This window comes from Bradyrhizobium sp. CCGUVB1N3 (assembly GCF_024199925.1).
In the GTDB taxonomy this organism is placed as follows: Bacteria; Pseudomonadota; Alphaproteobacteria; order Rhizobiales; family Xanthobacteraceae; genus Bradyrhizobium.
In genome coordinates, this window is the sequence record NZ_JANADR010000001.1 from 9,052,669 (window position 1) to 9,279,833 (window position 227,165).

Below are 227,165 nucleotides of genomic sequence, written 5' to 3' on the forward strand. Positions count from 1 at the left end.
CTCCCCTTCCTGAAGTCGTCGTGGCCTGAAGCCACACCTGAGCCGGCTTCGACGATCACGCTCCAAAATCTCGACTCAACCACCGTCGCATTGTGTTACGCTGCTCTCGGTCAGCGCTGTTGCCGCTTTTGGAGCGGCGCGCGTGCGGGAGCGGGGATGCGGCAGATTGCACACGGAGTTTTGATGGTCGTCGCATGCGGTATCGCGCTCGCGCCGTTCTGCACGCATGCCGAGGAGGGTTTTGATACCGAGCACATCTTCGGCTTCTTGATCGGATCGGATGTCGGCAATCCGGGCGAGCGCGAATTCCAGAGTCAGACGACGGGGCGGTTCGGCAGGGGCGGCGGGACCTATCGCGCGGTCGGTCAGGAAGTCGAGATCGAGGTGGTGCCGCTGCCGAACTTCCGCATCGAGATCGGCAGCAGCGTCGCGCTGCACGACATCACCGGCGTCCCCGATATCGCCGACCGCCGCCAGCTCAATTTCCAGGGGTTTTCGCTCGACCTGCGCTATCGCCTGCTCGATCGCGAGACTGCGCCATTCGGGATGACCATCGCCGCGGAAAGCCACGGCGAGCGCATCGATGAAATGACGGGCGCGAAGGCGCGCAGCTACGGTACCGACTTCACCCTCGCATTCGATCGCGAGATCATCCCGAATTTCGCGATCGGCGCGCTCAACCTGATCTATCAGCCGGAGTGGACGCGGTTCGAGATTCCCGACATGTCCGACAAGAGCTCCACCATCGGCGCGGGGGTCGCTGGCATGGTGCGCGTGCGTCCGAACATGCTGCTCGGCGGCGAGTTGCGCTATTTCAGGCAGTATGAGGGCATCGGGCTCGGCGACCTCGCCGGCCAGGCGCTGTTCGTCGGCCCAACGGCCTATTTCCAGCTCTCCGAGCGCTCGCGCCTGACGGCGAGCTGGAGCACCCAGGTGTGGGGACGTCCTGCGGGGGCGAGCGCCAATCTCGACCTCGTCAATTTCGAGCGCCACCAGGCCCGATTGGTGTTCGGCGTCAATTTCTAGGCCTGGTTCCGCGCTGCATTCTCACGCCGGTTTGAAACTTCCCGCCGCCTGCAGCGTACCCCTTCATGCTATCTCTTGGCGACCATGAGGGATTTCAGGCATGAATCCGATTGATCTGATTGTGACTGTCTGCGCGGTGCTTTCGCCGACCACCTGCGAGGAGCAGCATCTGGTGTTCGCCTATGGCGGCTCGCCGACGCAATGCGCCATGGCGGCGCCGCCCTATATCGCGCAATGGGTCGGCGAGCATCCGAAGTGGCAGGCCGTACGGTGGCGCTGCGAATATCCGCACAGCAACGACCGGGCCGATGCGGGCGTTGCGAGGCCCGCAGCCTGAGCCGCCGCGCTATTTGGTGCAGTCCTTCAGGTCCTTGTCGGCGATCGAGAACACCGCGTCCGCCCTGATCTCGATATCGCGCACGACGCAACTCCGCGCGTTGGGATAGCTGACCTTGGCGTCGTAGCGGCCGGGCTCGACGCCGGTGATGCGCAGCCGCTCGTCGTGGTCGACCTCCTTGTCCTTGTCGTTCAAGGTCTGGTTCGGTCCCCACTCGGTCTTGCCGGCGGGCGAGAGCTGGAAGCCGGAGATGGTCTCCGAGGTCAGATTCCAGAGCCGGATGCCTTTGCCCTTGCTCTGCGCGGCAGCTTCGCCGGCACACGCCACCACCACGATCAAAGCCAGACACCAACGCATCATCAGCCGCTCCTCCCATGCCGTCATTCTCTGATGACGCGCTCGACATTCCTTGCCTTGTCGAAATTTTTCGCGCGGTCAAGCCCGATCGGCGCGATCAGCCTGGTCGAGACGAGATCGGCGCCCTCGAAATCCGTGCCAATGACGGTCGCGCCGCTGAGATCGGCGCCGCCGAGCTGGGCGCTCCTGAGCGAGGCGCCGGTGAGGTCGGCGCCCTTGAGCACGGCGAATTCGAGATCGGTGCGGGACAGGTCGGCGTTGCGCGCATTCAACCCCGAAAGCTTCGCCGAGCGCAGCACCGTCCGCATCAGGCCCATCGACTGGTTGCGCATATCGGCGCCGAGCTGCGCGTCCGCGATGGATGCGCCAACGAGGCTTGCGCCGGAAAGGTCGGCGGCGATGCGCGCGCCGGCCAGATCGGCGCCGTCCAGATGAGCCCGCGCCATCTGCGAGGCGAACAGATTGGCGCCCTTCAGGCTTGCGCCGGTAAGGTCCGCCTCCAGCAGCCAGGCCTGGTCGAGAATGGCGCGATCGAGCCGCGCGCCGGCAAGCTTCGTCTTGTTGAGCCGCGCCGCGCGGAAGATGGCGCCGGAGAGGTCCAGCCCCGAGAGGTCGAGGCCCGACAGCCGCTTGCCGGTGAAATCGGCGGGGGCGGCCGCGCTCGCTTTGGCCAGCACGGCTTCGACCTCCGGCCTCGTCATTTCGGCCGAGATCATCGCGGGCGAGGTGAGGTCGACGTCGCGCATCATGTCCTGCGCGTTTGCCGCAGACGCGACAAGCGCGAGGCCGAACATCGTCAGGGCGACCGTTCGCTTCATGATCACGCTCCGCCGCTGGCGTGTTTTACCACGCTCTTGCTGCGGCCGCCTACGAGACATCGCGCCCGGCGCGCTCGCCTTGCGTTCGCCGCACGAGGCCGGCCTTGATCGCGGCGATCTCGGCCTCGCCGCGCGCGCCACGGGGGATGCCGATGGGCACCTCGGCCAGAATCCGCGCTGGCCGCGGCGACAGGAAGAACAGGCGGTCGCCGAGACGCACCGCATCATCCAGGCTGTGCGTGACCAGGAGCGTCATCACCGGCCGGCTTGCGACCAGCGTTGCGATCTCCTCGCGCAAGCGGCCGGCCAGCGCATCGTCGAGCGAGGCGAGGGGTTCGTCGAGCACCAGCAGGTCGGGCTCGACCGCGAAAGCGCGGGCGAGCGCGACGCGGCGGGCAAGCCCGAGCGACAATTCGCCGGGATAGTGGCTGCGATGGGCTTCCAGCTCGAGGATCTTGAACAGCTCGGAAAGCTTGACGTCGTCGACCTCGGGCGCTGCCAGCCGCACGTTCTGTTCGACCGAGCGCCACGGCAAAAGTCGCGGCTCCTGGAACACCATGCCGATGCGTGCGCTCGGCGGGCGCCTGATGTCGCCCCGAAAATCGTGGTCGAGACCCAGGATGATGCGCAGCATCGTGCTCTTGCCGCAGCCGGACGGGCCGACGAGGACACCGACCTCGCCGGCGCCGAGCGAGAACTTGACCGGCGCGAGCACCTCGTGGGTGCCGCCGGCCGCATTCGTGAAGGTCTTGCCTAAAATGTCGACTTCAAGCCGCACGGGGCCGCCACCGGGTTGAGCGGGTTTCAAACGGCTGCACCAGCAGGGTTTCGATGATGAGCACGACCGCCGCGAAGGTCAGCGAATAGGCGAGCAGGCGCGGGGTGTCGAAAAGCTGGAAGGCGACGCCGATCTCGAAACCGACGCCGTTCGGCCGTCCCAAGAGTTCGGCGACCAGCACGATCTTCCAGACCAGCGACAGGCCGGAGCGCGCGGCGGCGGCGACATAGGGCGCAAGCTGCGGCAGCACGACATGGCGGAAGGTGCGCCAGCGCGACATCGCAAACACCGTCGCCATCTCGTCCAGCGAGCGGTCGAGCGCGCGGGTGCCCTCGCGCAAAGTAACCACCGCGGTCGGCAGCTTGTTGATCGCGATCGCCGCGATTGCGGCCGCTTCCGTCAGTCCGGCCCAGATATAGGCGAGCACGATCACGACCAGTGCCGGCAGGTTGAGCAGCAGGATCAACCAGGGATCGCCGAGGCGGTCGGCGAGCCTGTTGCGGCCCATGAGATAACCGATTGCGCTGCCGAGCGACATCGCCAGCGCGAAGGCCAGCGTGACGCGCGCCAGCGTCGCGCCGAGATGCAGGAACAGCGCGCCGGAGGCGGCTTCCGCGATCATCACGTTGAGCACCGCAGGCGGCGAGGGCAGTTTCGCTCCGCCGACGAACAGCGCGGCGATCCACCAGATCGCGAGGAACAGCGCAAACGAGACGAGACGCAGCAACGTCAGTCTCCGCCGGGTGCGTGATAGAAGGTGCCGGGATCGAGCTCCGGTGCGGGGCCGACCAGCTCGCGGCCGCCGACCTCGGCGAGCACGCGATAGAGCACCCGCGCATCGGCCTCTTCGTCGTCGATGCTCCGGTGCGGAATGCCCTCGCGATAGCGGTTGCGATAGGCCTGGAGCAGGGCAGGGTCACTGGTGCCGGTCAGCGGCGCGATCTTCTCCCAGGCGGCGTCCGAGGTCGTCAGCAGCTCCTTGGCCTTGCGCGACATCGTGATGAAACGCGCCACGACGTCGCGGTGGCTCGCCGCCCAGTCTTCGTCGAAGACGTAACCGACCGCAGCGACCGGTCCCTTGGCCCCGAGCTTGGGCAAAATCTCCTCGATGCCGGCGAGGCGGCGAAAGCCCTTGGCTTCCAACTGGGCGCAGAAATTCCAGAAATTCAGGCTCGCATCCATCTCGCCGTCGAGCGCCTTGGCGGCAAGCAGCGGCGGGGCGCCATAGACGATGCTGGCGTCCGACTTGAGGTCGATGCCGTCCTGCTTCATCCGCGCCTGTAGCAGCAGCCAGCTCTTGTCGATGGCGCCGCCGGCGACGCCGAGCCTGCGGCCCTTGAGGTCCGCGAGCGTCTTGATCGGCGAAGAGGCCGGCACCATCACCGCGCCGAGCGCGCTGGAATAGGGATAGAAGGTCAGCTTGGCGCCGAGCGCGCGCTCGCGCGATACCCACAGCCAGTCCGACAGCATGATGTCGGCATTGCCCGCGCGCATCGCGATCTTGCCGGCTTCGGTGCTCGCAAGCTCGGTGACCTCGAGCGACAGATTGGCGGCCTTGTCGAGGCCCTGGTCGCGGATCGCAGCCAGTTCCCAGGAGAATGTCCCGGTTTTCTGAACCGCGAGGCGGATTGTGTCCGCAGCGTGGCTCGTCCCGCCTTGCGTCAGCGCGAGAGCAATCGATACGGCCAATGTTCGAACCAGGCGTCCCATCACTTCCAGGCCATTTCCTTAAGACGTGTGCTTTTCAGAACAATAGGCATAGCATAGTTTCCATCGCAACCAGCGGGAGGACGGCCATGATCTCAGCACGACAGCTACGACCGATTGTCGCCGCCTTGGCCGTGCTCGCCGCCACCGCGATGGCCGCACGGGCCGAGGAGGCCAATGATTATCCGACCGCAGCGCGCGCCGAATACGTCTATGGTTGTATGAAGGCCAATGGCGAGACCCGGCAGGCGATCGAGCAATGCTCCTGCTCGATCGACGTCGTCGCCTCGATCGTGCCCTATGAACGATATGTCACCGCCGAAACCGCGCTCAGCATGTCTCAGGTACGTGGAAACCTCGGCACCCAGTTTCGCACCTCCGAGCAGGCGACCTCGGCTGTCAATGATTTGAGGCGCGCCCAGGCCGAAGCCGAGGTGAGGTGTTTCTGACACTTGTCGCACGAGCGGTGCTTTCCCTTCTCCCCTTGTGGGAGAAGGTGGCGCGAAGCGCCGAATGAGGGGTTGTTTCCGCGAACACGATCGCAAGAGATTCACCCGCGGAGAGAGACCCCTCACCCGGCTTCGCTGCGCGAAGCCACCCTCTCCCACAAGGGGAGAGGGTGCGACAGTGCAAATGGCGCCATTCACGTCCCCGGCTTCTCGACGTCCCACTCGTTCCGGAACACGTGTCCGTCCGTATCCGTCGCCTCGGCGCGGAAACGCTTTGCGCCGGTGGAGACATAGGTGAAGCGGATGTTGGGATCCTCCGAGATCGAGATGCCGCCTTCCACCGCGAGCACGAGGCTGTCGTCCTGCCAGAGCCGGAGCTGGTTGACGAAGAACGCAGGGACATAGAGCTGCGTGACCTGGTCCATCTGCAAGCCGGAATTGTTGGGATGGCCGATCATGATCTGCGCCTCGCGGATCCGGCTGGCGGGCGCTTCATCGGCGCGCGCGAATTGCCGGTAGCGCATCTGGCCGAGCCGGTTTTTGGCTTCCTCGGCATTCTTCGTCGCCGGCGCGGAGCAGCCGCCGGACGCTTTCACATAGGTCTTGCTCACATAGAGCTGCCCGTCGCTGAGCTCGGCGACGGCGTGGACGTCGGTATAGTTGTTGACCCGCACGCGCGTTGAGATCTCCGACACGTTGGCGTCTGGCCCGAGCTCGAACTTCACCGCCATCGGCGCCGGGTTGCGGTCGATCACCAGCGTGATCGCGCGGATGCGCCTGCTGTCGCCGGGCGAAAGCTTTGCGCGCAGCGTGACCGGCACGATGGCCGCATCTTCCGCACGATAAGGCATCTCGATGCCGATGACGTCATTGCCGTCGTTCATCGGGCGGTTGTTGAAGATGTCCTGCACGAGACCTGGCCAGGGATCATAGGCCTCCTCAGCCCGCGCAGGCGTTGCCGCGAGCGCCATGCCGAGCAGTGCGGCCGCAAATGTCAGGCGAAGCGAATGTTTGATCATGCGCACGGCTCTCGCTGGACGAAGCAGGGCGGCAGCGTAGCGCGCCTGCTACTCCCATTCAATTTCCGAAAATGCTGCGGTTGCGTTGCGGGCGTTGTAGTCGTCGAACAATTGCCAGCGTCCACGCTCGCTTGCGCCCGCCTTGTCCGCAGCCGCCCTGATCGGCTCGCCCTTCTGATTGAGCGCGCGCACGTCGGCGAGCAGGGTTTCGAGATAACGGCGCTCATCGGCGAGCGCTGCGGGCCAATCGCTCACGGGGCCGTGACCGGGAACGACGCGCTGCGCCGACAAGGTTTCGAGCTGCTTGAGCGCGCCGAGCCAGCCGCGGATGCTCCCGTCCATCACGGGAATATGGCCCAGGAAGACGAGATCGCCGGCAAACAGCGTCTTGCTCGTCTCGTCCAGCACGGTCAGGTCATTGTCGCTGTGCGCTGCCGGCCAGGCCTTCAGGGTGAGACTGCGCGATCCCAGATCGAGCCGCAGCGTATCGGTCACGAGCAGCGTCGGGGGCACGATTCTGACGGGATCGATCAGCTCCGCGCCCATGGTTCGGCGGAAATTGTCGAGATAGAACGGCCCGCGTGTCGCGAGCGCCTGCGGGAGCTTCGCGTGGCCAACGAAGCTCGCGCCGTCGCGCGCGAAGGCTATGTTGCCGAAGACGTGGTCGGGATGGCCGTGGGTGTTGATGACATAGCGGATCGGCTTGTCGGTCCGCGCCCGTATGGCGGCGAGCAGCGCTTCGCCCTCGCGGACGCTTCCGCCGGTGTCGATCACCGCGACCGCGTCCTTGCCGATGACGAAGCCGACATTGGCGATCGCGCCCTGATTCTGCGAATTCATCAGGGCAATTGACCCGGCGTGCATGAAAATTCCGGGGGCGACTTCGCTCACAGGCAATTCAGGTGGGGTTGCGCGTGCTAGCGTCGGTAGCCCCAGCAGGGCAAGCACCGCAATCATCCGAGCGACATGCGCCATCTTTACGCCTCAGTTCCGATCGTCGCGCGGCATTGCACTGCAGCAAGTCGAGTCACCAAGCGAGTCGGCAAGAAACTTCGCCAACCATGGCGCGTAAAGTGATCCATGGATAGCATTCAATCAAGAAAACAGGAGGAAGCGCGATGACGGAGGCCGGACGACATCGTCGCTGGTTGTTCTCGGTGTTGACGATTGCTGCATTAACTGTCGCGGGCGGCGCCGCACGCGCGCAGACCACTGACAGCGGCGATCTTTCGTTCGAGTTGGTCGATCCCAAAGTGCTGCGCGTCTGCGCCGATCCGCGCAACCTGCCGTTCTCCAACGAGAAGAGCGAAGGTTTCGAGAACAAGCTTGCGGAATTCTTTGCCGACAAACTCCAGAAGAAGCTCGACTACGTCTTCTTCCCGCAGGCGACCGGTTTCGTGCGCATGACGTTGGGCGCGCATCGTTGCGACGTCATCATGGGATTTCCGCAAGGCGATGATCTCGTCCAGGGCACCAATCCCTATTACCGCACGTCCTATGCGCTGATCGCCAAGCAAGGCAGCGGACTCGAGGACGTGGATACGCTCGAGGACGAGCGGCTGAAGGGCAAGCATATCGGCATCATCGCGGGCACCCCGCCGGCGACCAACATGGCGATCGCGGGCCTGATGGCGAACGCAAAGCCCTATCCGTTGATGATCGACACCCGCTTCGACAATTCGGCGCAGGCGATGGTCGACGATCTCACTGCCGGTAGGATCGATGCCGGCGTGCTGTGGGGACCGATGGCGGGCTTCTATGCCAAGAAGGCCGCGCAGCCGCTCCATGTCACGCCGCTGGTGAAGGAAACCACCGGACCGAAGCTCGTCTATCGCATTGGCATGGGTGTGCGTCCCGCCGACCAGAACTGGAAGCGGCAGCTCAACCGGCTGATCCAGGATAACCAGGCCGAGATCAACAAGATCCTGGTCGATTTCGGCGTGCCGCTGCTCGATGAGAGTGACCGGCCGCTCGGCGCGGAGACCGCCAAGAAATCGCAATAACGAAATCGCAATGACGAAATCGCAATGACCCAACCGCCATGAGTACGTTCTCGTGAAGCGGCATCTAGCCGCTCCGCTCGTTCTCGCCGTGCTTCTGGCGCCGGCGCTCGCGCAGCAGCAGGAGCCGTTCGAGCCGGAGGGCTATCGCACGGACAACTACCGCGCGCCGGTGCCGGCGACGCTCGCCGGCGCGCGCGTGCTGACGACGGCGGAGGCGGAAGCGATCTGGCGCGAGAAGAGGGGCGCCTTCATCGACGTGATGCCGCGCCCGCCGAAGCCCAAAAATCTTCCCGTGGGCACGGTCTGGCGCGATACGCCGCGCTTTGACATCCCCGGCAGCATCTGGCTGCCCGATACCGGCTACGGCGTGCTGCCGCCGGCGATGGACGACTATTTCCGCCGCGGCCTTGAGCGCGCCTCGCATGGCAGCAAGTCGGCGCTGCTGGTGATCTACTGCCTCGCCGACTGCTGGATGTCGTGGAACGCGGCCAAACGCGCGCTCGCCTATGGCTACGGCAACGTCGCCTGGTATCCCGAGGGCACCGACGGCTGGGAACGCGCCAGGCTCATGACATCGGAGGCGCAGCCGGAGCCGCGGCCTGACGAAGGCAAGTAGCTGGCGCGCGCGAGGCGCCCCTATTTCGCCTTTTGCAGCTTGGTGATGGTCTTGCTGCCGTTGGCGTCAGTGGAGAAGCTCACGCGATCGCCGGCATGGACGCTCTCGAGCATGCCTGCATCCTTGGCCTTGAACTCCTGCACAGGGCCGGTCGCACCGCCATTGGCGCCGACCGTGCCGCCCTGCACCTCCTGGATCGAAATGGTGCTGTTGAGCCGATCGATCTTGGTGATCATTCCGTTCATGTTGTCTTCGGCGACGGCCGCCGAGGCAAGCAAGCCGATGGCCGCAGCGCTGGCGAGAAGGAGTTTTGCTGTTCCCATCGAGGCCTCCCGACGTCTAGGATTCACTTCGACAAGACATCTTAAATAGATTTGGTTCCGGCCGAGAGTGTGGCAAAGGCTCACGATTCCCGCCGGGCAGCTGGAACCTTGTTTGCACAGGCGTCAGCGAGGCTGACGCTATTCCATTTCCTGCTGGATCACGCGTCCGAGCGCGAACAGGCGCTGGTCGATCGCGGTCGGCACCTCGCAAACGAAGCGAACCACCTTGCGGCGGTCCTCGAAGATGCGGGTTTCCCAGATCAACTGATTGGACAGTGCGTCGATCTTGGCGTCGTCGCGTGGGGTAGCGCCCTGCAACTTCTGGAGTTCGATGGTGTCGTCGCGGACCTTATCGGCGGCCTCGCGCTGCTTGCGACTGACACGCTCGAGCCCGTTCATCACCGAGGAGCGCTGGGCGTTGAGCGTGTCGAACAGGCCGGCGAACAGGAGCTTGGCGTTCGCAGTCTTGTCGGAGGCGGAGCTCGCCAAAAACTCCTTCACGGATTTTTCGGCGTCATCCAGCGGCGTCTTTCGCGCCGCCAGCTTCGACACCAGTGCGCCGACCTTGGCGTTGTCCTTCCACTTGTCCTGCACGTCGTCGAGCGGTGGGCCTGCCCAGACCGCGGCGAGCGAGACTTCCGGGACTTTTGCCTGCGTGCAGGGCCAGTCGGGATAGCGCGGATCGGCTGCCCGCGAGGCCGCGGTCGATGCCGCGAGCGCCAGGGCGGCTATGATCACGATCCGGAATCTCATCCTTCGCCTCCCGCGGGCCCGCGTCGCGCCAGCCCTCGCGACGGATCATAGGCATAGATCGCGCCGATCATGAAGGCGATTGTGCAGGTCGCGACCACCGCCAGCGAGATCCAGTTGACCTGCCCATAGAGTGCAAAGCGGATCAGCTCGACCGCATGGGTGAACGGATTGGCCTGGCAGACATAGTAGAGATACGGGCTGCCTTCCTGCAGCCGCCACAGCGGGTAGAGAGCCGACGAGGCAAAGAACATCGGGAAGATGACGAAGTTCATCACGCCGGCGAAATTTTCGAGCTGCTTGATGCCGGAGGAGATCAGCATCCCCAGCGATCCCAGCATCAGGCCCGACAGCACCAGCGCCGGCAGCACGGTGAGGTAGCCGAGTGGCGGCGGCGTGATGTCCCAGGCCCAGGCGATGACCAGGAACGCGTAGACCTGCAAGAGCGACACCGCGGTGCCCGCGAGCAGCTTGCAGAACAGCAGAAACCAGCGGGGCAGCGGGCTCACCAAGAGCGTGCGCATATTCCCCATCTCGCGGTCATAGACCATCGAGAGCGAGGACTGCATGCCGTTGAAGAGCTGGATCATCGCCATCAGCCCCGGCGCGATATAGACCTCGTAGAGGATGTAGGTCTCGTAAGGAGGGATGATCGAGATGCCGAGCACCTGGCGAAAGCCGGCAGCGAAGATGAACAGCCAGACCAGAGGCCGCACCAGCGCCGAGACGAAACGCTCGCGCTGATGCAGGAAGCGCAGGCCTTCGCGCCAGACGATGCCGGTGAGGCAGGTCATGTAGGCCGAGAGCGGGAAGCCGCGTGGCGTGGCCTCGCGCGTGGTGATGCTGCTCATGCGCCGCCTCCCGGCATCGTCTGCGCCCCGGTGAGGCGCATGAAGGCGGAATTGACGTCCTGCGCGCCGACCTCGGCGATGACGCGGCCGACCGGTCCCTTCGCCAGCACCTTGCCCTGGTGCAGCACGACGAGGTCGTCGCTCGCCGTGATCTCGTCGAACAGATGCGTGGCCCAGAGCACGCCGATGCCTTGTTCGGTCACGAGCTGGCGGACATGGCTGATGATGTCGGCGCGGGCCTTGACGTCGAGGCCGACGGTCGGCTCGTCAAGCAGCAACAGGCGCGGCCGGTGCAGCAGCGCGCGCGCGATCTCGAGCCGCCGCATCTGCCCGCCCGAGAGATCGCGTACCTTGTTGCCGGCACGCTCAGTGAGCCCGATGCGGCCGAGTAGCTCCGCGGTGCGCGCGCTGGCCTCGCGCCGGCTGATGCCGTGAAGGGCTGCGTGATAGAGCAGGTTCTGCGTCAGCGACAGATCGAGATCGAGCGTGCGCGGCTGGAACACGACGCCGAGCAGCCGCAGCGCCTCGCCGGGATTTCGGCTGATGTCATGGCCGAAAATGCCGACGCGACCGGTCTGGATCCCGAACAGGCGAGTGATCAGCGAGAATAGCGTGCTCTTGCCGGCGCCGTTGAGGCCGAGCAATGCCGTGAAGCTCGCGGGCGCAACCGTGAAGGAGACATCGATCAGCGCGCGGCGCGCCCCATAGGCGTGGCTGATGCCGTCGATCGACAGCGCCGGCACGGCGGCCGGATCAGGCCTGGGTGCGCTTTCGGTCGAAGCAGCGATGGGGGCGGGTGTCGTCATGGCGCGATCGCAATGCCCCAGGGCAATTCGCCAACCTGAATGGTCTTGATCACTTTTTGCGCGGCGACGTCGATGACGGAAACGTCGTTGGATACGCCGTTGGTGGTGAGGAGATATTTTTCATCGGGCGTGAACGCCATGTGCCAGACCCGCTGTCCGACCAGCAGGTACTTCGTCACCTTGCGCGTGGCGGTGTCGACCACGGCGACGCGGTTGGCCGGGCCCAGCGCGATGAAGGCGGTCTTGTCGTCCTTGGTCATGCCGATGCCGACGGGCTGGATCGCCTCACGCCGCAGGCCGGGGATCTCGAACGTGACCTTGCCGATCACCTCATGTTTCTTGGGATCGATGATCGAGACCGTGCCGCCGATCTCCGAGGACACCCAGAGCTCCGAGCTGTCGTGCTTGAACTCGGCAAAGCGCGGCCGCGCGTCGACCAGCACGTTGGCGACGATCTGGCGCGACTCCGTGTCGATGAAATGCGCCATGTTGGTCGTTTCCGACGTGTTGATCAGCATCTTGCCGTCGGGGCTGATGGTCATGCCCTCCGGCTCGACGCCGACCTGGATGTCGCCGATCCGGGTGCGCTTTTCCAGATCGATCACGGTGACCGTGTTGTCGTTCTCGTTCGCGACATAGAGCACCTTGCCGTTCGCATCCTGAGTGAATAGTTCGGGGTCGGGGCCGGAGGGCAGGGTGTCGACGATCCCTTGGGTCTTGGCGTCGATCACCTGGATGGTGTCGTCGTCGCCGACTGCGACCATGACGAATTTCCCGTCGCGCGTGAAATCGATGCCGCGCGGGCGCTGGCCGACCTTGATGGTCTTGGTTACCGTCCAGCTCTCGGTGTCGATCACCGTGACGGTGTTGCTCTTCTCGTTCGAGACATAAGCGATGAACGCATGTGCGGGCGCTGCCGCGAGCACCAGTCCGGAGAGCAGGCAGACACGCCACATGCGCATTGTCGTCGTCCTCACTTCAACTTGCATTTGCTCTCCGGGCGATCATAGCCGAGCGTATCGAGCTCGGAGACCTGGTGCAGAAAACCTTCCTGCGGCGACACCGACACCACCATGCGGCCGTCGACCAGAAGGATCGGCTGGCGGAGCTGCCAGTTCCAGTCGCGCAGCGTCAGCCGCGTGCCCTTGAAGGCGGCGACGGAAAAATCCGGCCCCTTGATGAAGTCGGTGACTTTCTTGACGTCGCCGGAATTGGTGCGCGAGGTCGCTTCCCCAATCATGCGCGCTGCCGTCCAGGCCTGCATGTCCAGCGCCGTCATGCGCCGCGAATTCAGCTTTATGAAGCGATTCTGCATCTGGATGGCGCCCCACTGGTCCTGCGCCGCGTCCCAGCTCCGCGGCACGAGGCCGGCGGAGCCTGCGACGGGCCGTGGATCCCAGGTCCGGTAGGGCAGGTAGGCGCCGAACACCTCACTCTCGTCGGCCGCGACCAGCACATCGTAAGCAGGCGCCTGCTGGGTGAAGACGGGCATCTGGCGCTGGATCAGCGTGACGCCGCTATCGGTGCGGCGGGCCCCGCCGGTGTCCTCGAAGGTGCGCTCCTGCACGATCTTGGCGCCGAAGCGCGTCGCGGCGCGTCGCAGCGCATCGGCATAGAGCTTGTCCTCGTCATGCGAGCCGACCACGAGCAGCCAGCGTGACCATCGCTTCCAAACGAGATACTGGCCGAGCGCATCCGCCAGCATCGCTCGCGTCGGCGCCACATGGATGACATTGGCACGACAATCGGTCTCGCGCAGCCGCTCGTCGATCGCGCCCGCATTGAACAGGAGCGTGTCGCGATCGCGCAAGCCGTCAGCGACTTTCAATAGCGCATCCGCAGGCAGGTCGGCGATGATGAACCCGTTGTGCTCGGCGAGCGCGGCGGCGGCCTGGACCGGATCCTCGCCTTCCTTCAGGCGATGCTCCTCGAGCTTGAAGCGCTGGTTGAGGAATTTGCCGGTGGTATTGTTGTCCTCGATCGCCAGCCGCGCGCCGGCGATGCCGTCATTCTCGGCGGGCTGCTCGACCAGCGACAGGGTCGATCTGGTGCCGGCGACGCCGAGATAGCCGATCGCGATCTCGGTAGGGTCGGCCGCGAGCGCCTGCGTCACCGCAAGACCAGCGCCAACAAGGCTGACGCCGATCAGGCCGACCAACCATCGGATCATGTTTCCTCCTTCTCGTCCTCCCCGGCTTAGGTATCGGTAGAGGTATTTCCCGCCTTGAAACATGACCGATTTGGCTTAGCTTGCAACCCCGCATTTCGTCGTCGCGATGAGAAGGAGCAGGTCACGATCATGCGAGCGCTATTGGTGGCCGCCTTGTTTGTGTTGACCGGTACGGCCGCGTTCGCCGATCCGCCGAAGCTTGCGGTGTTCGATTTCGAGCTAATCGACACCAGCCTGCCGGGCGAGTTCTACGGATCGAAACCCGAGAACGAGCGCATGCTGCGCATCGGCGATCAGCTGCGCAAGGAACTGGCACAGTCCGGCAGGTTCCAGGTCGTGGATATCGCGCCGGTGAGCGATGCGGCCCGGCACAGCAATCTTCAGGCCTGCGGCGGCTGCGACGTCAAGCTGGCGGGGCAGTTGGGTGCCGATCTCGAAATTACTGGCGTGGTGCAGAAGGTCTCGAACCTGATCCTCAATCTCAACATCTACCTGCGCGACGTGCACACCGGCAATCTCGTGACGGTGGCCAGCGCCGACATGCGCGGCAACACCGACGAATCCTGGTCCCGCGCCATGAGCTACCTGATCCGCAACCGTCTGCTCGCGCCGAACTACGGCAAGCCGGAGTAGGACGCGCCAACTCAAGCCGCATCGGCAGTCCACCCTCTCCCTTTGAGATCAACCATCGGCGCCAGCGCCCGGGTCGCCGCCTGGCGTTCCGGCGCGTCATGCCGGTGCTCCCAGAGGTTGGTGATGAACGTGACGGCATCGTCTGGCTTGTACAGCTCGATCCGATCCGGTCGCACACCCGCCTTTTGTGCGCCCGATTTTGAACGAACGGGTCGAGTTGCCTCGCACGCGGAATTGAAGACGAGGAGGAGATCATCGTGACGAGGATAGCAAAGCTTATCGCAGTGGCCGCCATACCGGCACTGTTGATTGCAGGGTCCGGCCCACTGCTCGCCGGCGGAGGCGGAGGCGGCGGCGGCGGTGCTGGCGGAGGCGGCGCAGGAGCCGGTGCTGGCGCGGGTGCATCCGGTGTTGGAGCCGGACATGGCGGGGCGAGCGGTGTTGGGCACGGCGGTGTCGGGCATGGCGCTTCGGTATCGGGCGCGACCCCGGGGCACACGATGCAATCGACGATTTCAAACCCGCACTCGCGTGGCGGGCATCACGGCGCGTCCGGCTTCAGCCCGGGACACGCGATGCAAGCGGCCGTCCCGAACCCACAGGATCGCGGCGGTCAAAAAGGGCGCATCGAGCTTCGCTCCCGGTCGTCAATAACCCCGTCGCAACAACGAATAGCAAAGCCGCCGCGGCCTCAACCCTGCGGCGGCTTTTCCGGACCCCAGCGGCGGCGGTCCCGCGCGACCATCGATGAGTTGATGCTCGCCGAGCCGATCAGCGAACAGCGAGACGAGCCCGAACCGGCCGGCGATCCGCTCGCCGAGATACTGGTGCGGCAGATCGAAACACGCAATCAACGAGACAGGCGTGAGCTGCAGGCGCAAGAAGAACGGTTCGAGCGCACCGAAGCGAGGCGCGGGACTTGCAAGCAAAGGTCGTCGCCCTTGAGCGCCGCATTGCCGCGCTCGAACACGGTCGCTGCGAGGACTGCGCCGACGTCGAGAAGCTGTGGAAGGTCACGGCGGAGCTTATCGAAGGCATCGAGCACATCGACGGTCACCTGAGCACCGCCATTGACCACTTGCGGTCAGCCGCGAGCCAGCCAGCGAAGGCCGCGAACGAACACATGGAAGCGCTGTTCGCGCGGCTGGAAAAGAAGCTCGACGAGATCGCGCCGCGCCGGGCGCGCGACGAGGTGATCAACGTGCCGTCGATGCGAGCGGTGAACTGACGGCATGTCCGCTTTCGCGAAGGTGGAGCGGAAATCTTTTGCTCGACGTTGGTATTACGGCTTATGTCCCTCAACGGACATTACTTTCAATTAACTGAGAACACACTATGGCTTAGCGTTCTCGGGACTACCTCGGCGGCGTGGCAAATGTTCACGATCGAATAGCAACCTGCAATCCGGACAGACGTTAGGTGCCATCACCGCGTAGACCCCTGTCGTATCGGTGATGAGATCGCCCATCAGGCGCTCCCGCCTCACTCTAGCATGGAAGGAGCGCGCCATGCGACGACGCTCACAGCCCCATACATTTGAAGAGAATTGGAACGCGGAGAAAGCCCGCTTCGACGAAGCGGTGTGGGCGCAGCGCTCGCCATCACCGATCGTGCCGCAGGATGCGGACCATGACATGTATCTCGTACTACTGGACGCCTTTGGGACATGGGTAGGCCGCGCCTGGGGCGAGACCGATGATGATGAGGGTACGTATCGCGAGATGCTAGTCCGCGACCTCTTAGACGGCGTGTACAGCCATCCGGTGCGCATCGTCGCCTTCAACACCGCCGAGGGATGGTCGCGCAATATCACGACCGAAATCGCTGCCGAGCTGAAGCAGCGCAGAGACGAAGGGGAGAGTATCCCCGCCTGTGTCCAACATTTGCTGGAAATGGCCGGCAACTCAGGGCTACTAAACCAAAGGCAGAATCCGCCGCGAGAGATGGCCATGGACAGCGCGAAGCACTGCCAAGATCAGGCGGCGGAATGCCTTCGCATGACCAAAAAGTCGAAGAACGAAGAAGAGGCTATGGTTCTGAGGAATATTGCTCAAAGCTGGTCAAGACTTGCGGGCCAGATCGACCGATACTATGCCTTTCTGCGCGAACAAAGCCGCATAGTGCGAAAGTAAGGCGGCGGCCTCTTTAATTCGGCGAATGTCACGTGTTGGCCCATCTGCGACCTCGTGCGATGACCGTGAGGGCATAGCGGACATCGTACAAGGGGAGAAGGAAGAAGAGCTCACGCCGTCAGCCGCGCCGCGTGCCAGTGCAGATGGTCGCTCATGAAGGTCGAGATGAAGTAGTAGCTGTGGTCGTAGCCCGGCTGTCGCCGCAGCGTCAGCGGAATGTTCGCTTTGGTGCAGGCCGTTTGCAGCAGCTCCGGTCGAAGCTGCTCGGTCAAGAAGTTGTCGGCATCGCCATAGTCGACCAGAAAGCCCGAATATTTTGCGCCGTCCTCGATCAGCGCGACGGTGTCGTGCGCGCGCCAGCTATCCTTGTTGGGACCGAGATAGCCGGTGAGCGCCTTGGTGCCCCAGGGCACTTGCGAGGGCGCAACGATCGGCGCGAAGGCGCTGGCGGCGCGATAACGGTGCGGATTGCGCAGTGCGACCGTCAGCGCACCGTGGCCGCCCATCGAGTGGCCCATCACCGATTGCCGCTTGGTATCGACCGGAAAGTGCTCGGCGACCAGCCTCGGCAGCTCGTCGGTGACGTAGCTCCACATGTGATAATTGCGCGCGAACGGCTCTTGCGTGGCGTCGACATAGAAGCCGGCGCCGAGGCCGAAATCATAGGCGTTGTTGGGATCACCAGGCACGTCAGCGCCGCGCGGGCTGGTGTCGGGCGCGACGAAGATCAATCCAAGCTCGGCGCAGGCGCGGCGGAACTCGCCTTTCTCGGTGACGTTGGCATGCGTGCAGGTGAGGCCGGAGAGATACCAGACCACCGGCAGCTTAGCGCCGTCCTGATGCGGCGGCACATAGACCGAGAAGGTCATGTCGGTCTTGGTGGCGCTGCTCGCATGGCGATACACGCCCTGTACGCCGCCATAGGATTTGTTGGTCGAAACAGTCTGGATCGTCATGCCGAAAAACTCCGTGGCGTCTCGCCACATCAAGATTGCAACGCGTATGTGACCGAATTTTTGCGAAAGCGCGCTTCGTCAGGCGACGCCGCTGTCGATCGCCAGCCGCACCAGCTCGACCGAGGTCCTCACCCCGAGCTTCTGGCGCATGATCGACGATGTGTTGGCGACCGTCTTGTAGGAGGATTGCACCAGCCAGGCGATCTCCGAGAGGCTCTTTCCGGCGCTGAGCAGCCGCAGGATCTCCATCTCGCGCGCGTTCAGTTTCGACAGCGGGTTTTGCGCGAGCTGAGGCCCGGCGAACGCGATGCTGCGGGCGATTGAGCTCGGCAAATAGGTTTCGCCCTTGCCGACGGCGCGGATCGCCTCGACGAGGTCGTTGGGATCTCCCGTTTTGGAGACGTAGCCCTTCGCGCCGCACTCGATGGCGCGCGCGGCAAAGGCGGGATCATCGTTCATGCTGAACATGATGATTCGGGCATCGGGCGCGCGATCCAGGATACGGCGCGCCAGCTCGAAGCCGGAGACGGTCGGCAGGTTGATGTCGATCACGCAGATGTCGGGGCGCTCGACGATGTACACGCACTCGCCGCTTTCGGCGTCGGCGGCTTCCAGAATATCGATCTCGCCTTCGTCGGCCAGCACGGCACGGCAGCCGGAGGCGACGATAGGATGATCGTCAACGATCAGAATGCGCATAGGCGTTCCCCGGACAGCCATTCGAACCTTTCGTTTTGCGTCGCATGGGCCTCCGCAACGGTAACGCTCGCAACGAACGTCCCGCGTCGGACCATGCAACCCGGCCGAGATTGCTGTACGGTCCGGATTAGATATCGGGCGCTTTGGTCATGTCAACGCTCCCGATGAACGAACCTTCGCGGGCAGCGGGCGAAAGCAATGTGGCAAAATTTATCCTTGCGCGGGCGCATCAATCTCCTGCTGGCGCTCGTGCTGGCGCTGGGGCTCGGCGTCAATATCGCGCGGCAGGTCGCGGAGGCGGGGCCGCGGGTCCAGGCGGAGGACCAGAGCGTGATCCGGCTGGCGCGCGAATTCATCGAGATGATCGTCGCCGAGCTGAAGGAGGCGCCCGATCCGGACGCCAGGCTGAACCAGATTGCCCACGACCTCAACCGGCAGCGCCATATCAGCATCGCCCTGCGCGATGCCGCGGGCAACGCGCTGACGCCGCCGCGCGCGGACGAGGATGATGATGCGCGCGCGCCGCCGGCCTGGTTCGTCAGCCTGGTTCATCCCGAGCAGACCGCGGTCAGCGTCCCCGTCTCGATCCATGGCAATCCGGGCTCGCTGGTGATCACCTCGCATCCCAATGACGAGATCGCCGAGATATGGGACGGTATTCTGACTCAGCTCGAGATCGGCTCGGCCATCGCGCTGGCGCTGTTCCTGGTGATCATGACGGTCGTCGGCCGCGCGCTAAGACCCCTCGAATCCCTGTCGCAGGCCATGATCGCGCTCGAAGCCGGCCGGTATGACGCGCGCGTCGCGCCCGGCGGCGCGCCGGAGCTGGCTGCGACCTGCACCAGGCTCAACCACCTCGCGGCAACGCTGGGCGAGGCGGTCGAGGAGAAGCGGCGCCTTGCCGAGCGCACAGTGTCGCTCCAGGACAGGGAACGCAAGGAGATCGCGCGCGAGCTGCACGACGAGTTCGGGCCCTATCTGTTCTCGCTGCGCGCGCATGCGAGCGCGCTGGCAAAGCTCTCGGAGGCGCGTGAGCTGAGTGCCGAGGCCGTGCGCAAGCATGGCAGCGCGATCCTGGAGCAGGTCAACGCGCTCCAGCAGTTCAACCGCCGCGTCCTCGAGCGGCTGCGGCCCGTCGGCCTTGCCGAGCTCGGCCTGCGGCAGGCGCTCGAAGCGCTGTCGCGGTTGTGGCGGGAGTCGCATCCCGACGTGCGGATCGAAACCGCGATCTCGCCGGCGCTGGGGGCGACCGGCGAGACCGCCGATCTCACCATCTACCGCATCGTGCAGGAGGCGCTGACCAACGTGTTCCGTCATGCTCGCGCGACCTCGGTGAACGTCACGATCGAGCCGGCCGAGCAGTCGGGCGGCGCGCGGGAGGGACGCGGCTGCGCACGCGTGCGGGTCTGCGACAACGGCCGCGGCATGGAGCCCGACCAGAAGCTCGGATTCGGCCTCGTCGGCATGCGCGAGCGGATTCTCGCGCTGGGTGGAACACTCAACGTCGCATCCAGCGAGGGTGGCGTGACGGTGGAGGCGCTGATTCCAACGGCGGCAAGTTGAGGATAGGGAATAATTCCCGATTTCGTCGGGAAACATGGTGCCGATACCCCCCGACCTTTTGTAGCTGGCGCGTTGCTGACCGTCGACTACACTTCCTCACGCAATCGGCGACGTTCAAAACAGCCGACGCATGGAATGGGACGGCAGGGGATGGGCGTGCGAAGGCTGTTGATCGCCTCGATGTCGACGGGGCTGGTGCTGTGGACTGATGCCGGCATAGCGGCGCAGGACGAGGACACCAATGTCCAGAACCTGCCGGCCGTCGAAGTGACGGCGCCGCCGCCAACGCCAAGGCGTAGCGCTCCGCGTACCCCGACGCGCGTTGCCACTCCTGCACCTGCCCGCAACAGGGTCTACGTCTATCCGACATCGCCCGGAGCCTCGGGCAGCATCGAAGTTGACAAGATTCCGGCCAGCATCAATGCGGTCGATTCAAACCAGATCAGCCGCACCCGCTCGCCGGACATCGCAGTTGCCCTGCAGCAGTACGTGCCCGGTCTCAGCATCAATGAAGTGACCGGCAATCCATTCCAGCCTGATGTGCAGTTTCGCGGCTTCGTCGCGTCACCTCTGGCCGGCACGCCGCAGGGCCTCGCCGTCTATCAGAACGGCGTGCGGATCAACGAGGCCTTTTCCGACACCGTCAATTGGGATCTGATCCCGACGGCTGCGATCCGATCCGCGCTGGTCGTGACCAACAATCCCGCGTTCGGCCTCAATGCGCTCGGTGGCGCCATCGATCTGCAGATGAAGAACGGCTTCAACTATCACGGCGCCGAGATCGACGTGATGGGCGGCTCATTCGGCCGCATCCAGGGCTCTGCACAATGGGGCAAGCAGGTCGACAACAACTGGGCGGTCTACGGAGCGCTCGAAGGCATCCACGACAATGGCTTTCGCAATTTCTCGTCATCGGACGTCCGGCGCTTCTATGGCGATGTCGGGTATCGCTTTGAAGGCAACGAATTCCATCTCAACATGGGCATAGCCAACAATTCCCTGGCAGGTCCCAGCACCGTTCCGGCCGAATTGCTCCAGCAATATTGGGGCGCGACCTATACAACGCCGCAAACTATTTCCAACAAGGTCGGCTATCTCAACCTCACCGGAAAGGTAGAGGCGACGCCGACCTGGACCTTTGAGGGAACGGCGCATTTGCGGGGCTTCAAACAGAATACTGTGGACGGAAACCCGACTGACACCCAGCCTTGCGGAGCCGATCCAACGCTCTTGTGCTTTGGCAATGATACGACCCCCGCTTTTGGCCTGAACGGAGCTCAGCTCGTCAATCCCTTTGCGCCGGATGCCATACTCGGCGAGATCGATCGCACCAGCACGAGATCGACCACGTTTGGCGTATCCGGCCAGGCAACCAATAGCGATCAGTTGTTCGGTCATGAGAACCGCTTGGTGATCGGCGCAACCTATGATGTCAGCAGCACCCGCTTCACCGGTAGTGCCGAATTGGCAACCATAGGCACGAACTATGTCGTCACGGGCAGCGGCATATTCCTAGGGCAGTCCGGCGACCCGACATCGATCGGCCCCGTGTCGCTTCGCACTGTCAACCAATATCAGGGGCTATATGCGCTCGACACGTTCAGCGTGACGGATCGCTTTGCGGTCACGGCAGGCGGACGGTTCAATGCGGCCCGTGTCACGCTGATGGACCAGCTCGGCACCGCGCTCAATGGCGATCACACCTATGATCGCTTCAATCCGATCATCGGCGGCACCTACAAGATCACGTCCGAAGTGACAGCCTATGCGGGCTATTCCGAAGCCAATCGGGTGCCGACGCCACTCGAACTCGGCTGCGCCGATCCCACGAGGCCGTGCATCATCGGGCAGTTCCTGATCGCCGACCCGTCACTGCAGCAGGTCGTATCCAAGACCTTCGAAGCAGGCTTCCGCGGCACCAAGGAATTGAACATCGGTTCGCTCGGATGGAAGATCGGCGCCTACCGCGCAACCAACTACGATGACATCCTCGCGACCCCAATTCCGGGGTTGACGGGCTTCGGCTTCTTCCAGAACGTCGGCCGGACGCGCAGGCAGGGTATCGAAGCCGAGGTGAACCTGAAGTCGAATGCGCTTCAATTCCAGGCGAGCTACGCCTTCCTGGATGCGCGTTTCCTCGATGCGCTGCAGCTTGGCTCGGACAGCCCGTTCGCGGACGCCGACGGCAATATCCAGGTTTTGCCGGGCAACCAGATCCCGCGCCTGCCGCGACACCTCATCAAGGCGAGTGTCGAATATGCTGTTACCGACGTTTGGAAGGTCGGGGGCGATGCGCTCTTTGTCTCGAGCCAGTATTTCGTCGGCGACGAGTCCAACCAATTCCCGAAGCTGCCGTCCTACGCCGTGTTCAACCTCCACACCTCCTACCAGGTCACCAAGAACCTCCAGATCTACGGTCGCGTCGACAACGTCTTCGACAACCGTTACTCGACCCTCGGCACCTTCTTCGACAGGGAAGCCCTGCCCAATTTCGCCAACGGTGGAGCGGAATTCACGGACCCGCGCTCGCTGAGCCCGGCAAGGCCGCGCGCGTTCTATGCGGGCGCAAGGGTGACGTTCTAGGACTGCGGGCCCGCATCATCCCCTCATGTCCTTACGCCAGACCTGCGAGCGCCATCGCCGCTCTGAGTTCATGCACCGTTGCCGTTTCCGCGCCGCCGGCCTGGAACGTCAGAGGGGCCGGATTGAGCGGAAGCCGCGTCACATTGGCCGGGCCTCGCGGCGGCTCGAACATCATCGCCTGGTTCGCGCCGAATGGAATCCGATCGAGCTGCCGAATGGCGCTGCGCATCTCGCGCAATCCGGCATTCAGCGGCATGGCAATGGGCCGCTGATCGGACCAGACGCCGAGCGCGCGGGCGGCATCCGGCAGCCCGGCCCCGGTCTGCCAGGGATGACCGATGGGTTGCGCCGTATCCTTCAGAATTTGGAACAGCCGTTCGACCCGCTGAAAATTCCTTGCGATGAAGCTGCCCTTGAAGTCGGCGTGGTCAGCGAGGATCAAGGCTGCAAGCGCGGCAACGTGAGCCGCTGCAAGCGAGCTGCCGTCGCAGACCGCGTAGCCATCCGGCGACTGGCAGGCAATCACCGTAACGCCAGGCGCGCACAGGTCGAGCTCGGGCCCGCGGCAGGCGAACGGCGGCACGAACAACCCGCCCGCCGCCGCCGTGGCCGCCGCGGCCAGTGCCGCCTGCGGACTGTCTTCCGGGAAGCTGCCCATCTGTCCGACTGCGCCGACCGCCATGACATGCGCAGAGCAGGCCGGAAACAGCACGCCTGCTCCGGAATTGCCGGCGGCGGCGATGATGCCGATGCCTTGCTGCTTGGCCATCGCAATGCGCTGCTCGACCAGCACGGAGCCGCGCTCGCAACCGACGCCAATGCACGCCACGTCGATGCCATTTTGCAAGCAGTCATCGAGAGCCGCGATCAGGTCGCTGCAACGGGCGTCAGTGGGAAGCTTGCAAACATGCAACTCGCTATCCGGGGCGTAGCCGCGGATGCCGTGATCTGCCTGCGCAGCCGCATTGATGATGCCCGCGCAAGGCGTGCCGTGGCCAGTGACGTCCCTTGACCATGAGCGATCTTCGCCATCCCGGGCATCGATACCGTGGTCGATCCTCGCCAATTGCTTGTGGCTGGTCGCCACGCCGCTGTCGATCAGGGCGATCTTGATGTCAGCTCCACGGCACTGGTTGGGAATCCGATCGAAGCGCATTGCTTCGCCGCCCCAATCCAGCCCGCCGGGCAGCGGCAACGGTCTGAGGGTGAAGGTGTTCACCGCATCGGCCTCGATGTATGGCCGCTGCTGCCATAAGCCCCAATGCCCGGAGCGTGGGCTGACGAACAGGGTGGCGATCGTTTCCGGCACTTCGTCCTGCAGCGTCAGACTGACGCTGCCGTCACCATCCGTCCGCCCTTGAACTGACCCCTGCTCGCCGATGAACCGCACCATTGCCTGTTCCACAGGCGCTCCTGCTTCGCTGAGGACCCGGATCGTCACCTTCAAGTCCGGTCTGAGCGCGGCCATGGTCGCGGTCGTCGGGATAATAGACGAGACGGGGCCGGCGAAGGATGCAGCTCGTAGAATGCTGTCCGGCTCGATGATCAAGTTGCCGCCCGTCGAGCGGTGCAAGGCTGCGGCGGCTTCGTCAGGCATGCGCACGATCGCAATGGGGGGACCGCTGACGCCGCGCTGGTCATGGGTCCACAGGATATTGCCGAACTGATTCAGTTGTTCGGCCAACGTTTGAGCGCTGACGCCGGGGCCCGCTGGTGCGATCATGTATTGAGTCGTGCGCGCTGGTTTGCGTCGATTGCCGCGCGAGGTCGGTTGCGCATCATCTGCCATGGCGTCGCCTCCTTGATCTCAGTGGATTGAAGATTGCGTGGGATCGATCGAAGCCTGTCGCAGCAACGGAAGGCGGGGATCGGCTGCGCGGGCAGCTTCGATCGCCCGATAGGCCAGCCAGATCAGGTTGAAGGCCTGCGCATGGTCCCGCTCGGTAAACTTGTTGGCGGCCTGCGTGACGATCGAAACGCAGTTTTCCAGGCCGGCATGCTGTGCAGCATTGGCCTCGAGATAGCCAGAGAGCGAGCGCAGCGATTCGGCGATCATGTCTCCGATCATGTTTTCCGCGGCCTGATGATCGAGCACCGCATTCGGTATCGGGAAGTTGCCGGGCATGGTCCGGAACGGCTGCTCGAACGCCTGCGACTGCAGGCGCAGGAGCAGCGGCATCAGATTGCCGAGCAGGCCCACGAGCTGCTGAATGTCCAAGGAGTGGCGCTGTGACGCGGTCGCGGCTGAGGGGTTTGAATCCGACATGAGGCTTCTCCTTCGAAAGGACGTTCGCAACGGCCAAGCGCGACCGCCGCTTTTGGCGGCGGTCGCGCCTTGCCGCGCGGTCAGATCATCCGCTGCTGAGTGTAGGCCTGAAGGTTGCCGATGACCTGGGGAATGACGCCGATCAGCTGTCGGGTGATGTCGGCGACATCCTGCTGCGTCAGTTGTCGCTGCTGGCCGAACGGCGCCTGGCCGCCGAACGCCGCCTGGAACTGTGGCGCGCCGGACTGCGTACCCCACATCTGCCCAGGCTGAGTCTGCCCCGGGTGGCCTCCGAATTGACCCAGACCGAGACCGCCATGCATGGCCGAATGCTGCATTTGCGGCTGGCTCTGCAGCATTCCCATGATCTGAGGCACGATGGGCAGGATCTGCCGCACGACTTCGCTCACGTCTTGCGGGCTTAGCTGCCGTGGCCCCTGGCCGTAGGCCGCATAGCCGATTCCTGCGAACGGAGTTTGCGCCTGCGCAAGAATTTGAGGCAGCGCCGGCACCAGTTGCCGCACGACCTCATTCACGTCCTGCGGCGAAAGCTGTCGCTGTTGTCCGCCCCAGTGCTGCTGACCCCAGCCCGTTTGCCCGCCCCAGCCGGGGCCATATCCAAACGCGCCAAAGGTCGGCTGACCGCCGCCGAACTGTCCGTATTGCTGTCCGTAGGCCGCTTGGCCCAATCCAAGACCGCCGCCTCCATGCTGTTGGCCGCCTTGCGGACCGAATGCTCCCGTTCCCCATTGTTGCGGACCGAACTGTCCGAATGGCGAACTTTGCCCGAGGTTTTGTTGAAGGGTGTCAAAGTAAGTCATCGCTTGCCTCCTCGCGATGGTTGGTGCCCTCAGCCCAATATGTTGCGAAGGCTGTCGCATGCACGACTCCTTCGGTGGCAATAGAGGATCGTCACGCCGGTGCGACGGCGTTGGACATTCAAGTTGAAATGCCTGGCACGGAAATCTCGGCCGCAAGCAACGCCGCCCATTTGAGAGGCGCAAGTTGCGTCCCTCAAGGTGACGTGCCAACGGTTGGATGTTCTTAGAGCGGCAAAATGACAGCCGTTGAGAGATGTGGAGCGGATTTTCCTCACTGGCGACGTGGCCAGCCATTCATTGTGTCCGACGTCCGCTCAGACGCTCTGCAATTACGCTGACTTCTCTCCAATCTTGCAATGAGCATAGACGCGAAAACGTGCTTGCGCCGAAATAGTTTCGCGAAAGCGCGGCGATATTTTGGCGGCTATCAAACTCTGCAAAATTTCAAGTCGCGCGGATTTTGTCAGTACTCTTTGCCTGGTCAGCGAGCTTTCCGATATGCATCAGCGTCGACTTGCGCGACTGCTAGTACGCGAGGTTGAGCAATGTGCCGACGCGCTCGGAGGTGGCGGGATGGCTGCGAAGCAAGCGCATCGGATCATGCACGAACACGGACGTGGGCCTTGACGCAGAGCCGGTATGATGGCGCTCCAGCTTGTCGAGTGCGGCGATGAGCGCTCGCGAGTTGCCGGTCAGTTCGAGTGCTGTTGCATCCGCATCGAGTTCGCGCACGCGCGACAGCGCCAGTCCAAGCAACTGACCGAGGGTCGGAGCTGCGCTCAGCAGCGCCGCCAATGTCCGGCTTGATGCCATACCACCGTGATGATGGCTGCGCCGCAGCAGTGCGAGGCCAGCGAGTGATGTCCAATCGATCGCGCGACGCAACGCCGTCGCCCAGCTCATCGTCCAGGCATCATTGTTGCGGATGTGAGCGACTTCGTGGGCCAATATCCCTGCAATTTCGTCGCGCGTCATGCCGCGCAGCAGGCCCTCGGTCAGCACGATGGCACTGCGTTCCGGCCCGCCGAGCGCATAGGCATTCATGTCGCGCGGTGCCGGCAGGCAATAAAGGTCCGGCAGTCGGACCAGGCCGGCTCGGCCGCACACCCTTGCCAGAATGGCGAACAAGTCCGGCACCTCGGCAGGGGACAGCAGGCGAGCGCCGAACCAGCGATACATGTTCTCGCGCGAGATGACCGTTTCGTCGGGACGGGGCATGCTTCCCAGCAGCGCCCGCTGCATTCCCTCGGCTCCGCCGACGATCCAGCCGCACACGGCAAGCAGCAACGTCATTGCGAGGATTGCCAATGCAGATGATTGGTGGTTCGCAGCCTGATGGGCGTGCCGGCGATGCCGCAACCGCCACTGGTCTCTTGCGCTCAGCTCGATCCGGCAGCGCAGGAAGACGCCTGCCTCTCCCGACGGACAATGGATCTCCACGGTGACGGCAGGGCCGCACCGTAAAATGCGCAGCATCTCTCGCGGCGCATGTCGCACCAAAGCGATCGAAATGTCCGGCGTGAGGCCGGCGACGCCATCGTGGCCCTGCCGATCACCACGCAACGCCATCGGGCTTACGCCAGCGTGAATCACCCCTGTCCCCTCGTGCGCGTTCAGCGAAAAGTTACGGATCTCTCGGTGCCTTGTCATGCGAGTTTCATGCCTTAGACACAGAAAGTCCCGGTATCCACACAGGGGGCTCCGATCCGCTTCGGTGCAAGCGGTCTGGATGAGACCTCAGGAACCGGGATCCGTTCAAGCTAAACCATGGTTTGGTCAGTCGACCCGGTCGGACATCTCGAAGATCCGAGGGTCCTTAAGGGAACTGTTGCGGTCGAGGCAACGAAGCGCTGCACGTGTAGAGTGCGCGCCTGACCATTTGAGGGTGGGAAATGGGACGGGAACCCGGCTTCGGAGTCATCCCATGGACAGCGTGGGCACCCGCGAAGCGGAGAATCGTTGATTTTCATCACGCAGACCCGCGATCGAAACGGCTGCGGGATGTCGGCAACGCTAGTCCCCCGCCGAGCGCTCGCACAGAAGCAGTCGGCGGCGGGGGTCGCGAGATTGGAACGACGTTGCTTCAGTCGTCGTCGTCGTCAGACTGCGTCGCCCTTCGCCGTTCCACGACATCACTCATGTCGCGGAGGACGAAGATCGCGATGGCCGCCATGCGCTGCCTCTGTTCGGGATTGAGAGTCTTGTAGAGTGGCTGCCATGCCTCAGCGAGTTTATCCAGATCGGCTGATCGTTGAGCCAATGCTTCCGAGCGTCGTTGCAAAAAGGCGATTGGGTCACGATTGCGCAAGGCTTCGACGCGGCTTTCGTCGGCCCGTCGACCCACTGTTTCCTGGATTTTTGCGACCCGCGCTTTCCGATCCTCCGCCCTGGCGCGAATGGCGCTCTCCACAGACGGCCAAAGTTTTTCCTGTTCAGGTGTCAGTTGCAACGCCGCCTTCACCAGATCAATCCTCATGTCCGTCAGGTTATTGCGGTCCGCTGCATTTAACCGTTCCGGAGACGCGGAAGACGAAGTCTGCAAGTTTTGGGCGTTGGCAATAGGGGATGCAATAACGAAGAGTGCAGTTGTTCCGGCCACTACGACTTTCAACATGGGAGATCTCCTAGGTGGTAAGTGGCCCCCTAAGCACCGCGCAAAATGGTGACGCACTGCGAGGTCTCGTTGACCTAAATCAAGGGAACAAAAGAATTGTTCTCTCGTGCTCTTGACCCAGGGCAGGGCCGTCGTGCCCATTCAAATGTGTGGCCCAGGGAACTGGTGAAGAACAATGCTGACGCAAATCTACGAGGTAGCGACACCCGCCGAAGCCGAAGCAATATCGGCAATCGGTGTGGATCATGTCGGCGTGCTTGTCGGTGATGGGGCCTTCCCCCGCGAGCTTCCGGTTCACCAGGCGGCAGCCGTCATGAAGGCGATGCGGGCGCCGTCCGTACTTTCAGCGCTGTTCCTCTCGGCGGATGTCGCTCTCATCGAACGGATGGCCAGGGAGCTTGATCCACCCATCGTGCATCTTGGCGCTTCGAACGAATTGCTTACGCCGGATCATGTCGTGGCGCTGCGAAAGTCTCTGCCAAAAATCAAATTCATGCGCAGCGTGCCCGTGACGGGACCTGTGGCGGTACACGTAGCGCGCACATATGATGGAATTGTCGAGTGGATCCTGCTCGATAGTCACCGCATAGGCGATATCCAAATTGGTGCACAAGGCGTGACGCATGACTGGAGCATCAGTCGAACGATCGTCGAGACTGTTCGTACCCCGGTCATACTCGCTGGCGGCCTCGGACCGGACAATGTCAAAGAGGCGATCCGGTCTGTCCAACCCGCCGGCGTTGACTCAAAAACGAAGACCGACTGCGAGGGCACCCACGCAAAAGACCTGGCGAAGGTCGAAGCTTTCTATCGCGCTGCGAACAGCGGTTAACCAGCGCCAGAAGTTTTGACACTGCTACAGTGGTCATCGATGGGGCGGCGGCGCTATCGGCTGGTCAGCAGCTCGACGCCAGCACAGCCGAAAAAGGCTGCGAGCGTCGGCGGGATGCCGCGGCGTGCGCGGCCGTAAATCCGCAGCATCATGGGTATCGAGAACGCAACCGCATAGAGATAGTGGATCTCCAGCGATAACGCGCTCGTGCCGACGACGATCGCGGCTACCACCCATAGCGGCGCGTCGTGCGGCAAGCCGAGTGACATGATGGCGATCCAGCTGAGCGCCCGCGTTTGGGTTGTCATCTGGATGGCGAGGCGCATTTTTTCCGGGACATTCGCCAGTGGCTTCGGCAAAGATTGTCCCTTGCGAAAGCCCCGAGATCACCTGCTGTGGACCATAACCCTGGTGACGGCCGACAAGTCAAAGATGAACGTCGCGGCCTATTGGGGCTCGCGGCGATGGCCCTCGTCATAGGAGCAGCCACCGGATGCGTTGGGGCTATTTTCAGGCTTTTGCTCGCGCATGCAGATCGTCTGCGCGATGCGATGATCGCCTGGGCCTATGGCCACGCGATCTGGGGATTCTTGATTGTCGTCGGCGCGTGCGCTGTCGCAACCATGGTTGCCGCGTGGATGGTCAGGCAATTCTCGCCACACGCTTCGGGCAGCGGCATTCCGCATGTCGAAGCTGTCTTGCACGAAGAGATTCCACCGGCTCCGTTTGGTCTGGTCCCAGTGAAATTCATCGGGGGGATACTGGCGATAGGCTCCGGGCTGGCGCTGGGCCGCGAGGGGCCGACCGTCCAGATGGGCGCTGGTATCGCGGTTTTCGCTGCGCGCGTCTGCCGGCTCTGCTGGGCGGACTCCCGAGTGCTGCTGGCGGCCGGCGCCGGCGCCGGCCTTGCAACGGCCTTCAATGCGCCGATTGCCGGGCTCGTGTTTGTGCTGGAGGAGTTGGTGCAGAGGATCGAACACCGTGTTGCCATCGCCGCACTTGCAGCGCTGGCAACGGCGATCCCGGTCGCAAGGCTGCTTCTCGGTGACGCGCCCGACTTCCAGGTCGGGCCGCTGAGCTATCCCAGCGCTGAATCCGCCCCGCTGTTCTTTGCTCTAGGTGGCATCGCGGGCCTGTTGGCCGTCGCGTACAATCGCAGCCTGCTCGCGACCAGTGCAGGTCGGGACCAATTCGGGCGGCTACCGATCGAGCTCCGCGCCGGATTGATTGGCGCAAGCGTCGGTATATTGGCCTGGTTCGCGCCCGAACTGGTCGGCGGTGGAGACCAGATCACGCAGCGCGCGCTGATCGGCCACGGGAGCGTAGTGATCGTAGGGGGCGCATTCCTGATCCGATTCGGGCTTGGCGCTCTCTCATACGCTGCCGGCACTCCCGGCGGACTGTTCGCACCCTTGCTCGTGCTGGGAGCCCAGTCTGGGCAGCTGTTCGGCGCGGCTTGCCGCCTTGCATTCCCAACGCTCGCGATCCCGCCGGAAGCATTTGCATTAGTGGGCATGGCCGCTTTCTTCACCGGCGTGGTACGTGCGCCGGTGACCGGCATTGTTCTGGTCGCCGAAATGACTGGTAACGTGACAATGCTGCTGCCGATGCTGGGCGCCTGCTTCATGGCGATGCTTCTACCCATGCTGCTCGGCAATGCACCGATCTACGATTCTCTGCGTGAGCATACACTGCGCTTGGAGCGGCAAATCAGACAGAGGTGACCGCTGAAGACTAACAAATCGTCGAAAGTCATATCGCACTCGATGCCCGCTTATTGCCCGGGTTCGAAGCCGTAATTGCGAGCCTGGGAATTCACTTCGGAAACAGCCTGTCCCGGATGTAGCGCGACGTCGGTGTCAATCTGAGCCCTCGCGGCTTGCACCAGGCCGCCTTGTCGATCTCCTTCTTGTCTCCGATCTTCAGCCTGCCGGACGCGTTCTTCGTCAGGAAAATCGCATCGCTCATCTTCCGCCCGGATCGGCGGTTTTTCCGCCTCACTTCTCTCCAGAGCTTCAACGGACCGTGTTTCAGGTTCGGCAATTCTTCCCTGATCTCGCGGCGCAGGCACTTCCTGTCACTCTCACCTGCACGCTTGCGGCCGCCCGGAAACATCCAGAGCTTATCGCGCCGTCGTCTGACCAGGAGCACGCGCCCCTTCTTTGCCGCAACGAGTTTGGAGGACTTTGCCATGATCCCTGCGAATCGATTGCACCAATGAGCATCAGTCTAGACCGGTCGGTTCGGCCTACAATAACGGGCGATGCGTTTGCGACCCTGTATTAACCCGGTATTGGCCTGGCCGGAGCGTGACCAAGTTTGCCCCTAGCGCTCTCGATACACCAGTGACGCATCACGATCTTCCCCGAACTTCACTTCTCAAATCGGCCCTGACCCGCCATTGTGCCGGTCGGAAACGAATGGAAGTGGAGCAGAACCCATGCCGGACAAGGTCTCGCGTCGCCAGTTTGCGAAGATCGCGGGGCTGTCCGCAGCGGGGATCGCAGCCCCCGGACAATCCCTCGAGGCGAAGCCGGCGGCGGCGCCGCGCCCGGCGGGAGGCTTTCCGCCGGGCTTCCTCTGGGGCACGGCGACCTCGTCCTACCAGGTCGAGGGCGCGGTCAACGAGGACGGGCGAGGGCCCTCGATCTGGGACAGTTTTACCCGCGTCGCCGGCAAGATCGAGGACGGCACCAATGGCGACCGGGCCAATGAGCATTACCATCGCTACAAGGACGACATCGCGCTGATCAAGGAGCTCGGCTGCAAGGCCTATCGTTTCTCGGTTGCCTGGCCGCGGGTGTTTCCGGATGGCGACGGCAAGCCGAACCCGAAGGGGCTCGACTTCTACAATCGCCTGATCGATGAGCTCCTGACCAACGGCATCGAGCCGTGGCTCACTCTTTATCATTGGGACCTGCCGCAATCGCTGCAGGATCGTTTCGGCGGCTGGCGCTCGGCCGAGACCTGCAAGGCGTTCGGCGATTATGCGGCCTATGTCGCGCGGCACCTGACCGATCGCGTCAAGAACGTGTTCACGCTGAACGAGAGCGGCAGGTTCGTCTATTTCGGCTACGGCATCGGCATCGACGCGCCGGGGCTGACGCTGTCGCAGGCCGAGGTGAACCAGGTCAGGCACAACACCGCGCTGGCGCACGGGCTCGCGGTGCAGGCGGTCCGCGGCTCCGGTCGCCGCGGCACGAGGGTCGGGCCGGCCGAGAACATCGATACCTGCATTCCGGCGATCGACACACCCGAGAACGTCCGCGCCACCGAGATCGCGCTGCGCGAGATGAACGCGAGCTATCTCAACGTGATCATGGAGGGCAAGTATACCGACGCCTTCCTGAAATTCGCAGGCGCCAACGCGCCGAAATACACCGATGCGGAGCTGAAGATCATCTCCTCGCCGGTCGATTTCCTCGGCCTCAACATATACGCGCCGCAGAACTATGTCGTGGCCTCCGACAAGGGCGCCGGCTTCTCGCTGCTGCCGATCCCAAAATCGTTTCCGCACATGAATTCGGACTGGCTGCGCGTCGGCCCCGAGACGATCTACTGGGTGCCGAAACTTGCGGCGAAGATCTGGAAGACGGGTGCGATCTATATCAGCGAGAACGGCGCCTCCGGCGACGATCAGGTCACCGCGGACGGCAAGATTTTCGACACCGATCGCATCATGTTTTTGCGCAACTACCTCGCCCAGCTCGAGCGCGCGACGGCGGAGGGCGTGCCGGTCAAGGGCTATTTCCTCTGGAGCCTGATGGACAATTTCGAGTGGGTGTTCGGGCTCAACAAGCGCTTCGGCCTCTATCACGTGAACTTCGACACCCAGGTCCGTACGCCAAAACTCAGCGCGAGCTTTTATCGCAACGTAATCGCGAGGAACGCAGCGGGGGCGTGAGGTGGTGACCATTGCGTGTCGCCACCGATTTACCTCGACGTATCAAATGGTTTCGCGGAACGGCCGTGCGCCGTCCGGCAGCCGCGTTTCTACTTTGCATGGGGTTGTTTTTCAGTCTTTTGCGGCAGGGCAGTCCGGCCGGACCCGATTGACTCCGCTCCGCCCCTGATTCAAAACCGCCCTCAACAGCCAAGAACAAGAGGATAACGCCATGGTTGACGCGCTGATCATCGATGCCTGTCGGACGCCGCGCGGGGTGGGCAAGGCCGGCAAGGGGGCGCTGTCGGGGATCCATCCGCAGCAATTGGGCGCCACCGTGCTGCGAGCGCTCGCCGATCGCACCGGCATCAACACCGCAGATGTCGACGACATCGTCTGGGGCTGTAGCGCACAGGTCGCAACGCAAAGCGGCGACCTCGGGCGGATGTCGGCGCTCGATGCCGGCTACGACGTGCGCGCCAGCGCGGTGACGCTCGACCGCTTCTGTGGCTCCGGCATCACCAGCGTCAATATGGCCGCGGCCTCGATCATGGCAGGCGCGGAAGATCTCGTCATCGCCGGCGGCTGTGAGATGATGTCGATGGAGGGACGGCGCGGCGGCGGTCCCATGATGATGGACTCTGGCAATCTGCGCCTGCGCGCGCGGCATCCGCAGTCGCATCAGGGCGTCTGTGCGGATGCGATCGCGACCATGGAAGGCATCACGCGGCACGATGTCGACGCGCTCGGGCTGGAGAGCCAGAAGCGCGCGGCGCATGCGATGGCGAATGGGCACTTCAAGAAGAGCCTCGTTCCCGTCTACCGCGAGGACGGCAGCCTCGCGCTCGACCACGAGGAGTATCCGCGGCCGCAGACCACGATGGAGGGCCTTAGCAGCCTCAAGCCGGCATTCCCTGCGATCGCGGACTATGCGCTCGACGACAAGGGGACGACCTATCGCGGCCTGATCCTGCAACAATATCCGGACCTCAAGATCGACTTCGTGCATCACGCCGGCAATTCCTCCGGCGTCGTCGATGGCGCCGCCGCGATCCTGCTGGCTTCGCCGGCCTATGCCAGGGCGCATGGGCTGAAGCCCCGCGCCCGCGTGGTCGCGATGGCCAACATGGGGGATTCGCCGACGCTGATGCTGAACGCGCCGGTGCCGGCGACCCGCAAGGTGCTGGCCAAGGCGAGGCTTGGCATCGACGACATCGATCTCTTCGAGATCAACGAGGCCTTTGCGGTGGTTGCGGAAAAATACATCCGCGACCTCAGGCTCGACCGCGCCAAGGTCAACGTCAACGGGGGCTCGATCGCGCTCGGCCACCCCATCGGCGCCACCGGCTCGATCCTGATCGGCACCATCCTCGACGAGCTCGAGCGGCGCGACCTGAAACGCGGCCTCGTCACCATGTGCGCGGCTGGCGGCATGGCGCCGGCGGTGATCATCGAGCGGGTCTAGCCTTCTTTTACAGCGTGAATCGCGCTCCTCCTTGCACAAAGAGGGCTGTCGTCGCTTGTCGAGAGCATGGAATCAGCTTTAGCAAGGGCGTCGCGGGCCTTTGAAATAAGGCAAAAAGCGCTGTTCTGGCGGCCACCCACTCTGGAAGTGGCTAAAAAAGCAGGGTTTTTGTCACAGCGGGACAAAAAAGCCCGTAATTTCTCGACAAAACTGTGCAGAAGGCTATAGGCCTTCAACGGTTGGTCTAATATGCAACCGGCAACGAATCAGAGGAGACACGATGCCAACCCAACTGTCCAAATCGCAGCTGATCGAAAAGATCGCGACTGCCACCGAGCTTTCCAAGCGCGACGTCAAGAACGTCATGGAGACCTTGACGGACGTCGGCCACAAGGAGCTCAAGAAGAACGGCCTCTTCCTGGTGCCGGGCTTCGCCAAGTTCGTGGTCATCAAGAAGCCCGCGACCAAGGCGCGCAAGGGTACCAACCCGTTCACGGGTGAAGAGATGATGTTCAAGGCCAAGCCGGCCCGGAAGATCGTCCGCGCACGGCCCGTGAAGGCCGCCAAGGACGCCGTGGCCTAACGGCTAAAAGCAAAGGCCCCCTCCACAAGAGGGGGCCTTTTGTTTTGAGGTGCCACAGGGGTGAGGCGGAGGGGTCAGCCCCTGCGGTATCTGGCTTTGACCCGTACGGGCTGAAGCTGACCGCGCGGCGCGGGGATCTGCTCCCGGAGCCGGCCGATCGCACGATCGAGCCATTGCCGCAGCCGCTGCACAGTCCGCCTCGTCTTTGTTCTTTTCAACGCCATCGTCATCACCATTTTCACTCGGCTGCCTCGACCTGCGGATTGGCCGGGTCTAGCGCCGCGGCGACCGCTTCGTCGACCCGCTCGAGCCAGATGAATTCGAGGCTCTCGCGCGCGCTCTTCGGGATGTCGTCGAAATCCCGCTTGTTGCGCGCCGGCAGCATCACCCGCTTGAGACCTGCGGCCGCCGCCGCCACCACCTTCTCCTTGATGCCGCCGACCGGCAGCACCAGGCCGCGCAAGGAAATCTCGCCGGTCATGGCGGTGTCGTTACGCACGGTGCGGTTGGTCAGCAGCGAGGTTAGCGCCGTGAACATCGCTACGCCTGCGCTCGGTCCGTCCTTCGGGGTCGCGCCCGCCGGGACGTGAACGTGGATGTCGCTCTTCTCGAACACCGCCGGATCGATGCCGAGCTGGGTCGCACGGCTCTTCACCAGCGTCAGCGCAGCCTGCACGCTCTCGCGCATGACGTCGCCGAGCTGGCCGGTCAGGATCAGACTGCCCCTGCCGGGCACGCACGTCGCTTCGATGAACAGGATGTCGCCGCCGACCGGCGTCCAGGCGAGGCCCGTGGCGACGCCGGGCACGCTGGTGCGCAGCGCGATCTCACCCTCGAAGCGCGGCTGGCCGAGCACGGGGGTGATTTCCTTCGCGCTCACCACGACCTTGGTCGCGGTGCCCTCGGCGATTTGTACCGCCGCATGCCGGAACACCTTTCCGATCTCGCGCTCCAGCCAGCGCACGCCGGCCTCGCGTGTGTAGCCCTTGACGATCAGCTTCAACGCCTCCGGCTCGATCTCGGCCTGGTCCGCCGTCAGGCCATTGGCCTCGAGCTGACGCCGCACCAGATAGCGCTGGGCGATCTCGAGCTTCTCGTCCTCGGTGTAGCCGGCAAGACTGATGAGCTCCATGCGGTCCAGCAGCGGTCCCGGGATCGAATCCAGCATGTTGGCGGTGGCAATGAAGACCACGCGCGAGAGGTCGAAGGGCACGCCGAGATAATTGTCCCGGAACGTGCCGTTCTGCTCGGGATCGAGCACCTCCAGCATCGCGGCCGACGGATCGCCCTGCACGCCGCGGCCCATCTTGTCGATCTCGTCCAGCATCATCACGCAGTTCCGGCTACCTGCCTTCTTGATGCCCTGGATGATGTTGCCCGGCAGCGCGCCGATATAGGTGCGCCGGTGGCCGCGGATCTCGGCCTCGTCATGCACGCCGCCGAGGCTGACGCGCACGAAGGGGCGATCCATCGCGCGCGCAATGGACTGGCCGAGCGAGGTCTTGCCGACACCGGGCGGGCCGACGAAGCACAGGATCGGCGCCTTGCCCTGGGGCGCGAGCTTGCGCACCGCGAGATACTCGATGATGCGGCTCTTGATCTTGTCCAGACCATAGTGATCCGCATCGAGGATGCGGCGGGCCTCCGCGATGTCGATCGGCTTCTCCTCGGGTAGCGCCCAGGGCAGCTCGATCAGCCAGTCCAGATAGGTGCGCACCATGCCGGCCTCGCCGGCGGCCTCCGGCATGCGCTCATAGCGGCGCAGCTCCTTCTTCGCATGCGCCTCCGCCTCTGGCGGCATTTTTGCTTTCGCGATGGCCTCGGTCAGCTCAGTGACCTCAGCCGCTTTGCCGTCGCCTTCGCCGAGCTGGCGCTGGATGGTCGCCATCTGCTCGCGCAGGATCGCCTCGCGCTGCCGCTCGTCGAACGCCGCCTTGGTCTGCTGGCCGATTTCATTGCTGATGCGCAGCACCTCGAGCCGCTCGGCTAGCTGCTTCGAGACCTTTTCCATGCGGACCGTGAGATCGACCGTCTCCAAAATCTCCTGCTTGTCCTGCGGTTTGATGTCCATATAGGCGGTGGCGAGATCGGCCAGCGCGCCGGGCGCCGTCGTGCCCTGGAACATCGCCACCAGCTCGGGCGGTACCTGCGGCAGAAGCTGGATCGCCTCGATCGCCTGGCGTTGCAGATTGAGAAAGCGTGCCTCGATCTCCGGCGAGGTCGTGCCCGGTTCAGGAATCTGCTGCACGCGCGCGGCCGGGAACGGCGTCCCCGGCAGGAAGTCGAGGATGCGCGCGCGCTGCACGCCCTGGCAGACGATGTGATGGGTCTCGTCGGGCGCAGTGATGTAGCGAACGATGTTGGCGACGGTGCAGATCCGGTAGAGATCATCCGGCGCGGGATCGTCGATGTCGGGGTTGCGCTGGAGCACGATGCCGATCGGCCGCTGCTCGCGTAGCGCCTGCTGCGCGGCGGCGATCGACTTCGGCCGCGCGATCGTGATCGGCGCGATCATGCCGGGAAACAGCACCATGTTGCGAACGGCGATGACGATCAGCGCGTCGTCCGGGATCTTGGTGGCTTCGTTGCTCACGGTGGACTCGGTCTGTTGTTCATTGGCCATGGTCGACCTCAAGCGGATTTGGCGAGGCGCAACGCGACGCAGCCATCCATCACGAAACGGCTGATGGCATAGCGCCCCGTAGGCAAGGCAATGCGGCGCTCGAAACGCCCTTGCGGCAGCTCGAGCCGGTGAATGCGGGCGTTGCGCAGCTCCGGCGGCAGCGTGCGCCGGCCCGAGATGACGAGCACGCCGTCATGGATCACCGTTTCGACATTGTCGGGATCGACGCCGGGAAGGGCGACGAGGATCAGGAGCTCCCGGTCGGTCTCCAGCACGTCGATCGGCGGCTCCCAGCAGGACTCCTGGCGGCCGAACTGCTGGCGCAGCCGCTCGCCGCGGTTGAGCTGCTCCAGGGCTTCGGAAAGCATCCAGTCGAGGGGATTTTTGGGTTGCATGGCGCGGGCTCTGGAATGGAAAGCCTGCATATGGTGGGCCTCCCGCAAAAATCCAGCGCGCCTGCCGGGTAGCGGTTGGCCCGTCTGCTTCGCGATCGTTCCCGCGCTGATTTCCCAAAGCGGCTGCGTTGGGCTAAGCCGGTCGCAACGTCATCGTTCCCTGCATGTGGTGAGGAGATGGCCACGCATGCTCGATCTTGCCCTGTCGGCGTTTGTCACCCTGCTGCTGGTGGTGGATCCCGTCGGCCTCGTGCCGGCCTTCCTGGCCGCGACCGCCGGCATGCCGGAAGCGGTCAAGCGTACCGTCGCCTGGCGGGCACCACTCATCGCGGCTTCGATCCTGGTCGTGATCGCGCTGATCGGAAACTGGTTGTTGCGCCAGCTTGGGATCGGCATCCCGGCGTTTCAGATCGCCGGCGGGCTGCTGTTGTTCGGCGTGTCGTACCGCATGATCTTCGGCGACCGGCCTCACCGCGAGGCGCGCGAGGCCGACAAGGCGCTGTCCGAGCACGCCTCCGACGTCGCGGTGTTTCCGCTCGCGATCCCCATGATGGCCGGCCCCGGCGCGATCGCGACCACGCTGCTGCTCTCGGGCGACGCCGGCAACGCCGCCCGGCTCGGCATCAACATCGCGGTCATCCTGTTGGTCTGCCTGCTCTGCATGATCTGCTTTGCCGCCTCGACCCTGATCGCGCGCACGCTGGGGCGGACCGGCAATGCCGTGCTCTCGCGCCTGCTCGGCATCCTGCTTGCGGCCTATTCGGTGCAGTTCGTGCTGAACGGCATCGCTGCGGTCCGCGCCAGCCTGTCGTGAGATCAATATGTTGATTTTGTTGCAATTTTCGTGCGGCTCCCGGGCCGAACATACCGCCGTCCGCAATGCCGTTCGCTTTCTCTTGCGCAGCCTCATGGCTTTGACGTAACTCGGGTCGATAAGAGCGCGGAACGCGCGCATCGCCAGGATGCCGATCCCGATGACAACACAGCGCATGGCCGGCGACGGCACGGCCGAAAAATAGAAGAGCCTCGCCAGTGTTCGCGCGGATCAGGCACATCGTCGATCGGAAGAGATCGCACAAGGGATCGAACAAGGCATCGAACCGGATGCTGGTTCGCATCCGCGCCCTCCTGCGCAGCAATGAATTCTACCTGATCCCGCTCGCGCTTCTAATCGGCGTCGCCACCGGCGGCGTCGTGACACTGATGGCCGAGATCGCGCAGATCGCGCACGTTCTGATCTTCGGCATTCCCGTCGACGTTCGGCTCTCCGCCAATGCCTATGTCAGCCCATGGGCGGCGCTGGTCGCGCCCGCGCTCGGCGGACTGGCGCTCGGCATGATGGAATGGTCGCGGCGGCGGCTGAAGATCTCCAGCGCTGTCGACCCGATCGAGGCCAACGCGTTGCGTGGCGGCAATCTATCCCTGCGCGACAGCGTGGTGGTCTCGAGCCAGACATTGATCTCCAACGGCTGCGGCGCCTCCGTCGGCCTCGAGGCCGGCTATACCCAGATCGGCTCCGGCATCGCTTCGCTGCTCGGTCAGTTCTTCAACCTCCGGCGCAACGATCTCCGCCTGATCGTCGGTTGCGGCGCCGCGGCCGCGATCGCGGCCGCCTTCGGCGCACCGATCACCGGTGCGTTCTATGCCTGCGAGCTGATTGTCGGTGTCTATGCGGTCGGCAGCGCCGCGCCGATCCTGGCAGCCTCGCTCGCGGGCGCGCTGACCGCGCAGTGGCTCGGCGGCGCGCCGTACTCCATCGAGATACCGAAGGTGAGCACGGTCGGCATCGAGCAATATCTGGCGCTGATCGGGCTCGCGCTCGTCACCGGCGGCGTGGGCATCGCCGTGATGCGCTCCTCCTCGACGTTCGAGCGGCTGTTCACCTGGCTACCGGTCTGGCTGCGTCCGGTGATCGGCGGCCTAATCGTCGGCTCCTTCGCGATCGCCACCCCGCAGGTGCTGGCGGCCGGCCACGGCGCGATGGTGCTCGATCTGTTCCACGACATGACAATCGGTCTGATCGCGCTGATCATCGCCCTCAAGCTGACGGCGTGTCTGATTTCGCTGGCATCGGGGTTCCGCGGCGGCCTGTTCTTCGCCTCGCTGTTCGTCGGCAGCCTGATCGGTAAATTCTTCGCAGCGGTGCTCCTGCTGATCAGCCCGAACTTCGCGATCGATCCGCTGGTTGCGATGATCACGGGCATGGCGTCGCTCGGGGTTGCCATCGTCGGCGGTCCGCTGACGATGTCATTTCTGGTGCTGGAGATGACGCGCAATGTCGACGTCACCGCCGTGGTGCTGGCGGGCTGCATCGTCACCTCGATCTGCGTGCGCTTCATGTTCGGCCATTCCTTCTCGACCTGGCGCCTGCATCTGCGCGGCGAGACCATCCGCAGCGCCAACGATGTCGGCTGGCTGCGCAACCTCACGGTCGAGCGGATGATGCGGAGCGACGTCGGCAAGGTGCCGTCCTCGACGACGATCGCTGCCACAAGGCGCGAATTCGCGCTCGGCTCGCGACCGGGCATCGTCGTGGTCAACAACGCGGACGAATATGTCGGCCTCGTCATGCTGCCCGACCTGTTCTCGAGCGACCTCGACACCATTTCCGACGACATCCAGGTGATCGAGCTCGCCCGCTACACGGACATCGTGCTGATCCCGGAAATGAACGTAAAAAGCGCGATGGCGGTGTTCGACGAAGCCGAGGCGGAGATGCTGGCGGTGGTCGAATCCGCCGACGGCCGCAAGGTGATCGGCTTCCTCACCGAGACCTTCGCCCGCCGCCGCTATGTCGAGGAGATCGACAAGGCCACGCGCGGCGTGCTGGGGGCGTTGTCGTAAGACCAGCGGTATCGGGGGAGGGGAGGCCGCGGCGCTCGCCTCGCCCCGGCCTCACACTTTCCATGATGGCGTCTTGCTTTGGACAAACCGCATTGGCGATGATCGGCTAAGCGGAAATGCGACGGACGCCCCTGGGGCGACATTGGGCTGGGGATAGGAGCGCCAATGAGTGCCGTGATGAAGTCGACACCAATCGAACCGCGTCATGTCCTGTCCACGCGCATGGACGAAGAGCTCACGCACACCTACGAGAAGATCAGAAGCGTGGATGAAGAGATCGCGCGCGCCAGCGAGCAGCTTTCCAAGCTGGAGCGCGAGGAGCGCGATGACGCGCGCAGCCGCCTGCCGCGCGGCCGGCCGGCGCTGCGCGGCCTCGTCGGCCTGGTGCTGGCAGCGGGGATTGGCACCGCGGCCCTGGTCTCGCAATCATCCCGAGGTGATGAGGTCAGGCAGATGATCGCCGGCTGGGCACCGCTGCATGCTGCGCTGTCATCACCGTCGCAAGCAGAGCCAGTGCTTGCCGCGCAGCCCGGCCCGGCGGCTGTTCAACTGGCCCAGGCGTCGCCCGCATCGCCGCAACCGGAGCCTACCGCTCAGACCGTCCCGGAGCCGGTCGCGCCGACCGCGACCGCGCTTTCTCCGCAGGTGACGGAATTGCTCGAGAAGATGGCGAGCGATCTCGCCAACGTGCAGCAAGGCATCGAGCAGCTCAAGGCAAGTCAGGCGCAATTGAAAGCGAACCAGGAGCAAATGTCCCTCGACAACCTCAGGGTTGCCGACGAGCTGAAAGCGAGCCAGGAGCAAATGGCGCGTCTTGTCGCCAAAACGCCCGATAACAAGACGTCGGTCAATGCGCCGGACCAGACGACGGGAAAGACCGTTCACCAGGCGTCCGATCCCAACACGCGCCCGAAGACGGCCGCTGCCGCCGTGCCTCCGCCGCGCCCCGCTATGGCTTCGGCGCGCAAGCCGGCACAGGCCGCTCCCGCGCCGCATGCGGCGGTGCGACGGTCGGCTCCGGTGCAACTGGAGTCCGCGCAACAATAGGTGTCGGTGCGGCTCTCGATCTCGGCACGCGCACAGGTCTGCGGGGGATCGAGGGCCGATCTCACTCCAGCCGGTCGACCTGGCGCAGGATCGGGAACAGCTTCATCCACAACAGCGCCACTGCGATGGTGCCGATGCCGCCGAGCAGCGCCGCCGGCATCGCGCCAAGCAGGCCGGCGACCATGCCGCTCTCGAATTCGCCGAGCTGGTTCGAGGCATTGATGAAGAGGAGGTTGACGGCACCGACGCGGCCGCGCATTGCATCTGGTGTGGCGAGCTGCGCCAGTGCGACGCGGACGATGACGCTGATCGTGTCGGCCGCGCCCATGGCCATCAACGCCGCGATCGACAGCCATACGGTTTGCGACAGCGCGAAGACGATGGTGGCGAGTCCGAAGGCAATCACCGCCTGGAACATCCGCAGGCCCGCGCGAGGCGCGATCGGATGGCGCGCGATCACCGCCGTCATCAGGAGCGCGCCGACGGCCGGCGCTGCCCGCATCACGCCGAGCGCCCACGGGCCGGCATGCAAGATGTCCTTGGCATAGATCGGCAGCAGTGCGGTCGCACCGCCGAGCAGCACGGCGAACAGGTCGAGCGAGATCGTGCCGAGGATCGCGGGATTGCTGCGCACGAACGCAAGGCCCGCGAACAATTCGGCGAGGTTCGGCGGCTCGGATTCGGCGGAACGTTCGAGCTCGATCGCACCGACCAGCACCACGGCCAGGAGCGAGCATAGCGCCATGACGCCGTAGGGCGCGCCCGGCGCGAACGCGTAGGCGAGCCCTCCGAGTGCGGGGCCCGTGATCGTGGCGAACTGCCGTGTGCCGGTCGCCATGGCGGTCGCGCGCTGGAGCGTGCGGTCCGGTGCGACGCCCGGCAGCAGCGCGGAGGAGGCTGGACTTTCGAAGGCGCCGGCAAACCCCAGGATGGCAAGACCACGAAGATCTCCGGAGCCGTCACCGATCCCGCCGGCGTGCGTACGCCGAGCCAGGCTGCGGCCAAGGCCTGTATGAGCTGGCAAAGTTGGACGATGCGGCGGCGGTCGTAGCGATCGGCGGCGTGCCCTGCGATGAGGACGAGAATGGCGCTCGGAAGGAACTGCACGAGGCCCGCCATGCCGAGATAGAAGGCGCTGCCGGTGAGCTCATAGATCTGCCAGCCCACGGCGACGGTGGCGACGTTGTGAGCGAATTCGGAGAGCGTGCTGGAGCCGATATAGAGCAGCAGCGGGCGGTGCCGCGTCAGCGTCTCGGCCGGGTTTGCGGCAGAAGCCGTTTGGTCTGAAGTCATTTGATCCAAATTCATGCGAGGTAAGGGCAGGAACGGCGGGCATTGCCGCCATCCCTGCCGGTTATCGGAGCGACTCCACGGAGGGGGCGACCACGATGGCGACGATCCGGCGGACCAGTGGCAGGACCACCAGCAGCGTCGGAAAGGCGACGAGCCATGACAATCCCCAGGCCGCGGGCCACGTCGCCAGGAAGAGAGGGGTTGGTCCGAGACTCTTCAGTGTCGAGATGATCGACACCACGGCTGTCATGAGGATGGAAGCACCAATGGCATGACAACAGGCGCATAGCGCGCCGGCAGCTTGCGAACCGCAATCATCTGATCTCTTTGGGAAAAGGACGCGTCGGTCACGTTGAACCCTGAAAAAATGCATCGATCCCGACGGCGTCGGTTGATGCGTTGGTTCACGTGAAACGCTTACGGCGCCGGAGAACAGCGCGCCGGCTTCATAACGGCTCCGCTGAAATCGATCAAGCCCGATTCGCCAGGCAGCTTTACAATCGTTCAAATCGGAGCGGCGGATTGCCGCGACCGCGCAACCACATCGCTGGGTTGTGGGTTGGGTATCCTTTGCATATCTGAAATTTGGTTCCTTGAGCGCGAACAGAGGAAGCTCTGATGACGGATCAAGCCATGATGTCCTTGCGAAGCAGAAGCGTCCTGCTGGCCACGCTCGCTGGCCTCGCCCTCGTCGCGGCGTCGGCGGTGCCCTCAGCTGCGGCGTCACGCACGTCACTTTCGAAGGCTGCCACATTGGCCCCGGCTTCCGCCGCTGCGACCGACTTCAGCGCCGCCCGGCGCCGCTATTACCGTCGCGGACCGAGCGCCGCAGGTCTTGCCGTCATGGGCATGGGGATGGGCATGATCGCCGGCGCGATCGCCGAGAGCCGTCGCCAAGAGTACTACGAGAACCGCTATTATTATAGCTCGGGTCCGTACTACGGAGGCCCCGGCTATTACGGCGGCGGTCCTTACTATGGTGGTCCGCGCTACTATCAGCCGTATTGATCACAAGGGCCTGCCAGCAGAATTCGCGCGGACAAGCGCGTTTCTAGCGGGGCAGCAGGTTCGTCTTGGCGAGATCGACGACTTCGTCGCCGCGGCCATTCATGACGGCGCGCAGGACCCAGAGACTGAAGCCCCTGATCTGCTCCGGGGTGATCGTCGGCGGCATCGAGAGCTCCTGCTTGGCGGTGACCACATCCAGGAGTGTCGGTCCATCATGCTTCAGGATCTCCTGCATCGCGCCCGGGAGCTCGCCCGGGTCCTCGACGCGACGACCCATGATGCCCACGGCGCGCGCCATGGCCGCAAAGTCGGGATTTTTCAGATCGACGTTGGTGTCGACGAAGCCTGCAGCCTTCATCTCGAGCGCGACAAAGCCGAGCACGCCATTGTTGAACACGACGACCTTCACAGGCAGCTTCATCTGGGTGAGCGTGATCAGGTCGCCCATCAGCATGGTGAAGCCGCCGTCGCCCGATAGCGAAATGACCTGACGTCCTGGCTGTGCCGCCTGCGCGCCGATCGCCTGCGGCATGGCATTGGCCATCGAGCCGTGCACGAATGATCCGATCAGCCGGCGGCGTCCGTTCATCTGCAGATAGCGCGCTGCCCAGACGGTCGGCGTGCCAACATCCACGGTGAACACCGTATCGTCAGCCGCGTGATCGCTGATGACCTTCGCGAGATATTGCGGATGGATCGGCTTGCGGCCCGGGGAGCCCTCCGCGAGCGCGTCGAGGCCCTCGCGCGCCTTCTTGTAATGCGCAATCGCATTGTCGAGGTGCCGTCGTTCGGTCTTGACCTTCAACAGCGGCAGCAGCGCCTCGATGGTCAGCCTGACATCGCCGACCACGCCGAGATCGAGCTTACAGCGCCGGCCGAGATTTTCCGGCCTGATGTCGATTTGTGCGACCTGGCAGTCAGTCGGGAAGAACTGCTTGTAGGGGAAATCAGTGCCCAGCATCAGGAGGACGTCGCAGGCATGCATCGCGGCATAACCGGACGAGAAGCCGATGAAGCCGGTCATGCCGACGTCGTAGGGATTTTCGTATTCGACATGCTCCTTGCCGCCGAGCGCGTGTACGATGGGGCTCTTCAAGGTCGCGGCCATCTGCATCAGCGGCGCGTGAGCGCCGGCGCATCCCCGGCCGCAGAACAGCGTGACGCGCTCCGTGCCGTTCAAGAGAGATGCCAGCGCCTCCAGCTCGTTGGTTTCGGGCACCACCTTTGGTGTGGAGAGCGCCAGACCCCGCGCGGTCACCGGAGCACGTCTAGGTGGCGCGCGAAACGCGACGTCGCCTGGTATGGCCACGACCGCAACTCCGCGCAATCCGACCGCCGCACGAATGGCGTTTTCCAGCACGTAAGGCAGTTGGCTTGGATCCGAGATCAGCTCGCAATAGTGGCTGCACTCCTGGAATAGATTTTGCGGGTGGGTCTCCTGAAAATAGCCGCCGCCGATCTCGGCCGAGGGAATCTGGGCGGCGATCGCGAGCACCGGAACGCGGCTGCGATGAGCATCGAACAAGCCATTGACGAGGTGCAGATTGCCCGGTCCGCAGGACCCCGCACATACTGCAAGGCTGCGCGTCATCTCGGCCTCGCCGGCCGCGGCAAACGCTGCGACTTCCTCGTGCCGCACGTGCACCCACTCGATGGTGCCACGGCGACGCAGCGCTTCCGTGAGGCCGTTGAGGCTGTCGCCGACGATACCATAGATCCGCTTGACACCCGCCTGCTCGAGCGTTGCCACGAAGAGGTCGGCCACGTTGTTGATCGCCATCACGGTCTCCCGGTATCGCTGGTGTTGTCGGGTCAACGGCCGTTCATCCTTCAGGGTTCCCCATGTGACGCGCTGCGCCCCATGGCTCGCTCCTCAGGATGACGGATGTGGCAGTATGGTTGTGTGAGCGAAGCAATCACCGCCCTGCGGGCGCTGACAGCGAACCGGTCGAGTAGCGCCACCAGTCGACTGCGCGTGGCTCGGTCGGCCAGGCGGCAGCGTTGGAGTCGCGGAAAGACTGGGTAGCGGGGGCGGGGGCCTTGCGGGCGTGGTAGCGCTGGCCTGCCGAGGCCGTCTGGATCGTGAGGGCCGCGAGCAGCGTCGTGGCGAGCACGGTCAGTGTTGTTGTTCGCATCGTTCGTCTCCCTTGTCGAACGCGGCCCGAGAGTAATGTCTCGTGCCAGTGTTGCGCTTTTCGGAGATGGCGATGCGTCTTGCCGAATATCACGGTTTCGGCCATCACGAAGCGGCGAGCCGAAATTTTGGTCGCGGCTAAATATTCGGCAATAGCGCTGGTGGTCCTGATGGACTTGCCCCGCGCTATCCGCTTGAATGGCGACGAATTGATGGATCGAGCCACAACGATGTGGAAATATTTGCTGGTCTTGGTGCTGGTGGCCTCGCCCGCCGCAGCGCAGGTCAAGCCGACACCGAAAGCCGCGACGGTGGGGCACCCCGACCCTTGCGCGCCGATCGGGCGTACCGCGGACGGCAAGCTGGTCTATTCCATGAAATGCGAGAACCTTCCGGCACCGCCGCCGCCTCCGCCGCAGGCGGAACTGAGGGAGGCGGCCCCTCCGGCCGCCGAGGCTGAGCCGGAAGCGCGGCGGAGCGGCATTTTCGGCTGGTCGTATGACCGCAGGTAGCGTGGGCCCCCTTGCACGGGTCCGGCTGGAGTGCTCTTTGCTTGAAAGTTCCCCTTGGAGGGCCGATGCCCTCCCACCTAGAGAGATGAGATGAGCAAACTCGTTATCCGCGCCGGCGATTTCACCTTCGATGCCCGCTTCGAGGAGCAACTGGCGCCGAAGACCGTCGCCGCATTCCGTAAAGCCATGCCGTTCGAAAGCCACATCATCCACGTGCGCTGGAGCGGCGAGGCCGTGTGGATGCCGCTCGGCGACCTCGATTTCGGCGTCGGCTACGAGAACCACACCAGCTATCCGGCGCCCGGCCAGATTATCCTCTATCCCGGTGGCATCAGCGAGACCGAGATCCTGCTCGCCTATGGCGGCGTGCACTTCGCGAGCAAGATGGGCCAACTCGCCGGCAACCACTTCATCACGCTGACGTCGGGTCTGGAGAATCTGGCGACGCTCGGCAAGAGCGTGCTGTGGAAGGGCGCCCTGCCGATCCGCTTCGAGGAAGTCTGATTTGTCGGAGCCCCGCTATCCCCGTGATCTCCGCGGCTACGGCCGCAACCCGCCGCATCCGCATTGGCCGGGCGGAGCCCGGGTCGCGGTGCAGTTCGTCGTCAACTTCGAGGAGGGCGGCGAGAACAACATTTTGCACGGCGACCGCGCCTCGGAAGCGTTCTTGTCCGACGTTCTCGGCGCGCAGCCCTGGCTCGGTCAGCGCCATGCCAACATCGAATCGATGTTTGAATATGGTTCGCGCGCCGGATTCTGGCGGTTGTGGCGGATGTTCACGATGCGCAAATGGCCGACCACCGTGTTCGGCGTTGCCACGGCGCTGAAACGCAATCCGGAAATCGTCGCCGCCATGAAGGAGGCGGACTGGGATATCGCCAGCCACAGCCTGAAATGGATCGAGCACAAGGACATGAGCGAGGCGCAGGAGCGTGCAGAGATCGCCGAGGCCATCCGCGTGCATACCGAGGCGACCGGCGCGCGGCCCCTCGGCTGGTACACCGGACGCTCCTCGATCAATACCAACAGGCTGCTGATGGAAGAGGGCGGCTTCCTCTATCTCTGCGACTCCTATGCCGACGATCTGCCCTATTGGATCAAGGGTGCGGGCCACAAGCAGCTCATCATCCCCTATACGCTCGACAACAACGACATGCGCTTCATCAACGCGCAGGGCTTTGCGGAGGGCGAGCAGTTCTTCACCTATCTGAAGGACGCCTTCGACGTGCTCTATGCCGAAGGCGAGAGCGCGCCGAAGATGATGTCGGTGGGCCTGCATTGCCGCCTGGTCGGCCGTCCCGGCCGCGCGGCGGGGCTGATGCGCTTCCTTGACCATATCGGAAAGCACGAGCGCGTCTGGGTGCCGACCCGATTGCAGATCGCGCAGCACTGGCACGACAATCTCGCCCATCTCGCCGACGACGCGTTCGAAATCGAGTGAGGCGGGCGGCGATGTTGCAACTGTCGCTGTCCGATCTCAACGCCGCAAGCAAGGCCGATTTCGTCGCGGCGCTTGCCAATATCTTCGAGCACTCGCCATGGATTGCCGAGCGCGTGGCGGACCAGCGGCCCTTTGCCGGCGTCAATCAACTGTTCGCCGCGATGACGGCGGCAGTCGAAAGTGCCGCGGCAGAGCTGCGGCTCGCGCTGATCAAGGCGCATCCCGATCTCGCCGACAAGACGCAGCGTGCAGCGGGACTGACAGCGGAATCCAATGCCGAGCAGAATAGCGTCGGGCTGGATCGGCTGTCGGACGCCGAATACTCGGCGTTCGAGCGCGTCAACAACGCCTACCGCGCAAAGTTCGGCATTCCTTATATCGTCTGCGTGCGCCGCCATACCAAGGATTCGATCCTGCGCGATTTCGAGCAGCGGCTGCCGAACGACACCGAGACCGAGACAGGGCGTTCGATCGCGGAGATCTGCCGCATCGCCGCGTTGCGGCTCGATCAGCTCGTGATCGCCGACGATCGTCTGAAGGTGCACGGCCGGCTCTCCACGCATGTGCTCGACAATCACAGTGGCAAGCCTGCGCCGGGCATCGCGGTCGAGCTTGTGGAGCTTGCCGCGCTCGGCGAGAGCCGCGTGATCACGCGTGCGGTCACCAACCATGACGGCCGCACCGACCAGCCGCTGATCGGCGGCCGGCCCTTACCGATCGGCCGTTACGAGCTCCGCTTCAGCGTTGGCAAATATTTTGCCGCGCGCGGCGTGCCGATGTCGGACCCGCCGTTCCTCGACGAAATCCCGCTGCGCTTTGCGATCAGCGAGCCCGAGGGCCACTACCACGTGCCGCTTCTGGTCACGCCCTGGAGCTATTCGACCTATCGCGGGAGCTAGGCGCCGAACTTCTCGTGCAGCGCCGGGAATAGGCGGTCTGGCTTGAACGGTGTCGACGTGAAACGAATGCCGGTGGCGTCCGCGATCGCGTTGCCGAGCGCGGCAGAAACGGGATTGTACGGACTTTCGCTCATCGATTTTGCGCCCATCGGTCCGATCGTGTCGGACGTCTCGGCGAAAAGCACTTCCGTGCGCGGCACATCGGCGAAGGAGGGCAGGTGATAGTCGCGGAATTTGGCGTTGATGATGCGCCCCTGCGCGTCGATCACCATCTCCTCATACATCGCCGCCCCCAGGGCCTGCGCCACGCCGCCCTCGACCTGGCCGCGGCACTGCATGGGATTGGCGACGACGCCGGCATCGGCCGCCTGCACGCTCCGGAGGATCTTCAACTCGCCGGTGGCCTTGTTCACCGCCACGCGAAAGCCATGCACGTTGAAAGCCACCGAACGGGGCGTGCCCAGTGAATTGCCGCTGGCGCCGAGCTGCCTGCCGTCTTCGCGCGCGCCCCGCGCCAGTTCTGCAAAGGACATCCGCCTGACGCCGCTAACGACGGCATTGCTCTCGAGCGTGCAGATTGCGGCGTCGCAAAGCCATGCGCCGGCTGCAGCGGACATCAGCTCACGCGCCAGAGCCTCGGCCGCTGCCTGCGTCGCCTTGCCGGCCACGAAGATGCCGGCGCTGCCATAGGCGCCCGTATCGTGGCCGCCATGCGCGGTGTCGGATTGCTTGAGGCGGATGTTGTCGACGGTGGTCGCAAGCGCAGTGGCCGCGATCTGCCGGTGCACCGTGCTGGTGCCGTTGCCAAACTCGGCGGTGCCGACCGTGAGCTCGAAACTGCCGTCATCGTTGAGCGCGATCATCGCATCCGCGATGTGCCCGGCCGGCGGCACCGTGTCGATCATGGTCAGCGCAATGCTCTCGCCGATCAGCCAGTCCGGCGACAAATCGGGCCGGGGCGCGTCCGCCTGCATCGCGCGTTCGACGAGGTCGAGACACTGGTCGAGCCCGTAGGAGCCATAAGCGACGTCGTGATATTCCGACGGCGGCGGCGACAGCATGGGATCTCCGGGCCTGACGACGTTGCGGCGGCGGATGTCGTACGGGCTGATGCCGAGCTGCCTGGCCAGCTCGTCAATCGCCGCTTCCACGGCGACCAGCGTCTGCGGCAGGCCATAGCCGCGAAATGCGCCCGCTGGCACCGTGTTGGTGTAGACGGCGATCGCATCAACCTTTTTGTTCGGACAATTGTAGACGCTGATCGACTCGGCCACTGCGTGACCCAGCACCGGCCCGGCGTGATTGCCATAGGCGCCGGTGTTGGAGAGCACGTCGAGCTGGAGCCCGGTGAGCTTGCCATCCGCATCGGCGCCGGCCTTGACATGGACGCGCATCGGATGCCGCGTCGAGGTCGCGATGAACTGTTCCTCGCGCGTCAGCTCGAGCTTGACGGGCCGCTCCGTCTTCAGCGCGGCGAGCGCCAGGATGTCCTCGACGAACATCTCCTGCTTGCCGCCAAATCCGCCGCCGACGCGCTCGCAGAACACGCGCACCTTGTCCATCGGCAGATCGAAGATATCGGACAGCGCGCGCCGCGTCAGGAACGGCACCTGCGTGGAGGAGCGGACGTTGAGCACGCCGGATGGATCGAGCCAGGCAAGCCCGCCATGCGTTTCCAGCGCGGCATGCTGCACGCGCTGCGTCGTGAAGGTGCCTTCAAAGGTCGCGGCTGAAGCAGCAAGCGCCGCTGCGACATCGCCAAACTCGCCATGCGTCTCCGCGACGATGTTGCGCTTTGCGTTTGCGACGCGATGTTCGGTGGTGCGGTCGGGATGAATGACCGGCGCGCCAGTCGCCATGGCCTTTTCAGGGTCGACGACCGCAGGCAGGATGTCGTAGGTGACCTCAAGGCGCCGGCATGCTTCCTCCGCAGCAGCCTCGGTCTCCGCCAAGACGGCCGCGACCTTCTGGCCGATGAAACGGACGACGTCGTCGAGGACGCGCGTATCCTCCGGGTCCATCCAGTCCTTTTCGTGCCGCGCTGTCGAGAACAGGCGGTCGGGCACGTCCTCATGGGTCAGCACCGCGTGGACGCCGGGAACGTTCAAGGCGGCGCTCTTGTCGATCGCGACGATCCTCGCATGCGGATGCGGCGAACGCAGGAGCTTGATGTGGAGCAGGCCGTCGATCTCGGTGTCGAAGGTATAGCGCACCTTGCCGCGCACGATGTCGGGGCCGGCCGGCGCGGGCAGGCTGCGGCCGAACGCGCCGCCGGCCTCGACGTTATCGTCGACATTGATCTTGCCGTCGAGCGCATCCTCGATTGTGCGATAGCCGGTGCAGCGGCAGATGTTGCCCTTCAGCGCTGCGCCGAGATCGGTGCGCTGCGCCTGGTTCAGCGACGCGCAGGTCAGGATCATGCCGGCGGTGCAGAAGCCGCACTGGAAGCCTTGCGCAGCGAGAAACGCCTGCTGCATCGGATGCGTGCCGCCGTCACCACCTAATCCTTCGATGGTGGTGATTGCGCGACCCTCGGCACGGAAGGCCGGAATCAGGCAGCTATGCACGGGCTCGCCGTCGAGCAGCACGGTGCAGGCGCCGCAATCACCGGCATCGCACCCCTTCTTGACGCCGAAATGGCCGAGCTCGCGCAGGAAGGTTCGCAGGCATTGGCCTGCGCGTGGGCTCTCCGAAAACGGCTTGCCGTTGATCTCGAAGCTCATGGCCGCGCGCCATCCAGCAATTCGCGACGGATCTCCTCGGCAAGGTGCAGCGTCATGTGCTTGCGCCAGAACGGCTTGCCGTGGACGTCGTCGTGGTAGAGGTTATCGGTAATCTCGAGCGCGATGGCTGCGCGCAATGCGTTCGCATCGGGCGGCTTCGGAAAGGACAGCCGGATCGGGCGCACGGTCGAGGCGGTTACCGTCAGGCTCAGCGCAGCATCGCCATCGAGACGGCCGATCAACAGCGCCGCGGAGCGGCCGACCGGCGTCAGCGAGATCTGGCGGAACGCCGAACGGCGCTTCAGCGCCGCGAGCGGGATATCGATTTGCCGCAACAGATCGCCCGGCGTCAGGCGATTGCGCTGGTTGCCGGTGACCAAATCGAGGACCGGAATCCTCTGCTCGCCACCATCAGCCTTCCAGATCGTGCAGATGCCGTCGAGCGCCGAGGTCAGCGAGATCATCGGACCTGCCGGCAGCGACATACAGAGATTGCCGCCGACGGTCGCTGTCTTCCAGATCTTGAACGAGGCGAGGAAGGCACGGCAGCATTGGGTGATCAGCGGTGCGGCGAGCCAGTCGGGCGGACAGGTCAACGCATCGAGCTCTGCGATGGTGCAGGTTGCCGCGATCGTCAGATGGGTGTCGGTGATGGTCAGTGCAGGCCATTTGAGGTCGGCGAGATCAATCAGGCGGGACAGGTGGGCCTGCGGCTCCGAGAACAGCCAGGTTCCGCCCGCGAGCCAAGCATCGCCTGCCGTCCAAGCGGGCAGTTGCGCGCGGCTCGCCGGATGGGCCACCGACGTGATGGTATTCAAGTCCATGAGTACGCCAACGCCTTGAATCGGATCGATCTCTTGAAAAGGAGTCTTGCAAGTCCGGAGCCAAGTCGCAACAAGGACGCAAGCGGCTGGCCTTCGCCTTGCAGGCGAAAATGCCGGCCGACGTCAGGAGAAACAGGATCATGGATAACGCAAAGCCGGTCTGGATCAAGGACCCGCTCGCCATTCTTGCCGACGGTGCCGAGCGCGGCATCGTGGTGCAGGATGGGCGGATCGTCGAGCTTGTCCCCGCTGGCGGCAAGCCCGCAGCGGACGCCGCAGTCTTCGAGGCGGGCGAACATGTCGTGCTGCCCGGGCTGATCAACACGCATCATCACTTCTACCAGACGCTGACGCGCGCGCTGCCGGCGGCGATGGACCGCGAGCTGTTTCCCTGGCTCAAGGCGCTCTATCCGGTCTGGGCGCGGATGACGCCGGAGGCGCTCCAGCTCGGCGTCACTGTGGCGATGTCGGAGCTGTTGCTGTCGGGCTGCACCACCACGACGGATCATCACTACGTCTTCCCCGCGGGCCTGGAAGACGCCGTCGACATCGAGGTCGCCGTTGCCAGGCGGCTTGGCGTGCGCGCGCTGCTCACGCGCGGCTCGATGAACCTGTCGCAGCGCGACGGCGGCCTGCCGCCTGATAGCGTGGTGCAGGATGAGGACACCATCCTCGCCGACAGCGCGCGGGTGGTCGCAAAGCATCACCAGCGCGGCGCGGATGCGATGGTGCAGATCGCGCTCGCGCCATGCTCGCCATTCTCGGTGACGACGTCGCTGATGCGCAGCACCGCCGATCTCGCGGACAAGCTCGACGTCCGCCTGCACACCCATCTCGCCGAGACCGAGGACGAAAACAGGTTTTGCGAGCAGATATATGGTTGCCGCCCGCTCGACTATCTCGAGCAGTGCGGTTGGCTCAATGCTCGCACCTGGCTCGCCCACGGCATCTTCTTCAATGCCGACGAGATGAAGCGGCTCGGCAAAGCGAAGACGACCATCAGCCATTGCGCATGCAGCAACCAGCTTCTCGCGTCCGGCTGCTGCCCGGTCTGCGAGATGGAGGAGGCTGGCGTCGGCATCGGCCTCGGGGTGGATGGTTCGGCCTCCAACGATGCGTCCAACCTGATGCAGGAGGTGCGCTCCGCGTTCCTGCTCCAGCGTGCCCGCTATGGCGTGACGAGGATCAGCCACAAGGATGCGCTGCGCTGGGCCACCAAGGGCTCGGCCGCCTGCGTCGGCCGTCCCGAACTCGGCGAGATCGCGGTCGGCAAGGCGGCCGATCTCGCGCTGTATAGGCTGGATGAATTGCGCTTCTCGGGTCATGGCGATCCGATTGCCGCGGTCGTGCTTTGCGGCGCGCATCGGGCTGATCGGGTGATGGTCGCAGGGAAATGGGCCGTGGTCGACGGGGCGATCCCGGGCCTGGACGTCGCCGACCTGATCCGCCGCCACAGTGCTGCGGCCCGCGCGATGCAGGCAGGTTAGGACGGATAGGGTAGAGAAGAGGGGGCAACCACCATTGCCGGGTATTGGTGGCTACCCCCTCCTGACCTCCTCCGGGAGGGAGCAGGTGATTTTACCAATGCAAGAAGCGTGCTACTTGCCCGGAACCTTGTCGTCGATGCCTTTGACGTAGAAGTTCATGCCGAGGATCTGGCCGTCATCGAGGTGATCGCCGCCTTTGCACTCGACTTCCTTGCCGTCCTGCCCGACGACCGGGCATTTGAACGGATGCAGCTTGCCTGATGTGATCGCGGCTTGGGCATCCTCCGCCATCTTTTTCACGTCGTCGGGCATGTTGGTGTAGGGCGCCATCGCAAACATGTGGCTGTCGAGCCCGCCCCAGGTGTCCTCGGACTTCCAGGTGCCGTCGAGCTCGGCCTTGACGCGCGCAATGTAGTAGGGGCCCCAGGTATCGAGGATCGAGGTGAGCTGCGACTTGGGCCCGAACTTGATCATCTCGGAATCCTGGCCGAAGGCGAGCTTGCCGCGCTCGCTGGCGATCTGCATCGCTGCCGGCGAATCCGTGTGCTGCATGATGACGTCGGCGCCTTGGTCGAGCAGCGCCTTGGCCGCGTCGGCTTCCTTGCCCGGATCGAACCAGGTGTTGGCCCAGATGATCTTGACCTTGATGTTCGGATTGATGGTTTGCGCCGCGAGAATCGTGGCGTTGATGCCGGAGACGACCTCTGGAATCGGGAACGAGCCGATATACCCGAGCACGCCGGTCTTCGACATCTTGGCCGCGATCAGGCCCTGGATGTAGCGGCCCTGGTACCACTTGGACGAATAGGTCGACATGTTCTTGTCGCGCTTGTAGCCGGTGGCGTGCTCGAAATGCACGTTCGGATATTTCTTGGCGACCTTCAGTGTCGGGTCCATGTAGCCGAACGACGTCGTGAAGATCAGCTTGTTGCCGGCGCGGACGAGTTGCTCGATCGCGCGCTCGGCGTCGGGACCTTCGGGCACGTTCTCGAGATAGGTCGTTTCGATCTTGTCGCCGAGCTCCTTTTCGAGCGCCAGGCGCCCTTGATCGTGCTGGTAGGTCCAGCCGAGATCGCCAATCGGGCCAAGGTAAATGAAGCCGACCTTCAGCTTGTCGGCGGCGGAGGCAGCGCTGACGCTTCCGGCAAGCAAGAGCCCGGCAGCCAGCGCAAGAAGTGTTTTCCTCATCATCAATCTCCAAACAGTCGGGGAAAGCCACACCGCAACGTGCGCGCCCCATCGCGCACGTTGCGGAAGTCCGTCAACGATCGGGCACGAACACGGTGCCAAGCGCGGCCGGCGCGGTCGAGCCGCCGGTGCGCGCGCGCGACAGCAGAACCAGGACGATCACGGTCGCCAGATAGGGCAGCGCCGACATAAATTGCGAGGGTATGCCGATGCCCCAGCCCTGCGCGTGCAGTTGCAGGATGGTCACCGCGCCGAACAGGTAGGCGCCGACGACGAGCCGCCCCGGCCGCCACGACGAGAACACGACCAGTGCGAGCGCGATCCAGCCGCGGCCCGCGGTCATGCCGGGAATGAAGAAGGGCGTGTAGGCGAGCGGCAGATAGGCGCCGGCAAGTCCTGCACAGGCGCCACCGAACATCACCGCAAGCGTCCTGATGCGCAGCACCGGGTAGCCCAGTGCATGCGCGGAGACGTGATTGTCGCCACAGGCGCGCAGGATCAGCCCCGTCCGCGTCTGGTAGAGGAACCACCACACGCCGACGATCAGCGCGATCGAGAGATAGACGAAGGCGTCTTCGCCGAACAGCACGCGGCCGATCAGCGGAATATCCGTGAGGACGGGGATGTAAAGATGCGGCGCCGGCGTGATGCGCTCGCCGACGAAGCCCGCGCCGATCAGGCCGGAGAGGCCGATGCCGAGGATGGTGAGTGCTAGTCCTGTCGCGACCTGATTGACCGCGAGACCAAGCGCCATCAGCGCGAAGACCAGTGACATCAGCGTGCCCGCGATGATGCCGCAGATCGCGCCGATGATGATCGAGCCAGTCAGCCAGGCGCCGGCGAAGCCGCAGGCCGCGCCCATGATCATCATGCCCTCGACGCCGAGATTGAGGACGCCTGAGCGCTCGGTCACGAGCTCGCCGGTCGCCGCGATCAGCAGCGGCGTCGAGGCGGCAAGCACCGACAGGATGATGGCTTCAACCAGTTCCACGGGTCACCTGGCGGTTCGGGAAGACGAGCCGGAAACGGTAGAGGATCAGGGAGTCGCAGGCGAGCACGTAGAACAGCAAAATGCCCTGAAAGACCTTGGTCACGTCAAGCGGGATCTTCATTGCGATCTGGGCCTGCTCGCCGCCGATGAAGGTCAATGCGAGGAAAAGGCCTGCAATTAATATTCCAATCGGATTCAACCGGCCGAGGAAGGCGACGATGATGGCGGTAAAACCGTAGCCGGGCGAGATGCCGGGTTGCAGATGGCCGACGGGCCCGGCGACCTCGATGATGCCAGCAAGGCCGGCCAGTGCGCCCGAGACGGCGAAGGTCAGGATGATCAACTGGTTGGAGTTGAAGCCGCCGAACCGCGCCGCGCGCGGCGCAGCGCCAACCACGCGGATCTCGAACCCCTTGATAGTGCGCCCCAGCAGCACCGCCGCTGCCGCGACGACCAGGAGTGCGATGATGGAGCCGAGATGTAGCCGGCCGCCTTCGATGAGGAGCGGCACGGTCGCGACTGGATCGAACTCGGCCGTGGTCGGGAAATTAAACCCGTGCGGATCGCGCCAGGGGCCGCGCACGAGATAATCGAGGAAGAGATCGGCGACATAGACCAGCATCAGGCTGGTCAGGATTTCGCTGGCGCCGAACTTCACCTTGCAGACGGCGGGGATCAGCGCGTAGAGCGCGCCCGCGATGGCGCCCAGCAGGAGCATCGCCGGCAGCACCCAGGCGCCGGCATCGGTGCCTTGCGTCTTCACCGCGATCCAGCTTCCGGCAACCGCGCCGATCAGGAACTGGCCCTCGGCGCCGATGTTCCAGGCATTGGCGAGATAGCAGAGCGACAGCCCGATCGCGATCATCACCAGCGGCGTCGCCTTCACCGCGATCTCCTGGAGCGAGTAGCCATCGGTCAACGGCGCGATGAAGTAAGCGTGGAGAGCAAGAACCGGATTCTTGCCGAGGACCGCGAACAAGATGCTCATGGTCACGATCGTCAATCCGATCGCGATCAGCGGCGAGACCAGCGCGATCCTGTTGGAGCGCTCGGCGCGCTTCTCAAGCACGAGCTGCATGCGCGACCTCCCTCTGGTCCAGGCTGCTGCCGCCCATCAACAGGCCAAGCTTCTCGCGTGTCGCTTCGCCGGCTGCGAGTGGTGCAGACAGTCGGCCGTGGAACATCACCGCGATGCGGTCGGCAATCTCGGCGAGTTCGTCGAGATCCTGGCTCGTCACCAGCACGGCCGCGCCGCCGGCGGCGAGATCCAGAAGCGCCTGGCGGATGACGGCGGCGGCGCCTGCATCCACGCCCCAGGTCGGCTGGCTTACCACCAGCACGGCCGGGTTGCGCAGAATCTCGCGGCCGACGATGAATTTTTGCAGATTGCCGCCGGAGAGGCTTGCCGCTTCCGGATCGCGCTTGGCCTTGCGCACGTCGAAGGTCTCCGTCGCCTTGTCGACGGTTTTCAACGTGGCCGCGGTATCGATGAAGCCGTGCCTGACCATGCCGCTTGCGGCGTGGCCCGTCAGCAACGCGTTTTCCGATAATCGCATGCGCGGCGCGGTGCCGTGGCCGAGCCGCTCCTCGGGGACGAAAGCCGCGCCCAGCTTGCGGCGCTGGGTGATCGACAAATGACCGGCGGCGATACCTTCGATCACCACCGTGCCGGGATCCTTCGACAACCGCTCGCCCGACAAGGCGGCGAAGAGTTCGTCCTGGCCGTTGCCGGCGACGCCCGCAATGCCAAGGATCTCGCCGCCTTTGAGCTCGAGCGAGATGTGCTCGAGCCGCACGCCGTGAGGCTCGTCGGGCGCAAGCGTGAGATCGTTGATCACGAGCCGCGGCACCGTGGTCTGCCGGCCGGCCGCGGCCTTGACCTCCTTGATCTCGCCGCCGACCATCATGCGGGCGAGTGAGGCCGCCGTCTCCGCGCGCGGATTGCAGGTTGCGACCTTCTTGCCGCTGCGCAGGATGGTGGCGGTGTCGCACAGCCGCTTCACCTCTTCGAGCTTGTGGCTGATATAGAGGATCGCGCGGCCTTCGGCCTTCAGACGTTCGAGCACGATGAAGAGCTGGTCGGCCTCCTGCGGCGTCAGCACGGCGGTCGGTTCGTCCAGGATCAGGAATTTCGGATTCTGCATCAAGGCGCGCACGATCTCGATGCGCTGGCGCTCACCGACCGACAATTGCCAGACCTCGCGCCTGGGATCGAGCGGCAGGCCGTAAGTCTTCGAGACCTGCTCCAGCCGCGCCGACATGTCCTTGAAGGATTCCCTGCCGTCGAGCCCGAGCGCGACGTTCTCGGCGACAGTGAGATTCTCGAACAGCGAGAAATGCTGAAACACCATGCCGATGCCACGGCTGCGGGCTTCCGACGGGCCGGACAGCACGATGCGCTCACCCTGCCAGCGAATCTCGCCGGCGCTTGGCTGGATCAGGCCGTAGATCGCCTTGACCAGCGTCGACTTGCCGGCGCCGTTCTCGCCGAGCAGGGCATGGATCTCCTTGGGGAAGATATCAATGTCGATCGACGCGTTGGCGAGGAAGTCGCCATAGCGCTTGGTGAGCCCGATCGTCTGGAGCAGCGGTAGCTCCCCGGTATGCAGGCTGTTGGGCATCGCGTCTGACATTCGCCGTCACGTGGGTCGGGTAAAGTGCCTCTGCCTCAATAGTGGGCTAGTTTGATCCGGCGCGTAAGTAGCGAAAAAACGTCATGCCTTGCTCAACGCTTCGGCAAACGAGTGGATTCGCCGTCCATTCGCGATTCTCCTGCGGCAGTTTTAGCGAGTCCGTAGTTGTGCGGTAAGTGTCTGTTGCAAATTTGTGACGGTTCGAACCAAATCGGAACCGCCTGTGCAGCGTTGATGCCTAGTTGGGCAATCGATGCGTTCGCCTTGCATGTTTTGCATCGATGCGATGACACCGTGCGCTCGGGCCCGCCGTGCAGTTTTTTGCGGGGCACAAAAGGCAAATAAAAACAATCGGGAAACTCTGGCAAGCGCTTGCACGCGGTTCTGGGGCGGAGCGCGCCGCCGCGCATGTAAGCTTGGCGAAAAAGTCCTGATCCCCGCGAGCCTTCTGCCGAAACCTGCAGCAGGCGTTGAAGCAAGTTGAGGCTTCTCACCCCAGGGGAACAGCGCAAGTGTCGCACCCAACGGGGCTTGATTTCTAAAGCTTCATCTCTTGGGGGTGTTCAGGATGTCGTTTCGTTTCACGGCAATTGCAGCAACGGCGCTGTCTCTTGCTACGCTAGCCACCGGCGGCTTGGCTCATGGGCGGATCTTCCAGTCAAGGCCGCCAAGAAGACAACGGACCTTCCGTTCTTCCTGGTGATCGACGACCGCGTGTCGTTCTCGTATATGCCGAAGGGCACCGATCCCGGCATGTGGAGCGTCAACCCGAACGGCACCATCAACGGCACAACGCCGAAGCAGGTGTATCGGCCGTGCCGGCTCGTATGGACCGAAGGGCGACTCCAACGGCCTTCCTGCGCTCTCGGGCGTCGGCCGGTTCTCTACCGCGTCCAAGACCGAGCTGAACAGCGAGCCGATCCGCTTGACCTTCGACGCCTCGAAGGCGGCGTGGGGTGACAAGTACTCGCACTTCCTCGACCTCTGGGTCGCCTACCGTTACTGGCAGAACAAGTTCGGCCTCGACCACAACGCCATGCCCGGCGTCTGCACCATCGCCGCCACCGGCCAGAGCACCAAGAGCTGCACCGAGTCCACGGTCTATGGCGGTGTCACTCTGAAGTTCTGAGCGGCTGAACTGCCGTAGGTGGGCAAAGCCAAGAGGGCGCGCGAATGCGCGCCCGATGGCGTGCCACCGCTTCTGTCGCAATCGTGGAGAGATGGTGGGCACGGCGCGCCAAAGAGCGCGCCTTTGCCCACCCTTGTATTAGCGCGCCGGATTACAATGGCCTGGTTCCGTGAGGAATGGCCCAGCCCGGGCGGCCACCCGAGCTGGGCCGCCGATCGATCGGATCGATGCCCACCGAAGCCTTGAGGGCTGCGTTTCGTAGCAAGATCGCGATCGGCACTTCATCGGGACCCGCATGGTTGAACGAACTTCAGGTTCGCATCACAAGGGAGGGTCGAGGAAGATGGCCAAGCGTATCACGATCTGTGCCGGGATCGATACCGGCAAGCGCAAACTTGACGTGGCAGTCGATGGCTGTTCGGAGCCGTTGCAGGTCGAGAACACACCGGAAGGCTACAAGGTGCTGGTGGAATGGTTGCAGCGCCGGAAGGTCAAACGGGTCGGGATCGAGGCGAGCGGGGGCTATGAGCGGGCGGTCGTCGCCGAGCTGCGACGCAAACGTTTTGTCGTCGTGGTCTTTCAGCCGGTCCAGGTGCGCGCCTTTGCCATGTTCCACCTGCAGCGGGCCAAGAATGACAAGATCGATGCAGCGCTGATTGCAGCCTGCACCGCCGCGGCCAAGAAGATCCACCCCGCTCCGGATCCTCGGCTGGGGCCCTTTGCCGAGCATCTGACAATGATCGAGCAGATCGGAGAGCTGGCCCCGGTTGTTTGGACAGCGCCCCGCGAAAATTAAGTGGATTCCTGCCGGGTTATGCTGAAGGCGGGGCTTTACGATTTTGCTGTGGCGTCGGGAGGGCGTAAGCCCGACCAGAGCCGCAGCAAAATCGTTGGCGACGATCATGCGGCCGTCACCATCGTTTGCGCGCCGAAGTAAGCCTCGTCGGGCGTGCGTTCGTCAAGGCTCGAGTGAGGACGTCCTCGGTTGTAGAACGCCAGATATTTGGAAATCGATGCTCGCGCCTCGAGCACGCTGTCGTAAGCACGCAGATAGACTTCCTCGTATTTGACAGTGCGCCACAGCCGCTCGACGAACACGTTGTCGCGCCAGGCACCCTTGCCGTCCATGCTGATGGCGATGTTCGCGTCCAGCAGCACGCCGGTGAAGTCGAGGCTGGTGAACTGGCTACCCTGATCCGTGTTGAAGATCTCGGGCCTGCCGTGCTTCGCCAACGCCTCCTGGAGCGCTTCGACGCAGAATATCGTCTCCATCGTGATCGATACGCGATGGACCAACACCCGTCGGCTGAACACATCGACGACCGCCGCGAGGTAGACGAATCCACGTCGCATCGGAATGTAGCTGATGTCCATTGCCCAGACCTGGTTCGGCCGCTCGATCTTCAATCCGCGCAATAGGTACGGGTAGATCTTGTGGCCCGGTGCGGGCTTGCTCGTGTTCGGACGGCGATAGATCGCCTCGATCCCCATGCGCTTCATCAGCGTCGCGACGTGGCGGCGGCCAATCTGCATGCCCTCACGCTGCAACAGCGATCGCAGCATGCGCGCCCCTGCGAAGGGATAATCGAGGTGCAGCTCATCGAGCCGGCGCATCAAGACAAGGTCCTCGGCCGAAACCGGCCGAGGTTCATAGTAAACCGTACTGCGGGCAAGGTTCAGGACCTTCGCCTGGCGCACGACAGACAGATCATGGTCGCGGTCGATCATCGCTTTGCGCTCAGCAGGCCCGCCTTGGTGAGCGCGCCGGACAAAAAATCGTTCTCCAACGCAAGCTCGCCGATCTTGGCATGTAACGCCTTCAAATCGACCGGCGCCTCGGCCGGTCCGTTGTCCTGCCCAAACACTCCGGCGGCGCCTTTCCAGGAGTTGGGTCTTCCAGGTCGTGATCTGGTTCGGATGGACATCAAACAATTGCGCCAGCTCGGCCAACGTCTTCTCCCCTTCACGGCCGCCAAAGCCACCTTTGCCTTGAATGCCGGAGAATGCGTCCGGCGACTCCTCTTCGTCATCTTCGCTCCTGATTCGCGGCAAGAAGCCTCGCCGCTCTCAGGCAGAAAATCCACTCAAGCTACTGTCCGAATTTGCGGAGCCAGCTCTCGGAGAGGATATTGCAAAGCTCAAAAACCGGTTGGAGAGCTGCCGCAACGCGCGTATCCAGAAGCTCTGGAAGGAGCAGATTGCTCTCTTGGCCAGGCACAAACGAGCCGAGTTCAAGGCTCTGGTGGCAGCGATCCGCAAGCATCGCGATCTCGCCGAACGGCTCGATCTGATCTACGGCGTTGCCGGCAGCGGCCTTCCGACTGCGGTTTCCATCCTGATCAGGATGCCCGAGATTGGCCAGGTCACGCGCGAGCAAGCCGCAGCCCTCGTCGGGCTTGCGCCTTACGACAACGACAGCGGCGATCACGTTGGCGTCCGTCACATCGAAGGCGGGCGCGAACGCTTGCGCCGGGCGCTCTACACCGCGGCTCTACCGGCATCATTCCGCTGGAATCCGCAGCTCATGGCCCTGTACAACCGGCTGATCGCCGCCGGCAAGGGCCACAAGCGCGCGCTCATCGCCTGTGCCAGGAAGCTGCTCGTCGTCATCAACGCCGTCGTCGCACGCGGAACGCCGTGGCTCGCCGAACCGCCCAAAATCGCGAGCGTGCCCGCCACCTGATCGCGTTTCTTTGTTCGGCCGAAGCACCGTTTCTTCGTCCCGACCTGCCCTCGCAAATGACGCCGCGCACAGCGGCCGTCAAGGCTGGCCGTCGTGCCGGCCTCGCCTCACATCCGCCGCTGCCAGGCCACGCCTTGACGGCCACGAGCACGGCGTCATCCTCCCGGCAATCGGACGTCGCTTTAATGGTTGCTACGATTCCGGGGTCGATGCGATCGCTACCTTGTCCACACGCCGTCGTGCAGGGCTTCGGCTTCGTCTTCCAGGAGCGGACCGACGACTTCGGTCGGCCGCTGGCCGCCGGCGAAGACGTCGCGGCAGGGCAGATCGAGCGTCGGGTTCTCCGGGTGGTTGCCGGTGACGCCGCGCAGGCGATGTTCGCTGAGCCCATAGACCACGCGGCCGATGCCGGCCCAGTAGATCGCGCCGGCGCACATCGCGCAGGGCTCGGCGGAGGAATAGAGCGTCGCCCTGGCGAGCACCTCGCGGCTCAGCGTGCGGCAGGCTTTTGTGGCGGCGAGGCGTTCGGCATGCGCGGTGCCGTCATGGTCCGGCATGTAGCCATTCTCGGCCTCGATCAGCACCTTGCCGTCCGCGTCGACCACGAGGCAGCCGAACGGGTGGTTGCCATGGGTGAGAGAGCGGCGGGCGACCTCAAACGACAGGCGCAAGAAGTGCTCGTCGCGTTCGGATACGCTCATCGCTCCTCCGCGGTTAATGTCCCGCCATGTGACGGCCGACCACGGTGAGGTCGGCTTCGCTGGTCCGTGCTTCATACACGAATTCGCCGTGGAACATCACCACCAACCGGTCGGACAGCTCGAGCAATTCGTCGAGATCCTCGCTGACCAGCAGCACCGCCGCGCCGCGATTGCGCGCCGCCATGATTTCGGCGTGGATCTGGGCAACCGCCGCGAAGTCGAGGCCGAAACAGGGATTGGCGGCGATCAGTACCTCGACGTCGCTGCCGAGCTCGCGCGCGAGCACCGCGCGCTGGACATTGCCGCCTGACAGCGCCGAGATCGGCGTCTCCGGCGTGCGCGTCTTGATCTTGTATTGCGCGATCTTCTTTCGGGCGTCGTCCCGGAACGCGCCGCGGTTGAGCCACCAGCCGAGGCTCGCAAAGGGCGCGCGGTCGAACTCGCGGAAGGCGATGTTGTCGGCGACGCTCATGCCGCCGACGCAGGCGTTCTTGAGCGGCTCCTCCGGTAGCAGCGACATCTTGTGCCGGCGCATCTCCTCGCGGCGCGCGTGATAGGGATCGCCGGCGACGCGGATTTCGCCGCTCTCGGCGTCGCGCTGGCCGGCCAGCACCTCGACGAGCTGACGCTGGCCGTTGCCGGAGACGCCGGCGATGCCGACGATCTCGCCGGCGCGCACGGTCAGGGAGACATCGTGCACAGCAATAGCGCCGGCATCGTCGAGCGCCCGGACCTTTGCCAGCTCCAGCCGCGGCTTGCCGGTTTCGCCGGTGCGCGGGGGCTGCACCGTCAACTCCTCGGCGCCGATCATGGTGCGCGCCATGGCGTCGGGCGTGAGCTCGGCGACCTTGCCCTTGCCGGCGAGCTTGCCGCGCCGCAGGATCGTCACCTCATCGGCGAAGGCCATGACCTCGCGGAATTTGTGCGTGATCATCAAAATGGTCAGCTCGCCCCTGACCACCATGTCGCGGAGCATGCCGAGCACCTCGTCGGCTTCGGCCGGCGTCAGCACCGAGGTCGGCTCGTCCAGGATCAGGAAGCGCCGCTTCAGATAGAGCTGTTTGAGGATCTCGCATTTCTGCCGCTCGCCGGCGGAGATGTCGGAGACCTTTGCGTCGAGCGGCACCTTGAACGGCATCCGCGCCAGAAAAGCTTCGAGCTCTCTTTTCTCCTTGGACCAGTCCACCACCGCCGGAACATCGTCGCGCGCGAGCACGAGATTCTCGGCGACCGTCATCGCCGGCACCAGGGTAAAATGCTGGTAGACCATGCCGAGCCCGAGCGCGTGCGCGTCCTTTGGATTGCCGATCGCCTGCTGGCGGCCGCCGATCAGGATGTCGCCTTCGGTGGCGTGGTAGTAGCCCATGATGCATTTGACGAGCGTCGACTTGCCCGCGCCGTTCTCGCCGAGCAGCGCGTGGAAGGAGCCGGGACGCACCTTCAGCTCGACATTGTCCAGCGCCAGGAAATCGCCGAAGCGCATGGTCATGGCGAGCGCGTCGACGCCGAAGGCGCCACTCGGCGGTGGTATTTCGCCGATGATCACGAGATCGCCCCGATCAGGGCGTCGGAGGTCGCTACCGCGCCAAAGACGCCGCCCTGCATCTTGATCATCTTCAGCGCGTGGTCGTGGTTGCCCTTGTCGGTCGCGCCGCAGCAATCGTGCAGCAGCACGCATTCGAAGCCGCGGTCGTTGGCCTCGCGCATGGTGGTGTGGACGCAGACGTCGGTGGTGATGCCTGTGAGCACGATGTTCTCGATGCCGCGCACGCGCAGGATCAGTTCGAGATCGGTGGCGCAGAACGAACCCTTGCCGGGCTTGTCGATGATGGGTTCGCCCGGCATCGGTGCAAGCTCGGGGATGATCTCCCAGCCGGGCTCGCCGCGCACGAGAATGCGACCGCATGGGCCGGGATCGCCGATCCCGGCGCCGATCTGCCGCGAGCGCCAGCGCTTGTTGGCGGGCAGATCGGAGAGATCGGGGCGATGGCCTTCACGGGTATGGATGATGTGGAAGCCCTGCTTGCGCATCACCGCGAGCAGCTTCTTGATCGGCTCGATCGGGGCCCGCGTCAGCGAGAGATCGTAGCCCATCTTGTCGACATAGCCGCCGACGCCGCAGAAATCGGTCTGCATGTCGATGATGACGAGCGCTGTGTTCTCCGGTCGCAGATCGCCGTTATAGGGCCAGGCATAAGGCTCGGACTTGATATGGCGCTCGGGCATTGTTGGCTCTCTGCGGCTCTAGCGCATGATCCGGAAAAGCGTGCAGCGGTTTTCCGACAAGATCATGCTCAAACAAAAGGAGCTAAGGCGCGATGATCATTCATCGCGCCTTAACGGGTGATCGACAATTCGGCCGGCGCGCCCGTCAGCGTGCGCTTCGGCGAGCAGGTGATGATCATGATCGCCAGCGTCAGGATGTAGGGCGCGGCGTTGAAGAGGTGATAGCCGGAGGTGACGCCGACCGATTGCAGCGCCGGTCCGAGCGCTGCGGCGCCGCCGAAGGCGAGCGAGGCCCACAGGCACAGCATCGGATCCCAGCGCGCGAAGATCACGAGCGCGACCGCGGTGATGCCCTGGCCGGAGGACAGGCCCTCGTTCCAGCTTCCGGGATAGAACAGCGACAGGAACGAGCCGCCGATGCCGGCGAGGAAGCCGCCGACCATGGTGGCGCGCAGCCGAATCAGGAGCACGGAATGGCCCATGGCGCGCGCAGCGTCCGAGCTTTCGCCGGCGGTGCGGATGAGCAGGCCCCAGCGCGTTGTGCGGAACGCCCAGTGGAGGATCGGCGCGAGCGCGACGCCGATCAGGAACATGACGTTGATGCGCAGCGCCGCCCGGACCTGCGGGATATCGCTCCACCAGCCGAAATCGATCGCGGGCAGCCGCGGCGCGGTCGGCTCGATCAGCGGCTTGCCGAGATAGAAGGCGAGGCCCGTGCCGAACAGCATCAGCGCGATGCCGACCGCGATGTCGTTGACGCGCGGCAGCGAGCAGATTCCGGCATGCAGCGCGCCGAGAAGCGCGCCGGTGACGCCCGCGGCGAGCACGCCAAGCCAGGGCGAGCCCGAGAGATAGGAGATGCCATAGGCGCTCATCGCGCCCATCACCAGCGTACCTTCAAGGCCGAGATTGATGCGACCGGAACGCTCGGTGATGCATTCCCCCAGGCTCACGAACAGGAATGGCGTGGAGACGCGAATGGCGCCGCCGAACACGGCGAGCGGAACGGTCCAGAGTCCGATCGAGCCATCTGCCATCTCAGGACTTCCCCTTGAGAAAACCGATGCGGCCGTAAAGCGCATCGCTTGCCAGCACGAAGACGAAGATGATGCCCTGAAGCACCAGTACGGACGCATCGGGCAGCCCCAGACGGCGCTGCAACAGCCCGCCACTGGCGCTGATGCCGCCGAGCAGGATCGCGACCGGAATGATCGCAAGCGGATTTTGCCGCGCGAGGAAGGCGACCAGGATGCCGGTGAAGCCGTAGCCGGCGGCGAGATTGGCATTGGTGCGGCCCTGCACGGCCGCGACCTCGACCATGCCCGCGAGCCCCGCCGCACCACCGGCGAGGAAGCAGATCGTGAGGATCAGCTTGTTGACGCCGAGGCCCACGATCTTCGCGGCGCGGATGTTGCCGCCGGCAACCCGCGCGGCGAAGCCGAACACGGTGTGGTAGATCAGGATGTAGGCCGCGATTGCGGCGACCAGGCCAAAGACCAGCCCCCAATGCACGTCGGTGCCGGGGATGCTGCCGATCATGTTGGCCGCGCCGATCTCGCGCGTCGACGGCTTGTTGAGGCTCGCAGGGTCGCGCATCACGCCTTCGACGAGATGGTTGAGGATGGCGAGTGCGATATAGACGAGCAGGAGGCTCGAGATCGTCTCGTTGACGCCGCGATATTGCCGCAGGGCGCCGGACAGCATGATCCACAGTCCGCCGCCGATCACGCCGGCGCAGACCATCGCAATCTGGACCACGAGCGGCGTTGCGCCTTGCAACGCCAGCGCCGCGCTGGTTGCCGACAGCGCGCCGATCAGGAGCGCGCCTTCGCCGCCGATGATGACCATGCCGAGCTGCGCCGGCAGGGCCGTACAGAGCGCGGTGAGGACGAGCGGCGCGGCGCGCGTCAGCGTGTTCTGCCAGGAGAACCAGGTGCCGAACGCGCCCTGGTACATGTAGAAATAGAGGTCGAGCGGGTTCTTGCCGAACAGCGCGACGAAGATGCCGAACGCGGCGAGCGCGCCGACCAGCGCCGCGCCCGGGATCAGGATGTACTCGATGCTCGTGCCGTGGCGCTGGAGGAAGCCCGCGTCAACGGCCGGGGCGACGGCCCCGACCGCTTCGACGGGATCCGCCGCTTCCGTTGTCACGAAGTCGCTCCGATCACGCCTTCGACGAGATAGTCCATCTTCTCGAGCTCGGGATCCTGCTGGCCGCGCTCGGTGCCGGCTGCGATCACCGTCTTGCCCTTGTTGTCCGTGATCGGACCCTTGAAGATGACGTAGTTGCCGGCGGTGAGCTTGGCCTTGATGTCGTCGGCATGCTTGCGCGCTTCCGCGGACACCGCTTCGCCGTAAGGCGAGACCTTGACGATCTCTTCCTTGAGGCCGCCGCGGTAGAAGTTCGGGATCTCCTGACCCGCGGCGATCATCTTGACGAATTTGGGATAGAGCGCCTCCCAATTCCACTCGGCGCCGGTGAGATACGCCTTGGGCGCCAGCGCCGACTGGTTGCAGTGATAGCCGCACACCATCGCGCCGCGTCGCGCGGCGTTCTCGACCATGGTCTTCGGACCGTCGACATGGCAGGTCAGCACATCGACGCCCTGGTCGATCAGGCTGTTGGTGGCCTCGGCTTCCTTGACCGGCATCGACCAGTCGCCGGTGAAGATCACCTGCGTGGTTGCCTTCGGATTGGCCAACCGCGCGCCGAGCGTGAAGGCGTTGATGTTGCGCAGCACCTGTGGGATCGGCTTTGCCGCGACGAAGCCGAGCTTGCCGCTCTTGCTCGTGTGGCCCGCGACGATGCCGGAGATGTACTGGGCTTCGTCGATATAGCCGAAATAGCTGCCGGCGTTCTTCGGGTCCTTGTCGGTCCAGAGGCCGCCGCAGTGCTCGAAGCGCAGCTTGGGGTACTTGGTCGCCATCTTGACCATGTGCGGATTGAAGTAGCCGAACGAGGTCGGGAAGAGCAGGGTGGCGCCGTCGAGGTTGATCATGGACTCGATGGTCTTCTCGACCGCATCGGTCTCCGGCACCTTCTCTTCCTCGACGACCTTCAGGCCCGGAATCTTCTTCAGCGCCGCCGCGCCCTGCGCGTGCGCCTGGTTGTAGCCATAGTCGTCGCGCGAGCCGACATAGATGAAGCCGATCGTCGTTTCGGCCGCGAAAGCCGGGCGGACACCGACCGCCGCTCCCAAGGAGAGCGCCGCGCTACCCTGCAACAAATGCCGTCGTGAAATCCTGCCAAAATCCATTGGATTCTCCCTTGGCGGGTGGACCGCCCCTCTCTCCTGGCCATCGCCGGTCTGGCGCAGCCGGAACAGGATGTCGCAAGCTTCGTGCCAGAGGTTATCGAGCAAGCATGCGCACCTAACTTATTGTAAAATAACGGATATATTTCGAGTTCGAATCTTGGGCAGATGACGCTGAGATTAAATTATAGGCAGTATAACGACATTGTATGCAAGGTAGTTAAGCAACGTTAACCGGGCTCCCAGCGGTTCTCCGATGTGCCGGGTGGCCTGCCGGCCCGGCATTCATGCTAACCAGTCCGCGAGTCGGACCTGCGCGTAAGCCGTGCGCTGGCCCGAACTTGTATCGATGGTCATCGGGCCTCGCTTGAGCGGTTGCGGCCTGCAGGATGGAAAGTTTGCGCGAGATGGCTCCTGGTATCGCCGTTCAAAATGGCTCGCTCGGCGAGGAGATCGTACGTCGCATCAATGAACTCGGTTCCATCTCGGAAGATGCGGACAAGCTCACACGGATCTATCTCAGCAAGGAATTGCGCACCGCCGCCGATCTCATCCTCGGCTGGATGCGCGAGGCCGGCATGCGCGTCCATCTCGATGCGATCGGCAATGTCTGCGGCCGCTACGAAGGCGAGCGGCCGGGCTTGCCGTGCCTGATGCTGGGCTCGCACTACGACACCGTGCGCGATGCCGGCAAATGGGACGGTCCGTTAGGTGTGATCACGGCGATTGCCTGTGTGGCCGAGCTGAACCGGCGAGGCAAACGCCTGCCGTTCGCGATCGAGGTCATCGGCTTTGCCGACGAGGAGGGCGTGCGCTTTGCGTCCACCCTGCTCGGCAGCCGCGCGGTCGCCGGCACCTTCGACGAGAGCGTGTTGAACACGCGCGATCGCGACGGCGTCTCGATGCGCGATGCGCTCGTGCAGTTAGGCCTCGATCCCGATCACATCGGCGCGGCCGCGCGGACGCGGCGCGAGCTGCTGGCCTATCTCGAGCTGCACATCGAGCAGGGACCGGTGCTGGAAGCGCAAGATCTCCCGGTCGGCGTCGTCAGCGCGATCGCCGGCGCGACGCGGCTCGCCGCGCGTCTGACCGGCATGGCCGGCCATGCCGGTACCGTGCCGATGGCACTGCGTCGCGACGCGCTGGCGGGTGCGGCCGAATGCATCGCTGTGATCGAGCAGTTCTGCCGCACCGATGAGGGCGGGCTCGTCGGCACCGTCGGCTACATCCACGCAAAACCCGGCGCGACCAACGTCATTCCCGGCGAAGTGTCGTTCACCATCGACATGCGCGCGCCGACCGATATGCATCGCAAGCGCGCGGTCGCCGACATCGTCCGCCAGATCGAGGCGATCGCCAGGCGCCGGAAGCTTGCGCTCCAGCTCGACGTCACCCACGAGAACCGCACCGCGCCGTGCGCGCCCTGGCTGAAGGACCAGATCGCGCAGGCGATCGCCGCGGAGGGATTTGCCGTCTTCGAACTCCCGAGCGGCGCCGGCCATGATGGCATGGCCATGATCGACATCGCCGACGTCGGCATGATCTTCGTCCGCTGCCGCGGCGGCGTCAGCCATCACCCCGACGAGCATGTCGAGCACGCGGACGCCGACGCCGGCGCGCGCGTGCTGCTCGGGGTGATCGAGAATTTTCAGCCACGGGAAGGTGGCTGAGCTTGACGTGACTTCGCTTCACCTTGCCCCGCTTGCGGGGAGAGGCGAAGAACTACCCCGCCGTCACGTCCACCGTCTCGCCGCCGTCCAGCACCTGCGCCGCCTTGGCGCGGTCGAGATCGCCTTCCCAGGCGGCGACCACGACGGTGGCAACGCAATTGCCGATGAGGTTGCCGACGGCGCGCGCCATGCCGATGAACCAGTCGACCGAGAGCACCAGCACGAGACCGATCGCGGGAATGCTCGGCACGGCGTTCAGCGTCGCCGCCAGGATCACGATCGCCGAGCCCGGCACGCCGTGGGTGCCTTTCGATGTGATCAGGGACACGCCGAGCACCAGCAGGAGATCGCCGAAGGATAGTGGCGTGTTGGTTGCCTGCGCGATGAAGACCACCGCAAGTGTCAGGTAGATCGAGAACGCATCGAGGTTGAAGGAATAGCCGGTCGGGATCACGAGACCGACCACGGAATCCTTCACGCCCATCCGCTCGAGCTTCTTCATGATCTGCGGCAGCACGGCGTCGGAAGACGCGGTCGCGAGCACGATAGTCAGCTCCTCGCGCAGGTAAGCGAGGAATTTGAGAATATTGATTCCGGCAAGCGCCATCACGCCGCCGAGCACGCCGAGCACGAAGATGCCGACCGAGACGTAGAACAGCATCACCAGCGAGACGAGCTGCTTCAGCGAACCGACGCCGTACTTGCCGACGGTGTAGGCGACCGCGCCGAGCACGCCGAGCGGGGCGGCCCGCACGATCAGCCCCATGACGCGGAACAGCACGGTGGATGCCGCATCGATGAAGGTGGTGACGAGCTTGCCCTTCTCGCCGCCGACCAGCGCAAGGCCGACGCCGAATAGCACCGCGAAGAACAGCACCTGGAGCACGTCGTTGCGCGACAGTGCATCGAACGAGGTCGACGGGATCACGTTGAGCAGGAAAGCGCCGATGCCCGCGCCTTGCAGCTTGTGCGCGTTGTCAGCGTAGGTGTTGAGCGCCTTGGCGTCCAGCGTCGAGGGATCGATGTTCATGCCGTGACCGGGGCCGAAGACGTAGGCGAGGATGAGGCCGACCACGAGCGCCACCGTCGTCATCGCCTCGAAATAGACCAGCGCCTTGACGCCCACCCGGCCGACTTTCTTGAGATCGCCGGCACCGGCAATGCCGTGCACGACCACGCAGAACACGATCGGCGCCACGATCATCGAGATCAGCTTGAGGAAGGCGTCGCTGAGGATCTTGAGGCTGATGGCGAAGTCCGGGACGGTCACGCCCAGGATGATGCCGAGCACCAGCGCCGCCAGAACCTGGACGAACAATGAGGTGTAAAGCGGCTTCGGCTCGGCGGCCGGCGCCGCGGTGATGGTCGACATGGTGGACTCCCCCGGTTTGACGCGTCTTGGACGCCAAAAGGGAGCAACAACCGTGCCAGATTGCCGCGGCTTAGGGCCGAAGATCCGGCTTTTTTGGGCCGTGTCCACGGCCGCTGTCCGCAACGACGGCTTCGCTGTGCCCGCAGCCGATGCTCCGGCGCCCCAACCGTGACGAGCCGCAGAGCGGCGAAGGGCAAGGGCGACCCGCGGGGCTTTGATCCTTCGAGACGCGCGCTCCGCGCTTCCCGGTTTGCGGAGGCGAAACATGCAGTGGCATCGACGCCCATTGTTGCGGCGCGGGGTGCCTCAAATCTCGCCTTGACCGTCGAAATCGCCGAATGTCAGACTTATGACATGAGTACAGCCAAGCGACGCGAGCCGAGCCTACGCGATGAATATGCCGAGATGACGCGGCAGCGCATCGTTGCGGCCTTTGTCGAGACGCTGGAGGACGAGGCGGCCGACGACATCTCGATGGCAGCGGTCGCCAAGCGCGCCAAGGTCGCCGAGCGGACCATCTATCGCCACTTCAAGACCCGCGCGGAGCTGTTTGCGGCCGCGGGTGAGTGGATCGAGAGCAACGTCTTCAGCTACATTCCCTTCACCTCGCCCGACGAGCTGCCGGATATTTTCCGCAAGCTGTGCAAGCGGTTCGACCATCATCCGCATCTGGCGCGGGCCATTGCAATGACGCGGGCCGGGCGCCGAGTGCGTGCCGGCTTCCGGCGTCACCTGATCGAGCAGCATCGCAAGGCGATGGCGCCGCTGGTCCGGCATCTGCCCGCGAAGGAGGTCCGCCAGGCGGAGGCGCTCGCTTCGTATCTGAACAACGTGCTGGCCTGGAATGCGATGCGCGAGGATTTCGGCATGTCCAGCACTGATGTCGCCGACGCGATCGAGTGGGCGCTCACGACTCTTTTGAAGGATGTTCGTCAGCGCGATGCTGCGGCGGCGCGCAGCGGCAAGGCCGGCAAATCGCCGCGAAAGCGAACCGTGGCTGCGAAAGAGCCGGCGTAGAGTGAGGCATGTCATGACTGCGATACCCGACGATCTCCTGATCAACGCGCCCGACGAGGTTCGCATCCGCCAGGACCTGGTGTTGACGGCGCTCGGCCGCCGCCCGGCCGACCGCAGCCTGCGGGTCGGCAGGTTGCTCGACGTGCACAGCCGCACCTGGAGCGAGGATCAGGAGATCGTGTTCAAGGGCCGGCGCATCGCGTGGGTCGGGCCGGCGGGAAGCTATCCAGGCGAGATCCGCCAACGCGTGCATCGGCCCGAACTCGCCGCCGTGCCCGGCTTCGGCGAGGTGCACAAGCACATCGAAAGTTCGCATCTGACGCCGGAATGGGAGGCGGCGCTGGTGCTGCCGCATGGCAACACCTGGACCTGCGAGGCGAGCCACGAATTCTCCAATGTCAACGGTGCACGCAATCTCGAATTCTGGTTCGAGGCACGCCGCCGCGGCTCGCCGCTCAAAATCTTTCCGCAGCCCGGTTCGGCCGTGCCACCGACGGCTTATGAATGGGGCGGCGGCTGGTATGGTCGCGACGAGCAGGCGCGCTTCATGGGCGAGAGCCTGATGGTCACCGGGCTCGACGAAGTCATGGACTGGCCGGCGGTGTGGAATCCCGACAATCCCTCCTACAAGCGGCTGTGGGGCATGATCGAAGCAACGTTCGCTGCGCGCGGGGTCGTGGAGGGCCACGCCTCGGGCTTGCGCGATCTGCCCTCCATCAACGCTTTTGCCGCAGCGGGGCTCGCCTCCGATCACGAGGTGCAGACGCCGGAAGAGACCTGGGACAAGCTCACGCGCGGCCTGTTCGTCGAGCTGCGTGTCTACGCGATGGATGAGATCGTCAAATGGTTGCTTGCCAAGGGCTTGCAGGACTGGTCCCAGATCGCGTTCACGACCGACGACCGCAGCGCCAGTCACACGCTCGAGCTCGGCGCCAGCGACCACAATGCGCGGGTCGCGATCGAAGCTGGCCTTGCGCCGGAAATCGCGATCCAGTGTCTCACCATCAACCCGGCGCGGCACATGCGCCTCACGCCGTTCGTCGGCAGCCTCGCGCCCGGGCGCTTTGGCGACGTCGTGCTGCTCTCGGACGTAGCCAAGCTCACCATCGCCGAAGTGTGGGCTGATGGCGCGCAGGTCTCCGACGGCAAGCGTTATCTCGGCGAGGTGCCCAGGATCGAATGGCCGGAATGGGCGACCAAGACGGTCAATATCAAACGTACGATCAAGCCAGAGGATTTCGAGCTCTCGGCCGAGCCTGGTTGCACCACGATGAAGGCGGCCGTGATCCGTCCCTTCCACTGGCATCCCGAGTTCTACACACTCGAATTGCCGGTGCGTGATGGCGCCGTGCAGCGCGATGAGAGCGAGGCCATCACCAAGTTCGCTGTCGTCGACCGCTTCTCCGGCGACGGACGGGTTGCAAAGATGTTCTGGCGCGGCTGCGGACCGCGGACGCCGGAGACGGCGCTGGCCTGCTCGGTCGCCCATGACAAGCACAATATCTGGGTAGTCGGCTCGTCCGACGCGGCGATGGCCAAGGCGGTGAACGCACTGATCGAGCTTCAGGGCGGCTGGGCGCTGGTGCGCGAGGGCGAGCTCGTTGCGACCGTGCGCTTCGAGGTCGGCGGGCTGATGAGCTGCCGCTCGGCGCAGGCGCTCGATGCCGAGATGCAGGCGCTCTACGCCGAGGGTCGCAAGGTCGACTGGATGTATGAGCCGACCTTCCGGCCGCGCTGGTATCCGGGATTCCCCGAAAGGCTGATGTTCGCAACGCTGACCTGCGCGCCCTGGAGCTGGGTGCTGGTGGCGCCGTGCGAGCAGGCGCCGCTCGGGTTTATCAATGTGCAGACCGGTGAAGCGCATCCGGTGGTCTGGTAGGGGAGTGACTGGGATGAACGAGATGACGCCGCCGCAAGCCGCTTCTGCAGAACCGGCGCCGCGCGCCGCCGCAGGCCCGCTCGATCGCATCTTTGGCCTCACCGAGCGCGGCACGAGTGTCGGCCGCGAGGTGATGGCCGGTGCGACGACTTTCGCGGCGATGGCCTATATCATCGCGGTGAATCCGGCGATCATGTCCAACGCCGGAATGGACCGCGCCGATCTCGTCAGCGCCACGGCACTTGCCGCTATCTTCGGCTCGATGATGATGGGCCTTTGGGCCAACCTGCCGCTCGCCGTTGCGCCTGCGATGGGCTCGAACGTCATCTTCACCTATGTCATCGTCAAGCAGATGGGCATGCCCTGGCAGGGCGCGCTTGCCATGGTAGCATTCACCGGCGTGCTGTTCTTGATCCTCAGCCTGTCGAAGCTGCGCGAGAAAGTCGCCAAGGATGTGCCGGAAGCGATGAAGGTCGGCATCCAGGCTGCCGTCGGCACGCTCATCGTCTTCATTGCGCTGCGCGGCGCCGGCTTCGTGGTGCAGAACCCCTCGACCTACATCGCGATGGGATCGCTGCGCAGCCCGCCAGTGCTGCTGACGCTGTTCGGTCTTTTGCTGACGCCGGTGCTGGTGGCGCGCCGGGTGCCCGCGGCGCTGATCCTGTCGATCGCACTGCTGACCCTGATCGGCTTCTTCGTTCCCGGCGCGAACGGCAAAATGGTGACGTCGGTGCCATCAGCCATCATGTCGTGGCCACGCTGGCCAACCAGCACCTTCATGGCGCTCGACATCGGCTATCTCTTCAGCCATTTCGTCGTGACGCTGCCGCTGCTGTTCTACTTCCTGTGCGCTGAATTCTTCTCGACGCTGGGCACGCTGATCGGCGTCACGGGTGCCGCCAATCTGCGCAAGCCTGACGGTTCGATCCCGAATGCCACCGCGGCGTTTGCGACCGACGCTACGGCGTCCATCGTCGGCCCGCTGCTCGGCACCTCCGTCGTCACGGCCTATATCGAGTCCATCACCGGCGTGCAGGCCGGCGGTCGAACCGGCCTGACCTCGCTGACTGTTGCGGGGTTCTTCTTCCTCGCGCTGTTCTTCTGGCCGATCTTCGTCATCATCCCGCCGCAAGCCACCGCGCCCGCGCTGGTGCTCGTCGGCGTCTTGATGATGCAGGGTCTCGCGCGCATCGACATGACCGATCTCGTCAACGCGGTGCCGATTGTGCTCACCCTGCTGGTGACCGTGCTGACCAACAATCTCATCAACGGCATGGCGCTGGGCACGCTGAGCTACATCGCGCTTGAGGTCACCTTGGGGCGCCGCGCGCAGATCCCGGCAATGGTCTGGGGGCTGGGTTTCGTGTTCATCGCCTACGCGATCGTGATTGCGCAGATATTCTGAAGGCGGGGCTACGCCGCCAGATCCAGCAGCCGGCACGATCCACGCACCAGCACCTTGCGGCCGGATGAAGTCATCATGGGAACGCCGTCCCTGATCGCGACGAGGCCGAGTTTGACGAGGTCTTCGACCGCATGGGCCTTCGAAAGACGATACTGCGCCGTCGGACAGCGCAACGCTTTCAGCATTTCCCACTGGTCCGGCGAAAGATCGAAGTCGAAATCGTCGTTCATGTTGCCTCGAAATATCTGGCCGCTCGTGCACCGATTAGCGGTGCAGCATGAAAACCATGCGACGACATTGAGTCGGGAATTCGATTAGCTGTTTAGAACACCTCTTCACGAATGCCTGAGATCATTGCGCCACAATAGTTAAGATCGCGCGCGTGCGGATATCGTTCCGATATCAGATCACCTTTTCATGATCTGGAGTTGATGGTGCGTAGCGAGTTGCCGCAGTGCACGGGAAGGAGGCCTGTCCCATTCCGCACTGCGATGTGCACAGGAAAACCAGACAAGCCGTTCAAGACTCTGTTACGTTGATTCGCGGGGAATGGCTTCACGCGGCAGGAGTGGAGTGCATGCAGAGGCTGGTGGCAATTCGTAGTCAGGAATCCTTTTGCCGGGAACGTGCAGTGCTGGATTCCAATCGTCGGGTTTTCTGGCTCGCGCAGGCGGAAGAGTGGGAGCAACGCGCGCTCGACGAGATCGCCTATCACTTTCGCGAGTGCAATCTGGCTCACGGCGATTTGCGCGCAGTCGCCAGCTAGCGGATATCGGCGACGAATGTAATCGCGGGTCTACTGATAGCTCGCCACGATATCTGACACAGCGCGCTCGAGCTGTTGCGCGGTGGCGCATTGTCGCACTAAGCTGCAAAATGTCGCGTAGCGCGGCATCTCGGAGTCGCCAAAACCCCAGACCATGCGGCCCTCCGGATTGAGCCAGACCAGCCGCTTCGACCGCTCGGAAATGCGCCGCAAGATGTCGGCGCGTGGATCAAGATTGTTGCTGCGGGCGTCGCCCAGCACGATGACGGTGGTTTGCGGCGTCAGCGTGCTCATGAACTCATGCTCGAAGTCTTCGAGGGAGGAGCCGTAGTCGGATGAGCCGAAGCCGACCTTGGACATGATCTCGGTCATCGCCGCCTCGGGCGAGTTCGATTCCAGGATATCGCTGACTTCGATCAGATGCGAGGAAAACGCGAAGGAACGGACATCGTCGACCACCTCGTGCAGCGAGTGGATCAGCAGCAGGAAGAAGTCGGAGACGCGGGCAACCGAGCCTGAGACGTCGCACAGCGCCACGATCTTCGGCCGGTCGCGGTGCTTGCGCTTCCAGGCCGTGAGGAACGGCACGCCGCCCCAGGCGGCGTTGCGGCGCAGCGTGCGGCGGACGTCGAGATGGCCGCGGCGCTGGCGCTTGCGCGGCTTGGAGTAGCGCTCGCGCAGGCGGCGCGCGATCTTGCGGATCAGCGCACGCATCTCCTCGATCTGGCGCGGCTCGATGCGGGCCAGCGGCGCATTGCGCAAGATCTCGTTGCGCAGGTTTTCTGCCTCCTCGCGCGCATAGAGCGCGAGCCCCTGCGCGACCGTGTCGCGGACGGCTTCGCGCAAGCCCTCGAGCGCTGTGCGCAGACGCTCGGCGAGCGACGGGTTGGCCGCGGTCAGTTCGTCGAGATCGTCGCGCAGGCGCTGAAGGCCCATTGCGTCGAGGATGCGGCCGGAAAATATCCCGCGCTGGGTGGAATAGCGAATATCGGACAGCGACGCCGCGCCGGCCGCGCTGGCAATTGCCGCCGCAATCGCGTTGCGGTCCTGCGACAAGAGCATTTGCGCCAGTGGACCCAGGCCTTCGGTGGGCTGACCGCCGCCTGCGTCATTCGCCGCGTCGGGAGAGGGCGGCTGGCTGCCCTCGGGAGGCGTATCGTTGTCGTTGGCCTCCTGCTCCTGCCGCGGCTCCGGCTGGCTGAAGAACAGATCAAAGCAGTCGCCGAGCGCGAGTTTCTCGTCCTGCGACTTCGCCAGCGTCAGCAGCAGCGCATCGCGCAAGATGCCGCGGTCGGAAAAGCCGACTTGCGCGACTGCGCGCATCGCGTCGATGCTTTCGGCAGGCGAAACGTGGACGCCGGCGCCACGTGCCGCACGAAAGAAGCGATGGAGGTTCTCCCGCATCGGTTTCAACCAAAGACGTTGGACCGCGCCGCCTTGGCAATGAACGTCGTGACGTGGGGCGCCGCCGCCTCGATGTCAGCCTCGTATTTCAGGAGCACGTTGAGCGTGTCCTTGACGATCTCGGTATCGAGCTCGCCGGCCTGCAACAGCACCAACACGCGCGCCCAGTCGATGGTCTCGCTGACCGAGGGCAGTTTTTTCAGGTCCAGGGTGCGGATCTCGTGGATGAAGCCGACCATCTGCCGGCGCAGCGTCTGCGAGATCCCGGGCACGCGGCTCTCGACGATCCGCTCCTCCAGCCGTTGCTCGGGGAAGCCGATGTGCAGATGCAGGCAGCGCCGCTTCAAGGCGTCGCCGAGATCGCGCTCGCTGTTGGAGGTGAGGATCACCGTCGGCGGCGTGATCGCCGAGACGGTGCCGAGCTCGGGAATGGTGACCTGGAAATCGGACAGGATCTCCAGCAGCAGCGATTCAAACTCGGCGTCGGACTTGTCGATTTCGTCGATCAGCAACACACAGCCGCCGGGCTGCTCGAGGGCCTGGAGCAGCGGGCGCGGCTCGACGAACTCCTTGGAGAAGAACACGTCGCCGAAATCATGCAACTGGTCGAGCGCGGCATGCAGCGTCTGCGCTCCGCCGAGCACTTCGCCGAGCTTGTCCTTCAGGATCTGCGTGTACAGAAGCTGCTTGGCGTACTTCCACTCGTAGAGCGCCTTGGCCTCGTCGAGGCCCTCGTAGCATTGCAGGCGGATCATCTTCATGCCGCGCCAGGCGGCAATCGCCTTGGCAAGCTCGGTCTTGCCGACGCCGGCGGGTCCCTCGACCAGGATCGGCTTCTCGATCTGTTGCGACAGATAGACTGCGGTGGCGATCTGCCGGCTCGCGATATAGCCTTGCGCGGCGAGGCCGCTCTCCACTGCCTCGATCGAGGTCGAGGCCTTCTGATCAGCCACGAATGGGCGCTCCCGATGGTCTTGCTCGAGGCTTGTTCTGCCCCCCTTCCGGACAAAGGACAAGCCTCGATTATCGGTGAACACGTTGCGCTGACGGCATTTTTCCGCTCAGCGCAAATACGGGAGCGCAAGGCTCGGGCGTCTCGATCAGTGCCGCAGCAACTCAGGTTTCCGGATGGTCTGCCGCAGCTCGCCACCGCAATCGGCGCATTCGTAGACGAAGTCGATCTTGGCAAGGCTCCAATGCGGCTCGACCTCGCGCACATACATTGGCAGGAACCCCATGCAACTGGGGCAAATCACAGGCGCGATCTCGATGTCCTGATGATGCTGTACATAGGCTGGCATCTCGGCTCTCCTTCGCAGGCGACCATCAAACCCCGCGTAGAATCTACCGCCGGTGGCGTAACCACCGTCATCAACTCTTTCGAACAGAGGCGGAACGGCGGGCATTTGTCCACCGCTGTGACATTCCTGTAACGTCTCTGTACTGTAACGGGCGGACTAAATGCCTATTTCACGGCCCAATCCGCTTCTTCGACGCACACTCCAACAATAAGGGAGCAAACACCCATGACTCACGCCATTCGTTTTCACAGGACCGGGGGTCCGGAAGTCCTGGTTTGGGAGCAAGTCGAGGTCGGCAAGCCCGGTCCGGGTGAGGCGCGCATCCGTCACACCGCGGTCGGTCTCAATTTCGTCGACATCTACAACCGCTCGGGTCTCTATCCCGCGCAATTGCCGAGCGGGCTCGGCAGCGAGGCGGCCGGTGTGGTCGAGGAGGTCGGATCCGGCGTGACCGATTTGAAGCCGGGTGATCGCGTTGCCTACGGCGCCTCGCCACTCGGCGCCTATTCCGAGGCGCGGCTGATCCCGGCCGACCGGTTGTTGAAGCTGCCGGATGGCGTCGACGACAAGACCGCGGCGGCGATGATGCTGAAGGGGCTCACGACGCAGTATCTGATCCGGCAGACCTATCGCGTGAAGGCGGGCGACACCATCCTGCTGCATGCGGCAGCGGGCGGCGTCGGCCTGATCCTGAGCCAGTGGGCGAAGCATCTTGGCGCGACAGTGATCGGCACAGTGAGCAACGACGAGAAGGCCAAGCTCGCGAAAGCTCATGGCTGCGACCACGTCATCATCTATAGCCGCGAGGATTTCGTGAAGCGTGTCGACGAGATCACCGGCGGCAAGAAGGTGCCGGTCGTCTATGATTCCGTCGGCAAGGACACTTTCCTGAAGTCATTGGACTGCCTGGCGCCGCTCGGTGTCGTCGCGCTGTTCGGCCAATCCTCCGGCGCGGTCGAGCCGCTCAATCTCGGACTGCTCGCGCAGAAGGGCTCGCTCTACGTCACCCGCCCGACGCTCTTCACTTACGCGGCGAAGCGCGAGAACCTGGTGGCGATGGCAGGTGAGCTGTTCGACGTCGTGAAGTCCGGCGCGGTCAAGATCGAGGTCCACCAGACCTATCCGCTGAAGGACGCGGCGAAGGCGCATGCTGATCTCGCGGCGCGCAAGACCACGGGATCGACCGTGCTGCTGGTGTGATGCCGGATCGATGGTGATGCAGGCCGCTCGCGGCCTGCATCACGACCGTTCGTGCTTGCGCAGGTCGCGGGCGTGATCGAAGCGGGCCGCCTGGAGGTCGACCTCGCCGGGCGCAATCTCAGGCAGCGCAGCCTGCGTGAGGATGTCCTCGGTCACGTCCTCGACCGCGGACCCGCTGATTTCGTGGATGAAGCAGATGTTTCCGTATTCACCGGAGGCGACGCGCGAGACGACCTCGCGCCGTGTGACTTCGGGGTCGACGACCGCTTCGCGGCCGCGGCGACCATAATCGATCATCACGACGAAATACTGCATCAAGAGTCCCTGCTCGCCTCGAAGCGAACTGCAGTATTTCTGAAAATAAGAATATAGTCAAGCCTCGACTTCCAAAAATCGGAAATCGAGGCTCTGTGGTCTCGAACAGGCCACGCGTTACTTACCCTTGCCCTTGCGAGCGCGGGCGGACTTGGCGCGCAGACGCTCGAGTTGGCCCTTGGGCATCGTGAGGCAGATTTCGCCGACCCACTCCAGCTTCACGCCGACGATCGGCTTGGCGTTGAAGCTGGCGAGATTGACGACAGAGGGGGTCTTGCCTCGTTCGATGGTCTTCAGATAGCGCTCCCCCGTCTTCAGCCGGACCACGGCCTCCTCGCCATAGAAGCTCGACAGCGGGAAACGTTGCTCCTTGTAGACCACGATCACGTCGCCGTTCTCGTACTTGGGCAGCATCGAATCGCCCATGACCTCAAACGCGACGGTCTCCTCCATGATCGGGAAGGGCAGTACGATGTCGCCAAGTCCTTCCGGCGGGACCTGCTCATATTCCGGCTCGATCACGGCGCCGGCGCCGACCCGGCCCATGATTGGCGAGAGATTGAGCTCAAGGTATTCCATGATCGGCAGGATTTCCGACGCCTTGACCAGCCGCTCGCCGCCGAGGATTTCGGAGACCGCGCCCGGGCGGACGCCCATGGCCTGGGCCAGCCCGCCCTTGCTCTTGCCTGACCGCTTCAGGCCCCGTTCGATCATCGTTGCGTCCAGCATGGTGATTCCCTCGCTTGTCCTGCTTTCATTTCAACAGTAACCCGAAATTCGGAATTATCTATTACGAATATCAGAATTCTGAGCTTGACTTGCCATTCGGAATATCGGAATGTGTGGTTCGCCTCAAGAGCGTCGTTCGGACCAGGTGGGGCGGATCACAGGGTAAGACAGTATGGAACCGGGCAACTGGGCGTCGGAGCATTCCGACGCGCTGCGCGACTATTTTTTCAAGGGAATGTCTTTCGCGGAGATCGGGAAGGAGATTAACGCAAGATTTGGAACGAATTACAGCCGAAACGCGGTGATCGGGCGGGCCAAGCGGATGGGGCTTGCCGCGTCCGAGCAAATGCCGGCTCCGCCGATCGCGCCGCATCTGCCGAATGGGCTTGTCCCGCAGCGCTGGCCGAACCCTTCTGGGAAAAGTGAGGCGTCCGAACCGCCGCTCGTGCCGGCCGAGCCGATCAAGCTGCGCTGCGTCGGGATCTGGCCGCGGCTGGTCCCGCTGCTCGCGCTTGAACCCGGCGACTGCCGTTATCCGTATGGCGGGGACAGGGACGGGGAGCCGATCGCCTTCTGTGGTCATCCCCGGCGCCCGGGCTCCAGCTATTGCACGCCCCATTTTCACCTGACCTCCGGGCCCGACACTGCGCATACGACCGGCCCGGTCATCCTGCGGCTCGTCGCAGCCGCCTGAACCTGATCGCCCCATGCTGGGAATCCGATTTCCATCGTCTCGTGTCAAGGAGTATCCAAGTGGCTCGTGCCAAACGCAGCAAAACCTATCGCCTGGAAAGCATCTACGACCGCAGGTCACGTGACTTGCCGCTCCACGCCGAAGTGGCGGAAGCCGAGGTGGACAATCCCTTAGCCCTTGATCCCGGCGAGAAAATCATCGCGTTGCGCTCGATTCGCAACGATCCGTTGGGCCGGCTCCATTCTCATCACCAGATCGACGAAGCGCAGTACCGCGGCGGCCGTGCGTTCCAGAACGACTGGGAGAACGCGGAGCGGGGGCCGCAGGCGGTCGATCCGGGCCGGGAATATGTCGATGGCACCCTTGGCCGGGAGCCCGTCACCGAGAGCCAGCGCCAGGCGGTGCTGCGGCTGAACCGGATCGAGCGCGAGCTTGGCACCGACGGCGCGGCGCTCGTGCATGATGTCCTGGTGCTCGGACTGACGATGGAGCAGGTTGGGGAACGCCGCGCCGTGCGCAGCCAGCGCTGGAACGACTATTTCTCCAAGAGGCTGCAGGAATGCCTGGACCGGCTGGCGCAGATCTACGGCTTTGCGTCCGACGGCGCTGGCGCGACGAGCCCGCCTAGCACTAAAGCGCGATGACATAGTTATCGCGCTTTAGTTCATTGACCTCGGCGCAAACGCGTTCCGCGTTTGTCGCGAGGGAAAATCGCATCACACTTTGCGCTAACGCGGACCTTCGGGTCCGGATCATGCGCTAGCTCACGAGAAGCTGGCGCGAACGAAGATCCAGACCAGGGCCGTTGCCACGGCGGCGCTGATTGCGCCGAAGATCAGCGGCGCGAACGAGCCCTGGCGGCTTTCAGGCTCGAGCACGGCCTGGGAAGGTTGCCGGGGATCGTAATGGACCGTCACGGCCTGGCCGGGTGGATATTTGCTGGCTGCGCTTTCGGCGAGCTCGCGAAGCCCGTAGATGCCGGTCCAGCCCCAGTTTGGCTGAACGCCGACGAAATCCCGATTGCCGACGCGATAGGCGTAGCGGAGATCGACCTGATAGCGGTGGATCTTCTTGACGCGCGTCCGATCGTCGTCGCTGCGATCCTCGATCATCTCCTCGATCACGCGCGAAGCCGTCACCGTGCCCGGAGCGGTGGGCCAGCGCAGGCTTGCGGTGGCGAGCCGGCGCATCCGGACGAAGGCGAGAATGGCGGCCACGGCCGCGGCGAAAGCGAGTGCCGGAAGCAGGAAGGCGAACAGAGGTATCCCGTTGGCGGCATAGAGCACCCGGCCGGCGATCGCGTGCGCGATCAAAACGGCTGCGATGATGCCGAACGTCACGGTGAGGACGACCTGCGCCGAAAGGTTGCCGACCTGCGAGGGATCGAGGACGGCATTGCCGGGGTCTTTCGGATCGACGTGAACGTCGACCACGGCCCCGACCGGATACTGCCCCGCCTGTCGTGTGGCGAGCGTCCTCGTCGTCATTGCCGTGCCACCGATCCTCGTCCTGTCGCTCTCGAACTCCCGGCCGCCGACCCGGTAACGATAGCGGATAAGAGGAGTTGCATCGTTCAGGTCATCGGATACGTGCGCCGACGGCGCTTTCACCTCCGATGCGATGATGACGCCTTCGACGGCTATCCAGCTGGCGGCGGCCTGGAGACGGCCACGCAGGCGAACCAGGTTGAACAGCAGGCCGCCAAACATCAACGTGCAGATGCCGGCACCGATTTGGGTCCAGAGCAATTGGGTGCTATCCAAGGTATGCGCTTTCTCGCTTGGGGAGGGAGCAGGGACAGTCCGGCGTCGCTTCTTGTCGACATGCCCAAGAGCGCGATGCGATTGGATGAATCGTCATCGCGCCGGGTTGTTCTCGAGCGTGATCACGCATCTCACGGATGCGGCATGATCTGGTACGGCGTCGTGTAGGGTTCGACGCGGAGCGAGGCGTTGGCCAGCAATCCGATCTTGGCGGTCGGCGCCTGCTGCATCTCGCCGTTCTGGCCGCGGTGGACGTTGTATTGCCACACGGTGAGATCGCCCTTCTGTGCCAGCGCATGGGCCACCGCGCTGGCGTCGTTGCCGCCGAGCGCCTGGAGCTCTTCGGCGTTCAGTCCGATGACGATTTCGTCTTTGACGGTGACGATCTTGAAAAGGTTCATCTTGGTCTCCTGCGCCCATGCGCCGTGTGATGCGAGAGTGAAAAGCGCAACCGCCCCGCCCTTGATGAGATCGCTGCGAGAAAGCATTCCGTCTTCCTTTGCTGGATGCGCGCCCGAATCGTTAGTCCAGAAGTCAGCCATGGCGCCCGTGATCCGCGTGGCCGTATCGCACTGGGCCTTTGGTCGCCCGCTTGCGAATGGCGGTTCATGCCTTTGAAAAATATCGTAAGACGGTGAACCGCGACGTGGCGCGTCCCGTCCAAGTATGAGACCTAAGCGGGACCTTTAGATGAAATTTGCCGGCGTCGTTTGCCTTCTGGCTTCTCTGGCTGCGGCCGGCGCTGCTCACGCGGCCGATCTCTCCTACGTCGGAACCTGGAAATTCACGAGCGCGGTGGTGGCGCCTTGGGCAGATCCGCAACACAAGCCCGACAGCGCAGAGCAGGCGCGGCTGATGGGCAAGGTAGTCGTCGTCAAGGCCAAGGAAATCTCCGGACCACCCCCCTTTGCCTGCGCCAAGCCGCAATACAAGCTCACCGACTACGGCGCCGACATGATCTTCCAGGGCGCTTTCGACGAGATGCAGCACTCCAGCAAGAAGGCCGATCCGAAGGCGCTCGCCGTCTCGCTCGGCTTCACCAGCGACAAGATCAAGACGCTTGAAACGGGCTGCGAGATCGATTTCCACTTCGTGGACGATGCGACCATCGAGGCGGGCCTCAACGATTACGTCTACACGCTGAAAAAGCAGTAGCCCGATCGGTTCGCGGCCCCGGCGTCGACTCCGCGCCTTGCCGGTCCCGAACCGGGGCGCCAGCCTTCAAATCGCAATAATATGTGCGCATCGTGCCCCCCGTTCCCCGTTCATAATCGGAAACAAAATACGCCGCGTTGTCGCATTGACGTAGATCAAGTCAAAGTGCAGCTATGACCTGCTGAATCCTGTCGCGGGGGGGTAGACCGGGTCTGTCATCCGGAATTTGCCGAGGTGCGATGACGACGAAGCAACCCTCTCCCAGCAGTTTGGCTTGCCGGATGGGTTGTTCCTTGTCATAGTTGCAACCTCATCGGGTTCGCCCGATCCGTTGCGGGCATGTGGTTTGGCGGTTCGCCCGCGGTCGCCCGGCCGAGAGCCGTTCATGTCCGAGGTCCGGTTCTCGAATGACGTCTGCCCTCTCACGAAGGTCGTTCCTTTCATAGGTGCGAGATGAAAAACCTCAATTTCGCGACTGAACTGCACCTGAAGCTGGGGGCGCCTGCGAGTCAAACCGTCGAGAGCCTGCGACTGCTGCGTGCATTTCTCAAGCTCGCGCCGCGGCAGCGTTTCGAGGTCATCAAGCTGGTCGAAGACCTCAGCACCGAAGAGATTCCCGAACACCCGCTTTCTTGAGACGGGGCATCGCCCGTCGACGTCCCAACCAGAACCGGCCGCCCCCAGGGATCCCTGATGCCAGCCGAGCCGCTGGAATGCGATCCAATAAGTGTGATAAATCAGTCAGGGACAAGGGGAGGACGGCGACATGATCGAACCGAAGCTCGAAGTTCCGGCCGAATTGCGCGATCTGGCCGAGAAGACCATCGATCAGGCGGAGAAAGCCTTCGGCCTGTTTTTCGATGCTGCCACCAAGTCGATGTCATCAGTGCCTGGAACCGGCACAGAGGTTTCCAAGCAGGCGCTTGCTTTCACCGAACAGAACATGAAGGCTGCGTTCGAGCACGCGCGCAAGCTGGTTCACGCAACCGATCTTCAGGAAGCGATGCGGATCCAGTCCGAATTCCTGAGAAGCCAATTCACCAACGCCGGTGAGCATATGCGACAGATCACCGGCAACCTGATGCAACCCGGCAAAGGCAAGTCCTGAGCCGCGGGCGGTGCGCGTGCTTACAAATTGATCTTGCGTGAGAGCGTCGCGCGGAATTCAATTGCGGGGCAGGTCCATGATGGCCCACCGGATGAACATACCATCCGCCGTCCGTCGTCCTTTCTGCTGATCCCTGTCGGCTCAACCGGCAGGGATTTGCATTCGACGCCAGCGTCAGCGCGCTACTTGCGTAGCGAGCCGATATAGGCGGCGATGTCGCCGGCCTCGATCCGGCTCAAGGGGAAGTTTGGCATCTTCGGATGCGGATCGAGCAGGAAGAAGGCCAGCTTCTCCGGCGTGAAGTCAGGCCTGCGTGCGATTGCCGCAAAGGCGGGGAGGTCGGCGTTCGCCTGTTTCTGTTCGCTCGTCACGACATGGCAGCTCGCGCACCAGCGCTTTGCAAGATCGGCCCCGTGATCGGGATCGGCGGCGAAAGCCGGCGATCCGGACAGGCCGGTTGCGACGATCAGAGTTGAAAGCCGTCTGACAGCCGCGCGCATGGGGCGTCCTTGAACCATTTGTCCGGTGTCCGTGCTCAACCGCAGCACGATCCAGGGAATTGGGAGAGGTCGATGCGGGCGACGATCGACCGAACCAGCCTGCAGGTGGAGCGATAGATGCGGCGAAGGAAGGTCGGCGTAGCCGCGGCGGGCAGCCTTAGACTTTGTATGGAGTGCGACATCTGGGCTTCCCCGACGCTCGAGGTTTGCCTTGTCGCGCATTCGGCGCTGTACCGCCTTGATCTGGCGCAAGCCGGCTTGGCCGGAGCGTGACCCACATCACCCGATGGCTGGACTATCCGAACAGCCAGGACATCGGATTGGCGATCGGTTTGTGCTCGATGAGCAACAAGCTGCCCTTGACGATGCGGACCATCGTCCAGATGAACCACCAGGCAAAAATCGGAAAGCCGATCAGCACCATGCACAACGGAATGGCGACCGTAAGATACGCCAGTCCGATCCAGAAGGTCCTGATCTGAAACCGGTAGTGCGAGCGCGGCACGGGGGCCGCATCGTCGACCTTCATATGCGCGATGATGACGCCGATCAGCGCGGAAATCCCGGTAAAATAACCCACGCCGTAAAGTCCGTAGACAACGACGGCGAGGCTGTCGTCCGAGACGACGGGGCGCTGGTTTTCGTAAGGGAGTGTTATGGCCGCCTCCGTTGCCACGGGGATCGAACTCTGGGAACGCCGATTAGGTCGTTCCAGCCATGTTCCCGGTTCAACAGACCATGGTTATTGGATGAAAAGCGGACCTCAGTCGGGTCCTCGATTGGCGGGTGGGCCTAGTAGTCGCCGGGGTTCATGATCATCGGGCTCGTCGTATCAGCCGGCGCGAGCTCGCTGCTGGAGCTGCTGCGCAGGAACTGATCCAGCGTGGCCTGGATCTTCTCCTTCACCGAATCCGGGCCCCGGTCGCTCAGCTCGGTGTGCTGGGCGCCTGTATTGATGATGTCGATGCCGCGCAATTTCGCCTGCTCGGGCGTTGGCAGGACGCCGGGATCGGTGACGAACTTCGGGTCCTTCGAGCGGAATGACAGGATCTTCAGGTGATCGCTGAGCACGAAGGGCACCCGCAGATTGTCGAGCGTGATCACCTTCGACACCAGCTCGGGATGCTGATGGGCGACATACATGGAGACGTCGCCGCCGTTGGAATGACCGACCAGGGTAATGTGATCGTATTCCGCGTTCTCCTGCTGCTTCTTCAATTCGTTCAGGACGAACAGGATGTTGGCCTCGCAGCGCATGTAAACGTCCTTTCGGCCGACATAAGGCTGGCCGACCTTGGTCATCAGGGGCGGATCGCTCGGCAGATCCTGCTGGATGCTGGCCACGAGATATCCGCGCGCGGCGAGCACGTTGGCGAGGAACGAATACTCGGTGGCCTTGACCGTGTTGCCGTTGCTGATGACGGCGAGCGGAAGCTTCCAGAGGCCGAGATTGGCCTTGGTTTCGTAATCGCGGCGCACCGCGATGTCGACCGAGACCGGCCGCTGGCGTGCGGCGTCGAACAGATTGAGCGTCTCGTGGCGGATCGCGAACTTGCTCATGGTGAAGTATTCGCCCGTAGCAAGGACGCAAAGGAACGCCAAAATCGCAAAAGCCCTCTTCATCGTTTCATCCCGATCACTTTTCACAGAGGTAGTGATGGGGAACTCGCGGATCGAGCGATTGTGAGAGCGAGGCGGGATTAAATTTAGGCAAGCTTGCTGCGATCGCACAGCAAACAGCAGAACTAGAGGCAATTGGCCTTGCCCCGCTCCGGGCAGAGCCTGAAGGCGTTCGATAGCGTGAACAGGAATCGCGCATTCCGCCGTTCATTGTCCGGCGCGCGGTAGCTGAGCGGAACAGCGACGGCGAGATCAGCCCGCAAATCGTCCGACAGGAACAGGCGTATGCCGGCGCCGGCGGACGTCAGCGACAACCCCTCGCTCAGCCGATAGCCGTCGTTCCACACCGCGCCGGCATCGGCAAACCCGTAGATCTGGTAGCCGGTCCAGTAGCGGAAATTGACCGTCTGGTCGAAGCGAAGCTCGAACGATCCGGCAAGCCCGTTGTCGCCGCTGATTTCGGCGGCGCCATAGCCGCGGCCGAAGGCGGCGCCGCCGAGATAGAATTGTTGCGACGTGAACAGCGGCCGGGATGCGGTCTGGCTCGCGCCTGAAAGCTTGATCGACCACGCGTCGGTGAGAGTCTGGTAGCGCGTGAACCAGGCGTTCAACACCGAGAAGTTCGCCGAGGCGCCGTCGCGCGACAGAAGGTCGTCGGTCCAGTGCGAGGCGCCGAAAATGTCGAGCCCCTGGCGATAGGTCAGCGTCAGATGGTTGGTGCCGCCGAAGCGGTCCTGCAGCCGGTAATCCGAGGTCAGGCTCGCCGTTCTGATATGATCATTGTACGATGGCCCGAACATATCGTGTTCCGATACGTTGCTGAAGGTAAAGGCCGAGGTGAGCGTGAGCGAAGATGCTTGCGACTGAAGCGGGGCGATGCTTGCCCGTAGCTCGAAGGCTTCCGTCGTCGTGATGTCGCTGTCGAGGCGACGGGCATCGCCCGGCCGCACCGCGCTGTACAGGATCGCGGCACCGAGCCGCACGCCGTCGACACCAACCGGCGCGTCATAGGACAATCGTCCGAAGCCAAGCTGACGCGGATCGTTTGCAATCGTCGACAGGTTGACCGCCAGCGTGTCGCCGGGCACGAGGTAGGAGTTGAAGGCACCGGTCGCATAGGTCTGCCACGGTCCGACCGACGATGATCCAAGATTGTCCAGGCCGAACGAGGTGAAGATGTGCCAGGTCTTCAGGAAGACGGTGAGGCGGAAACGGCCGCTCGCGGTGCCGATTTCCTCGAGCGCAGTATCGGCGATCCGCACGCCCGGCCATCCGTTGATCAGATAAAGCTGGCGTTCGAGCGTGGCGAGGCGCGAGGGATGTTCGGCGAGGACCGGACCCAGCATCGGACGGATGCCGAACTGCTCGGCGCCATCGCCTTTCAAGTCGGCCTCGACGATGGAGCCTTCGATCACCTGAATCCGGACGCGTCCATCGTGGATGTCCTGCGGCGGGATGATAGCCCGGCTCAGATGGAAACCGGCGGAGCGATAGAGATCGCTGATGGCGCTGGCGATCACCGCGAGGTCCGCCTGCGAGACCCGCTTTCCAAGATACGGTTGCCAGGTGCTGGTGATGCGATCACGCGGAATGCCGTTCGCACCAGTGATGCTGACGTCGCGAAGCACGAATTGCGGCCGAGCATCGGCGCCGACGTCGGGCCGGCCGAGACTCGGTAGTCTTACGGGGGGGCGGCTGCGGGAGTTCTGATCGGATTGTGTGTCGAAATATTTTTCGGTCTGTCGCGGATCGAAGCCCGGTTGGTTCGCTTGCTGCGCGAGACCTTGCGGAATTGCCGCAAGAGTGGGCACAAGCAGGCCCATTACGGTAGCAAAATGGCTCCACGGGCGGCTGCATCGGGACCGCCCTCCGTAGTTCAACTGAGTCGCTCCACGGGTTCGGTAAGAGATCGTTAGGCGCATGATTTTTCATAGTTTTTTATGGTCAACGATTGGTTAACGGGGCCATGGAACTTGCCGGGACTCCGGCTAATCCAATCTTGAGACATCGCCGATAAATCTCAGGTCAGCTGTTCGCGGACTGAGGACTCATCATGCTCGGCAGAGATGGAATGCGGCGCGCCCTGTTGGCCGCGCTGGTACTGGGATTTGCTTCCAATGCTATTGCGGCGGACGGCGGTGTCTGGTCGGTCAGCAAGGCGTCGGGCGACGTCTGGATCGCGACCGACGGCGCACAGCAGGTCTCTCTCAAGCAGGAAGAGACGCTGAAGCCTGGCGATACCATTCGGACCGGGCGCAACGGTCGCGTGCTTCTGGTGCGCGGCGAAGAGACCATCCTGATCTCACCGAATTCCGTCGTCGGTCTGCCGACAGAGCAGAAGGACGGGCTTTCGACCACCATCGTGCAGCAGGCGGGCTCGATCCTGCTCGAAGTCGAAAAGCGTAACGTCAAGCATTTCGAAGTCGAGACGCCCTATCTCGCCGCCGTGGTCAAAGGCACGCAGTTCAGCGTCACGGTGAACGCTGACAGCACCAAGGTCGGCGTCGTCCGTGGGCAGGTCGAGGTCTCCGATTTCCGCACCGGTCAGATCGCCCAGGTGATGCCCGGCCAGGCCGCGACGGCCTTCGAGCATGGCAAGCCTGGCCTGAACCTGAGCGGCTCCGGTACCTTCAATCCGATCGAGCAGGGCAAGCCGCGCGCGTCGACGATCGAGCGAGTGCCGGTGCCGAAATCGGGCCTGCCGGTTCCGCGCAATGCTGCGAACGGCCACACCTTCCACGCTCTCGCGCACATCGAGACGAGCAAGGCGGCGGGAGCGGCTTCCAAGCCCCAGCAGGCGGTTGGCGGGTCTCATGTCAAACCGGGCGTCGTCCGCATCTCCAGTTCGCTTGGCGAGGTGAAGCTGAATTTCCACAAGGTGACGCACGGGCTCGCACGCGGATCGGTTGCGACTGCCGCCGTCAGAAGCGCGTCAAGCTCCGGCACCGATACCGTCTGGAGCGACGGCAAGACGAGCACGACGACGGCCTCCAACAGCGCCAGCCAGACGGCGGTGACGACGAGCAGCAGCACCGCGAGCGGCAGCACGAATTCGTCGAGCACGACCACGACGACGGTTGCGACAACGGCCGGGTCGACGAGCGATAGCTCGAGCAGCAGTTCCGGCAGCAACAACGGCAATTCCGGAAACGACAACAGCGGCTCGACCGGCAATGGCAAAGGTAACCAGGGCAACGGCAACGGGAATGGCGGGGGCAACGGCAGTAACGGCAATGCCAATGGCCGCTACAAGCACTGAGGCCATTCCGTAGGGGATCAAGGGGGCACATCCGGATTGAGCCGGATGTGCGGGGGGACCAAGTGAAACGCTATCGACCGCATATTCTGGTTGTGGCTGCGCTTGCCGTCGTGCTGTCGACGGGATGGCACGGCGCGCTGCGCAGCGCGCTCACTGATTTGCGCTTCGCCTGGCAATCGCGCGAGGCGAGCGGTGATATTGCGGTGATTGCGATCGATGCGGCATCGATCGACCGGATCGGCGTCTGGCCGTGGCCGCGGCGGCTGCATGCCGAACTCTTGCGCAAGCTCGAAAACGCCGGTGTTCGCGATGTCGCCTTCGACGTCGATTTCAGCACACCGTCCGATCCTGCATCCGACCAGGCTTTCGTCGAGGCGCTGAAGGACGTCGGCGGTTCGACGATCCTGCCGTCCTTCAAGCAACCGGCACCGAACGGCAGCGGGATCCACATCAACCGTCCTCTGGCGCCATTTGGCGAACAGTCGTGGCCGGCCGTCGTCAATGTTGCCGTGGAGTCCGACGGGCTGGTTCGACGCTATCCTTTCGGCGAGAAGCTCGGCGAAGAGTTCGTGCCCTCGATGGCAGCGGTGTTGGCCGGGCAATACGCCAACCGGAGCTCGCCGTTCCTGATCGATTTCTCGATCCGCGCGGCATCGATTCCGCGCGTCTCCTTTGCAGACGTGCTACGCGGCGACGCCACGACGCTTGCCAGGCTGAAGGACAAGAAGGTCCTCGTCGGGGCCACCGCCCTCGAGCTCGGCGACCGCTTCAGCGTACCCAATGGCAATGTCGCATCCGGTCCCGTGCTCCAGGCGCTGGCGGCGGAATCGATCCTTCAGCATCGCACGCTGCGATGGACTTCCGATATCGGCATGACCCTGGGCCTCTGTGCCCTGGCCTTGCTCATGATGTTCTCCTGGCGCCGCCTTGGTCCGGGCGTTCGGGTCGTGATCCTCGTTGCAGCCGCGGCGGCAGTCGAACTCGTCGCTGCCCTCGTGCAGCTGAAATGGCCGCTCGTCATCGACACCTCGCTGTTCCACATCGCGACCGTTGCCTATCTCACCGCGATCGCGCTCGACGAGATCGATTTCCGCAGCCTGCTGGGCCGCATCGCCGAGAGCCGCTTCCACCGCATCGCGATGTCGCTCGGTGACGGCCTGGTCTGCACCGACGAAAATCACATGATCACAGTGTGGAATCCCGGCGCGAGCGCGATCTTCGGCTACATGCCGGCGGAAATGATCGGCCACCCCTTCGAAGCGCTCTGCGCAGCGCCGACCGACGGCGCGACCAGGCGCTTCTCGATCCGTGACGCCGCGCGTCAGGCGTTGCTGGTCCCGGGCGGGGCCGTCGTCGTCGAGTTTGAGGGACGGCGCAAGACCGGCGAGGTGTTTCCGGTCGAGGCCAGCTTCTCGGGTTGGCAAGGCACGGACGGCTTCCAGTATGGCGCGATCCTGCGTGACATCTCTGTCCGCAAGCGCGAGGCCGAACGCGTGAAATATCTCGCAGAGTACGACTCGCTCACGGGTCTTGCCAACCGCAACACCTTGCATGCGGGGCTCGTCGGCATGGTCGCCGCGGCGAAGCGGCGGTCGCACGAGGTCGCGCTCCTGGTGCTGGGGCTCGACGGCTTCCAGCAGATCAACGATATGTTCGGTCATGCGGCCGGTGATCTCGTGCTCAAGGCGGTCGCCGAGCGGCTGCGGGCCGAGGCCGGAGCCAAGGCGATGCTCGCGCGGCTCAGCGGCGACGAGTTCGCAATCGCGATTGACTGTGTCGAGGCCAATGAGCCGATCGCGGTGTTCACCGAGCGCGTGATGCGCGCGTTCGAGCTGCCGCTCGTTGCCGGCATGCGCCAGCATCGCGTCAGGACCAGCGTCGGGGTCGCCGTCTATCCGGATGGCGGGCAGAACGCCGACGACCTCCTGAGCAACGGCCATCTCGCGCTCTACCGGGCGAAGACGACCCACCGCGGCGGCTACGTGATCTTCGAGAGCACCATCAGACAGGAACTCGAGAACAGGCTGACGCTCGAGAGCGAGCTCGCGCAGGCCGCGGACCGCAACGAATTCGAGCTGTTCTACCAACCGCAGGTTCGTCTGGTTGACGGCGCGCTCCTCGGCGCGGAAGCGCTGATCCGTTGGCGTCATCCCTCGCGCGGCTACGTCTCGCCGGCCGAGTTCATGCCGATCGTCAATACGTCGGCGCTCTCGGAACGGATCGCCGGCTGGGTGATGGAAACCGCATGCAAGCAGGCGCGGGCGTGGGAGCTCGCCGGCAACAACGTTCGCGTCGCGATCAACCTATCGCCATCGCAGCTTCATTCGGGTGATCTGGCGCATTCGGTTGCCGAGTTGCTCGCCGCTACCGGGCTCACGCCGTCGTTGCTCGAGCTCGAGGTGACCGAGGATATCCTGCTGCTCGACGAGGCGCGGGTGCTCGACATGTTCAAGCGGATCCAGGAGCTCGGTGTCCGCGTCCTGTTCGACGACTTCGGCACGGGGTACGCGAGCCTGAGCTATCTGAAGAAGTTTCCGCTCGATGGGCTCAAGATCGACCGCTCCTTCGTGCTCGATCTGCTCGCCGATTCCGACGACGCAGCTATCGTCAGCTCGACCGTCGGACTGAGCAAGCAGCTTGGCCTCTCCGTGATCGCCGAGGGCATCGAGAACCGCGCCACGGCCGACTTCCTGGTCAGCATGGGATGCGAGGAAGGGCAGGGCTATTTCTTCGGCCGCCCGATGCCGGCCGAAGCATTCGGGCGCCAGTTTCTGACGGTGCAGCCGATCCAGGAGGCTGTCGGCGCCGCCTGAGTGCGATGCGCGGCGGTACAGACAATTTCGGCCGAATCGGAGGTTAGCGGCGGCGCGCAATCGCGACGCCGAACAGGAACGCGACGAAAAGGCTCGCCAGCGGCGCCTCGCGCGTGATCGCGGCGACCGTCGAGAGCGGCTTGCCGGGCCTTCGCGCCTCCTCGATAGCCGCTGTGAGGCGATCGACTGCGGCGTGCAGGCCGCCGGCGACCTCGCCGATCGTGCGGGAGACGTCGGTTGCTGCGTCGACGGCGCGCTCGGCCAGGCCGGGCTGCGAAACTGGTTCCGGTATGTCCACGCTCAAGGCTTACGACCTCCAGACCCGCGAAATGGCAGGGACCGGCACCTTTGGCTATCCTCGCGAGCGCTCGTTTTGAACAGCGGGTCCGAAGACCTTTGGCTATCCGCGACTGGCGCCGTCTTGACGGCGGGTGCCGGCCTGCACTGAAAATGCGGCGGGCGGGGTTTGGTTCCTCCGGCGTCGGCCGGCGACAGCATCAGCCCCGGGAAACGACGGACGCGAATCTCTGTTAGGCTGACGCCTCAGCGCAGACCTGAACAGGGAGATGGTCGTGACCGATCGCACAACGTCGGATCGAACCAGGCGCATTGCGCTGCTCGGCGCTCCCATCGACATGGGGGCTTCGCAGCGCGGGACGCTGATGGGCCCTGCGGCCTTGCGGACCGCCGGCCTTGCGACCTTGCTGGAAAATCTCGAGTTCGAGGTCGTCGATCATGGCGATCTTTCGGTCGCCGGCATTCCCGATCCCAGCGACGAGCTGCCCCAGAACGCTAATCACTACCGGGAAATCCAGCGCTGGACGCGCGTCGTGAGCCATCGTGCTTACGACGTCGCGAAGAGCGGCGCGGTCCCGATCTTTCTCGGCGGCGATCACACGCTGTCGATGGGCTCGGTCAATGCCATGGCGCGTTACTGGCTAGAGCGCGGGCGCAAACTGTTCGTGCTCTGGCTCGACGCGCATGCCGACTACAACACGCCGGCGACGACGATCACGGCGAACATGCATGGCATGTCCGCGGCGTTCTTGTGCGGCGAGCCCGGGCTCGACGGGCTGCTCGGCAAGGAGCCGCGGGCCTCGATCGACCCCAGCCAGCTCGAGCTGTTCGGCACGCGCTCGATCGACAAACTCGAGAAGGAGCTGATGCGCACGCGGCGCATCCGCGTCGCCGACATGCGCCAGATCGACGAGTTCGGCGTCGCCGTCCTGATCCGGCGCTTCATCGAGCGGGTGAAGGAAAGCGACGGCGTGCTGCATGTCAGCTTCGACGTCGATTTCCTCGACCCCTGCGTGGCCCCCGGTGTCGGTACGACGGTGCCGGGCGGGGCGACCTATCGCGAGGCACACCTGATCATGGAGCTGCTGCACGATTCCGGACTGGTCCGGTCGGTCGACATCGTCGAGCTCAACCCGTTCCTGGACGAGCGCGGCCGCACCGCGCGGACTGCGGTCGAGTTGATCGGCAGCCTGTTCGGGCAACAGATCGCGGACCGCCCGACGCCGAGCAACGCGATCTCGCCAGCGGAATGAGGCTCCCGCTCAGATCCGCGCGGAACCCGGTCGTTCCCCGCGGAACCCCGCGCGACCTCACCGAATTAACCTCGCAGAGGAAACAGCCGAGAAGTGTTCGATGGCAACCCGCTTCACGAACTCTCTTGCCGTCGCGCTGCGCCATCCCGGCGTGATCGCGCTGATCGTCGCCGGCGTCACCATTGCCGCGATGCTGCTCGTCGATCACGGCCCGTGGAGCCGGGCCAAGGTGCAGCCGGCGCATGTCGCGATGTATCACACCACAGGTGAAGCCGCGCGCGCCGCGGGCGCCACCGTGCTGCCGACCGATCCGAGATCACGAATAGAGCCCGCGCGGCCGGGGCCGGAGACATCCCCGGCCGTCAACCCGGTGACGCCGTAGTTTTCAGCTTTTGGCCTTCAGCTTTTGCGGCCGTAGCTGAGCAGCCCGCCGTGGGTCTTCGGCGGATGCGCGGCAAGCGCCTCCTCGTTCGGCTCGGTGCCCCAGCCCGGACGGTCCGGAATGACGAGATGGCCGTTCGCGATCTCGGGCTCGTGCGTGAACAGCTCGCGGTCCCACGCCAGGCGATCGATGTCGATCTCCATGATGCGCAGGTTCGGCACCGCGGCGCAGAAATGCGCGTTCATCATCGAGCAGAGATGGCCGTAGAAATTATGCGGCGCGACGTTGACCTCGAAGGCTTCGGCGGCCGAGGCGATCTTCATCGACTGCCAGACGCCGTTCCAGGGCGTGTCGATGATCGCGACGTCCATCGCCTGCTCGCGGAAATAGGGCAAAAATTCGCGCAGGCCCAGCAGCGTCTCGCAGGACGAGATCGGGTGCGGGCTCTGCCTGCGGATGTAGCCGAGCGCTTCCGGATTGAAGCTGTCGATCTCGACCCAGAACATGTCGATGTCCGCGATCTCGCGCAGGATCTTCAGGTAGCCTTCGGTCTTGGCGTTGAAGTTGCAGTCGAGCAGGATCTCGACATCAGGGCCGGCGCCGTCGCGGATCGCCTCCAGATGCATGTGCAGGTCGCGCAGGATCTTCCGGTCGACATTGATCTCGGGCATGAACGGCGAGCCGAAGCCGGGCCGCCAGCCGGTCGGTTTGCCCTGTTCATAGGAGAAGATGTTGGTCTTGAGCGCGGAAAACTTCTTCTCGCGCACCTCGCGCCCCATCGCCTTGACGCCGTCGAGGCTTTCGATCGGCGGCTTGTACCAGGACGGGTGATTGATCCGCCACGTCGCGCAATGCGACCAGTACACGCGCACGCGGTCGCGGATCTTGCCGCCGAGCAGCTCGTAGCAGGGCACGCCGAGACATTTGGCCTTGGCATCGAGCAGCGCGTTCTCGATCGCGCCCAGCGCCTGCGCCACGACGCCGCCGGCGGCGGGCCGCGTCGCCGCGAACAGCTCGGCATGGATGCGCTCGTGCTGGAAGACGTTTTGCCCGACCACGCGGCTCGAGAGCCGCTGGATCGCGGCGCCGACGCCCGGCGAGCCAAAGCCCTCGTCGAACTCGCTCCAGCCGACGATGCCGTCTTCCGTCGTCAGCTTGACGAAATGATAGTTTCGCCAGCCGGCATCGCAGGCGAGGATTTCGAGGTTCACAGCTTTCGATGAATTCGTCATGTCGCTCCCTGGCGGCTGCTTGATGAGCCTTGTTGATCCCTGGCTTGTTAAGCCAAGGCGCGAGCCCCGTGAAGCGGCAGCAAGCGCGCAGTGCTTATGCAGCCGCGCCGCTTTGCGGCGCGACAAAGCTGCCGGGAAGGCTGGGGATAGCCACGATCTTTCGCGGGATCGCCGCGAAATCGTGCCGGCTTGTTTCCTTTTTGGCCACAATCGGACCCACACGATCAGCCCCATGCAAGCCTTGGCCGTTATATCGATTCTGGCGCTGCTCACCCTGGGTGGGGCAGCCATTTCCGACCAGGTTCTCACGGCCGATCAGCAAATCGTGCAGAGGGTTGAGTAGGGCGCACGATTGGCGAAGGCGCATTGTCTTGGGGGATGACAGATGCTTTCGGTAGACCAGTTTCTGAGACTGATCAGCGTGCCGGCCGTGTTCGTGGCCTTCATCATCGCTTCGCAGATTTCGGCGGCCCTGACGAACTGAGCCGCCTCAGCCGAAAACGGACGAGCCGAGCAGGGCCACGACCGCGAGTGCCATCAGCGCCGTGCCGAGCCAGCCGAGCGCGATCAGCCATGGCCTCGCCTTGAACTGGCCCATGATGCCGGCGTTCGAGACGATCAGCATCATCATCGCCATGATGGGGACGGCGACGACGCCGTTGAGCACGGCGCTCCACACCAGCATGTGGATGGAATCGATGCCGGTGAAGCCGAGCCCGAAGCCGATCACGGTCGCGGCCGCGATGATCGTGTAGAAGCCGATGGCCTCATCCGGCTTTGCCTCCAGCGTTGCGCGCCAGCCAAAGATTTCCGCGACGCCATAGGCGGCCGAGCCCGCCAGCACCGGGATCGCCAGGAGCCCCGTGCCGATGATGCCGAGCGCGAACAAGAGGAAGGTGAAATCGCCGGCGAGCGGCCGCAGCGCTTCGGCGGCTTCCGTCGCCGAATTGATCCTGGTGACGCCGCTGGCGTGCAACACGGACGCCGTGGTCAGGATGATGAAGAAGGCGATGCCGTTCGAGAGCAGCATGCCGAGCGTGGTGTCGATTCTGATGCGCGTCAACTCGGGGTCCCCAGTGCGCGGCGCGTTGCGCAACGGGCGGCGATTCCTGTGGTTCATCTCCTCGACCTCCTGGGAGGCCTGCCAGAAGAAGAGGTAGGGGCTGATGGTGGTGCCGAGCACGGCGACGACCATCAGGAAATAATCGGCGCTGAGGTTGGCCTGCGGCCAGACTACCGCGAGCAGCGCCGTGCTCCAGGGGATGTTCACGGTGAAGGCGGTCGCGACATAGGCGAACAGCGACAGCGTCAAGAATTTCAGCACCGGCGTGTAGCGGCGATAGGGCACGAAGATCTGGAGCAGGGTCGAGGATGCCGCGAAGATCAGCGCGTGCTCGTGGTTCAGCCCGCCGATGACGAGCGAGAGCGCCTCCGCCATCGCGGCGATGTCGGCGGCGATGTTGAAAATGTTCGCGGCCACCAGCATGGCGACCAGCGCCAGCACCAGCCAGCGCGGCACGAGCTTCATGACGTTGGCCGCCAGCCCCTTGCCCGTGACCCGGCCGATCCGCGCGCTCACGAGCTGGATCGCGATCATGAACGGCAGGGTGAGAAACACCGTCCAGAGCAGGCCGTAGCCGAACTGCGCGCCGGCCTGCGAATAGGTGGCGATGCCCGACGGATCGTCGTCCGCCGCCCCCGTGATCAGGCCGGGCCCCAGCCGTTTCAGCACCGTCCGAAGGGATTTTGGCGGTGCGGGAAGGATGGGGGCGGTCATGAATGGCGGGGCCTCGCGTCGGGGTGCTCTTTCCGAATTCTCCCGGCTAACTCAGGTTAGGGACGAAAAGTTCCCGCAGGTCGGATCAACGGTATTTCGGATTTTCAGTTGACGCGTCGGGCAAATCACCTGTAAACAGGCATCATCGCAGAAATCGTCGAGCCCGCGCCGTCACTGGTCGCGGGCTTTGTTGTTTGTCGATGCAATGCTAGATCGGTTGTGTATTCTCGTTCCTAAGTCGATGATTTATGGACAGCCTGTAACTTTTTCACCGGTGCAGAGCGTTAGCCCTGGCGAGAAAATTTTCGAGTTTCAGCTACTTTTGCCGACGTAAAGGCGTTGTTAAATGGGGGCGGAGTAGTGCATAGTACGAGACACCTGCCGTGGGAGACATTCATGAATTGTTTGAGCTCTCTCTTTGGAGATGAGACCAGCGGTTAGCAGCATCACAACGAATATGCGAAAAAAGGGCCGATTCGGCCCTTTTTTATTGCTTCAAATAGAGCCATCGCGGCCGGTTCTTGGAAGGCCTGTTGCAGCCTCTCATGGAGGCGAATGATCCCGGACACGACGGACCGTCGCGGCGACGGCGGAGCTTAGCCTAAGGCTTCAGGCCGATACGGATCGTGATCTTATTGTCGATTGGAGTGTTTTCGGCGGGGTTTGCCCGTGGAGGCGCTGAAAACGGTAGCTCGAATTGCTCAAGCCTCACCGCCTGTAAGAGCCGAGAATGCCAACCCTCGAATTCATCCGCTCGGAAATCGAGCGCATGCGCGCGCAGATAGGGCGCCAGCGCAAGGAAGTCCTGCAGTTCAGCGCGCCGGCATCTCAACGGCCTCGACCGAGACCTTGCTGCAACGCATGCAAGACAGGCTCTGCGTGCAGCGCGACGAACTGAGGAAGTCTGAGCCGGGTCCGGTGAAGGGCAGGGTGCTGGGAGGACGGAAATGGTGAAAGAGCGCCCGCAATGTTTTACGGATAGCGACCAACATTCGGAGTTCGTGAAGGCGCTGGCTCAAGTCCGCCGCCTCGCACCATTTGAAGGTTGGTGCTTTCTGCACGTTCAGGCCATTCAGGTCGCGATTGATCGGTACGCAGAAGCTGCTCTCGGCAATCGCGCGTTCTTCTGGAATAAGCCGCATAGTGCGGGCGGTTGAGGGGCGCAGATTCCACGAACGCGTCCGGCTGGACTGGGGTCCTATCAAGTGCTACCTCAGGATGTTTGATGGAATTTTCTCGCTTGGAGGGGCTATGCAGAACTTTTTATATGGTGCGATCTTGATTGCGATCGGCGCAATCTATCTTCAGAAGCCGGATATTTTTCGACGGGGAGTCTGGATGAAGACCAGCATCGCAATTCGTTTTTTGTCCGAAGAGAACTACCAAAAGTACATGAGAGGCCTCGGGATCGTGCTTATCGCGATCGGCGCCGTACTCGTGCTTTGGGAGCTGGCTTCTTATCTAGGCTGGCATTGATGAGGCACAAAGGAGCCATCCCCACGCCTACCGCACGCTGACGAACATGCCCCAGGCGGCCGCGAGGCCTGCGCCCGCAATGACATATATGGGGTTGTCGCAGAAGGCGCTTCCGTAGGTACACACGGTGACGCCAAACGAGCCGATCTCGTGATGGCTCGCGGAATAGAACAGGCCCGACAGGCCGAGCAGTGCAGCGGCGACGTAGTACATCGATCTCCTCCGAGATGGATTTCAAGCGTAGGGCCGCCGCTCAACGCTTGATCCTTCAGTCACTCGATAACTTTGGAGATGATGGTGGCGTGAAGAAGTTTCGTTCCGCCAAATTCGATTTCGTGCATTTTAGGTAAAGTTCGACACGTCGGGGAAATTGCCGGCATGTGATCACTAATGAGTAGCTCGTCTCTGGCCTTTGTCCTGCTGGATAGATAGGCCGACCACGCCGGACGTGTCTGCGGTCGCCAAGGCTCTCCGCGCGCGACATCTGGAATTGCCGGTGGAAACGGTGTCGGACATTAGCTCGACAGGAGCGCACCAAAGCTTCTGCGAGTTCGCCGCTCATTCGTTGCGGTGGGACGCTTGATCCTTGAGTTGCCTCCGATTGACTTCCGATCGCAAACCTGGCGGTTGATGCGTCGGGCAAATCAGGGGCAGTTTGCCAACATCGGAGATGAAGGTGACGCGAAGAAGTTTCATTCCGCCAAATTCGATTTGATGCATTTTAGATAAAGTTTGACACGTCAGGCAAATCACCTGGCAAAGTGGCATCATCGAAATGAGTTTGCATCGACCCGCGCGGAGAATTCCGCGGCAGTTCTTTTCGTCGCGATGTGCGAGACGCGTGATGGTGCAGCGCGAGGGAGTCGAAGTCTCATTGTCGATCGGGTGTCTTCTCCCTCAGGCGACTATTGCGCTCGCGCGCTGCAAACCACTCCAGTGGTCGGTTGCCTGTTGACATTTGTTCATTGTTTGTTCTATATCGAGTTTTAGTTTCTACCTTTGAGTGAAAATGCGGATGGCCAATGAGTAGCTCGTCTCTCGCCTTTGTCCTGCTGGACAATCCGACAACGCCGGACATGTCGGCCGTCGCCAGGGCCCTCCGCACGCGATATCCCGAATTGCCGGTGGAAACGGTGTCGGACAACGGCCCGACTGGAGCTCACCGAAATTCTGCGAGCTCGCCGCTTATTCGCTGCGGTGATGAACTTGTCGCGGTGATGTCGATGCCAGCGCCGATTCCGAATGATCCTGGCTTGTGGTCACGCACTGCAACGACCTGGCCGGAGGGGAAGACAGTCGCAGCACGGCATCGAGGTCATCTGATCGTTTCTGTACTTGGGAAAAGCCAGCAGCCGCTGCCCGCTGCTCGTCTCAGCACCGCGGTCATCGGCGCGCTGATCGCCGTCATCCCGGAATGTTGCGGCGTAGTATGGGGCGGCAAGGTCGCCCGGCCTGCCAAGCTCTGGCTCGAGATGTCTGGTCGATCCTTCGCACCGTTTCCCGATTATCCCTTCACGCTGTGGCTCGACCTCCTTCCGTTTCGTTCAGGTGCGGGAATCGGCGCCGTGACGATGGGGCTTGCGGCATTCGCCGGACGTGAGATCGAATTCGAGACTGGGAAGCTCCCTTTTCCAACGATGATCGACAAGGTGGCGGGCCTTGCCGCCTATCTCGTCGAGCACGGAAACGTGGTCAAAGACGGCGACACATTTGGAGGAGACGAGCGCGAGCGCTTCGCGGTCCGATACAAGAACTCCGACCGGTTTGGTGGAATGCCGGTCTTTTTCTGCGTGACGGACTGACGTGCCGATAGCGACCACGCTGGTAACGCATCACGCCAAGAGAACGGACCAGAATGAGTAGCGAACGGTCAATATCGATTGCGAAACGACCAAAAGTGCGCAAGCGCAAGTTCTACGTGATCGGTCCCGATTACCGGGTCGGCGGCAAGCCAGGTTTTCGGTTGGAGGACGACAACATCCTTCCGCAGGGCCATTATCATCTGCCTCCGTTTGATGAGCCACCCCGCTTTGTCTTTGACAAGAGGGCCGGCGACTTGCCGCACGATCTCGAGAGTTACTACGGATTTTGGCTAGTCTCCGACAGAACGAAGGTTGTGCTGGAGACCGTCGATCCGAAGGGATTTTCCTTCGTGTTGTGCGATGTGCGTATCCCGAGTGGTGTTTACGACGGATCGGGGTACTGGTTCTGTGATGTCCTTCGTGTTCTCGATGCGCTGGACGAAGCGAAATCGCGTTTGAAAATCGGAATTCGTGACGACGACCGCTATCGAGACTTCGGCAAGAAGTTCTACGATTTTTCGGGTGGCGCTGAGCTGGTCTTCAGGGAAGACGCAGTCGGCGACGCGCATGTCTTCCGTATGGCCCATCACGCATCGAACATCATATGTGACGGGGGGCTGAAGGACGCCTGCAAGTCCGCGGGTCTAAAGAGGTTACGGTTTAGAGACGTCTCGAGCCTTTGAACGCGTGGCAAGACGTGGTTTCAGGTAAAGAGCATATGTCGATCCTTTTTTGATCATCACATCATCCCGCAGCAGCTCGCGGACCATGACGCGTTTCGCGATACCGACATCCGAGATGTTCGACATAGATTCTCCTGGTAATCGAACCTATTTGCCAGCGGATAGAGAGCTTGCAGCGGATATGGATCTATCGCTGCATCCCAGCAGGCATGTCTCCACGTATGTAGATGCGATTGAGAAGGTGCTTGACGAGACCAAGAAGCGCGGTCGCACTTGAAGATCGGAATCCGCGACGACGACAGCTACCGAGACTTTGGCAAGAAATTTTACGATTTGACGGGTGGTGCCGAACTGGTCTTCAGGGAAGATGAGGTCGGCGACGCGTATGTGTTCCGCATAGCCCATTGCGGATCGACGGTCATATGTGACTAGGTTCTGAAGGATGCCTGCAAGTCGGCGGGTCTTAAGAAAATCCGGGTTTGAATACGTCTCGAAGCGCTCTCTTGGCGAGACGTAGTGTGGAAACAGTGTAACTGGTGAAGGACGAGCATGACCAACTCCTCAACCAACAAGAGCAAGCGAAAAGCAAAGGCGCGAAAATTCTTCATGGTCGGTCCAGACGCTCGAATCGGCGGCAAGGGTGGATGGGAAATGGAAAATCTTCCGGTGCTATTGATGGGAAACCTTGGGCTTGCTCCACCTCCGGGACAGCGAGGATTTGCCGACTTTCCTGAACTGCCGAGTCTTGTGTTCGACCAATCCCTTGGAAGAGCTCCTCGAGATATCGAACAGTTTCACGGCTATTGGCTTGTGTCGGATAGGATGAAGGCAGTTCTGGAGCGTTTGGACCCTGAGGGTGTCGAGTTCGAGAAATGCGTGTGCCGCAGCAAGTCGGAGAGTGCGGCTCCCGTCTACTGGCTTTGCGACGTCGTTCGAATTCTCGACGCGGTCGATGAGGAGAAGTCGCGCGTCAAGATTGAGTATGATCCGCCGGATCATCGCAAAAGGTACAACCTGTTGGGCGGGGCCAATCTCCTTTTCAGAGAGGAGATCGTAGGATCAGCTCATATTTTCAGACTCAAATTCTTACAGCCCAGAATTGTCTGCAGTCAGTCCATGAAGGACGCTTGTAAGGAAGCCGGCCTGAAAGGCATCAGCTTTCACGATGCGGCCAATTATTGATTGCTAGGCCCCAAGGAGCCCTAACGGAAGTGCCGGATGTTTCATATTCATCACGTTATTCCGCAGGCCGAACGATTTCTATCGGACCTCGCGGTAAAAATTCTTAAGTTCGATATTCACTCGCCCGCAAATCTCATGGCGCTGCCCTCCGACGAGGGCCTTGCTAACGCACTCAATACCAGCCCACATACTGGAGGCCATCTCGGTACCTACAACAAAGGCTTTTGTGAATTTCTACTTTCTCTCCAAGCCGATCCAGATTTCGGACGCGCTCAGACTGGTGACCCAGCCGCTCATGCTCGGCTGTCCTCGGATTTGCTCAGATTTGTCGCTATCGCCAAATACGCGCTCGCGAATAAGCATTTGCTTGCCAACACGCCAGCGGGAATGACGCCAGAAGACGCGAATGTGAAAAATCGAGAATGGTTCGCGAATTGGAAGGAATACGCCGAGCATAACTGGGACAAGATCCAGCAGATGGATAACACCATCAGCCAGTTGCACAATTCTGGGCAGCCGGACCAAGCAATGTATTGGCCGGTCCTCTCTCCGACCAGTAATCTCAGCCTCGCAGAGAAGATTGATATTCTGCGGCGATACCGCGAGAATCCTCCGATATCGCAACAGTTCACGATGGCCAGTCCGATTCCTGATCTTCCAGGCTTCGTTGCGCCCGTCGTTGATACGCGCCTGCCGGGCTTCATTCCGCCTTCGTCGGATGATCTGATGCAAGCGGCGGAAGGCTTCACGCGACATGATCCATCTCTAACCTACGGATTGCCCGGGTTTCCTGTGTCCAATCCGGCCCTACAAGGACTTGGGCCGTTGCCTCCGAGCGTCGCCGCGCCGCAAAGTCCCCAGGTCCTCCAGTTCAACCAGGAGACTGGACGACCTCTCTCATTTTCTGACGGGACACCGGTATTCGGACCAGCCGCTCCCTCTGGGCAGCCCATCGATCAAGATACTGCATTCTGGTTCGGAATGGCCGCTCTTGGAGCAGGTGCCGTGCTCATGCCCTGGGCGGAAGTGGCTGCGTTTGGCGCGGCGATGCTTGCCGGTGCCGCTGCCATCCGCCCGGCTTTCGGAGCCGGCGCTCCAAGCCGGGCTGGGACCGCAAGTGGAGGCGTCTTCTCCGCCGGCACGGCTCCGTACGACGCATTCAACGCCAGCTCTTCTGCTTCCAACGCGAACACCAGCGGCGGCAACCCTCGCGGATCCACGTTCGGGCCGCCGCTGATTGAGAGCAATACGCTTCAGCAAGAACCGAATCCCGCCAATACTTTTGCCGATCGCTTCGGAAACTGGACCGAGACGTCGGCGGGCTCGATGCCAGCTCAGGGGTCGGGCTCGGTCCCTGGCGCGGCAAGAGCTGTCGCTCCTGAAGATGTTCGGCGCCTCACGCGCGTGAATTCGTCGAATTCAGCCAACGCGTTCACGTCGGGGACGTCGCCGGTCCCGTACTTGCCTTCTTCGGAGTTCAACGACCGTTTCGGCAATTGGAGCGTGCCGCCTGGCGATCCACAGTCGCCGCAAGCAAGCAGGCCAGTTGGTGCCTTCGCGGATGAGCCTGCCTATTCCATCCCGCCGCCGATCTGGGGATCGGAGGATTCCCGCGGCGCACAGAATGATGCCGAAGAATGGTTCTCGCGTTGGATACGGCCGCTTATGCGGCAGGACCGAATGGATTGACGAAGACCATCTGCGCACACAACGATGCGTCCACGTTCCGTATCACTTGAATTAATTGTTGACACGTCAGACAAATCACCGGGCAAACTGGCATCATCGAAAAGAGCTCGCATCGCTCCGCGCGAAGAGATCCGCAGGAAGGCATTTGGACATCCGAGATCGGACGGCGGCGGCGCGGCGCAGTCTCGTCTCGGTCAACTGGGCCTCACAGAATGCTTCATCGCGCATCGCCATCGTCTTCGATCTGTTTACGGGCCTGCCAGTATCTTTTCTGCGCCTCGGGCTTGGCATCATGAGCATGCAGTGATGAGGTAGCTCTCCAGACATCGCGTTGGGTGAGAGGAATAGGATGAGCGACGAAAAGTCAAAATCGATTCCGAGGCGTTCCAGAGCGCGCAAGCGCAAGTTCTACGTGATCGGTCCCGATTACCGGGTCGGCGGCAAGCCAGGTTTTCGGTTGGAGGACAACAACATCCTTCCGCGGGGCCATTATCATCTGCCTCCGTTTGATGAGCCACCCCGCTTTGTGTTTGACAAAAAGGCGGGTGACTTGCCGTACGATCTGGAGAGTTATTATGGGTTTTGGCTGGTCTCCGACAGAACGAAGGCTGTGCTGGAGACCGTCGATCCGAAGGGATTATCCTTCGTGTTATGCGATGTACGAATCCCAAACGGTGTTTGCGACGGATCGCGGTACTGGTTCTGTGATGTCCTTCGTGTCCTCGATGCGCTGGACGAAGCGAAATCGCGTTTGAAGATCGGAATTCGCGACGACGACCGCTATCGAGACTTCGGCAAGAAGTTCTATGATTTCTCGGGGGGCGCTGAGCTGGTTTTCAGGGAAGACGCGGTCGGCGACGCGCATGTCTTCCGTATGGCCCATCACGGATCGACTGTCATATGTGACGGGGTGCTGAAGGATGCCTGCAAGTCCGCCGGTCTAAAGAGAATCTGGTTTGAAGACGTCTCGAAGCTTTGAACTGTGCGGAGTGGCTCGGTATTGTTGCTTCGAGGAGAGCAGTCCCGCAATTGGTGGTAAAAAAAGAAGATCAAGCAAAGACGGTGTCGTTGGGTGCGCGCCGGTGTTTCGAGTAGCCCTCAGCTTGACTTTGGCCAATTTTACACTTGTTCATCTTGTACGCGGAACCCTGAACATCGGATCGTTCTCGACGATTTCATGAGCGCTCGTGAGCATGAGTTTCATGCGCCCCATATTGCCAAAGGTCGTCCAGCGCCCCTTCACGTTCGACCAGTAGAAGAGCTCGAAGCGATCGGTATCTGGAATGGGGCGCAGCCGTGCGACCGGAGTTGAAGTCCGACGGTTGATAACTAAATAACCGCCACTGCTCTTTTCTATGTCGTGATGCGTGAACTGAGCAGCAATCTGGGCAAGCGTTGGGTCGGATTTTGCCATAGCGCTCAATGTGCTCGATGGGTGCCGCGCGGGCCAGGATGAATCGGTTTGCCGACTCAATTTGTCGCAGCTGGACGAGGTTGCTGCGATTCATCGTGCCGATTCTACCGATGGGATGCAACACGCCCGCCTTCTCCCCCGCTCTTGCGATCCGCTGCCGCCGCGTTTTGTGGCCCGGCTTGCCGTCTTCACCGATCTGTTCACACGCCCCACTTGGCTGAATGTTCTGACGCTGCTCGCCGGCGTTATCCTGGCGCCCGGCCGGCGCACTGTCACGGCGGCGCTGCGCATCTTAGGGCGGGAGCGCGATCGCGATTTCTGTACTTTCCATCGCGTCCTCAACCGAGTGGCGTGGTCGTCGCGGGCCGCGGCAGGCCACCTGCTGCTCCTGCTGATCAAGGTCTTCGTGCCGGCCGGCGAGGCGGTGGTGATCGGGCTCGATGACACCATTGAGCGGCGCTGGGGGCCCAAGATCAGCGCCCGCGGCATCTATCGCGATCCGGTGCGCTCCTCCAAGGGGCACTTCGTCAAAGCCAGCGGCCTGCGCTGGCTTTCTGCCATGTTGCTGGTGCGCGTGCCGTGGGCCGATCGCGTCATGGCGCTGCCTTTCCTCACGCTGCTCGCCCCCTCCAAACGCTTCTATGACGGCAAATCGCGCTCGCCCAAGACGCTGCTCGATTGGGCCCGCCAGGCCGCCCGGCAAATCCGCCGCTGGTTGCCCGATCGATATATCGTACTGGTCGCCGACAGCGCCTTTGCGGCCATCGAATTCCTTGCCGCAGTCCGCAAGCACGTCTGCGTCGTCACCCGCCTGCGCCTCGATGCCAACCTGTTCGAATTTCCCCGACCAAAGCGCAAAGCTCGTGGCCGCCCTCCAATTCGAGGCAAGCCCCACAAAAAACTCTCTGCCATCCTCAAGGATCGCAACGTGTCCTGGACGCGTTATCGGGTCAGTCTCTGGTACGGCCGAACCAATCGCACCGTCGAGATCGCAACCGGCACTGCGCTGTGGTATCGCGGCGGTGTTCCGCCGGTGCCGATCCGCTGGCTGCTCGTCCGCGACCCAACCGGCGAACTCGACCCACAGGCTTTCCTGGCGACCGATCTCAACGCTCATCCCCGCGACATCCTCGCTTGGTTCGTCAGTCGCTGGCAGGTCGAAGTCACCTTCGAGGAAGTTCGCGCTCACCTCGGTGTCGAGACCCAGCGCCAGTGGTCGGACAAAGCCATTCTGCGCTCCACCCCGATTTTGCTCGGCCTCTACTCCATCATCACTCTATGGACCCACGACCTCGCCAAGGCACGAAAGCTGAAGCCCAGAACCGCAGCTTGGTATCCAAAAGCCACCCTGACCTTTAGCGATGCGATCGCCGCCGTTCGACGCCAAATATGGGCTCATCAGATTTCTTTCATGTCCCGGCCGCGCCGTGACAGCATAGAAATTCCGCGCCATATCTGGCACCGGATGGAGAACGCGCTCGCCTACGCCGCATAAATCGGCCAAAGTCGAGCTCAGGAGGCGACATCTATCTGCGACCGACGTCTCAAGGATGCCTGCAAAGCAATCGACCTTACTAGAAATGCTTCGAAACTCTAAAGTGCTGAGGTTCGACACGATGACCAGCAAAACGGTAAAGGGGACCGCGAAACGCGCCGAAGCGCGCAAGCGCAAGTTTTACGAAATGGGCCACAATTACCGTAGACCTGGAGCGCCGGGCTTTTACCTGGATGAGAGGAGCGTCATTCCAGTTGGGCTAGAGCGTCTGGCTGATCTTATCGAGCCGCCGTGTTTCGTGTTTGATAAGTCGGTAGGGAGCCGGCCTGGAGATCTGGAACAGTACTACGAGTTTTGGCTGATCTCCGACCGAACAAAAGTCGTGTTCGAGTCGATCGATCCGAAGGGGTTTTCCTTTGTTCGTTGCCCTGTGCGAGTGCCAAGGGGTGTTTGGGACGGACCGGGCTATTGGCTCTGCGAAGTTCTTCGTGTTCTTGACGCATTGGACGAATCGCGATCGCGTTTGAAGATCGGCATCCGCGACGATCCCCGCTATCGAGACTTCGGCAGAAAGTTCTACGAGTTCTTCGGGGGAGCTAAGCTCGTCTTCAAGGAAGAACTGGTCGACGACGTACACGCGTTCCGTATGGCGCACAACGAAAGTTGCATCATATGCGATCAGGAAATGAAGGACGCCTGCAAGCTAGCTGGCCTTAAGGGGATATTGTTCGACGACGTTTCGAATCTCCCGTAGCCCTTGCAAGGATTTGGAGGCGGACTGTTGCCGCCGATTGCGGCCGGCTTCGATAATGTCCTCAGGCTCGACATACCTTTGCACGATATGAGCTAAAGTCGGTCTGCACCACATCGCCCGGCGCTGCGATCGATTTTCTTTGCTGTCCCGCCCCTCACATAATGCAAGCGGTCGCGCGTCGCTTTGCGACGGCCGAGATGTGTTATCAGCCAAGCTTTCGAAGGACAGGGCAATCTATGAATAGTTCCGCGAACGAGAAGCGCAAACGAAAAGCAAAGGCGCGAAAGTTCTACATAATCGGTCCCGATGCTCGTATCGGCGGCAAGGGCGGGTGGGAAATGGAAAATCTCCCGGCGCTCTTGATGGGGCGTCGTGTGCTCGTTCCTCCCCCAGGGCAACGAGGATTTCCCGATTTTTCCGAACCGCCGAGACTCGTGTTTGACAAGTCTCTTGGAAGGAATCCTCGCGATCTCGAGCAGTTTCACGATTATTGGCTTGTTTCGGATCGGATGAAAGGCGTTCTCGAGCAATTGGACCCCGAAGCCTTCGGATTCGTGAAATGTGTGTCTCAAAACAGGGATAGAAGCGTCGGGCCCGCGTACTGGCTTTGCGACGTCCTTCGCATTCTTGACGCTGTCGATGAGGAAAAGTCACGCGTGAGGATCGAGTACGATCCCCCGGATCATCGCAAAAGATACAGCTTGCTCGGAGGAGCCAATCTCTTCTTCAGAGAAGAGGCCGTAGGCCCGGCCCACATTTTTAGACTCCAGTTCTTGTTCCCCAGAGTCATCTGTGACGATCTCGTGAGGGACGCGTGCAAAGAAGCAGATCTGAAAGGTATTGGTTTCCACGATGCTGCCAAATATTGACTGTCTGGCTCGACGCGTTCCGGAGGAAGCGCGGAATGTTTAACAATCATCACGTTCTTCCTCAGGCCGACCGGTTTCTGTCCGACCCAGTACTGAAGCTCCTTCAATTCGATATTGACGCCCCCGCAAATCGCATGATCTTGCCGACCCACACGGGGCTAGCCAATGCACTCAATTCCAGCCCACACCCTGGTGGCCACCTTGGAACCTACGGCAAGGGTTTCGATGAGTTTCTAATGGTCCTCCGAGCCGACCCGGCGTTTGGCGCCGCTTGGGCGGGCGATAGAGCCGCTCTTGATAAGCTCTCCGGCGATTTAAACAGCTTTGTCGCCGCAGCCAAATACGCCCTCGCAAACAAGCATCTGTTCGCCAACACGCCAGCAGGGATGACGCGCGAGACGGCAAATGAACAGAATGAGAGATGGTTTACAAATTGGAGGAAGTACGCCGAGGATAATAGGGAACAAATCCAGCGGATGCGGGAGACTGTCGATCAGCTGCACAACTCTGGTCAACACGACGCAGCCTTATGGTGGCCGATTCACTCGCCGACCAACCGTCTCAGCCTTGCGGACAAGATCGATATCTTGAAGCGGTACGGCGAGACCTCTCCTGTCTCGCAACAATTCACTGTCGTTGGGCCTCTTCCTGATCTTCCGGGCTTTGTCCCAACTATTGCAGACACCCGGCTGCCTGGCTTTATTCCCCCCGCCTTCGATGGCCTAAATCAGCCGGAAGGCTTCACCCCAAGCAATCCGCTTCCAACTTACGGATTGCCCGGATTTCCAGTATCCAATCCCGCATTGCAAGGGCTTGGGCCGTTGCCTCCGAGCGTCGCCATGCCGCAAAGTCCCCAGGTTCTGCAATTCAATCAGGAGACCGGGCGGCCTCTGACATTTTCCGATGGATCGCCGGTCTTGGGGCCCGCTCCCACCACCGCGGCCACGACCATTGATCGAGGCGCTCTTGCTGGGACGGTCGCGGCAGGTGCTGGGATGGCGTTACTCGCTGTTCCTGAGCTATGGCCAATGTTGCCGCTGTGGGCGAGGTTGGTCGGGCTTGGGGGCACTGGAATCACAGCGAGCGCTCCTGCCTTCGCAGCCGGCACTCCAAGCAGCGCTGGCACGGCAAGTGGAGGCATCTTCTCCACTGGCACTGCTCCGTACGACGCGTTCAACGCCCGCTCTTCTGCTTCCAACACGAACACCAGCGCCGGCTACAGCCCCGGATCTCCATCCGAGTCGCTGTTGATTGAAAGCAAGCCGCTTCAGCAAGAACCGAATCCCGCCAACACTTTTGCCGATCGCTTCGGAAACTGGACCGAGACGTCGGCGGGCTCGATGCCTGCGCAGGAGTCGGGCTCGCTGGGGGCTCCGGCCCCTGGCGCGGCGAGAGCTGTCGCTCCTGAAGATGTTCGGCGCCTCACGCGCGTGAATTCGTCGAACTCAGCCAACGCGTTCACGTCGGGTACGTCGCCCATCCCGTACTTGCCTTCTTCGGAGTTCAACGACCGTTTCGGCAATTGGAGCGTGCCGCCTGGCGATCCACAGTCGCCGCAAGCAAGCAGGCCAGTTGGTGCCTTCGCGGATGAGCCAGCCTATTCCATCCCGCCGCCGATCTGGGGATTGGAGGATTCCCGCGGCGCACAGAATGATGCCGAAGAATGGTTCTCGCGCTGGATACGGCCGCTTATGCGGCAGGACCGAATGCATTGACGAAGACCACACTGTGCACTCGAACAAATGCGTCTGCGTTCCGATCTTCTTCGGATTATACGCAGTCTCGCTTGACGCGTCGGGCAAATCACCTCTAAAGTGGCATCATCGAAAGAGTTCGCATCAACCCGCGCGGAGAAATCCGCCGCGGGTTTTTTGTTTCGATATCGGAAGCATCCCATTTTCGTAGACGACCAAAACGGCTCGGCGGCGAGCGAGTATCATGGCAACGCGCTGCCATGATGTCCTAGGATGGCCGTTCGACGAAGGAGACGGCCTTGTTGCTATAGGTCCATGTCGCGCCGTCGCGTTTGCTGATCCCGAGAAAGGCGGTCGCCGCACCGGCATATGTCATGGTCATATTGCCGCCCTCGATGCCATAGGCCCACGGGTCGAGGCACAGAAACTCGGTGACCTTGTTGTCGGCTCCCGTCGTGCGGTGGCCGACGATGCCGACATAATGGGCGCCGCCGAGGGAGGCCCGCACCGGCACCTTGTTTTCGAGATTCTTGATTGTCCAATCCACCGCTTTGCCGGGATCCCGGCCCACGCTCACCTGGTCGCGCGCCGTCGGTTCGGCCATTTTCCAGCCCATATAGCGGACGAACACGATCTTGAGGATCGAACCGCACCAATATTCATCGTTCACCGCCTTGAGGAATCCGCCATTGTTCTGGTTCCATGGCAGCTTGCTCTTCTTGTAGTTTTCCATCGTCTCGGCCGTCGAGGTCGTCGACACAACAGGATGGGTGTGCAGCGGCTCATCCACCAGCATTTCATAGACGCGATGGCGGCTGTCCAATTCGTCGCCGGGGTCCTGGTTGCTGTAGAACTTGCGATAGGCGGCGGGCGCCTTGGCCGGCGTAGTGACGGTGTGGAAATAGTGCCAGATCAAATCGGTTTTCCACGAGGGGTCGCGGGTATGGGTGTCGGTCATGGCGACGTTCCATAAGGAATTCGGCCGCGGCGGCTTCGCGGCCACTTCAGGAGTGGCGATCGTAGAGCATTTCAGCTCCCGGTAGTGTGTTCCTGTTCACATTGCGTCTTGTTGGCCTATAAGAGATGGGCTGCCATACCTCTGTGATTTGCTAAGCTATTCTTGTCGGGTCGTGGGAGCACGCAATGTCGAAAGCAATTGCCGTCTTGGGCTCCGCTCTGTTCTTCGTCGTTGCGCCGTTGGTGCTGGCAGGCTTCGTCCCCTGGTGGGTCACGCAGTGGGAATTTCGGCCAGCTTTTCTCGGCGTCGATCTAACCCGCATCCTCGGCGGTATATTGATCGTCGTCGGAGTGCCCGGACTTGTGGATTCATTTGCCCGTTTTGCGCTGGAGGGGCTGGGGACGCCCGCCCCGGTCGCGCCGACACAAAAGCTCGTAGTGACTGGCCTTTATCGCTACGTGCGAAATCCGATCTACATCGCGGTCGTCGCAGTCATTTTTGGTCAGGCCCTCTTGTTTGGTGACTGGCGTCTCCTCTGGTACGGCGCGCTACTCTGGCTGTTTTTTCATGTCTTTGTGGTGATGTACGAAGAACCGACGCTCGAACAAACATTCGGCACGGAGTACGAGAGCTTTCGGACGAATGTGCCGCGCTGGATTCCGCGGTTGACGCCATGGCGAGCCGCATAAAGGAATCGCTGCAAGCGGCGCGATGCCAGGCTGCAACAAACAGTGCGAGACGATCCCGGAGGCAGTCCGGCCGTCTGCGCCTGCGCATTATCACCTCTAAATTGGCATCATCGAAAGAGTTCACATCAACCCGCGCGGAGAAATCCGCCGCGGATTTTTTCGTCTCGATACCAGCTACGCGGCGCTGGGCTCCTTTGGCAGGTGATCTGGGGCCGCACGTCCGCTTTCAATAAGAGAGCAGACCAACGTGCGGCTAAGCCGGGACGGCTGCTTTTGACCCAGGGCTGACTTCGCACCGAGGATGAGCGTCGCAAGCTCGCGATGGACACTTGGCGTGAGGTTGTGACATATTTGTTGCGCAACCGCAAAATGGATCCGCTTAATCATGAACCGCTTGCCGTTTCTTCTTCATTTGGTCTTGTTATATCCGTTGGGCTTCGCGCCAACCCTGCTCTGGAAATCAGTTTGCGATGTTTCCCTGATCGTGCTGGGCGCGACCTATCTTTCGATCTTCATCTCGATCGGCCTCTTGCGCTGGAGGGGGCTGCCACTCAATGCAACCGTTGGCGAGTACAACGAACGAGTGAGGTTTCTGCGCAACGAGGTGACACGAATTTCGACCGATAATGATGGCCCTTCTGGTTGATGACCACATCTACGATGTCTGCTTGTGGCCCTTAAGAGGCAAACTGACATTCTTCAGGGAATGTCGGTTTGGAAAGTTAGAGCGGACATTCGGGCCTGATAGGAAAATCCGAAATCACTTGACACGTCGGGCAAATCACCTCTAAAGTGGCATCATCGAAAGATGTTCGCATCAACCCGCGCGGAAAAATCCGCTGCGGGTTTTTTCGTCTCGATAACAGCTATGCGGCGCCGGGCTTCTTTGGCCGGTGATCTCAGGCCGAACGTCGGCTTTCAATAAAATAAGAGAACAGACCAACGTGCGGCTAAGCCGGGACGGCGCTTTTGATCCGAAGCGGGCATTGCGCATGGCTCGAAATCCCTCGAGCCATGCTATCCCTTGTCTTCGGGCGCAGCGGGCGGGCGGCGTGGATTATCGGGGGCCCAATTGCTTGATTTCGGCGACTTGCTTTTCGCCGGGCAACTTGCCCCCGGCCAGCAGGCTGGTGCAAATCCACCGAGATTCTCTGGGTTGCGCGCCAAGGAAAGCCTTGGTCTCTACGCACTGCGCGTAAGTCTTGTAGTTGAGCGTGTCTGTGCACGTTGGCGAGAAATTGCTACTATCAATCCCCCCGGCAGCAAGGCTACATCCGACCCAGGGGGCGTTGCCGACCCTGAAACTTGTTTCGCAACCACCGTTGCAGCTGCGGGCTTCTCTCTCCAGCTTGGCAAGCCTCCCCAATGTTGTATTCGGCGCGAACGCTGGCGTTTGAGCGGTCGAGGAGCCGGCTGTCCTGCGGGATGTCACCGTGTTTGACGTCCCTTGCCGATGATGGGGCCTTGCCGCCTGCTCCGGTGCATTGACCGTGACACCGGGAAGCGTGCTGGTGGCGGAGCCTTGCGACGATGCCGGGCCACACAGGAAGACAGTTGCGAACATAGCGAGGATCGAGGGCGCGGCAGCACTTGACGACAATTTCATGATAATGCCTTTCCAGGACGGACAGGCCGTCCATTGCAAATGACCACGCGTAATTCGTAGCTTGTATTCTGCAACCTGGCCAGCGGTCAGCTCGCCAAAAAGTTGTGCATGCCAGCGTTGCCGGCGACGGATATGCCCGAGCACGCGCCTGGTGCGGCGCAACAATCGCGTTGGAAGAGCACGGGCACCAGTGCTGTCTTCCGCTCATGGCCCTCAAGAGACGAACTGACACATTTCGGGGAATGTCGGTTTGGAAACGTAGATCGGACATTCGGGCAAAATAGGAAAATCCGAAAAAGCCTTGACGCGTCGGGCAAATCACCTCTAACAGGCTGTTGAAGAAGTCTCTGGCGAAGCGTTTTGGATCGTGATTCCCTAGGATCAGGATTTTGCTGGGGTGGCACGATGCGGGGAAGTGACGAACGGTCTGGCTCGCTGTTCAGTTATGTTGACCTGGAGGCTCGGGTTCGCGTCGACCACCCGCTGCGGGCGATCAGGGATCTGGCAAATGCGGCGCTGGGCGATCTTTCTGGGGAGTTTGGCAAGCTCTACACGGACTTCGGTCGGCCCTCGATCGCACCGGAGAAACTGCTTCGGGCGATGCTCCTACAGGCGTTCTATGGGGTTCGCTCGGAAAGGCATCTGATGGAACGGATGGAGTTCGATCTTCTGTTCCGCTGGTTCGTCGGGCTTGGGGTGGACGATGCGGTTTGGGACCATTCAACCTTCTCGAAGAACCGCGACCGGCTGCTTGAAGGTGAGATTGCGGCCAAGTTCTTGAACGCGCTTTTGGCGCAGCCGAAGGTGAAGCGTCTTTTGTCGAGCGATCACTTCTCGGTGGACGGCACGCTCATTGAAGCCTGGGCTTCGATCAAGAGCTTCCGGAGGAAGGATGGCAGCGACAAAGATCAGGACGGTCCGGGACGCAATGCCGAGCGCAGCTTCCACAAGGAGAAGCGATCCAACGAGACCCATGAGAGCACGACCGATCCTGAGGCCAGGCTCTATAAAAAGGGCGACGGCCAGCCGGCCAAACTCTGCTATATGGGCCATGCGCTGATGGAGAACCGCAATGGTTTGGCGGTTTTAGGTGGAGTGAGCCAAGCTACTGGCACCGCCGAACGAGAGATTGCGCTTGCCATGATCGACAGGCGCGGGTGTGCGAAGCGGGTCACTCTGGGGGCGGACAAAGCCTACGACGTCACGCAGTTCGTGCATGACCTGAGAGATAGATCGGTTACTCCGCATATCGCGATCAATGGACATCTGAGTAAGACCGGCAAGCGGCGCAAGACGGCGGTCGACGCGCGTACCACGCGTCACGACGGCTATGACATCAGCCAACGCTGCCGCAAACGCATCGAAGAAGTCTTCGGCTGGATCAAGAGTTCCGCTGGCCTGGCCAAGGTCAAGCTGCGAGGCCGCGACCGGGTGGATGCCGTCTTCGTCCTGGCGCTTGCGGCCTATAATCTGATCCGGCTGCCCAAGCTTCTGGCGGCACCGGCATGAGCATCCGAGGTAGATGGCGGGTCGTCGAGACACCAGGCTACGACATGGCCGTGGCGGGCGCCTACATCCTGTTCGATGACGACGGCGGCGAGTTCGCCTTCGATTGCCTCACGGGCTGCATTCATGGAGCCTGTGACGGCGATGCCGTCCAGTTCGGCTGGCAGGGAAACGACGAAATGGAGCCAGCCAACGGTGATGGCTAGGCCGAACTGCGGGATGACGGCTCACTCGAAGGTGAAATCTGCCTCCTTAATGGCGACGACATCCCATTTATCGCGCGTCGCTCGAAGACTTCTTCAACAGCCTGCTAAAGTGTCATCATCGAAAGAGTTCGCATCAACCCGCGCGGAGAAATCCGCCGCGGGTTTTTTCATTCCAATGCCCGAGATCGGACGGCGGCGGCGCTTCGCGGCCTCGCCCTCGTTGAAACGCGTTCACTGAGCGCCGATCAGCGCGCCGTCGTCCGAACCAATATTGGCCGTGCACGCGCGAACGTGCCGGCCGCGGCGCGAGCCAGTTGCTTGCGCCGCCGCGGCCCCCAGGGTGGGGATAGGGTTCGCGCCCGAAATGAATCGCGCTTCGTTCGCGATCTGCCGCGCTTTTTGTTTTTTGGGAGCAACCCATGACGGCTTACCTGATCTCGCTCGCACTTGCGGGTCTGCTCGCGGTCGTTCTGCGGGAGACATTTTCATGAGGGAGGATCCGGAGTGCGAGCACGAGGGCGACGCAGTTCGCTCGCTTGTCGCCAAGAGAACTTGCAGGTCGCGAACTCTGACTGAAATTCGGTCCCTGGCGCGTAGCCACACCAAGACCGCCGTCAACGTGCTCGTCGGCATCATGCGCAGCAACGATGCGACACCGGCTGCGCGCGTGTCCGCCGCCAACGCGATTCTCGATCGTGGCTGGGGCAAGGTCGTGCAGGGAGACGAGAGCGTCGAAGACGGGATGTTGCAACTGATACACCGGATCGAGCGCATCATTGTGCTTCCGGAAGAACGCCACACTGGAGATCCCGGTGCGAGCGGTTGAGAACCGGCCTTATCGATGTCCATCCTGAGAATCCCGACAGCCGAGATCTTCGCGCCGCTGCTGAAACCCGCCCGCTACAAGGGCGTTTACGGTGGACGTGGCTCCGGAAAATCTCATTTCTTCGGTGAGCTTCTGGTCGAGACCTGCCAGGCCGAGCGCGGAACGCTCGCGGTCTGCATTCGCGAGGCGCAGCGGACGCTGGCGCAATCCTCCAAGCGGCTGATCGAAGGCAAGATCGCGAGCCTTGGGCTCGGTCACGGCTTCAAGCTTTATAGCGACAAGATCAAGACGCCCGGCGACGGGCTGATCATCTTCCGCGGGCTGCAGGATCACACGGCCGACTCGATCAAATCATTGGAAGGATTCCGCATCGCCTGGATCGACGAGGCGCAAAGCTTGAGCGCGCGCAGCCTGGCGCTGCTGCGGCCGACGATCCGCGCAGCCAACTCCGAGCTGTGGGCGAGCTGGAATCCGCGGCGCAAGAGCGATGCGATCGACGATTTCCTGCGGGGACGCAAGCCGGACGGCGCCGTCGTCGTGAAGGCGAACTGGCGCGATAATCCATGGTTTCCGGAGGTGCTCGGGGAGGAGCGATTGCTCGACCAAAAGCTCTATCCTGAGCGCTACGACCATATATGGGAGGGCGAGTATGCACGCGCCTTCGAGGGCGCCTATTTTGCCGCGCTGCTGTCAGAGGCGCGGGCGCAGGGGCGGATCGGGAAAGTCTCCGCCGATCCGCTGCTTTCCTTGCGCGCCTTCATCGATATCGGCGGCGCGGGCGCGGCGGCGGATGCCTTCACGATGTGGGTTGTCCAGTGGGTCGGAAGCGAGATGAGGGCGGACTTCCAGCACCTTCGCCGCTGGAGAAAGAGCGTGGAACAGGCTCAGAGCTACACCTTCAAGGCGGTCATCACCGTCATCGCGACCGGCCTGATCGGCGCGCTCTGGCTGGGCGTCAAGGTCGTGCTGGGCAAATGAGCAAGGGCAGCGACATCGCGGCCGAAGATCCGTCTCGTTATTCGGTTAGCGAACTCGTGTACCGTATTCGGGCTGTCGACGGCGACGACGAGGAGGTCGCCGAGATCCTCCGCGATCTTCATCAATGGACCTTCTTCGGCACCGCAGCCGTTCCACAGTTCGGATCGGGATCCTGGTGGCTTGCCCATGACGGAGCCAAGGCCGTCGCATTTGCCGGCGTCGTGCCGTCGACGCATGCCCGCAACAGCGGATATCTTTGCCGTGTTGGCGTCTTGCAGAAGCATCAAGGGCGCGGCCTGCAACGCAGGCTGATGCGGGCGGTCGAGGTGCAGGCACGGCGGATTGGTTGGGAGAGCATCGTTTCGGACACGACCGACAACAGGATATCGGCGAACAACTTCATCAGGACGGGCTACCGGCTCTATGAGCCGGAGGTGCCATGGGGGTGGAGGAACACGCTCTACTGGCGAAAATGGTTGAACCGGGTTTAGGCGGGTGATGCTTCCGTGAAGCGGAATGCACCGCAGCCGCAAAGCACGGTCTCGCCTCGGTCGCCCTTGCGTCTCGGTCGGTTCGTTGCGCCGGCGATCTACCACACCACTGCTTTGTGATCGAACGCGGGGAGGGGACTTGCGCCGTGCCGAGCGGCGGGCTTTAAAGTCGGTATTCGGCGGCCACAAGCCGATGTAGGGAGAAAGAGCGCATGTTCGATCAGCCGCAACTGCCGGAGCGCCTCCCGCGCGCCGGGAACGGACCGACGGCACTTGACGGACTGCTGGTCATCGACTTCACGCGCGTGGTCGCAGGACCCGTCTGCACGCAAATGCTCGGCGATTTTGGCGCGGAGATCATCAAGATCGAGAATCCCGATGGTGGCGACGATACGCGGGCCTATGAGCACGCCGAGATCGGAGGCGAGAGCGCCGCCTTCCTCAGCCTCAATCGCAACAAGCGCGGCATCGCGCTGGATCTCGCAGTGCCGGCCGCACGCGACGTTGCGCGCGAGCTGATCCGCAAGGCGGACGTGGTCGTCGAGAATTTCTCGGGTGGCGTCATGAAGAAGTTCGGCCTCGACTATGACTCGGTCGCGCCGATCAACCCGCGGCTGATCTATTGCTCGATCTCTGCCTATGGTCGGACCGGTCCATTTGCCTCGCGGCCCGGCTTTGATCCCATCACCCAGGCCGAGAGCGGCTTCATGTCGCTGAATGGCTTTCCCGATGGCCCTCCGGTCCGGACTGGTCCGCCGATCGTCGACATGGCGACTGGGATGGCGGCCGGCAACGCCATTCTCCTTGCGCTGCTGGCACGGGAAAAACTGGGTCGCGGGCAGCACGTTGAAGTCGCGCTGTTCGATATTGCGATGGCCATGACCGGCTTCTATGGCATGGCCTATCTGATCAATGGCCGGAATCCCGGACGATTCGGCAATTCGCCGAGCGGTTCTCCCACCGTTGGAGTCTACGAAGCGTCTGACGGACCTCTCTACGTGGCCTGCGCCAATGACAGGCTCTACCGGCGCCTGGTCGTCGAGGTGCTCGATCGGCCTGACCTCATCACCGATCCTCGCTTTGCAACGCGGAAGGCACGATCCGAGAACAAGGAGGGGCTGCGCGCCGCCATTGCCGAGGTGTTTGCAGGCGATCGCCTCGAGACCTGGATGACGAAGATGAAACAGGCCAATATCCCTGTTGGTTATCTTCGCACCGTCGAGGAAGGCTTCAACGCGCCCGAGGCGCGAGAGCGACAACGGCTCAGCCGGATCCCGCACCCCACGGCGGGCTGGGTGCCTAACATCGAATCTCCGCTGTCCATGAACCTCACGCCCGCAGTTGAGCCCGTCGCGGCGCCGCTGTTGGGTGAGCACACCCGGGACGTCTTGCGCGAGACGCTTGGTTATGACGAGCGACGGCTCGCCGAGCTTGCGGAGAACGGCGCCTTCGGAGCCGGCCGGCGAACGGGGTAACCCTGCTGAACCCGGCCGCCGACATTGCATCATCTTGATTTGGCGGGGTTCCGGCCGCATAACAGTTGCGGAAACGAGGGACACGAATGGTGGCCGGCAATCCCATCTCAGGTGTGGCCCAGCCGGAGGCCGAGACCGGCGAGCGCGCCTATGCCGCGATGATCGGGCGCACCAAGGCGCTCGTTCCACAATTGCGCCAGCGTGCAGCGCGGACGGAGGAGCTTCGGCGCCTCCCGCCTGAAACCGAACAGGACCTTCATGACGCGGGCCTGTTCAGGATTCTTCAACCCAAGCGTTTCGGCGGATCGGAGCTTGACTACGTTGCGCTGATCGATTGTGCCGACCTGCTGGGGCAGGCAGACGCTTCGGTGGCCTGGAATTTTGCCAATCTGGCGAGCCACCACTGGATGCTCGGCATGTTCGAAGAGAAGGCCCAGACATTGGTCTGGGGCCACGATGCCAATGCCCTGATCGCGTCGTCGTTCATTTTCCCGGCCGGTCGTGCCCGGAAGACCGAAGGCGGCTATCGGCTGCACGGAAGCTGGCCGTTCTCCTCGGGCGTGGCGTCCTGCGAATGGAACATGCTTGCGAGCGTGGTCTATTCCGATGATGAGGCCGACGGCATCGAGTATCGCATCTTCTTGCTTCCCAAGAAGGACTACAAGATTCTCGACACGTGGAACGCGGCGGGACTACGCGGCACCGGTTCGAGCGACGTGGAAGTGAGGGATGCCTTTGTTCCCGACCACATGACGGTCGCCGTCGGTAATCTGGCGGGAGGTCCGACACCCGGGAGCGCGGCCAATCCCAATCCGCTCTATGCGCTGCCGGTATTTTCCTTGTTTCCATATGTTCTGTCCGGCGTTGCGCTCGGAAACGCGCAGGCGTGCCTGGATGACTATGTCGAGGTGGTGCGCCATCGCATATCCACCTACAACCGCGCCAAGCTGAGTGATTTCCAGAGCACCCAGATCAAGATAGCCGAAGCCTCCGCGAAGATCGACGCCGCGCGCTTGATCATGCGGTCGGCGTGTGCGATTGCCATGGAAGATGCGCGGCGTAGCCACGTTCCGAGCATGGCAGCCAAGACCAAGTACAGGCGTGATGGCGCATTCTCGGTCAATCTGTGTACCGAGGCGGTGTCGATGCTTTTCGCCGCGAGCGGCGCGCGCGGATTGTTCACGAGCGGCGTCTTGCAGCGGCAATTCCGCGATGCTCACGCCATCAACTCGCATCTCGCGTTCAATTTCGACGCGGCGGGTACGAACTACGGTCGCGTGGCGCTCGGCCTGCCGTCCGAGAACCTGACGCTGTGAGGCCGGCTGATGACTGATTTGCCCAAGCAGCCGCCGGCCGCAGACCCAGCCAACGAGTTGGCGAGCGACAGCTCGCCGATCGATCCCCGCGATTTTCGCAATGCCCTCGGTACCTATGCGACGGGCGTGACCATCATTACTGCGACGGGGCCCGACGGCAAACCCTATGGTCTAACGTGCAATTCGTTTGCGTCGGTGTCGCTCAATCCGCCGCTCGTGCTCTGGAGTCTCGTCGTCTATTCGTCGAGCCTGACCGTTTTTCAGAATGCCAGTCATTTCGCGGTCAACGTGCTTGGCGTCTCGCAGCAGGCGCTGGCGAACAAGTTCGCAAAATCAGCGGACGACAAGTTCACCGGTGTCGACTGGAGTCCCGGGCTCGGGAATGCGCCGGTGCTTGCGGAAAGTGTCGCTAATTTTCAGTGCCGGTCGGTCAATCGATATTACGGCGGCGATCACGTGATCTTTCTTGGAGCCGTCGAGGCCTATTTCTACAATCGAAACGAGCCGCTGCTTTTTGCGCGCGGGAGCTACGGGCGTTTTTTGGCGGACGATGATCGCTAGCAGTCGTCCTAAGATGGACCGGTTCGGCGCTCCGTGCCCAAGCCAGTTCAGCCTTTCGGCGCGGAAAGTTTATAGATCTCCAGTGCATCGGCATCCGTGCCGCGGCTCGCGCCTGCAAGCCTGAACAGTTGCCCCGCGAGCGACGCCATCGGCACGGGCGTCGAGGTAGCGTGGGCGACATCGGCGATGGTGTCGAGATCCTTCAACATGGTCGCGATGTGGCCGAGCGGCGGGGAGTGAATGCCCTGAACCATCCGCGGCACAAAGAGCTGGAGGGGAATGGAATCGGCAAAGCCTCCGGCGAGGGCTTCCGGAAGCCGTCCTGCGTCGATCCCGGCGTTCACCGCAAGGCGCGTTGCCTCGGCAAGGACGGCCATCGCGCAGCCAACGATCACCTGGTTGCAGAGCTTGGTGGTCTGTCCGGCGCCGGTCGGACCCATGTGAGTGAGCCTGCGTGCCATTGCGAGAACGTACGGCCGTACCCTCTCGACATCGATGGCGTCTCCGCCCGCCATGACCGCTAGCGTACCTTCCTCTGCTCCCTTTGTGCCGCCCGAGACCGGCGCGTCGATCCAGCTCATACCATTTGCAGCCTTGAGCCGTGCGGCGATGTCGCGCGTGGCATCCGGATGGATGGAGGAGAAGTCGACGACGAGCTTGCCGACGCCGGGGGCCGCTGCAAGTCCTTCAGGGCCGAAGATCACGTCCTCGACCGCCGCGGCATCGGTCAGGCACATGAAAACGATGCCGGCACTGGTCAAAACGTCGCGTGGGCTGGCTACGCGATTCGCGCCGGCTTCGACGAGGGCAGCTGCCTTCGCGGCCGAGCGGTTCCAGATCGCCACCTCAAAGCCGGCCGCGAGCAGTCGCCGGGTCATGGGGGCACCCATCAGGCCGAGGCCGAGATAGCCGAGCTTCTCGGCGGTGTGCGGGTTCGCGGCGCGGGATTCAGCCATGGGTCGCTTCCTTCTGTCGCGGTGCAATGCTGGTTGAATGTCGCCCTAGCATACACGGGAGGCGATGGGGAAATCGCGTCGACGCGCATGGCTTGCTTGACTGTTTGAACCATGAAACATTTGGCTCCTGGTCGGGTTGGGTGGCGCCGGTCGGCGCCGAAGCAGCGGAGCGGGCATGATGCGGACGGTTTCAAAGTGGATCCTGGCATTTGGGACGTTGGCGGGGATCGCCGCGAGCGCAGGCTCGTCGCAGGCGCAGCAGACGATCCGTGTCGGCTGGACCATTCCGGCCGAAGAATCCAAATATTGGATGATGCGGCGGCCAGCGGAATTTCCCGACCTCGGCAAGACCTATAATATCGAGTGGACACAATTTCAGGGCACGGCGCCCATGACACAGGCACTTGCCGCCGGAGCGCTCGACTGCGCCACGCAGGCGCCTTTGTCGCTGTCCAACGGCGTGGTCGGTGGCAATCTCAAGGCCTACATCGTGGCTCAGCACGTGTTCGAGAAGCCCGGCGGCTTCTCGGTCTATTGGGCGGTGATGGACGACTCGCCGATCAAGACGATCGCCGATCTCAAGGGCAAGACGGTCGGCATTTCAGTGATCGGAGGCGGCACGCAGGGGCCGTTCAACATGCTGCTCAAGCAAAATGGTGTCGATCCCGCAAAGGACATCAAGCTCGTCGAGGTCGGCTTTGCGGTCTCGGAAGATGCACTGCGGCAGGGCCGCGTCGATGCCGTCAACATGAACCAGCCGTTCGCAGCGCGCGCGGAAGCCAAAGGCGGCACGCGAAAGCTGTTTTCACTTTCTCAGGCCATGCCGAACATCGTGCATATCCTTGAAGCCTGCCGCGCCGACTTCGTCGACAAGAACCCGGAACTGGTGAAAGCCTATGTGCGCGACATTACCTCGGGCATGAAGAAAGCGCTGGCGAACCGCGAAGAAACACTAAAAGTGGTCTCGGAGGTTCTCAAGGCGCCGATCCCGGTCCTCGACACCTACTTGCTCAAGGACAATGATTTCGGGCGCGATCCGGGTGCCGCGCCGAACTTCCCGGCGATCCAGAAGATGTTGGATATCTACGCCGAGACCGGCATGCTGCCAAAACTGGATGTTGCGCAGTTCAAGCATCCAACCATCGTTGCGCCGTTGCAATAGGCAACTTGGCGAATAGCCGAAACGATCTGCGGCGTCCCAATATTGCGTGGGATGTCGAATGTAGATGATACACGCATGAAGAAGCTGCGCTCCCGGGTAACGACTGATGGCCTCGACCGCGCGCCGCATCGCGCCTTCATGCGTGCGATGGGGCTCGACGACGCGGCTCTCGCCAAGCCGATGATCGGCGTCGTCAGCATGAAGGGCGAGCAGACGCCCTGTAACATGACGCATGATTTCCAGGTCGATGCGGCCAAGGCAGGCATCGAGGAAGCCGGCGGAACACCGCGCGAGTTCACGACGATCTCGGTGTCCGACGGCATCAGCATGAATCACGAGGGGATGAAGTTCTCCCTGTTTTCGCGCGAGCTGATCGCCGACTCCATCGAAGCCGTCGTTCACGGCCTTGCCTACGACGCATTGATCGGCTTCGGCGGCTGCGACAAGACGCTTCCCGGCGTGATGATGGGCATGATCCGCTGCAACGTGCCATCGATCTTCATCTACGGCGGCAGTGCATTGCCGGGCCGACTGGAAGGACGAACCCTGACCGTGCTCGATTCCTATGAGGCGGTCGGCGGCTTCATGACCGGCGAGATCGATGGTGCCACGCTCGAAAAGATCGAGCGGAACTGTCTGCCGACCATCGGCGCGTGCGCCGGACAATTCACCGCAAACACCATGGCGATGGTTTCGGAGGCGATGGGCCTCACCATCCCCAATTGCTCGATGATCCCCGGCGTCTACCCGGAGCGTGCGCAGGTTTCGCGCCGTGCAGGTAGGCTCGTGATGGAAATGCTCGAGCGCGACGGGCCGCTGCCGCGCGATATCGTGACGCGGAAGGCGCTGGAAAATGGTGCTGCAATTGTCGCTGCCACCGGCGGCTCGACGAATGCGGCCTTGCATCTGCCGGCAATGGCCAACGAGGCCGGGATTTCCTTCACGATCGATGATGTCGGTGAAGTTTTTGCCCGCACGCCGCTGATTGGAAATCTACGCCCCGGTGGCAAGTACACCGCAAAGGACGTTTACGATATCGGAGGAGCGGCCGTCGTGATCCGGGAACTGGTCCAGAGTGGACACATTGACGGAAGCTGCCTGACCATCACCGGTCGAACGATTGCCGACGAGTATGGCAGCTCCAACGTTCCGGATGGCGAAGTGATTTTTGCGGCGGGCACACCCATTATGAGCGACGGGGGTGTCGCAGTGCTGAAGGGCAGTCTTTGCCCGGATGGCGCCGTGATCAAGGTTGCGGGGCTGAAGAACCTGTCCTTTGAAGGGCCGGCACGTGTCTTCGAAGACGAAGAGGCATGTGTCGAAGCCGTGCGTAATCGCAGCTACCAGTCAGGCGAGGTCCTCGTGATCCGCAACGAGGGACCGGTTGGCGGTCCCGGCATGCGCGAGATGCTCGGCGTCACGGCGCTGATCTATGGCCAGGGTATGGGCGAGAAGGTCGCCCTCATCACCGACGGGCGTTTTTCCGGCGCGACACGCGGCATGTGCATCGGCTACGTGTCCCCTGAAGCCTTTGTCGGAGGTCCGTTGGCGCTGGTGCGCGACGGCGATAGAATAAGGATCGACGCCGGCGGCCGTCGCATGGACCTGCTGGTCGATGAACAAGAACTCGCAACGCGCCAGCGCGACTGGAAGCCGCGGCCACCGCGCCACCGCGCCGGGGCCCTCGCGAAATATGCGCGCCTGGTCGGGCAGGCTCCGGGCGGAGCGGTCACTCACGAAGGACCTGCGGAATGGCCTTGGTTCAGGTGAACGGCTCGAGCGTTAGAACGGTATTCGTCTGGCAAGTTTCTTGCTAAGTCGATGTCAATCGTTAAGGGAATTGAACGGGGCGTTCGTATTCGGAGTCGCGCACGCATGAGGCGAGAGACGGCATGAAGGTGTTGCCTTCAAGATCGGGTGAGGTGCCGGCGCGACAGCCTGCGACCGCAATGATCGAGATCGACCGTGTTTCGCAGATTTTTCAAACGTCGGCCCGCAAGGATCATCTTGCGCTGTCGGATATCTCGCTGACGATCGAAGAAGGCGCTTTCGTCTCCATTCTCGGGCCGTCCGGCTGCGGCAAGTCGACGCTTCTCTACATCGTCGGTGGTTTCGTCAGCCCGACCAGCGGCTCTGCAAAAGTGAAGGGCAAGACGATCACGGCGCCCGGGCCCGATCGCGGGCCCGTGTTTCAGGAGTTCGCGCTCTTTCCATGGAAGACCGTCCTCGGGAACGTCATGTATGGACCGCGTCAGCAAGGCGTCCGTACGACTGAGGCGGAGGCACAGAGCCGCGCGCTGATCGAGATGGTTGGCCTCAAGGGCTACGAGAATTTCTTTCCCAAGGAGCTGTCGGGCGGAATGAAGCAGCGCGTCGCGCTTGCCCGTACGCTCGCTTACCATCCCGAAGTGTTGCTGATGGATGAGCCCTTCGGAGCGCTCGATGCGCATACGCGTACGCGGCTTCAGAACGACCTCTTGAACATCTGGGAACGTGACCGGAAGACGGTTCTGTTCGTGACGCACTCTGTCGATGAAGCGGTGTTTCTGTCGGACAAGGTCGTGATGATGTCGCGATCTCCCGGCCGCATCCGCCAGGTGATCGATATCGATCTGCCGCGGCCACGCCGGCGGGCCGAGCTGTTGCTCGACTCGCGCTATCAGAAATACATCGTCGATATCGAGCGCATGTTCGATGATGGCGACGACGCTGGTGCGAACGCATGACTTGGTCCGCAGCCATTGGCCGGCGCGTTGCCCCCTTGCTCGCTTGCGTCGGGCTGCTCGCGGTGTGGCAGGTAGCGGCGCTTGCTCTGAAGAACGACAGCTTCCCGACCGCGCTCGAAGCCATGCGTGCGGTTCCGGCCATCCTTGGCGACAAGGAAGCCTTGATCAATATCCTGGCGTCGCTGCGTCGCATGGCGATCGGCTTCGCTGCCGCTGTCGCCGTTTCGATACCGCTCGGGCTCCTGATGGGGCGGAGCCGCGCCGTGGCGGCTTTCTTCAATCCGCTCCTGATGGTGATCTATCCCGTGCCGAAGGCGGCGTTGATGCCGATCATCATGCTTTGGCTGGGCGTCGGCGATGTCGCCAAAACGCTTGTCATCTTCCTCGGCGTCAGCCTGCCGGTAATTTATCACAGCTTTGAAGGCGCCAAGGCGGTCGAAGAGAAGATGATATGGTCCGGAGCCGCCATGGGCCTGTCGTCTGTACAGCGCCTGGTCCGCATTGTGCTGCCGGCGGCGTTGCCGGAGATCCTGACCGGTTGTCGTACTGGACTTGTGCTGGCGCTGATCACCATGATCACCAGCGAGATGATCGCCCGCCAGTCCGGTGCCGGCAATATCCTCTTCAATGCGCTCGACATGGGCCAGTACGACACCGTCTTCGCAATGATCATCATCGTCGGTGCCATGGGGATAGGCCTTGATGCTGCCTTCGAGAAGGTCCGGGCACGCCTGGTGCGGTGGTCGGAGCCCCAGTTCGACCTGCCTCTGAGCTTTTCATGAAGTCGCGCGCGCTCTCCATGGACATCCTCCTCGGGCTTCTGCCGATCGCCTTGCTCATCGCATTGTGGCAGGGCCTGGTATCGTTTGGAGTGGCGCCGGTCGCGTTGCTGCCTCCACCGGGTTTCGTCTTTGCGCGACTGCTGCAACTGCTAGCCACCGTCGGTTTTCAGCAGGAGATCATCGCGACACTGTTCCGGCTTTTCGCCGGGTTCCTGATTGCGGTCGCGCTGGGCGTCACCATCGGTATGGTGGCGGCCGCGAGTCCCGCGATCAACGCCATCGTGCGGCCGCTCGTACGTGTTCTTGCGCCGCTGCCCAAAGTCGCACTTTATCCGGCGCTGCTGCTATTGCTCGGCTTCAGCCATGGATCGAAGATCGCGCTGGTCGCTGCGGACGCGCTGTTTCCGATCCTTCTGTCTACCTATTATGGTGCCTCCACCGTGGAGCAGAAGCTGATCTGGTCGGCGATGGCGGCCGGCACGCCACGGCGGGAGATCCTGCTCAAGGTCGTGTTGCCGGCTGCGATGCCCTCGATCCTGACGGGTTGCCGGATCGGGCTTGTCATTTCGTGCATCGTGGTGTTCCTGGCCGAGATGATCGCGTCGACCGACGGCCTTGGCCATGTGCTGATCACCGCGGCCCGCACGTTCCAGGCTGTTGACATGTTCGTGCCGTTGATCACCATCTCGCTGCTCGGATTGATCCTGAACGCCCTCTTGCAGGCTGCGCGGTCGTACCTGCTGCGGGGTTTTCCCGAGGCGTGATCTGACCGAACAACAACAACAACAGAGAAGTCGGGGAGTGAATCATGCTGGCAGATCGGATCGAGGCGAAATGGATCGACGCGTTCTGCGAAATTTTTGAGCGGTGCGCCGTCAAGGCCGGCGATACGGCCGCTATTCTATCGGAAACCCAGTCGCGTGCGCTCAACGTGCATCTGGCGGAGCTCGCTCTGCTGCGTCTCGGTGCACGACCGTTCCATGTCGTTATGCCGTCTCCGAGAAACCGCCATATCGTGCCCGTCCGTTCCACCGGGGCGAGTGAGGCGATCCAGCGGATGGCGCCCGTCATCAGCGCCCTGCAGCAGGCTGGTTTCGTGGTCGATTGTACCATCGAAGGCCTGATGCACGCCGTGGAGACGCCGGAGATCCTCAAGGCCGGTGCCCGAATTCTCGTGATCTCCAATGAGCACCCCGAAGCGCTCGAGCGCATGGTGCCGGATCCGGCGCTAGAAAAGCGGGTTCGCGCCGCGGCGAAGATGCTGCGGGGGACGAAGCGGATGCGCGTCACCTCGAAGGCAGGCACGGCGCTCGATGTCGACATGGTCGGGGCTTCGACTGTCGGGGTCTGGGGGTGGACCGACAAGCCGGGTACGCTGGCACATTGGCCGGGCGGCATCGTCGTCAGCTTTCCGAAGAGCGGGACCATCAACGGGACGCTGGTCATGGCTCCCGGCGACATCAATCTCACTTTCAAGCGTTACCTGACTTCGCCAGTGAAGATGACGTTGAAAGACGACTATGTCGTCGAACTCGAAGGTGAGGGCACCGACGCCGCCATGATGCGCGCCTATCTTGCCGCGTGGGGTGACCGGGAGGCCTATGCGGTATCGCATGTCGGCTTCGGCATGAACCCGGGCGCGCGCTATGAGGCCTTGTCGATGTACGATCAACGCGACACCAACGGCACCGAACTGCGCGCGGTCTCCGGCAACTTCCTGTTCTCGACCGGCGCGAATGAATTTGCCGGTCGCTACACGGCGGGGCATTTCGATCTGCCCATGATGGGAACCACGATCGAGCTCGACGGCGTTGCGGTCGTGCGTGACGGCGTGCTGCAGGACGTGTTCGGCTAGTCGCGGTCGAGCACTGGCGGCCGCGCAAGGCCAAAGTGCCGGAGCAGGTCGACCATCGCCTTGAGTCGCGTCTCGCGATAGGCGTCGACATCGAGGCCTGAATAGTCGAGGAAGCCCGCACCGGTACGGAGTCCGATCCGGCCTTCCTGCATGTTACGGGAAATGACCTCCGGCGCCCGATAGCGGTCACTACCGAGCGCCCCTTCGAGATAGCGGCTGGCGTAGTAGAGAATATCGCCGCCGCCCCAATCGATGAACTCCAGGAGCCCCAGGACCGCATAGCGGAAGCCGAATCCGTAGCGGATCGCCTTGTCGATCTCCTCGGCGCTGGCAACGCCTTCCTCGACCATGCGCGCAGCCTCGTTCATGGCGAGTGCCTGGATGCGCGGGACGATGAAGCCGGGCGTTGCGGCGCAGACCACCGGCACCTTGCCGATGCCTTCGAGCATCACCTTGACTTGATCGACAACGGCCGGATCGGTGGCGGCTCCCGGCGAGACCTCGACGAGCGGGATCAAATAGGCCGGATTGAGCCAATGCACGTTGAGAAAGCGGCCGGGATGTTCGATCGCACTGGAGAGGTCGTCGACGAGGATCGTCGATGTCGTGGAAGCGATGATGATGTCGCGCGCAACCAGCCTTGATGCGGCGGCAAGCACCTCGCGCTTGAGCTCGACGACCTCAGGGACTCCTTCGAAGACCAGGCCGGCGCCGGACAGGGCTGCATCACCTTGACTGGCCGGAACCACCGAGACACGCGTGGCAAGGGTGCCTGCCTGCGTATCGGTGAGCAGTCCCGGGCGCGCAAGACTCGCGAACGCTTTTCTGACCTCGCCCAACGCATCGGCCTCAAGCCTTGCGAAGTCCTCTGCAGAGCGGGCCTTGATGTCGATCATGGTGACCGCGTGCCCGGCGTAGGCGAACGCCACAGCAATTCCACGGCCCATGCGGCCGGCGCCGAGACAGGCAATGTTGGCACGCGATGTCATGGTCAGAACCCCTCGCGCAGCAGCTTCTGTAGTTCAGGCTGGCTGAGGTGGCCGAGCCCCAAAGCCGCGAGTGTGCGGCCGCCTTCCGCAAAATCCTCACCGCAGATTGCGCCGCCGATGGCGAGAAAGGCCCTCGCGAGCGGTGTTGCAACGCCGGCCAGCCCGGCCACCGAGACGAGGAGCGAGAGCCCGAGCCGCAGGTCTTCCCGCATGTAGCGGTGGTCTCTCAGCACGAGCCGCTCGCGCCAATCGCCGGAGTCGGTGAGGCGATCGTGCGAGCCGCGGCCATACATCCAGAGTTCGCCCTCCTTTGCGTAATGGTGGGCGAGCGGGAAGTGCGGGGCTCCGTAGCCGAGCTTTTCGCGCACCGCTATACGCTCGGCATCGAGCGCATCCGTCACCCGGCGGATCGCGGCCTGTGTTCCTTCCTTGTGGATGTCCCAGCGTTCAAAATGCTCGATCGGACCGGCGTTCATGACGATCAGCGGCGGATGAATGATCGGTCCCGCGTTCATCAAAGCGCCGGAGAGAGCGTCTCCACAGGGTTCGATCGCACCAGGAAAGGCGCGGCCGATCACATCGAGCGCGTGCGGCGCCTCGCTCAGCGGGAACACGCCGACCGGCAGTCGCTTGGCGCGGATCGTAATCGCGACCTCGAACGGCCCATGCTTGCGCGTCAGCCAGGGCAGCGTGCCGGTTTCGGCGAAGCTTGCCTTGGCGCGATTACCGCAGTCGCGCAGAGCCAGAGCGAAGATCATCGAGCCGAAGGTTGCCGGCGGCAGAAACACGACCTGTCCGTCCCGCAGGTGCGGTGCCAGCAGGCGAGCGATATCCGGTTGTGCAAAGGCCGGCGCGGGGCACAGGATCAGCTCGGTCCCGCTGACCGCCTCGCCAATGTCGGTCGTCACCAGTGCGAGCTTTGCGTCGTGCCGACCATTGTGGTCCTTGACGAGAATGCGCGAACCGTCCTCGCGGTGGGCCGCTACTTCATCCCCATTGCGCCGCCAGAGCCGAACCTCGTGCCCGGACATTGCAAAATCGCCGGCCGCGGCGAACGAGCCATTGCCACCACCCAGTACGGCAATCTTCACGAGACTTCTCCTTGTGAGCGGGACTGTGCATCGAGCTGCTTCAGCAGAAAATGCTGGACCTTGCCGAGCGCCGTGCGCGGCAGGTCGGCGACAAAGACGATCTCGCGTGGAACCTTGTAGCGCGCGAGCTGTGTCTTCAAATGCGTCTTCAACTGGTCCGCCGCGAGCCGACGGCCCGATCGCGGGATCACATAGGCGATCGGGACTTCATCCCAGCGCGGATCGGGCCTGCCGATCACGGCGCATTCGCTGACGTCGGGATGCTCCAGCAGGACGCGTTCGACCTCGGCCGGATAGATATTTTCGCCGCCGGAGACGATCAGGTTGTTCTTACGATCCCGGATCCAGAAATACCCGTCGTCGTCGCACAGGCCGATATCGCCGGTGCGATACCAGCCGTCGCGCAATGCTTCGCGAGTAGCAATCTCGTTGCCCCAATATTCGAAGAAGACGTTGGGGCCGCGCACCGCGATCTCGCCGGGCGTGCCCGGCGGCACCTCGTCGCCCTCGTCGCCGATCACCTTCGCCTCACAGCAGAGCCCCGGGAGGCCTGTTGAGCCTGTGCGCGAGAGGTCGCCGCCGAACCGGGTGTAGACGGCGATCGGGCAGGTCTCGGTCGAGCCGTAGATCTGCAAGACCGGAACGCCACGCGCAACGAAACGTTCGATCAGGTGCGGCGGCACAATGGTCGATCCCGTGGCGATAGCTTTCAAGGACGAAAGATCGGCCGCAGCCCAACCGGGATGATCGCTCACCGCCTGGATGATCGCCGGCACCAAGACGGTCAGCGTCGGCCGATCGCGCTCGAAGCTGGCGAGCGTTGCCTCCGGCGTGAAACGCGAATGAATCGTAACCGTCGCACCCACGTGCAGAGCCGGCGTGGTCTGGATATTGAGTCCGCCGACATGAAAAAACGGCAGCACTGTCAGCACGTGGTCGTCCGACGTCAGACTGTGCATATGCTGGCTCATGACGCCGTTCCAGAACAGCGCTTCCTGCCGCAGCACGGCACCCTTCGGCCGGCCGGTCGTACCCGACGTGTAGACGATGAGCAGAGGGGAGGAGAGATCGGCATGCGGATTGCGCCCATCAAGGTCGCCGCATTCCAGCAGTGAAGCAAACGTGTCGCCGTGCGGCGGCGCGAAGTCGAGACCAAGAAGGCTGACGCCCGGCAGGCTTCGCTCCAGCTCCGGAATAACGCCGGCAAAGGCCTCTTCGAGCACCAGCACCTTGGCGCCGGCATCCGTGAGGATGAAGAGCTGCTCGGCAACCGCGAGCCGCCAGTTTAGCGGGACCAGTATGGCGCCAAGCCGCGCGCATGCGTAGAGCAGGACGAGGTGCTCGGGTCGGTTCAGGCTGAGGATCGCGACGCGATCGCCGCGGCCGACGCCGAACCCGGCCTTCAAAGCGCCGGCGGTCCGCTCGATGCGCGCGGCAAAGGCTGCATAACTCAAGCTCTCGCCTTGGAAATGGATGGCGGGCTTGTCCGGCGCGAATGCGGCGTTGCGATCGATCAGATGACAGAGATCCACCGTCAGTCGTCCGATTCGCCGGGCTCGTACAGCGCCTCGCGCCCGATGCGATCGAGGCAGAGCTCGGCGGTCCAGGGCAGCATCAGCGAGCCGCAACGGCTATCGCGATAGATTCGCTCCAGCGGCAATGATTTGAGCATGGCCTGGCCGCCGCACGTGCGGATCGCCAGAGTTGCGAGCTCATTGGCACCCTCCATGACCGAATATTGCGCGGCGTAGGCCCGCAACACCTGTTCCTTGCTCGGGTTGGCGCGGGCTTCCGTGACCGCCTGAAACCAGATCGCCTTGATCTGCTCGAGCTTGATCTGCATTTGCGCGACCGCGATCTGCTTGGTCGGATACATCCTGCGCTTGACCGGCGGCATGCCTGGAACCTCGCCGCGCAAATAGCGCACGGTGAAATCGTAGGCGGCTTGTGCCAGACCCATATAGGTCGGCGACAAGGTCAGGAACATGTGCGGCCAGCGCATTGCCGCCTGGAAATAGACGCCGCGCGGCATCAGGGCAGCATCTTCCGGCACGAACACCTCCTTGAACAGGAGCGTGCGCGAGACCGTCCCGCGCATCCCAAGCGGATCCCAATCCCCGACCACAGATACGCCTTCCGCCTTGGCGGGAATGGCGAGGTAGAGCGTATTGCGCCTTGAAGCCTTTTCGCCTTCCTTTACCTCGGTGCAGAGAACGCCGTAGTAGTCGGCGTGGCCCGAGAGTGAAGCAAAGATCTTCTTGCCGTTGATGATCCAGCCGCCGCCAACGGGCTTCGCCTCGGTGCCGAAAGCAATGCCGCCTGCGGCCGCCGCGCCGCCCTCCGAGAACGGCTGCGAGTAGATCGCACCATCCTCGACGATGCGCTTGTAGTGGACCGCGCGACGACGCTCGTGCTCCGCGCGCGTGGCCTCGTCCATGTCGAGGTCGTCTGCCAGCGGACCCGACCATAGCGTCGAGCACACATGCATGTTCCAGGTCAGTGCGGTCGCGCCGCAATAGCGGCCGATCTCGGCTGCAGCGAGCGCATAAGTCTGGTAATCGGCGCCCAGCCCGCCGTGCTTCTTGGGAATAGCGATACCGAGCAGGCCGACGCGGTGCAGATCGCGATAGTTCTCGGTCGGGAACACCGCGTCGCGATCATAGGCTGCGGCGCGGCCGGCGAACACGCTCTGACCGATCTCCTGCGCCCGCGCGATGATGGCTGTCTGCTCGCCGTCCAGACGGAATGCGACGGGATCGAAGATCGGCGCATCGAGCGCGAGCTTGTCGGCTGTGCTGCTCTTGCTGACTTGCTTGGTCACTGTCCGCCCGCCTGTGTCTTGGCCGCGCTTGATATCAGAAAATCATCGATTGCTGCGTCGAACGCATCAGGACGTTCGAGATTGGCGAGATGACCGACGCCGGAGATCTCCACGTAGCGAGCTGCGGGAATATAGCCGGCCATTTTCGCCATCATCGGCGCAGGCGCATTGTTGTCCCTGGATCCGGACAGGAGCAGTGTCGGAACCGCGATGTCCCTCAGTGCGCTCCGCCGGTCGAATCCGATCAAGGCGAGCATCATCGCGCGATAGCTCGCCTCCGGCACGCTGGCCATGCAGTCACGCGCGACATCCATACCCTTCGTATCGGGATTCTCGCCAACCAGCTCCTTGACGAGGGAGGGGGCGAGCGAACTCATGGTCGCGCCGCGATCGAGCGGGCCAAGCCGTGCTGCAATGAACGATTTTTGCCAATCGCCGTCGGCCTTGCCGAAGGCCGGGCTGGTCTGCGCCAATACCACTGCGCGTGCAGCTTGAGGATGTTGCGTCAGCCATTGCTGCACGATCATCCCGCCGATCGAATGGCCAACCAGGACGGGCTCTTTGGCTTCGGTCTGTTGCAGGAACTCCTGCAAGGCCTCCGCCAATGCGGCGATGCTGACCTCGGGGAGCGGTTTCGACCCGCCATAACCGGGCATATCCCAGGCAATTGCGCGAAAGCGACTGCCGAACGTGGCAAGCTGGTGGCGCCAGGCGCGCGCTGCGCCGCCGATGCCATGCAAAAAGACCAAGGGCACCGCATCCGGACTGCCTGCGACCTCATAGGCAAAGCGCCCATCCGTGGTTATCGTCGGCCTCGGTTGCTGCACGCGGCTTCCTCTTGCTCGGTCCGCCGATGCTAACAGGCCTGCCGGGGATGGGAAGGGATAACTTTATACTTAAAGCAATTTCCGGCCCGGACCCCGGGCTGAAATGGGGCCTTCCATTGCAATAATTTTAAGCTTAAAATATATCCGGAAAGCTCGATCCACAGGTGCCTTCAGGGAGGCTGCGCATGTCTGGACTGCCGCGTTCTTCGCATGCGCTCGTGACGGGCGGTGGCCGCGGCATCGGTCGCGCCATCGCAGCAGCTTTGACGAATGCCGGCACCACGGTCACCGTACTCGGCCGCAACGCAGCGACGCTGGAAGACGCCGTCAAGGCAGGCGCCGCGCATTATGCCGCTGTCGCCGATGTCTCGGATGAGGCGGCGCTGAGGGCTGCAATCGCCAAGGCGGCCGAGCGACAGCCCATCGACATCCTGGTCGCAAACGCTGGCAGCGCCGAGTCCGCGCCGTTTGCAAAATCGGACGCTGCGCTGTTTGCGCGGATGATGGACGTCAATTTCATGGGCGTGGTGCACGCCGTCCGGGCTGTGTTGCCCGGGATGAAGGATCGACCTTACGGCCGCGTCGTCGCGATTGCATCGACTGCGGGACTGAAGGGCTATGCCTACGTCAGCGCTTATACGGCCGCCAAACACGCCGTGGTCGGGCTCGTGCGTTCGCTGGCGCTGGAAATGGCTGGTAGCAATATCACCGTGAACGCCGTCTGCCCCGGTTTTACCGATACGGACCTCGTTGCTGATAGCATCGAGACCATCATGAAGAAGACAGGGCGGAGCCGCGAGCAGGCGATCGCCGATCTCGCGCGGCACAACCCGCAAGGCCGGCTCGTCACGCCTCGCGAGGTTGCAGACGCTGTGCTTTGGCTGTGCGGCGAGGGCGCCGGCGCAATCACGGGCCAGGCGATTGCAGTCGCCGGTGGTGAAATATAGTCCGCAAGCTAGCGGAACGAGAACGACAGGGAGTCCTCATGAGCAGACCAGCCAATCCCGTTACCGTGCCGTTGGCGGATTATTCCCCTCAGCATTTCCTGCTTGCAGTGGTCGACCATGTGGCCACGGTCACATTGAATCGCCCGGACCGGAAAAATCCGCTGACGTTCGAGAGCTATCGCGAACTCACCGACTTCTTCCGCGCCTGCGCATTCGATGACGAGGTGAAGGCTATCGTCGTCACGGGCGCCGGCGGCAATTTCTCCTCGGGCGGCGACGTGTTCGAGATCATCGGCCCTCTAGTCAAGATGGATACCAAAGGGCTCACCGCCTTTACGCGGATGACGGGCGATCTCGTGAAGGCGATGCGGGCCTGCCCACAGCCGATCGTCGCGGCGGTTGAAGGCATCTGTGCTGGCGCCGGCGCGATCGTCGCGATGGCATCCGACATGCGGCTGGCCGCAAGTGGTGCGAAGGTCGCGTTTCTGTTCAACAAGGTTGGGCTCGCCGGCTGCGATATGGGCGCCTGCGCCATCCTGCCGCGGATCATCGGCCAATCGCGCGCCTCGGAGCTGCTTTACACCGGTCGCTTCATGACCGCGGAGGAGGGTGAGCGCTGGGGCTTCTTCAGCCGCATCGTCACGTCCGATCAGGTTCTGCCGCAGGCACAATTGCTAGCGAAGCAAGTCGCGGAAGGCCCGACCTTCGCCAACACCATGACCAAGCGGATGCTGGCCATGGAGTGGGCGATGTCGGTGGAAGAGGCGATCGAGGCGGAGGCTGTGGCACAGGCCTTATGCATGACGACGGCCGATTTCGAGCGTGCTTTTGAGGCCTTCGCCAACAAGATCAAGCCGGTCTTTAGGGGGGATTAGTCCCAGCGCGACGGCAGGATTTGCGAGGGGCAGGATTTTCGAGGAGTTGTTAATTAAGGCTAAGCCCAAGAGCCGGGTGACGCGGAGGGCCAGCGCCATAAAGTCGCTTGCGGCCGAGTGACCGCCCATGCGACGTTAACCCCATTGCCTGGCGTGTATCGAGTGGAGTTTGGGCGATGAAGGTGATTATCGTCGGTGGCGGTATCGGAGGTCTCACCACGGCGTTGATGCTGCGGGCCCGCGGCATTGCTTGCGAGATCTTTGAACAAGCCGATACCATTCGCGAGCTCGGCGTCGGCATCAACACCCTGCCGCATGCCATGCGCGAGCTTGCCGGGCTTGGTCTCCTGCCGAAGCTCGACGAGGTCGCGATCTGCACCGACCAGCTCTATTATCTCAATCGTCATGGTCAGGAAGTCTGGCGCGAAGCGCGCGGCATCGACGCGGGTCATGATGTGCCGCAATTCTCGATTCATCGCGGCCGTCTGCAGGGCGTCATCCACCGCGCGGTCGAGGAGCGGCTCGGGCCCGAGATCATTCACACCGGCTGTCGCCTCGGCGCCTTCACCCAGGACGAAGGCGGCGTCACCGCCTATTTCTTTGATCGCTCCGGCGGACACGTCCACACGGGGCGTGGTGACATCCTGATCGGTGCGGACGGCATCCATTCCCGGGTGCGCGAGACGTTGTTTCCCAACGAGGGGCCGCCTTGCTGGAACGGTCTGATGCTGTGGCGCGGTGCGCGCGACTGGCCGGTGTTTCTCACCGGCAAGTCGATGATCGTCGCCGGTGGCCTGAACGCCAAGGTCGTGGTCTATCCGATCGCGGAGGGCTCGAGCCCCGCGAGCCGCCTCACGAACTGGGCGGTGCTGGTGAAGATCGGTGAGGGCAATGCGCCGCCGCCGCGCAAGGAGGACTGGTCGCGGCCGGGCCGGCGTGAAGAATTGATGCCGCACGTCGCGCGCTTCTCGGTGCCCTATATCGACGTCAAGAGCCTGATCTCGGCAACGCCGGAGTTCTACGAATATCCCACCTGTGACCGCGATCCCTTGCCCCATTGGTCATCGGGGCGGGTCACGCTGCTGGGCGATGCCGCGCATCCGATGTATCCGGTCGGCTCGAACGGCGCGTCTCAGGCGATTCTCGATGCGCGCTGCCTTGCGGATCTGCTGGCACGCTGCGAACACCCGCGCCAGGCGCTGGTCGAGTATGAGAAGAAGCGCCTGCCGATGACGGCCGAGATTGTCCGCTCCAATCGTCGCGGCGGCCCCGAAGGGGTGATCGACGCGGTCGAGCAGCTCGCGCCGGATGGTTTCGACAATGTCGAGAACGTCCTGAGCTACTCGCAGCGCGAGGCGATCGTACGGGGCTATGCGACGAAGGCCGGTTTTGCCGCGGTGCCTGGTCTTGCCGCGGTCAGGGCGTGATCCGACGCCCTCCGCCTAGGACGGCGGCGGGGGCAGGAAGTGGATGTTGAACTCCGCTGCCATCGCGACGACGTCCTCAGGCTTCTGCTCCTTCATGTTGTGAAGGCCCCAGAACAGGTCATAGAGCTTGCGGCTCGGTGATACCCAAAACAGCACCTTCGCCGTCTGCTCCGACTTGTTGAAGATTCCGTGCGGGACGCCCATGCCGAGGCGGATCAAATCGCCAGGTGTCGCCTGCGCTTCGGTGTTGCCGAGCACGAAGTCGAGCTTTCCCTCCAGCATATAGAGATACTCGTCCTGGTCCGGATGGATGTGCGGCGGCACGAAGGTGCCGGGCGGCAGCGTCGCATGCCAGGAAAAGCTGTGCTCGGCATAGCTCTTTGGCACATAGGTCTGGCCGAGAATGTTCCAGGAAATGCCCTGGATGCCCTCATTGGCCCTGGTGATGCCGGTGATCTCGCTCTTCACTTGAATTCCTCCCTTTACTCGACCTTCAATGCGGCATTCAGTTCGCCGCCTTGCAGTCTTTTGCGTAACGGTCGCCGTAGTTCTCGAAGACCTTTTGAACGATCTCGGTCTGGAATTTTCCGTCAGGGCGCTTGGCGACCTTGGTCAGATAGAAATCCTGGATCGGATAGCCGTTGGTGTTGAATTTGAAGGAGCCGCGCAGCGAGGTGAAGTCGGCCTTCTTCAGTGCCGCACCCATGGCGTCCTTGTTGGCGAGGTCGCCCTTCACCGCCTTGACCGCGCTGTCGATCAACATCGCGGCGTCGTAGGCCTGGAAAGCATAGGTGCCGGGCACGCTGTTGTAGGCGGCTTCATAGGCGGCGACGAACTTCTTGTTTTGCGGATTGTCGAGGTTGGGCGCCCAGTTCGCGCCGCCGAACATGCCCACGGCCGCATCCTGCTGCGCCGGCAAGGTCGATTCGTCCACCGTGAAGGCCGACAGCACCGGGATCGTATCGGCAAGCCCTGCCTGCCGGTACTGCTTGACGAGGTTCACGCCAAGGCCACCGGGCATGAAGGTGAAGAGCGCATCGGGCTTCAGCGAAGAAATCTTCGAAAGCTCAGGCTGGAAGTCCAGCGTGTTGAGCGGCATATAGGATTCTTCGACGATTTCGCCCTTGTAGTCGAGCTTGAAACCGGCCGCGGAATCCTTGCCCGCCTGATAGTTCGGCACCATCACATACATGCGCTTGTAGCCGCGATCCTGGGCCACCTTGCCGAGGATCTCGTGCACCTGATCGTTCTGGTAGGAGGTCACGTAGAAGAACGGGCTGCAGTCCTTGCCGGCAAAGGTCGACGGGCCGGCATTGGGGCTGATCAGGAATGTCTTGGACTCCGTGACGGGGCGATGGATCGCTTGCAGGATGTTGGAGAAGATCGGTCCGACCACGAAATCGACCTTGTCGCGCTCGAGCAGGCCCTTGACCTTGGTCACCGCCGCATCCGGCTTCAGCTCGTCATCGACCACCACGACCTCGACATCGCGGCCGCCCATCTTGTTGCCGAGATCCTTGACCGCGAGCGCAAAGCCGTCGCGAACCTGCTGGCCGAGCGCGGCGGCGGGCCCCGACAAGGTCACGATCACGCCGAGCTTGATCTTCTCCTGCGCCAGTGCCGGGTCCAGTGCGGCGCCGACGAGCAGAGCCAATCCCGCCAACTTCAGTTGCTTCTTCATGATCTCTTCCCCGATATGCTCGCGCTCACGCTACAGTCGTTCGATCCAAGCTTATTCTGATGACGGCATCCGCGGCAAGCCGAGCCGAAGCTTGCTGCATCTTGCATTGCGCCATCAACCCCGCGCGATCAGCCCTGTGCGATCACCCCTGCGCTATATGCAAGCGGCGCGCCAATTGCTTGAAGCCTAAAGAAATTCGGCCCGCGCTGGTTGTTCGGCACGTTTTGGGCTTGCGGCGAAGCGGAAATTATTTGAAGCTCAAAACGACCGTTGGCTCGCTTCCGCCGCCAGTGCTGTGACATAGTGACCGCACCACGATGCTCGATTCCGAGACCAAGGCTGTCGAACTTCCCGAAGACCACGCCGAAGAGCTTCGGCTGTGGCTGCGTCTGTTGACCTGTACGACCCTGATCGAGGGTGAGGTGCGCGGCCGCCTTCGGGAGCGGTTCGACGTTACGTTGCCTCGTTTCGATCTGATGGCGCAGCTCGACAAGGCGCCGGACGGCATGACCTTGTCCGACGTCTCCAAGCGCATGATGGTCTCCAACGGCAATGTCACCGGACTCGTCGAACGTCTCGTGGAATCCGGGCATCTCGACCGCCGCACGTCCGACACCGACCGCCGCGTCCAGGTCATCCGGCTGACGAAGCTTGGCCGCGCCGAGTTTCGCAAGATGGCCACGGAACACGAGACCTGGATTGCCGACGTCTTTGCCGATCTCACGCCAAAGGACGTGCGTGAATTGATGCGCCTCCTGGCCAAGACCAAGGCCTCGGCCCAGAAATCCGCTTCGCGCCGCAGAGCGTAGGCTGTTCCGCGGCGAACTCCCCCTGCCATCAGAAAAAGCGCGTGATCTCCAAAATCTGCTATTGCGTCAAATTATTTTAAGCCTAAAATGATTTCCAGATAGTGCTGCCGGGTGCTCTCCAAGCTGAAAGGAGCGTGCGATGGCTAACGCCGCCAAGGTTCAACTCCCGGGCTCATATGACGGCAGGGCTGGGACGGCTCACGCCGACACCTTTGCTCTGCAACATCTACCGCCTCGCGATCTATGGCCCGAGTTCGTCTTCACGCGGCCGGAGCTGCAATATCCGCCGCGATTGAACTGCGTCAGTTACTTCCTTGATCGCTGGGTCGAGCAGGGGCATGGCGATGCGCCTTGCGCGATCAGTCCTTCCGTCAGCTACAGCTATCGCGAGCTGCAACAGCTCGTGAACCGCATTGCCAATGTGCTGGTCGGCAAGCTCGGTCTCGTGAGCGGCGGGCGCGTCCTGCTCCGCTCGGCGAACAATCCCATGATGGTCGCGACCTATCTTGCTGTCATCAAGGCCGGCGGCATCGTGGTTGCGACCATGCCGTTGTTGCGCGCCAAGGAGCTTCTGTATCCGATTCAGAAGGCTGAGATCACGCTGGCGTTGTGCGACGGCAAGTTATCCGATGAAATGGAGAAGGCGAAAGCGGCAGCGCCCGCGCTGAAGCACGTCGTCTACTGGGGCAGTGGTGCTGCGGACTCGCTGGAAGCGCTGACCGCAGACGCGAGCCCCGAGTTCGAGGCGGTCGACACGGCGTCCGACGATGTTTGCCTGATCGCCTTCACCTCGGGCACGACAGGCGACCCCAAGGGCACCATGCATTTCCATCGGGATATGCTGGCGGTCTGTGATGGCTATGCGCGCAACATCCTGCGGGCGAAGCAGGACGATCGTTTCATCGGTTCGGCGCCGCTCGCCTTTACGTTTGGCTTCGGCGGCGTGTTGTTCCCGATGCATATCGGCGCGTCCTTCGTCGTCCTGGAGAAGACCTCGCCGGACGATTTTCTTGCGGCCATCGAGCGCTACAAGACCACCGTCTGCTTCACGGCGCCGACGGCGTACCGTGCGATGCTCGGCAAGATCGCTGGCCGCGATATCTCGTCCCTGCGCAAGTGCGTCTCCGCCGGCGAGACCCTGCCCAAGCCGACATTCGACGCCTGGCTGAACGCAACGGGCATCAAATTGATGGACGGCATCGGCTCGACCGAATTGCTGCACATCTTCATCAGCGCGACGGAAGATGAGATTCGCCCCGGCGCCACCGGCAAGCCGGTGCCGGGCTACGAGGCCAAGATCGTCGATGATGACGGCAACGACGTGCCATCAGGCACGATGGGGCGCCTGGCGGTCCGAGGGCCGACCGGATGCCGCTATCTTGCCGACGAGCGGCAGCGCAAATACGTCCACAATGGCTGGAACATCACCGGTGACACCTATGTGATGGATGCCGACGGGTACTTCTGGTACCAGTCGCGCTCCGACGACATGATCGTTTCGGCCGGCTACAACATCGCCGGTACGGATGTCGAGGCTGCGCTCATGACGCATCCGGCGGTCGCCGAATGCGGCGTCGTCGGAGCACCCGATGAGGCGCGCGGCATGATCGTGAAGGCGTATGTGATCCTCGCTCCCGGCGTCGTGCCGGACGCGCGGCTTGCGACCGAGCTGCAAGAGCATGTCAAGCGCGAGATCGCGCCTTACAAGTATCCGCGCGCGATCGAGTTCGTGACGCAATTGCCAAAGACCGAGACGGGCAAGTTGAAGCGCTTCGCCCTGCGGCAGATGGCGCAGGCGGCGGCTTCGTCGCCTGGCGTCGAGATCAAATAAGAGAGGAATGGACGATTGTCTGCAACAACGCCGAACAGTCCGCAGCTTGCATCGCTGCCGATCAGGGAAGATGCGTCTCCGACCCGGATCCTGCAGCCCTCCGGCTGGCCGATGCCGAAGGGTTATGCCAACGGCGTGGCCGCGGAAGGACGCATCGTCGTCACCGGCGGGGTGATCGGCTGGGACGCAGAAGAGCGCCTTGCGGATGGCTTTGTCGCGCAGGTTCGTCAGGCGTTGAGCAACATCGCGGCGATCCTCGCGGAGGGAGGCGCGCGGCCGGAGCACCTCGTGCGTCTCACATGGTACGTCGTTGACATGGACGAGTACCTGGCCAACCTGAAGTCGCTCGGCCGGATTTACCGGGAGATTTTTGGCGCGCATTATCCGGCGATGGCGCTGGTACAGGTCGTCAGGCTGGTCGAGAAGGCGGCGCGCGTCGAAATCGAAGCCACCGCCGTAATTCCACGCTGAAATACCGATCAGCCTGCCTTATCCGCCCGCCTTGTCAGCTCGCCTTGGCGAGATCGTCGTCCTCCGGTGAATTCAGATAGACGCCGGAGATAGTATCGACCCAGCACAGATGGTCGTGCACGTTCTTCACGCCGTCGATATTCTCGGTCAAGACGATTGCCGCCCGGCGCGCGCTCTCGTCCGTGATGACGCCGCTCAGGTGGACGATGCCGTCGCGGACGATGACGTTCAGTCCGAACGGGCACCAGTCGTTCTTTTCCATCGCGTCGATGATGCGGCCGCGAATGTGATCGTCGTCCGCCGTGGGATCGGGCACCTGGCGGGCAAGGCTCGCGACTGCCTGGAGCAGGTTGGCGCGGGAGACGAGGCCGACGACCTTGTCGCCCCGCACCACGGGCAGGCGCTTGATGTTGTTCTGCTCCATGATGTCGACGATCTCGGCAAGCGCCGTATCCTCGGTGATGGTCACGGGTGAGGTCGTCATCACCTCGGAAACCTTGCGGCCGTGTTCCTGAACGAAATCGCTGGCCGATTGGCCGGGGCCGAGGATGAATTTCAGCCAGCGGCCACGCTTGCGTTGGGTGCCGATCTCGCTGCGTCGGATGAAGTCGCCCTCCGACACGACGCCGACCAGCTTGCCGGTCCCATCGACCACGGGAAGACCGCTGACATGGCGCTTCAGCATGATGTTTGCGGCTTCGACGATGGTGGTGTCGGGCGTGACCGAGATGACGGACCGGGTCATGATCTGGTGGGCGCGCATGGTGTAGCTCCGCATGTCCTGGCAGGAATTCGATGTTGTGAGCTTAGTGCTGGCTGGACTTGGCGATTTGACGCAGGTCAATCGGCGAGGGGCGCCGCCGCACTTGACGCAGCTCAAGGTGCGCCAGGCCCAAGGTCATATTCTGGAACTGAAAGTCCGGGGGGCCAGCGAGGAGGTCACCTTGAGCGAACTCGCCAGACTGCAGGATTTTTCGCCCGAGAAGCTGGTATCGGATCCCGCCCGGCAGGTCGCGGAGGCGAACCGGCGTGCGTGCGATCTCATGTTCAGCGCGCAACGACTGTTCCTCGACGAGGTTGTCTTCGTCGCCAACGAGTTCCTGGACCGGACGCAGACCGAGACGCATTTGTACGCGGAGTTCCTCTCGAAACTGGCCGCCTCGCACTCGGTCAAGGACTGGAGGACGCTCTGCGCCGAATGCGGACAGCATCAACTCGATTTCATCCGCCGCGACTGCGATCGGCTGTTCAGGCACGGCGACAGAGTGATCGCGACGACCATCGGCCTCTTCAATGTTGCGTCTCGCGATTGAGCCCGAAATCGGGAGTGCGAACGAGGAGTGCGAACGATATGTGAGCCATGAGCGCCGGAAAGACCTTGATCCTCCAGCGGGCTGATCATCTGCCGAATGCACCCGGCGACTACGTCCTGAGCTAGTCGGCGGGCTCCGTGCCGAGCGTCAATCCGGAGGCTCGAAAAGGCCTCGCCTTGTCGAGCTTCCTGTAGGCGGTCGCCGCCGTCTGCAACAGTTTCTTCTCGCGCTTGCGACCGAGGAAGTGGAGGCTGACGGGCGACCCCTCGCCATCGAGCGCCTTGGCAAGCGCGCGGCCTCTTGCATCGTCATTGAGCTGCCCAAGGCTACGTTGTGCCCGGCGCAGCTGTTTGAGGATAGCCTTCCGCTTCTCAAGCGACTCATCGACGAACAGGTCTTCGAGGGATTCAACCGCATAGGTCAACCGCTTGTTGCGAAGCCGCAAGCGATGCCGCTTCTTCACACCGAGCTCGTCGAGCTTGCGCGACTTCTTCAGAAGGATCCTTTCCCACTCCGCCAGCCGCTGGCCTGCATGTTCGGCGAGCTGGGCGCGGCGCAATCTGATGGCCTCCTTGGTTCGTCTGGTTGACCAGGGCCCGCTCTCGATCCAGCCGGATGTCTGCTCGATCAGGCGGCGATAGCGGGCCGATTGCAACGCCCGCGCCAGAAGACGATGGCTTTCGGCCCGCTTTTCCTGCCACGACTGAAGCTGCGCGATCAGGGCCAGCTCCTCGCCGCTGGCAGCAACTATGCGCTCGATCGCGACATCGAGATCGCGCACCATGCCGAGTTGCCTGTGCAGCCATTTCAGCTCGGTCCAGACGACAGGCCGCACGGTATCGTCGACCATGGGAGAAAAGAAACGGATGGCGGTGCGAAGATGTGTGAGCGCGATGCGTATCTGGTGCAGGGCGTCGGGATCGCCGCTGCATGTTCCCTCGTGCTGGGCCATGACCGCATTGAGGTGACGGCGGGCTACGATTCGAAATGCGGTATCGCAGGCCATTCCGGCACTGAGGCGGGCCGGCGAGGTGTTCCGTGCCGATGCCGGCTTGACGCGGGCCTCCGGTGTCGTGATGGGTCGCGCCATCGTCTTGCTTACCTGTCCCCCGCCATCCCGATCCGGCAACGGTCGCGTGTCTGCTCTGGTGTCCCTGAGGCGTCGACGATTCTCCAGTCCAGATCGCCGATATTATAGCGCTCCTGAAGCTCGGCAACCTCTCGCGTTGCATCGGACGCATCGTCCCGCCGGCTGCCGATACGCGCCTGGCGCGTTGCCAGGTCCGCAACCAGGAAGAGCCCGCTCAGAGGGACGTTGCACGCCCACGCCAATGTGGCCATCTCGTTCCGCTCGGATTGCTGCGCAAAGACCGCATCGACGATGACCGAATGTCCCTGCGCCAGAATGCGCCGCGCGCGCTCGGCCAGGGCATCATAGACCCGCGCGGTAACATCGGGCTGATAGGCGGATTGCGGCAGCCGGTCTGTTTCGTTGACCCCGAACAGTTGTTTTCGAACAACGTCGCTGCGCAGCACGACGGCTCCCGGCCGTGGCGGGACGAGGGGCGCGAGCATGCGCGCGAGCAGCGATTTTCCGGTCCCCGAAAGGCCGCCGACCGCGATCAAGCGGGGAGCCGGCGGATTGATCAGCGCCTGGGCCAGTCGAAAATAGAGGCGCGCATCTTCGATGATCACGCTCTCATCAGCGTGCGGCCGCGCCAGCTTCGCGAGCTGCACCTGGGCGCGGATCGCCGCGCGGATGGACATGAACAGGGGAAGCGCGCCGAGCGCCTCGTCGTTTTCGGGCTCGGTGGTGACGAGGTAGCGATTGAGGATCACATTTGCGGCCGACTGCTGCTCATGATGCAGCAGGTCCATCAGCGTGAATCCGAGATCATAGAACACGTCGATCGAAGCCATCTCCGGATCGAACTCGATGGCATCGAACAGAGTTGGCTGGTTGTCGATCAGCACGATGTTTCCCAGATGCAGATCGCCGTGGCAGCGTCGCACGAAACCCCGGCGTCCGCGATCGTCTAGCAGGTCCCGAACGCGCAGGAATGCGTGGTGTGAAGCCCGTGCCAACTCGTCGATCTCGGTCGTCGAGACATGGCCGCCGCGCCGCAGACCCGCGCTATTTCCGTCGATGAGCGCCGGGATGGTTCCAATCCAGCGTGGTGCCTCGAGGCGCGCTGCGACCGCGTGCGAGGCCGCGATCGCATCGGCGATGCCCGTGGCGAGCTGCACATCCAGCGGGCCCGCCTTTGCCAGATGATCCAGCGTCCGGCTTTCGTCGAAGCGGGTCATGTCCACGGCGAACTCGATTGCCGGGCCTTCTCCTCCAATCCTCAGCGAGCCGTCACGCTCCTCCGTGATCGCCACCACGCCCCGGTAGATCTGCGGCGCCAAGGGCTGGTTGATCCTGATTTCCTCCTCGCAGGCCGCCTTTCTCTTCTCCAGCGTCGAATAGTCGAGGAAGGGAAAGCGGACCGCCCGCTTGATCTTCAATGCGCGGTTGCCGTCGAGAAAAACCGAAGCAGCATGCGTATCGATCCGCGTGACGCCGGGATGCGTCGTCGGATCGGTCAGGAATGCGAAGATCCGCTCCTGGGTCGACGTGTCTTTGTGAGAGGTCGTCATGTGCCGATATCGTCAAGGCCGCAGCACGGCCGCTCCCAGGATCTGCCCGCTCCGCAACCTGTCCAGAACCTCGTTGGCCTCGCTCAGCGCAAAGACGGTTGTCTCGGTCCAGACGCCGGCCTGCGGCGCAATTTTCAGAAAATCCAATCCATCCTGACGGGTCAAGTTGGCGACGGAAAGCAGCTGCCGTTCCTCCCAGAGCAGGCTGTAGGGAAAGCTCGGAATGTCGCTCATGTGAATCCCGGCGCAGACCACGCGGCCGCCTTTGCGGACCGCGCGCAAGGCGGCCGGCACGAGCTCGCCGGCAGGCGCGTAGATGATCGCGGCGTCGAGCGGTGCGTCAGGTAGCTCGTCCGATGCGCCTGCCCAGACGGCGCCGAGCTTGCGCGCAAAATTCTGCGCCGCGATGTCGCCGCGGCGCGTAAACCCATAGACCGATCGCCCCTGCCATGCCGCGACCTGGGCGACGATGTGGCCCGCGGCTCCGAAGCCATAGATTCCGAGCCTTTCCGCGTGTCCTGCCATCACCAGCGAACGCCAGCCGATCAGGCCCGCGCACAGCAGCGGCGCAATCGCCACGTCGTCGCCATCCTCGCCAAGCGGAAATGCATAGCGTGCATCGGCAATGGCATGCGTCGCATAGCCGCCGTCGCGGGTGCAGCCGGTGAACAATGGATGGTCGCAGAGATTTTCCATGCCTTCGCGGCAGAACCGGCAGGTGCCGCAGGTATAGCCGAGCCAGGGGATGCCGACGCGATCCCCCAGCCGATGCGTCGTCACATTGGGCCCGATGAGATCGACGCGGCCGACGATCTCATGGCCGGGGACGATCGGATAGCGGATGTCTGGCAATTCGCCGTCAACCACATGAAGGTCGGTACGGCATACGCCGCAGGCGCTGACCTTCACCCGGATCTGGCCGTCGCCGGGAATCGGGTCGGGCCGCTCATCCATCCGGAACCGCGCTCGCGGGCCGGGCAGCACCATCGCACGCATCAGTTTCTCCGGAGCGCATCGCAGCGATTGTGCCCACTCTAGCGTGGGAACACGGCAAGTCCTTGACGCCCATCAAGTCTCGTCGTCGGCTTGCCGGCCGGTGGTCCCCCTTGGCCTTGACAAGGATCAAGGGCGGGGTGGGAAGGCGGTCTATTTTGACCGACAGAGGAGAATCCCGATGCCCATCAAGGACGTCTTTCTGCCGCTTGTTGGTGAGCCGAGCAAGCCGGCACTGGCCGCGATCGAGACATGCGTGGCGGCAGCCGCCGATCTCGGTGCGAAGATCACCGCGTTCGCCGTGGAGGAGGATATTCTCGTCCGGCCAAAAGTGGTGATCTCGTCCGATCTGGACAATTCAGCGCAGGCTCAGGCCGTGCGCAGTGTGACGAGGGCGCAGGATCTCCTGAATGCGTTCAGGACGGCCGCATCCCGCTTGGGCATTCGGGCTGACAGCCAGTTGCACAAACTTCAGGCGGAGGCGATTGCGTCGGCGGTCGCGGAGCGCGCGCGTTACAGCGATCTCACGCTGGTCCCGGTCAAGGCCAACGACAGCCGTTCGGAACGCCTGATCGAGCAGTTGATTTTCGAATCCGGGCGGCCTCTTTTGCTCTGTCCCGAAGCCCATGCCGACAAGCTGCGGGTTGAATTCGAGAACGTCATGATCGCGTGGGACCATTCTGCGCGCGCGGCGCGGGCGGTGGGCGATGCGCTGCCGATCCTGCAGGCGGCGGCCTCGGTTCGGATCGTCACCGTCACGGACGAACAGACCGATGACGTCATGAGATCCGGGGCCGGTCTCGTCGACCATCTCAGGGAGCACGGGGTGCCTGCGTCCTTTGAACCCGTCAGGATCGACGGCAGCTCGATCGGCAAGGTGCTCGGGAGCTGGGCAGGTGAGCACGCCATCGATGCGATCGTCATGGGAGCCTATCAGCATTCCCGCCTGAACGAGATCGTCTGGGGCGGCGTGACCAAGACCGTCATCGGCGAGCCACCCTGTTGGGTTATGATGTCGCACTGAGGCATGATCCGGAAAAGTGTGAAACGGTTTTCCGAAAAGATCATGCTCAAGCAACAGCCTAAAGCGCGATGACGATTCATACTGATCTCATCGCGCTTTAGGGCGTTAGCCATCCGTCATGGCCGGGTTCCACGCACGTGGCCTGGCGCCGAATGAATGATTGCGACATGTCGACCTATCGTCTGAAGAATTTGCTGTCGCCCAGATCGGTGGCGCTCGTCGGAGCCAGCCCGCGCCACGTGTCGGTGGGGCGCGCGGTTCTGGAAAACATCCGCAAGGCCCGCTTTGCGGGCGAACTGGGGCTGGTGAACGCGCGCTATGCCGAGATCGCCGGCGTTCCCGCAGTGGACAGTCTCGACAAGCTGCCATTCGTGCCGGAGCTGGTTGTCATCACCGCGCCGGCGAGCGAGGTCCCCGGCATCATCGAGCAGGCCGGTCGCCGCGGCTCGGCGGGCGCGCTGATCGTGAGCGCGGGCCTCGGGCATGGGCCGGGATCCCTTGAAGAGGCGGCGCTCGTCGCGGCGCAGAGACACGGCATGCGGCTGATCGGTCCCAATTGCCTGGGGATCATGATGCCCGGCGTGAGCCTGAACGCGAGCTTCTCCGCGCATATGCCCGGCGCAGGCAGCCTGGCGCTGATCTCGCAGTCCGGCGCGATCGCCGCCGGCATGGTGGATTGGGCGGCGCAGCGTGGTGTCGGCTTCTCCGGGATCGTCTCGATCGGCGACCAGCGCGACGTGGATATCGCCGATCTCCTCGACTACTTCGCGCTCGACCACAAGACGCGCGCGATCCTGCTCTATATCGAGGCTATCAAGGACGCACGGAAATTCATGTCGGCGGCACGCGCTGCGGCGCGGGTCAAGCCGGTGGTCGTCGTGAAGTCCGGCCGCATGGCGCAAGGCGCGCGCGCGGCTGCGACGCATACCGGCGCTCTCGCCGGTGCCGATGCGGTTTACGACGCGGCGTTCCGCCGCGCCGGCATGCTGCGTGTATCGGACCTGCGCGAGCTGTTCGACTGTGCGGAGACGCTCGGCCGCGTCGAATCGCCGAACGGAAAGCGGCTCGCCATTCTCACCAATGGCGGCGGTATCGGCGTTCTCGCGGTCGATCGCCTCGTCGAGCTCGGCGGCATTCCCGCACCCATGATGCCGGAGACGCGGCAGAACCTCGATGCGGTGCTGCCGCCGACCTGGTCTGGTGCAAATCCTGTCGATATCGTCGGCGATGCCGACGCCGCGCGCTATGCGGCTGCGCTTGAAGTTCTGCTCGCCGATCCCGGCAACGACGCCGTGCTGGTGCTCAACGTCCAGACCGCGATCGCGTCCGCGTCCGATATTGCGACGACGGTGACTGAACTCGTCAGGAAATACCGCGAGCAGCATCGCAGCTGGGCGAAACCCGTGCTCGCCGCCTGGGTCGGCGCCGACCAGACAATCGTCGAGACGCTCTCAAGTGCGGGCATCCCGAACTACCCGACAGAAGACGATGCGGTGCGCGGCTTCATGCACCTGGTGCGACATCGCGAGCTCGTCGAGGAGCTCACGCAGGTGCCGCCCGCGATGCCCGACGCGTTTGCGCCCGACGTTGAAGCCGCCAGACAGATCGTGAGGACGGCCATTGCCGACGGCCGCAAATGGCTCGAGCCGGTCGAGATCAAGCGGCTGCTCGAGGCCTACGATATCGCCATGGTGCCGACCTACGCGGCCGTCGATGTCGAGCAGGCGGTCGTTTATGCCAGGGAGATGTTTGCGCAAGGCGCAACCGTCGTGCTCAAGATCCTGTCACGCGACATCGTGCACAAGTCCGACGTTGGCGGCGTCGTCCTCAACCTGACCACGCCCGAAGCCGTGCGCACGGCTGCTGCCGACATTCTGGCCCGGGCGAGGAAGCTGCGGCCCGAGGCGCGCATTTCCGGCGTCATCGTGCAGGCCATGGTCGTGAAGGCGAAGGCGCGTGAGCTCATCCTCGGTCTTGCCGACGACCCGACCTTCGGCACGGTCGTGGTCTTCGGGCGGGGCGGTACCGCGGTCGAGATCATCAATGACAAGGCGCTGGCGCTGCCGCCGCTCGACCTGCAGCTCGCCCGCGATCTGATCGAGCTCACCCGCGTCTCGCGCCTGTTGCGCGCCTATCGCGACGTGCCGGCGGTCAAGCAGGACGCCGTCGCGATGGTGCTGGTCAAGCTCGCCCAGATCTCCGCTGACATTCCCGAGATCCGGGAGTTGGACATCAATCCGCTGCTTGCCGACGAGACCGGGGTGACGGCGGTCGATGCGCGCGTCGCGGTCGGGGCGCCGCAGCGAAAGTTCGCTGGCTCAGGGCCCGGCAATTTTGCCGTCCGCGCCTATCCGTCGCAATGGGAGCGTCACCTCGAGCTTAAGGAGGGCTGGCGCATCTTCGTGAGGCCGATGCGTCCCGAGGACGAGCCGACCATTCACGAATTCCTGCGGCACGTGACGCCGCATGATTTGCGCCTGCGCTTCTTCGCACCGATGAAGGAGTTCACCCATCAGTTCATCGCGCGCCTGACCCAGCTCGACTATGCCCGCGCGATGGCCTTCATCGCCTTCGACGAGGCGACCGGCGACATGGTCGGCGTGGTCCGCATCCATTCGGACTCGATCTATGAGAACGGCGAGTACGCTATTCTGTTGCGGTCCGATCTGAAGGGCAGGGGACTCGGATGGGTCCTGATGCAGCTGATCATCGAATATGCGAGGTCGGAAGGACTGAAGGTCATATCGGGCGATGTGCTGCAGGAGAACATCGTGATGCTCGACATGTGCCGGCAGCTCGGCTTCGAGGTGAAGCCCGACCCGGTCGAGCCTGATATCTGCGACGTACGGCTGAAACTCTAACGCCGTGTCTCTGACGTCCGATTCACTGGACGTCATTTCGGGATCTCATTCCGGGGCGCGACGAAGTCGCGAGCCATGATGCGCAAGGAATGACGGAATTGACCGCTTGAGGCAGGTCAATCTGGCTGCCATGCGCCGGCCTAGAAACGCATGCTAGCTTGGGACCGGTTGTCCCGAGGAGGTGTGATCTTGAACGCTGAACCTCTGTTGGCGGCGATGCCGTCCGGCGACGTGCTCGAGCTGCGGCCGGCCGGGCCGTGGACTGCAGCCAATGTCTCGAAGCTCGAATCGCTGTCGCAATCGGTGAAGGCCGATGTCGAGCGGTCGAAGGCCGTGAAGCTGGACATGAGCGGGGTGAGCGAACTCGACACGCTCGGCGCGTGGCTGCTGGAGAAACTATCCCGCCGCAGCCCGTCGACGGGCAGCCCGGCTGAGTTCGTCGGCGTTGCCGACAATTATAGCGGCCTCATGGACGAGGTTCGTCAGGTCAATCGCAACAACCCCGCGCCCGTGCCGATACCCAACCCGGCCTTGCTGCGGCTGAACGATCTCGGCAAGGCGACGGTCGGCGCGCGGGAAGATATCGCGATCTTCCTGCAAATGCTGGGCGCTCTGTTCATGGCCTTGATCGGCGTCGTGCTGAGGCCGCGATCGTTGCGGCTGACCTCGCTGGTCTATCAGCTCTACCGCATCGGCTGGCAGGCGATCCCGATCATCATGCTCATCACCTTCCTGATCGGCGCGATCATCGCGCAGCAGGGCTTTTTTCATTTCCGCAGGTTCGGCGCCGAGTCATATACCGTCGACATGGTCGGCATTCTGGTGCTGCGCGAGCTCGGCGTCCTGATCGTCGCCATCATGGTCGCCGGGCGCTCGGGCAGCGCCTATACCGCCGAGCTAGGTTCGATGAAGATGCGCGAGGAGATCGATGCGCTCTCGACCATGGGGCTCGATCCGGTTGACGTGCTGATCCTGCCGCGCGTGATGGCGCTGGTCATTGCGCTCCCCATCCTGGCCTTCATCGGATCGATTGCCGCGCTCTATGGCGGCGGCCTGGTCGCGCAGTTCTACGGCGACATGGGGCCGGCGATCTATCTCGCGCGGCTGCACGAGGCGATCTCGGTCACCCATTTCAAGGTCGGCATCCTCAAGGCGCCGTTCATGGCGCTGGTGATCGGCATCGTCGCCTGCAGCGAGGGATTGCGCGTGAAGGGCAGTGCCGAGTCGCTGGGCAAGCAGACGACGACGTCGGTGGTGAAGTCGATCTTTCTCGTTATCGTGCTTGACGGCCTATTTGCGATCTTCTTTGCCTCGATCGGAATGTGACGATGGCTGATGCTTCTCAGGAGTTCGCGATCCGCGTCCGCGATCTCGTGGTCGGCTTCGGCCGCCAGATCGTGCTCGATCATCTGTCGCTCGACGTCCGCCGCGGCGAGATCCTCGGGTTGGTCGGAGCATCCGGTGGCGGCAAGTCAGTTCTCATGCGCACCATCATCGGCCTGATCCCACGTCGGAGCGGTGAGATCGACGTGATGGGCCAGCCGATCGGTGCGACGCACGACCGAGGCACCCAGAGCGTCGCGAGCCAATGGGGCATTCTGTTTCAGCAGGGTGCGCTGTTCTCATCGCTGACGGTGCGGCAGAACATCCAGTTTCCGCTCCGCGAAAATCTCGTCCTGTCGCAGGAGTTGATGGACGAGATCGCAACCGCAAAGCTCGAGATGGTGGGATTGCGGCCGCAGGACGGCGACAAATATCCGGCAGAACTGTCCGGCGGCATGACCAAGCGCGTGGCGCTGGCGCGTGCGCTGGCACTCGACCCGCCGATCCTGTTCCTGGACGAGCCGACCTCCGGCCTCGACCCGATCGCGGCCGGCGATTTCGACGCTTTGATCAAGACCTTGCAGAAGACCTTGGGGCTCACCGTGTTCATGGTTACCCATGATCTCGCCAGTCTCACGACCGTGTGCGATCGCGTCGCGGCGCTTGCAGACGGGAGGATCGTGGCGATCGGGCCGATGCGCGAGCTGCTTCAATCCGAGCATCCCTGGGTGCGAGCCTATTTCCACGGCAAGCGCTCCCAGATGCTGCAACCCCAGATGAGATGAGACATGGAAACCCGCGCTCCCTACGTCCTGATCGGCGCCTTCGTGATGGCTGCGATTCTCGCGGTCTTCGGTTTTATCTACTGGCTGAACAACACCGGCGGCATTGGGCCGCGCACCAGCTACCACGTGCAATTCCAGGGTCCGGTGCCCGGCCTTCTGGTCGGCGCCGGCGTGCTGTTCAACGGCATCCGTGTCGGCGAGGTCACGGCGCTTGCGCTGGCGCCGGACAATCCGCGCTTCGTCAATGCGACGATCTCGGTGGCCTCCGTCACGCCGGTGCGCGCCGACACCAAGGTCGGGCTCGATTTCCAGGGCCTGACCGGCGTGCCGGTGGTGGCGCTGGAAGGCGGCATGATGGTCGCAAAGCAGGGCGAGATGCCGGTGCTGATCGCCGACGCCGGTGCCGGACAGAGCATGACGCAGGCGGCGCGCGATGCTCTGCGCCGCGTGGATTCGGTGCTGGAAGAGAACTTCGGTCCACTCAAGGATACGATCGCCAATTTCAAGACCTTCTCGGACGGGCTTGCACGCAACACGGGCAAGCTCGACGGCATTGTCGCAGGATTGGAGAAGATGACAGGCGGTGGTGCTCCCACCCAGAAGATCACCTATGATCTTCGCGCGCCGCAGAACCTCGGCGCCGTAGGCAAGACCCTGTCGGAAGCGCTGGCAATCCCGGAACCGACCGCGGTCGCGATGTTGCAGACACAGCGGATGCTGTTCTCACCGACCGGCGACTATCCCGGCTTTGCCGAGTTCCTGTGGGCCGACAGCATTCCCAAGCTGCTGCAGGCAAGACTCATTGACAGTTTCGAGAACTATGACATTGCCCACGCCCCGTTGCGAACGAGCGATGTCGGTCAGGCGGACCATCAGCTCCTGATCGACGTCAGGCGCTTCCGGATCTCGACCGACGGCGATCCGGTCGCGGAGATCAGCCTCACGGCCAGGATCGTCGACAAGAGCGGCAAGGTGATCGCCTCGCGTCTTCTGGAGGCGAACGAAAATCTCGACAAGGTCGAGCCGGCGGCCGCGGTCGAGGCCTTCAATGCCGCCTTCGCGCGGATCGCCAAGGAGCTGATCGGCTGGACCGTGCAGTCGGTCTAGTCTTACTGCGTCAAAGACCCTCATGGTAAGGAGCGCGGAGCGCGTCTCCGGACGATGCTGCGCATCGCCGGGCGAACCAAGAAGGCCCGGATCTCACCCGCGGCCATCCTTCGAGACGCGCGTTCCGCGCTCCTCAGGATAAGGAAAGGAGTGCTCGTGACGCAGTCGTACTAGCAGTCGCTATTCCAGGGTCTTCAGATAAGACAGGAGATCGTGGATCTGGTCCGGATCGAGCTCGAAGGCAGGCATGTCGGCGTGGCCGGTATAGATGCCCTCCGCGAGCGCTTCTCCGAGCGTCTCGATCGGGTAGCGTTGATGCAACGTCCGGAACGGCGGGGCGATCTTCAGCGGGCTTTCCGACCTGCGGTCGATGGCATGGCACCGCGCGCAATTGGCGCGCGCGTAGGCTTCGCCGCGTTGCTCGGGCTTGGAGGCGGCGACTGCCGGTGTGGCCAGGAGAAGCGCGATCAGGATCTGACGAAGCGTGACTTGCAGCATGGAGGAGTGATCTCGGACGGCGGCACAGAGAATACGGAGGCGGCGTCCCGCAAAATTGATCTGGGTCAACTGCGTTTGTGACAAGGCAGTAAAATGCCGACGCGCGGCAGACTCAGGCTTGAGGCCGAAGGGGCCGCGCTCCGCTGGAGCGATGGATGAAGTCTTCCCTGGTTGCAATCGAACCCAATGGGCACTTCTGCAGGGAGTGTTCGATACGTGAGTTCAGCGTGTGCGCTTCGCTCGATGCGGCTGAGCTCAGGCAGTTCGAGCATCTCGGACGCCAGGTGCATTTTACCGCCGGCGAGACGGTGTTTTCCGAAGAGGACATCACGACATCCTTCTACAATCTCCTCGAAGGCGTGATGAGGCTTTACAAGCTGTTGCCGGATGGGCGACGGCAAATCGTCGGTTTCGCGCTGCCGGGCGACTTCCTGGGAATGAATGTCTCCGGTCGCCACAACTTTTCTGCGGACGCGATCGGCGCCGTGACAGTCTGCCAGTTCGCCAAGGCCGCGTTCGGCCGTTTCATCGAGGAGAGGCCGCATCTCCTCCGCCGCATCAACGAGCTGGCCGTGCGCGAATTGAGCCAGGCTCGCGATCACATGGTCCTGCTGGGACGCCGTTCGGCGGAGGAAAAGGTCGCAACATTTCTCCTCGGCTGGCGCGAGCGCCTGACACCGTTCAACGGGCCGTCGAGCACGGTGCCGCTGCCGATGAGCCGCCAGGATATCGCCGACTATCTCGGACTGACCATCGAAACGGTCAGCCGCACCTTCACCAGGCTCGAGCGCGTCGGCGTGATCGAGATCATCCATGGCGGTATCAGCCTGCTTGACCCGGCCCGCGCCGAGGCGCTGGCGGCGGCCTGAGAGACCTCTTTCCATGGTGATCGCTGATTTTTGATCGCGATCAACGACGACGATCGGCCGCCGCGCAAAATGCCCAGGCTGATGAGAGTTCTGGGGAGAGGCACATGCCGACCGATGCGCTGTTGATGAGCATTGCCGTTGTGACCGTCTTCGTCGCCTTCGCGGCGGTTTTGGCGTGGGCGGACCGCCAAACGAGGCCCAACCAGCTCAAGTCGAACGAAACAGCCTTCAAACATTGAAGCGGCTGAGGTCATAGCCCGTCGGCTTGACCTGAAATGGAGTTAGCTGGGAGCCCATCCTGACCCTGCCGGGCGAAGGCCGTCCATCGCTGCGCCATGGTTAATTCGCAACTCAGCATCGTGTATATCGCGCGATTGCAGCCTGTGGATGCGAATTTTGGGCGGCGGGAACGGTCCCTTCTCCCGGCCCTTGTCCAAAGGTGCATATATGTGGTTTCCGGTTGAAAAGCCCGGCAACGTTGACTACGCAGGAACACCAGTACCTCGCAGTCTTAGGAGTCCGGCGGCGTGCCTCAGGACAAGACCAGCGATCCCCGGCAGTCGTCGGGCAACAAACTGTCGGTGCTGCGCAAGCATCCGATCTTCGCTGATCTGGAGCCGGACGCGCTCGATCAGCTCTGCCGCTATGCCAAGCACACCACCGTCAAGCGCGGTGCGATGATTGCGGCCAAGGGCGATCCCGGCAACAACCTCTTCGCGGTCATCTCCGGCACGGTGAAGATTTCCTCTTCTTCGCCCGATGGCCGCAATGCCATCCTCAATTTGATCGGTCCCGGAGAAATATTTGGCGAGATCGCGGTGCTCGATGGTGCGCCACGGTCGGCGGACGCGACCGCCAATACCAACTGTGAGCTCTACATCATCGATCGCCGGGACTTCCTGCCCTTCGTGAAGAGCCAGCCGGCACTGGCGATGAAATTCATCGAGCTGCTCTGCGGCCGGCTGCGCTGGACCAGCCAGCAGGTCGAGCAGGTGATCTTGCAGAACCTGCCGGGACGGCTCGCCAGTGCGCTGCTCGGCCTGACCGAGGAGCGCAAGTTCGACTCCGGCAGCGGAACCCTCTTGATCACCCAACAGGAGATCAGCGAGATGGTCGGCATGACCCGCGAGAGCATCAACAAGCAGTTGCGGGCCTGGGCCGCGCGGAGCTGGGTCCGCCTCGAGCATGGCGCCATCGTCGTGCTCGACGTCGACGCGTTGCGCGAACTCGCCGAAAGTGGTCTCGAAGGCGAGTGATAGCGTTCGGTATCAGCCGTCAATGATGGCGACGGCTCGCGTCCATCCTGCCGAGGCGCGCTCGATCTTCACGGGGAAGCAGGAGACCGTGAAGCCCGTCGACGGCAGCTGATCGAGATTGTGCAGTTTCTCGAGATGACAGTAGCCGATGTGACGCCCGGCCTTGTGGCCTTCCCAGATCAGCTTCGCATCCCCGGTCTCCGCGTATTTCTTCGCGGTATGGAAGAATGGCGCGTCCCAGCTCCAGCCGTCGGTGCCGGTCAGACGCACGCCGCGCTCAAGCAGATACATCGTGGCCTCATAGCCCATGCCGCAGCCTGAGTTGACGTAATCGGCGCGTCCGAATTTCGCGCCGGCGCTGGTGTTGACGACGACGATCTCCAGCGGCGACAGCGTGTGCCTGATACGCTTGAGCTCCTTCTCCACGTCGTCGGCCGTCGCCACATAGCCGTCCGGCAGGTGACGGAAGTCAAGCTTCACGCCGGGCTGCAGGCACCACTCGAGCGGCACCTCGCCGATGGTCCAGGCGCGCTCGCCGCGGTTCATGGTAGGATGGAAGTGCCAGGGCGCGTCGAGATGCGTGCCATTGTGGGTCGACAGCGATACCTGCTCGACCGCCCAGCCCTGGCCGTCAGGCAGATCTTCCGCCTTCAGCCCGTCGAAGAACTGCAGCATGCGCGGCAGGCCCTGCTGGTGGTCGATGTACTGGATCGTCGGATGGTTGCCGGGCGGGTCGGCCGGCACGTCATTCTGCAACGGCACCGAGATGTCGATCAGCTCCCGCGGCATGGCCGTTCCCTCAAGATGTCCCGTTCTGCTTCGGAGCATCTTGAAGGGGCTGATCGATCGATGCAACTCCTGCATTGATCGATGCCGGATTTGGCTTGGACTCGGAAGGCTGCCCGTCCTAGGGACGACATTGGCGGACATCGCGCTGATGCAGCGCGTTCGCACAGGAATGGGACGACCGTCTCGTCCGAACCTCCAAGCCGCAACCAATAGCGGCCGAGCATAAAACGAGAGGAACATCCATGGATACGACGAGCATCGTTACCTCGCATCCGGCATTGGCCGATGGCGAGGCGCGATTGCAGGGAGGCCGGCACCTGCCACGCAGGTCCCCGCCGGAGAGGGCGCGATGACGGTCGCACTTTCCAGGGCAGGCGGAAACATTGGCATGGTTTCCCTCGACTCCGTCGCTCAATCCTACCAAAGTGGTGCGTTTGTGACGCTTGACTTCACACCTGAAGGGGAGCGCCTTAAGGCTGCCCGCAGCACCCGCGCAACGACGACATAATCAATTGAGGAGGAAAGACCAGATGAAGACACTAACCGGCATCGTCACAGCCGTTGCACTGGCGGTCACAGCGCCCCTGGCGACCGCACGCGATTTCCGCTCTGCGGACGTGCACCCCGCCGATTATCCGACCGTCGAGGCCGTCAAGTTCATGGGCAAGCAGCTCGCGACGGCGAGCGGCGGCAAGCTCGGTGTGAAGGTGTTTCCCAATGGAGCCCTGGGCTCCGAGAAGGATACCATCGAGCAACTCAAGATCGGCGCACTCGACATGATGCGGATCAACGCATCGCCGTTGAACAACTTCGTGCCGGAAACCGTCACGTTGTGCCTGCCCTTCATCTTCCGGGATACGCAGCATATGCGCACGGTCCTCGACGGGCCGATCGGCGATGAGATCCTGGCGGCCATGGAGCCTGCAGGATTGATCGGCCTTGCCTATTACGACAGCGGCGCGCGGTCCATTTATACCGTCAAGGCACCGGTCAAGTCGCTCGCGGATCTCAAGGGCTTGAAGATACGCGTCCAGCAATCCGATCTGTGGGTCGGCATGATCCAGAGCCTCGGGGCCAACCCGACGCCGATGCCGTATGGCGAGGTCTATACCGCTCTCAAGACCGGTCTGGTGGACGCTGCCGAGAACAACTGGCCCTCCTACGAGTCGTCGCGCCATTTCGAGGCCGCCAAGTTCTACAACGTCACTGAGCACTCCCTGGCACCCGAAGTTCTCGTGATGTCCAAGAAGGTCTGGGACACGCTGAGCAAGGAGGATCAGGCGATGATCCGCAAGGCGGCCAAGGAATCGGTGCCCGTGATGCGCAAGCTCTGGGACGAGCGTGAGCAGGCGTCCCGCAAGACCGTCGAGGCGGCCGGCGTTCAGGTCGTTTCGATCGCCAACAAGCAGGAATTCGTCGATGCGATGAAGCCGGTGTACACGAAGTTCGCCGGCGACGAAAAGCTGCAGAGCCTCGTCAAGCGTATCCAGGACACGAAGTAAGAACAGAGCGTCGGGTTCCGGCGTCGCCGCGAGGTGGACGCCGGACCCTCGCAAGGAGACGAGGGAATGTCAGACCCACACCTCGCAAGCCACGAGCCGGAGGCCGGTGCGGCACGCCCGTCTACCGGCTTGCTGTCGCGGATCAATGCCATCGTCGCTCGGCTGGGCATGTATGTGTCCGTGAGCGGCCTGCTCGTCATCGTCACCATCGTGTTCTACCAGGTGTTCGGACGTTACGTGCTCAATTCCAGTCCGACCTGGACGGAGAACCTTGCGCTGGTTCTGATCCTGTATGTCACGCTGATCGGCGCCGCCGTCGGCGTGCGCGATGCCGGACACATCGGCATGGACAGCCTGCTCGTGATGCTTCCGGATCATTTGCGAGAGAAAATCGAGCTTGTGATCCACGTTCTGGTGGCCTTGTTCGGCGTTGCGATGGTCTACAACGGCTGGATACTCGGGGCGTCGGTCGGGACCGTGAAGATCCCCAATCTCGGCCTTCCCGAGGTTGTCCGTTACATTCCGCTGATCGCCTCCGGCGTCTTGATCGTCTCCTTTTCAATCGAGCACATCATTGCTCTCCTGCGCGGCGAAGAGGTCGTCCCCTCATGGAACTGATCATTCTCGGCGCCACCTTCTTCGGCTTCCTGATCCTCGGCGTACCGGTCGCCTTCGCGATCGGCCTCTCGGCGATTTGCACCATCCTCTACGAAGGCCTGCCGGTTGCCGTCATCTTCCAGCAGATGATGTCGGGGATGAACATCTTTTCCTTCCTCGCCATCCCGTTCTTCGTCTTCAGCGGTGAGCTGATGCTGCATGGCGGCGTCGCCGACAAGATCGTGCAGCTCGCCAAGAACCTCGTCGGACACATCCGCGGCGGGCTCGGTATGTCGAACGTGGTCGCTTGCACGCTGTTCGGTGGCGTATCCGGCTCGCCGGTGGCTGACGTGTCGGCGATGGGCGCGGTGATGATCCCGATGATGAAAAAGGAGGGTTTCGACACCGACTACGCCGTCAACGTCACCACCCACGCCTCGCTGGTCGGAGCGCTGATGCCGACCAGCCACAATATGATCATCTATGCCCTGGCCGCCGGCGGCAAGGTATCGATCGGCGCGCTGATCGCCGCGGGCATCTTGCCAGCGCTCGTGCTGATGGCGTGCATGCTGGTTGCCGCTTACGCGGTCGCGGTGAAGCGAGGCTATCCGGCCGGCAAGTTCCCGGGCTGGGCCGAGGTTTTCCGCTCGTTCGCGGCCGCTCTGCCCGGCCTCCTGATCGTCGGCATCATCCTGGCGGGCATCCTGTCCGGCGTCTTCACGGCAACCGAATCCGCAGCCGTCGCGGTCACCTACACGATCCTGCTGACCTTCTTCATCTACCGTACCATGACCCTGCAGAACTTCCTGCGGGCCGCGGCCAAGGCGGTGAAGACGACGGGCGTGGTGCTGCTGCTGATCGGCGTCTCCACCATGTTCCAGTATCTGATGGGGCTCTACGAGGTGGCCGACCTCGCCGGCGACATGATGAACAAGGTGTCCTCGGAACCCTGGATGATCTTCCTGCTCATCAACGTCATCCTGTTCTTGCTCGGCACCTTCATGGACATGGCGGCGACCATCCTGATCTGCACGCCGATCTTCCTGCCGATTGCGATGAAGGCGGGCATGGATCCCGTGCAGTTCGGCATGCTGATGCTGATCAACTGCGCCCTGGGACTGAACACACCGCCGGTCGGAACGACGCAGTTCGTGGGCTGTGCCATCGGCGGCATCTCGGTGGGCGCGGTGATGCGCACCATCCTGCCGTTCTACGCCGCCCTGATCGCAGCGCTCATGTTCGTGACCTACGTCCCCGCCTTCTCGCTTTGGCTGCCGCGCCTGCTGATGGGGTACAAGGGATAGCAGCCGTGCGTACGCCGGCACTTGGCCGGCGAACCGCGCTTGCGATACTTTGCGTCACAGCAACAGGGAGAATCTGTCTGTGACTGACTATCGCAAGCTCTTTGATCTCACCGGCAAGACGGCGGTGGTGCTCGGCGCCGCGTCCGGCATCGGCAAATCGTCGGCCGAGGCGCTGGCCGGACTCGGTGCTCGCGTCGTCTGTGCCGATCGCGCGCTTGACGCAGCGGAAGCGACCGCTGCGGGTATTCGCGACAACGGGGGCTGGGCGGAAGCTGCCGCGTGCGATGCTGCGAGCGCCGCGGATGTCAATGTGCTCGCCAGCACGGTGATGCAGAAATTCCCGCGGCTCGACATCGCGGTGACGACGCCGGGTCTCAACATCCGCAAGACCATTCTCGATTATACCGAGGAGGATCTCGACCGCGTCCTCAACCTGAACGTCAAGGGCACCGTCTGGTTCTTCCAGGCCTTCGGCCGCATTATGGTCGAGCAGAAGGGCGGCAGCATCATCGCCTGTTCGTCGGTGCGCGCGGTCACCATCGAGCCCGGCCTTGGCATCTATGGATCGACCAAGGCCGCGATCGGCCTCCTGGTGAAGGGTTTTGCCTCCGAGGTCGGGCATGCCGGCGTCCGCGTCAACGCGATTGCGCCGAGCATTGCCGAGACCGCGCTGACCGGCCCGTTCAAGCAGCGTCCCGACATCTACGATCTCTATGCCCGGCATACCGTCTTCAATCGCTGGAGCAGTGCCGACGAGGTCGCAACCGCCGTGGCCTATCTCGCCTCGGATGCCGCAAGCTATGTCAGCGGCAGCACGCTGTTCGTCGACGGCGGCTGGACCGCCGTCGACGGACCGCCGACCGGTCTCACGCAGCTCAGCAAATAGTGCGCGTCGTCTAAAGCGTGATTAGGCTTGATTGTTGCCACAAGGAAGGTGCACTCCCTCCCCCGCCTGCGGGGGAGGGCTGGGGAGAGGGTGTCTCCGCAGTGGACAATCCCCAAGGGGAGAGAGCCCTCACCCGGCGCTTCGCCATAGCCGAGGCATTGCCTCGGCGTTCTTTGAGAGGACGGCCGCCCAAGGCGGCCTATGCCTCTCCCGCAAGCGGGAGAGGTTGAGCAAGCCTCTGGCCCAATCGATTCGACCTAAAGCCATTCCGTGCTAGCCTGCAAAGCCCATGCGCCGGCGCAGCTCCTTCTGGTCTGCGCTGGCGAGCAGCTCGATCAGGGCGCGCGCCGCGGCGACATGTGTCGCGCGCGTCGTCACACCCGCCGTGTACGTCGTCGCGAGCTCGTGTCCCGGCGGCAGCGAGCCGGAGAGAATAATGCCCTCTGTCGCGATGATTTCGGTCGCCTGCGTGCATCCGATCGGCCGTTTGGCATCGGATGCCGCGAGCTGCCGCATCGCGGTTGCGCCGTTCGGAAAGATCTTGAGGCGCGACGCAACCTCTCCGGCGATGCCGAGCCGGTCCAACGTCTTGGCGACGTGAATTCCGGCTGTGGAAGCCTTGGTGTCGGGGACAAAGATCGCATCGGCCGCGCGGAGCGCGTCCCGCAGGTCAGACTCGGTCCTGGCGGTGACCTTGGGGTCGTTGGCGCGGACGGCGAGCGCGGTCTCGACCACGCCGACGTCGACGATCGAGGTCGGATCGACAAGCGTTTCGTCGGCTAGCCCCGTCACGAGCGCGCGCGTCAGGATGACGACGTCGGCTGGCGTGCCCCGACGCAACTTGTCGGCCATCAGGCCGACCGCGCCGAACTCGCCTTCGACCCCGCGGCCCGTGCGCGCTTCGAGGGTCGGGGAAAGCTGGGCGACGAGGCCCTGCGCCGCGCCGCCGCTCAAAATATGGATTGCCGTCACGATGCAAGCTCCATTGCTGCGATCAGCCTCTCGCGCGTGATCGGCAGGTCGCGCACGCGGATCCCGAGGCAATCGAACACCGCGTTCGCAATCGCCGCCGTCACCGGGCCGTGGGCGGCCTCGCCGGCGCCGACCGGTGCGATCTCCGGCCTCAGGATGACCTCGACGTCGACGGCGGGCACCTCGCTGAAGGTCAGGATCGGATAATCCGTCCAGGACGTCGAGGTGATGCGCGTGCGGTCGAAGCGGACGCGCTCCTTCAAGACCCAGCTCGTAGCCTGGACCGCACCGCCCTCGATCTGGTTGATCACGCCGTCCGGATTGATGGCCTCGCCGACGTCAACCGCGAGAGTCAGCCGCTTGGCGCGAATGTCCGCTTCGCCTTCGATCTCGGCGATCGCCGCGCAATAGGCGCCGGTGTTCTTGTAGCGCGCAAAGCCGAGGCCGTAGCCGATGCCGGCCTTCTTTTCCGGTTTCCATCCCGCCCGCTTTGCGACAGCGCGGATCACATCCTTGGCCCGCTCGTCGCGCAAATGCCGCAGCCTGAACTGGACGGGGTCTTCACCGCGGATGGACGCGATCTCGTCGAGCATGGATTCGATCGCGAACACATTCCCCTGCGCGCCGAGTGTCCGCAGCGCCGAGGTGCGTATCGGCATGGTCAGGAGCCGGTGACTTTCGATCGTCCAGGCGGGCAAGTCGTAGAGCGGAACGGAGTTGCGATCGCTGCCCCCGCCATTGGCCGCCGGAGGATCGGACGAGATCAGGCGCGGGTAGGGCGTTGCGAGCTCGGTTGCCGCGAGCAGGGCAGGCTGCGTTGCGCGTCCCGGCCGCGCGGTATGGCCGTTGCTCCAGATCCGGTGTCGCCAGCCGACGATCTCGCCATGCGCGTCGAGATCCACCTCGATCTCGATCGCCATCGCCGCACCTAACGGCGCATGCGACATCTCATCGTGCCGCGACCATTGCACCCGCACCGGCCGCCCGCCGGCTCCCTTTGCGAGCAGCACCGCGTCGAGCGCGACGTCATCGGCCGCATTGTGGCCGTAGCAGCCGGCGCCTTCCATGTGCTCGACGGTGATGCTTTCAACCGGCAGCTTCAGCACGATCGCAAGGTCGGCGCGTAGCATGTAGACGCCCTGGCTGTGCGTCCAGACGCGGACGCGATTCTCCTCCCATTGCGCCATCGCGCAGGACGGCGCGATCGAGGCGTGCGCGATATAGGGACGGGTGTATTGCCGGCGGATCGTGCGTGCGACCTGCTTTGGTGCGGCTGCGGTTTTGGTGTCGATGACCCGGGTCTCGACCGGCTGGCCCTTCAGGAACGCAGCCAGATCGTCCTCGTTCGGCAGCGGCTCGCCCGCCGACCATGTCGCGCCCCTGCGCAACGCTTTCAACGCGGCCTCGGCGCCGTCCTCGGTCTCGCTCACGACGCCCACAAAGCTGCCGTCCCGCACGATGGCGACGAACCCGGCAACCGTGCGCGCTGCTGCTTCATCGAGCGCGACGAGCTTTGCGCCCGACACCTCCGGCCGCAGCACGCGGCCGTGCAGCATGTTCGCCAGCGGCGTATCGTGAATGAAGCGCGGCCGCGCGAACACCTTGTCGGGAATGTCGATCCGTTGAATCGACTGCCCGGCAACACTGCGGGTGGCGGCCGGCTTCGCGGCCGCTTCCGCCGTCGCGCTGCGATCGAGCGAGATCTCGTCGGCGAGCTCCCAATAGCTGGTCCGGACATTGCCCGGTCCGTACATCGTGCCATCGTCGATCTCGAGCGTCGATGCTTCGACGCCGAGCCGTTCCGACGCCGCTGCGAGGAACAACCGGCGCACCTCGGCGCAGATCTGGCGAAGCGCGCGGCCCGATTGCTGGATCGAGAGGCTGCCCGAGGTGACGCCTTCGTTCGGGCTCGCGGCCGTCGAGGCGCGGATCATCGCGATCCGGCCGATATCGACGTCGAGCTCGTCGGCTGCGATTTGCGCCAGCGCCGTGACGATGCCCTGGCCGATCTCGACCTTGCCGGGTGAAATCGCAACGCATCCGTCGGGCGTGAATTTCACCCAGGACGACAGCCTTGGATTGGCAGCCAGGCTGGGCGGCAGTTGCGGGGCAGGGGGCGGCGTGCTCATGGCGCGGCCATCCCCGATGCCGCGCGCAATACCGCCCGCACCATGCGATTCTGCGAGCCGCAGCGGCAGAGGTTGCGATCAAGCGCTTCCCTGACCTCCGCCTCGGTCGGTGATGGCTTGCGTTGCAGCAGTGCCGCCGCACTGATCAGGATACCCGGCACGCAATAGCCGCATTGCATCGCCTGCTCGGCGATGAAGGCGTGCTGCAGCGGGTGCGGATGTTCGGGCGTGCCGAGGCCTTCCACGGTCGTGACCTGCTTGCCGGCCACCGACCACAGCGGCATGTCGCAGGAGGCGAGCGCGTGGCCATCGACCATGACGTAGCACGCCCCGCATTCATTGGCGCCGCAGCCGAAATGGCTTCCCGTGAGGCCAAGCTTGCCGCGCAGCGCTGCGAGCAGCGTCTCATCGGAATCGGCGTCGATCGCGGTGTCGGAGCCGTTCAGGCGAAATCGAATGGTTGGCATTGCCGGACGACGACCTCAGGACTTGTCGAACTTCTTGACGACATCGGCCCATTTCACGATGTCGCCGCGCAGGAATTTGTCGAACTCATCCGGCGTCATCGCCATCGGCACGGCACCCTGTTCGGTCCATAGCTTGACGATGTCGGCCCGCTTCACCAGCGCCGTTACGGCGGCGTTGAGCTTGTCGATGACTGGTTTGGGCGTGCCCGCCGGCGCCATCAGGCCGAGCCAGATGGTCGCTTCATAGCCGGGTACGCCGGCTTCGCCTGCGGTCGGAACGTTCGGCAGCACTGCAGAGCGCTGCTTGCCGGTGGTGGCGAGCGCACGCACCTGGTTCTCCGTCACGTTCGGTGCCATCGCCGGGACAGCGTCGATCATCATCTGCACCTGTCCGCCGATCACGCCGCTGCGCGCCTCGCCACTGTTGCGATAGGGGACGTGCACGACGTCGATATCGGCCATTGCTTTGAACAGCTCGCCCGCCATGTGATAGGGCGTGCCCTGTCCCGATGACGCGTAATTCAATTTGCCCGGCTGCGACTTGGCGAGTGCGATGAACTCAGAAAGCGACTTCGCAGGCACTGAGGGATGGACGACGATGACGAGATCGGAATAGTTCACCGGCGCGATCGGTGCGAGGTCGCGCATCAGATCGTATTTGCGCTGCGCAGACGTCAGCAGCGATTCGTTCGCGGTCTGGGTGTTGGACATCATCAACAGCGTGTAGCCGTCGGCCTGCGACTTCGCGGCCTCCTGCGTGCCGATGACGCCGCCGGCGCCGGTGCGGTTCTCGATCACGAAGGGCTGACCAAAGCTTTCCTGGAGAACATTGCCGATCAACCGCGCTGCAACATCGGCCGGGCCGCCGGCGCCGAAGGGGACGATGATCCGGACCGCATGTGCGGGGTAATCCTGCGCAAAGCAGCGCGGCGCGGAGAATAGGGTGAGCAGCCCGGCGGCCAATGCCAGCACGAATTTTGGGCGCGTCATGCCCGCCTCCCTGATGTCGTTCTTGTTGGCGCGCACTGTAGCGACAGGCCAAGCCGGCTGTCGACGCCTCACAAAGTCGACCGATGCGGGAATATCGCGCGGTTTCCGGTGTGGCCGGGCCGGGAACAGGGCAGGTCGGCCCCAGCAATTTGCATGGGCAATCCCGGATAAATGCGCTCGGCTGGCCGGTACTTTGATGTTACGAGTTTGGCCATGAACCAGCACGCCAAGATCGCGATCCGCCATTCCACCTGCCCGCACGACTGCCCATCGGCCTGCGCCCTCGATGTCGAGGTCATTGAGGGCCGTAGCATCGGCCGCGTCCGCGGCTCGAAGCAGCAGACCTATACGGCCGGCGTCGTCTGCGCCAAGGTCGCGCGCTATGCCGAGCGCATCCATCACCCCGAGCGGCTGATGTATCCGATGCGCCGTACGGGGCCGAAGGGCTCGGGCCAGTTTGCGCGGATCTCCTGGGACGAGGCGCTCGACGAGATCGGGCATCGCTTCAACGCGGTCGAGCGCGAATTCGGCGCCGAGGCGGTCTGGCCCTATTACTACGCCGGCACCATGGGGCTGGTGATGCGCGACGGCCTCAACCGCCTTACGCATGTGAAGAAATATTCGCGCTTCTATTCGACGATCTGCGCCAACGTCGCGCGCGTCGGCTTTGCGGTGGGCGCCGGCAAGATCGCCGGCGTCGATCCGCGCGAGATGGGTGTCTCCGACCTCGTGGTGATCTGGGGCACCAACCCGGTCAACACGCAGGTCAACGTGATGACGCATGCCTCCCGCGCCCGCAAGGAGCGCGGTGCGAAGATCGCCGCCGTCGACATCTACGACAACGAGACCATGAAGCAGGCTGACATCAAGATCATCCTGCGTCCCGGCACCGATGGCGCGTTCGCCTGCGGCGTCATGCACGTCCTGTTCCGCGATGGCTATGCCGATCGCGCCTATATGGACAAGTACACCGATTGTCCCGGTGAGCTCGAAGCGCATCTGAAGACGCGCACGCCGGAATGGGCCTCCGCGATCTGCGGCGTCCCGGTTGCCGAAATCGAGGCCTTTGCGAAGGCGGTCGGCGAGACCAAGCGGACGTTCTTCCGCCTCGGCTATGGGCTTCAGCCGCAGCCGCAACGGTGCGGCCCAGATGCATGCGGCGGCCTGCATTCCCGCGGTGACCGGCGCCTGGCAATATGAGGGCGGCGGCGCCTTCTTCAACAATTACGCGCTGTGGCACTTCGACGAATCCATCATCGAAGGACACGAGGCGATCGATCGCTCGACACGCGCGCTCGACCAGTCCCAGATCGGCCGCATCCTGACCGGCGATGCCGAGGCCCTGCAAGGCAAGGGTCCCGTCAAGGCGATGCTGATCCAGAACACCAACCCGGTGACGGTCGCGCCGGAGCAGGTGCTGGTGCGCCAGGGCTTTGCGCGTGAGGACCTGTTCGTGGCGGTGCATGAGCAGTTCATGACCGAAACGGCGCAGATGGCCGACATCGTGCTGCCGGCGACCATGTTCATGGAGCACGACGATCTCTATTACGGCGGCGGCCATCAGCACATCTCCGTCGGGCCCAGGCTGATCGACCCACCCGGCGAATGCCGCTCCAACCACGAGGTGTTGCAGGCGCTGGCGCCGCGTCTCGGGGCCGAGCATCGGGGTTTTGAGATGTCGCCGCGCGAACTGATCGACGCGACGCTGAAGCTGAGCGGCCACGGCGATATCGAGACGCTCGAGGCGGATATCTGGCGCGATCTCCAGCCGGACTTCCGCACCTCGCACTTTCTTGACGGCTTTGCGCACGTCGACAAGAAATTCCACTTCAAGGCCGACTGGGCACATCCGCCGTTCGGCCTGATGATGGGCGATTTCGACAAGATGCCGTCGCTGCCGGACCATTGGGCCGTGATCGAAGAGGCCGACCAGGACCATCCGTTCCGGCTCGCGACGAGCCCCTCGCGCAGCTTCCTCAACACGACCTTCAACGAGACGCCGTCCTCGCAGGCCCGCGAGGGCAAGCCGAGCGTGATGGTCCATCCCCTGGATGCCGCCTCGCTCGACATTGCCGAGGGCGATGCCGTGACGCTTGGCAACACCCGCGGCGAGACGACGCTCATTGCGACGCTGTTCGACGGCGTGCGGCGCGGCGTGCTGATCGCGGAATCCGTCCATCCGAACAAGGACCACATCGGCGGCCGCGGCATCAACGTTCTGACCGGTGCGGACACGATCGCGCCGATCGGTGGCGCACCGTTCCACGACAACAAGGTTTGGCTGAAGAAGGCCGCCTCCACCGCCTGAGGCGCGCGTTGTCGCCACGCAAAGTTGTGTCGAGGCGCTAAAGCAGCGCGATGGCGGCAGATTGCGCTTGCGCCTGCCGTCCGACCTGCCGCAAATGGCCTGCAAGCAATAGCAGACAGGCGAGCGGGCCATGACCGATACGAGCAGCGTCATCACCGAGAAGCGCGGGCAGGCGTTCTGGATCACCATCAACCGCCCTGAGAAGCGAAATGCGCTCAACGGCGAGGTCATCGCCGGCATCGCCAGGGGCTATCGCGATGCGCATGAGGACAAGGACGTCCGCGTCATCGTGCTCACCGGGGCGGGTGACAAGGCGTTTTGTGCCGGCGCCGATTTGCAGAATTCCGGCGCCGCCTTCGCGATGGACTTTTCCAGGCCCAACGTCGACTACGCTGATCTGTTGCGGCTGTCGCAGGATGCGACGAAACCTGCGATCGCGCGCCTCGCTGGCGTCTGCATGGCCGGCGGCATGGGCCTGTTGTGCATGACGGACATGGCGGTCGCCGCCGATCACGTCATCTTCGGCCTGCCCGAGGTCAAGGTCGGTGTGTTTCCGATGCAGGTGCTCAGCCTGTTGCAGAACATCGCGCCACCGCGGCTCGTCAACGAATGGGCGCTCACAGGCGAGCCGTTTGACGCGAGTGCCGCGCAAGCGGCGGGCCTGCTGAACTATGTCGTGCCCGCGGCCGAGCTCGACGCCAAGGTCGACTGGCTGATCGGCCGTATCGTCGACAAGTCGCCGACCGCGATCCGCCGCGGCAAATACGCCATGCGCGCCATTGCCTCGATGTCGTTCGACGAGAGCATCGCCTATACCGAGAGCCAGATCGCGCTGCTCGCGATGACCGAGGACGCCAAGGAAGGTCTCAAGGCGTTCAGCGAAAAGCGCAAGCCGTCCTGGACCGGGCGGTGAGCGAGAAGTGACGTGATCGTGCTGTCAGTTCCGTCATCCCCGCGCAATGGCGAAGCCATTGTCGCTGGAGGTGCGAGCGGCGCAGTGCGTCCGCACTGCGCGGGGAGCCTCGAAGGATGAACGGCCCGAATGCATCCGCGCATTGCGACGTCGTCGCGGCGAGAGCGGGGCCGTCGCCCTTCGAGGGCCGCTGAAGAAGCGGCCACCTCAGGGTGACGGTGCCAAGTATTGCGGATTTTCCGATGGTGACGTTTTACCCCTGATTTGCCCGGCGTGTCAATGGATTTCGTAAAATCAGCAGGATGCGCCGGAGCCCTCGGCTACTTTGCATGGGGTTGTTTTCGAGTTTTGAGTCTGCCGTCACGTGTAGGGTGGGTTAGCGCAGCGTAACCCACCACTTCTCTCACAACCGGGAAAAAGAGAGGTGGGTTACGCCTTCGGCTAACCTACCCTACGGCATCGCGTGATTGATTTGCCCGCCGGGCAGGATCACCCCGCGTTCGCCTTCAACCCTGCGGCCTGGATGCCGGCGACGGCGCAGGCTTCGTCGTTGTCCGAGGTGTCGCCGGAGACGCCGACCGCGCCCAGCAGGGTGGAGCCGTCCTGGATCAGCACGCCGCCGGGGACCGGGACCAGCGCGCCTTTGGCGATGGTGTTCACGGCGTCGATGAAATAGGCCTGCTCCTGGGCGCGCTGGAACAGGGCGCGCGATCCCATGCCCATCGCGAGCGCGCCATAGGCCTTGCCGTGGGCGATCTCCGCGCGCATCAGGCTGGTGCCGTCCTGGGCCGCCGCGAGCTTGAGGACGCCGCGCGCATCGAGGATCGTGACGACGAGCGGCTTCAGCTTCAGCTCCGTGGCCTTCGCGAAGGCGGCGTCGAGGATCTTGCGGGCGGTGTCGAGGGAGAGTTCAGCCATTTGGAATGTCCTTGTGTGATGAGGTCGTTGGATTAGCATTGGCGCGATCGAGGCTCATGGCGAGCACGCGCGCGACATGCAGGGCGTCGCGCGCACTGCCGTCATGGATCTGGTGCCGGCATGAGGTGCCGTCGGCGACCACCAGCGTCGCCTGGTCCGCGCGGCGCACGGCCGGCAGCAGCGACAGCTCGGCCATCTCGATCGAGGCATCATAAGTGTCCGCGCCATAACCGAAAGCACCGGCCATGCCGCAGCAGCTCGACTCGATGGTCTCGACCGTCAGGCGAGGCACGAGGCGCAGCACCTGCTCGACCGGCTTGAAGGCGCCAAAGGATTTTTGGTGGCAATGGCCGTGTACGAGCGCCTTCTCGGCGATCGCGCCGAGCGGCAGTTGCAGGCGTCCGGCTTCCGCCTCGCGCACCAGAAACTCCTCGAAGGTGAGGGCGTGGGCGCTGACCGCCTTGGCGTCGTCGTCCTTGCGCAGCGACAACAGCTCGTCGCGCAGCGTCAACAGGCAGCTCGGCTCGAGGCCGATGATCGGCACGCCCCGCGCGGCAAACGGGGTGAAGCTCGTAGTGAGACGGTCGAGCTCGGCCTTCGCTTCGTCGACGAGACCTGCGGACAGGAACGTGCGGCCGCAGCACAGCGGCCGGGTGCCGCTGGCAGGTTTTGGCAGATGCACGCGATAGCCGCCTGCGACCAGCACCCGCAGCGCTGCATCGAGGTTTTCCCGCTCATAGATGCGATTGAACGTATCGGCGAACAGCACGACCTCGCGGCCATCCGCAGGTCCGAGCACTTCCGCAGCCGGCGCAAACACATCGCTGCGGAAGGCGGGCAAGGCGCGGCGCGCGCTGATGCCGGCAAAGCGCTCGAACAGCTTTCGCAGCAGAGCGCTGCGGTTGCGCAGGTTCGCAAGCGGCGCGAAGCGCGCGGCGATACCCGCATAGCGCGGCAAATAGCCGACCAGCCGGTCGCGCAGCGACAGGCCGTGAGACGCGACGCGGGCGGTGAGCACCTCGATCTTCATCTTGGCCATGTCGACGCCGGTCGGGCATTCATGGCGGCAGGCCTTGCAGGAGACGCAAAGTTTCAGCGTCTCCATCATCTCGTCGGAGGAAAGCGCATCAGGGCCAAGCTGGCCGGAGATCGCGAGCCGTAGCGTGTTGGCGCGGCCGCGGGTGACGTCCTTCTCGTTGCGCGTGGCACGATAAGACGGGCACATCACGCCGCCCTCGAGCTTCCGGCAGGCGCCATTGTTGTTGCACATCTCGACCGCGCCCTGGAAACCGCCCCCCGCACCGGGCCAGGCAGACCAGTCGAGCTTCGTCTTCAGTTCGGTGACGCGATAGTCCGACCGGTAGCGGAACAGCGAGCGGTCGTCCATCTTGGGTGCATCGACGATCTTGCCGGGATTGAGGACGCCATCGGGATCGAACCGCCGCTTGACCTCCTTGAAGTCCGCGACGAGACGCTCTCCGAACATCGTGGCGTGAAACTCCGAGCGCACGATGCCGTCGCCGTGCTCGCCGGAATGCGACCCCTTGTACTCGCGCACCATGGCGAAGGCTTCTTCGGCGATGGCGCGCATCGCCTTCACGTCCTTCTCCAGCTTCAGGTTCAGTACCGGGCGCACATGCAGGCAGCCTTCGGAGGCGTGCGCGTACATCGTGCCGCTGGTGCCGTGCCTGGCAAAAACCTCGTTCAGCCGCGCGGTGTAATCGGCGAGGTGAGGCAGCGGCACGGCGCAGTCCTCGACGAAGGAGACCGGCTTGCCCTCCTGCTTCATCGACATCATGACGTTGAGGCCGGCGGCGCGGAAGTCGGCGATGCCGCTTTGCAGGGCGGGCTCGGTAATCTCAACCACGCCGCCCCACTTGCGCTTGTCGTTGTTCCAGCCGAAGCCGAGATCGCCCATCAGCTCGGCGAGCTGCTTCAGGCGCGTGAGATTGTCGGCCTGGTCCTCCTCGGCGAACTCCACCACCAGCACCGCGTCCGGATCGCCCTTGATGGCGGCGCCGATGATGGGGCGAAACATCGCGATGTCGCGGCCGAGCGCGATCATGGTGCGGTCGACGAGCTCGACCGCGATCGGCTTGAGCTTGACCAGGTGTTGGGCCGCATCCATCGCCTCGTAAAAACTGCCGAAATGGCAGACGCCGAGCGCCTTGTTGCGGATGACGGGCCACAGCTTCAGCTCGACCTTGGTGCTGAAGGCGAGGGTGCCTTCGGACCCGACCAGAAGATGCGCCATGTTGTTCGGCGCGTTGCGCGGAGTGAGCGCATCGAGATTGTAGCCGCCGACGCGGCGCTGCACCTTCGGAAACCTGTCCGCGATCTCGTCAGCCTCGCGCGCGCCGAGATCGAGCATGTCGCGGAACAGCGCGAGGGCGCCGCCACCGGCGTTCACGTCGCTGAGGTCGCGCGGGACTTCGCCGAAGCCAGCTATCGTGCCGTCGGCAAGCGCGGCTTCCATCGACCGCGTGTTGTCGCGCATGGTGCCGTAGCGCAAGCTACGGCCGCCGCAGGAATTGTTTCCGGCCATGCCGCCGATGGTGGCGCGCGACGCCGTCGAGACGTCGACCGGGAACCACAGGCCGTGCCTTTTGAGCTGGCGGTTGAGATCGTCGAGCACGATGCCGGGCTCGACCACGCAAGTCCGGTTCTCGACGTCGAGCGAGAGGATCCGGTTCAGGTGCTTCGAGACATCGATGACCAGGCCGTCATTAACGGTCTGGCCGCATTGCGAGGTGCCGCCGCCGCGCGGGGTGACCTTCAGGCCCTCGTCGCGGGCAACGGCCAGCGCCCGCAGAGCCTCGTCCATGCTGCGCGGCACAACCACGCCCAGGGGCATGATCTGATAGAAGGAGGCATCCGTCGCGTAGCGGCCGCGGCTGAAGGCATCGAACAGGACCTCGCCCGTGATTTCACGGGCCAGGCGCGCAGCTAGGCCGCCGCTTTGCGCCGATTTTCTCGATTTTTCGGCCACGTCAGCCGCCATGATCCGCTCTCGCTCTTTCGCCGGGGACGTCTTGCCTAGGGTCTGCCGGCTTGGCAAGGCGAGCCCTGCTTCTTGCGCATTGACGGGCCTCCTCAGGCGGGGGACAAGCCCGGCGAATAGTGATATTCGAGCGGCTCGCCGAGACCCCTCGGAAGGCTCTAAAGACCGGGAAGGACGCCTATGACCGTGCACACTGGAAGGCATTTTCTCCAGATTCCAGGACCGACCAACGTGCCCGACCGGGTGCTGCGGGCCATGGACATGCCGACGCTGGACCACCGCGGTCCGGAGTTCGCCGAGATCGGTTTTGCCGTCCTTGCCGCGATGCAGCGGGTGTTCCGGACCAAGCAGCCCGTGATCATCTATCCCTCCTCCGGAACCGGCGCCTGGGAAGCGGCGATGGTTAATGTGCTCTCGCCCGGCGACAAGGTTTTGATGTGCGAGACCGGCCAGTTCGCCGTGCTGTGGCGCGGCATTGCCGACAAGTTCAAGCTCGACGTCGACTTCATCCCGGGCGATTGGCGCCATGGCGCCGATCTGGCCGAGATCGAACAGCGGCTGTCCGCCGACAAGCAGCACAAGATCAAGGCCGTCTGCGTCGTGCATAACGAGACCTCAACCGGTTGCGTGACGCCGCCCTCGGAGGTGCGCAAGATCCTCGACCGCGTGAAGCACCCGGCGTTGCTGATGGTCGATACCATCTCGGGCCTCGGCTCGATGGAATATGAGCACGATGCCTGGGGTATCGATGTCTCGGTCGCAGGCTCACAGAAGGGCCTGATGTTGCCGCCGGGCCTTGGCTTCAACGCCGTCTCCGAGAAGGCGCTGGCCGTAGCGAAAAGCAATCCCGGCATGCGCTCCTATTGGGACTGGCAGGAGGTCATCGCCTTCAACAAGGCCGGCACCTTCCCCTATACGCCCGCGACCAACCTGCTCTTCGGCCTGCGCGAGGCGGTCAAGATGCTGGAAGAGGAGGGGCTCGAGAACGTCTGGACCCGCCACAAGCGCCATAGCGCCGCGACGCGCGCCGCGATCAAGGTCTGGGGCCTGGAGACGCAGTGCGCCGATCCCAACGCGCACTCGCCGGCGCTCACGGGCGTGCGCGTGCCGGAGGGCCATGACGCCGACAATTTCCGCAAGGTGGTGCTGGAGAATTTCGACATGTCGCTCGGCACCGGGCTGAACAAGGTCAAGGGCAAGGTGTTCCGCATCGGCCATATCGGCCATTTCAACGATCTGATGCTGATGGGCACGCTGTCCGGCGTCGAGATGGGCCTGGATCTTGCGAAGGTCCCGCATCGGAGCGGCGGCGTGCTGGCGGCCATGGATGTCCTCAAGGGACGCGACGTGGTGCCGATGACCAAGGCTCAAGTCGCCTGATCCAACTTGAGTGAAGTGAAGAAAGAGAGCGCGCGATGAACGCACCCGTGACTGCCAGTGAAGACCTGCTCTACTCCGTCACGGACGGCATTGCGCGCATCACCTTCAACCGTCCGCAGGCGCGCAACGCGCTGACCTTCGCCATGTATGAGCGCATGGCGGAGATCTGCCTTGCCATCAACGCCGATCGCTCGATCAAGGCGCTGATCCTGACCGGCGCCGGCGACAAGGCGTTCGCCTCGGGTACCGACATCTCGCAGTTCCGCGCCTTCAAGACCGCGCAGGATGCGCTCGACTACGAGGCGCGGATCGATCGCGTGCTCGGCACGCTGGAGCAGTGCCGCGTCCCCGTCATCGCGGCGATCGCGGGGGCCTGTACCGGCGGCGGCGCGGGGATTGCGGCCTGCTGCGATATCCGCATCGGCACGGAATCCACCCGCATCGGCTTTCCGATCGCGCGCACGCTCGGCAACTGCCTGTCGATGTCGAACATCAGCCGCGTCGTCTCGCTGGTGGGACCTGCCCGCACCAAGGACCTGATCTTCAAGGCGCGCCTCGTCGAGGCGCCGGAGGCGCTGGCGCTCGGTCTGCTCAACGAGGTCGTGCCTGACGTCGAAACGCTTCAGCGCCGCGCCGACGAGACCGCCAAGCTCGTCGCAAGCCACGCGCCGCTGACGCTGGAAGCGACCAAGGAGGCCGTGCGTCGCATCCGCCGCACGCTGTCGCGCGAGGAGGGCGAGGATCTGATCCTCAAGGCCTATATGAGCGAAGATTTTCGCGAAGGCATGGATGCCTTCCTGAACAAGCGTGCGCCGAACTGGAAGGGCAAGTAGGACCGGCGCGCCGGCTCGCGCACCTCAGCCGAAAGTCATATGTGGCGGGTCGCAGGTCTGCTTGAACTCGGCGCTATTAGTCCGCACAATGAGTGCATAACCCCCGGCATCACAAAGCCAATAAGAAGCAAGGGACGAAGCTCGTGCGAATTCCAGTGAAGGCCGTCGGAGCTGCTGCGGCCCTGTTGTTAAGCCCGCCGGCCATGGCCGGCTGGGAGCCGACCAAGCCGGTCGAGATCGTGGTTGCAGCCGGTGCGGGCGGCGCCTCCGACCAGATGGCGCGCATGATGCAGGCTGCGATCCAGAAGAATAATCTGATGAAGCAGCCGATGGTGGTGTCGCTCAAGGGTGGTGCCTCCGGCGCCGAAGCCTTGATGTACATGAAGTCCAGCGAGGGCGATCCGAACAAGGTGCTGATCGCCTACTCGCTGATCTACATGCTGCCGCTCTCGGCGAAGATCCCGTTCAACTGGCGCGAGCTGACGCCGGTCTCGGTGATCGCGCTCGACCAGTTCGTGCTGTGGGACAACGCGGCGGGGCCGAAGTCGGTGAAGGAGTTCATCGAGGCGGCGAAGGCCGCAAGCTCCCCGTTCAAGATGGGCGGCACCGGCTCCAAGCGCGAAGATCACGTGCTGACCGTCTTCCTCGAGCAGAAGACCGGCGCGAAATTTTCTTATCTGCCCTACAAATCGGGCGGAGAGGCCGCGACCCAGCTCGTCGGCAACCACACCGAATCCAACGTCAACAACCCAAGCGAAAATCTCGAAGTCTGGCGCGCGGGACAGGTGCGAGCGCTCTGCGTATTCGACAAGGAGCGCATCTCCTACACCAGCAAGGTGACGGAGACGCAGTCCTGGCACGACATCCCGACCTGCAAGGAGGAGGGGCTGGACATCCAGTACCTGATGCTGCGCGCGATGTTCTTGCCCGGCAAGGTCACGGCGGAGCAGCAGGCCTTCTACGCCGACCTCTTCCAGAAGGTGACGCAGACTCCGGAATACAGGGATTACATGGAGAAGCAGGCGCTCAAGCCGATCTTCCTCACCGGCAAGGACATGGTGCAGTTCCTCGAGGAGGACGACGCGCTGAACAAGTCGCTGATGACGGAAGCGGGTTTCGTTGCGAAATGACTTCCTTCACCTCGCCCCGCTGGCGGGGAGAGGTCGGAATTCAAGCGGAGCTTGAATTCCGGGTGAGGGGGACTCTCGGCGAGTCCAATTCTCACTGTCCCCGTGGAGACTCCCCCTCACCCTAACCTTCTCCCGGCAAGCGGACAGAGGGAAAGAACCGGTTCTCATGTCGCAAACCGATCTTGAAATCGTCGTCGATGATCCGACGGCTCCGGACGAAAATTCACCTGCCGTCGTTGCGACGGGAACGATCGAGATCGTCGTCTCTCTGCTTCTGCTCGCACTTGCGATCACGCTCGGCTTCGACAACTGGCGCACCGGCATTTCCTGGGATTCGACCGGGCCCGAGCCCGGCTACTTCCCGTTCTATCTGTGCGTCATCCTCGCCGGCGGAAGCCTCTATGGCCTCGTCGCGGCGCTGCTAGCGCGGCATGCCGCGAGCGAGCCCTTCGTCACCCGCGCGCAGGCGCGTCGCGTGATGGCGGTGTTCGCACCGACGCTTCTGTTCTGCCTGGTGACGCAGTTCCTCGGGCTCTATGTCGCGAGCTTCCTCCTGGTCGCGGGCTTCATGCGGCTGATCGGGAAGATTGCGCTGTGGAAGTCGCTGCTCACCGCTCTTGTGTTCACGGCGATCATGTTCGTCACCTTCGACATCGCCTTCGACGTCATCATGCCGAAGGGGCCGCTCGAAGCGGCCTTCGGCTTCTAGGGTCGGTTGCGATGGAAGCGTTCGGTCTCCTCGTCCACGGCTTTGCCGTCCTGCTCACCTGGAAGACGCTGGCCCTGATGATGGTCGGGCTCGTGCTCGGCATCTTCGTCGGTGTGCTGCCGGGGCTCGGCGGCCCCAACGGCGTCGCCATCCTGCTGCCGCTGACCTTCACGATGGACCCGACTTCGGCCATCGTGATGCTGTCCTGCATCTACTGGGGCGCGCTGTTCGGCGGCGCCATCACCTCGATCCTGTTCAACATCCCCGGCGAAGCCTGGTCGGTGGCGACCACCTTCGACGGCTACCCGATGGCGCAGCAGGGCAGGGCGGCGGAAGCACTCACCGCGGCGTTTACCTCCTCCTTCATCGGCTCGCTGGTCGCGGTGCTGCTGATCACGTTCCTCGCGCCGCTGATCTCGTCCTTCGCGCTCAAATTCGGTCCGCCCGAGTTCTTCGCGGTGTACCTCCTGACGTTCTGCTCCTTCGTCGGCCTCGGCCGCGAGGCCAAGCACAAGACCGTCATTTCGATGTCGCTCGGCCTTTTGCTCGCCGGAATCGGCATGGACACCGTGTCCGGCCAATTGCGCATGACGTTCGGCTCCGCCGAGCTGCTCCGTGGCATCAACTTCCTCGTCGCCGTCATCGGGCTCTTCGGCATCAGCGAGATCCTCCTGACGATGGAGGAGCGGCTGGCCCTGCGCGGGCACGCCGCGAGCATCTCGCTGCGCGTCGTGCTGTCGGTATGGAAGGATCTGCCGAAATACTGGGTGACGCTGCTACGATCCTCCTTCATCGGCTGCTGGCTCGGCATCACGCCGGGCGGCGCGATCGCAGCTTCCTTCATGGGCTACAATCTCGCCAAACGCTTCGCCAAGGACCCCCAAAGCTTTGGCAAGGGGCGTATCGAAGGCGTGTTCGCGCCAGAAACGGCCGCGCACGCCTCCGGCACCTCGGCGCTGCTGCCGATGCTCGCGCTCGGCATTCCCGGTTCGGGAACGGCGGCGATCCTGCTTGGCGGGTTGATGGTGTGGGGCCTCAATCCGGGGCCGCTGTTGTTCGTCGAGCACAAGGATTTCGTCTGGGGCCTGATCGCCTCGATGTATCTCGGCAATGTCGTCGGCCTCGCGCTGGTGCTGACCACGGTGCCGATCTTCGCCTCGATCCTGCGCGTGCCGTTCGCCGCGGTCGCGCCGATGATCGTGGTGTCCTGCGCGATCGGTGCCTACGCCATCCAGAACGCGATGTTCGACATCTGGCTCATGCTGGGCTTTGGCGTCGTCGGCTACGTCTTCAAGAAGATCGGCATTCCCCTGGCGCCCTTCACGCTTGCGCTTGTGCTCGGCAACCGCGCAGAGGACGCCTTCCGCCTGTCGATGATCGGTGCTGGTGGCGACCTCAGGGTATTCTGGTCGAACGGGCTGGTCGGCTCGATCACCACGCTGGCGATTCTCCTGCTGTTCTGGCCGGTGATCGACAAATTGCTCGGGGGTGTCCGAATGATACGGAAAAAGAACCCAGCCACTTATGATGGGGCGGAGCAAGAAAAATGATGCAAAACCAAGGACATACAACGTTCATTGCATCTTAACCCTCAAACTGGCGTCGGGTCGATTGTTCCCCGATGTTGCTCGAACGTGACAGCCTTCCGGGAACCGCCAGGGTATTCCTCCATCCCGTTCTTTGGAGGCTTTTTATGAAACGGTTTGTAATTGGAATGGCGGCGGTGGTTTCGCTGTTCGCCACGGGCGCGATGGCGGCCGATCTGGCGCCTAAGCCCTACGTCAAGGCTCCCCCGGTCGCTGCGGCCGTCTACGGCTGGACGGGCTTCTATATCGGCGGCAATGTCGGTTATAGCTGGGGAAGAGCGAGCAACTCTGAAACCATTTCGAATCTCGCCACCGGGGCAGCGCTGTTCACGGGGACGTCGAGCAACAATGTCAACGGCGTCATCGGTGGTGGCCAGATTGGATACAATTGGCAGGCCCAGAACTGGCTCTTTGGTCTTGAAGCTGACATCCAGGGGAGCGGCGAGAAGGGCTCCAGCAACCTCGTCTGTGTTGGCTGCAACAACGACGGGACCAACATCACGTCCGTGCTGACTCAGAAGCTGACCTGGTTTGGCACTGTGCGGGGCCGCGTCGGCGTCCTGGTGACTCCGAGCGTCCTGCTTTACGGCACTGGCGGTCTTGCCTATGGCGGGTTCGACACCGGCGGCAGCATTACCGGAAACAATGTGGGCGGTGTGCCTGTTACCGTGGCTTTCCCGGGGACCTCGTCCACTCGCGTTGGCTGGACGGCGGGCGCGGGCATCGAGGGCAAGATCAGCAGCAACTGGACCGCGAAGCTTGAATATCTCTACATGGATCTCGGCTCGGTCAGCGCCGGACCGATCGCGACGACCATCCTGGTTCCGGTCCGGACCAACGCAGGTGCCTCTTACTCCTCTGGCTTCAGAGACAATATCCTCCGCGTCGGTGTGAACTACCAGTTCGGCGGCGGACCGGTGGTCGCGAAATACTGAGCCCTGTCTCTCAATTTGAGTCTGAAGCCCGGCATCCGTGCCGGGTTTCTTTTTGCCGCGTTGGCGTGGCGCTGACGGCTACACCACCTTGACGGCCCTGAGCTGCGCGATCTCGTCGGCATCGAAGCCGAATTCGGCGAGTACCTCGTCGGTCTGCTCGCCGAATTCCGGCGGCCGCGCCACCATCGTGCTCGGCGTGCGCGACAACGTGACGGGCTGGCCAACCAGGCGGATGTGACGGTTCTCCGCGTTCGGTACGTCCTGCGCGATGCCGAGATGCCTGACCTGCGCATCGTCGAACATCTGGTCGATTGAATAGATCGGCCCGCAGGGCACGCCGGCCTCATTCAGCTCCCTGACCCAGGTCTCCGTCGATTTCGCCACCGTGCGCTTCTCGATCGCGGCGTTGAGCGCATCGCGGTTCTTCGAGCGTGCAGGTGCTGTCGCGTAGTCCGGATTGGCGACGAGCTCGGGCGCGCCGATCGCCTGCGCGCAGCGCTCCCAGATCCGTCCGCCGGTGGTGGCGATGTTGATGTAGCCGTCGGAGGTTTTGAATACGCCGGTCGGAATGCTGGTCGGATGATTGTTGCCGGCCTGCTTGGCGACGTCCTTCTCCATCAGCCAGCGTGCGGCCTGGAAGTCGAGCATGAAGATCTGTGCCTGCAACAGCGAGGTCTGCACCCACTGGCCCTCGCCTGAGACGTCACGCTCGAGCAGCGCGGTGAGAATGCCGATGGCACAGAACAGCCCGGCGGTGAGATCGGCGACGGGAATACCCACCCGCATCGGACCGGCGCCCGGCGCCCCTGTGATCGACATCAGCCCGCCCATGCCCTGCGCGATCTGATCGAAGCCCGGCCGCTTGTGGTAGGGGCCGTCCTGGCCGAAGCCGGAGATGCTGCCATAGACCAGGCGCGGGTTGATCGCGCGCAGGCTCTCATAGTCGATGCCGAGCTTCTTCTTCACGTCGGGGCGGAAATTCTCGACCACGACGTCGGCCTTGGCGGCGAGGCGCTTGAACGCCTCGAGCCCCCTCGGGTCCTTCAGATTGAGCGTCATCGCCCGCTTGTTGCGGTGCAAGTTCTGGAAGTCCGCCCCATGCCGTGGTCCGCCCGGCTGCTCGCCGCCGACATCCTCGGTGAGGGCGTCGATCTTGATGACGTTGGCGCCCCAGTCCGCGAGCTGTCGCACGCAAGTGGGACCGGACCGGACGCGGGTCAGATCGAGCACGGTAAAGCGCGACAGGGCCTGTGAGGCATGCGGGAAGGGCATTTGGAAAGGCTCCAAGAGGATGATCTTGGATCCACAATAAGGCTGAAGGAGCATCCAGCAAGTCGGCTCGATGCAGATCACGGTTTCTCGAATCCGTTGAATAGGCTCGTCGATATCGTCGGCGGTCACGGCTATCAACTGGTCAGTTGAGTTGACGAAATTGCTGAAAAAAGGGGCGTCGTGGTCGGCTTAATGTCGCCTCAGTCGAAATATTCTCTACGTCAACGAGAATTTCTCTTCCGTGCGCGTGTTAGGCGAGAAGGATGGACTGGGCTCTTGGCCTGTTGGCGGTCTCCGACCTGGTAGCGGGTTACGATAGGCTGGCGTTCTGGGTCTTGGCCATCGCCGCGGCTTCGAGCGTGGGTACGATCGCGCTGCGACTACACGGGGAAAGGCAAGGGCAGCTTCAAGATGGCGCCTGGCTCTCGCCAAAGATCGTCATCTTGCTGGTGCTCACGCTTGCCGCATGGTCGCTGGGCGAGCGAGCCGGGGTGTTCTGACCCAAGCATATCAGAGATCGACGTTAAGCTTCGCCAGACAGTAGCCGAGCAGGATGGCAACTCCGATAAAGCCGGCGGTGCCAATCAGTCCCACGCTCAACATGCTCACTGCTTTCTTCCTTCAGCTGATCCCCTGACTTTGTGGGGTGCCATAGGGAAAAGGTTCAAGCCAACGCAATGCGGGATCGCGGGACCATGCTCGCCCTCGCTGCCGCTCGTCCTGGCGGGGCCGTGGTCGGTGAGGGCGACGCCGTTGCGATCCTCATGGACCGCACCGACCAGGAAGTGATCCGCATGCGTCAGGGTGTATCGCGCTTCGGCTCGTCATTGAGCTCCGTTCAGCCGTGCGTGGTAACGGTCAAGCAGGGTGAATCTCGTTCAGATGGTCCTGAGCCTGAGCCGGCAGTTGCTGCTCATTCCGGCGTTCCTGCATTTCCGGGCCAGCGACGTGCTCGCGGCCTGACTGGTCCGACCCCCGGCTTCATGCCATTGCTTAAGCTGTTCAACCGCCTTAATAGGCGCTTTCAAGGCCCTGTCCAGTCACCCGAAATCGTGTGCTCCATTGCTGGAAATCGACTGACTATCGAGCACGGCCAAGCATGGCCAAATGGTTGGAAATCGTGTGAGTAAAAGTCCGCCCGATCTGCTCGGAAATTCTGCTTGGAACGCGATTGCGTTCGTGGTGGCGGTAGCTCTCAATCTTGCCATCCTGCCGTTCGTCGTGCTTCGCCTCGGCCCGGCTTCATTCGGCGTCGCAGGGCTGGTCACGGCCTGCATCGCGCCGGCACTGGTGTTCAGCAATTCGCTGGCGATGTCGACCGCGCGCGAACTCGCACAGCGATTGGCGCCGTCCGATCGCGCCGATGCGCGAAGGTTGTTTGCAACCGCCATGGCGCTGGCAATCGGTGCAGGCACCCCGATTGCGGCTTTCTATGGTTTGGCCGGCGCGCCGCTCGCGCGGTTTGGATTCCATCTCAGCGGACCGGTCGCCGACGATCTCGAGCGCGCCTTTGCATTGGCGAGCTTCGGCTGGCTGTGCCAAAGTCTGTCGGCGGTTCTTCTCACGTTGTTCACGGCCCGCCAGGATTATCGGCGGATTGCCTCGATCAGCATCATCAGTACGGTTACAGCGACCGCATCCATGCTGCTCCTCGTCCCGTCCGCACCGCATGCATCGACATTTCTCGGCTGTCAGGCGTTGGGCTTTGCGGCGAGCCTGCTCGCGGCACTTGGCTGGTCGCGCCATGCGATCGGAGATTGGTTGGCGCGACCGGCGGTTCATCGCGGCGCGCTGCGAAGGCTGGTTCGTCTGGGTGGCTGGCAATTGGCGGCTCAGGGTGGTGCGCTATTTGCCGCGCAGGCAGACCGTTATCTCCTCGGCGCACTCCTGCAGCCGCAATTCGTGGGGTTCTATGGCGTCGCCCAGCGTCTCGAGGAGGCTGTCTATATCGGGGTCCTGAAAATCGGCGAAACCCTGTTTCCGTTCTTCAGCTCGCTGCAAAAGGAGGCGGAGGACCGCAAGGTCGATCTGCTGCTCCGCTCGTCCTGGATCCTCAACGTGCTGGCCGCGAGCGCGCTCGGCGGGCTCATTCCTGTCGCCGGGCCGCTGCTGCACCTGTGGACGGGTGCCGAGGTCGCGGCCGAAGGCGAGAGGGTGCTTGTGGTGCTGTCGGTCGCCGGAATTTTGGGATCGAGCGCAAACGTCCTTGCATTTTATTTGCTGGCGCAGGGACGATCCCGCGCCAATGCGCTGATCGCGCTCTGCACCGGCGTCGTTACCCTCACGACAAGCCTCATCGCGCTGCCGCGTTTCGGCTGGCAAGCCGCGGGCTGGAGCGCCTGCGTCGGTATGATCGCGCAAATGATTGCAACGGTCCTCGTGGTGCGGTCTAGTATCAAGATTGCCGGTATGTGGTCACGCGTGCTCCACTTCATGCTGATGCCGCTCGGTGTCGGAATCCTGGCGGCGCTGGTGCTCCGCCATGGGTTCGATCGCATCGCATTCGAGTCCGCACCGGCATGGTGGTATGTCGGCGGCGTGGCGTCACTGTCGGCTGCGACCATCTTTGTCGCCGCGGTCGCCGCATCGCAGCTTGGTCCCTATCGCGCCGTCTGCTGGCGCGACCTTCGCGCCGTCGTCGCCCGTTTCATCCCGATCAAGGCGGTCTAGGGAATGTGCGGAATTGCCGGCATATTGGACTTTCGCGGCAATGCCGTCGCGCCGGCCGACATCAAGCGGTTGACGGACCTGCTCGCGCATCGGGGGCCCTTCGGTGAAGGCATCTGGTCGAGCGCGGACGGAAGCCTCGCGTTCGGCCACCGTCGCTTGGCGATCATCGACCCCGGCCAGGGCGGTTATCAACCGATGATGTCCGCCGATGGTCGCCACGTCATCGTCTACAACGGTGAGATTTACAATTTCCTCGAGTTGCGCCGCGAACTCGAGGAACGGGGCGCCACCTTCCGCAGCCGGTCCGACACCGAGGTGATCCTCGCGGCCTGGCAGGCCTGGCGCGAGGATATGCTGCTGCGTTTCAACGGCATGTGGGCGCTGGCGATCTTCGACACCATCAGCGGCGATTTGTTTCTGGCGCGTGATCGCTTCGGCATCAAGCCGCTGTTGTATGCCCTGTCGCCCGAACGATTCGTCTTCGCGTCCGAGCAGCGTGCGCTGGCGCGGAGCGGATTGATCGATGCGTCGATCGACACCGATGTGGCGTCGCGCATGCTGCTCGATGCGTTCGGCGTCGAGGGTAGCGAACGGACGCTGTTCCGCAACGTCCGCCGGCTCCAGGCCGGCCACTGCATGTGGCTGCGCCATGGCAGGGTGGACGTCCGGCGCTGGTGGCGGACCGTTGACCATCTGCCGGACATACCGCGCACCGAAGCCGGGCGCGTGGAGCGCTTTCGCGAGTTGTTCCAGGACGCCGTGGCCTTGCGGATGCGCAGCGATGTCCCGATCGGAACGTGCTTGTCCGGAGGCTTTGATTCCTCAGCGGTGATTTGCGCGATGGCGGCGCATGAGAGGGCCGGCATGGGACCGCGCGACAGCACGGCATGGCGGCACGCCTTCGTGGCGACGTTCCCGGGTGCCGCGAACGACGAACGGCCGATGGCCGAGGTCGCGGCCGCCTGGGCCAGCGTCGCGCCCACGTTCCTTGAAATCGGGCGCGGAGATGCACTGACCGATATCGACCAGATCCTGGACGACAATGACGACGTCTATGTCGGCCTGCCCAGCGCCGCGTGGCTGATCTACCGGGAGCTGAGACGCCACGACGTGACGGTGTCGCTGGATGGTCACGGCGCGGACGAGCTGATGGGCGCATATCTGCAGGACGGACAAGCGGGCGCCTTCCGAATACGGAATGCTGCGGCCGACCTTGCCTCCCGCTCGGCGCTGGCGCGGCGCGGCGTCGATCTCGTGCGGGCGTTGACGGTCAGGGCCCGGGGACACTACTTCCTGCGCGGCGGTCTGTTGAACATTCCCGACGAGCTGCCGCTGGTCGCCGAAGACGACGAGCTGCCGCGCGAATGGGGCGCCTTGAATCGCAGGCTCTACCGCATGTTCCACAGCACGGTGCTGCCCACCATTCTGCGCAACTTCGATCGCCTTTCGATGGCGCACGGCATCGAGGTTCGCATGCCGTTCATGGACTGGCACCTGGTGACCTATACGATGGCTCTGCCGGAATCGAGCAAGCTGTCGGACGGCTACACCAAGGCCGTCGCGCGACGGGCGATGGCCAACCTGATGCCGGAGCAGATCCGGACCGCGCGGCGTAAGGTCGGCTTCAATTCGCCGATGCCGGAGTGGCTCAACGGCCCGCTCGCCGGCTGGATCGCAGCCTCGCTCGAGCGCAAGGTGCCGGCATTCGCCGAGTTGGTCGATGAAGCCAGCCTGTCCGCGACGGTCGGCCGCTTGACCGCGGCCAAGGCGTGGGACTGGGAGGCGGCCGGCCGGATCTGGCCGTATCTCAATATGAAGTGGACGCTGGCAAGGTACGCTTAGTTATGCGGGTGTTTCAGAACTGCGGTCTCACTCCGTCCTACCTCACGCGCCTGGATCGTCTGGCATCACAAGGCTTGAGCTTTCATGAACGGCGCGATGTGTTTCTGCACGATCGGTTCGGCGCGCTTCATTTTCTGCAGCCTGTGCTCGACGGTGATGCAAGTGCGTTTTTGACCTGCGCCAACGATAGCCGTCTACAAGGCCGGTGGGCACGCGAACATGGTGTCCGCCCGGGAGCAGCGCCGGAGGACATTCTGCTCGCACAGATCGAGGACCACAGAACCGAGGTGCTCTACAACCTCGATCCAGTCGCTTTTCCGAGTTCCTTTGTTCGCAAGCTGCCTGGCTGCGTGAAGAAGACACTCTGTTGGCGTGCGGCGCCGTCGGGAAACGCAGACCTGAGGGCCTATGGTGCGGTGCTCGGAAATTTCCCGTCGATTCTACAGTCATGGCGCGACAAGGGGTGCCGGGCGGAATGGTTTTCGCCTGCAATAGATCCTGCAATGAGCGAGTACGTGCAGGATGAGCGCCCCATCGACGTGCTGTTTGTCGGCGGCTACTCACGGCACCATTCGGCGCGAGCAAGAACGCTCGAGAAGGTTGCTGCTCTCGCCGGAAGCCGACAGATCGTCTATTGTCTTGACTCGTCGCGTTTGACAAGACTTGCGGAGAGTTCGATCGGCCACCTACTGCCGCTCCAGAAGCATCGGCGTCCGAAGATAGTTGCGGGGATCGCTAAGCCGCCGGTCTTTGGAAGAGAGCTCTACGAGTTGATCGGACGATCCAAGATCGTCCTCAATGGGGCGATCGACATGGCAGGCCAGGATCGCGGCAACATGCGCTGCTTCGAAGCCATGGGATGTGGTGCGCTGCTGGTTTCGGACGCTGGCCACTATCCCGCGGGAATGGTCGCCGACGAAACGATGCTGGTCTATCACGATGAGAAGAGTTGTCTTGAGCAGATCGAGCGAGCTATCTCCGACTGGACCGATGTACGGCCAATAGCCACGAACGGTCGAATTCGAGTCAATGAAGTCCACACTAAGGCGCGTCAGTGGGGCCTCTTTCAGACTATCGTAGCGCGTCTCTAGCCATTTGACGCATCGCTTCGAATGTCGTCCATTGAAGATCGAAGCCTGATTTTTGGGAGGTGTCCTGTGCACTTTCGGGCGGAGGCGTCGGCGCCATATAAGAGGAAACCTAGATGTCCAGCCTCGCCGGCCTTGCGCTCCACTGCGCAAGATTCATAGACGGGATTAATCTCCATTTGCTCGCCCAGCGGCTCATCGGGCGTGCCACCTGCCGTTTGCAAGAGGGTGCTTTTCTGGCTCACTGCGCGAGGATCAGAAACGCGCTTGGCGATAGCGACCAGATCGTCATCGGCCCCTATTCGCATATCAGGGGCGAACTGATGATTCTTGGTCACGGCGGCCGGATATCAATTGGAGAATGGTGTTACGTGGGCGTGGGGACGCGGATTTGGTCGGGGGCGTCGATCCAAATTGGCAATCGGGTCCTGATCTCACATTCAGTGAATATATTCGACAATCTCTCGCATCCAATCAAGGCTAGCGAGCGGCACGAGCAGGCCAGGCAGATTTTTTCGACGGGCCACCCCAGAATGGTTTTTCTTGATGATCGTCCAATTAAGATAAGCGATGACGCCTGGATCGGCGCCGGCGCGATGGTCATGCGCGGCGTGACGATTGGGGAGGGCGGGATCGTAGCCGCGGGAGCGGTTGTCACCAAGGACGTTCCGGCCTACGCGATTGTTGCCGGAAATCCCGCAACCGTCGTCAGGGAGTTGTCTCCGGATGAGCGATGAGACAATCAGCAAGGCATCAGATCGGCAGCCGATCCGGTTTGCCGTTCGGAATGCGGCCAGTTGAGCATAAGAAAGTTCGATGTCCATCTGGGTCACAGGCGCTAACGGGTTCATCGGCCGCCATCTCGTTCGTGAGCTGGCGAAGACCGGCAGTGCCATTCATGGCGTCGGGCACGGTGCGCTCGACCCATCCGAAGCGCGCCGGCTCGGTCTGCAGACCTGGACCAATGGCGAGGTCGATGCGGCCAACCTGAACATGCTTGCGGCCGCGCATGGGCCGCCCTCGCAGGTCTTTCATCTCGCGGGCGGCTCTTCCGTCGGGCTGTCGATCGAGCGACCCTTTGAGGACTTTTCCCGAACCGTGACCAGCACGGCCCGCCTCCTGGAATGGCTGCGCGGCTTTGCGCCCCAATGCCGGCTGGTCGTGGCCTCGAGCGCGGCGGTCTATGGCGCGGACCATGTCGGCCCGATCTCCGAGGATGCGACGCCGACGCCGATGTCGCCCTATGGCGAGCATAAGCTGATGATGGAGCAGCTGTGCAGAAGCTACGCGCGCAGCTATGGAATAGGCTGTGCCGTCGTGCGCTTGTTCTCGGTCTACGGACCGAACCTGCGCAAGCAATTGCTTTGGGACATCTGCTCACGGCTGAAGGCTGACGAGCCTGTGCTGACGCTGGGCGGGACGGGAGCTGAAATCCGGGACTGGACCGACGTGCGCGACGTCGTCCGATTGCTGGTGTGGATCGGGGAAAGCCCGCAACCGGACGGTCTTTGCGTGGTCAATGGAGGCTCCGGGGTGGGAGCGAGCGTGGCCGAAATCGCCGGTCAACTGGTCAGGAACTGGGGAAGCAGCGCCGTCGTCCGCTATTCCGGTATTGCGCGACCGGGCGATCCTGCGAGCCTGCTCGCCGATCACCGACGTCTCGGCGAGATGAAATTCGACTGGCGGATTCCGCTCGAGCGCGGGCTCGCCGACTACGTGGACTGGTTCAAGGGTCAGGATCGTGACTGAACAAGCGGCGCTGCGGGTCGCTTTCACCAATATTCCCAGGCGTCTGTGGGCGGGGGGATATAACTATCAACGTAATCTGTTCGAGGTCTTGAACCGGCATCGTCCCGGCGCGATCACACCGGTCCTGTTTGCGGGCCGGACGGATGATGATGACGAGATCGCGGCCTTCACGCGGATTCCGGGCGTTGAGGTGGTCCGCTCGCCGGTGTTCGATCGTGCGGGCGGCCATCTCTTCCGCGCGCTCGCCTTCGGACTCGATGCGCCCGCGTCCGCGCTGTTCCGCGATCGCAACATCGACATGGTGTTCGAGTCCGCGCGGTTCTTCGGTTGGCGCCTGCCGTTTCCGGCGATCGCGTGGTTCCCCGATTTTCAGCACCGGCTGCTGCCGAATCTCTTTTCGCGCGCCGCTTATTGGCGGCGCGATCTCGGCTTCCGGGTCCAGATCGCGTCGGGCCGGCACATCATGCTGAGCAGCGCGAGCGCGCTTGGCGATCTCAGAAAATTCTATCCCGGCCTGCGAAACGGGGTCTCGGTCGTGCGCTTCGCCACCGAGCCGCCGCCGGATCTGCTGGCAACGAACCCGCTCGATGTTCTCGCGCAACATCAGTTGCCCCGGCGATTCTTCTACTTGCCGAACCAGTTCTGGCGGCACAAGAACCATCAGCTCGTCATCGATGCGCTCGATCTGCTCAAGCGACGCGGATTCGACGCCGTCGTCGCGGCTTCCGGCAGCACCTACGATCCGCGCGAGCCCGACTATTTCGACGGCATAATGGCGCAGGTCGAGGCACGCGGTCTCGGCGCGAATTTTCGCCATCTCGGCATGATCCCCCTGGATCATGTCTACGCGCTGTTGCGCGCGTCGACGGCGCTGATCAATCCGTCGCGCTGCGAGGGGTGGAGCACCACGGTCGAGGAAGCAAAGTCATTCGGTGTCCCGATGCTTCTGTCTGACCTCGAGGTTCATCGCGAGCAGACCGGTGGTGAGGCGCGATATTTCGGCGCAGATAATGCCCAAGAGTTGGCTGATCTGATGCGGAAAGTTGCCGACGCCCCGCCGCCAGCAATCGTTCGAGATGTGCAGTCAAATGTTGATGAGCGGGCGAGGAAATTTGTCGCAGATTTTGTGGGGCTTGTTCAAGACGCTACTCGCAGAGGAGCGGGATAGGGTGCCCGCGGTCTGCGACGGCAAGGCGCGCTTCCAAGGCTGCTGACAATTGGATACGTCGGCGGAGGCGTTCCAATGGTCGTCCGGGAGCTCTACGAGGACGCTCAGCTAAGGGCGTCGCGAGCGCCAGCAAAACGGCCCGCTCGAGCTTAAGTTCAAGTTGGATCGCGCATTACTGATGATGCAGAAAAGAAATTTCATGCGGATAGGTTGCCTGTGAACGACAGGGTTGAGGAGCCCGCAGGTGTTTCATCCTCAATGGCAGCCTTCGGCTCCTATTCAATCACGGCGCTAGCCGCGTTGAGCCCTGGCTTCGCGGGTCTGTGCCACTGGATACGAACAGTTGCCGAGGTGTTAAGTACCAGAGCACACACAGGAGAGCTGCACCGTGCGTCAAAATGGCCACGGAAAGCGGGACGTTGAGCAAAACCTGCGGGAGCATACCGCCCGAAACCAAGATAAAGGTGTTTGGCAGGCTGGCCGAAACTCGATTTGCAAACGAGACGATTACGCCGCAAACGAATGCTGAAACAGGGGCGAGCCACAGGCCAACTGATGCAATACCCTCCGTTGCAAACAAGGAGGCATTGAAGTGGCCCAGGTGGTACTCATTGTGCATGACGATCGAAAGCTGGTCTCTGTAGGGACAAGCCAACATGGTCTTTAGGAGTGAGACCTGACAGAAGTGAGTGAGCTCGTGGCGCGAAAAAAAATCGTTGTAAATGTCCATCGCGAGTGCCGGGATCGCGAGCATACGAAAATTTACAGTCGAGAACGGCAAACCGGCAGCAGTGAATCCTAGAGGCAAAAGAAGAAGGCCGAAGCCCATCGGTAGAAGCAACGAGAGTACAACCGCATTTCTCGGAGATGTCCTTGCTGACAGCAGCTGAAGAAACGTAAGCCAAAGCGGAGTAAACAGAGCGGTCTTAGTCAAGGTGACCGGGAAAAGCAGGAGCTGCAGCAAGACCACGATGACAAAACGCCTGTACCACCGGCGCACCAGAGAATACGCAAAGGCAAATGGCAGGAGTGAGCTAGAGCTGATCCAGGCCAGATAGCCTATCGGCCTTGGAACTAAGATCGCCTCGCGGGCGTCGTCGAACCCCCCCGTGAGAGGGATAGAAAAATTGTAGTAGGCTCCTGACGCGATAACGATTGCGGCCAGGCAAATCGTAAGAGTGACGATGCGATCAAAGGTTGTGATCGAGACCTCCAAGGAATGTTTCAACGGCCTGCCCAGCAGGAGCGCAGGAAGCAAAAATGCAAAGCAAGAGATCGCAACCGACCAGCCAGCGACCAAATGATTGTACGGAAACTCGCTGAAACAGGTCAGCCACAGAAAGCACGATGTCATGCTGAAAAAGTAAAAGCCGACGAAATAGCCTATGGAGAAAGGGCAGAAGACAAATAGACCGCCCATGACTGAAAACAGTGTGACTGCCAGCAATGCGATCCATAGCGCATCAAGTCGGAAATGAATGTGGAAGACGTCAGCGTCTATAGCGGGAGTTCCTCTTGCGATTACGAAGAGTGAGATGCAGCAGATCGCGATGTGGAGCCCGACCAGAATGCTAAGGTGCTTTTCAGGCTTGCCGAAGTATGACATTTTGCCAGCGAATGCGAGTTCAAGCGTAGGTTGAGTGGGCATCGGGCGAATCGCTTGTTCAGACTAAGTGCTGGAGCCAAGAGACTTGACGCAACTTGCGATAGTGATCTTAAGAATGTGAGATGCAACTGAAATGAGGTCTCAGGGCCAGAAAATTATCATTCTGATGGCGACGTACAACGGTTCGGAACATATCGAGGAGCAGCTACAGTCGTTGGCCTCGCAAACGCATGCAAACTGGGAGCTTATTGTTTCGGACGATGGCTCCACGGATCAGACGCGCGAGATCGTTCATCATTTTGCGCAGGCGGTATCCCAGAAAGTCACCATAATCAAAGGACCGCAGCAAGGTTTTTGGAAGAACTTCCTTTGGCTTGTAAGCCAAACAGGCCAAGCGCAGGGTGATCTGTTTGCGTATTGCGATCAGGATGACGTTTGGTTGCCTGAAAAGCTTGAGAGGGCGACCAATTGGTTCGAAAAGGCCGGGCAAGAGAGGCCGGGCCTCTACTTCGCAAGAACAGAGCTGATTGATGAGGTCGGGAAACCAATTGGTTTTTCGCCGTTATTCTGCCGCCCACCGAGCTTTCAAAATGCCCTCGTGCAGAATATCGGGGGCGGGAATACGATGGTTATGAATAGGCCAGCGAGGGCTTTGCTTGCACAGACACCCAAGACCGTAAGCCTGATCGCGCATGATTGGTGGACCTACCAGCTGGTGACGGCAGCGGGTGGAAGTGCATTCTATGATCCCTTGCCAGCTGTGAGATATCGTCAGCATTCGCAAAATCTAATCGGATCGAACAGAGGCATACGTCAGCGTATGACTCGGACGATGGCCTTTGGAAGTGGACGTTGGAGGGGCTGGAATGACGTGAGCCTCACGGCTCTTGGAGCCATCAGGGGCTTGTTCACACCGTCGGCTTTGGCAACGCTTGACGACTTTGCGCTCGCACGACGAAGCAAATTGGCCGATCGGATGCGGCTGTTGTGGCGTTCGGGCGTGTATCGTCAGAACGCGACTGAGACGATAGCGATTTATGTTGGCGCCATTTTCGGACGGATATGACGCTTACGCGATGGCCTCTACATTCTCGGTATAAGCGTGTCTCAGCCCGGTGCTGTGGCCAGGAATGACGCGTCTTTTGCCATGATCCATCCAGAAGCTGGGCAACGAAGCGCGGGCGCTCTTCCATCACCGCGCGGTATCAAGCCCGCCATGTCTCGTCTCTACCGTTGACGTCGGGTGCCACATAGTTCTGGCGCGCCGACGCGCGTAACCTATTGTTATGGGATGATTTTCCCGTGACGTCTGCGCGCCGCCATCTTCGATGTGGCCGTCGATATCCGGGCAGGCTCGCCTACCTACGGTGCTCACGTCGGCGTTGAGCTGTCGGCAGCAAACTGGAGGCAACTCTGGATTCCGCCGGGCTTTGCAGATAGAGATCGGCTGGCGCGTCTTGGCGCGGCTCTGGGAAAGCGCGCTTATCGGTGAGACGTTAGAGACTTCGCCGAGGATGCGTGAGGCCTATTTTCTCGTCTCGTAACTCTCATCCATGATGTTTCGCAGATTCACCGGCAAGGACAGCGTCGTGCCGCGACAGGAGTCGACATTCATCAGCGACTTGGCCGTCATCTATCTGGCGCGCTACGCTGAAGGAACCAGACCGGTCATGAACTTCATCGAGTCCTTCGAGCGCCATTCGCCCGGGATTGCGCATGATCGTGTGGTTATCCGAAAAGGTTTCCCGTCTCGGAAAACCGCGCTCGACCAAAGCTTGGCGCGTGCATTTCCCCATTCCGTGTCACTGTCGGACGACGGCTTCGATATCGCTGCCTATGCCGAGGCTGCGGCCCAGCTTCCGCATCGTCGCGTGGTTTTCCTCAACACATTTTCGGAGATCGTGGCGGACGGCTGGCTGCGCAAGCTTGATTCGGCATTTGCCGATACGGAGGTCGGAATCGCCGGAGCCACCGGTTCCTATGAGAGCCCTCTTAGTAGCATGAAGCACGTTCAAAAGGGGTGGTGGCTGTTTCAGAACAAGGGGATTCCAAATCCGGCCGGCACGCTACGATTGCTGCAGGCGATCAGACGGCGCCTACCGAAATGGTTGGCGACCAAACTGATGTCTATCGCAATTTCCTATTTCTCCGCGCGATCGTCGCGCGCCAATTGCGACCAAACGCTGGATGACAGGTTCGAAACATACTGGGCCAATCAGATCGGACCCGGCGGCGCGCTGGCGCGCCTGAAGGACATGAAGGTGTTCCCAAACCCACACATCAGAACGAATGCTTTCATGATTGAACGGAAGCTCTTTCTCGATGTGCTGCCCGATTCGATCGAAACTAAAAACGATTCATACTTGTTTGAGAACGGTCCGGACGGGCTTACACAGCAAATTCTTCGGCGTGGCATGAAAGCGGTGGTGGTGGGGGCTAACGGGCGCGTGTACGCGATGGAGGAATGGGGCGATAGCGGTACATTTCGCCTTGGAGACCAGCACAATCTTCTCGTCAAAGACAACCAGACCCGCGCATTCCAGAACATGACTGCGGCCGAGAGGCGTGCGTTCACGAGCATGACTTGGGGCGACGACAGAAGCCCCCGTCAACTGGCAGGTCCCGGTCGAGTGCAATCGAGCAGTTGATCGTGTAGGTATAATATTACCAACAATCTGCGCGCGATTGATTGTACTGCCTGGCGCACGTTGGTAAACAGGCCCGCCTGATCTGCCTCGGTGGGTTCCAACTGACATTCCAATAGCTTAATCGATCTGGAATCGATATTCGCAGTTTCCTGGAGACATGAATGCACGTCGTTCGCGCGAAGCTTTGTCATGCGCAATTGCTGTCACTTCCGACCGGTGTGACGGCCCTGGGTTCGGGGTGCGCTAGTAGTGGCGTCGCAGGAAGCGGGCGGCCGGACGGGGCGGCCCGGCGTCTTCGGCGGCTCGGTCAGTCTGCTCAGCAAGAAAGCTTAAAAGCTGCGAGCCGATGCTGCAGCGGTTCTTGACTGATGCAAGATTTTTCGATTTTTCCACTGAACATGCTGACAAGCCTGTGGCGCAGGCGCGGCTTGATAGCCGCTCTAGTGCACCGGGAAGTGGTCGGACGTTATCGTGGATCCGTGCTTGGCCTCTTCTGGTCATTCTTTAATCCGATCCTGATGCTAGTCATCTACACCTTCGTCTTCAGCGTGGTTTTCAAGATGCGCTGGAATATCGCGAGCGACTCGAAGACTGAGTTTGCGATGGTGCTGTTTCCCGGACTAGTCGTATTCACGCTTTTCTCGGAATGCCTCAACCGTGCGCCCAGCCTAATCCTGAGCAACCCGAACTACGTGAAGAAGGTGATTTTCCCACTGGAGATACTGCCTTGCGTTGCGCTCGGCTCGGCGATCTTTCATGGTGCGGTAAGCATGTGCGTATGGTTGATTGCGTATTTGGTCCTGTTTGGGGTTCCGCACTTCACCATTGTGCTGATTCCGTTGGTCTTGCTGCCGCTGCTGCTTTTTATCCTCGGGGTGAGCTGGTTCCTCGCTTCACTGGGCGTCTATCTGCGCGACGTGGCGCAATTCATGAGCATGATCACCACGGTTCTGATGTTTCTGTCGCCGATCTTCTATCCGGTGAATGCGTTTCCGGAGAACTATCGCAGTTTGTTGTTCCTCAATCCTATGACGCCGGCGATCGAGCAGGCGCGGGACGTGCTGTTCTGGGGGAAGGCGCCGGACTCGTCGATGTACCTGATCTATCTTTTGGGCGGCGCCCTCGTCGCATGGTGTGGTTTTGCGTGGTTTCAGAAGACCCGTCGGGGGTTCGCCGATGTCCTCTAGGGAAACTGCGATCAAGGTGGAGGACCTCAGCAAGTGCTACCAGATCTACGACAAGCCGCGCGATCGTTTGAAGCAGTCCTTGCTTCCGCGGCTGCGAGCGATGATCGGCAAGCCGCCGCAGCAGTATTTTCATGAGTTCTGGGCTCTGAGAGACGTTTCCTTTGAGGTCAAGAAGGGCGAAACCGTTGGCATTGTCGGGCGCAACGGCAGCGGAAAATCGACCCTGCTGCAGATGATCTGCGGAACCGTGAATCCTAGCGGCGGCACGATCAGGGTCAACGGTCGCGTAGCTGCTCTGTTAGAATTGGGGGCTGGTTTCCATCCGGAATTCACTGGGCGCGAGAATGTCTATATGGCCGCGACGCTCTACGGTCTGACCCAGGCCGAGATCGACAGCCGTTTCGAGCGGATCGCTGCATTTGCCGATATTGGTGACTTCATCGAGCAACCGGTGAAGACCTATTCCAGCGGCATGTATGTCCGTCTGGCGTTTGCGGTCATTGCGCATGTCGACGCCGACATTCTCTTGGTCGACGAAGCGCTCGCAGTCGGGGATGCGGTGTTCACCCAAAAATGCATGCGGTTCATCAGGGAGTTTCAAAAGCACGGCACCTTGTTGTTCGTTAGTCACGATACGGCCGCCGTACAGAACCTGTGTGAATCGGCAATCTGGCTATCGCACGGCCAGGTCCAGATGACCGGCAGTTCCAGAGAGGTGTCCGAAAGCTACCTTCAATTCACGCTTCAGGAAGTTTACGGCGAAGAAGCCAAGTTGATCTCGGTTGCGTCAGACGAGCTGACGGGAGGGCCGGCGTCTCAAACATCGGTAGTGGACCCGAACACGGCCCCAATCGTGGATTATGGCGCTGTGGCCAGCGTACAGGACAATACCAACGCAGCTGCCGGCTGGAAAACCGGCCGTGCCGAAATTCAGTCTGTTTCTTTGACGAAATTGTCTGCCGGTCCCGAGGGGGTCTACGCGGGCGGCGAGCGTGTTCGCATGACTGTCCGCGCCAAAGCACATAGTCCGCTCGACAAGCCAATCCTTGGATTTCTGATCCGCGACCGCTTGGGGCAGGACCTATTCGGAGAGAACACCCTTCCATTTACTGATCGGATGCCGGTACGCATCAAGCCGGACACGATATTTGAAGGCGTGTTTGAATTCCGTTTGCCGATGCTCCCGAACGGGCAGTATGCCGTCATGGCGTCCGTCGCAGACGGGGATCGCCATGACAACATCCAGCATCATTGGATGCATGATGCGTTGATCGTCAACGTCGCTTCAAGCAAGGTTCGTTACGGACTCGTCGGCATTCCGTTCGAGCGGGTCGAGTTGCAGGTTAAGAATGATTAAACGGACGCTCCACGAGCTCTACGCCAACCACACCGGAAAGATGTCCGACAAGTGGTCGCTCTATCTCGATGAATATGATCGCCTATTCTCGTCGATGCGGGATCGTCCCGTCCGGCTGCTTGAGATTGGAGTCCAGAACGGCGGCTCGCTCGAGATCTGGTCTCAATTCTTTCCGAATGCGGAAGCGATCGTTGGCTGTGACATCAATCAGGATTGCAAGGTCCTGACGTACGATGATCCGCGCATCGGCGTCGTCATCGGCGATGCGAATGACCCGCAGACGCGGCAGTCGGTTCTGCAGCGGTCGCCACAGTTCGACATCGTGATCGACGACGGGTCACATCTGTCCTCGGATATCGTCAAGACCTTCGCTCTCTATTTTCCGAATCTTTCGGAGGGCGGCCTCTTCATCGCCGAGGATTTGCATTGCAGCTACTGGGATCGTTTCGAAGGCGGACTCTACCACCCCTATTCCTCGATCTTTTTTTTCAAACGCCTTGCCGATGTCATCAACCATGAGCATTGGGGGGTGCCCGAGGCCCGCGGCGAAGTTTTGCGCGGCATATTTGAGGAATACGGCTGCGGGCTAGATGAAGAAACCTTGGCGCTGGTTCATTCGGTCGAATTTATCAATTCGATGTGCGTCGTGAGGAAATCGGCCGCTGCAAAGAACGGCCTCGGTCTGCGCGTTATTTCCGGCCGCGCGGAGCTGGTTCTTCCGGCCAACAAGGAATGGAGCGGCACTCCGTACAAACTGGATCCGATCTTCGACCAGACCAAGAATATCTGGAGCAATCTATCTTCGTCGCCCGAACAGATGCTCCCTGAGATGGCGCGCGACCTTGCTGCGTCAACCGATATCATCTCGGGTCTTAAGCGCGATCTCGCCGCGTCAGCCGAGGCAATCTCGGATCTCAAGCAGGGAAGCGAGCAGCTAAGCAATCAGCTGGATGAAATTCTAGGATCGACCAGTTGGCGCATAATGGCGACACCGCGGCGCCTTTTAACTGGCATGCGAAGTCTGGAGTTCGATGCCTCCCGGATCTCCAGTCTTCGTCCGATCCTCGGTGCACGCGTGAAGTCGCTCCGGCGCTTCCTTTCAAATAGCAATGTGGCCAGAGTCGAACGTCTTCGTAAGTTCGTTCTGCGACGCGGTTTCGCGTTTTATCAACAGCACATGAGGCAGACCCAGCTGGGTCGCGCTATCGGGCAGTATATTCGTGACCGTGGGCTGATCAGTTCCTTCGACGTCTATTCAAGTGTGCTCCAGGATGGCGACCCGAAAGCCGCCTTCCGCACCTCGGACGCTGAGCTCATTTCGCAGGTGCCAGGCTATCATCTGAGCCCTCCGCTCAATTTCGAAGTGGCCGACGACCTCGCCGTTCGCCCCTCCGTCAACGTGCTGTTGCCCAGTCTCCGCCTCAAGCACATGTCCGGCGGTCCCATCACCGCGCTGCTGCTCGCGTCCATGCTAGCGGAGCGCGGAGAGCGCATTCGGCTGATTGCGTGCGATGCGCCGCTGGAGGGTGAAGACGCCGCCTTGTTCCCATACATGGAGAGGTTACTAAACCGGCCGGTCGACAGGGATCGTATTGAGATCGTCGATGGATTCGACCGCACCAGACCGATCTCGATCGGCATTCGTGACGTATTTTTCGCGACCGCCTGGTGGACTGCACAGATTGCGACTTACGCTGTTGCCAAGACTGTCAACAAGACTTTCATTTACCTGATTCAGGATTTCGAGCCGATCTTGCACGAAGGTTCCACCCTTCAGGCTCGCGCGTTCGAAACCTACGGTCTGCCGCATATCCCAGTGATCAATACTCGACTCCTGCTCGATCATTTGATTCAGGAAGGTGCCGGACGCTTCGCAGATCCCGGGTTTGTGGCCGACGCGCTATGGTTCAATCCGGCTCTCGATCGCGGCCATTATTTTCCCGTCGCTTCTCCACCATCTGGCAAGAAAGTACTGTTGTTCTATGCGCGCCCAAGCATAGCTCGCCGCAATCTGTTCGAACTTGGTCTAGTCGCGCTGCGTCGGGCCGTTGCGTCCGGCGCCATCGACAAAGACAACTGGGAAGTGTGGGCGATGGGCGAAAAGATTCCGCCGATTGCACTCGGCGAAGGCGTCACGCTCAATCCGCTGCCATGGATGAGCTTTGACGAATATGCCCGGCGCGTGCGTACCGCAGATCTAATGCTGTCGCTAATGCTGTCGCCACATCCGAGCTATCCGCCATTGGAAATGGCTGCCTCGGGTAAGCTGGTCGTCACCAACAGTTTCTCGGTGAAAACGGCGGAGCGGCTGCGGGCGCTCTCGCCCAACATCATCGTTGCGGAGCCTACTGCTGAAAGCATAGGGCAGGCGGTTGTAAATGCGGCGGGGCGGATTAATTGCGGACTACCGAGTTACGATCCCTCCGGCGCGATGGAATTACCAACTGACTGGGATCAGAGCCTAAACGGAATAGCTTCGGAATTGATTGCGCGACTGGAGGGCATCCGCAAGTCCACGCAGGAAATGACGCAGTTTGCTGCGCCAGGCCTGCCGTACTCGCCGAAGAGCGACTACGAAGTATATCGCAAGACGAGCCTCGCTCGTCGTCGCTCGGGTGGAATGTACCACCAGACGCCCGGCCTGCTTTCGTTCGTAACCACGGCCTACAATACCGAACCTCGATTTCTCGAAGAGCTTGGCAATAGCGTTTTTCTTCAAGATGGCGGGATGCATTTCGAATGGCTAATCCTTGACAACGGCTCCACAGAGGAGGGGACGCGTCACGCCCTCGCAAGGCTCGCGCGACATCCCGGCGTGCGGCTCGAGCGCGTTGAGAACAATCTCGGCATCGTTGGTGGAATGCGGTACTGCCTCGAGCGGGCGTCCGGCCGCTATATTCTGCCGCTCGATTCCGACGATCTAGTTGAGCCCGATTGCGTCCACGTTCTCACTCGCTTTATCGAGGATAACAATTATCCCGCCTTGCTCTTCACCGATGAAGACAAGCTGGATTCAGGGCGATTTCATTCGGCGTATTTCAAGCCGGATTGGGATCCCGTGCTGTTCGTTCACTCATGCTACATCGCCCACCTTTGTGCCATCGATCGCGAATTGGCAATCCAGCTTGGCTTATACAGCGATACCTCTGCCGAAGGTTGTCACGACTGGGACAGCTTCTTCCGTTTTATGTTCGCCGGCAAAGAGCCGAAGCATGTTCCGGAAGCCCTCTACAGTTGGCGGATGCATACTGCATCGACATCCGGAAACATCGAATCGAAGTCTTACATTACCGAGTCGCACCGTCAGACTCTGCAGAGGTTTCTGGATCGCTCCGGCGCTACGAACATCGAACTCGTGAACAGTCCGCTGTTCCAGTACAATGTGGATTGGTGGTTTCGGCGAAAGCGATCGAATGAGCAATCGATCCAGACGATTCTGATTGGCGCAGCGGATAACGCCGTGGAAGCGGTCGCGGACCCAACGGCGATTGTGTTGGGGCGCGGAAGCCTTGCCGATCTCGCCGATGCCGTCGATGGGATCGGCAGTGATCTGGTCCATTTGCTAATGCCGGGCGTTTTGCCACTCGACGATGAGTGGCGCTGGGACGCCATGGCGCTTCTTGAATTGTTCACCGATGCGGTGATGGTCGGAGGCCGGTTACATGATGGCTCCGTGATCGTCGATGGCCCACGCGTTTTCGGCTTCGGCGACGGCTGCGATTGTCCGGAGCGGGGACGCCAGCTAACCGACCCCGGTGAAGGCGCGCGCATGTGGAAGGCGCATTCGGTTTCGGCGGTTTCTACGGCGCATTGCGTGGTCAGGACATCGTTTCTAAGGCAGTGCCTGGCAGAACTGCGGCGCGAAGTCGTCGGGATGGAAATGCTCGGCCCCTGGCTCGGGGCGATGGCAGCAGAGGCAGGCAAGCGAGTGGTCTATTCGCCATTCATGGTTGGCCGCCTCGAGGGAACCGACGCGGCGGTCGCTTCCGGGACTGAGACCGCGCGCTGGTTGTCGCGCTTTTGGTCACAGGTCCCTGAGACGCGGTTCTACTCGCGACGTCTCGGTTTGACCCACGACACGGCCTATGCCGCCGTTTCGGAACAGGCGCGCCTTGATCACCTGCGAGTCTTGCAGCGGCGCGGGCTTCGATATGAAGACTGGCTGACAGCCGACTTAAAGTCGCGCCACGCGCGCTACCCGACGCCGGCCAACCCAGCGACGATTTCAATCGTGACGCCAGTTTACAATGGCAGTGACCTTGATCTACTCGACGAGTTAGCGCGGGCGATCGGCCGACAGACTCTGAAACCCTCGCAATGGCTGCTGGTCGTGAATGGACCGATGCCCGGGGCCGCGCTCGCGAGGATCCATCAGCGTGCCGAAAGCGATTGGGGGGCGCGGGTGATCGTGGAGCCCGAAGCAATCGGGATTGTTGCGGCGCTGCGCCGTGGGCTCGAGGCATCGACAAGCGACTACGTCGTTCCAGTCGATGCTGACGACCTAATCACTGATGATGCCATTCAGGTCCTGGCTCACCAGATCGACGAGAAGGGTCATCCCGACTTGCTGTTTTCGGACGAGGACGCGCTCGTCTCGGGGCGGCCGGCTGCGCCCCATCTGCGGGGAGCCTACGATCCGTTGCTATCGCTGGACAATTCTACGATCTGGCATCTCTGCGCCATGAAGCGCGAAGCTGCTATTGCTGCCGAAGTCTATAGCGACGTGAGAGCGAATTGGTGCCAGGACTGGGACAGCGTATCCCGTATCGCCAACAGGGGCGGACGCATCGAACATGTTCCGGAAATTCTCTATCATTGGCGGCAGCACGGCGGCTCGACCACCAACAACTCGGAAGGTGACGCGCGCCAGCTGGAATCGGTCAGATATATTCTTGAAAGACAGATAGCGCGCTGCACGAATCCGCAGAATTTTGTGATTGCCGACTGGCCCGAAAGCCGCGGTGCGCGCGAACTCTATATCGCGCGGCGGCCAAGCGATCTGCCTGAGTTTATCTGGTATGGCGACGCCCTCGCGGGCGGCCAGAAGTCTTGTGGTCAGGATGCGATCATGGTGTTCGCGGCTGATGGTGTGTCCATCGATAGCAGAAGTGTCTTCGTTGAAGCGACGCGCCTGTTTGAGCTGCACCCGCGCGTGGGCGTGCTTGGTGGCAACGTCGTCAATGCAGACAACGTCATCGTCGATGGGTGCTATATGAGAAACACGAGCGGCGAACTAGAGACGCCCTGGATAGGCCGCGCCGCCACTGACGGCGGGCCATATTCGTTGGCATTGAAGACGCAGGCGGTCGACCTGCCCGGCGCCGCGCTGGCGTTTTTCCGTGTCGCGGCCCTTAAACAGGTAGGGCTGTGGCCGTTGCCATCGGGAACAGATCACGCGTCGATCGCGTGGCAGACGAGTGCCGGACTTGCAGCGGGCGGCTGGACTGCGGGTTTCTCGCCTCTGATTCGTGGTCGTGTGCTAACAGCATTGAGACTTCATCACCCGGTGAGGCCGCCGTCAGCCCTAACATCTGCCGCTTTGCGCGCGCTTGTCCGCTATGGCAGGTCTTGCAATTTCGTTGTTTGAAAGGCCCATGCGGGCCGTTCACCTGGAAGCGTTGGCTGATGACCGGACGATTAAGTTCTGTGGTATCTCCCAAAGTAGGATATTGGCTGCTCGTAGCTCTCAGCGCCGTGCCGGCGGTTTATCTACTGTTCGCAGTCCAGTATTCCGCGATCACTGTACCATTCTGGGATCATACCGAGCTCATCCATTGGATTGCCGACTGGCGAGAGGGTAATTTTCACGTCTCGAGTCTTTGGGCACCTCACAATCACACCAGGCCGCTCGTCTATCGACTAGTGATGCTGATGAACGCCGTCGCGACAGATTGGGATGTCCGGTCGGAATACATCTATCTCTATCTGTCTATCTACGGGACGTTTGCATGTTTCGTCTGGTTGGCGCGTCGTCTGATCGGTGAAGCGAACGCGGTGTTTCCGGTCACGCTCCTGTCGGTTTCGCTCATCCTGTTTTCGCCGGTCGGCCACAACAATCACTGGTGGTCGATGATGTTTCAGCTCGATGCCACCAACTTCTTCATCGCGCTGAGCTTCTTGTTGGTGTTTACACGGCCAGAGATCTGGAGCTGCCATGTTGTCGCGGCGGTCAGTTGCTGGTTGGCAGCGTTTACGTTGACCAATGGCTTCTTTGCTTTCGTCGCCATCATAATCACATTCCAGCTATCCGCGACGAAGTTCACGCGGCCGGACCGGTTCGCTGTGTTTTGGGTAATCAATCTGCTGGTTGCATCCGCTTGCTATCTACCGGGCATGCAAATGGAAAGCAGTTCGACGCACCCAAGCGCGTTGGAACTGCTGGAATTCTCTCTGACATATCTTGGTGCTCCTCTCGGCGGACTGCTTTGGTTTCCATATCGCAGTATGTTCCAATTGCCGATGTCGATCGCGGTCAACTTGATATGCGGCAGCATTCTGCTGGTGACCTGCGCAGCGCTAAGCCTGGATGCGTTGCCGCGACTGCGCAAGCGCCATCCGGCAGCGATGGTTCTATTTGGCTTCGCGGGTTTTGCGATGCTGTCGGCGGTCGCAACGGGCTGGGCGCGAGCCACTTTTGACGAGTACGGCGTGGCCAACGGAAATGCCAGCCGTTACACCATCTTCGGCTCCTATTTGTTGCTCGGTCAGGTTTACTATGTCGGCGCCGCTCTGGTGCAAGGATGGTGGGGTGAACAAGCTCACTCGATACTTGCGCGCCGTGTCGTTTTTGTGCTGGCGGGATTCTTTGCCTGCGCGGCGTTCGTAAGCTACGGCCGGGCATGGCGAGTCTATGCCGACGCACACGAATTCAACCGTAGTCTAGCGCAGACTTATGTCTGGGGACTCGATCCGGTTCCTGAGGATCGCTTCATACATCCTAGGCCGGAAGCGGTGGCCTATCTGAAACGCCAGCTTCAATTGCTCGAACTGGGTCCCTACGGTAATCGGGCTTATGTCAAAGCGCAATCTCCAGTAGGCAGCTTCAGCAAGCCCGTGTATTTGTCCGCCGCGCGGACGGTCAGGCAGCGCTTCGTTGCCACCGATGATGGCCTCAAGCGGTTATCTTTGAAATTCGTCACGCCAAATGGCAAGGCGACAACTGGCGTCGTGAGATGGCAACTGTCGGAAGTCGGGAGCCAGGAGCCGCTCGCGCGCGGCGATGTCGAAGCCGGCGGGGCGCGGGATTGGGCGACAATGACTCTCAGGCTTCCCTATGTCGTGGCCAGCAGGGGGCGGACCTACGAGTTGGCCTTGTCGGGCACCGGCGAGGACTCTACCGCCCTCGGCTTGCCACTCTATGAGCCTGTCGAGAGCAGCGGTCAGCCAGTATTGCTGTCAGACGATGGCGATGCGCAGCACGGGCGTTTCGTCATGGAATTGACGACGGAGTATGCGAAGTGAACAACGATCGGCCACTACCACGCATTACGATTGCCTGCCCTGTATATAATGAGGAAGCCGTCGTTCCATTGTTCTTCGGACGGATACTGCCGGTCATCGAGGAGCTGTCGGCGCGGTATCGCGTCGAGCTGCTGTTTCTCAATAATGCCTCAACAGACGGGACCTATGCCGAAATTTGCAAGCTGCGCGCTCAATATGACTTCGTCTATGTGATCACGCTGAGCGCTAATGTCGGCTACCAGCGTTCGCTGGAATGCGGATTGCGCAACGCGCAGGGCGAGGTGATCGCCTTTATCGACGTCGATTGCGAAGACCCACCCGAAATGCTGTTGGATTTTGTTAGCTACTATGAGAAGGGCTTCGACATCGTCTATGGGGCGCGAGTCGACCGCGAGGAGGCTCGACCCGTCAAGACGCTACGCAAGTTCTTCTACCATGTCGTGCGGTTGCTGGCGGACGAAGATATTATCCTGTACATGGCCGAGTTCTCGTTGCTTACTTCCGAAGTTCGCGATGCCATTGTAAACGACCACAACTCATTCCCGTTCATCCGTGCGTCGATCTCGCGGATCGGGTATAAACGGATTGGTCTACCCTACAAGCGGCAACGCCGCATCGCCGGGAAGACAAACTACAATCTCGTTGGAATGACGATCTTTGCGATCGCCGGCATCCTGTCATCGACCACATTACCCTTGCGCTTGCCAATCTATGCGCTTCCGGTATGGCTCCTGCTCACAGCCATATTGGGATCTGCATACATCCTGACCCAAAGCCCGTGGCTGCTGCTGCTGAACCTGTTGTGCGGCTGCACGTATTTCGGATTTACTGCGGCGTTCACGGCGCTTTACGTAGCCCGGTCCTACAAGAATGGCCTCGGGCGGCCAAACTTTGCGGTGAACCGCCGATACACACACGCCCAACGTACGGTCGCAGCGTCGTGAACGAGCGCGGCGCCCCCGGGAGGGCTGGTTGGTACCTGACGTTACGATTTCGCGCCGCGCCGGGCTCTCCTCTTGCGACGGGGGTCTATCGAGTAAGGCCCGGATTTCCTTGATTTTGGCCGGGCGTGCCGATAAGGGTTTTCAGCATTTGCCCCAAAAAAGGGACTTGCTTGGTCCAGACATCTGGACGCAACGCCTTATGCTGCTGGCCCATTCGCGGTAGTTCCGCTCTCGAGTTGACTGGGAGACAAGATGAAAGCGATCATTCTCGCCGGTGGATTGGGGACCCGGATCAGCGAAGAGTCCCACCTCAAGCCAAAGCCGATGATTGAAATCGGCGGTAAGCCAATTCTCTGGCACATCATGAAGATGTATTCGGGGCACGGAATCGATGATTTCGTGATCTGTCTTGGCTACAAGGGCTACGTCATCAAGGAGTATTTCTCCAACTACTTCCTGCACACGTCCGACGTTACGTTCAGCATGCGCGAAAATAGCATGGAGATTCATCAAAAGTTCGCCGAGCCTTGGCGCGTGACGCTGGTTGATACCGGCGAACTCACCATGACCGGTGGTCGGCTGAAGCGGGTCGCGCCGTATCTCGGCAACGAGTCGTTCTGCTTTACCTACGGCGATGGTGTGGCGGACATAGATATCTCGGCGCTCATCGCCAAGCACCGTGAGGCCGGGCGGCTGGCGACGGTGACTGCGATCCAGCCACCCGGCCGCTACGGTGCGCTGCACATCGAAAACGAGATGGTTCACCATTTCCAAGAAAAACCGGCTGGCGACGGCGCCTGGATCAACGGCGGTTTTTTCGTGCTCGAGCCCGGTGTGCTTTCCTATCTCGACGGTGACAACACTGTATGGGAACAACAGCCCCTGCAGCGGCTGGCTGCCGAGGGCCAATTGTCCGCCTATCGACACAGCGGCTTCTGGCAGGCGATGGACACGCTTCGCGACAAAAATCATCTCGAGGAATTGTGGTCGTCAGGAAAGGCGCCCTGGAAGATTTGGTGATGATGTTCGGCGATATCTACAACGGCCGCCATGTGCTGGTTACTGGACACACCGGCTTCAAGGGAAGCTGGCTGACCCTTTGGCTCAAGGAACTGGGCGCAAAGGTCACGGGAATCGCACTTCCGCCGGAGACCGATCCCCACCACTTCGGCCAACTGAACCTCGATATCGAGTCGCACTTCATCGATATTCGCGATCAGAGACCGCTACGCGATCAGATACGGGAGTCTGATCCGGAGGTCGTGTTCCACATGGCGGCTCAGCCACTGGTGCGCCGCTCCTACCACGCGCCCCTCGAGACTTGGGCCACCAATGTCATGGGGACCGCAAATGTGCTCGACGCATGTCGTGAGGCCAGGCGCCTAACCGCGATCATCGTCGTGACGACCGATAAGTGTTACGAGAACAACGAGTGGGTATGGGGGTATCGAGAGACCGATCGTCTAGGAGGGCATGATCCCTACAGCGCGTCCAAGGCCGGGTGCGAACTGGTTGCCGCAAGCTACAGGAAATCGTTCTTCAACTCGCCTGACGCGCCACTGCTGGCCACGGCGCGCGCTGGCAATGTGATCGGCGGTGGCGACTGGTCGGAAGATCGTCTGATTCCGGACTTGGTGCGTGCGATCCAGCACGGTAGGCCCGTGGAGATCAGATCGCCAACGGCAACGCGACCCTGGCAGCATGTGCTCGAATGCCTATCGGGTTATCTCATGCTCGGACAGCAATTGGTCGGACGCGATTCCACGTTTGCCGAGGCCTGGAATTTCGGGCCCGATCGGGAAGGCAACCGCCAAGTTCGGCAGGTCCTCGACACGATCAAGCGGCAATGGCCGGCCGCGGAATGGTATCACCCCGGCCAGGCTCAAGCGCACGAAGCGCAGCTGCTCCAGGTCGATAGCGACAAGGCCCGTCAGCGAATGCAATGGCAGCCAGTGTGGACCTTCGACGAAGGTGTAGGTGCCACTGCCGAATGGTATCAAGCCTGGCTCGAACGAGGCGAGGTCGTCAGCCGTGCGCAACTCGCGCGCTATGTGGCACGCGCTAACGCGCGGAAGCTGGCGTGGGCCGAGGGGGAGGCTTCATGAAGCTCGAGCAGACCGGCATCGAGGGTGTCTGGGTTGCCGAGAGCATGGCCAACCAAGACCAGCGCGGGAGGTTTTCAAGACTGTTCTGCTCGCGCGAGCAACAGGACATCATCGGATCGCGATCGATCGTTCAGATAAATCACTCCGTCACCCGAAGCGTGGGCGCGCTCAGGGGGCTGCATTTTCAATTCCCGCCACATGCGGAAATGAAGATTGTCCGCTGCCTTAGGGGGCGCGTGTTCGACGTGGCTGTCGATTTGCGCAAGGGGTCGGCAACGTTCCGAAAGTGGACGTCGCTGGAACTCACGCCAGAAAATCGCCGGGCCCTGGTTATCCCCGAAGGATGTGCCCATGGCTTCCAGGTGCTAGAGCCGGATTCCGAACTACTTTATCTGCATACCGCGTTTTACGCCCCTAAAGCAGAAGGCGGAGTTCGTTTCGATGATCCGATGATCGGCGTGGCGTGGCCACTGACACCGACCGACCTGTCCGAGAGGGACCTCCATCATCCGCTTCTCGACAAGAATTTCGAAGGAATAGTGGTATGAAATGTCGTCATTGCCATCATGAACTCGAACACGTCTTTCTCGATCTCGGTCACGCTCCTCCGTCGAACGCCTATCTCTCGGCGAGCCAGTTGCGAGCGCCGGAGACGACGTTCCCGCTGCGGCTCTACGTCTGCGACAAATGCTGGTTGGTCCAGACGGAGGACTACGCGGCGGCCGATGAATTGTTTTCTCGCGACTATGCGTATTTCTCCTCGACCTCGCGCAGTTGGTTGCAGCACGCGGCGCGTTATGTGGAGAGGATCGCTGAAATCCTAAAGCTGAACCGCGACAGTTTCGTGATCGAGGTCGCCTCCAATGACGGCTACCTGCTGAAGAACTTCGTCGCGGCCGGCATTCCATGCCTCGGTGTCGAGCCCACCAGCAGCACCGCTGACGCAGCGGAAAAGATTGGCGTTCCGGTGCTGCGCAAGTTCTTCGGCGTGGCGACCGCGACGGAGCTGGCGGAAGCGGGCAAGCGCGCCGACCTGATATGCGGTAACAATGTCTACGCGCACGTACCTGATATCAACGACTTCACGGATGGCCTTCGGATCGCGCTCAAACAGGGCGGTACCATCAACCTCGAGTTTCCCCATCTGATGAACCTGATCAGGTTCAACCAATTCGATACGGTCTATCATGAGCATTTTTCTTATCTCTCCCTGACCGCCGTCGTTGGCATATTTGCAAAGGCGGGGCTGCGCATTTTCGATCTGGAGGAACTGCCGACCCACGGCGGGAGCCTGCGCATTTACGGATGCCACGAAAGCGACCCGCGGAAGATGCGGTCCGTTGTGATGGATATGCTGGAGAAAGAGAATGCTTATGGCTTGCGTGACCTGGCCATTTACAAGGGATTTCAGCAGAAGGCGGACAAGGTCAAAGATGATTTTGTTGAATTCTTGATTGCCCAAAAGCGCGCAGGTAAATCGGTCGCGGCGTATGGTGCTGCTGCGAAGGGAAATACGCTGATGAACTATGCGGGGGTCAAACCCGACCTCGTGAGCTTCGTCTGCGATGCCGCGATCTCAAAACAAGGCAGCTATATGCCGGGCAATCATCTGGCCATTCTGCCGCCGTCCGAACTTGCAAAGTTCAAGCCCGATTGGGTTGTCATCTTCCCCTGGAACATTGCCGAAGAGGTGGTCCAGCAACAGCAGCCGCTTTTAGGGTCGGGCAGCAAATTCGTCATCGCCGTTCCGGAACTCAAGGTTCTGCCGTGAAGGTTCTGGTGACGGGTGCGACGGGGTTTGTAGGGCGGCACGTCATCAGCGCGCTGCTCGCCAAAGGTCATTCCGTCACCGCCGTCGCCCGCGATGCTGACAAAGCGCGATTGATGCCGTGGTTTACGCAGGTCCACTTTATCTCCTGCGACCTTCACGGCGACTTCCGACCACTAGTTTCTGGGGATGTTCGGCCCGATGCGCTGATCCATCTGGCTTGGCCCGGTCTACCGAACTATCGCGACTTCTTTCACCTCGGCCGCAATCTCCCCGCTGACTTGGCGTTTCTGGAAGCAGCCGTGGATGCGGGTGTGTCGCAAATTATGGTGGCGGGCACCTGTCTTGAATATGGCATGCAGTACGGGCCACTGACCGAACAAGCCGCAACCGCGCCGATCACGGCGTATGGCTTTGCCAAGGACTCTCTGCGGAAATCTCTGCAGTTCTTACAGCAGCAAAAGCCGTTCACCCTGCAATGGATGCGGCTGTTCTACATGTATGGCGAGGGACAAAACCCAAACAGCCTACTCGCGCACCTCGATCGCGCAATTGATGGAAGCGCGCTGTTTTTCAATATGTCCGGAGGCGATCAGCTCCGCGATTATTTGCCAATCAATGCTGTGGCTGAAAATTTCGTGTTGGCTCTTGAGATGCCATTGGCCTGCAATGGTGTTATTAACTGCTGCAGTGGAACGCCAATCTCGGTGTTGGATCTGGTGTCGCAGCATCGGCGCTTGCGATCAAGTCAGATTGAACTCCGCCGCGGTCACTTCCCCTATCCCGATTACGAGCCGATGGCGTTCTGGGGCGTGCCGTCCAAGCTCAACGCGCTGAAGGCGCGGTCGCGGTGACTGTTCCGGGGGGGCAGGTCTTGTCATCCAGAGTATCCGATGCTCCGCGGGCGGACCAAGATTTCGTCAGTTTCGATGGTCGTATCCGTGCCCGGGGGCAGCTACAGCAGCCCGATCGCTATCGCTATTGGCGAAGCGATCTGAGCGAAGCACCGCGCATTTCGCGCGGCTCCGGACTTTCTTATGCAGCAGCAAGCTTCCTGCAAGATGGATTGTCGGTCTCGCACCGTTCTTTCGATCGTGTGACGGATTTCGATTCCGCGCGCCATGTCGTTGAGGTCGAGGCGGGCATCTCGCTCTTTGCACTGCACCGCTTCCTGTCCGCGCACCGGCTCTATCTGCCGATTCAGCCGGGGCACGGCCGAATTTCTGTGGGAGGATGTATTGCCGCCGATGTCCACGGCAAGAGCCAGAGTCGCGATGGCACGTTTATCAACCAGCTCGAGTCGATTACCTTGTTCCATCCGTCCCACGGGATGCTCGAGCTATCTCCGCTGAAAGATCCGGACCTGTTTCGGCTGACCTGCGGTGGTTACGGACTTACAGGACACATCATCCGGGCACGGCTTCGCGCCTCACCGGCGCCGGCGACTTGGGTCCAAATGCGAGCCGTGCCGTTTGCTCGTGCCGCAGAAGGATTCGATCGCCTTCGGCTCGCCGCGCGCGACGCTGATTTTGCCTATACATGGCACGATATGGCGTCATCGAAGGCCAGTTTTGGAAGCGGCTATTTGTTTGAGGGCAGATTCGTCGACAAGGGCGCATCGGCTGTGCCGGACGAAGAACCGCCGGTGCTGTCATCCGAAAGCCGCGGTCGCTGGCCAGTTTCCTTGATCAGTGCGATCGCAGCCCGCGGCCTTAACCTGGAGTTTCGACGGCGGCAAAAGTCTACTTTGCAAGGTCAGGTCATCTCCTTGCAGGATGCGCTTTTTCCAGCTCACAAAACGCAGCTATATTTTCAACTCTTCGGTGCCGCGGGCTTTCGGGAGTATCAGGCGATCCTCCCTGACGAGGCAATTGAGGACTATGTCGAATCAGTCCGAACCTACGTCCGTGAGCGGCCTCTGCCGATCACATTGTCATCGGCAAAGGCATTCGCAGGAACGCGGGAGTTGCTCCGCTTTACCGGGACAGGCATTTGCCTCGCCTTGAATGTGCCAGCCGGTGCAGCCGCCGATCGGTTGATGGCTTTTCTCGACGAGCGAGTCATTGCGCTTGGCGGCCTGCCCAATATCATTAAGGATTCGCGCTTGCCCCGCGCTGTGGTCGACGCCTGCTATCCCGAAGCCGATCGATTCCGCAGCACGCTCCATGCCTTCGACTCTAAGCGCCTGTTTCGTTCCACCCTGTCCGAAAGGTTGGGCCTGTGAGGGCACTGGTAGTTGGAGCATCCGCGGGTGTAGGACGGGCGCTCTGTGACGCACTTGCAATGCGTGGTACGGCATTGCTTTTGGTGGCAACCGATGCGCAGGATCTCGATGCGCTCGCCGCCCACCTTCGATTGGTTCACGGCGTAGAGGTGCAAACGGTCGCCACCAATGCCAGCGTTCCGCCGGATTGTGTGGACAGGATTGCGGCGGCCGCTTCGCAGTTCGGTGAGATCAACGAGCTCTATTTTCCGATTGGAGCATCGCGTCGAGACGACGTCGGATTTCTGGATACGGAGGACACGCTGAGGATCGTGAATTCCAACCTGACCGTCGTGATGGTGGTTACAGCGTACTTTTTGCCACGGCTTTTGCAACAGAAGCAGGCGCGCATTGTCGGTTTCGGTTCGATCGCCGCCAGTCGCGGCAGGAAGGCTAATGTAGTTTATTCCGCCGCAAAGCGGGGGTTGGAGAGCTACTTTGAAAGTCTACGCCATCTTACCGTTGGCACCGGCTTGCTGGTCCAGTTCGTTCGGCTCGGCTACGTCGAAACTCAACAATCGTTTGGCCAGCGTCTCTTGTTCCCCACCGTTTCGCCTGCACAAGTCGCAAATTATGTAATTGGGAACGCTCGCAACGACTTTGGAGCGCGCTTTTTTCCAGGGTTTTGGGCGGGAATAGCTTTCGTCATTTCACGTCTCCCCTGGTTTATATTCAAGAAGCTGAATTTCTGAGGGACAAGCGGCAGCTACGTTATATCGCCTCAGTCCTCCTGCGGACCTGGCGTCCATTCCTCAGCGCCCGCTCCGCGGCGGCCCCCGACGGCCACATCTTCGCGGGCAACTCTCATTTAAAGCGGTGCTTTTCGTCGTGTTCCAGATCGGGCACCGTGCTCGGCTCGCACCCCCGTTATGCAGGGACAATGATGGGGCAAAACGGCCGTCCGCGCGGAGCGTCCCCGGTGGACGGCTACGCCACACTTGGTAGCGCAGATACAAATCTATCATCGATTGCATTCACGGGGTTCGCAGTTATAAGCGGGTGGATCGCGGTCAGGAGCTTTGTGTGATTGGTAGGGTGACAGCGGGTCTACTCGCTTCTGGATTGGTGGTCCTGTGCGTGGTCGGCCTTCCGCCCTGGCCACCGTTTAATCACTTGCTCGGCAATCTCGGGGATCTCTCTGACGATCTCGCCTTCGCGATGGCGCAGCCGGCGCTCCTGCGGCAGGGGGCGCAGTGGGGGCCTGAGGTTGTCTTCACTTACGGCCCGCTCGGCCTGCTGGCCTCGTTTCCGATCTATCCGGAGCACGTCAAGCCGCTGCTCGCCTTCCACGCCGCTTTCGCTGGCGTGACGGCTGCGCTCCTGATCGCCGTGGTGTGGCGCAGTTTCGATCGCGCCTGGTCCCGCGCGCTTGGCCTCTTGCTCGCGCTCGCAAACGCCTACGTCTGGGCGATCGGCTGGACGGAGGCGCTGTGGATCGCGCCGGCGCTGTGTGTGGGCGTTATTTCCCTTTCCGGCGAGCGGCCATCGCGTTGGCTCACGGTGCTGCTCTATGCAGCGACCGCGCTCCTCGGTGCGGCAGCACTCGTCAAATTCAGCCTGACCGCCATCTATGTCGGCGTCTTCGGGCTGATCGGTTTGCGGGACGTCCGCCAGAGGAAGGTGCCGGCACTGAGCCTGTTTTTCGCCGCGAGCGTTCTGGGCTGCTGGCTGCTCGCCGGGCAGCAGATCGGCAACCTGGCCGTGTGGCTGCAGGCATCGGCGGATCTGTCGGGCGGCTACAGCGACGCCATGTCGAAGGGGTTTTGGCAACCCTACGGGCCCGCGACGGTGGCGGTGACGTACCTGGCCGCAGCCGGGCTCGTCGCCGTCGGCCTGCTCTCGCGCGGGCCGCTCTTCGACCGCCTGCTGCTGACGGTGCTCGCCGCCGGCGTCTCGCTCGTCAATCTCAAGCATACGTTCGGCGGCAATCAGATCGAGCAGTCCGTGATCATGGTCGCGCTCGCGGCAACGCTGATCGGATTTGTCGGCTCGGCCTGGTCGCGCGCCGCGGCGGCGCTGTCGATCGGCGCCTGCTGCCTGGTGCTGTCCTGGACCAACTTCCAGCCGCAGCACCTGGCGCTCGGCCTCGGCTGGATGCGCGATCACGCGGCGTCGATGGTTGCCGCGCTGAGCGGCAACTACGACTACGCCGCCACGGGCGGCGAACGCCTGCGCGCGCAGATCCGCCATCTCGCCGATTTGCCGGAAGGCCTCACCGGGACGGCCGACATCTACCCGCGCAAGACCGGCGTCGTGCTCGCCGAGCCCGGCCTGACCTATGACCCGCGGCCGGCCTACCTCTCGCTCAACGCACACACGGAGAAGCTGTCCGAGCAGAACGCCGCCTTCCTGCGCTCCGAGCGGGCGCCACGCTTCATCCTGTTCGAGATGCGGCCGGAGGAGCACGTCAACGACCGCTACCCGTCAACCGACGACGGTCGCTCCTGGCCGGAGATCTGGTCGCGCTATCGTCTGACATCGAGCGGGCGATTCCTGGTCTATGAGCGGCGGCCGGCGCCGCTGTCGTTCTCGCGGCGGCCCATCAGGAGCGGGCGGTTCGCCTTCGACCAGGTCGTCGAGATCGATCCGGGCCTGCGCACCTGGGCAACCATCGACGTTCGGCCCACGTTGCTGGGGCGGCTGGTCGGCGCGCTCTACAAGGCCCCGCAGGTGATGCTCAACATCGTCTATGACGACGGCCTGCCGGTCAGCTACCAGATCGTGCCCGCGCTCGGCCGGGCGGGCTTCCTGCTCTCGCCCTCGATCACGACGACCGAGGAATTCGCAGGGATCTCCGGCCGGCGCGTTAAGACGATCCGGATGAGTGTCGAGGGAGGCCAGAGTTGGTTCTACGAGCGGGACTTCGGGCTCGAGCTGTCGGAGTTGCAGATTCCGGATGAGTCGAAGACGCAGGCGCAAGCGGGCCCGGATCACTAAGCGGGGGCTTCAGTCCCGCGTCTTACCTTAACGGATTGACCTAGGTCGCTTTGCCTCCTACGGAGGCGGTTGCCTTTAAGTAGTGACGAGTAGACGAAATGAAAATTGTCTCGATGCGCCAGTAACTGCGCAATCTCAAAATGCTGGACGGTGGTGGCGCCATCAGGAGTGTCTATGACCGCTTCTCCGGACGTATCATCGTGAATGATTGTCAATACGGAACCCAAATCATTGTCGCCCCGCTCAGGAAACTTGAATTCGATGCGAGACCATCACAATACGCGGCCTCCCTTAGAAGCGCCCGTCTCGCCTCTTAATTGCTCCCAAAAGTTCTTGGTCATCGCCGCCACTGTCGGAGGCCTCTATCTCCGGTGCGCCGACCGTTTCGTGCGACCTCAGTTCTGGGCGGAGGATGGTCCTGTGCTGTTTACGCAGGCGATCACCGGGGGAATGAGGTCGCTACTCGAGCCGAATGGCGGCGCCCTCTACACCGTCGAACGGCTCGGTGCATTGTTTGCCTCCACTTTTTTCTCGATAGCGGCCACGCCGGCGGTCTATGAGCTGATCGCCACGGCGTTGCTGCTGATCGTCGCGCTCTATGCCCTTTCAAGCAGGCTGCCATTCGATCGCCTGTCGCGCGTCCTTCTTGCAATCTCGATCACCTTCGCGCCAGTCAAGAACGAAACATTCCTGAATCTTATCAACGCACATTGGGCATTTTGCGGTTTAGGCTTGATCCTTCTCGCGATGTCGCGGCCGCCGGAAACGCGCGCTCAAGCGGCAACAGACTATGTCTTATGCATTTTAATGGGACTGACCGGACCATTCACGCTAATCTATTTGCCGCTATTTGCTGCAAAGCTCTATTTCAGCCGAACACGTCAGTCCCTTGTTCTACTGCTGATCGCGATCGCTACTGCTGGAATTCAGCTGGCCTATCTCCAGTCGCGAGAGTACCAAATTCCCGCTGGGACGTGGGATGTCTCTCCCGCGACGTTCTTTTCGGTCCTCGTCTATCGATTCCTCTGGATGATTGTCGGCTACGATCTGCTTCCCTATACGCGACTGCCGCTCTTGGTGGGAAGCACCATCGTTCTGGCGCTTGCCGTCCTTTGTGTATTCGTCATCGTCGTTCTCCTCCGGCGCCACGAATTCGAGAGGACCTTTCCCTTGCTCGCGTGCGCCATGGTGCTATCCGCGACACTTGCTCAGTATCGCGAAATGCCAGAAACGCTGATCGGCGCCGCCCGATACTTCTACATCCCGATTGTCACATTACTGTGGTTCGTCATCCTGATCCGTCAGCTCGTGCCTCTAGTTGCCTACCCGGTCCTGATCAGCAGCCTGGTTGCCTTTCTGAGACACCCGGCGTGGCCCGAATACGTCTTGCAGGATTTGCATTGGCGTGAGGCCTCGGCTTGTTTGCTTCGTGACCCGGACTGCGTCGTGGAAATCAATCCCGTCCAGTTCAAATTTAATGTGTCGCTACCACACCCCGACCGGCTGCAGCCGGCGTCCAAGGAGCTGGCAGACATGCATGCAAGGTCTTCCGGCCAATCCGGCGCCGGCGATCGCTAAGGCACCGCGTCAATTTCGATTGATATCGCCTGTTCTCGCGACAGCGCCTAGGGGCCGATCGCGCGCTGGGGGCCAAGTTATGCGCGTGCGCATCCCTAACCACCCGATCGAAGGATAAGAATTACTTTGCGGTCGCGGGTGGGTTACGATCGGCACTGCCGACAGGCTCGTCGGCCACTTCTAAATCGACAATGGCGACGGTTCAGGCCTCGTTTGCGAACGCGACTGGCTTCTTCAACAGCCAGCTAGACGAAATGAAAATTCACTTGATGCGCAAGTAACTGCGCGATTACAGAATGCTGGAGAGTGATGACGGTTTCTCCGGACGTATCATCGTGAGTGATGGCCAATACGGATCCCAAATCGGCACCTTTGTCGAATTGAAGTGCATGCTTTAAGTCTGCGAGATAGACGCCGTCGCTTTGGTCAAGTGTCGGCGTGAACGCGAAACTATCGTGCGCAACACCATCGAATGGTAAGCTAGCGCTTCGGCTGGGAGAGGCGGCGAACGCTCGAGCGTTCAGGTCGTCGACAAAGCGGAATTCATTCTGGAAATGCTGATTCAGCAGTTGGGGAAGCGCGACGGGTGCACCATCAGGTGCGGTCGCAGTCGAGGCCGAAGTAGGGCCGATCGTACCATCGCCGTTGAGGTCCTGTTGGAAGATCGTCTCGAACGACTCCAGCGATCCGCTGTTTGGCGAGGCGTTCGCGAGGAGATCTGTGACATAGTTGCCGCTGCTGTCGACGCTCCAGATGTTGTAGAGACCGGTGGCAGTATTCTTCCAGGCCACGTCGTAGCCGCCGCTGACAGCCTCCGCACCGAGGATGCTCCAGTAGCTGCCAAACTGGCCGGCAGCGAGCGCTGCCCCGCCAAACTTCAGCACCGATCCGCTGTTGCTCCCGACCGGCTCGAGATAATAGTTGGTCCCCACCTGTACCAGGCTGGTCGCCCCAAGTGCCTCGATCGTCGTCCCGACAAGGCCGATCGTACCATCGCCGTTGAGGTCCTGATGGAAGATCGTCTCGAATGACTCCAGCGATCCGCTGTTTGGCGAGGCATTCGAGAGGAGATCGGTGACATAGTTGCCGCTGCTGTCGACGCTCCAGATGTTGTAGAGACCGGTGGCAGTATTCTTCCAGGCCACGTCGTAGCCGCCGCTGACAGCCTCCGCACCGAGGATGCTCCAGTAGCTGCCAAACTGGCCGGCAGCGAGCGCTGCCCCGCCAAACTTCAGCACCGATCCGCTGTTGCTCCCGACCGGCTCGAGATAATAGTTGGTCCCCACCTGTACCAGGCTGGTCGCCCCAAGTGCCTCGATCGTCGTCCCGACAAGGCCGATCGTACCATCGCCGTTGAGGTCCTGATGGAAGATCGTCTCGAATGACTCCAGCGATCCGCTGTTTGGCGAGGCATTCGAGAGGAGATCGGTGACATAGTTGCCGCTGCTGTCGACGCTCCAGATGTTGTAGAGACCGGTGGCAGTATTCTTCCAGGCCACGTCGTAGCCGCCGCTGACAGCCTCCGCACCGAGGATGCTCCAGTAGCTGCCAAACTGGCCGGCAGCGAGCGCTGCCCCGCCAAACTTCAGCACCGATCCGCTGTTGCTCCCGACCGGCTCGAGATAATAGTTGGTCCCCACCTGTACCAGGCTGGTCGCCCCAAGTGCCTCGATCGTCGTCCCGACAAGGCCGATCGTACCATCGCCGTTGAGGTCCTGATGGAAGATCGTCTCGAATGACTCCAGCGATCCGCTGTTTGGCGAGGCATTCGAGAGGAGATCGGTGACATAGTTGCCGCTGCTGTCGACGCTCCAGATGTTGTAGAGACCGGTGGCAGTATTCTTCCAGGCCACGTCGTAGCCGCCGCTGACAGCCTCCGCACCGAGGATGCTCCAGTAGCTGCCAAACTGGCCGGCAGCGAGCGCTGCCCCGCCAAACTTCAGCACCGATCCGCTGTTGCTCCCGACCGGCTCGAGATAATAGTTGGTCCCCACCTGTACCAGGCTGGTCGCCCCAAGTGCCTCGATCGTCGTCCCGACAAGGCCGATCGTACCATCGCCGTTGAGGTCCTGATGGAAGATCGTCTCGAATGACTCCAGCGATCCGCTGTTTGGCGAGGCATTCGAGAGGAGATCGGTGACATAGTTGCCGCTGCTGTCGACGCTCCAGATGTTGTAGAGACCGGTGGCAGTATTCTTCCAGGCCACGTCGTAGCCGCCGCTGACAGCCTCCGCACCGAGGATGCTCCAGTAGCTGCCAAACTGGCCGGCAGCGAGCGCTGCCCCGCCAAACTTCAGCACCGATCCGCTGTTGCTCCCGACCGGCTCGAGATAATAGTTGGTCCCCACCTGTACCAGGCTGGTCGCCCCAAGTGCCTCGATCGTCGTCCCGACAAGGCCGATCGTACCATCGCCGTTGAGGTCCTGATGGAAGATCGTCTCGAATGACTCCAGCGATCCGCTGTTTGGCGAGGCATTCGAGAGGAGATCGGTGACATAGTTGCCGCTGCTGTCGACGCTCCAGATGTTGTAGAGACCGGTGGCAGTATTCTTCCAGGCCACATCGTAGCCGCCGCTGACGGCCTCTGCACCGAGGATGCTCCAATAGCTGCCAAACTGGCCGGCAGTGAGCGCTGCCCCGCCAAACTTCAGCGCTGGTCCGCTGATGCTCCCGACCGCCGGCTCAAGATAATAGTTGGTCCCAGCCTGTACCAGGCTGGTCGAACCAATCGCCTCAATCACAACGGGTGTGAGCAGGCTCACCAGTAAAGAGCTTGTGGCCGCGCCATCGGCGAACTGAAAATTCTCCACGCCCGTGACGGTATCGGTGCCGTCTGGCGAGCCCGAGCGCTGATCCGTGATGGTGAAGGTCTGCGTGCTCGCATTGTAGGCGATAAGATAGTTTGCCTCGCTACCGGAATACACCGCCGTGTCGGTGCCGGCACCACCGATGATAGTGTCGTTGCCGCCGCCGCCGGTGATCGTGTCGTTGCCAGAGCCGCCATTCAGCACGTTCGCGATGGCGTTGCCGACGATTGTATCATTGCCGGAGCGGCCAATAGCGTTGTCGATGTAGGAACGGGCGTCGTTGTTGTAGAGATAGGAGTTGTAGACGTTGCCAGACGCGTAGTGGCCGTTGCCGAGATAGGCCAGCTGCGTAGAGGAGAACACAGACGACGCGCCGGGATTGAGATTGATGCTCAGGTTCGTCGTGTAGTTGGACAGATCGTAGGTATCGACGCCTCCGCCGTCCCAGATCGTCTCGTAGATGCGGTTGGCGGAGCCGCCGACGCCGCCCCCCGGTGCGAGCTGCGCGACACCGTTGATGAACTCCTGCCCAGTGGTCGGGCTCCACGTGTAGACCGTGTTGCCGCTCTGTGTTGTGTAGTTCGCGCCATACAGCGTCTGGAGCGCCAGGATATCGTTGGCCATGTAGGTCTGCGGATATCCGTAGGCCTCGTTGGTATAGCCGCTCGTCGTCGACGCGCCGACATAGCTGCGGTAGCTCATGACGGTGTATTCACTGTCGTCATGCGCGGCCGGCACCGCGACGTTGGCCACGCCGCCGGTCTCCTGGCTGTGCTTGAGGCCAAAAGCGTGACCGAGCTCGTGCAGCGCCGTCGTAAAGTAGTAGTTGCCCAGCGACGCCAGTGAATAATTATACGCAGTCCCGAACCAGACGTCGCCGCCCTCGGCATAGTTTCCCGGATAGTAGGCGTAGGAGGTCGGATTGGCAGCGGACGACTGCGCTATCATGATGTCCGCACCGTTGGTTCCGGCGTACTGAATCGTGGCGTTGGTATAGCTGAGGATCAGTCCGATCGCGTAGTTGATCGCGGTCTGCATCTGGGCGGGGGCCTGACTGAAGCCCGATGCGGTCGGCTCGCCGTTGCCGTAGCCGGACACATAATCGCTCGACGAATCCGGAAAACTATAGGTGATCGTCCCGGACCATTTGACACCGGCCAGCAGGCCATCAATGTCCTGATTGTTGGTGGCGCTTACGGAAACGGCGGTTGCCAAGGAACGACTCCAAAGTATCTGTGTGGGCCAGCTTCGGTCCCACGAGTCAGTTTATCGTCAGATGGATACGTTTGGTTTAATTTTGGGCGCCTTCTCAGCGCCGATAACGACTTATTAACCGACGAACCATGCTTGTACGGGACGACGGAATCTGGCTGCAAGCGACAAAAGGGGGTAGTCATGCGCCTTTCCCTTGCCTTGGGCGTCCTGGGCCTTAGAGCTGGCACCGGTTGTTTGGACAGCGCCCCGCGAAAATTAAGTGGATTCCTGCCGGGTTATGCTGAAGGCGGGGCTTTACGATTTTGCTGTGGCGTCGGGAGGGCGTAAGCCCGACCAGAGCCGCAGCAAAATCGTTGGCGACGATCATGCGGCCGTCACCATCGTTTGCGCGCCGAAGTAAGCCTCGTCGGGCGTGCGTTCGTCAAGGCTCGAGTGAGGACGTCCTCGGTTGTAGAACGCCAGATATTTGGAAATCGATGCTCGCGCCTCGAGCACGCTGTCGTAAGCACGCAGATAGACTTCCTCGTATTTGACAGTGCGCCACAGCCGCTCGACGAACACGTTGTCGCGCCAGGCACCCTTGCCGTCCATGCTGATGGCGATGTTCGCGTCCAGCAGCACGCCGGTGAAGTCGAGGCTGGTGAACTGGCTACCCTGATCCGTGTTGAAGATCTCGGGCCTGCCGTGCTTCGCCAACGCCTCCTGGAGCGCTTCGACGCAGAATATCGTCTCCATCGTGATCGATACGCGATGGACCAACACCCGTCGGCTGAACACATCGACGACCGCCGCGAGGTAGACGAATCCACGTCGCATCGGAATGTAGCTGATGTCCATTGCCCAGACCTGGTTCGGCCGCTCGATCTTCAATCCGCGCAATAGGTACGGGTAGATCTTGTGGCCCGGTGCGGGCTTGCTCGTGTTCGGACGGCGATAGATCGCCTCGATCCCCATGCGCTTCATCAGCGTCGCGACGTGGCGGCGGCCAATCTGCATGCCCTCACGCTGCAACAGCGATCGCAGCATGCGCGCCCCTGCGAAGGGATAATCGAGGTGCAGCTCATCGAGCCGGCGCATCAAGACAAGGTCCTCGGCCGAAACCGGCCGAGGTTCATAGTAAACCGTACTGCGGGCAAGGTTCAGGACCTTCGCCTGGCGCACGACAGACAGATCATGGTCGCGGTCGATCATCGCTTTGCGCTCAGCAGGCCCGCCTTGGTGAGCGCGCCGGACAAAAAATCGTTCTCCAACGCAAGCTCGCCGATCTTGGCATGTAACGCCTTCAAATCGACCGGCGCCTCGGCCGGTCCGTTGTCCTGCCCAAACACTCCGGCGGCGCCTTCCAGGAGTTGGGTCTTCCAGGTCGTGATCTGGTTCGGATGGACATCAAACAATTGCGCCAGCTCGGCCAACGTCTTCTCCCCCTTCACGGCCGCCAAAGCCACCTTTGCCTTGAATGCCGGAGAATGCGTCCGGCGACTCCTCTTCGTCATCTTCGCTCCTGATTCGCGGCAAGAAGCCTCGCCGCTCTCAGGCAGAAAATCCACTCAAGCTACTGTCCGAATTTGCGGAGCCAGCTCTCTTCTCATGTTGCCCACCAGCCTGGATCTGCCGTTCCTGGAGGAGCAACCTGTCATGAGCGGGAAAGCCAAAGCAGATGAGATCGGCAAGGCAGAGCGAGCTCCTTCTCTGCCGCCGCCGCGCGACCCGTCCATAGCAGTCGCCGAGGAGTACGAATTGGCTCGTCGCAAGGGTACGGCGGAGGCGCTCGAGTTGTTCATCGCGCGTCACGGTGACGATCCCCTGGCAGAAAAGGCTCGCGCAGATTTGCGGCGGCTCCCCCGCTGACCCCGTCGCCGTTTTCCAATAGCGCCGCTTGCGAATGATGGCACGGGCAAGATGTGGCCCAGCCGACGACTCTCCGCGCGTTCCGAGCAGTCAGCCACCCCGTTCGCACCCGCGATGCGCGCAGTCCTTGAACGCAGCACAGTTCCCTTCGCACTGTCACACCTGATTGGGTGCGCCGCAGCGAACTGCACTCGCTGCAGTGCGTTGCTTAACGGCAACACCGTCTGAATTCTTGCTTGGCCCGAGTGGCCAGCCCTGGGCGCACTTGATATCCCTTTGGCAGAGGCAAAGAGCATTGCAAGCAGTGGAACGTCTTCTAGCCAGCGTAGCTGACGCATGGTCTCGCCGCACGGTTCTGGCGAAGCTCTTCAGCTTTGCATCGATCGGGGTGGTGAACGTTGCCGTCGACGTGACCACGTTTACGGTCGCGTTTCAGCTTGCCCATCTGCCACTGATTTCGTCGAATGTGGCGGCGTGGCTGGTCGCAGTTTCAGGCTCTTATGTGATGAACACGAAAATCACGTTTGGGCGGGAGACGGGCGGACTGTACAGTCTTGGTCGATACTTGAGCTTCGCTGCCTCGGGAATCTTCGGATTAGTCGTCGCAACGACGATATTGGTTGTGCTCTCCCGCAATATGAATGTTCCTGTCGCCAAGCTGATTTCGATTGTCGCCGCGTTCAGCGTGAATTTTTCTATCTCTCATTTTGTTGTGTTCCGAATGCCTCGCGAGGACGCCGAGCCCGTCTAGCCGAGGTGGTCCTGCAGTAGGACCGATTGTGATCCTTGTGCCGCAGTCTGAGTTCTTGCGATAGATTGAGAACTTAACAGGATGGATAGATTGGCCGCGGGATGGGGGCCATCTTGCAGGCCTGATGACACTAGGGTCCGGACTCAATTGAGCCAATAGGTGACTGCGGCGGCGATGAAGGCTGCACTGAGGTAATTCCTGGCGAGTTTGTCGTATCGGGTGGCGATGCGACGCCAGTCTTTGAGTCTGCACCACATACGTTCGACGCGGTTTCGCTGCTTGTAAGCGCGTTTGTCGTAAGGAATAGGGCTGCGCCTTGATGTGGTCGAGGGGATGACCGGTTCAGCTTTGCGGCCCTTGATCAGGTGGCGCAGGTGATCGGCGTCGTATCCGCGGTCGGCGATCAGGCGGCGGAAGGGACCGATAGCGCGGACCAGATCGGCGGCAACGGTGATGTCGTTGACATTGCCGGCGGTGAGCAAAAGCACCCGAGGCCGTCCTTTGGCGTCGGTCAGGCCGTGGAGCTTCGTCGTGCGCCCGCCGCGCGAGCGGCCGATACCTTGCGCGAAGTCCCCCCTTTTGCGCCAGCGGCGGAGCGGTGGGCTTTGACGTGGGTGCTGTCGATGGCGACGGTGCCGAAGATGCCGCTATGACCGGTCAGAGCCTTGAAGATGTCGTGCCAAATCCCCTGACGGCTCCAGCGATTATAGCGATTGTAGATCGTCGTGTAGGGACCATACCCCGCCGGGCAATCGCGCCAGCGACCGCCCGAACGCAGCATGTAGACGATCCCGCTGATCACCCGGCGATCGTCGACGCGACGCGCTCCACGCCGACCACGGGGCAACAACGGCTCGATCCGCCGCCATTCCGCATCGTTCAAAAGGTAGAGCGCCTTCGCCATCCCGGCCTCCAAATCATCTTCGGAGACCTTGAATCACAAACCGGGCTCAGCCGGAATCCTTATTGAGTACAGACCCCTAGCCCTGACGATTGCGAAATGAGCCTGGGTTTTCGGCGAGAATCGACCTCACGAAAGTAAGGAGATTTCCTCCGGGAAACAGATACCCTTTGATGCCGGCTGCACGAGCAGCCTCGACATCGGTCTCCTTGTCACCGATCAAAATGCTTCCGCCGACGCCTACGTTGTGACGAGCAACAAGATCGTTGATCATGCCGGGGCCTGGCTTGCGCCGGATGTTAGTACGTCGATAGCGCTCCACAACGGCCTCGGGATGGTCGGGGCAATACTCGAAGTCGTCGATGCGTGCACCGAACTTGGCCAATTCGTCGGCCATCCAGGCGTGAAGTGCCTGCACATCGTCTTCATCGAACAGGCCGCGGGCTACGCCCGATTGGTTTGTCACCACAAAGGCAAAGTAGCCAGCTTCGTTGATAGTCTTGACCGCCTCTTGAGCGCCTTCAATCCATTTCAGCTTGCGTGGATCGAAGACGTACCCGGTGTCTTCATTGAGAACCCCATCTCGATCGAGAAATACGGCCGATTTTTTCATAGAGACACCAGTTGAAAAGCTACAATGAGCAAGCCTCCTGCCGGATAGCAACCATGCGGGCTTGCCGCGAATATTCCGATCAAGTCCTTGATTTCGTGTCCCATCCCGTTAGTGAATAGTGACGTTGACGGGTTCGGGTGGTCTAGGACAGGATCACAATCTTGCCAAGGAGATTGCCGTGATCAGGTTCGGCCTGCTGGGTTGCGGGCGTATTTCCAAGCGTCACTCCGACCTGCTGGGTGGCAACCACATCGAAGGCGCCCGGCTGGTCGCCGTTTGCGACACGGACCGAGCGCGGGCGGATACGATCGCCTCCAGGTTCGGGGTTGCCGCCCACTACGACATCGACGATTTCCTCTCGCGAAAGGACATCGACGCGGTTGCCGTGCTTACGCCGAGCGGCCTGCACCCGCAGCATGCGATTGCCTGCGCGCGCACCGGAAGGCATGTCGTGGTGGAAAAA

General features: G+C 62.5%; 212 protein-coding genes and 5 pseudogenes (1 of these 217 running past the window's edge). 128 read left to right on the forward strand and 89 right to left on the reverse strand.

Annotation, left to right across the window (positions count from 1 at the left end):
* The first annotated feature begins 156 nt into the window (after positions 1-156).
* Both NLM33_RS42740 and NLM33_RS42745 read left to right on the forward strand, forming a co-directional pair.
* The gene (locus NLM33_RS42740; RefSeq protein WP_254104399.1) at positions 157-1,026 is read left to right on the forward strand and encodes a hypothetical protein; all 870 of its coding nucleotides are present in this window, start codon (positions 157-159) and stop codon (positions 1,024-1,026) included.
* A gap of 100 nt (positions 1,027-1,126) precedes the next feature.
* On the forward strand, positions 1,127-1,363 hold the full coding sequence (locus NLM33_RS42745; protein WP_254104400.1) for a hypothetical protein: 237 nt from the start codon (positions 1,127-1,129) through the stop codon (positions 1,361-1,363).
* Between the two features lie 9 nt (positions 1,364-1,372).
* On the opposite strand, the gene NLM33_RS42750 is transcribed toward NLM33_RS42745, so the two are convergent.
* The 5 genes from NLM33_RS42750 to NLM33_RS42770 are packed head-to-tail and all read right to left on the reverse strand — an operon-like array spanning position 1,373 to position 5,026.
* Positions 1,373-1,720, reverse strand: coding sequence for a hypothetical protein (locus NLM33_RS42750; RefSeq protein WP_371930179.1), 348 nt, complete (start codon positions 1,718-1,720; stop codon positions 1,373-1,375).
* Positions 1,721-1,743: 23 nt separating this feature from the next.
* Positions 1,744-2,538: a pentapeptide repeat-containing protein gene (locus NLM33_RS42755; RefSeq protein ID WP_254104402.1), complete on the reverse strand. Its 795-nt coding sequence runs from the start codon at positions 2,536-2,538 to the stop codon at positions 1,744-1,746.
* Between the two features lie 49 nt (positions 2,539-2,587).
* Positions 2,588-3,316 carry an ABC transporter ATP-binding protein gene (locus tag NLM33_RS42760; RefSeq protein ID WP_254104403.1) on the reverse strand — a complete coding sequence of 243 codons (729 nt, stop codon included), beginning with the start codon at positions 3,314-3,316 and terminating at the stop codon, positions 2,588-2,590.
* Positions 3,306-4,043, reverse strand: a complete 738-nt coding sequence (locus NLM33_RS42765; protein WP_254104404.1) for an ABC transporter permease — start codon at positions 4,041-4,043, stop codon at positions 3,306-3,308. The genes NLM33_RS42760 and NLM33_RS42765 overlap by 11 nt, the downstream gene beginning before the upstream one ends.
* Positions 4,044-4,045: 2 nt before the next feature.
* Complete coding sequence (locus tag NLM33_RS42770) at positions 4,046-5,026, reverse strand: ABC transporter substrate-binding protein (RefSeq protein WP_254104405.1); 981 nt, start codon at positions 5,024-5,026, stop codon at positions 4,046-4,048.
* An 86-nt stretch (positions 5,027-5,112) separates the two neighbouring features.
* Between NLM33_RS42770 and NLM33_RS42775 the strand changes: the two genes are divergently transcribed.
* On the forward strand, positions 5,113-5,472 hold the full coding sequence (locus NLM33_RS42775; RefSeq protein ID WP_254104406.1) for a hypothetical protein: 360 nt from the start codon (positions 5,113-5,115) through the stop codon (positions 5,470-5,472).
* Between the two features lie 194 nt (positions 5,473-5,666).
* Here the strand turns inward: NLM33_RS42775 and NLM33_RS42780 are convergent, their stop codons facing one another.
* Together NLM33_RS42780 and NLM33_RS42785 are read right to left on the reverse strand one after the other, a co-directional pair.
* On the reverse strand, positions 5,667-6,491 hold the full coding sequence (locus NLM33_RS42780; protein ID WP_254104407.1) for a quinoprotein dehydrogenase-associated SoxYZ-like carrier: 825 nt from the start codon (positions 6,489-6,491) through the stop codon (positions 5,667-5,669).
* A 48-nt stretch (positions 6,492-6,539) separates the two neighbouring features.
* Positions 6,540-7,466: a quinoprotein relay system zinc metallohydrolase 2 gene (locus tag NLM33_RS42785; RefSeq protein WP_254104408.1), complete on the reverse strand. Its 927-nt coding sequence runs from the start codon at positions 7,464-7,466 to the stop codon at positions 6,540-6,542.
* A gap of 143 nt (positions 7,467-7,609) precedes the next feature.
* Here NLM33_RS42785 and NLM33_RS42790 point away from each other — a divergent pair, with 143 nt between their 5' ends.
* Together NLM33_RS42790 and NLM33_RS42795 are read left to right on the forward strand one after the other, a co-directional pair.
* On the forward strand, positions 7,610-8,494 hold the full coding sequence (locus tag NLM33_RS42790) for a substrate-binding domain-containing protein (RefSeq protein ID WP_254104409.1): 885 nt from the start codon (positions 7,610-7,612) through the stop codon (positions 8,492-8,494).
* 52 nt (positions 8,495-8,546) lie between these two features.
* Positions 8,547-9,110, forward strand: coding sequence for a PQQ-dependent catabolism-associated CXXCW motif protein (locus tag NLM33_RS42795; protein WP_254104410.1), 564 nt, complete (start codon positions 8,547-8,549; stop codon positions 9,108-9,110).
* A gap of 20 nt (positions 9,111-9,130) precedes the next feature.
* Here NLM33_RS42795 and NLM33_RS42800 read toward each other — a convergent pair whose 3' ends face one another.
* From NLM33_RS42800 to NLM33_RS42825, 6 genes are all read right to left on the reverse strand, one after another.
* Positions 9,131-9,433, reverse strand: a complete 303-nt coding sequence (locus NLM33_RS42800; RefSeq protein ID WP_254104411.1) for a copper-binding protein — start codon at positions 9,431-9,433, stop codon at positions 9,131-9,133.
* A 138-nt stretch (positions 9,434-9,571) separates the two neighbouring features.
* The gene (locus tag NLM33_RS42805) at positions 9,572-10,186 is read right to left on the reverse strand and encodes a hypothetical protein (protein ID WP_254104412.1); all 615 of its coding nucleotides are present in this window, start codon (positions 10,184-10,186) and stop codon (positions 9,572-9,574) included.
* Positions 10,183-11,034, reverse strand: a complete 852-nt coding sequence (locus NLM33_RS42810) for an ABC transporter permease (RefSeq protein ID WP_254104413.1) — start codon at positions 11,032-11,034, stop codon at positions 10,183-10,185. The genes NLM33_RS42805 and NLM33_RS42810 overlap by 4 nt, the downstream gene beginning before the upstream one ends.
* A complete protein-coding gene (locus NLM33_RS42815) occupies positions 11,031-11,840 on the reverse strand; it encodes an ABC transporter ATP-binding protein (RefSeq protein WP_254104414.1) in 810 nt (269 codons plus the stop codon). Before NLM33_RS42815 ends, NLM33_RS42810 begins: the two co-directional genes overlap by 4 nt.
* Complete coding sequence (locus tag NLM33_RS42820) at positions 11,837-12,802, reverse strand: YVTN family beta-propeller repeat protein (RefSeq protein ID WP_254104415.1); 966 nt, start codon at positions 12,800-12,802, stop codon at positions 11,837-11,839. The genes NLM33_RS42815 and NLM33_RS42820 overlap by 4 nt, the downstream gene beginning before the upstream one ends.
* An 11-nt stretch (positions 12,803-12,813) precedes the next feature.
* Positions 12,814-14,010, reverse strand: a complete 1,197-nt coding sequence (locus NLM33_RS42825; protein ID WP_254104416.1) for an ABC transporter substrate-binding protein — start codon at positions 14,008-14,010, stop codon at positions 12,814-12,816.
* Between the two features lie 129 nt (positions 14,011-14,139).
* On the opposite strand from NLM33_RS42825, the gene NLM33_RS42830 reads away from it, so the two are divergent.
* Positions 14,140-14,643, forward strand: a complete 504-nt coding sequence (locus tag NLM33_RS42830) for a DUF3280 domain-containing protein (RefSeq protein WP_254104417.1) — start codon at positions 14,140-14,142, stop codon at positions 14,641-14,643.
* Positions 14,644-14,654: 11 nt separating this feature from the next.
* On the opposite strand, the gene NLM33_RS42835 is transcribed toward NLM33_RS42830, so the two are convergent.
* Entirely contained in the window at positions 14,655-15,107 is a 453-nt protein-coding gene (locus NLM33_RS42835; RefSeq protein WP_254104418.1) for a hypothetical protein, read from the reverse strand.
* Between the two features lie 183 nt (positions 15,108-15,290).
* Complete coding sequence (locus tag NLM33_RS42840) at positions 15,291-15,572, reverse strand: hypothetical protein (RefSeq protein ID WP_254104419.1); 282 nt, start codon at positions 15,570-15,572, stop codon at positions 15,291-15,293.
* Between NLM33_RS42840 and NLM33_RS42845 the strand changes: the two genes are divergently transcribed.
* Together NLM33_RS42845 and NLM33_RS42850 are read left to right on the forward strand one after the other, a co-directional pair.
* Positions 15,563-15,871: a hypothetical protein gene (locus NLM33_RS42845; RefSeq protein WP_254104420.1), complete on the forward strand. Its 309-nt coding sequence runs from the start codon at positions 15,563-15,565 to the stop codon at positions 15,869-15,871. The two genes, NLM33_RS42840 and NLM33_RS42845, sit on opposite strands and share 10 nt — an antisense overlap.
* A gap of 280 nt (positions 15,872-16,151) precedes the next feature.
* Positions 16,152-16,775, forward strand: a complete 624-nt coding sequence (locus NLM33_RS42850; RefSeq protein WP_254104421.1) for a hypothetical protein — start codon at positions 16,152-16,154, stop codon at positions 16,773-16,775.
* A gap of 110 nt (positions 16,776-16,885) precedes the next feature.
* On the opposite strand, the gene fghA is transcribed toward NLM33_RS42850, so the two are convergent.
* Together fghA and NLM33_RS42860 are read right to left on the reverse strand one after the other, a co-directional pair.
* Complete coding sequence (fghA, locus tag NLM33_RS42855; RefSeq protein WP_254104422.1) at positions 16,886-17,731, reverse strand: S-formylglutathione hydrolase; 846 nt, start codon at positions 17,729-17,731, stop codon at positions 16,886-16,888.
* A 78-nt stretch (positions 17,732-17,809) separates the two neighbouring features.
* Complete coding sequence (locus NLM33_RS42860) at positions 17,810-18,430, reverse strand: response regulator transcription factor (RefSeq protein WP_254104423.1); 621 nt, start codon at positions 18,428-18,430, stop codon at positions 17,810-17,812.
* Between the two features lie 198 nt (positions 18,431-18,628).
* Between NLM33_RS42860 and NLM33_RS42865 the strand changes: the two genes are divergently transcribed.
* Entirely contained in the window at positions 18,629-19,993 is a 1,365-nt protein-coding gene (locus NLM33_RS42865; protein ID WP_254104424.1) for an ATP-binding protein, read from the forward strand.
* Between the two features lie 150 nt (positions 19,994-20,143).
* On the forward strand, positions 20,144-22,576 hold the full coding sequence (locus tag NLM33_RS42870; RefSeq protein WP_254104425.1) for a TonB-dependent receptor: 2,433 nt from the start codon (positions 20,144-20,146) through the stop codon (positions 22,574-22,576).
* A gap of 31 nt (positions 22,577-22,607) precedes the next feature.
* Here NLM33_RS42870 and NLM33_RS42875 read toward each other — a convergent pair whose 3' ends face one another.
* The 5 genes from NLM33_RS42875 to NLM33_RS42895 all read right to left on the reverse strand — a co-directional run bounded on the left by NLM33_RS42875 (position 22,608) and on the right by NLM33_RS42895 (position 28,277).
* Positions 22,608-24,365 (reverse strand): S8 family serine peptidase, encoded by a 1,758-nt coding sequence (locus tag NLM33_RS42875; RefSeq protein ID WP_254104426.1) that lies wholly within the window; start codon positions 24,363-24,365, stop codon positions 22,608-22,610.
* An 18-nt stretch (positions 24,366-24,383) separates the two neighbouring features.
* Complete coding sequence (locus tag NLM33_RS42880) at positions 24,384-24,842, reverse strand: hypothetical protein (protein ID WP_254104427.1); 459 nt, start codon at positions 24,840-24,842, stop codon at positions 24,384-24,386.
* An 80-nt stretch (positions 24,843-24,922) separates the two neighbouring features.
* Positions 24,923-25,663 carry a hypothetical protein gene (locus NLM33_RS42885; protein ID WP_254104428.1) on the reverse strand — a complete coding sequence of 247 codons (741 nt, stop codon included), beginning with the start codon at positions 25,661-25,663 and terminating at the stop codon, positions 24,923-24,925.
* A gap of 525 nt (positions 25,664-26,188) precedes the next feature.
* A complete protein-coding gene (locus tag NLM33_RS42890; RefSeq protein WP_254104429.1) occupies positions 26,189-26,956 on the reverse strand; it encodes a M48 family metalloprotease in 768 nt (255 codons plus the stop codon).
* Positions 26,957-27,746: 790 nt separating this feature from the next.
* On the reverse strand, positions 27,747-28,277 hold the full coding sequence (locus NLM33_RS42895) for a Spy/CpxP family protein refolding chaperone (protein WP_254104430.1): 531 nt from the start codon (positions 28,275-28,277) through the stop codon (positions 27,747-27,749).
* Positions 28,278-28,452: 175 nt separating this feature from the next.
* On the opposite strand from NLM33_RS42895, the gene NLM33_RS42900 reads away from it, so the two are divergent.
* Positions 28,453-29,109: a phosphoribosylanthranilate isomerase gene (locus NLM33_RS42900; protein ID WP_254104431.1), complete on the forward strand. Its 657-nt coding sequence runs from the start codon at positions 28,453-28,455 to the stop codon at positions 29,107-29,109.
* Between the two features lie 53 nt (positions 29,110-29,162).
* Here the strand turns inward: NLM33_RS42900 and NLM33_RS42905 are convergent, their stop codons facing one another.
* Positions 29,163-29,468 carry a hypothetical protein gene (locus NLM33_RS42905; protein WP_254104433.1) on the reverse strand — a complete coding sequence of 102 codons (306 nt, stop codon included), beginning with the start codon at positions 29,466-29,468 and terminating at the stop codon, positions 29,163-29,165.
* 36 nt (positions 29,469-29,504) lie between these two features.
* On the opposite strand from NLM33_RS42905, the gene clcA reads away from it, so the two are divergent.
* The gene (gene clcA / locus NLM33_RS42910) at positions 29,505-30,833 is read left to right on the forward strand and encodes a H(+)/Cl(-) exchange transporter ClcA (protein ID WP_256570593.1); all 1,329 of its coding nucleotides are present in this window, start codon (positions 29,505-29,507) and stop codon (positions 30,831-30,833) included.
* Positions 30,834-30,924: 91 nt separating this feature from the next.
* On the opposite strand, the gene NLM33_RS42915 is transcribed toward clcA, so the two are convergent.
* Entirely contained in the window at positions 30,925-31,302 is a 378-nt protein-coding gene (locus NLM33_RS42915) for an NUDIX hydrolase (RefSeq protein ID WP_254104436.1), read from the reverse strand.
* A 247-nt stretch (positions 31,303-31,549) separates the two neighbouring features.
* On the opposite strand from NLM33_RS42915, the gene NLM33_RS42920 reads away from it, so the two are divergent.
* The 3 genes from NLM33_RS42920 to NLM33_RS42930 all read left to right on the forward strand — a co-directional run bounded on the left by NLM33_RS42920 (position 31,550) and on the right by NLM33_RS42930 (position 35,040).
* Positions 31,550-33,013, forward strand: coding sequence for a GH1 family beta-glucosidase (locus tag NLM33_RS42920; RefSeq protein WP_254104438.1), 1,464 nt, complete (start codon positions 31,550-31,552; stop codon positions 33,011-33,013).
* A gap of 211 nt (positions 33,014-33,224) precedes the next feature.
* The gene (locus NLM33_RS42925) at positions 33,225-34,457 is read left to right on the forward strand and encodes an acetyl-CoA C-acetyltransferase (protein ID WP_254104440.1); all 1,233 of its coding nucleotides are present in this window, start codon (positions 33,225-33,227) and stop codon (positions 34,455-34,457) included.
* 280 nt (positions 34,458-34,737) lie between these two features.
* On the forward strand, positions 34,738-35,040 hold the full coding sequence (locus NLM33_RS42930) for an HU family DNA-binding protein (protein WP_027528369.1): 303 nt from the start codon (positions 34,738-34,740) through the stop codon (positions 35,038-35,040).
* Positions 35,041-35,278: 238 nt separating this feature from the next.
* Here the strand turns inward: NLM33_RS42930 and lon are convergent, their stop codons facing one another.
* Positions 35,279-37,663 (reverse strand): endopeptidase La, encoded by a 2,385-nt coding sequence (gene lon, locus NLM33_RS42935; RefSeq protein WP_254104442.1) that lies wholly within the window; start codon positions 37,661-37,663, stop codon positions 35,279-35,281.
* Positions 37,664-37,671: 8 nt separating this feature from the next.
* Positions 37,672-38,058 (reverse strand): Hsp20/alpha crystallin family protein, encoded by a 387-nt coding sequence (locus NLM33_RS42940; RefSeq protein ID WP_254104444.1) that lies wholly within the window; start codon positions 38,056-38,058, stop codon positions 37,672-37,674.
* Positions 38,059-38,245: 187 nt separating this feature from the next.
* On the opposite strand from NLM33_RS42940, the gene NLM33_RS42945 reads away from it, so the two are divergent.
* The 3 genes from NLM33_RS42945 to NLM33_RS42955 all read left to right on the forward strand — a co-directional run bounded on the left by NLM33_RS42945 (position 38,246) and on the right by NLM33_RS42955 (position 41,949).
* Positions 38,246-38,872: a MarC family protein gene (locus tag NLM33_RS42945; protein WP_254104446.1), complete on the forward strand. Its 627-nt coding sequence runs from the start codon at positions 38,246-38,248 to the stop codon at positions 38,870-38,872.
* Between the two features lie 218 nt (positions 38,873-39,090).
* On the forward strand, positions 39,091-40,902 hold the full coding sequence (locus NLM33_RS42950) for a chloride channel protein (protein ID WP_371930071.1): 1,812 nt from the start codon (positions 39,091-39,093) through the stop codon (positions 40,900-40,902).
* Positions 40,903-41,067: 165 nt separating this feature from the next.
* Positions 41,068-41,949, forward strand: a complete 882-nt coding sequence (locus NLM33_RS42955; RefSeq protein WP_254104447.1) for a hypothetical protein — start codon at positions 41,068-41,070, stop codon at positions 41,947-41,949.
* A 61-nt stretch (positions 41,950-42,010) separates the two neighbouring features.
* On the opposite strand, the gene NLM33_RS42960 is transcribed toward NLM33_RS42955, so the two are convergent.
* The 3 genes and pseudogenes from NLM33_RS42960 to NLM33_RS42965 all read right to left on the reverse strand — a co-directional run bounded on the left by NLM33_RS42960 (position 42,011) and on the right by NLM33_RS42965 (position 43,560).
* The gene (locus NLM33_RS42960; protein ID WP_371930180.1) at positions 42,011-42,916 is read right to left on the reverse strand and encodes an MFS transporter; all 906 of its coding nucleotides are present in this window, start codon (positions 42,914-42,916) and stop codon (positions 42,011-42,013) included.
* Positions 42,917-42,963: 47 nt separating this feature from the next.
* A pseudogene (locus NLM33_RS50045) lies at positions 42,964-43,257 on the reverse strand (MFS transporter); the annotation flags it as partial.
* A gap of 46 nt (positions 43,258-43,303) precedes the next feature.
* Positions 43,304-43,560 (reverse strand): annotated as a pseudogene (locus tag NLM33_RS42965) (DUF2798 domain-containing protein).
* Between the two features lie 300 nt (positions 43,561-43,860).
* On the opposite strand from NLM33_RS42965, the gene NLM33_RS42970 reads away from it, so the two are divergent.
* Positions 43,861-44,250, forward strand: coding sequence for a hypothetical protein (locus NLM33_RS42970; protein WP_254104449.1), 390 nt, complete (start codon positions 43,861-43,863; stop codon positions 44,248-44,250).
* Positions 44,251-44,293: 43 nt separating this feature from the next.
* Here the strand turns inward: NLM33_RS42970 and poxB are convergent, their stop codons facing one another.
* Together poxB and NLM33_RS42980 are read right to left on the reverse strand one after the other, a co-directional pair.
* Positions 44,294-46,030, reverse strand: a complete 1,737-nt coding sequence (gene poxB / locus NLM33_RS42975; protein WP_254104451.1) for a ubiquinone-dependent pyruvate dehydrogenase — start codon at positions 46,028-46,030, stop codon at positions 44,294-44,296.
* Positions 46,031-46,166: 136 nt separating this feature from the next.
* Positions 46,167-46,385, reverse strand: coding sequence for a hypothetical protein (locus NLM33_RS42980; RefSeq protein WP_254104453.1), 219 nt, complete (start codon positions 46,383-46,385; stop codon positions 46,167-46,169).
* A gap of 229 nt (positions 46,386-46,614) precedes the next feature.
* Here NLM33_RS42980 and NLM33_RS42985 point away from each other — a divergent pair, with 229 nt between their 5' ends.
* From NLM33_RS42985 to uraD, 4 genes are all read left to right on the forward strand, one after another.
* Positions 46,615-46,896, forward strand: coding sequence for a hypothetical protein (locus NLM33_RS42985; RefSeq protein WP_254106152.1), 282 nt, complete (start codon positions 46,615-46,617; stop codon positions 46,894-46,896).
* A 90-nt stretch (positions 46,897-46,986) separates the two neighbouring features.
* Positions 46,987-47,400 (forward strand): DUF3830 family protein, encoded by a 414-nt coding sequence (locus NLM33_RS42990; RefSeq protein WP_254104455.1) that lies wholly within the window; start codon positions 46,987-46,989, stop codon positions 47,398-47,400.
* 1 nt (position 47,401) lies between these two features.
* Positions 47,402-48,337: an allantoinase PuuE gene (gene puuE / locus NLM33_RS42995; RefSeq protein WP_254104456.1), complete on the forward strand. Its 936-nt coding sequence runs from the start codon at positions 47,402-47,404 to the stop codon at positions 48,335-48,337.
* Positions 48,338-48,348: 11 nt separating this feature from the next.
* Positions 48,349-49,236: a 2-oxo-4-hydroxy-4-carboxy-5-ureidoimidazoline decarboxylase gene (uraD, locus tag NLM33_RS43000; protein WP_254104458.1), complete on the forward strand. Its 888-nt coding sequence runs from the start codon at positions 48,349-48,351 to the stop codon at positions 49,234-49,236.
* On the opposite strand, the gene NLM33_RS43005 is transcribed toward uraD, so the two are convergent.
* Complete coding sequence (locus NLM33_RS43005; RefSeq protein ID WP_254104460.1) at positions 49,233-51,959, reverse strand: molybdopterin cofactor-binding domain-containing protein; 2,727 nt, start codon at positions 51,957-51,959, stop codon at positions 49,233-49,235. The two genes, uraD and NLM33_RS43005, sit on opposite strands and share 4 nt — an antisense overlap.
* Entirely contained in the window at positions 51,956-52,783 is an 828-nt protein-coding gene (locus NLM33_RS43010; protein WP_254104462.1) for an FAD binding domain-containing protein, read from the reverse strand. The genes NLM33_RS43005 and NLM33_RS43010 overlap by 4 nt, the downstream gene beginning before the upstream one ends.
* 140 nt (positions 52,784-52,923) lie before the next feature.
* Between NLM33_RS43010 and NLM33_RS43015 the strand changes: the two genes are divergently transcribed.
* Positions 52,924-54,270 carry an 8-oxoguanine deaminase gene (locus NLM33_RS43015; RefSeq protein WP_254104464.1) on the forward strand — a complete coding sequence of 449 codons (1,347 nt, stop codon included), beginning with the start codon at positions 52,924-52,926 and terminating at the stop codon, positions 54,268-54,270.
* A 111-nt stretch (positions 54,271-54,381) separates the two neighbouring features.
* Here the strand turns inward: NLM33_RS43015 and NLM33_RS43020 are convergent, their stop codons facing one another.
* The 4 genes from NLM33_RS43020 to NLM33_RS43035 all read right to left on the reverse strand — a co-directional run bounded on the left by NLM33_RS43020 (position 54,382) and on the right by NLM33_RS43035 (position 59,082).
* Positions 54,382-55,458: a BMP family ABC transporter substrate-binding protein gene (locus NLM33_RS43020; protein ID WP_254104466.1), complete on the reverse strand. Its 1,077-nt coding sequence runs from the start codon at positions 55,456-55,458 to the stop codon at positions 54,382-54,384.
* Positions 55,459-55,531: 73 nt separating this feature from the next.
* Entirely contained in the window at positions 55,532-56,449 is a 918-nt protein-coding gene (locus NLM33_RS43025; protein WP_254104468.1) for an ABC transporter permease, read from the reverse strand.
* Positions 56,436-57,527 carry an ABC transporter permease gene (locus NLM33_RS43030; protein ID WP_254104470.1) on the reverse strand — a complete coding sequence of 364 codons (1,092 nt, stop codon included), beginning with the start codon at positions 57,525-57,527 and terminating at the stop codon, positions 56,436-56,438. Before NLM33_RS43030 ends, NLM33_RS43025 begins: the two co-directional genes overlap by 14 nt.
* On the reverse strand, positions 57,511-59,082 hold the full coding sequence (locus NLM33_RS43035; RefSeq protein WP_254104472.1) for an ABC transporter ATP-binding protein: 1,572 nt from the start codon (positions 59,080-59,082) through the stop codon (positions 57,511-57,513). Before NLM33_RS43035 ends, NLM33_RS43030 begins: the two co-directional genes overlap by 17 nt.
* A 925-nt stretch (positions 59,083-60,007) precedes the next feature.
* Here NLM33_RS43035 and NLM33_RS50050 point away from each other — a divergent pair.
* Both NLM33_RS50050 and NLM33_RS43045 read left to right on the forward strand, forming a co-directional pair.
* The gene (locus tag NLM33_RS50050; protein ID WP_371930072.1) at positions 60,008-60,211 is read left to right on the forward strand and encodes a hypothetical protein; all 204 of its coding nucleotides are present in this window, start codon (positions 60,008-60,010) and stop codon (positions 60,209-60,211) included.
* 343 nt (positions 60,212-60,554) lie between these two features.
* Entirely contained in the window at positions 60,555-61,007 is a 453-nt protein-coding gene (locus tag NLM33_RS43045; RefSeq protein WP_254104474.1) for a transposase, read from the forward strand.
* Positions 61,008-61,111: 104 nt separating this feature from the next.
* Here the strand turns inward: NLM33_RS43045 and NLM33_RS43050 are convergent, their stop codons facing one another.
* Positions 61,112-62,263, reverse strand: coding sequence for an IS3 family transposase (locus NLM33_RS43050; protein ID WP_371930073.1), 1,152 nt, complete (start codon positions 62,261-62,263; stop codon positions 61,112-61,114).
* 154 nt (positions 62,264-62,417) lie between these two features.
* Between NLM33_RS43050 and NLM33_RS43055 the strand changes: the two genes are divergently transcribed.
* A complete protein-coding gene (locus NLM33_RS43055) occupies positions 62,418-62,894 on the forward strand; it encodes a transposase (protein WP_254104476.1) in 477 nt (158 codons plus the stop codon).
* A gap of 218 nt (positions 62,895-63,112) precedes the next feature.
* On the opposite strand, the gene NLM33_RS43060 is transcribed toward NLM33_RS43055, so the two are convergent.
* From NLM33_RS43060 to NLM33_RS43085, 6 genes are all read right to left on the reverse strand, one after another.
* Positions 63,113-63,595 carry a nucleoside deaminase gene (locus tag NLM33_RS43060; RefSeq protein WP_254104478.1) on the reverse strand — a complete coding sequence of 161 codons (483 nt, stop codon included), beginning with the start codon at positions 63,593-63,595 and terminating at the stop codon, positions 63,113-63,115.
* A 13-nt stretch (positions 63,596-63,608) separates the two neighbouring features.
* On the reverse strand, positions 63,609-65,141 hold the full coding sequence (locus NLM33_RS43065) for an ABC transporter ATP-binding protein (RefSeq protein WP_254104480.1): 1,533 nt from the start codon (positions 65,139-65,141) through the stop codon (positions 63,609-63,611).
* Complete coding sequence (locus NLM33_RS43070) at positions 65,138-65,821, reverse strand: cysteine hydrolase family protein (protein ID WP_254104482.1); 684 nt, start codon at positions 65,819-65,821, stop codon at positions 65,138-65,140. The genes NLM33_RS43065 and NLM33_RS43070 overlap by 4 nt, the downstream gene beginning before the upstream one ends.
* A gap of 110 nt (positions 65,822-65,931) precedes the next feature.
* Positions 65,932-66,858 carry an ABC transporter permease gene (locus NLM33_RS43075; RefSeq protein WP_254104484.1) on the reverse strand — a complete coding sequence of 309 codons (927 nt, stop codon included), beginning with the start codon at positions 66,856-66,858 and terminating at the stop codon, positions 65,932-65,934.
* 1 nt (position 66,859) lies between these two features.
* A complete protein-coding gene (locus NLM33_RS43080; protein WP_254104486.1) occupies positions 66,860-67,972 on the reverse strand; it encodes an ABC transporter permease in 1,113 nt (370 codons plus the stop codon).
* Entirely contained in the window at positions 67,969-69,078 is a 1,110-nt protein-coding gene (locus NLM33_RS43085) for a BMP family ABC transporter substrate-binding protein (RefSeq protein ID WP_254104488.1), read from the reverse strand. Before NLM33_RS43085 ends, NLM33_RS43080 begins: the two co-directional genes overlap by 4 nt.
* 404 nt (positions 69,079-69,482) lie before the next feature.
* On the opposite strand from NLM33_RS43085, the gene NLM33_RS43090 reads away from it, so the two are divergent.
* Entirely contained in the window at positions 69,483-70,745 is a 1,263-nt protein-coding gene (locus tag NLM33_RS43090; protein ID WP_254104489.1) for an allantoate amidohydrolase, read from the forward strand.
* A 52-nt stretch (positions 70,746-70,797) separates the two neighbouring features.
* Here the strand turns inward: NLM33_RS43090 and NLM33_RS43095 are convergent, their stop codons facing one another.
* Positions 70,798-72,117: a dicarboxylate/amino acid:cation symporter gene (locus tag NLM33_RS43095; protein ID WP_254104491.1), complete on the reverse strand. Its 1,320-nt coding sequence runs from the start codon at positions 72,115-72,117 to the stop codon at positions 70,798-70,800.
* A gap of 354 nt (positions 72,118-72,471) precedes the next feature.
* On the opposite strand from NLM33_RS43095, the gene NLM33_RS43100 reads away from it, so the two are divergent.
* Genes NLM33_RS43100 through NLM33_RS43110 form a run of 3 tightly spaced genes read left to right on the forward strand, consistent with a single transcriptional unit; the run spans position 72,472 to position 76,418 of the window.
* Positions 72,472-73,134: a TetR/AcrR family transcriptional regulator gene (locus NLM33_RS43100; RefSeq protein ID WP_254104493.1), complete on the forward strand. Its 663-nt coding sequence runs from the start codon at positions 72,472-72,474 to the stop codon at positions 73,132-73,134.
* A gap of 13 nt (positions 73,135-73,147) precedes the next feature.
* On the forward strand, positions 73,148-75,013 hold the full coding sequence (locus tag NLM33_RS43105; protein WP_254104495.1) for an adenine deaminase: 1,866 nt from the start codon (positions 73,148-73,150) through the stop codon (positions 75,011-75,013).
* 13 nt (positions 75,014-75,026) lie between these two features.
* Positions 75,027-76,418 (forward strand): NCS2 family permease, encoded by a 1,392-nt coding sequence (locus NLM33_RS43110; protein ID WP_254104497.1) that lies wholly within the window; start codon positions 75,027-75,029, stop codon positions 76,416-76,418.
* An 8-nt stretch (positions 76,419-76,426) separates the two neighbouring features.
* On the opposite strand, the gene NLM33_RS43115 is transcribed toward NLM33_RS43110, so the two are convergent.
* Positions 76,427-76,648 carry a hypothetical protein gene (locus tag NLM33_RS43115; protein WP_254104499.1) on the reverse strand — a complete coding sequence of 74 codons (222 nt, stop codon included), beginning with the start codon at positions 76,646-76,648 and terminating at the stop codon, positions 76,427-76,429.
* 347 nt (positions 76,649-76,995) lie between these two features.
* Here NLM33_RS43115 and NLM33_RS43120 point away from each other — a divergent pair, with 347 nt between their 5' ends.
* Positions 76,996-77,184 (forward strand): hypothetical protein, encoded by a 189-nt coding sequence (locus NLM33_RS43120; RefSeq protein ID WP_254104501.1) that lies wholly within the window; start codon positions 76,996-76,998, stop codon positions 77,182-77,184.
* Between the two features lie 30 nt (positions 77,185-77,214).
* Here NLM33_RS43120 and NLM33_RS43125 read toward each other — a convergent pair whose 3' ends face one another.
* The 3 genes from NLM33_RS43125 to NLM33_RS43135 all read right to left on the reverse strand — a co-directional run bounded on the left by NLM33_RS43125 (position 77,215) and on the right by NLM33_RS43135 (position 79,889).
* Positions 77,215-78,588: a VWA domain-containing protein gene (locus tag NLM33_RS43125; RefSeq protein WP_254104503.1), complete on the reverse strand. Its 1,374-nt coding sequence runs from the start codon at positions 78,586-78,588 to the stop codon at positions 77,215-77,217.
* Positions 78,589-78,593: 5 nt separating this feature from the next.
* Positions 78,594-79,541, reverse strand: a complete 948-nt coding sequence (locus NLM33_RS43130) for a MoxR family ATPase (protein ID WP_254104505.1) — start codon at positions 79,539-79,541, stop codon at positions 78,594-78,596.
* 147 nt (positions 79,542-79,688) lie between these two features.
* Positions 79,689-79,889: a hypothetical protein gene (locus NLM33_RS43135; protein WP_027528411.1), complete on the reverse strand. Its 201-nt coding sequence runs from the start codon at positions 79,887-79,889 to the stop codon at positions 79,689-79,691.
* Between the two features lie 225 nt (positions 79,890-80,114).
* Here NLM33_RS43135 and NLM33_RS43140 point away from each other — a divergent pair, with 225 nt between their 5' ends.
* The gene (locus tag NLM33_RS43140; protein ID WP_254104507.1) at positions 80,115-81,089 is read left to right on the forward strand and encodes a quinone oxidoreductase; all 975 of its coding nucleotides are present in this window, start codon (positions 80,115-80,117) and stop codon (positions 81,087-81,089) included.
* 39 nt (positions 81,090-81,128) lie between these two features.
* On the opposite strand, the gene NLM33_RS43145 is transcribed toward NLM33_RS43140, so the two are convergent.
* Both NLM33_RS43145 and NLM33_RS43150 read right to left on the reverse strand, forming a co-directional pair.
* Positions 81,129-81,404 (reverse strand): hypothetical protein, encoded by a 276-nt coding sequence (locus NLM33_RS43145; RefSeq protein ID WP_254104509.1) that lies wholly within the window; start codon positions 81,402-81,404, stop codon positions 81,129-81,131.
* Positions 81,405-81,521: 117 nt separating this feature from the next.
* Positions 81,522-82,133 (reverse strand): S24 family peptidase, encoded by a 612-nt coding sequence (locus tag NLM33_RS43150; protein ID WP_027528414.1) that lies wholly within the window; start codon positions 82,131-82,133, stop codon positions 81,522-81,524.
* 172 nt (positions 82,134-82,305) lie between these two features.
* Between NLM33_RS43150 and NLM33_RS43155 the strand changes: the two genes are divergently transcribed.
* Positions 82,306-82,827 (forward strand): GcrA family cell cycle regulator, encoded by a 522-nt coding sequence (locus NLM33_RS43155; RefSeq protein ID WP_254104511.1) that lies wholly within the window; start codon positions 82,306-82,308, stop codon positions 82,825-82,827.
* A gap of 59 nt (positions 82,828-82,886) precedes the next feature.
* Positions 82,887-83,471, forward strand: a complete 585-nt coding sequence (locus tag NLM33_RS43160) for a hypothetical protein (protein ID WP_254104513.1) — start codon at positions 82,887-82,889, stop codon at positions 83,469-83,471.
* Positions 83,472-83,591: 120 nt separating this feature from the next.
* Here the strand turns inward: NLM33_RS43160 and NLM33_RS43165 are convergent, their stop codons facing one another.
* Both NLM33_RS43165 and NLM33_RS43170 read right to left on the reverse strand, forming a co-directional pair.
* Complete coding sequence (locus tag NLM33_RS43165) at positions 83,592-84,575, reverse strand: DUF3592 domain-containing protein (protein WP_254104515.1); 984 nt, start codon at positions 84,573-84,575, stop codon at positions 83,592-83,594.
* 146 nt (positions 84,576-84,721) lie between these two features.
* The gene (locus NLM33_RS43170; RefSeq protein WP_254104517.1) at positions 84,722-85,078 is read right to left on the reverse strand and encodes a hypothetical protein; all 357 of its coding nucleotides are present in this window, start codon (positions 85,076-85,078) and stop codon (positions 84,722-84,724) included.
* Between the two features lie 202 nt (positions 85,079-85,280).
* On the opposite strand from NLM33_RS43170, the gene NLM33_RS43175 reads away from it, so the two are divergent.
* From NLM33_RS43175 to NLM33_RS43185, 3 genes are all read left to right on the forward strand, one after another.
* Positions 85,281-85,745 (forward strand): hypothetical protein, encoded by a 465-nt coding sequence (locus tag NLM33_RS43175; RefSeq protein WP_254104519.1) that lies wholly within the window; start codon positions 85,281-85,283, stop codon positions 85,743-85,745.
* 453 nt (positions 85,746-86,198) lie between these two features.
* On the forward strand, positions 86,199-86,381 hold the full coding sequence (locus NLM33_RS43180) for a hypothetical protein (RefSeq protein WP_254104521.1): 183 nt from the start codon (positions 86,199-86,201) through the stop codon (positions 86,379-86,381).
* Positions 86,382-86,511: 130 nt separating this feature from the next.
* Complete coding sequence (locus NLM33_RS43185; RefSeq protein ID WP_027528420.1) at positions 86,512-86,853, forward strand: phasin; 342 nt, start codon at positions 86,512-86,514, stop codon at positions 86,851-86,853.
* A 182-nt stretch (positions 86,854-87,035) separates the two neighbouring features.
* Here the strand turns inward: NLM33_RS43185 and NLM33_RS43190 are convergent, their stop codons facing one another.
* From NLM33_RS43190 to NLM33_RS43205, 4 genes are all read right to left on the reverse strand, one after another.
* Positions 87,036-87,353 carry a cytochrome c gene (locus NLM33_RS43190; protein WP_254104523.1) on the reverse strand — a complete coding sequence of 106 codons (318 nt, stop codon included), beginning with the start codon at positions 87,351-87,353 and terminating at the stop codon, positions 87,036-87,038.
* A 295-nt stretch (positions 87,354-87,648) separates the two neighbouring features.
* Positions 87,649-88,029: a hypothetical protein gene (locus tag NLM33_RS43195; protein WP_254104525.1), complete on the reverse strand. Its 381-nt coding sequence runs from the start codon at positions 88,027-88,029 to the stop codon at positions 87,649-87,651.
* A 116-nt stretch (positions 88,030-88,145) separates the two neighbouring features.
* The gene (locus tag NLM33_RS43200; protein ID WP_254104527.1) at positions 88,146-88,976 is read right to left on the reverse strand and encodes an alpha/beta fold hydrolase; all 831 of its coding nucleotides are present in this window, start codon (positions 88,974-88,976) and stop codon (positions 88,146-88,148) included.
* A gap of 122 nt (positions 88,977-89,098) precedes the next feature.
* Positions 89,099-90,895 carry a ShlB/FhaC/HecB family hemolysin secretion/activation protein gene (locus tag NLM33_RS43205; RefSeq protein WP_254104529.1) on the reverse strand — a complete coding sequence of 599 codons (1,797 nt, stop codon included), beginning with the start codon at positions 90,893-90,895 and terminating at the stop codon, positions 89,099-89,101.
* A gap of 131 nt (positions 90,896-91,026) precedes the next feature.
* On the opposite strand from NLM33_RS43205, the gene NLM33_RS43210 reads away from it, so the two are divergent.
* Together NLM33_RS43210 and NLM33_RS43215 are read left to right on the forward strand one after the other, a co-directional pair.
* Positions 91,027-92,232 (forward strand): FecR domain-containing protein, encoded by a 1,206-nt coding sequence (locus NLM33_RS43210; RefSeq protein WP_254104531.1) that lies wholly within the window; start codon positions 91,027-91,029, stop codon positions 92,230-92,232.
* A gap of 62 nt (positions 92,233-92,294) precedes the next feature.
* Positions 92,295-95,045, forward strand: a complete 2,751-nt coding sequence (locus NLM33_RS43215; RefSeq protein WP_254104533.1) for an EAL domain-containing protein — start codon at positions 92,295-92,297, stop codon at positions 95,043-95,045.
* A gap of 43 nt (positions 95,046-95,088) precedes the next feature.
* Here the strand turns inward: NLM33_RS43215 and NLM33_RS43220 are convergent, their stop codons facing one another.
* On the reverse strand, positions 95,089-95,349 hold the full coding sequence (locus NLM33_RS43220; protein WP_254104535.1) for a hypothetical protein: 261 nt from the start codon (positions 95,347-95,349) through the stop codon (positions 95,089-95,091).
* Between the two features lie 268 nt (positions 95,350-95,617).
* Between NLM33_RS43220 and rocF the strand changes: the two genes are divergently transcribed.
* Together rocF and NLM33_RS43230 are read left to right on the forward strand one after the other, a co-directional pair.
* Entirely contained in the window at positions 95,618-96,595 is a 978-nt protein-coding gene (gene rocF, locus NLM33_RS43225) for an arginase (protein WP_254104537.1), read from the forward strand.
* A 100-nt stretch (positions 96,596-96,695) separates the two neighbouring features.
* Entirely contained in the window at positions 96,696-96,977 is a 282-nt protein-coding gene (locus tag NLM33_RS43230; protein ID WP_254104538.1) for a hypothetical protein, read from the forward strand.
* A 17-nt stretch (positions 96,978-96,994) separates the two neighbouring features.
* Here the strand turns inward: NLM33_RS43230 and NLM33_RS43235 are convergent, their stop codons facing one another.
* The gene (locus NLM33_RS43235; protein ID WP_254104539.1) at positions 96,995-98,209 is read right to left on the reverse strand and encodes a mandelate racemase/muconate lactonizing enzyme family protein; all 1,215 of its coding nucleotides are present in this window, start codon (positions 98,207-98,209) and stop codon (positions 96,995-96,997) included.
* 22 nt (positions 98,210-98,231) lie between these two features.
* Between NLM33_RS43235 and NLM33_RS43240 the strand changes: the two genes are divergently transcribed.
* Positions 98,232-98,552: a hypothetical protein gene (locus NLM33_RS43240; RefSeq protein ID WP_254104540.1), complete on the forward strand. Its 321-nt coding sequence runs from the start codon at positions 98,232-98,234 to the stop codon at positions 98,550-98,552.
* 147 nt (positions 98,553-98,699) lie between these two features.
* On the opposite strand, the gene NLM33_RS43245 is transcribed toward NLM33_RS43240, so the two are convergent.
* The gene (locus NLM33_RS43245; RefSeq protein ID WP_254104541.1) at positions 98,700-99,986 is read right to left on the reverse strand and encodes an NRAMP family divalent metal transporter; all 1,287 of its coding nucleotides are present in this window, start codon (positions 99,984-99,986) and stop codon (positions 98,700-98,702) included.
* A gap of 947 nt (positions 99,987-100,933) precedes the next feature.
* On the opposite strand from NLM33_RS43245, the gene NLM33_RS43250 reads away from it, so the two are divergent.
* Together NLM33_RS43250 and NLM33_RS43255 are read left to right on the forward strand one after the other, a co-directional pair.
* Positions 100,934-101,143 carry a hypothetical protein gene (locus NLM33_RS43250; protein WP_254104542.1) on the forward strand — a complete coding sequence of 70 codons (210 nt, stop codon included), beginning with the start codon at positions 100,934-100,936 and terminating at the stop codon, positions 101,141-101,143.
* A gap of 94 nt (positions 101,144-101,237) precedes the next feature.
* Positions 101,238-101,462 (forward strand): hypothetical protein, encoded by a 225-nt coding sequence (locus NLM33_RS43255; RefSeq protein WP_254104544.1) that lies wholly within the window; start codon positions 101,238-101,240, stop codon positions 101,460-101,462.
* A gap of 27 nt (positions 101,463-101,489) precedes the next feature.
* Here the strand turns inward: NLM33_RS43255 and NLM33_RS43260 are convergent, their stop codons facing one another.
* Complete coding sequence (locus NLM33_RS43260; RefSeq protein ID WP_254104546.1) at positions 101,490-101,675, reverse strand: hypothetical protein; 186 nt, start codon at positions 101,673-101,675, stop codon at positions 101,490-101,492.
* Positions 101,676-102,538: 863 nt separating this feature from the next.
* Between NLM33_RS43260 and NLM33_RS43265 the strand changes: the two genes are divergently transcribed.
* The 8 genes from NLM33_RS43265 to NLM33_RS43290 all read left to right on the forward strand — a co-directional run bounded on the left by NLM33_RS43265 (position 102,539) and on the right by NLM33_RS43290 (position 107,797).
* The gene (locus NLM33_RS43265) at positions 102,539-103,264 is read left to right on the forward strand and encodes a DUF4261 domain-containing protein (protein ID WP_254104548.1); all 726 of its coding nucleotides are present in this window, start codon (positions 102,539-102,541) and stop codon (positions 103,262-103,264) included.
* A gap of 53 nt (positions 103,265-103,317) precedes the next feature.
* Positions 103,318-103,947, forward strand: coding sequence for an imm11 family protein (locus NLM33_RS43270; RefSeq protein ID WP_254104549.1), 630 nt, complete (start codon positions 103,318-103,320; stop codon positions 103,945-103,947).
* A gap of 85 nt (positions 103,948-104,032) precedes the next feature.
* Entirely contained in the window at positions 104,033-104,224 is a 192-nt protein-coding gene (locus NLM33_RS50055) for an AHH domain-containing protein (RefSeq protein ID WP_371930074.1), read from the forward strand.
* Positions 104,221-104,379 carry an imm11 family protein gene (locus tag NLM33_RS50060; protein ID WP_371930075.1) on the forward strand — a complete coding sequence of 53 codons (159 nt, stop codon included), beginning with the start codon at positions 104,221-104,223 and terminating at the stop codon, positions 104,377-104,379. Before NLM33_RS50055 ends, NLM33_RS50060 begins: the two co-directional genes overlap by 4 nt.
* 117 nt (positions 104,380-104,496) lie before the next feature.
* Positions 104,497-105,129 carry an imm11 family protein gene (locus tag NLM33_RS43275; RefSeq protein ID WP_254104550.1) on the forward strand — a complete coding sequence of 211 codons (633 nt, stop codon included), beginning with the start codon at positions 104,497-104,499 and terminating at the stop codon, positions 105,127-105,129.
* Between the two features lie 36 nt (positions 105,130-105,165).
* Positions 105,166-106,818 (forward strand): AHH domain-containing protein, encoded by a 1,653-nt coding sequence (locus tag NLM33_RS43280; RefSeq protein ID WP_254104551.1) that lies wholly within the window; start codon positions 105,166-105,168, stop codon positions 106,816-106,818.
* A gap of 145 nt (positions 106,819-106,963) precedes the next feature.
* Positions 106,964-107,125 carry a hypothetical protein gene (locus tag NLM33_RS43285; RefSeq protein ID WP_254104552.1) on the forward strand — a complete coding sequence of 54 codons (162 nt, stop codon included), beginning with the start codon at positions 106,964-106,966 and terminating at the stop codon, positions 107,123-107,125.
* A 42-nt stretch (positions 107,126-107,167) separates the two neighbouring features.
* A complete protein-coding gene (locus NLM33_RS43290; protein ID WP_254104553.1) occupies positions 107,168-107,797 on the forward strand; it encodes an imm11 family protein in 630 nt (209 codons plus the stop codon).
* A gap of 150 nt (positions 107,798-107,947) precedes the next feature.
* On the opposite strand, the gene NLM33_RS43295 is transcribed toward NLM33_RS43290, so the two are convergent.
* A complete protein-coding gene (locus tag NLM33_RS43295) occupies positions 107,948-108,232 on the reverse strand; it encodes a hypothetical protein (protein WP_254102515.1) in 285 nt (94 codons plus the stop codon).
* 169 nt (positions 108,233-108,401) lie between these two features.
* Here NLM33_RS43295 and NLM33_RS43300 point away from each other — a divergent pair, with 169 nt between their 5' ends.
* From NLM33_RS43300 to NLM33_RS43315, 4 genes are all read left to right on the forward strand, one after another.
* Entirely contained in the window at positions 108,402-109,727 is a 1,326-nt protein-coding gene (locus NLM33_RS43300) for a transposase (RefSeq protein WP_254102513.1), read from the forward strand.
* Between the two features lie 121 nt (positions 109,728-109,848).
* A complete protein-coding gene (locus NLM33_RS43305; protein ID WP_254104554.1) occupies positions 109,849-110,481 on the forward strand; it encodes an imm11 family protein in 633 nt (210 codons plus the stop codon).
* Positions 110,482-110,717: 236 nt separating this feature from the next.
* Complete coding sequence (locus NLM33_RS43310; protein ID WP_254104555.1) at positions 110,718-111,350, forward strand: imm11 family protein; 633 nt, start codon at positions 110,718-110,720, stop codon at positions 111,348-111,350.
* A 35-nt stretch (positions 111,351-111,385) separates the two neighbouring features.
* Positions 111,386-113,065 carry a hypothetical protein gene (locus NLM33_RS43315; RefSeq protein ID WP_254104556.1) on the forward strand — a complete coding sequence of 560 codons (1,680 nt, stop codon included), beginning with the start codon at positions 111,386-111,388 and terminating at the stop codon, positions 113,063-113,065.
* A 247-nt stretch (positions 113,066-113,312) separates the two neighbouring features.
* Here the strand turns inward: NLM33_RS43315 and NLM33_RS43320 are convergent, their stop codons facing one another.
* Complete coding sequence (locus NLM33_RS43320; RefSeq protein WP_254104557.1) at positions 113,313-114,002, reverse strand: hypothetical protein; 690 nt, start codon at positions 114,000-114,002, stop codon at positions 113,313-113,315.
* A 185-nt stretch (positions 114,003-114,187) separates the two neighbouring features.
* On the opposite strand from NLM33_RS43320, the gene NLM33_RS43325 reads away from it, so the two are divergent.
* From NLM33_RS43325 to NLM33_RS43370, 10 genes and pseudogenes are all read left to right on the forward strand, one after another.
* Entirely contained in the window at positions 114,188-114,691 is a 504-nt protein-coding gene (locus tag NLM33_RS43325; protein WP_254104558.1) for an isoprenylcysteine carboxylmethyltransferase family protein, read from the forward strand.
* A gap of 385 nt (positions 114,692-115,076) precedes the next feature.
* Positions 115,077-115,337 (forward strand): hypothetical protein, encoded by a 261-nt coding sequence (locus NLM33_RS43330; RefSeq protein WP_254104559.1) that lies wholly within the window; start codon positions 115,077-115,079, stop codon positions 115,335-115,337.
* Between the two features lie 1,365 nt (positions 115,338-116,702).
* Entirely contained in the window at positions 116,703-117,806 is a 1,104-nt protein-coding gene (locus NLM33_RS43335) for an IS5 family transposase (protein ID WP_254094633.1), read from the forward strand.
* On the forward strand, positions 117,803-118,009 hold the full coding sequence (locus NLM33_RS43340) for a hypothetical protein (protein WP_254094631.1): 207 nt from the start codon (positions 117,803-117,805) through the stop codon (positions 118,007-118,009). Before NLM33_RS43335 ends, NLM33_RS43340 begins: the two co-directional genes overlap by 4 nt.
* 487 nt (positions 118,010-118,496) lie before the next feature.
* A complete protein-coding gene (locus tag NLM33_RS43345) occupies positions 118,497-118,835 on the forward strand; it encodes a hypothetical protein (RefSeq protein ID WP_254104560.1) in 339 nt (112 codons plus the stop codon).
* A 15-nt stretch (positions 118,836-118,850) separates the two neighbouring features.
* Positions 118,851-119,471 (forward strand): annotated as a pseudogene (locus NLM33_RS50065) (PBSX family phage terminase large subunit); the annotation flags it as partial.
* A 338-nt stretch (positions 119,472-119,809) separates the two neighbouring features.
* Entirely contained in the window at positions 119,810-120,304 is a 495-nt protein-coding gene (locus tag NLM33_RS43355) for a GNAT family N-acetyltransferase (protein ID WP_254104562.1), read from the forward strand.
* Positions 120,305-120,516: 212 nt separating this feature from the next.
* Positions 120,517-121,779, forward strand: coding sequence for a CaiB/BaiF CoA-transferase family protein (locus NLM33_RS43360; protein WP_254104563.1), 1,263 nt, complete (start codon positions 120,517-120,519; stop codon positions 121,777-121,779).
* 86 nt (positions 121,780-121,865) lie between these two features.
* Positions 121,866-123,095, forward strand: a complete 1,230-nt coding sequence (locus NLM33_RS43365; RefSeq protein ID WP_371930076.1) for an acyl-CoA dehydrogenase family protein — start codon at positions 121,866-121,868, stop codon at positions 123,093-123,095.
* Between the two features lie 9 nt (positions 123,096-123,104).
* Positions 123,105-123,656 carry a flavin reductase family protein gene (locus NLM33_RS43370; RefSeq protein WP_254104564.1) on the forward strand — a complete coding sequence of 184 codons (552 nt, stop codon included), beginning with the start codon at positions 123,105-123,107 and terminating at the stop codon, positions 123,654-123,656.
* A 47-nt stretch (positions 123,657-123,703) separates the two neighbouring features.
* Here NLM33_RS43370 and NLM33_RS43375 read toward each other — a convergent pair whose 3' ends face one another.
* Entirely contained in the window at positions 123,704-124,612 is a 909-nt protein-coding gene (locus NLM33_RS43375) for an NAD(P)-dependent oxidoreductase (RefSeq protein WP_254104565.1), read from the reverse strand.
* 178 nt (positions 124,613-124,790) lie between these two features.
* Between NLM33_RS43375 and NLM33_RS43380 the strand changes: the two genes are divergently transcribed.
* The 6 genes from NLM33_RS43380 (at position 124,791) to NLM33_RS43405 (ending at position 131,137) form a co-directional block, all read left to right on the forward strand.
* The gene (locus NLM33_RS43380) at positions 124,791-125,774 is read left to right on the forward strand and encodes an ABC transporter substrate-binding protein (RefSeq protein ID WP_371930077.1); all 984 of its coding nucleotides are present in this window, start codon (positions 124,791-124,793) and stop codon (positions 125,772-125,774) included.
* A 75-nt stretch (positions 125,775-125,849) separates the two neighbouring features.
* Positions 125,850-127,544, forward strand: a complete 1,695-nt coding sequence (gene ilvD / locus NLM33_RS43385; protein ID WP_254104567.1) for a dihydroxy-acid dehydratase — start codon at positions 125,850-125,852, stop codon at positions 127,542-127,544.
* Positions 127,545-127,666: 122 nt separating this feature from the next.
* The gene (locus NLM33_RS43390) at positions 127,667-128,500 is read left to right on the forward strand and encodes an ABC transporter ATP-binding protein (protein WP_254104568.1); all 834 of its coding nucleotides are present in this window, start codon (positions 127,667-127,669) and stop codon (positions 128,498-128,500) included.
* Positions 128,497-129,282 (forward strand): ABC transporter permease, encoded by a 786-nt coding sequence (locus NLM33_RS43395; RefSeq protein ID WP_254104569.1) that lies wholly within the window; start codon positions 128,497-128,499, stop codon positions 129,280-129,282. Before NLM33_RS43390 ends, NLM33_RS43395 begins: the two co-directional genes overlap by 4 nt.
* A complete protein-coding gene (locus NLM33_RS43400) occupies positions 129,279-130,046 on the forward strand; it encodes an ABC transporter permease (RefSeq protein WP_254104570.1) in 768 nt (255 codons plus the stop codon). Before NLM33_RS43395 ends, NLM33_RS43400 begins: the two co-directional genes overlap by 4 nt.
* A 44-nt stretch (positions 130,047-130,090) precedes the next feature.
* Entirely contained in the window at positions 130,091-131,137 is a 1,047-nt protein-coding gene (locus tag NLM33_RS43405; protein ID WP_254104571.1) for a peptidase M29, read from the forward strand.
* On the opposite strand, the gene NLM33_RS43410 is transcribed toward NLM33_RS43405, so the two are convergent.
* Genes NLM33_RS43410 through NLM33_RS43430 form a run of 5 tightly spaced genes read right to left on the reverse strand, consistent with a single transcriptional unit; the run spans position 131,134 to position 136,865 of the window.
* The gene (locus NLM33_RS43410; protein WP_254104572.1) at positions 131,134-132,126 is read right to left on the reverse strand and encodes a 3-hydroxybutyryl-CoA dehydrogenase; all 993 of its coding nucleotides are present in this window, start codon (positions 132,124-132,126) and stop codon (positions 131,134-131,136) included. The genes NLM33_RS43405 and NLM33_RS43410 overlap by 4 nt on opposite strands.
* A gap of 2 nt (positions 132,127-132,128) precedes the next feature.
* A complete protein-coding gene (locus NLM33_RS43415) occupies positions 132,129-133,217 on the reverse strand; it encodes an NAD/NADP-dependent octopine/nopaline dehydrogenase family protein (RefSeq protein ID WP_254104573.1) in 1,089 nt (362 codons plus the stop codon).
* Complete coding sequence (locus NLM33_RS43420) at positions 133,214-134,749, reverse strand: class I adenylate-forming enzyme family protein (RefSeq protein ID WP_254104574.1); 1,536 nt, start codon at positions 134,747-134,749, stop codon at positions 133,214-133,216. Before NLM33_RS43420 ends, NLM33_RS43415 begins: the two co-directional genes overlap by 4 nt.
* A gap of 2 nt (positions 134,750-134,751) precedes the next feature.
* Entirely contained in the window at positions 134,752-136,038 is a 1,287-nt protein-coding gene (locus NLM33_RS43425; RefSeq protein ID WP_254104575.1) for an acyl-CoA dehydrogenase family protein, read from the reverse strand.
* On the reverse strand, positions 136,035-136,865 hold the full coding sequence (locus NLM33_RS43430; RefSeq protein ID WP_254104577.1) for an alpha/beta fold hydrolase: 831 nt from the start codon (positions 136,863-136,865) through the stop codon (positions 136,035-136,037). Before NLM33_RS43430 ends, NLM33_RS43425 begins: the two co-directional genes overlap by 4 nt.
* A gap of 185 nt (positions 136,866-137,050) precedes the next feature.
* Here NLM33_RS43430 and NLM33_RS43435 point away from each other — a divergent pair, with 185 nt between their 5' ends.
* From NLM33_RS43435 to NLM33_RS43445, 3 genes are all read left to right on the forward strand, one after another.
* A complete protein-coding gene (locus NLM33_RS43435) occupies positions 137,051-137,812 on the forward strand; it encodes an SDR family NAD(P)-dependent oxidoreductase (protein WP_254104578.1) in 762 nt (253 codons plus the stop codon).
* 38 nt (positions 137,813-137,850) lie between these two features.
* Positions 137,851-138,687: an enoyl-CoA hydratase family protein gene (locus NLM33_RS43440; RefSeq protein ID WP_254104579.1), complete on the forward strand. Its 837-nt coding sequence runs from the start codon at positions 137,851-137,853 to the stop codon at positions 138,685-138,687.
* A 176-nt stretch (positions 138,688-138,863) separates the two neighbouring features.
* Positions 138,864-140,114: a flavin-dependent oxidoreductase gene (locus NLM33_RS43445; protein ID WP_254104580.1), complete on the forward strand. Its 1,251-nt coding sequence runs from the start codon at positions 138,864-138,866 to the stop codon at positions 140,112-140,114.
* A 15-nt stretch (positions 140,115-140,129) separates the two neighbouring features.
* On the opposite strand, the gene NLM33_RS43450 is transcribed toward NLM33_RS43445, so the two are convergent.
* Both NLM33_RS43450 and NLM33_RS43455 read right to left on the reverse strand, forming a co-directional pair.
* The gene (locus NLM33_RS43450) at positions 140,130-140,582 is read right to left on the reverse strand and encodes a cupin domain-containing protein (protein WP_254104582.1); all 453 of its coding nucleotides are present in this window, start codon (positions 140,580-140,582) and stop codon (positions 140,130-140,132) included.
* 37 nt (positions 140,583-140,619) lie between these two features.
* Entirely contained in the window at positions 140,620-141,795 is a 1,176-nt protein-coding gene (locus tag NLM33_RS43455) for an ABC transporter substrate-binding protein (RefSeq protein WP_254104583.1), read from the reverse strand.
* A 317-nt stretch (positions 141,796-142,112) separates the two neighbouring features.
* Between NLM33_RS43455 and NLM33_RS43460 the strand changes: the two genes are divergently transcribed.
* The 3 genes from NLM33_RS43460 (at position 142,113) to NLM33_RS43470 (ending at position 144,906) form a co-directional block, all read left to right on the forward strand.
* Entirely contained in the window at positions 142,113-142,604 is a 492-nt protein-coding gene (locus NLM33_RS43460; RefSeq protein ID WP_254104585.1) for a MarR family winged helix-turn-helix transcriptional regulator, read from the forward strand.
* A 139-nt stretch (positions 142,605-142,743) separates the two neighbouring features.
* The gene (locus NLM33_RS43465; protein WP_254104586.1) at positions 142,744-144,435 is read left to right on the forward strand and encodes a benzoate-CoA ligase family protein; all 1,692 of its coding nucleotides are present in this window, start codon (positions 142,744-142,746) and stop codon (positions 144,433-144,435) included.
* Between the two features lie 15 nt (positions 144,436-144,450).
* On the forward strand, positions 144,451-144,906 hold the full coding sequence (locus tag NLM33_RS43470; RefSeq protein ID WP_254104587.1) for a RidA family protein: 456 nt from the start codon (positions 144,451-144,453) through the stop codon (positions 144,904-144,906).
* A 34-nt stretch (positions 144,907-144,940) separates the two neighbouring features.
* Here NLM33_RS43470 and NLM33_RS43475 read toward each other — a convergent pair whose 3' ends face one another.
* The gene (locus tag NLM33_RS43475) at positions 144,941-145,669 is read right to left on the reverse strand and encodes a CBS domain-containing protein (RefSeq protein WP_254104588.1); all 729 of its coding nucleotides are present in this window, start codon (positions 145,667-145,669) and stop codon (positions 144,941-144,943) included.
* A 13-nt stretch (positions 145,670-145,682) separates the two neighbouring features.
* Between NLM33_RS43475 and NLM33_RS43480 the strand changes: the two genes are divergently transcribed.
* Positions 145,683-146,219 carry a hypothetical protein gene (locus NLM33_RS43480; protein ID WP_254104589.1) on the forward strand — a complete coding sequence of 179 codons (537 nt, stop codon included), beginning with the start codon at positions 145,683-145,685 and terminating at the stop codon, positions 146,217-146,219.
* A 121-nt stretch (positions 146,220-146,340) separates the two neighbouring features.
* Here NLM33_RS43480 and NLM33_RS43485 read toward each other — a convergent pair whose 3' ends face one another.
* From NLM33_RS43485 to NLM33_RS43495, 3 genes are read right to left on the reverse strand one after another with little or no spacing between them, the layout of a single operon-like run.
* Complete coding sequence (locus NLM33_RS43485) at positions 146,341-147,309, reverse strand: CHAD domain-containing protein (protein ID WP_254104590.1); 969 nt, start codon at positions 147,307-147,309, stop codon at positions 146,341-146,343.
* An 8-nt stretch (positions 147,310-147,317) separates the two neighbouring features.
* On the reverse strand, positions 147,318-148,859 hold the full coding sequence (locus NLM33_RS43490; RefSeq protein ID WP_254104591.1) for a bifunctional aminoglycoside phosphotransferase/ATP-binding protein: 1,542 nt from the start codon (positions 148,857-148,859) through the stop codon (positions 147,318-147,320).
* A 12-nt stretch (positions 148,860-148,871) separates the two neighbouring features.
* Positions 148,872-149,855 (reverse strand): zinc-dependent alcohol dehydrogenase family protein, encoded by a 984-nt coding sequence (locus NLM33_RS43495; RefSeq protein WP_254104592.1) that lies wholly within the window; start codon positions 149,853-149,855, stop codon positions 148,872-148,874.
* 178 nt (positions 149,856-150,033) lie between these two features.
* Here NLM33_RS43495 and NLM33_RS43500 point away from each other — a divergent pair, with 178 nt between their 5' ends.
* The 5 genes from NLM33_RS43500 to NLM33_RS43520 all read left to right on the forward strand — a co-directional run bounded on the left by NLM33_RS43500 (position 150,034) and on the right by NLM33_RS43520 (position 156,952).
* Entirely contained in the window at positions 150,034-150,876 is an 843-nt protein-coding gene (locus tag NLM33_RS43500) for a universal stress protein (RefSeq protein WP_254104593.1), read from the forward strand.
* A gap of 167 nt (positions 150,877-151,043) precedes the next feature.
* Positions 151,044-153,737: a bifunctional acetate--CoA ligase family protein/GNAT family N-acetyltransferase gene (locus NLM33_RS43505; protein ID WP_254104594.1), complete on the forward strand. Its 2,694-nt coding sequence runs from the start codon at positions 151,044-151,046 to the stop codon at positions 153,735-153,737.
* Positions 153,738-153,926: 189 nt separating this feature from the next.
* The gene (locus tag NLM33_RS43510) at positions 153,927-155,063 is read left to right on the forward strand and encodes an ABC transporter permease (protein WP_254104595.1); all 1,137 of its coding nucleotides are present in this window, start codon (positions 153,927-153,929) and stop codon (positions 155,061-155,063) included.
* A 2-nt stretch (positions 155,064-155,065) separates the two neighbouring features.
* Complete coding sequence (locus tag NLM33_RS43515) at positions 155,066-155,845, forward strand: ABC transporter ATP-binding protein (RefSeq protein ID WP_254104596.1); 780 nt, start codon at positions 155,066-155,068, stop codon at positions 155,843-155,845.
* A gap of 3 nt (positions 155,846-155,848) precedes the next feature.
* Positions 155,849-156,952, forward strand: coding sequence for an MlaD family protein (locus NLM33_RS43520; protein ID WP_254104597.1), 1,104 nt, complete (start codon positions 155,849-155,851; stop codon positions 156,950-156,952).
* Between the two features lie 180 nt (positions 156,953-157,132).
* Here the strand turns inward: NLM33_RS43520 and NLM33_RS43525 are convergent, their stop codons facing one another.
* A complete protein-coding gene (locus NLM33_RS43525) occupies positions 157,133-157,450 on the reverse strand; it encodes a cytochrome c (protein WP_254104599.1) in 318 nt (105 codons plus the stop codon).
* 155 nt (positions 157,451-157,605) lie between these two features.
* On the opposite strand from NLM33_RS43525, the gene NLM33_RS43530 reads away from it, so the two are divergent.
* From NLM33_RS43530 to NLM33_RS43535, 3 genes are all read left to right on the forward strand, one after another.
* Entirely contained in the window at positions 157,606-158,319 is a 714-nt protein-coding gene (locus tag NLM33_RS43530) for a helix-turn-helix domain-containing protein (RefSeq protein ID WP_254104601.1), read from the forward strand.
* 104 nt (positions 158,320-158,423) lie between these two features.
* Entirely contained in the window at positions 158,424-158,558 is a 135-nt protein-coding gene (locus tag NLM33_RS49430) for a hypothetical protein (RefSeq protein WP_256570594.1), read from the forward strand.
* A gap of 288 nt (positions 158,559-158,846) precedes the next feature.
* Positions 158,847-159,575 (forward strand): Crp/Fnr family transcriptional regulator, encoded by a 729-nt coding sequence (locus NLM33_RS43535; protein ID WP_254104607.1) that lies wholly within the window; start codon positions 158,847-158,849, stop codon positions 159,573-159,575.
* 12 nt (positions 159,576-159,587) lie between these two features.
* Here NLM33_RS43535 and NLM33_RS43540 read toward each other — a convergent pair whose 3' ends face one another.
* Positions 159,588-160,364: a cyclase family protein gene (locus tag NLM33_RS43540; RefSeq protein ID WP_254104609.1), complete on the reverse strand. Its 777-nt coding sequence runs from the start codon at positions 160,362-160,364 to the stop codon at positions 159,588-159,590.
* Positions 160,365-160,894: 530 nt separating this feature from the next.
* On the opposite strand from NLM33_RS43540, the gene NLM33_RS43545 reads away from it, so the two are divergent.
* From NLM33_RS43545 to NLM33_RS43560, 4 genes are all read left to right on the forward strand, one after another.
* Positions 160,895-161,866, forward strand: a complete 972-nt coding sequence (locus NLM33_RS43545; RefSeq protein WP_254104610.1) for a TRAP transporter substrate-binding protein — start codon at positions 160,895-160,897, stop codon at positions 161,864-161,866.
* Positions 161,867-161,932: 66 nt separating this feature from the next.
* Positions 161,933-162,484, forward strand: a complete 552-nt coding sequence (locus tag NLM33_RS43550) for a TRAP transporter small permease (RefSeq protein WP_254104612.1) — start codon at positions 161,933-161,935, stop codon at positions 162,482-162,484.
* Positions 162,475-163,767, forward strand: a complete 1,293-nt coding sequence (locus NLM33_RS43555; protein WP_027528479.1) for a TRAP transporter large permease — start codon at positions 162,475-162,477, stop codon at positions 163,765-163,767. Before NLM33_RS43550 ends, NLM33_RS43555 begins: the two co-directional genes overlap by 10 nt.
* Positions 163,768-163,846: 79 nt before the next feature.
* Positions 163,847-164,653, forward strand: a complete 807-nt coding sequence (locus tag NLM33_RS43560; protein WP_254104614.1) for an SDR family NAD(P)-dependent oxidoreductase — start codon at positions 163,847-163,849, stop codon at positions 164,651-164,653.
* Positions 164,654-164,926: 273 nt separating this feature from the next.
* Here NLM33_RS43560 and NLM33_RS43565 read toward each other — a convergent pair whose 3' ends face one another.
* Genes NLM33_RS43565 through NLM33_RS43580 form a run of 4 tightly spaced genes read right to left on the reverse strand, consistent with a single transcriptional unit; the run spans position 164,927 to position 169,211 of the window.
* Complete coding sequence (locus NLM33_RS43565; RefSeq protein ID WP_254104616.1) at positions 164,927-165,625, reverse strand: substrate-binding domain-containing protein; 699 nt, start codon at positions 165,623-165,625, stop codon at positions 164,927-164,929.
* Entirely contained in the window at positions 165,622-167,754 is a 2,133-nt protein-coding gene (locus NLM33_RS43570; RefSeq protein ID WP_254104620.1) for a xanthine dehydrogenase family protein molybdopterin-binding subunit, read from the reverse strand. The genes NLM33_RS43565 and NLM33_RS43570 overlap by 4 nt, the downstream gene beginning before the upstream one ends.
* A complete protein-coding gene (locus tag NLM33_RS43575) occupies positions 167,751-168,221 on the reverse strand; it encodes a (2Fe-2S)-binding protein (RefSeq protein WP_254104623.1) in 471 nt (156 codons plus the stop codon). The genes NLM33_RS43570 and NLM33_RS43575 overlap by 4 nt, the downstream gene beginning before the upstream one ends.
* Before the next feature lie 15 nt (positions 168,222-168,236).
* Positions 168,237-169,211: a tripartite tricarboxylate transporter substrate binding protein gene (locus NLM33_RS43580; protein WP_254104625.1), complete on the reverse strand. Its 975-nt coding sequence runs from the start codon at positions 169,209-169,211 to the stop codon at positions 168,237-168,239.
* Positions 169,212-169,424: 213 nt separating this feature from the next.
* Here NLM33_RS43580 and NLM33_RS43585 point away from each other — a divergent pair.
* A pseudogene (locus NLM33_RS43585) lies at positions 169,425-171,519 on the forward strand (molybdopterin-dependent oxidoreductase).
* Between the two features lie 130 nt (positions 171,520-171,649).
* Positions 171,650-172,432, forward strand: coding sequence for an enoyl-CoA hydratase/isomerase family protein (locus NLM33_RS43590; protein WP_254104627.1), 783 nt, complete (start codon positions 171,650-171,652; stop codon positions 172,430-172,432).
* A 489-nt stretch (positions 172,433-172,921) separates the two neighbouring features.
* Here the strand turns inward: NLM33_RS43590 and NLM33_RS43595 are convergent, their stop codons facing one another.
* A complete protein-coding gene (locus NLM33_RS43595) occupies positions 172,922-173,350 on the reverse strand; it encodes a heme-binding protein (protein ID WP_254104629.1) in 429 nt (142 codons plus the stop codon).
* Positions 173,343-176,351, reverse strand: a complete 3,009-nt coding sequence (locus NLM33_RS43600; RefSeq protein WP_254104636.1) for an FAD-binding and (Fe-S)-binding domain-containing protein — start codon at positions 176,349-176,351, stop codon at positions 173,343-173,345. Before NLM33_RS43600 ends, NLM33_RS43595 begins: the two co-directional genes overlap by 8 nt.
* Positions 176,352-176,531: 180 nt before the next feature.
* Between NLM33_RS43600 and NLM33_RS43605 the strand changes: the two genes are divergently transcribed.
* The 6 genes from NLM33_RS43605 to NLM33_RS43630 all read left to right on the forward strand — a co-directional run bounded on the left by NLM33_RS43605 (position 176,532) and on the right by NLM33_RS43630 (position 182,924).
* Positions 176,532-177,731 carry an alanine--glyoxylate aminotransferase family protein gene (locus NLM33_RS43605; RefSeq protein ID WP_254104642.1) on the forward strand — a complete coding sequence of 400 codons (1,200 nt, stop codon included), beginning with the start codon at positions 176,532-176,534 and terminating at the stop codon, positions 177,729-177,731.
* 35 nt (positions 177,732-177,766) lie between these two features.
* A complete protein-coding gene (locus NLM33_RS43610) occupies positions 177,767-178,564 on the forward strand; it encodes an enoyl-CoA hydratase/isomerase family protein (protein ID WP_254104644.1) in 798 nt (265 codons plus the stop codon).
* A gap of 203 nt (positions 178,565-178,767) precedes the next feature.
* Positions 178,768-179,694, forward strand: coding sequence for a tripartite tricarboxylate transporter substrate binding protein (locus tag NLM33_RS43615; protein ID WP_254106155.1), 927 nt, complete (start codon positions 178,768-178,770; stop codon positions 179,692-179,694).
* A gap of 166 nt (positions 179,695-179,860) precedes the next feature.
* The gene (locus tag NLM33_RS43620; protein WP_254104646.1) at positions 179,861-180,403 is read left to right on the forward strand and encodes a tripartite tricarboxylate transporter TctB family protein; all 543 of its coding nucleotides are present in this window, start codon (positions 179,861-179,863) and stop codon (positions 180,401-180,403) included.
* 11 nt (positions 180,404-180,414) lie between these two features.
* Positions 180,415-181,953 (forward strand): tripartite tricarboxylate transporter permease, encoded by a 1,539-nt coding sequence (locus NLM33_RS43625; RefSeq protein ID WP_254104651.1) that lies wholly within the window; start codon positions 180,415-180,417, stop codon positions 181,951-181,953.
* Positions 181,954-182,096: 143 nt separating this feature from the next.
* The gene (locus NLM33_RS43630) at positions 182,097-182,924 is read left to right on the forward strand and encodes an outer membrane protein (protein WP_254104653.1); all 828 of its coding nucleotides are present in this window, start codon (positions 182,097-182,099) and stop codon (positions 182,922-182,924) included.
* Between the two features lie 78 nt (positions 182,925-183,002).
* Here the strand turns inward: NLM33_RS43630 and NLM33_RS43635 are convergent, their stop codons facing one another.
* Positions 183,003-184,196 (reverse strand): CaiB/BaiF CoA-transferase family protein, encoded by a 1,194-nt coding sequence (locus NLM33_RS43635; RefSeq protein ID WP_254104655.1) that lies wholly within the window; start codon positions 184,194-184,196, stop codon positions 183,003-183,005.
* A gap of 263 nt (positions 184,197-184,459) precedes the next feature.
* Here NLM33_RS43635 and NLM33_RS43640 point away from each other — a divergent pair, with 263 nt between their 5' ends.
* The 8 genes from NLM33_RS43640 to NLM33_RS43675 all read left to right on the forward strand — a co-directional run bounded on the left by NLM33_RS43640 (position 184,460) and on the right by NLM33_RS43675 (position 192,713).
* Entirely contained in the window at positions 184,460-184,696 is a 237-nt protein-coding gene (locus NLM33_RS43640; protein ID WP_254104657.1) for a hypothetical protein, read from the forward strand.
* A 195-nt stretch (positions 184,697-184,891) separates the two neighbouring features.
* The gene (locus tag NLM33_RS43645) at positions 184,892-185,326 is read left to right on the forward strand and encodes a hypothetical protein (protein ID WP_254104659.1); all 435 of its coding nucleotides are present in this window, start codon (positions 184,892-184,894) and stop codon (positions 185,324-185,326) included.
* Positions 185,319-186,866: a lipopolysaccharide biosynthesis protein gene (locus tag NLM33_RS43650; RefSeq protein WP_254104661.1), complete on the forward strand. Its 1,548-nt coding sequence runs from the start codon at positions 185,319-185,321 to the stop codon at positions 186,864-186,866. Before NLM33_RS43645 ends, NLM33_RS43650 begins: the two co-directional genes overlap by 8 nt.
* Before the next feature lie 3 nt (positions 186,867-186,869).
* Positions 186,870-188,708: an asparagine synthase (glutamine-hydrolyzing) gene (asnB, locus tag NLM33_RS43655; RefSeq protein ID WP_254104663.1), complete on the forward strand. Its 1,839-nt coding sequence runs from the start codon at positions 186,870-186,872 to the stop codon at positions 188,706-188,708.
* Between the two features lie 2 nt (positions 188,709-188,710).
* Positions 188,711-189,799 carry a glycosyltransferase gene (locus NLM33_RS43660; RefSeq protein WP_254104665.1) on the forward strand — a complete coding sequence of 363 codons (1,089 nt, stop codon included), beginning with the start codon at positions 188,711-188,713 and terminating at the stop codon, positions 189,797-189,799.
* A 113-nt stretch (positions 189,800-189,912) separates the two neighbouring features.
* Positions 189,913-190,533, forward strand: a complete 621-nt coding sequence (locus NLM33_RS43665; protein ID WP_254104667.1) for a DapH/DapD/GlmU-related protein — start codon at positions 189,913-189,915, stop codon at positions 190,531-190,533.
* Between the two features lie 79 nt (positions 190,534-190,612).
* A complete protein-coding gene (locus NLM33_RS43670; protein ID WP_254104670.1) occupies positions 190,613-191,545 on the forward strand; it encodes an NAD(P)-dependent oxidoreductase in 933 nt (310 codons plus the stop codon).
* The gene (locus NLM33_RS43675; protein ID WP_254104672.1) at positions 191,538-192,713 is read left to right on the forward strand and encodes a glycosyltransferase family 1 protein; all 1,176 of its coding nucleotides are present in this window, start codon (positions 191,538-191,540) and stop codon (positions 192,711-192,713) included. Before NLM33_RS43670 ends, NLM33_RS43675 begins: the two co-directional genes overlap by 8 nt.
* A gap of 283 nt (positions 192,714-192,996) precedes the next feature.
* Here the strand turns inward: NLM33_RS43675 and NLM33_RS43680 are convergent, their stop codons facing one another.
* Positions 192,997-194,361: a hypothetical protein gene (locus NLM33_RS43680; protein WP_254104677.1), complete on the reverse strand. Its 1,365-nt coding sequence runs from the start codon at positions 194,359-194,361 to the stop codon at positions 192,997-192,999.
* A 124-nt stretch (positions 194,362-194,485) separates the two neighbouring features.
* Between NLM33_RS43680 and NLM33_RS43685 the strand changes: the two genes are divergently transcribed.
* The 17 genes and pseudogenes from NLM33_RS43685 to NLM33_RS43765 all read left to right on the forward strand — a co-directional run bounded on the left by NLM33_RS43685 (position 194,486) and on the right by NLM33_RS43765 (position 218,567).
* Complete coding sequence (locus NLM33_RS43685; RefSeq protein WP_254104678.1) at positions 194,486-195,385, forward strand: glycosyltransferase family 2 protein; 900 nt, start codon at positions 194,486-194,488, stop codon at positions 195,383-195,385.
* 246 nt (positions 195,386-195,631) lie between these two features.
* A pseudogene (locus NLM33_RS43690) lies at positions 195,632-195,754 on the forward strand (dTDP-4-dehydrorhamnose 3,5-epimerase family protein); the annotation flags it as partial.
* A 118-nt stretch (positions 195,755-195,872) separates the two neighbouring features.
* A complete protein-coding gene (locus tag NLM33_RS43695) occupies positions 195,873-196,967 on the forward strand; it encodes a hypothetical protein (RefSeq protein WP_254104679.1) in 1,095 nt (364 codons plus the stop codon).
* A gap of 368 nt (positions 196,968-197,335) precedes the next feature.
* On the forward strand, positions 197,336-198,154 hold the full coding sequence (locus NLM33_RS43700) for an ABC transporter permease (protein ID WP_254104680.1): 819 nt from the start codon (positions 197,336-197,338) through the stop codon (positions 198,152-198,154).
* Positions 198,144-199,511: an ABC transporter ATP-binding protein gene (locus tag NLM33_RS43705; RefSeq protein ID WP_305880510.1), complete on the forward strand. Its 1,368-nt coding sequence runs from the start codon at positions 198,144-198,146 to the stop codon at positions 199,509-199,511. Before NLM33_RS43700 ends, NLM33_RS43705 begins: the two co-directional genes overlap by 11 nt.
* Positions 199,504-205,098 carry a glycosyltransferase gene (locus tag NLM33_RS43710; RefSeq protein ID WP_254104681.1) on the forward strand — a complete coding sequence of 1,865 codons (5,595 nt, stop codon included), beginning with the start codon at positions 199,504-199,506 and terminating at the stop codon, positions 205,096-205,098. The genes NLM33_RS43705 and NLM33_RS43710 overlap by 8 nt, the downstream gene beginning before the upstream one ends.
* Before the next feature lie 38 nt (positions 205,099-205,136).
* Positions 205,137-206,972, forward strand: a complete 1,836-nt coding sequence (locus NLM33_RS43715) for a hypothetical protein (protein ID WP_254104683.1) — start codon at positions 205,137-205,139, stop codon at positions 206,970-206,972.
* Entirely contained in the window at positions 206,969-207,916 is a 948-nt protein-coding gene (locus tag NLM33_RS43720) for a glycosyltransferase family 2 protein (protein WP_254104686.1), read from the forward strand. The genes NLM33_RS43715 and NLM33_RS43720 overlap by 4 nt, the downstream gene beginning before the upstream one ends.
* Positions 207,917-208,168: 252 nt before the next feature.
* Positions 208,169-208,936, forward strand: a complete 768-nt coding sequence (rfbF, locus tag NLM33_RS43725; protein ID WP_254104687.1) for a glucose-1-phosphate cytidylyltransferase — start codon at positions 208,169-208,171, stop codon at positions 208,934-208,936.
* Positions 208,936-210,021, forward strand: a complete 1,086-nt coding sequence (rfbG, locus tag NLM33_RS43730) for a CDP-glucose 4,6-dehydratase (RefSeq protein WP_254104688.1) — start codon at positions 208,936-208,938, stop codon at positions 210,019-210,021. The genes rfbF and rfbG overlap by 1 nt, the downstream gene beginning before the upstream one ends.
* Positions 210,018-210,569, forward strand: coding sequence for a dTDP-4-dehydrorhamnose 3,5-epimerase (gene rfbC, locus NLM33_RS43735; protein ID WP_254104689.1), 552 nt, complete (start codon positions 210,018-210,020; stop codon positions 210,567-210,569). The genes rfbG and rfbC overlap by 4 nt, the downstream gene beginning before the upstream one ends.
* Positions 210,566-211,792 (forward strand): class I SAM-dependent methyltransferase, encoded by a 1,227-nt coding sequence (locus tag NLM33_RS43740; protein ID WP_254104690.1) that lies wholly within the window; start codon positions 210,566-210,568, stop codon positions 211,790-211,792. Before rfbC ends, NLM33_RS43740 begins: the two co-directional genes overlap by 4 nt.
* A complete protein-coding gene (locus NLM33_RS43745; protein WP_254104691.1) occupies positions 211,789-212,643 on the forward strand; it encodes an NAD(P)-dependent oxidoreductase in 855 nt (284 codons plus the stop codon). Before NLM33_RS43740 ends, NLM33_RS43745 begins: the two co-directional genes overlap by 4 nt.
* Before the next feature lie 20 nt (positions 212,644-212,663).
* The gene (locus tag NLM33_RS43750; protein ID WP_254104692.1) at positions 212,664-214,013 is read left to right on the forward strand and encodes an FAD-binding oxidoreductase; all 1,350 of its coding nucleotides are present in this window, start codon (positions 212,664-212,666) and stop codon (positions 214,011-214,013) included.
* On the forward strand, positions 214,010-214,744 hold the full coding sequence (locus tag NLM33_RS43755) for an SDR family oxidoreductase (protein ID WP_256570595.1): 735 nt from the start codon (positions 214,010-214,012) through the stop codon (positions 214,742-214,744). Before NLM33_RS43750 ends, NLM33_RS43755 begins: the two co-directional genes overlap by 4 nt.
* A gap of 331 nt (positions 214,745-215,075) precedes the next feature.
* On the forward strand, positions 215,076-216,989 hold the full coding sequence (locus NLM33_RS43760; RefSeq protein ID WP_254104694.1) for a hypothetical protein: 1,914 nt from the start codon (positions 215,076-215,078) through the stop codon (positions 216,987-216,989).
* A gap of 420 nt (positions 216,990-217,409) precedes the next feature.
* On the forward strand, positions 217,410-218,567 hold the full coding sequence (locus tag NLM33_RS43765; RefSeq protein WP_254104695.1) for a hypothetical protein: 1,158 nt from the start codon (positions 217,410-217,412) through the stop codon (positions 218,565-218,567).
* 245 nt (positions 218,568-218,812) lie between these two features.
* Here the strand turns inward: NLM33_RS43765 and NLM33_RS43775 are convergent, their stop codons facing one another.
* Entirely contained in the window at positions 218,813-222,589 is a 3,777-nt protein-coding gene (locus tag NLM33_RS43775) for a M10 family metallopeptidase C-terminal domain-containing protein (protein WP_371930078.1), read from the reverse strand.
* 363 nt (positions 222,590-222,952) lie between these two features.
* Positions 222,953-224,082, reverse strand: a protein-coding gene (locus NLM33_RS43780; protein ID WP_254095161.1) for an IS3 family transposase whose coding sequence is annotated in 2 segments (ribosomal slippage) — positions 222,953-223,830 and positions 223,830-224,082 — 1,131 coding nt in all. Because the reading frame shifts where the segments join, the coding sequence is not laid out codon by codon here.
* Between the two features lie 94 nt (positions 224,083-224,176).
* Between NLM33_RS43780 and NLM33_RS43785 the strand changes: the two genes are divergently transcribed.
* Entirely contained in the window at positions 224,177-224,437 is a 261-nt protein-coding gene (locus tag NLM33_RS43785) for a hypothetical protein (protein ID WP_254104696.1), read from the forward strand.
* A 304-nt stretch (positions 224,438-224,741) separates the two neighbouring features.
* A complete protein-coding gene (locus tag NLM33_RS43790; protein WP_254104697.1) occupies positions 224,742-225,188 on the forward strand; it encodes a GtrA family protein in 447 nt (148 codons plus the stop codon).
* A gap of 143 nt (positions 225,189-225,331) precedes the next feature.
* Here the strand turns inward: NLM33_RS43790 and NLM33_RS43795 are convergent.
* A protein-coding gene (locus NLM33_RS43795; protein WP_371929940.1) for an IS5 family transposase occupies positions 225,332-226,092 on the reverse strand; the annotation gives its coding sequence in 2 pieces (ribosomal slippage) (positions 225,332-225,751 and positions 225,754-226,092; 759 coding nt in all).
* 76 nt (positions 226,093-226,168) lie between these two features.
* Positions 226,169-226,702, reverse strand: coding sequence for an HAD-IIIA family hydrolase (locus NLM33_RS43800; RefSeq protein WP_254104698.1), 534 nt, complete (start codon positions 226,700-226,702; stop codon positions 226,169-226,171).
* Positions 226,703-226,880: 178 nt separating this feature from the next.
* Between NLM33_RS43800 and NLM33_RS43805 the strand changes: the two genes are divergently transcribed.
* On the forward strand, positions 226,881-227,165 hold the 5' portion of the coding sequence (locus NLM33_RS43805) for a Gfo/Idh/MocA family protein (protein ID WP_254104699.1). 777 nt of this gene lie beyond the right edge of the window; the window shows 285 of its 1,062 coding nt (coding positions 1-285); its start codon is at positions 226,881-226,883; the stop codon falls past the right edge of the window.

What these genes read in the sequence shown, in the direction of transcription:
- NLM33_RS43110 (WP_254104497.1), top strand. Translation starts at nt 75,027, where the DNA reads ATGAACGAGATGACGCCGCCGCAAGCCGCTTCTGCAGAACCGGCGCCG.
- NLM33_RS43465 (WP_254104586.1), top strand. Translation starts at nt 142,744, where the DNA reads ATGGCTAACGCCGCCAAGGTTCAACTCCCGGGCTCATATGACGGCAGG.
- NLM33_RS43555 (WP_027528479.1), top strand. Translation starts at nt 162,475, where the DNA reads ATGGAACTGATCATTCTCGGCGCCACCTTCTTCGGCTTCCTGATCCTC.
- NLM33_RS42805 (WP_254104412.1), bottom strand. Translation starts at nt 10,186, where the DNA reads ATGAGATTCCGGATCGTGATCATAGCCGCCCTGGCGCTCGCGGCATCG.
- NLM33_RS43235 (WP_254104539.1), bottom strand. Translation starts at nt 98,209, where the DNA reads ATGACGAATTCATCGAAAGCTGTGAACCTCGAAATCCTCGCCTGCGAT.
- NLM33_RS42930 (WP_027528369.1), top strand. Translation starts at nt 34,738, where the DNA reads ATGCCAACCCAACTGTCCAAATCGCAGCTGATCGAAAAGATCGCGACT.
- NLM33_RS43515 (WP_254104596.1), top strand. Translation starts at nt 155,066, where the DNA reads ATGGCTGATGCTTCTCAGGAGTTCGCGATCCGCGTCCGCGATCTCGTG.
- NLM33_RS42770 (WP_254104405.1), bottom strand. Translation starts at nt 5,026, where the DNA reads ATGGGACGCCTGGTTCGAACATTGGCCGTATCGATTGCTCTCGCGCTG.
- NLM33_RS42880 (WP_254104427.1), bottom strand. Translation starts at nt 24,842, where the DNA reads ATGTCGGATTCAAACCCCTCAGCCGCGACCGCGTCACAGCGCCACTCC.
- NLM33_RS42790 (WP_254104409.1), top strand. Translation starts at nt 7,610, where the DNA reads ATGACGGAGGCCGGACGACATCGTCGCTGGTTGTTCTCGGTGTTGACG.
- NLM33_RS42940 (WP_254104444.1), bottom strand. Translation starts at nt 38,058, where the DNA reads ATGCAACCCAAAAATCCCCTCGACTGGATGCTTTCCGAAGCCCTGGAG.
- NLM33_RS43665 (WP_254104667.1), top strand. Translation starts at nt 189,913, where the DNA reads ATGTCCAGCCTCGCCGGCCTTGCGCTCCACTGCGCAAGATTCATAGAC.
- NLM33_RS43710 (WP_254104681.1), top strand. Translation starts at nt 199,504, where the DNA reads ATGATTAAACGGACGCTCCACGAGCTCTACGCCAACCACACCGGAAAG.
- NLM33_RS42920 (WP_254104438.1), top strand. Translation starts at nt 31,550, where the DNA reads ATGCCGGACAAGGTCTCGCGTCGCCAGTTTGCGAAGATCGCGGGGCTG.
- NLM33_RS43115 (WP_254104499.1), bottom strand. Translation starts at nt 76,648, where the DNA reads ATGAACGACGATTTCGACTTCGATCTTTCGCCGGACCAGTGGGAAATG.
- NLM33_RS50055 (WP_371930074.1), top strand. Translation starts at nt 104,033, where the DNA reads ATGACGCGTTTCGCGATACCGACATCCGAGATGTTCGACATAGATTCT.
- NLM33_RS43545 (WP_254104610.1), top strand. Translation starts at nt 160,895, where the DNA reads ATGAAGACACTAACCGGCATCGTCACAGCCGTTGCACTGGCGGTCACA.
- NLM33_RS43070 (WP_254104482.1), bottom strand. Translation starts at nt 65,821, where the DNA reads ATGCCCGAGCGCCATATCAAGTCCGAGCCTTATGCCTGGCCCTATAAC.
- NLM33_RS43355 (WP_254104562.1), top strand. Translation starts at nt 119,810, where the DNA reads ATGAGCAAGGGCAGCGACATCGCGGCCGAAGATCCGTCTCGTTATTCG.
- NLM33_RS43120 (WP_254104501.1), top strand. Translation starts at nt 76,996, where the DNA reads ATGCAGAGGCTGGTGGCAATTCGTAGTCAGGAATCCTTTTGCCGGGAA.
- NLM33_RS43360 (WP_254104563.1), top strand. Translation starts at nt 120,517, where the DNA reads ATGTTCGATCAGCCGCAACTGCCGGAGCGCCTCCCGCGCGCCGGGAAC.
- NLM33_RS43340 (WP_254094631.1), top strand. Translation starts at nt 117,803, where the DNA reads ATGAGCATCCGAGGTAGATGGCGGGTCGTCGAGACACCAGGCTACGAC.
- NLM33_RS43595 (WP_254104629.1), bottom strand. Translation starts at nt 173,350, where the DNA reads ATGGCTGAACTCTCCCTCGACACCGCCCGCAAGATCCTCGACGCCGCC.
- NLM33_RS43260 (WP_254104546.1), bottom strand. Translation starts at nt 101,675, where the DNA reads ATGTACTACGTCGCCGCTGCACTGCTCGGCCTGTCGGGCCTGTTCTAT.
- NLM33_RS42895 (WP_254104430.1), bottom strand. Translation starts at nt 28,277, where the DNA reads ATGTTGAAAGTCGTAGTGGCCGGAACAACTGCACTCTTCGTTATTGCA.
- NLM33_RS43455 (WP_254104583.1), bottom strand. Translation starts at nt 141,795, where the DNA reads ATGAAGAAGCAACTGAAGTTGGCGGGATTGGCTCTGCTCGTCGGCGCC.
- NLM33_RS43030 (WP_254104470.1), bottom strand. Translation starts at nt 57,527, where the DNA reads ATGCAGCTCGTGCTTGAGAAGCGCGCCGAGCGCTCCAACAGGATCGCG.
- NLM33_RS43255 (WP_254104544.1), top strand. Translation starts at nt 101,238, where the DNA reads ATGCAGAACTTTTTATATGGTGCGATCTTGATTGCGATCGGCGCAATC.
- NLM33_RS42870 (WP_254104425.1), top strand. Translation starts at nt 20,144, where the DNA reads ATGGGCGTGCGAAGGCTGTTGATCGCCTCGATGTCGACGGGGCTGGTG.
- NLM33_RS43525 (WP_254104599.1), bottom strand. Translation starts at nt 157,450, where the DNA reads ATGCTGCAAGTCACGCTTCGTCAGATCCTGATCGCGCTTCTCCTGGCC.
- NLM33_RS43505 (WP_254104594.1), top strand. Translation starts at nt 151,044, where the DNA reads ATGTCGACCTATCGTCTGAAGAATTTGCTGTCGCCCAGATCGGTGGCG.
- NLM33_RS43480 (WP_254104589.1), top strand. Translation starts at nt 145,683, where the DNA reads ATGTCCTGGCAGGAATTCGATGTTGTGAGCTTAGTGCTGGCTGGACTT.
- NLM33_RS43740 (WP_254104690.1), top strand. Translation starts at nt 210,566, where the DNA reads ATGAAATGTCGTCATTGCCATCATGAACTCGAACACGTCTTTCTCGAT.
- NLM33_RS43440 (WP_254104579.1), top strand. Translation starts at nt 137,851, where the DNA reads ATGAGCAGACCAGCCAATCCCGTTACCGTGCCGTTGGCGGATTATTCC.
- NLM33_RS43370 (WP_254104564.1), top strand. Translation starts at nt 123,105, where the DNA reads ATGACTGATTTGCCCAAGCAGCCGCCGGCCGCAGACCCAGCCAACGAG.
- NLM33_RS43135 (WP_027528411.1), bottom strand. Translation starts at nt 79,889, where the DNA reads ATGCCAGCCTATGTACAGCATCATCAGGACATCGAGATCGCGCCTGTG.
- NLM33_RS43105 (WP_254104495.1), top strand. Translation starts at nt 73,148, where the DNA reads ATGACTGCGATACCCGACGATCTCCTGATCAACGCGCCCGACGAGGTT.
- NLM33_RS43590 (WP_254104627.1), top strand. Translation starts at nt 171,650, where the DNA reads ATGACCGATACGAGCAGCGTCATCACCGAGAAGCGCGGGCAGGCGTTC.
- NLM33_RS42815 (WP_254104414.1), bottom strand. Translation starts at nt 11,840, where the DNA reads ATGACGACACCCGCCCCCATCGCTGCTTCGACCGAAAGCGCACCCAGG.
- NLM33_RS43620 (WP_254104646.1), top strand. Translation starts at nt 179,861, where the DNA reads ATGTCGCAAACCGATCTTGAAATCGTCGTCGATGATCCGACGGCTCCG.
- NLM33_RS43500 (WP_254104593.1), top strand. Translation starts at nt 150,034, where the DNA reads ATGCCCATCAAGGACGTCTTTCTGCCGCTTGTTGGTGAGCCGAGCAAG.
- NLM33_RS43320 (WP_254104557.1), bottom strand. Translation starts at nt 114,002, where the DNA reads ATGACCGACACCCATACCCGCGACCCCTCGTGGAAAACCGATTTGATC.
- NLM33_RS43330 (WP_254104559.1), top strand. Translation starts at nt 115,077, where the DNA reads ATGAACCGCTTGCCGTTTCTTCTTCATTTGGTCTTGTTATATCCGTTG.
- NLM33_RS43190 (WP_254104523.1), bottom strand. Translation starts at nt 87,353, where the DNA reads ATGCGCGCGGCTGTCAGACGGCTTTCAACTCTGATCGTCGCAACCGGC.
- NLM33_RS43020 (WP_254104466.1), bottom strand. Translation starts at nt 55,458, where the DNA reads ATGAGGAAAACACTTCTTGCGCTGGCTGCCGGGCTCTTGCTTGCCGGA.
- NLM33_RS43375 (WP_254104565.1), bottom strand. Translation starts at nt 124,612, where the DNA reads ATGGCTGAATCCCGCGCCGCGAACCCGCACACCGCCGAGAAGCTCGGC.
- NLM33_RS43180 (WP_254104521.1), top strand. Translation starts at nt 86,199, where the DNA reads ATGAAAAACCTCAATTTCGCGACTGAACTGCACCTGAAGCTGGGGGCG.
- NLM33_RS42820 (WP_254104415.1), bottom strand. Translation starts at nt 12,802, where the DNA reads ATGCGCATGTGGCGTGTCTGCCTGCTCTCCGGACTGGTGCTCGCGGCA.
- NLM33_RS43600 (WP_254104636.1), bottom strand. Translation starts at nt 176,351, where the DNA reads ATGGCGGCTGACGTGGCCGAAAAATCGAGAAAATCGGCGCAAAGCGGC.
- NLM33_RS42810 (WP_254104413.1), bottom strand. Translation starts at nt 11,034, where the DNA reads ATGAGCAGCATCACCACGCGCGAGGCCACGCCACGCGGCTTCCCGCTC.
- NLM33_RS42800 (WP_254104411.1), bottom strand. Translation starts at nt 9,433, where the DNA reads ATGGGAACAGCAAAACTCCTTCTCGCCAGCGCTGCGGCCATCGGCTTG.
- NLM33_RS43800 (WP_254104698.1), bottom strand. Translation starts at nt 226,702, where the DNA reads ATGAAAAAATCGGCCGTATTTCTCGATCGAGATGGGGTTCTCAATGAA.
- NLM33_RS42835 (WP_254104418.1), bottom strand. Translation starts at nt 15,107, where the DNA reads ATGCCCGACACCGCCGTGCCCAACACCGCTCGCCCCGCCATGTCCGGC.
- NLM33_RS43645 (WP_254104659.1), top strand. Translation starts at nt 184,892, where the DNA reads ATGCTCGCCCTCGCTGCCGCTCGTCCTGGCGGGGCCGTGGTCGGTGAG.
- NLM33_RS43335 (WP_254094633.1), top strand. Translation starts at nt 116,703, where the DNA reads ATGCGGGGAAGTGACGAACGGTCTGGCTCGCTGTTCAGTTATGTTGAC.
- NLM33_RS43380 (WP_371930077.1), top strand. Translation starts at nt 124,791, where the DNA reads ATGCGGACGGTTTCAAAGTGGATCCTGGCATTTGGGACGTTGGCGGGG.
- NLM33_RS43145 (WP_254104509.1), bottom strand. Translation starts at nt 81,404, where the DNA reads ATGCAGTATTTCGTCGTGATGATCGATTATGGTCGCCGCGGCCGCGAA.
- NLM33_RS43695 (WP_254104679.1), top strand. Translation starts at nt 195,873, where the DNA reads ATGATGTTTCGCAGATTCACCGGCAAGGACAGCGTCGTGCCGCGACAG.
- NLM33_RS49430 (WP_256570594.1), top strand. Translation starts at nt 158,424, where the DNA reads ATGCCGACCGATGCGCTGTTGATGAGCATTGCCGTTGTGACCGTCTTC.
- uraD (WP_254104458.1), top strand. Translation starts at nt 48,349, where the DNA reads ATGTTGCAACTGTCGCTGTCCGATCTCAACGCCGCAAGCAAGGCCGAT.
- NLM33_RS43210 (WP_254104531.1), top strand. Translation starts at nt 91,027, where the DNA reads ATGCTCGGCAGAGATGGAATGCGGCGCGCCCTGTTGGCCGCGCTGGTA.
- NLM33_RS43615 (WP_254106155.1), top strand. Translation starts at nt 178,768, where the DNA reads ATGGCCGGCTGGGAGCCGACCAAGCCGGTCGAGATCGTGGTTGCAGCC.
- NLM33_RS43625 (WP_254104651.1), top strand. Translation starts at nt 180,415, where the DNA reads ATGGAAGCGTTCGGTCTCCTCGTCCACGGCTTTGCCGTCCTGCTCACC.
- NLM33_RS42990 (WP_254104455.1), top strand. Translation starts at nt 46,987, where the DNA reads ATGAGCAAACTCGTTATCCGCGCCGGCGATTTCACCTTCGATGCCCGC.
- poxB (WP_254104451.1), bottom strand. Translation starts at nt 46,030, where the DNA reads ATGGCGATCAACAACGTGGCCGACCTCTTCGTGGCAACGCTCGAGCAG.
- NLM33_RS43435 (WP_254104578.1), top strand. Translation starts at nt 137,051, where the DNA reads ATGTCTGGACTGCCGCGTTCTTCGCATGCGCTCGTGACGGGCGGTGGC.
- NLM33_RS43240 (WP_254104540.1), top strand. Translation starts at nt 98,232, where the DNA reads ATGAGCCTTGTTGATCCCTGGCTTGTTAAGCCAAGGCGCGAGCCCCGT.
- NLM33_RS43445 (WP_254104580.1), top strand. Translation starts at nt 138,864, where the DNA reads ATGAAGGTGATTATCGTCGGTGGCGGTATCGGAGGTCTCACCACGGCG.
- NLM33_RS43140 (WP_254104507.1), top strand. Translation starts at nt 80,115, where the DNA reads ATGACTCACGCCATTCGTTTTCACAGGACCGGGGGTCCGGAAGTCCTG.
- NLM33_RS42755 (WP_254104402.1), bottom strand. Translation starts at nt 2,538, where the DNA reads ATGAAGCGAACGGTCGCCCTGACGATGTTCGGCCTCGCGCTTGTCGCG.
- NLM33_RS43185 (WP_027528420.1), top strand. Translation starts at nt 86,512, where the DNA reads ATGATCGAACCGAAGCTCGAAGTTCCGGCCGAATTGCGCGATCTGGCC.
- NLM33_RS43200 (WP_254104527.1), bottom strand. Translation starts at nt 88,976, where the DNA reads ATGAAGAGGGCTTTTGCGATTTTGGCGTTCCTTTGCGTCCTTGCTACG.
- NLM33_RS43610 (WP_254104644.1), top strand. Translation starts at nt 177,767, where the DNA reads ATGAACGCACCCGTGACTGCCAGTGAAGACCTGCTCTACTCCGTCACG.
- NLM33_RS43305 (WP_254104554.1), top strand. Translation starts at nt 109,849, where the DNA reads ATGACCAGCAAAACGGTAAAGGGGACCGCGAAACGCGCCGAAGCGCGC.
- NLM33_RS43075 (WP_254104484.1), bottom strand. Translation starts at nt 66,858, where the DNA reads ATGGCAGATGGCTCGATCGGACTCTGGACCGTTCCGCTCGCCGTGTTC.
- NLM33_RS43660 (WP_254104665.1), top strand. Translation starts at nt 188,711, where the DNA reads ATGCGGGTGTTTCAGAACTGCGGTCTCACTCCGTCCTACCTCACGCGC.
- NLM33_RS43475 (WP_254104588.1), bottom strand. Translation starts at nt 145,669, where the DNA reads ATGCGCGCCCACCAGATCATGACCCGGTCCGTCATCTCGGTCACGCCC.
- NLM33_RS43670 (WP_254104670.1), top strand. Translation starts at nt 190,613, where the DNA reads ATGTCCATCTGGGTCACAGGCGCTAACGGGTTCATCGGCCGCCATCTC.
- NLM33_RS43680 (WP_254104677.1), bottom strand. Translation starts at nt 194,361, where the DNA reads ATGCCCACTCAACCTACGCTTGAACTCGCATTCGCTGGCAAAATGTCA.
- NLM33_RS43365 (WP_371930076.1), top strand. Translation starts at nt 121,866, where the DNA reads ATGGTGGCCGGCAATCCCATCTCAGGTGTGGCCCAGCCGGAGGCCGAG.
- NLM33_RS42860 (WP_254104423.1), bottom strand. Translation starts at nt 18,430, where the DNA reads ATGCGCATTCTGATCGTTGACGATCATCCTATCGTCGCCTCCGGCTGC.
- NLM33_RS43045 (WP_254104474.1), top strand. Translation starts at nt 60,555, where the DNA reads ATGGCCAAGCGTATCACGATCTGTGCCGGGATCGATACCGGCAAGCGC.
- NLM33_RS43325 (WP_254104558.1), top strand. Translation starts at nt 114,188, where the DNA reads ATGTCGAAAGCAATTGCCGTCTTGGGCTCCGCTCTGTTCTTCGTCGTT.
- NLM33_RS43230 (WP_254104538.1), top strand. Translation starts at nt 96,696, where the DNA reads ATGGCAACCCGCTTCACGAACTCTCTTGCCGTCGCGCTGCGCCATCCC.
- NLM33_RS43125 (WP_254104503.1), bottom strand. Translation starts at nt 78,588, where the DNA reads ATGCGGGAGAACCTCCATCGCTTCTTTCGTGCGGCACGTGGCGCCGGC.
- NLM33_RS43785 (WP_254104696.1), top strand. Translation starts at nt 224,177, where the DNA reads ATGTTGCCCACCAGCCTGGATCTGCCGTTCCTGGAGGAGCAACCTGTC.
- NLM33_RS43270 (WP_254104549.1), top strand. Translation starts at nt 103,318, where the DNA reads ATGAGTAGCGAACGGTCAATATCGATTGCGAAACGACCAAAAGTGCGC.
- NLM33_RS42890 (WP_254104429.1), bottom strand. Translation starts at nt 26,956, where the DNA reads ATGACGTTGCTGCTTGCCGTGTGCGGCTGGATCGTCGGCGGAGCCGAG.
- NLM33_RS43015 (WP_254104464.1), top strand. Translation starts at nt 52,924, where the DNA reads ATGGATAACGCAAAGCCGGTCTGGATCAAGGACCCGCTCGCCATTCTT.
- NLM33_RS42750 (WP_371930179.1), bottom strand. Translation starts at nt 1,720, where the DNA reads ATGCGTTGGTGTCTGGCTTTGATCGTGGTGGTGGCGTGTGCCGGCGAA.
- NLM33_RS43490 (WP_254104591.1), bottom strand. Translation starts at nt 148,859, where the DNA reads ATGACGACCTCTCACAAAGACACGTCGACCCAGGAGCGGATCTTCGCA.
- rfbG (WP_254104688.1), top strand. Translation starts at nt 208,936, where the DNA reads ATGATGTTCGGCGATATCTACAACGGCCGCCATGTGCTGGTTACTGGA.
- NLM33_RS43250 (WP_254104542.1), top strand. Translation starts at nt 100,934, where the DNA reads ATGGTGAAAGAGCGCCCGCAATGTTTTACGGATAGCGACCAACATTCG.
- NLM33_RS43095 (WP_254104491.1), bottom strand. Translation starts at nt 72,117, where the DNA reads ATGTCGACCATCACCGCGGCGCCGGCCGCCGAGCCGAAGCCGCTTTAC.
- rfbC (WP_254104689.1), top strand. Translation starts at nt 210,018, where the DNA reads ATGAAGCTCGAGCAGACCGGCATCGAGGGTGTCTGGGTTGCCGAGAGC.
- NLM33_RS43205 (WP_254104529.1), bottom strand. Translation starts at nt 90,895, where the DNA reads ATGCGCCTAACGATCTCTTACCGAACCCGTGGAGCGACTCAGTTGAAC.
- NLM33_RS42955 (WP_254104447.1), top strand. Translation starts at nt 41,068, where the DNA reads ATGAGTGCCGTGATGAAGTCGACACCAATCGAACCGCGTCATGTCCTG.
- NLM33_RS43245 (WP_254104541.1), bottom strand. Translation starts at nt 99,986, where the DNA reads ATGACCGCCCCCATCCTTCCCGCACCGCCAAAATCCCTTCGGACGGTG.
- NLM33_RS42830 (WP_254104417.1), top strand. Translation starts at nt 14,140, where the DNA reads ATGCGAGCGCTATTGGTGGCCGCCTTGTTTGTGTTGACCGGTACGGCC.
- NLM33_RS43295 (WP_254102515.1), bottom strand. Translation starts at nt 108,232, where the DNA reads ATGGCAAAATCCGACCCAACGCTTGCCCAGATTGCTGCTCAGTTCACG.
- NLM33_RS43630 (WP_254104653.1), top strand. Translation starts at nt 182,097, where the DNA reads ATGAAACGGTTTGTAATTGGAATGGCGGCGGTGGTTTCGCTGTTCGCC.
- NLM33_RS42865 (WP_254104424.1), top strand. Translation starts at nt 18,629, where the DNA reads ATGTGGCAAAATTTATCCTTGCGCGGGCGCATCAATCTCCTGCTGGCG.
- NLM33_RS43005 (WP_254104460.1), bottom strand. Translation starts at nt 51,959, where the DNA reads ATGAGCTTCGAGATCAACGGCAAGCCGTTTTCGGAGAGCCCACGCGCA.
- NLM33_RS43085 (WP_254104488.1), bottom strand. Translation starts at nt 69,078, where the DNA reads ATGGATTTTGGCAGGATTTCACGACGGCATTTGTTGCAGGGTAGCGCG.
- NLM33_RS43345 (WP_254104560.1), top strand. Translation starts at nt 118,497, where the DNA reads ATGAGGGAGGATCCGGAGTGCGAGCACGAGGGCGACGCAGTTCGCTCG.
- NLM33_RS42745 (WP_254104400.1), top strand. Translation starts at nt 1,127, where the DNA reads ATGAATCCGATTGATCTGATTGTGACTGTCTGCGCGGTGCTTTCGCCG.
- NLM33_RS43635 (WP_254104655.1), bottom strand. Translation starts at nt 184,196, where the DNA reads ATGCCCTTCCCGCATGCCTCACAGGCCCTGTCGCGCTTTACCGTGCTC.
- NLM33_RS43405 (WP_254104571.1), top strand. Translation starts at nt 130,091, where the DNA reads ATGCTGGCAGATCGGATCGAGGCGAAATGGATCGACGCGTTCTGCGAA.
- NLM33_RS43170 (WP_254104517.1), bottom strand. Translation starts at nt 85,078, where the DNA reads ATGCTTTCTCGCAGCGATCTCATCAAGGGCGGGGCGGTTGCGCTTTTC.
- NLM33_RS43460 (WP_254104585.1), top strand. Translation starts at nt 142,113, where the DNA reads ATGCTCGATTCCGAGACCAAGGCTGTCGAACTTCCCGAAGACCACGCC.
- NLM33_RS42785 (WP_254104408.1), bottom strand. Translation starts at nt 7,466, where the DNA reads ATGGCGCATGTCGCTCGGATGATTGCGGTGCTTGCCCTGCTGGGGCTA.
- NLM33_RS42780 (WP_254104407.1), bottom strand. Translation starts at nt 6,491, where the DNA reads ATGATCAAACATTCGCTTCGCCTGACATTTGCGGCCGCACTGCTCGGC.
- NLM33_RS43275 (WP_254104550.1), top strand. Translation starts at nt 104,497, where the DNA reads ATGACCAACTCCTCAACCAACAAGAGCAAGCGAAAAGCAAAGGCGCGA.
- NLM33_RS42915 (WP_254104436.1), bottom strand. Translation starts at nt 31,302, where the DNA reads ATGGCAAAGTCCTCCAAACTCGTTGCGGCAAAGAAGGGGCGCGTGCTC.
- rfbF (WP_254104687.1), top strand. Translation starts at nt 208,169, where the DNA reads ATGAAAGCGATCATTCTCGCCGGTGGATTGGGGACCCGGATCAGCGAA.
- NLM33_RS43520 (WP_254104597.1), top strand. Translation starts at nt 155,849, where the DNA reads ATGGAAACCCGCGCTCCCTACGTCCTGATCGGCGCCTTCGTGATGGCT.
- ilvD (WP_254104567.1), top strand. Translation starts at nt 125,850, where the DNA reads ATGAAGAAGCTGCGCTCCCGGGTAACGACTGATGGCCTCGACCGCGCG.
- NLM33_RS43640 (WP_254104657.1), top strand. Translation starts at nt 184,460, where the DNA reads ATGGACTGGGCTCTTGGCCTGTTGGCGGTCTCCGACCTGGTAGCGGGT.
- NLM33_RS42850 (WP_254104421.1), top strand. Translation starts at nt 16,152, where the DNA reads ATGCGACGACGCTCACAGCCCCATACATTTGAAGAGAATTGGAACGCG.
- NLM33_RS43310 (WP_254104555.1), top strand. Translation starts at nt 110,718, where the DNA reads ATGAATAGTTCCGCGAACGAGAAGCGCAAACGAAAAGCAAAGGCGCGA.
- NLM33_RS43705 (WP_305880510.1), top strand. Translation starts at nt 198,144, where the DNA reads ATGTCCTCTAGGGAAACTGCGATCAAGGTGGAGGACCTCAGCAAGTGC.
- NLM33_RS43495 (WP_254104592.1), bottom strand. Translation starts at nt 149,855, where the DNA reads ATGCGTGCGATGGTGCTGCCCGGCCCGCGAGCGCGGTTCCGGATGGAT.
- NLM33_RS42740 (WP_254104399.1), top strand. Translation starts at nt 157, where the DNA reads ATGCGGCAGATTGCACACGGAGTTTTGATGGTCGTCGCATGCGGTATC.
- NLM33_RS42980 (WP_254104453.1), bottom strand. Translation starts at nt 46,385, where the DNA reads ATGCGAACAACAACACTGACCGTGCTCGCCACGACGCTGCTCGCGGCC.
- NLM33_RS43410 (WP_254104572.1), bottom strand. Translation starts at nt 132,126, where the DNA reads ATGACATCGCGTGCCAACATTGCCTGTCTCGGCGCCGGCCGCATGGGC.
- NLM33_RS43580 (WP_254104625.1), bottom strand. Translation starts at nt 169,211, where the DNA reads ATGACGCGCCCAAAATTCGTGCTGGCATTGGCCGCCGGGCTGCTCACC.
- NLM33_RS42945 (WP_254104446.1), top strand. Translation starts at nt 38,246, where the DNA reads ATGCTCGATCTTGCCCTGTCGGCGTTTGTCACCCTGCTGCTGGTGGTG.
- NLM33_RS42970 (WP_254104449.1), top strand. Translation starts at nt 43,861, where the DNA reads ATGACGGATCAAGCCATGATGTCCTTGCGAAGCAGAAGCGTCCTGCTG.
- NLM33_RS43605 (WP_254104642.1), top strand. Translation starts at nt 176,532, where the DNA reads ATGACCGTGCACACTGGAAGGCATTTTCTCCAGATTCCAGGACCGACC.
- NLM33_RS43155 (WP_254104511.1), top strand. Translation starts at nt 82,306, where the DNA reads ATGGAACCGGGCAACTGGGCGTCGGAGCATTCCGACGCGCTGCGCGAC.
- fghA (WP_254104422.1), bottom strand. Translation starts at nt 17,731, where the DNA reads ATGACGATCCAGACTGTTTCGACCAACAAATCCTATGGCGGCGTACAG.
- NLM33_RS43715 (WP_254104683.1), top strand. Translation starts at nt 205,137, where the DNA reads ATGACCGGACGATTAAGTTCTGTGGTATCTCCCAAAGTAGGATATTGG.
- NLM33_RS42900 (WP_254104431.1), top strand. Translation starts at nt 28,453, where the DNA reads ATGCTGACGCAAATCTACGAGGTAGCGACACCCGCCGAAGCCGAAGCA.
- NLM33_RS43550 (WP_254104612.1), top strand. Translation starts at nt 161,933, where the DNA reads ATGTCAGACCCACACCTCGCAAGCCACGAGCCGGAGGCCGGTGCGGCA.
- NLM33_RS43685 (WP_254104678.1), top strand. Translation starts at nt 194,486, where the DNA reads ATGGCGACGTACAACGGTTCGGAACATATCGAGGAGCAGCTACAGTCG.
- NLM33_RS43540 (WP_254104609.1), bottom strand. Translation starts at nt 160,364, where the DNA reads ATGCCGCGGGAGCTGATCGACATCTCGGTGCCGTTGCAGAATGACGTG.
- NLM33_RS43390 (WP_254104568.1), top strand. Translation starts at nt 127,667, where the DNA reads ATGAAGGTGTTGCCTTCAAGATCGGGTGAGGTGCCGGCGCGACAGCCT.
- NLM33_RS43060 (WP_254104478.1), bottom strand. Translation starts at nt 63,595, where the DNA reads ATGAGCGTATCCGAACGCGACGAGCACTTCTTGCGCCTGTCGTTTGAG.
- NLM33_RS43010 (WP_254104462.1), bottom strand. Translation starts at nt 52,783, where the DNA reads ATGGACTTGAATACCATCACGTCGGTGGCCCATCCGGCGAGCCGCGCG.
- lon (WP_254104442.1), bottom strand. Translation starts at nt 37,663, where the DNA reads ATGGCCAATGAACAACAGACCGAGTCCACCGTGAGCAACGAAGCCACC.
- NLM33_RS42985 (WP_254106152.1), top strand. Translation starts at nt 46,615, where the DNA reads ATGTGGAAATATTTGCTGGTCTTGGTGCTGGTGGCCTCGCCCGCCGCA.
- NLM33_RS42775 (WP_254104406.1), top strand. Translation starts at nt 5,113, where the DNA reads ATGATCTCAGCACGACAGCTACGACCGATTGTCGCCGCCTTGGCCGTG.
- NLM33_RS43395 (WP_254104569.1), top strand. Translation starts at nt 128,497, where the DNA reads ATGACTTGGTCCGCAGCCATTGGCCGGCGCGTTGCCCCCTTGCTCGCT.
- NLM33_RS43570 (WP_254104620.1), bottom strand. Translation starts at nt 167,754, where the DNA reads ATGAGCACGCCGCCCCCTGCCCCGCAACTGCCGCCCAGCCTGGCTGCC.
- NLM33_RS43175 (WP_254104519.1), top strand. Translation starts at nt 85,281, where the DNA reads ATGAAATTTGCCGGCGTCGTTTGCCTTCTGGCTTCTCTGGCTGCGGCC.
- NLM33_RS43530 (WP_254104601.1), top strand. Translation starts at nt 157,606, where the DNA reads ATGAAGTCTTCCCTGGTTGCAATCGAACCCAATGGGCACTTCTGCAGG.
- NLM33_RS42825 (WP_254104416.1), bottom strand. Translation starts at nt 14,010, where the DNA reads ATGATCCGATGGTTGGTCGGCCTGATCGGCGTCAGCCTTGTTGGCGCT.
- NLM33_RS42925 (WP_254104440.1), top strand. Translation starts at nt 33,225, where the DNA reads ATGGTTGACGCGCTGATCATCGATGCCTGTCGGACGCCGCGCGGGGTG.
- NLM33_RS42885 (WP_254104428.1), bottom strand. Translation starts at nt 25,663, where the DNA reads ATGACTTACTTTGACACCCTTCAACAAAACCTCGGGCAAAGTTCGCCA.
- NLM33_RS43090 (WP_254104489.1), top strand. Translation starts at nt 69,483, where the DNA reads ATGGCTCCTGGTATCGCCGTTCAAAATGGCTCGCTCGGCGAGGAGATC.
- NLM33_RS43400 (WP_254104570.1), top strand. Translation starts at nt 129,279, where the DNA reads ATGAAGTCGCGCGCGCTCTCCATGGACATCCTCCTCGGGCTTCTGCCG.
- NLM33_RS42875 (WP_254104426.1), bottom strand. Translation starts at nt 24,365, where the DNA reads ATGGCAGATGATGCGCAACCGACCTCGCGCGGCAATCGACGCAAACCA.
- NLM33_RS43290 (WP_254104553.1), top strand. Translation starts at nt 107,168, where the DNA reads ATGAGCGACGAAAAGTCAAAATCGATTCCGAGGCGTTCCAGAGCGCGC.
- NLM33_RS43150 (WP_027528414.1), bottom strand. Translation starts at nt 82,133, where the DNA reads ATGCTGGACGCAACGATGATCGAACGGGGCCTGAAGCGGTCAGGCAAG.
- NLM33_RS43035 (WP_254104472.1), bottom strand. Translation starts at nt 59,082, where the DNA reads ATGTCAGACGCGATGCCCAACAGCCTGCATACCGGGGAGCTACCGCTG.
- NLM33_RS43315 (WP_254104556.1), top strand. Translation starts at nt 111,386, where the DNA reads ATGTTTAACAATCATCACGTTCTTCCTCAGGCCGACCGGTTTCTGTCC.
- NLM33_RS43280 (WP_254104551.1), top strand. Translation starts at nt 105,166, where the DNA reads ATGTTTCATATTCATCACGTTATTCCGCAGGCCGAACGATTTCTATCG.
- NLM33_RS43575 (WP_254104623.1), bottom strand. Translation starts at nt 168,221, where the DNA reads ATGCCAACCATTCGATTTCGCCTGAACGGCTCCGACACCGCGATCGAC.
- asnB (WP_254104663.1), top strand. Translation starts at nt 186,870, where the DNA reads ATGTGCGGAATTGCCGGCATATTGGACTTTCGCGGCAATGCCGTCGCG.
- NLM33_RS43100 (WP_254104493.1), top strand. Translation starts at nt 72,472, where the DNA reads ATGAGTACAGCCAAGCGACGCGAGCCGAGCCTACGCGATGAATATGCC.
- NLM33_RS43265 (WP_254104548.1), top strand. Translation starts at nt 102,539, where the DNA reads ATGTCGGCCGTCGCCAGGGCCCTCCGCACGCGATATCCCGAATTGCCG.
- NLM33_RS43485 (WP_254104590.1), bottom strand. Translation starts at nt 147,309, where the DNA reads ATGGCGCGACCCATCACGACACCGGAGGCCCGCGTCAAGCCGGCATCG.
- NLM33_RS43700 (WP_254104680.1), top strand. Translation starts at nt 197,336, where the DNA reads ATGCAAGATTTTTCGATTTTTCCACTGAACATGCTGACAAGCCTGTGG.